The organism is Xanthomonas sp. NCPPB 2586 (assembly GCF_041475775.2).
Classification (GTDB): Bacteria; Pseudomonadota; Gammaproteobacteria; order Xanthomonadales; family Xanthomonadaceae; genus Xanthomonas; species Xanthomonas campestris.
Window position 1 is genome coordinate 4,361,146 of sequence record NZ_CM192981.1, and the last position, 226,307, is coordinate 4,587,452.

At 65.9% G+C, this 226,307-nt stretch carries 192 protein-coding genes, 3 tRNA genes, 3 rRNA genes, 2 other RNA genes and 7 pseudogenes; 101 read left to right on the top strand and 106 right to left on the bottom strand.

Translation table 11 applies throughout. From position 1 onward, the window contains the following. Positions 1 to 521 precede the first annotated feature (521 nt). On the bottom strand, positions 522 to 2,735 hold the full coding sequence (gene paoC, locus ACCQ09_RS19175; RefSeq protein ID WP_040941901.1) for an aldehyde oxidoreductase molybdenum-binding subunit PaoC: 2,214 nt from the start codon (positions 2,733 to 2,735) through the stop codon (positions 522 to 524). Between the two features lie 521 nt (positions 2,736 to 3,256). Here paoC and ACCQ09_RS19180 point away from each other — a divergent pair. From ACCQ09_RS19180 to ACCQ09_RS19200, 5 genes are all read left to right on the top strand, one after another. Further along, entirely contained in the window at positions 3,257 to 3,991 is a 735-nt protein-coding gene (locus ACCQ09_RS19180) for a DUF3348 domain-containing protein (RefSeq protein ID WP_011270032.1), read from the top strand. Between the two features lie 10 nt (positions 3,992 to 4,001). Beyond that, positions 4,002 to 6,659 (top strand): DUF802 domain-containing protein, encoded by a 2,658-nt coding sequence (locus tag ACCQ09_RS19185; protein WP_040941902.1) that lies wholly within the window; start codon positions 4,002 to 4,004, stop codon positions 6,657 to 6,659. Next, a complete protein-coding gene (locus ACCQ09_RS19190; protein WP_040941903.1) occupies positions 6,656 to 7,300 on the top strand; it encodes an OmpA family protein in 645 nt (214 codons plus the stop codon). The genes ACCQ09_RS19185 and ACCQ09_RS19190 overlap by 4 nt, the downstream gene beginning before the upstream one ends. Then, positions 7,297 to 8,010, top strand: a complete 714-nt coding sequence (locus tag ACCQ09_RS19195; RefSeq protein WP_040941904.1) for a DUF2894 domain-containing protein — start codon at positions 7,297 to 7,299, stop codon at positions 8,008 to 8,010. Before ACCQ09_RS19190 ends, ACCQ09_RS19195 begins: the two co-directional genes overlap by 4 nt. Positions 8,011 to 8,070: 60 nt before the next feature. Further along, positions 8,071 to 8,145, top strand: a non-coding RNA gene (locus tag ACCQ09_RS19200) — sX9 sRNA. 168 nt (positions 8,146 to 8,313) lie between these two features. Here the strand turns inward: ACCQ09_RS19200 and ACCQ09_RS19205 are convergent. From ACCQ09_RS19205 to ACCQ09_RS19220, 4 genes are all read right to left on the bottom strand, one after another. Then, complete coding sequence (locus ACCQ09_RS19205) at positions 8,314 to 10,452, bottom strand: TonB-dependent siderophore receptor (protein ID WP_011038797.1); 2,139 nt, start codon at positions 10,450 to 10,452, stop codon at positions 8,314 to 8,316. A 93-nt stretch (positions 10,453 to 10,545) separates the two neighbouring features. After that, on the bottom strand, positions 10,546 to 11,814 hold the full coding sequence (locus ACCQ09_RS19210) for a DUF3526 domain-containing protein (RefSeq protein WP_011038798.1): 1,269 nt from the start codon (positions 11,812 to 11,814) through the stop codon (positions 10,546 to 10,548). After that, positions 11,814 to 13,250 carry an ABC transporter permease gene (locus ACCQ09_RS19215; protein ID WP_040941905.1) on the bottom strand — a complete coding sequence of 479 codons (1,437 nt, stop codon included), beginning with the start codon at positions 13,248 to 13,250 and terminating at the stop codon, positions 11,814 to 11,816. Before ACCQ09_RS19215 ends, ACCQ09_RS19210 begins: the two co-directional genes overlap by 1 nt. Continuing rightward, positions 13,247 to 13,987, bottom strand: coding sequence for an ABC transporter ATP-binding protein (locus ACCQ09_RS19220; RefSeq protein WP_040941906.1), 741 nt, complete (start codon positions 13,985 to 13,987; stop codon positions 13,247 to 13,249). Before ACCQ09_RS19220 ends, ACCQ09_RS19215 begins: the two co-directional genes overlap by 4 nt. A 313-nt stretch (positions 13,988 to 14,300) precedes the next feature. Here ACCQ09_RS19220 and ACCQ09_RS19225 point away from each other — a divergent pair, with 313 nt between their 5' ends. Continuing rightward, positions 14,301 to 16,139 carry a M14 family metallopeptidase gene (locus tag ACCQ09_RS19225; protein WP_040941907.1) on the top strand — a complete coding sequence of 613 codons (1,839 nt, stop codon included), beginning with the start codon at positions 14,301 to 14,303 and terminating at the stop codon, positions 16,137 to 16,139. Positions 16,140 to 16,332: 193 nt separating this feature from the next. On the opposite strand, the gene ACCQ09_RS19230 is transcribed toward ACCQ09_RS19225, so the two are convergent. Beyond that, entirely contained in the window at positions 16,333 to 17,265 is a 933-nt protein-coding gene (locus ACCQ09_RS19230) for a LysR family transcriptional regulator (protein ID WP_011038802.1), read from the bottom strand. A gap of 129 nt (positions 17,266 to 17,394) precedes the next feature. Here ACCQ09_RS19230 and ACCQ09_RS19235 point away from each other — a divergent pair, with 129 nt between their 5' ends. Next, a complete protein-coding gene (locus ACCQ09_RS19235; protein ID WP_011038803.1) occupies positions 17,395 to 17,799 on the top strand; it encodes a Rid family hydrolase in 405 nt (134 codons plus the stop codon). Between the two features lie 48 nt (positions 17,800 to 17,847). On the opposite strand, the gene ACCQ09_RS19240 is transcribed toward ACCQ09_RS19235, so the two are convergent. From ACCQ09_RS19240 to ACCQ09_RS19255, 4 genes are all read right to left on the bottom strand, one after another. Further along, entirely contained in the window at positions 17,848 to 18,750 is a 903-nt protein-coding gene (locus tag ACCQ09_RS19240) for an SDR family oxidoreductase (protein ID WP_011038804.1), read from the bottom strand. 168 nt (positions 18,751 to 18,918) lie between these two features. Then, positions 18,919 to 19,308, bottom strand: a complete 390-nt coding sequence (locus ACCQ09_RS19245) for an Atu4866 domain-containing protein (protein WP_080640170.1) — start codon at positions 19,306 to 19,308, stop codon at positions 18,919 to 18,921. Next, a complete protein-coding gene (locus ACCQ09_RS19250) occupies positions 19,305 to 19,850 on the bottom strand; it encodes a nuclear transport factor 2 family protein (RefSeq protein ID WP_228428360.1) in 546 nt (181 codons plus the stop codon). Before ACCQ09_RS19250 ends, ACCQ09_RS19245 begins: the two co-directional genes overlap by 4 nt. A 17-nt stretch (positions 19,851 to 19,867) precedes the next feature. After that, a complete protein-coding gene (locus ACCQ09_RS19255) occupies positions 19,868 to 20,938 on the bottom strand; it encodes an aldo/keto reductase (protein WP_040941909.1) in 1,071 nt (356 codons plus the stop codon). Between the two features lie 424 nt (positions 20,939 to 21,362). Between ACCQ09_RS19255 and ACCQ09_RS19260 the strand changes: the two genes are divergently transcribed. Further along, the gene (locus tag ACCQ09_RS19260) at positions 21,363 to 22,289 is read left to right on the top strand and encodes a LysR family transcriptional regulator (RefSeq protein WP_040941910.1); all 927 of its coding nucleotides are present in this window, start codon (positions 21,363 to 21,365) and stop codon (positions 22,287 to 22,289) included. Positions 22,290 to 22,294: 5 nt separating this feature from the next. Here the strand turns inward: ACCQ09_RS19260 and ACCQ09_RS19265 are convergent, their stop codons facing one another. After that, positions 22,295 to 22,813: a hypothetical protein gene (locus ACCQ09_RS19265; protein ID WP_040941911.1), complete on the bottom strand. Its 519-nt coding sequence runs from the start codon at positions 22,811 to 22,813 to the stop codon at positions 22,295 to 22,297. A gap of 224 nt (positions 22,814 to 23,037) precedes the next feature. Here ACCQ09_RS19265 and ACCQ09_RS19270 point away from each other — a divergent pair, with 224 nt between their 5' ends. Continuing rightward, positions 23,038 to 23,514: a hotdog fold domain-containing protein gene (locus ACCQ09_RS19270; RefSeq protein ID WP_040941912.1), complete on the top strand. Its 477-nt coding sequence runs from the start codon at positions 23,038 to 23,040 to the stop codon at positions 23,512 to 23,514. Positions 23,515 to 23,554: 40 nt separating this feature from the next. On the opposite strand, the pseudogene ACCQ09_RS19275 reads toward ACCQ09_RS19270, so the two are convergent. Then, positions 23,555 to 23,716, bottom strand: a pseudogene (locus ACCQ09_RS19275) (LysR family transcriptional regulator); the annotation flags it as partial. A gap of 3 nt (positions 23,717 to 23,719) precedes the next feature. Next, complete coding sequence (locus tag ACCQ09_RS19280; protein WP_040941914.1) at positions 23,720 to 25,225, bottom strand: sensor domain-containing diguanylate cyclase; 1,506 nt, start codon at positions 25,223 to 25,225, stop codon at positions 23,720 to 23,722. Positions 25,226 to 25,411: 186 nt separating this feature from the next. Here ACCQ09_RS19280 and ACCQ09_RS19285 point away from each other — a divergent pair. Next, a protein-coding gene (locus ACCQ09_RS19285) for an IS3 family transposase (RefSeq protein ID WP_087942080.1) occupies positions 25,412 to 26,556 on the top strand; the annotation gives its coding sequence in 2 pieces (ribosomal slippage) (positions 25,412 to 25,649 and positions 25,649 to 26,556; 1,146 coding nt in all). A 119-nt stretch (positions 26,557 to 26,675) separates the two neighbouring features. Here ACCQ09_RS19285 and ACCQ09_RS19290 read toward each other — a convergent pair. The 4 genes from ACCQ09_RS19290 to dtd form a co-directional block, all read right to left on the bottom strand. Continuing rightward, positions 26,676 to 26,751 (bottom strand) — tRNA-Ile (locus ACCQ09_RS19290). Between the two features lie 284 nt (positions 26,752 to 27,035). After that, positions 27,036 to 27,281 (bottom strand): hypothetical protein, encoded by a 246-nt coding sequence (locus tag ACCQ09_RS19295; protein WP_012439399.1) that lies wholly within the window; start codon positions 27,279 to 27,281, stop codon positions 27,036 to 27,038. Positions 27,282 to 27,532: 251 nt separating this feature from the next. Next, on the bottom strand, positions 27,533 to 29,407 hold the full coding sequence (rpoD, locus tag ACCQ09_RS19300) for an RNA polymerase sigma factor RpoD (RefSeq protein WP_040941915.1): 1,875 nt from the start codon (positions 29,405 to 29,407) through the stop codon (positions 27,533 to 27,535). A 107-nt stretch (positions 29,408 to 29,514) separates the two neighbouring features. Further along, positions 29,515 to 29,955, bottom strand: coding sequence for a D-aminoacyl-tRNA deacylase (dtd, locus tag ACCQ09_RS19305; RefSeq protein ID WP_011038819.1), 441 nt, complete (start codon positions 29,953 to 29,955; stop codon positions 29,515 to 29,517). 99 nt (positions 29,956 to 30,054) lie between these two features. Between dtd and ACCQ09_RS19310 the strand changes: the two genes are divergently transcribed. Beyond that, complete coding sequence (locus ACCQ09_RS19310; RefSeq protein ID WP_011038820.1) at positions 30,055 to 30,969, top strand: lauroyl acyltransferase; 915 nt, start codon at positions 30,055 to 30,057, stop codon at positions 30,967 to 30,969. Between the two features lie 139 nt (positions 30,970 to 31,108). Here ACCQ09_RS19310 and ACCQ09_RS19315 read toward each other — a convergent pair whose 3' ends face one another. After that, entirely contained in the window at positions 31,109 to 31,630 is a 522-nt protein-coding gene (locus tag ACCQ09_RS19315) for a GNAT family N-acetyltransferase (protein WP_011038821.1), read from the bottom strand. A gap of 245 nt (positions 31,631 to 31,875) precedes the next feature. Here ACCQ09_RS19315 and ribA point away from each other — a divergent pair, with 245 nt between their 5' ends. The 3 genes from ribA to ACCQ09_RS19330 are packed head-to-tail and all read left to right on the top strand — an operon-like array spanning position 31,876 to position 35,124. Beyond that, entirely contained in the window at positions 31,876 to 33,009 is a 1,134-nt protein-coding gene (ribA, locus tag ACCQ09_RS19320) for a GTP cyclohydrolase II RibA (RefSeq protein ID WP_040941916.1), read from the top strand. A 37-nt stretch (positions 33,010 to 33,046) separates the two neighbouring features. Continuing rightward, positions 33,047 to 33,625, top strand: coding sequence for a PH domain-containing protein (locus ACCQ09_RS19325; protein WP_012439403.1), 579 nt, complete (start codon positions 33,047 to 33,049; stop codon positions 33,623 to 33,625). After that, positions 33,622 to 35,124, top strand: coding sequence for a PH domain-containing protein (locus ACCQ09_RS19330; protein WP_040941917.1), 1,503 nt, complete (start codon positions 33,622 to 33,624; stop codon positions 35,122 to 35,124). The genes ACCQ09_RS19325 and ACCQ09_RS19330 overlap by 4 nt, the downstream gene beginning before the upstream one ends. 28 nt (positions 35,125 to 35,152) lie before the next feature. Here ACCQ09_RS19330 and ACCQ09_RS19335 read toward each other — a convergent pair whose 3' ends face one another. Then, positions 35,153 to 36,211 (bottom strand): CDP-glycerol glycerophosphotransferase family protein, encoded by a 1,059-nt coding sequence (locus tag ACCQ09_RS19335; protein WP_075286226.1) that lies wholly within the window; start codon positions 36,209 to 36,211, stop codon positions 35,153 to 35,155. Here ACCQ09_RS19335 and ACCQ09_RS19340 point away from each other — a divergent pair, their 5' ends adjacent. Next, positions 36,212 to 37,036, top strand: a complete 825-nt coding sequence (locus ACCQ09_RS19340) for a glycosyltransferase family 2 protein (RefSeq protein WP_011038826.1) — start codon at positions 36,212 to 36,214, stop codon at positions 37,034 to 37,036. Here the strand turns inward: ACCQ09_RS19340 and ACCQ09_RS19345 are convergent. The 5 genes from ACCQ09_RS19345 to def all read right to left on the bottom strand — a co-directional run bounded on the left by ACCQ09_RS19345 (position 37,021) and on the right by def (position 43,344). Beyond that, positions 37,021 to 38,310 (bottom strand): O-antigen ligase family protein, encoded by a 1,290-nt coding sequence (locus ACCQ09_RS19345; protein WP_011038827.1) that lies wholly within the window; start codon positions 38,308 to 38,310, stop codon positions 37,021 to 37,023. The two genes, ACCQ09_RS19340 and ACCQ09_RS19345, sit on opposite strands and share 16 nt — an antisense overlap. Before the next feature lie 149 nt (positions 38,311 to 38,459). Then, positions 38,460 to 40,181: an ArnT family glycosyltransferase gene (locus ACCQ09_RS19350; protein ID WP_228428199.1), complete on the bottom strand. Its 1,722-nt coding sequence runs from the start codon at positions 40,179 to 40,181 to the stop codon at positions 38,460 to 38,462. A gap of 21 nt (positions 40,182 to 40,202) precedes the next feature. Beyond that, positions 40,203 to 41,513 carry a 16S rRNA (cytosine(967)-C(5))-methyltransferase RsmB gene (gene rsmB, locus ACCQ09_RS19355; RefSeq protein ID WP_040941918.1) on the bottom strand — a complete coding sequence of 437 codons (1,311 nt, stop codon included), beginning with the start codon at positions 41,511 to 41,513 and terminating at the stop codon, positions 40,203 to 40,205. Then, positions 41,513 to 42,436, bottom strand: a complete 924-nt coding sequence (gene fmt / locus ACCQ09_RS19360; RefSeq protein ID WP_011038830.1) for a methionyl-tRNA formyltransferase — start codon at positions 42,434 to 42,436, stop codon at positions 41,513 to 41,515. The genes rsmB and fmt overlap by 1 nt, the downstream gene beginning before the upstream one ends. 395 nt (positions 42,437 to 42,831) lie before the next feature. After that, positions 42,832 to 43,344, bottom strand: coding sequence for a peptide deformylase (gene def / locus ACCQ09_RS19365; protein ID WP_014506394.1), 513 nt, complete (start codon positions 43,342 to 43,344; stop codon positions 42,832 to 42,834). A gap of 131 nt (positions 43,345 to 43,475) precedes the next feature. Between def and ACCQ09_RS19370 the strand changes: the two genes are divergently transcribed. From ACCQ09_RS19370 to ACCQ09_RS19410, 9 genes are all read left to right on the top strand, one after another. Continuing rightward, positions 43,476 to 44,612, top strand: a complete 1,137-nt coding sequence (locus ACCQ09_RS19370; protein ID WP_040941919.1) for a LysM peptidoglycan-binding domain-containing protein — start codon at positions 43,476 to 43,478, stop codon at positions 44,610 to 44,612. Between the two features lie 72 nt (positions 44,613 to 44,684). Continuing rightward, positions 44,685 to 45,821 (top strand): DNA-processing protein DprA, encoded by a 1,137-nt coding sequence (gene dprA, locus ACCQ09_RS19375; RefSeq protein ID WP_040941920.1) that lies wholly within the window; start codon positions 44,685 to 44,687, stop codon positions 45,819 to 45,821. Between the two features lie 43 nt (positions 45,822 to 45,864). Continuing rightward, positions 45,865 to 46,338, top strand: coding sequence for a DUF494 family protein (locus tag ACCQ09_RS19380; RefSeq protein WP_040941921.1), 474 nt, complete (start codon positions 45,865 to 45,867; stop codon positions 46,336 to 46,338). 40 nt (positions 46,339 to 46,378) lie between these two features. Further along, positions 46,379 to 47,119: a pilin gene (locus ACCQ09_RS19385; RefSeq protein ID WP_040941922.1), complete on the top strand. Its 741-nt coding sequence runs from the start codon at positions 46,379 to 46,381 to the stop codon at positions 47,117 to 47,119. Between the two features lie 26 nt (positions 47,120 to 47,145). Further along, positions 47,146 to 48,291 carry an RDD family protein gene (locus tag ACCQ09_RS19390; RefSeq protein ID WP_040941923.1) on the top strand — a complete coding sequence of 382 codons (1,146 nt, stop codon included), beginning with the start codon at positions 47,146 to 47,148 and terminating at the stop codon, positions 48,289 to 48,291. 180 nt (positions 48,292 to 48,471) lie between these two features. Next, entirely contained in the window at positions 48,472 to 50,967 is a 2,496-nt protein-coding gene (locus ACCQ09_RS19395) for a DNA topoisomerase I (RefSeq protein WP_040941924.1), read from the top strand. A gap of 8 nt (positions 50,968 to 50,975) precedes the next feature. After that, positions 50,976 to 51,539, top strand: a complete 564-nt coding sequence (tsaC, locus tag ACCQ09_RS19400; protein ID WP_040941925.1) for an L-threonylcarbamoyladenylate synthase type 1 TsaC — start codon at positions 50,976 to 50,978, stop codon at positions 51,537 to 51,539. Positions 51,540 to 51,661: 122 nt separating this feature from the next. Next, complete coding sequence (locus tag ACCQ09_RS19405) at positions 51,662 to 52,414, top strand: hypothetical protein (RefSeq protein ID WP_040941926.1); 753 nt, start codon at positions 51,662 to 51,664, stop codon at positions 52,412 to 52,414. Then, positions 52,411 to 53,055, top strand: coding sequence for a DUF4124 domain-containing protein (locus tag ACCQ09_RS19410; protein WP_040941927.1), 645 nt, complete (start codon positions 52,411 to 52,413; stop codon positions 53,053 to 53,055). The genes ACCQ09_RS19405 and ACCQ09_RS19410 overlap by 4 nt, the downstream gene beginning before the upstream one ends. 29 nt (positions 53,056 to 53,084) lie before the next feature. Here the strand turns inward: ACCQ09_RS19410 and ACCQ09_RS19415 are convergent, their stop codons facing one another. Together ACCQ09_RS19415 and ACCQ09_RS19420 are read right to left on the bottom strand one after the other, a co-directional pair. Then, the gene (locus tag ACCQ09_RS19415; protein WP_225443841.1) at positions 53,085 to 54,443 is read right to left on the bottom strand and encodes a sensor domain-containing diguanylate cyclase; all 1,359 of its coding nucleotides are present in this window, start codon (positions 54,441 to 54,443) and stop codon (positions 53,085 to 53,087) included. 50 nt (positions 54,444 to 54,493) lie between these two features. Then, positions 54,494 to 55,270: an SDR family oxidoreductase gene (locus ACCQ09_RS19420; RefSeq protein ID WP_040941929.1), complete on the bottom strand. Its 777-nt coding sequence runs from the start codon at positions 55,268 to 55,270 to the stop codon at positions 54,494 to 54,496. A 104-nt stretch (positions 55,271 to 55,374) separates the two neighbouring features. Between ACCQ09_RS19420 and ACCQ09_RS19425 the strand changes: the two genes are divergently transcribed. Continuing rightward, entirely contained in the window at positions 55,375 to 55,590 is a 216-nt protein-coding gene (locus tag ACCQ09_RS19425) for a hypothetical protein (protein ID WP_040941930.1), read from the top strand. Positions 55,591 to 55,659: 69 nt separating this feature from the next. On the opposite strand, the gene sppA is transcribed toward ACCQ09_RS19425, so the two are convergent. The 4 genes from sppA to ACCQ09_RS19445 form a co-directional block, all read right to left on the bottom strand. Further along, positions 55,660 to 57,561, bottom strand: a complete 1,902-nt coding sequence (gene sppA / locus ACCQ09_RS19430; RefSeq protein WP_011038843.1) for a signal peptide peptidase SppA — start codon at positions 57,559 to 57,561, stop codon at positions 55,660 to 55,662. Between the two features lie 84 nt (positions 57,562 to 57,645). Beyond that, on the bottom strand, positions 57,646 to 59,022 hold the full coding sequence (locus tag ACCQ09_RS19435; RefSeq protein WP_011038844.1) for an MATE family efflux transporter: 1,377 nt from the start codon (positions 59,020 to 59,022) through the stop codon (positions 57,646 to 57,648). 375 nt (positions 59,023 to 59,397) lie between these two features. After that, the gene (locus ACCQ09_RS19440) at positions 59,398 to 60,000 is read right to left on the bottom strand and encodes a DUF3106 domain-containing protein (protein ID WP_016944240.1); all 603 of its coding nucleotides are present in this window, start codon (positions 59,998 to 60,000) and stop codon (positions 59,398 to 59,400) included. Beyond that, the gene (locus tag ACCQ09_RS19445) at positions 59,987 to 61,045 is read right to left on the bottom strand and encodes a hypothetical protein (RefSeq protein WP_011038846.1); all 1,059 of its coding nucleotides are present in this window, start codon (positions 61,043 to 61,045) and stop codon (positions 59,987 to 59,989) included. The genes ACCQ09_RS19440 and ACCQ09_RS19445 overlap by 14 nt, the downstream gene beginning before the upstream one ends. Positions 61,046 to 61,504: 459 nt before the next feature. Here ACCQ09_RS19445 and ACCQ09_RS19450 point away from each other — a divergent pair, with 459 nt between their 5' ends. After that, on the top strand, positions 61,505 to 63,727 hold the full coding sequence (locus ACCQ09_RS19450) for a primosomal protein N' (RefSeq protein WP_228428201.1): 2,223 nt from the start codon (positions 61,505 to 61,507) through the stop codon (positions 63,725 to 63,727). Positions 63,728 to 64,137: 410 nt separating this feature from the next. Here the strand turns inward: ACCQ09_RS19450 and ACCQ09_RS19455 are convergent, their stop codons facing one another. The 3 genes from ACCQ09_RS19455 to ACCQ09_RS19465 are packed head-to-tail and all read right to left on the bottom strand — an operon-like array spanning position 64,138 to position 66,127. Then, positions 64,138 to 64,800: a glutathione S-transferase family protein gene (locus tag ACCQ09_RS19455; RefSeq protein WP_040941932.1), complete on the bottom strand. Its 663-nt coding sequence runs from the start codon at positions 64,798 to 64,800 to the stop codon at positions 64,138 to 64,140. Further along, a complete protein-coding gene (locus ACCQ09_RS19460; protein WP_040941933.1) occupies positions 64,797 to 65,624 on the bottom strand; it encodes an NYN domain-containing protein in 828 nt (275 codons plus the stop codon). The genes ACCQ09_RS19455 and ACCQ09_RS19460 overlap by 4 nt, the downstream gene beginning before the upstream one ends. Then, positions 65,588 to 66,127: a hypothetical protein gene (locus ACCQ09_RS19465; protein WP_011038850.1), complete on the bottom strand. Its 540-nt coding sequence runs from the start codon at positions 66,125 to 66,127 to the stop codon at positions 65,588 to 65,590. The genes ACCQ09_RS19460 and ACCQ09_RS19465 overlap by 37 nt, the downstream gene beginning before the upstream one ends. Positions 66,128 to 66,246: 119 nt before the next feature. Here ACCQ09_RS19465 and ACCQ09_RS19470 point away from each other — a divergent pair, with 119 nt between their 5' ends. Both ACCQ09_RS19470 and ACCQ09_RS19475 read left to right on the top strand, forming a co-directional pair. Continuing rightward, positions 66,247 to 67,533 (top strand): NAD(P)/FAD-dependent oxidoreductase, encoded by a 1,287-nt coding sequence (locus tag ACCQ09_RS19470; protein WP_057673449.1) that lies wholly within the window; start codon positions 66,247 to 66,249, stop codon positions 67,531 to 67,533. 52 nt (positions 67,534 to 67,585) lie between these two features. Beyond that, a complete protein-coding gene (locus tag ACCQ09_RS19475) occupies positions 67,586 to 68,200 on the top strand; it encodes a trimeric intracellular cation channel family protein (RefSeq protein ID WP_040942397.1) in 615 nt (204 codons plus the stop codon). A gap of 195 nt (positions 68,201 to 68,395) precedes the next feature. Here ACCQ09_RS19475 and rpoH read toward each other — a convergent pair whose 3' ends face one another. From rpoH to rhlB, 6 genes are all read right to left on the bottom strand, one after another. Then, positions 68,396 to 69,271 carry an RNA polymerase sigma factor RpoH gene (gene rpoH / locus ACCQ09_RS19480; RefSeq protein ID WP_011038853.1) on the bottom strand — a complete coding sequence of 292 codons (876 nt, stop codon included), beginning with the start codon at positions 69,269 to 69,271 and terminating at the stop codon, positions 68,396 to 68,398. A 200-nt stretch (positions 69,272 to 69,471) separates the two neighbouring features. Beyond that, positions 69,472 to 70,197, bottom strand: coding sequence for a uracil-DNA glycosylase (ung, locus tag ACCQ09_RS19485; protein ID WP_040941936.1), 726 nt, complete (start codon positions 70,195 to 70,197; stop codon positions 69,472 to 69,474). After that, a complete protein-coding gene (locus tag ACCQ09_RS19490) occupies positions 70,194 to 71,036 on the bottom strand; it encodes a response regulator (protein WP_014506371.1) in 843 nt (280 codons plus the stop codon). The genes ung and ACCQ09_RS19490 overlap by 4 nt, the downstream gene beginning before the upstream one ends. Positions 71,037 to 71,044: 8 nt before the next feature. After that, positions 71,045 to 71,995: a permease-like cell division protein FtsX gene (gene ftsX / locus ACCQ09_RS19495; protein WP_011038856.1), complete on the bottom strand. Its 951-nt coding sequence runs from the start codon at positions 71,993 to 71,995 to the stop codon at positions 71,045 to 71,047. Next, positions 71,992 to 72,678, bottom strand: coding sequence for a cell division ATP-binding protein FtsE (gene ftsE / locus ACCQ09_RS19500; protein WP_040941937.1), 687 nt, complete (start codon positions 72,676 to 72,678; stop codon positions 71,992 to 71,994). The genes ftsX and ftsE overlap by 4 nt, the downstream gene beginning before the upstream one ends. 75 nt (positions 72,679 to 72,753) lie before the next feature. Further along, positions 72,754 to 74,475 carry an ATP-dependent RNA helicase RhlB gene (gene rhlB, locus ACCQ09_RS19505; RefSeq protein WP_011038857.1) on the bottom strand — a complete coding sequence of 574 codons (1,722 nt, stop codon included), beginning with the start codon at positions 74,473 to 74,475 and terminating at the stop codon, positions 72,754 to 72,756. Positions 74,476 to 74,673: 198 nt separating this feature from the next. Between rhlB and trxA the strand changes: the two genes are divergently transcribed. After that, positions 74,674 to 75,015 (top strand): thioredoxin TrxA, encoded by a 342-nt coding sequence (trxA, locus tag ACCQ09_RS19510; RefSeq protein ID WP_011038858.1) that lies wholly within the window; start codon positions 74,674 to 74,676, stop codon positions 75,013 to 75,015. A 216-nt stretch (positions 75,016 to 75,231) separates the two neighbouring features. Continuing rightward, positions 75,232 to 77,097, top strand: coding sequence for a transcription termination factor Rho (gene rho, locus ACCQ09_RS19515; protein ID WP_162274438.1), 1,866 nt, complete (start codon positions 75,232 to 75,234; stop codon positions 77,095 to 77,097). Positions 77,098 to 77,323: 226 nt separating this feature from the next. Here rho and ACCQ09_RS19520 read toward each other — a convergent pair whose 3' ends face one another. The 3 genes from ACCQ09_RS19520 to ACCQ09_RS19530 are packed head-to-tail and all read right to left on the bottom strand — an operon-like array spanning position 77,324 to position 80,934. Beyond that, on the bottom strand, positions 77,324 to 78,196 hold the full coding sequence (locus ACCQ09_RS19520) for an energy transducer TonB (RefSeq protein ID WP_016944236.1): 873 nt from the start codon (positions 78,194 to 78,196) through the stop codon (positions 77,324 to 77,326). Positions 78,197 to 78,256: 60 nt separating this feature from the next. Beyond that, a complete protein-coding gene (gene aceK / locus ACCQ09_RS19525; RefSeq protein WP_040941938.1) occupies positions 78,257 to 79,996 on the bottom strand; it encodes a bifunctional isocitrate dehydrogenase kinase/phosphatase in 1,740 nt (579 codons plus the stop codon). Between the two features lie 8 nt (positions 79,997 to 80,004). Then, positions 80,005 to 80,934, bottom strand: a complete 930-nt coding sequence (locus tag ACCQ09_RS19530; protein WP_040941939.1) for a LysR substrate-binding domain-containing protein — start codon at positions 80,932 to 80,934, stop codon at positions 80,005 to 80,007. Between the two features lie 102 nt (positions 80,935 to 81,036). On the opposite strand from ACCQ09_RS19530, the gene ACCQ09_RS19535 reads away from it, so the two are divergent. Further along, positions 81,037 to 81,261 carry a hypothetical protein gene (locus tag ACCQ09_RS19535; protein ID WP_016944235.1) on the top strand — a complete coding sequence of 75 codons (225 nt, stop codon included), beginning with the start codon at positions 81,037 to 81,039 and terminating at the stop codon, positions 81,259 to 81,261. Positions 81,262 to 81,338: 77 nt separating this feature from the next. On the opposite strand, the gene ACCQ09_RS19540 is transcribed toward ACCQ09_RS19535, so the two are convergent. From ACCQ09_RS19540 to ACCQ09_RS19560, 5 genes are all read right to left on the bottom strand, one after another. After that, entirely contained in the window at positions 81,339 to 83,570 is a 2,232-nt protein-coding gene (locus ACCQ09_RS19540; protein WP_040941940.1) for an NADP-dependent isocitrate dehydrogenase, read from the bottom strand. 376 nt (positions 83,571 to 83,946) lie between these two features. Next, positions 83,947 to 84,507, bottom strand: coding sequence for a hypothetical protein (locus tag ACCQ09_RS19545; RefSeq protein ID WP_040942398.1), 561 nt, complete (start codon positions 84,505 to 84,507; stop codon positions 83,947 to 83,949). Positions 84,508 to 84,578: 71 nt separating this feature from the next. Further along, positions 84,579 to 84,875, bottom strand: coding sequence for a LysM peptidoglycan-binding domain-containing protein (locus tag ACCQ09_RS19550; RefSeq protein ID WP_040941941.1), 297 nt, complete (start codon positions 84,873 to 84,875; stop codon positions 84,579 to 84,581). A gap of 104 nt (positions 84,876 to 84,979) precedes the next feature. Beyond that, positions 84,980 to 85,795 carry an NADPH-dependent 7-cyano-7-deazaguanine reductase QueF gene (queF, locus tag ACCQ09_RS19555; protein WP_040941942.1) on the bottom strand — a complete coding sequence of 272 codons (816 nt, stop codon included), beginning with the start codon at positions 85,793 to 85,795 and terminating at the stop codon, positions 84,980 to 84,982. A 174-nt stretch (positions 85,796 to 85,969) separates the two neighbouring features. Next, complete coding sequence (locus ACCQ09_RS19560; protein WP_040941943.1) at positions 85,970 to 87,274, bottom strand: M20 family metallopeptidase; 1,305 nt, start codon at positions 87,272 to 87,274, stop codon at positions 85,970 to 85,972. 258 nt (positions 87,275 to 87,532) lie between these two features. Here ACCQ09_RS19560 and ACCQ09_RS19565 point away from each other — a divergent pair, with 258 nt between their 5' ends. The 3 genes from ACCQ09_RS19565 (at position 87,533) to ACCQ09_RS19575 (ending at position 95,384) form a co-directional block, all read left to right on the top strand. Further along, positions 87,533 to 88,774 carry an efflux RND transporter periplasmic adaptor subunit gene (locus tag ACCQ09_RS19565; protein ID WP_040941944.1) on the top strand — a complete coding sequence of 414 codons (1,242 nt, stop codon included), beginning with the start codon at positions 87,533 to 87,535 and terminating at the stop codon, positions 88,772 to 88,774. Positions 88,775 to 88,867: 93 nt separating this feature from the next. Then, positions 88,868 to 92,116: an efflux RND transporter permease subunit gene (locus ACCQ09_RS19570; protein WP_040941945.1), complete on the top strand. Its 3,249-nt coding sequence runs from the start codon at positions 88,868 to 88,870 to the stop codon at positions 92,114 to 92,116. A 127-nt stretch (positions 92,117 to 92,243) separates the two neighbouring features. After that, positions 92,244 to 95,384, top strand: a complete 3,141-nt coding sequence (locus ACCQ09_RS19575; protein ID WP_011270042.1) for an efflux RND transporter permease subunit — start codon at positions 92,244 to 92,246, stop codon at positions 95,382 to 95,384. A gap of 4 nt (positions 95,385 to 95,388) precedes the next feature. Here ACCQ09_RS19575 and ACCQ09_RS19580 read toward each other — a convergent pair. Next, positions 95,389 to 95,463, bottom strand: a non-coding RNA gene (locus tag ACCQ09_RS19580) — sX9 sRNA. Positions 95,464 to 95,717: 254 nt separating this feature from the next. On the opposite strand from ACCQ09_RS19580, the gene ACCQ09_RS19585 reads away from it, so the two are divergent. From ACCQ09_RS19585 to ACCQ09_RS19595, 3 genes are all read left to right on the top strand, one after another. Beyond that, the gene (locus tag ACCQ09_RS19585) at positions 95,718 to 96,137 is read left to right on the top strand and encodes a YciI family protein (RefSeq protein ID WP_040942399.1); all 420 of its coding nucleotides are present in this window, start codon (positions 95,718 to 95,720) and stop codon (positions 96,135 to 96,137) included. 24 nt (positions 96,138 to 96,161) lie between these two features. After that, positions 96,162 to 96,596 carry a VOC family protein gene (locus ACCQ09_RS19590; RefSeq protein ID WP_040941946.1) on the top strand — a complete coding sequence of 145 codons (435 nt, stop codon included), beginning with the start codon at positions 96,162 to 96,164 and terminating at the stop codon, positions 96,594 to 96,596. Positions 96,597 to 97,050: 454 nt separating this feature from the next. Beyond that, complete coding sequence (locus ACCQ09_RS19595; RefSeq protein ID WP_228428203.1) at positions 97,051 to 98,322, top strand: RNA polymerase sigma factor; 1,272 nt, start codon at positions 97,051 to 97,053, stop codon at positions 98,320 to 98,322. A 112-nt stretch (positions 98,323 to 98,434) separates the two neighbouring features. Here ACCQ09_RS19595 and hglS read toward each other — a convergent pair whose 3' ends face one another. The 13 genes from hglS to ACCQ09_RS19660 all read right to left on the bottom strand — a co-directional run bounded on the left by hglS (position 98,435) and on the right by ACCQ09_RS19660 (position 109,451). After that, complete coding sequence (gene hglS / locus ACCQ09_RS19600; RefSeq protein ID WP_011038874.1) at positions 98,435 to 99,802, bottom strand: 2-oxoadipate dioxygenase/decarboxylase HglS; 1,368 nt, start codon at positions 99,800 to 99,802, stop codon at positions 98,435 to 98,437. Between the two features lie 256 nt (positions 99,803 to 100,058). Continuing rightward, the gene (locus ACCQ09_RS19605; RefSeq protein WP_040941949.1) at positions 100,059 to 100,718 is read right to left on the bottom strand and encodes a hypothetical protein; all 660 of its coding nucleotides are present in this window, start codon (positions 100,716 to 100,718) and stop codon (positions 100,059 to 100,061) included. Further along, positions 100,718 to 101,284, bottom strand: a complete 567-nt coding sequence (locus ACCQ09_RS19610; RefSeq protein WP_040941950.1) for a hypothetical protein — start codon at positions 101,282 to 101,284, stop codon at positions 100,718 to 100,720. The genes ACCQ09_RS19605 and ACCQ09_RS19610 overlap by 1 nt, the downstream gene beginning before the upstream one ends. A 109-nt stretch (positions 101,285 to 101,393) precedes the next feature. Then, a complete protein-coding gene (locus ACCQ09_RS19615; RefSeq protein ID WP_011038877.1) occupies positions 101,394 to 102,146 on the bottom strand; it encodes an HAD family hydrolase in 753 nt (250 codons plus the stop codon). Between the two features lie 166 nt (positions 102,147 to 102,312). Beyond that, a complete protein-coding gene (locus ACCQ09_RS19620; RefSeq protein ID WP_011270048.1) occupies positions 102,313 to 102,747 on the bottom strand; it encodes an EF-hand domain-containing protein in 435 nt (144 codons plus the stop codon). 240 nt (positions 102,748 to 102,987) lie between these two features. Continuing rightward, positions 102,988 to 103,335 (bottom strand): EF-hand domain-containing protein, encoded by a 348-nt coding sequence (locus tag ACCQ09_RS19625; protein ID WP_011038879.1) that lies wholly within the window; start codon positions 103,333 to 103,335, stop codon positions 102,988 to 102,990. 223 nt (positions 103,336 to 103,558) lie between these two features. After that, entirely contained in the window at positions 103,559 to 103,936 is a 378-nt protein-coding gene (locus tag ACCQ09_RS19630; RefSeq protein ID WP_040941951.1) for a hypothetical protein, read from the bottom strand. Between the two features lie 237 nt (positions 103,937 to 104,173). Next, the gene (locus tag ACCQ09_RS19635; RefSeq protein WP_011270049.1) at positions 104,174 to 104,371 is read right to left on the bottom strand and encodes a CPXCG motif-containing cysteine-rich protein; all 198 of its coding nucleotides are present in this window, start codon (positions 104,369 to 104,371) and stop codon (positions 104,174 to 104,176) included. A gap of 10 nt (positions 104,372 to 104,381) precedes the next feature. Continuing rightward, complete coding sequence (locus tag ACCQ09_RS19640; protein WP_011038882.1) at positions 104,382 to 105,086, bottom strand: M15 family metallopeptidase; 705 nt, start codon at positions 105,084 to 105,086, stop codon at positions 104,382 to 104,384. A 315-nt stretch (positions 105,087 to 105,401) separates the two neighbouring features. Continuing rightward, entirely contained in the window at positions 105,402 to 106,763 is a 1,362-nt protein-coding gene (locus ACCQ09_RS19645) for a peptidoglycan-binding domain-containing protein (protein ID WP_040941952.1), read from the bottom strand. A gap of 54 nt (positions 106,764 to 106,817) precedes the next feature. Then, complete coding sequence (locus ACCQ09_RS19650; RefSeq protein ID WP_080640173.1) at positions 106,818 to 107,369, bottom strand: lysozyme inhibitor LprI family protein; 552 nt, start codon at positions 107,367 to 107,369, stop codon at positions 106,818 to 106,820. A gap of 141 nt (positions 107,370 to 107,510) precedes the next feature. Beyond that, complete coding sequence (locus tag ACCQ09_RS19655) at positions 107,511 to 108,428, bottom strand: hypothetical protein (RefSeq protein ID WP_040941953.1); 918 nt, start codon at positions 108,426 to 108,428, stop codon at positions 107,511 to 107,513. A 222-nt stretch (positions 108,429 to 108,650) separates the two neighbouring features. Continuing rightward, positions 108,651 to 109,451, bottom strand: a complete 801-nt coding sequence (locus ACCQ09_RS19660) for an N-acetylmuramoyl-L-alanine amidase (protein ID WP_075286253.1) — start codon at positions 109,449 to 109,451, stop codon at positions 108,651 to 108,653. A 150-nt stretch (positions 109,452 to 109,601) separates the two neighbouring features. Here ACCQ09_RS19660 and ACCQ09_RS19665 point away from each other — a divergent pair, with 150 nt between their 5' ends. From ACCQ09_RS19665 to ACCQ09_RS19690, 6 genes are all read left to right on the top strand, one after another. After that, positions 109,602 to 111,011: a C40 family peptidase gene (locus ACCQ09_RS19665; protein WP_228428205.1), complete on the top strand. Its 1,410-nt coding sequence runs from the start codon at positions 109,602 to 109,604 to the stop codon at positions 111,009 to 111,011. Then, on the top strand, positions 111,008 to 112,102 hold the full coding sequence (locus ACCQ09_RS19670; protein WP_228428207.1) for a dipeptide epimerase: 1,095 nt from the start codon (positions 111,008 to 111,010) through the stop codon (positions 112,100 to 112,102). Before ACCQ09_RS19665 ends, ACCQ09_RS19670 begins: the two co-directional genes overlap by 4 nt. Before the next feature lie 163 nt (positions 112,103 to 112,265). Next, positions 112,266 to 113,042, top strand: coding sequence for a L,D-transpeptidase family protein (locus ACCQ09_RS19675; protein WP_012439430.1), 777 nt, complete (start codon positions 112,266 to 112,268; stop codon positions 113,040 to 113,042). Then, positions 113,039 to 114,340, top strand: a complete 1,302-nt coding sequence (locus tag ACCQ09_RS19680) for an APC family permease (RefSeq protein ID WP_011038890.1) — start codon at positions 113,039 to 113,041, stop codon at positions 114,338 to 114,340. Before ACCQ09_RS19675 ends, ACCQ09_RS19680 begins: the two co-directional genes overlap by 4 nt. A gap of 87 nt (positions 114,341 to 114,427) precedes the next feature. Next, entirely contained in the window at positions 114,428 to 114,925 is a 498-nt protein-coding gene (locus ACCQ09_RS19685) for a hypothetical protein (protein ID WP_011038891.1), read from the top strand. Between the two features lie 170 nt (positions 114,926 to 115,095). Next, positions 115,096 to 115,443: a hypothetical protein gene (locus ACCQ09_RS19690; protein WP_014506334.1), complete on the top strand. Its 348-nt coding sequence runs from the start codon at positions 115,096 to 115,098 to the stop codon at positions 115,441 to 115,443. A gap of 39 nt (positions 115,444 to 115,482) precedes the next feature. Here ACCQ09_RS19690 and yiaA read toward each other — a convergent pair whose 3' ends face one another. Further along, entirely contained in the window at positions 115,483 to 115,917 is a 435-nt protein-coding gene (gene yiaA, locus ACCQ09_RS19695; protein ID WP_011038893.1) for an inner membrane protein YiaA, read from the bottom strand. Positions 115,918 to 116,087: 170 nt separating this feature from the next. Between yiaA and ACCQ09_RS19700 the strand changes: the two genes are divergently transcribed. Next, positions 116,088 to 117,266, top strand: a complete 1,179-nt coding sequence (locus ACCQ09_RS19700) for a PQQ-dependent sugar dehydrogenase (protein ID WP_228428208.1) — start codon at positions 116,088 to 116,090, stop codon at positions 117,264 to 117,266. Between the two features lie 341 nt (positions 117,267 to 117,607). On the opposite strand, the gene ACCQ09_RS19705 is transcribed toward ACCQ09_RS19700, so the two are convergent. The 3 genes from ACCQ09_RS19705 to tsaD form a co-directional block, all read right to left on the bottom strand. After that, positions 117,608 to 119,779, bottom strand: coding sequence for a glycoside hydrolase family 3 N-terminal domain-containing protein (locus ACCQ09_RS19705; RefSeq protein ID WP_103700441.1), 2,172 nt, complete (start codon positions 119,777 to 119,779; stop codon positions 117,608 to 117,610). Between the two features lie 252 nt (positions 119,780 to 120,031). Beyond that, positions 120,032 to 120,385 (bottom strand): dihydroneopterin aldolase, encoded by a 354-nt coding sequence (gene folB, locus ACCQ09_RS19710; RefSeq protein WP_040941956.1) that lies wholly within the window; start codon positions 120,383 to 120,385, stop codon positions 120,032 to 120,034. Positions 120,386 to 120,472: 87 nt separating this feature from the next. Continuing rightward, positions 120,473 to 121,540, bottom strand: coding sequence for a tRNA (adenosine(37)-N6)-threonylcarbamoyltransferase complex transferase subunit TsaD (tsaD, locus tag ACCQ09_RS19715; RefSeq protein WP_040941957.1), 1,068 nt, complete (start codon positions 121,538 to 121,540; stop codon positions 120,473 to 120,475). A 280-nt stretch (positions 121,541 to 121,820) separates the two neighbouring features. Between tsaD and rpsU the strand changes: the two genes are divergently transcribed. The 7 genes from rpsU (at position 121,821) to ACCQ09_RS19750 (ending at position 129,709) form a co-directional block, all read left to right on the top strand. Then, a complete protein-coding gene (gene rpsU, locus ACCQ09_RS19720) occupies positions 121,821 to 122,036 on the top strand; it encodes a 30S ribosomal protein S21 (protein ID WP_002808376.1) in 216 nt (71 codons plus the stop codon). A gap of 226 nt (positions 122,037 to 122,262) precedes the next feature. Continuing rightward, the gene (locus tag ACCQ09_RS19725; protein WP_011038898.1) at positions 122,263 to 122,709 is read left to right on the top strand and encodes a GatB/YqeY domain-containing protein; all 447 of its coding nucleotides are present in this window, start codon (positions 122,263 to 122,265) and stop codon (positions 122,707 to 122,709) included. Positions 122,710 to 123,547: 838 nt separating this feature from the next. Then, positions 123,548 to 124,495 (top strand): YihY/virulence factor BrkB family protein, encoded by a 948-nt coding sequence (locus tag ACCQ09_RS19730; protein WP_040941958.1) that lies wholly within the window; start codon positions 123,548 to 123,550, stop codon positions 124,493 to 124,495. A gap of 80 nt (positions 124,496 to 124,575) precedes the next feature. Beyond that, complete coding sequence (gene dnaG, locus ACCQ09_RS19735; protein WP_014506325.1) at positions 124,576 to 126,324, top strand: DNA primase; 1,749 nt, start codon at positions 124,576 to 124,578, stop codon at positions 126,322 to 126,324. After that, positions 126,324 to 126,821, top strand: coding sequence for a fused DSP-PTPase phosphatase/NAD kinase-like protein (locus tag ACCQ09_RS19740; protein WP_040941959.1), 498 nt, complete (start codon positions 126,324 to 126,326; stop codon positions 126,819 to 126,821). Before dnaG ends, ACCQ09_RS19740 begins: the two co-directional genes overlap by 1 nt. A gap of 46 nt (positions 126,822 to 126,867) precedes the next feature. Continuing rightward, positions 126,868 to 127,902: a bile acid:sodium symporter family protein gene (locus tag ACCQ09_RS19745; RefSeq protein WP_170873801.1), complete on the top strand. Its 1,035-nt coding sequence runs from the start codon at positions 126,868 to 126,870 to the stop codon at positions 127,900 to 127,902. 229 nt (positions 127,903 to 128,131) lie between these two features. Further along, the gene (locus ACCQ09_RS19750; protein ID WP_040941961.1) at positions 128,132 to 129,709 is read left to right on the top strand and encodes a thioredoxin family protein; all 1,578 of its coding nucleotides are present in this window, start codon (positions 128,132 to 128,134) and stop codon (positions 129,707 to 129,709) included. A 19-nt stretch (positions 129,710 to 129,728) separates the two neighbouring features. On the opposite strand, the gene cyoE is transcribed toward ACCQ09_RS19750, so the two are convergent. Genes cyoE through ACCQ09_RS19770 form a run of 4 tightly spaced genes read right to left on the bottom strand, consistent with a single transcriptional unit; the run spans position 129,729 to position 133,130 of the window. Continuing rightward, positions 129,729 to 130,625 (bottom strand): heme o synthase, encoded by an 897-nt coding sequence (gene cyoE, locus ACCQ09_RS19755; RefSeq protein ID WP_014506322.1) that lies wholly within the window; start codon positions 130,623 to 130,625, stop codon positions 129,729 to 129,731. A 2-nt stretch (positions 130,626 to 130,627) separates the two neighbouring features. Continuing rightward, positions 130,628 to 131,791: a COX15/CtaA family protein gene (locus ACCQ09_RS19760; RefSeq protein WP_011038905.1), complete on the bottom strand. Its 1,164-nt coding sequence runs from the start codon at positions 131,789 to 131,791 to the stop codon at positions 130,628 to 130,630. 10 nt (positions 131,792 to 131,801) lie between these two features. After that, positions 131,802 to 132,377, bottom strand: coding sequence for a redox-active disulfide-containing membrane protein (locus ACCQ09_RS19765; RefSeq protein WP_011038906.1), 576 nt, complete (start codon positions 132,375 to 132,377; stop codon positions 131,802 to 131,804). Positions 132,378 to 132,404: 27 nt separating this feature from the next. Continuing rightward, entirely contained in the window at positions 132,405 to 133,130 is a 726-nt protein-coding gene (locus tag ACCQ09_RS19770) for an SURF1 family protein (protein ID WP_011038907.1), read from the bottom strand. 60 nt (positions 133,131 to 133,190) lie between these two features. On the opposite strand from ACCQ09_RS19770, the gene ACCQ09_RS19775 reads away from it, so the two are divergent. Then, positions 133,191 to 133,409 (top strand): twin transmembrane helix small protein, encoded by a 219-nt coding sequence (locus tag ACCQ09_RS19775; RefSeq protein ID WP_011038908.1) that lies wholly within the window; start codon positions 133,191 to 133,193, stop codon positions 133,407 to 133,409. Positions 133,410 to 133,505: 96 nt separating this feature from the next. Here ACCQ09_RS19775 and ACCQ09_RS19780 read toward each other — a convergent pair whose 3' ends face one another. From ACCQ09_RS19780 to ACCQ09_RS19805, 6 genes are read right to left on the bottom strand one after another with little or no spacing between them, the layout of a single operon-like run. After that, a complete protein-coding gene (locus ACCQ09_RS19780) occupies positions 133,506 to 134,381 on the bottom strand; it encodes a cytochrome c oxidase subunit 3 (RefSeq protein WP_011038909.1) in 876 nt (291 codons plus the stop codon). Positions 134,382 to 134,417: 36 nt separating this feature from the next. Next, a complete protein-coding gene (locus ACCQ09_RS19785; RefSeq protein WP_014506318.1) occupies positions 134,418 to 135,014 on the bottom strand; it encodes a cytochrome c oxidase assembly protein in 597 nt (198 codons plus the stop codon). After that, the gene (locus tag ACCQ09_RS19790) at positions 135,011 to 135,184 is read right to left on the bottom strand and encodes a hypothetical protein (RefSeq protein ID WP_040941962.1); all 174 of its coding nucleotides are present in this window, start codon (positions 135,182 to 135,184) and stop codon (positions 135,011 to 135,013) included. The genes ACCQ09_RS19785 and ACCQ09_RS19790 overlap by 4 nt, the downstream gene beginning before the upstream one ends. Beyond that, on the bottom strand, positions 135,165 to 136,769 hold the full coding sequence (ctaD, locus tag ACCQ09_RS19795; RefSeq protein WP_011038912.1) for a cytochrome c oxidase subunit I: 1,605 nt from the start codon (positions 136,767 to 136,769) through the stop codon (positions 135,165 to 135,167). The genes ACCQ09_RS19790 and ctaD overlap by 20 nt, the downstream gene beginning before the upstream one ends. A 39-nt stretch (positions 136,770 to 136,808) precedes the next feature. Next, on the bottom strand, positions 136,809 to 137,792 hold the full coding sequence (gene coxB, locus ACCQ09_RS19800; protein WP_040941963.1) for a cytochrome c oxidase subunit II: 984 nt from the start codon (positions 137,790 to 137,792) through the stop codon (positions 136,809 to 136,811). Between the two features lie 16 nt (positions 137,793 to 137,808). After that, a complete protein-coding gene (locus ACCQ09_RS19805; RefSeq protein ID WP_014506314.1) occupies positions 137,809 to 138,285 on the bottom strand; it encodes a DUF2244 domain-containing protein in 477 nt (158 codons plus the stop codon). Between the two features lie 278 nt (positions 138,286 to 138,563). Between ACCQ09_RS19805 and putA the strand changes: the two genes are divergently transcribed. Next, positions 138,564 to 141,764 carry a bifunctional proline dehydrogenase/L-glutamate gamma-semialdehyde dehydrogenase PutA gene (gene putA / locus ACCQ09_RS19810; RefSeq protein ID WP_228428210.1) on the top strand — a complete coding sequence of 1,067 codons (3,201 nt, stop codon included), beginning with the start codon at positions 138,564 to 138,566 and terminating at the stop codon, positions 141,762 to 141,764. Between the two features lie 1,242 nt (positions 141,765 to 143,006). Here the strand turns inward: putA and rrf are convergent. From rrf to tyrS, 6 genes are all read right to left on the bottom strand, one after another. After that, positions 143,007 to 143,121 (bottom strand): 5S ribosomal RNA (gene rrf / locus ACCQ09_RS19815). 127 nt (positions 143,122 to 143,248) lie between these two features. Next, positions 143,249 to 146,131, bottom strand: a 23S ribosomal RNA gene (locus ACCQ09_RS19820). Between the two features lie 227 nt (positions 146,132 to 146,358). Then, positions 146,359 to 146,435: transfer RNA gene (locus tag ACCQ09_RS19825), tRNA-Ile, on the bottom strand. Positions 146,436 to 146,454: 19 nt separating this feature from the next. After that, positions 146,455 to 146,530 (bottom strand) — tRNA-Ala (locus tag ACCQ09_RS19830). Between the two features lie 94 nt (positions 146,531 to 146,624). Next, positions 146,625 to 148,171, bottom strand: a 16S ribosomal RNA gene (locus ACCQ09_RS19835). Together the 16S, 23S and 5S rRNA genes with 2 tRNA genes alongside form the textbook arrangement of a ribosomal RNA operon. A gap of 778 nt (positions 148,172 to 148,949) precedes the next feature. Beyond that, positions 148,950 to 150,161, bottom strand: coding sequence for a tyrosine--tRNA ligase (tyrS, locus tag ACCQ09_RS19840; RefSeq protein ID WP_040941965.1), 1,212 nt, complete (start codon positions 150,159 to 150,161; stop codon positions 148,950 to 148,952). Positions 150,162 to 150,333: 172 nt separating this feature from the next. Here tyrS and ACCQ09_RS19845 point away from each other — a divergent pair, with 172 nt between their 5' ends. Both ACCQ09_RS19845 and ACCQ09_RS19850 read left to right on the top strand, forming a co-directional pair. Then, entirely contained in the window at positions 150,334 to 151,752 is a 1,419-nt protein-coding gene (locus ACCQ09_RS19845; protein ID WP_019238046.1) for a M23 family metallopeptidase, read from the top strand. A gap of 203 nt (positions 151,753 to 151,955) precedes the next feature. After that, on the top strand, positions 151,956 to 153,089 hold the full coding sequence (locus ACCQ09_RS19850; RefSeq protein WP_040941966.1) for an anhydro-N-acetylmuramic acid kinase: 1,134 nt from the start codon (positions 151,956 to 151,958) through the stop codon (positions 153,087 to 153,089). Positions 153,090 to 153,334: 245 nt separating this feature from the next. On the opposite strand, the gene ACCQ09_RS19855 is transcribed toward ACCQ09_RS19850, so the two are convergent. Together ACCQ09_RS19855 and ACCQ09_RS19860 are read right to left on the bottom strand one after the other, a co-directional pair. After that, positions 153,335 to 153,562 carry a hypothetical protein gene (locus ACCQ09_RS19855; RefSeq protein WP_011038919.1) on the bottom strand — a complete coding sequence of 76 codons (228 nt, stop codon included), beginning with the start codon at positions 153,560 to 153,562 and terminating at the stop codon, positions 153,335 to 153,337. 58 nt (positions 153,563 to 153,620) lie between these two features. After that, positions 153,621 to 154,916 (bottom strand): AmpG family muropeptide MFS transporter, encoded by a 1,296-nt coding sequence (locus ACCQ09_RS19860; protein ID WP_040941967.1) that lies wholly within the window; start codon positions 154,914 to 154,916, stop codon positions 153,621 to 153,623. Between the two features lie 20 nt (positions 154,917 to 154,936). Between ACCQ09_RS19860 and ACCQ09_RS19865 the strand changes: the two genes are divergently transcribed. Beyond that, complete coding sequence (locus ACCQ09_RS19865) at positions 154,937 to 155,140, top strand: hypothetical protein (protein WP_162871134.1); 204 nt, start codon at positions 154,937 to 154,939, stop codon at positions 155,138 to 155,140. Between the two features lie 40 nt (positions 155,141 to 155,180). Here the strand turns inward: ACCQ09_RS19865 and ACCQ09_RS19870 are convergent, their stop codons facing one another. Further along, complete coding sequence (locus ACCQ09_RS19870) at positions 155,181 to 155,981, bottom strand: exodeoxyribonuclease III (RefSeq protein ID WP_040941968.1); 801 nt, start codon at positions 155,979 to 155,981, stop codon at positions 155,181 to 155,183. Positions 155,982 to 156,102: 121 nt separating this feature from the next. On the opposite strand from ACCQ09_RS19870, the gene pyrE reads away from it, so the two are divergent. The 10 genes and pseudogenes from pyrE (at position 156,103) to ACCQ09_RS19920 (ending at position 163,239) form a co-directional block, all read left to right on the top strand. Then, a complete protein-coding gene (gene pyrE, locus ACCQ09_RS19875; RefSeq protein ID WP_011038922.1) occupies positions 156,103 to 156,762 on the top strand; it encodes an orotate phosphoribosyltransferase in 660 nt (219 codons plus the stop codon). Between the two features lie 25 nt (positions 156,763 to 156,787). Continuing rightward, positions 156,788 to 157,450, top strand: a complete 663-nt coding sequence (locus ACCQ09_RS19880) for a hypothetical protein (protein ID WP_040941969.1) — start codon at positions 156,788 to 156,790, stop codon at positions 157,448 to 157,450. Positions 157,451 to 157,564: 114 nt separating this feature from the next. After that, positions 157,565 to 158,362 carry a ParA family protein gene (locus tag ACCQ09_RS19885; RefSeq protein ID WP_012439448.1) on the top strand — a complete coding sequence of 266 codons (798 nt, stop codon included), beginning with the start codon at positions 157,565 to 157,567 and terminating at the stop codon, positions 158,360 to 158,362. Further along, positions 158,362 to 159,291: a ParB/RepB/Spo0J family partition protein gene (locus ACCQ09_RS19890; protein ID WP_040941970.1), complete on the top strand. Its 930-nt coding sequence runs from the start codon at positions 158,362 to 158,364 to the stop codon at positions 159,289 to 159,291. Before ACCQ09_RS19885 ends, ACCQ09_RS19890 begins: the two co-directional genes overlap by 1 nt. A 25-nt stretch (positions 159,292 to 159,316) precedes the next feature. Continuing rightward, positions 159,317 to 159,604, top strand: a pseudogene (locus tag ACCQ09_RS19895) (helix-hairpin-helix domain-containing protein); the annotation flags it as partial. Between the two features lie 89 nt (positions 159,605 to 159,693). Then, entirely contained in the window at positions 159,694 to 160,422 is a 729-nt protein-coding gene (locus ACCQ09_RS19900) for a suppressor of fused domain protein (protein WP_040941972.1), read from the top strand. A gap of 43 nt (positions 160,423 to 160,465) precedes the next feature. Further along, positions 160,466 to 161,431, top strand: a complete 966-nt coding sequence (locus ACCQ09_RS19905; RefSeq protein WP_040941973.1) for an SDR family NAD(P)-dependent oxidoreductase — start codon at positions 160,466 to 160,468, stop codon at positions 161,429 to 161,431. Between the two features lie 79 nt (positions 161,432 to 161,510). Next, positions 161,511 to 162,233, top strand: coding sequence for a glycosyltransferase family 2 protein (locus ACCQ09_RS19910; protein ID WP_040941974.1), 723 nt, complete (start codon positions 161,511 to 161,513; stop codon positions 162,231 to 162,233). After that, positions 162,233 to 162,574, top strand: coding sequence for a lipid-A-disaccharide synthase N-terminal domain-containing protein (locus tag ACCQ09_RS19915; protein ID WP_011038930.1), 342 nt, complete (start codon positions 162,233 to 162,235; stop codon positions 162,572 to 162,574). Before ACCQ09_RS19910 ends, ACCQ09_RS19915 begins: the two co-directional genes overlap by 1 nt. A 149-nt stretch (positions 162,575 to 162,723) precedes the next feature. Further along, on the top strand, positions 162,724 to 163,239 hold the full coding sequence (locus tag ACCQ09_RS19920; RefSeq protein ID WP_225443842.1) for a hypothetical protein: 516 nt from the start codon (positions 162,724 to 162,726) through the stop codon (positions 163,237 to 163,239). A gap of 313 nt (positions 163,240 to 163,552) precedes the next feature. Here ACCQ09_RS19920 and ACCQ09_RS19925 read toward each other — a convergent pair whose 3' ends face one another. The 3 genes from ACCQ09_RS19925 to coaBC are packed head-to-tail and all read right to left on the bottom strand — an operon-like array spanning position 163,553 to position 167,625. Next, positions 163,553 to 165,895, bottom strand: coding sequence for a phosphomannomutase/phosphoglucomutase (locus ACCQ09_RS19925; protein WP_040941975.1), 2,343 nt, complete (start codon positions 165,893 to 165,895; stop codon positions 163,553 to 163,555). Between the two features lie 15 nt (positions 165,896 to 165,910). After that, positions 165,911 to 166,378, bottom strand: a complete 468-nt coding sequence (dut, locus tag ACCQ09_RS19930) for a dUTP diphosphatase (protein ID WP_040942400.1) — start codon at positions 166,376 to 166,378, stop codon at positions 165,911 to 165,913. Then, positions 166,366 to 167,625: a bifunctional phosphopantothenoylcysteine decarboxylase/phosphopantothenate--cysteine ligase CoaBC gene (coaBC, locus tag ACCQ09_RS19935; RefSeq protein WP_040941976.1), complete on the bottom strand. Its 1,260-nt coding sequence runs from the start codon at positions 167,623 to 167,625 to the stop codon at positions 166,366 to 166,368. The genes dut and coaBC overlap by 13 nt, the downstream gene beginning before the upstream one ends. Positions 167,626 to 167,721: 96 nt before the next feature. Here coaBC and radC point away from each other — a divergent pair, with 96 nt between their 5' ends. The 5 genes from radC (at position 167,722) to ACCQ09_RS19960 (ending at position 172,426) form a co-directional block, all read left to right on the top strand. Next, a complete protein-coding gene (radC, locus tag ACCQ09_RS19940; protein ID WP_040941977.1) occupies positions 167,722 to 168,399 on the top strand; it encodes a RadC family protein in 678 nt (225 codons plus the stop codon). Between the two features lie 87 nt (positions 168,400 to 168,486). After that, entirely contained in the window at positions 168,487 to 170,175 is a 1,689-nt protein-coding gene (gene argS / locus ACCQ09_RS19945; protein WP_040941978.1) for an arginine--tRNA ligase, read from the top strand. 46 nt (positions 170,176 to 170,221) lie between these two features. Further along, complete coding sequence (locus ACCQ09_RS19950; RefSeq protein ID WP_047677402.1) at positions 170,222 to 171,082, top strand: SPOR domain-containing protein; 861 nt, start codon at positions 170,222 to 170,224, stop codon at positions 171,080 to 171,082. 6 nt (positions 171,083 to 171,088) lie between these two features. Continuing rightward, positions 171,089 to 171,646, top strand: coding sequence for a hypothetical protein (locus ACCQ09_RS19955; protein WP_040941980.1), 558 nt, complete (start codon positions 171,089 to 171,091; stop codon positions 171,644 to 171,646). 24 nt (positions 171,647 to 171,670) lie between these two features. Continuing rightward, complete coding sequence (locus ACCQ09_RS19960) at positions 171,671 to 172,426, top strand: SDR family NAD(P)-dependent oxidoreductase (protein ID WP_011038939.1); 756 nt, start codon at positions 171,671 to 171,673, stop codon at positions 172,424 to 172,426. 362 nt (positions 172,427 to 172,788) lie between these two features. On the opposite strand, the gene ACCQ09_RS19965 is transcribed toward ACCQ09_RS19960, so the two are convergent. The 3 genes and pseudogenes from ACCQ09_RS19965 to ACCQ09_RS19975 all read right to left on the bottom strand — a co-directional run bounded on the left by ACCQ09_RS19965 (position 172,789) and on the right by ACCQ09_RS19975 (position 179,841). Next, positions 172,789 to 173,913, bottom strand: a complete 1,125-nt coding sequence (locus ACCQ09_RS19965) for an acyltransferase family protein (RefSeq protein WP_040941981.1) — start codon at positions 173,911 to 173,913, stop codon at positions 172,789 to 172,791. A gap of 678 nt (positions 173,914 to 174,591) precedes the next feature. After that, complete coding sequence (locus ACCQ09_RS19970) at positions 174,592 to 175,926, bottom strand: glycosyltransferase (RefSeq protein WP_040941982.1); 1,335 nt, start codon at positions 175,924 to 175,926, stop codon at positions 174,592 to 174,594. Next, positions 175,919 to 179,841: pseudogene (locus ACCQ09_RS19975) on the bottom strand (amino acid adenylation domain-containing protein). The gene ACCQ09_RS19970 and the pseudogene ACCQ09_RS19975 overlap by 8 nt, the downstream one beginning before the upstream one ends. Positions 179,842 to 180,185: 344 nt before the next feature. On the opposite strand from ACCQ09_RS19975, the gene ACCQ09_RS19980 reads away from it, so the two are divergent. Then, positions 180,186 to 181,166, top strand: coding sequence for an IS5-like element IS1646 family transposase (locus tag ACCQ09_RS19980; RefSeq protein ID WP_011035385.1), 981 nt, complete (start codon positions 180,186 to 180,188; stop codon positions 181,164 to 181,166). A gap of 768 nt (positions 181,167 to 181,934) precedes the next feature. Here ACCQ09_RS19980 and speA read toward each other — a convergent pair. Continuing rightward, positions 181,935 to 183,821, bottom strand: coding sequence for an arginine decarboxylase (gene speA / locus ACCQ09_RS19985; RefSeq protein ID WP_014506285.1), 1,887 nt, complete (start codon positions 183,819 to 183,821; stop codon positions 181,935 to 181,937). Between the two features lie 241 nt (positions 183,822 to 184,062). On the opposite strand from speA, the gene speE reads away from it, so the two are divergent. Beyond that, the gene (gene speE, locus ACCQ09_RS19990) at positions 184,063 to 184,920 is read left to right on the top strand and encodes a polyamine aminopropyltransferase (RefSeq protein ID WP_011038944.1); all 858 of its coding nucleotides are present in this window, start codon (positions 184,063 to 184,065) and stop codon (positions 184,918 to 184,920) included. 114 nt (positions 184,921 to 185,034) lie between these two features. On the opposite strand, the gene ACCQ09_RS19995 is transcribed toward speE, so the two are convergent. Next, complete coding sequence (locus tag ACCQ09_RS19995; protein WP_228428212.1) at positions 185,035 to 185,817, bottom strand: hypothetical protein; 783 nt, start codon at positions 185,815 to 185,817, stop codon at positions 185,035 to 185,037. A 528-nt stretch (positions 185,818 to 186,345) separates the two neighbouring features. On the opposite strand from ACCQ09_RS19995, the gene ACCQ09_RS20000 reads away from it, so the two are divergent. Next, the gene (locus tag ACCQ09_RS20000) at positions 186,346 to 187,005 is read left to right on the top strand and encodes an RIO1 family regulatory kinase/ATPase domain-containing protein (RefSeq protein ID WP_040941984.1); all 660 of its coding nucleotides are present in this window, start codon (positions 186,346 to 186,348) and stop codon (positions 187,003 to 187,005) included. A 281-nt stretch (positions 187,006 to 187,286) separates the two neighbouring features. On the opposite strand, the gene ACCQ09_RS20005 is transcribed toward ACCQ09_RS20000, so the two are convergent. Next, positions 187,287 to 187,661 carry a P-II family nitrogen regulator gene (locus ACCQ09_RS20005; RefSeq protein WP_029217016.1) on the bottom strand — a complete coding sequence of 125 codons (375 nt, stop codon included), beginning with the start codon at positions 187,659 to 187,661 and terminating at the stop codon, positions 187,287 to 187,289. A 154-nt stretch (positions 187,662 to 187,815) separates the two neighbouring features. Here ACCQ09_RS20005 and ubiK point away from each other — a divergent pair, with 154 nt between their 5' ends. From ubiK to ACCQ09_RS20020, 3 genes are all read left to right on the top strand, one after another. After that, positions 187,816 to 188,088, top strand: coding sequence for a ubiquinone biosynthesis accessory factor UbiK (gene ubiK / locus ACCQ09_RS20010; protein WP_040941985.1), 273 nt, complete (start codon positions 187,816 to 187,818; stop codon positions 188,086 to 188,088). Between the two features lie 15 nt (positions 188,089 to 188,103). Beyond that, positions 188,104 to 189,624 (top strand): YifB family Mg chelatase-like AAA ATPase, encoded by a 1,521-nt coding sequence (locus tag ACCQ09_RS20015; protein ID WP_040941986.1) that lies wholly within the window; start codon positions 188,104 to 188,106, stop codon positions 189,622 to 189,624. A 356-nt stretch (positions 189,625 to 189,980) separates the two neighbouring features. Continuing rightward, positions 189,981 to 190,490: a lipocalin family protein gene (locus ACCQ09_RS20020; RefSeq protein WP_019238055.1), complete on the top strand. Its 510-nt coding sequence runs from the start codon at positions 189,981 to 189,983 to the stop codon at positions 190,488 to 190,490. Between the two features lie 10 nt (positions 190,491 to 190,500). Here ACCQ09_RS20020 and ACCQ09_RS20025 read toward each other — a convergent pair whose 3' ends face one another. Beyond that, positions 190,501 to 190,677 carry a hypothetical protein gene (locus ACCQ09_RS20025; RefSeq protein WP_012439469.1) on the bottom strand — a complete coding sequence of 59 codons (177 nt, stop codon included), beginning with the start codon at positions 190,675 to 190,677 and terminating at the stop codon, positions 190,501 to 190,503. Between the two features lie 381 nt (positions 190,678 to 191,058). On the opposite strand from ACCQ09_RS20025, the gene ACCQ09_RS20030 reads away from it, so the two are divergent. Beyond that, entirely contained in the window at positions 191,059 to 192,618 is a 1,560-nt protein-coding gene (locus tag ACCQ09_RS20030; protein ID WP_012439470.1) for an EAL domain-containing protein, read from the top strand. A 445-nt stretch (positions 192,619 to 193,063) separates the two neighbouring features. Here the strand turns inward: ACCQ09_RS20030 and ACCQ09_RS20035 are convergent, their stop codons facing one another. The 3 genes from ACCQ09_RS20035 to ACCQ09_RS20045 are packed head-to-tail and all read right to left on the bottom strand — an operon-like array spanning position 193,064 to position 195,455. Next, positions 193,064 to 193,234: a hypothetical protein gene (locus ACCQ09_RS20035; protein WP_154727132.1), complete on the bottom strand. Its 171-nt coding sequence runs from the start codon at positions 193,232 to 193,234 to the stop codon at positions 193,064 to 193,066. A gap of 13 nt (positions 193,235 to 193,247) precedes the next feature. Beyond that, entirely contained in the window at positions 193,248 to 194,369 is a 1,122-nt protein-coding gene (locus tag ACCQ09_RS20040) for a fatty acid desaturase family protein (protein WP_011038953.1), read from the bottom strand. 9 nt (positions 194,370 to 194,378) lie between these two features. Continuing rightward, a complete protein-coding gene (locus ACCQ09_RS20045) occupies positions 194,379 to 195,455 on the bottom strand; it encodes a ferredoxin reductase (protein ID WP_029629068.1) in 1,077 nt (358 codons plus the stop codon). A 93-nt stretch (positions 195,456 to 195,548) separates the two neighbouring features. Here ACCQ09_RS20045 and fabR point away from each other — a divergent pair, with 93 nt between their 5' ends. From fabR to ACCQ09_RS20070, 5 genes and pseudogenes are all read left to right on the top strand, one after another. Further along, the gene (fabR, locus tag ACCQ09_RS20050) at positions 195,549 to 196,196 is read left to right on the top strand and encodes an HTH-type transcriptional repressor FabR (protein ID WP_011038955.1); all 648 of its coding nucleotides are present in this window, start codon (positions 195,549 to 195,551) and stop codon (positions 196,194 to 196,196) included. 374 nt (positions 196,197 to 196,570) lie between these two features. Further along, on the top strand, positions 196,571 to 197,230 hold the full coding sequence (locus ACCQ09_RS20055) for a UdgX family uracil-DNA binding protein (protein WP_040941987.1): 660 nt from the start codon (positions 196,571 to 196,573) through the stop codon (positions 197,228 to 197,230). Positions 197,231 to 198,311: 1,081 nt separating this feature from the next. Then, complete coding sequence (locus ACCQ09_RS20060) at positions 198,312 to 199,433, top strand: slipin family protein (RefSeq protein ID WP_040941988.1); 1,122 nt, start codon at positions 198,312 to 198,314, stop codon at positions 199,431 to 199,433. A 57-nt stretch (positions 199,434 to 199,490) separates the two neighbouring features. After that, positions 199,491 to 200,709, top strand: a pseudogene (locus ACCQ09_RS20065) (RtcB family protein). Between the two features lie 200 nt (positions 200,710 to 200,909). Further along, positions 200,910 to 201,707 (top strand): hypothetical protein, encoded by a 798-nt coding sequence (locus ACCQ09_RS20070; protein ID WP_040942403.1) that lies wholly within the window; start codon positions 200,910 to 200,912, stop codon positions 201,705 to 201,707. Between the two features lie 146 nt (positions 201,708 to 201,853). Here the strand turns inward: ACCQ09_RS20070 and ACCQ09_RS20075 are convergent, their stop codons facing one another. The 3 genes from ACCQ09_RS20075 to ACCQ09_RS20085 form a co-directional block, all read right to left on the bottom strand. Then, complete coding sequence (locus ACCQ09_RS20075; RefSeq protein ID WP_019238059.1) at positions 201,854 to 202,723, bottom strand: alpha/beta hydrolase family protein; 870 nt, start codon at positions 202,721 to 202,723, stop codon at positions 201,854 to 201,856. Continuing rightward, complete coding sequence (locus tag ACCQ09_RS20080) at positions 202,723 to 203,835, bottom strand: DUF3182 family protein (RefSeq protein WP_228428214.1); 1,113 nt, start codon at positions 203,833 to 203,835, stop codon at positions 202,723 to 202,725. Before ACCQ09_RS20080 ends, ACCQ09_RS20075 begins: the two co-directional genes overlap by 1 nt. Before the next feature lie 81 nt (positions 203,836 to 203,916). Then, entirely contained in the window at positions 203,917 to 204,081 is a 165-nt protein-coding gene (locus ACCQ09_RS20085) for a hypothetical protein (protein WP_014506264.1), read from the bottom strand. 419 nt (positions 204,082 to 204,500) lie between these two features. Between ACCQ09_RS20085 and ACCQ09_RS20090 the strand changes: the two genes are divergently transcribed. The 4 genes from ACCQ09_RS20090 (at position 204,501) to ACCQ09_RS20105 (ending at position 206,881) form a co-directional block, all read left to right on the top strand. After that, positions 204,501 to 204,782, top strand: a complete 282-nt coding sequence (locus tag ACCQ09_RS20090) for a hypothetical protein (protein ID WP_014506262.1) — start codon at positions 204,501 to 204,503, stop codon at positions 204,780 to 204,782. A 42-nt stretch (positions 204,783 to 204,824) separates the two neighbouring features. Continuing rightward, positions 204,825 to 205,091, top strand: coding sequence for a hypothetical protein (locus ACCQ09_RS20095; protein ID WP_029217015.1), 267 nt, complete (start codon positions 204,825 to 204,827; stop codon positions 205,089 to 205,091). Between the two features lie 123 nt (positions 205,092 to 205,214). Next, positions 205,215 to 205,808, top strand: a complete 594-nt coding sequence (locus tag ACCQ09_RS20100; protein WP_011038964.1) for a DUF4142 domain-containing protein — start codon at positions 205,215 to 205,217, stop codon at positions 205,806 to 205,808. Positions 205,809 to 205,990: 182 nt separating this feature from the next. Then, on the top strand, positions 205,991 to 206,881 hold the full coding sequence (locus ACCQ09_RS20105; RefSeq protein WP_040941991.1) for a TIGR01777 family oxidoreductase: 891 nt from the start codon (positions 205,991 to 205,993) through the stop codon (positions 206,879 to 206,881). Between the two features lie 48 nt (positions 206,882 to 206,929). On the opposite strand, the pseudogene ACCQ09_RS20110 reads toward ACCQ09_RS20105, so the two are convergent. Next, positions 206,930 to 208,311: pseudogene (locus ACCQ09_RS20110) on the bottom strand (FAD-containing oxidoreductase). Then, positions 208,308 to 208,772, bottom strand: coding sequence for a DUF4126 family protein (locus tag ACCQ09_RS20115; protein WP_016944608.1), 465 nt, complete (start codon positions 208,770 to 208,772; stop codon positions 208,308 to 208,310). Before ACCQ09_RS20115 ends, ACCQ09_RS20110 begins: the two are co-directional and overlap by 4 nt. 263 nt (positions 208,773 to 209,035) lie before the next feature. On the opposite strand from ACCQ09_RS20115, the gene ACCQ09_RS20120 reads away from it, so the two are divergent. The 4 genes and pseudogenes from ACCQ09_RS20120 to ACCQ09_RS20135 all read left to right on the top strand — a co-directional run bounded on the left by ACCQ09_RS20120 (position 209,036) and on the right by ACCQ09_RS20135 (position 212,025). Beyond that, a complete protein-coding gene (locus ACCQ09_RS20120; protein WP_040941992.1) occupies positions 209,036 to 209,701 on the top strand; it encodes a response regulator transcription factor in 666 nt (221 codons plus the stop codon). Beyond that, positions 209,698 to 210,907 (top strand): annotated as a pseudogene (locus ACCQ09_RS20125) (sensor histidine kinase). Before ACCQ09_RS20120 ends, ACCQ09_RS20125 begins: the two are co-directional and overlap by 4 nt. A gap of 100 nt (positions 210,908 to 211,007) precedes the next feature. After that, positions 211,008 to 211,295, top strand: coding sequence for a hypothetical protein (locus ACCQ09_RS20130; RefSeq protein WP_040941993.1), 288 nt, complete (start codon positions 211,008 to 211,010; stop codon positions 211,293 to 211,295). Between the two features lie 67 nt (positions 211,296 to 211,362). Next, positions 211,363 to 212,025 (top strand): DUF3313 domain-containing protein, encoded by a 663-nt coding sequence (locus ACCQ09_RS20135; protein WP_040941994.1) that lies wholly within the window; start codon positions 211,363 to 211,365, stop codon positions 212,023 to 212,025. 216 nt (positions 212,026 to 212,241) lie between these two features. Here ACCQ09_RS20135 and ACCQ09_RS20140 read toward each other — a convergent pair whose 3' ends face one another. After that, positions 212,242 to 213,021: a histidine biosynthesis protein HisIE gene (locus ACCQ09_RS20140; protein WP_228428216.1), complete on the bottom strand. Its 780-nt coding sequence runs from the start codon at positions 213,019 to 213,021 to the stop codon at positions 212,242 to 212,244. Between the two features lie 244 nt (positions 213,022 to 213,265). On the opposite strand from ACCQ09_RS20140, the gene ACCQ09_RS20145 reads away from it, so the two are divergent. The 9 genes and pseudogenes from ACCQ09_RS20145 to ACCQ09_RS20185 all read left to right on the top strand — a co-directional run bounded on the left by ACCQ09_RS20145 (position 213,266) and on the right by ACCQ09_RS20185 (position 221,509). Continuing rightward, positions 213,266 to 214,702 (top strand): Do family serine endopeptidase, encoded by a 1,437-nt coding sequence (locus ACCQ09_RS20145; protein WP_225043344.1) that lies wholly within the window; start codon positions 213,266 to 213,268, stop codon positions 214,700 to 214,702. A gap of 115 nt (positions 214,703 to 214,817) precedes the next feature. Next, positions 214,818 to 215,180, top strand: coding sequence for a hypothetical protein (locus ACCQ09_RS20150; protein ID WP_011038974.1), 363 nt, complete (start codon positions 214,818 to 214,820; stop codon positions 215,178 to 215,180). Positions 215,181 to 215,183: 3 nt separating this feature from the next. Further along, positions 215,184 to 215,687: a phage holin family protein gene (locus ACCQ09_RS20155; protein ID WP_040941997.1), complete on the top strand. Its 504-nt coding sequence runs from the start codon at positions 215,184 to 215,186 to the stop codon at positions 215,685 to 215,687. Further along, positions 215,684 to 216,061, top strand: a pseudogene (locus ACCQ09_RS20160) (hypothetical protein); the annotation flags it as partial. The gene ACCQ09_RS20155 and the pseudogene ACCQ09_RS20160, both read left to right, overlap by 4 nt. Positions 216,062 to 216,253: 192 nt before the next feature. Beyond that, complete coding sequence (locus ACCQ09_RS20165; protein ID WP_011038977.1) at positions 216,254 to 217,360, top strand: AI-2E family transporter; 1,107 nt, start codon at positions 216,254 to 216,256, stop codon at positions 217,358 to 217,360. 114 nt (positions 217,361 to 217,474) lie between these two features. Beyond that, positions 217,475 to 218,206, top strand: coding sequence for an HAD family hydrolase (locus ACCQ09_RS20170; RefSeq protein WP_040941999.1), 732 nt, complete (start codon positions 217,475 to 217,477; stop codon positions 218,204 to 218,206). A gap of 59 nt (positions 218,207 to 218,265) precedes the next feature. After that, positions 218,266 to 219,636, top strand: a complete 1,371-nt coding sequence (locus ACCQ09_RS20175; RefSeq protein WP_012439489.1) for a leucyl aminopeptidase family protein — start codon at positions 218,266 to 218,268, stop codon at positions 219,634 to 219,636. Between the two features lie 242 nt (positions 219,637 to 219,878). After that, the gene (locus ACCQ09_RS20180; protein ID WP_040942000.1) at positions 219,879 to 220,970 is read left to right on the top strand and encodes a catalase family peroxidase; all 1,092 of its coding nucleotides are present in this window, start codon (positions 219,879 to 219,881) and stop codon (positions 220,968 to 220,970) included. Then, a complete protein-coding gene (locus ACCQ09_RS20185) occupies positions 220,967 to 221,509 on the top strand; it encodes a cytochrome b (protein WP_040942001.1) in 543 nt (180 codons plus the stop codon). Before ACCQ09_RS20180 ends, ACCQ09_RS20185 begins: the two co-directional genes overlap by 4 nt. A gap of 142 nt (positions 221,510 to 221,651) precedes the next feature. Here ACCQ09_RS20185 and ACCQ09_RS20190 read toward each other — a convergent pair whose 3' ends face one another. The 3 genes from ACCQ09_RS20190 to ACCQ09_RS20200 all read right to left on the bottom strand — a co-directional run bounded on the left by ACCQ09_RS20190 (position 221,652) and on the right by ACCQ09_RS20200 (position 224,500). Next, entirely contained in the window at positions 221,652 to 222,440 is a 789-nt protein-coding gene (locus ACCQ09_RS20190) for a ThuA domain-containing protein (RefSeq protein ID WP_040942002.1), read from the bottom strand. A gap of 181 nt (positions 222,441 to 222,621) precedes the next feature. Then, a complete protein-coding gene (locus tag ACCQ09_RS20195; protein ID WP_040942003.1) occupies positions 222,622 to 223,224 on the bottom strand; it encodes a response regulator transcription factor in 603 nt (200 codons plus the stop codon). 88 nt (positions 223,225 to 223,312) lie between these two features. Beyond that, the gene (locus ACCQ09_RS20200; protein WP_040942004.1) at positions 223,313 to 224,500 is read right to left on the bottom strand and encodes a sensor histidine kinase; all 1,188 of its coding nucleotides are present in this window, start codon (positions 224,498 to 224,500) and stop codon (positions 223,313 to 223,315) included. A gap of 393 nt (positions 224,501 to 224,893) precedes the next feature. On the opposite strand from ACCQ09_RS20200, the gene ACCQ09_RS20205 reads away from it, so the two are divergent. Then, positions 224,894 to 226,132 carry an efflux RND transporter periplasmic adaptor subunit gene (locus ACCQ09_RS20205; protein WP_040942005.1) on the top strand — a complete coding sequence of 413 codons (1,239 nt, stop codon included), beginning with the start codon at positions 224,894 to 224,896 and terminating at the stop codon, positions 226,130 to 226,132. Positions 226,133 to 226,307: the final 175 nt, after the last annotated feature.

Here is a 226,307-nt window from a genome sequence, read left to right on the forward strand (position 1 = left end):
GACAGCGGCGGCGAACCTGAATTGGTTAAATTGCTGGCGTCGCGTGGCCTGAAACAGTGTGTCTGCGGCCGCCAACACCGCGATTCTGCAGCGCTTTTTGAAACGGAGGACACATCCGCAGCAGCGCATGTCCATCCGCATTATCCAAATGCATTGTTGACGCTGCAGGCGCACTCAACTGTGGAACCAGTTGCATGCCTAGCAGGCACGCTCGCATCTGCTCGTAGTGCGAGCACTCGCCATGTGCGCTGCAGCTTCCCAAGCTACGGCTCTACTCTCGAACCGCCTGGCCACGCATCTGCGTTTGGAATGAACGAATTTGCCGCTTCAAGTGCGTTGGCGAGCACCACACTTGCCCACACAAATGCAGCACATCTAAACCCCGGTCAGGCCGCTGTACCAGGACTGCATCTTGCGCCGTCTTCGTCGCAAGACAACTCCGGCAACACCTGTGACCGACCCAGATCACGACGCAATCAGCTCACTGCGCATTGCCGCAGCACACCACGCGCAACCACCACTCATCCCGCCCGTCGCGGCAACTGCGCCAGCAGCTTGTCCAGCGTAATCGGGTAGTCGCGCACGCGGATGCCGGTGGCGTTGTAGACCGCATTCGCCAGCGCCGGCGCCACGCCGGTGAGCCCCAGTTCGCCCACGCCTTTGGCTTTCAACGGCGACATGGTCGGGTCCACCTCGTCGATGAAATGCGCCTCCAGATGCGGAATATCCGCATGCACCGGCACCTCGTAACCGGCCAGGTCGTGATTGACGAAAAAGCCCAGCCGCGTGTCCACCACCATGTCTTCCATCAACGCCGCACCCACGCCCATCACCATGCCGCCGATTACCTGGCTGCGTGCGGTCTTGGGGTTGAGGATGCGCCCGGCCGCGCACACCGCAAGCAGCCGGCGCACGCGGATTTCGCCGGTATCGGCATCCACCGCAACCTCCGCGAAATGCGCGCCAAAGGTTTGCTGCGCGTACTGCTGTTTGAGCGTACCGAACTCCATCGCGTCTTCGGCCACCAGCTCGCCGCCGGCGGCCGCCTGCGCCAGCGCAATGGAACGCGTGCCGGCGTGCACCTGGCCATCGGCAAAGCGGGCCTGGTCCACCGGCATGCCCAGGCGCTGCGCCACCGTCTTGCGCAGCTGCATGCAGGCGGCATACACGCCGGCGGTCACCGAGGCGGCACCTTGCTGCCCGCCGGAACCGGGCGTTTCCGGAAAGCTGGAATCGCCCAGCCGCACCACCACCTGGTGCAGCGGCAAGCCGAGCAGCTCGGCCGCGGTTTGCGCCACGATGGTGTAGCTGCCGGTGCCGATGTCGGTCATGTCGGTTTCGATGGTCAGCGTGCCGCTGCGGTCCAGCCGCGCACGCGCAGCGGCCTTGGAGATCGGCGCGCCGCGAATGGCCGCAGCCATGCCCATGCCGATCAACCAACGGCCGTCGCGCACGCTGGCCGGCGTGGGGTTGCGCCGCGACCAGCCGAAGCGCTGCGCGCCGCTGCGCAGGCACGCGATGAAGGGCCGCGTGGAGAACGGCCGCTGCGGCTGTTCCGGGTCCACCTGGGTGTCGTTGACGATGCGCAGCTGCACCGGGTCCATGCCCACGCGTTCGGCCAGTTCGTCCATGGCCACCTCCAGCGCCATCATCCCCGGCGCCTCGCCGGGCGCGCGCATGGCATTGCCTTCGGCCAGGTCCAACACCGCCAGCCGCACCGCGGTCATGCGGTTGGCGCCGGCGTAGAGCGAGCGCGTGGACAAGGGGGTGGGCTCGCTGCGGCCGCCGCGCAGATTGCCGGACCAGCTTTCATGGCCGATCGCGGTGAGCCGCCCGTCGGCGCCGGCGCCCAGCCGCAGGCGCTGGATGGTCGCCGGCCGGTGGATGGTGCTGTTGAACATCAGCGGGCGCTGCAGGGCCAGCTTGACCGGCCGCCGGGTGATGCGCGCGGCCAGCGCCGCCAGCACCAGATCCGCCTGTGCGGTGCCCTTGCCACCGAAGCCGCCGCCGATGAACGGCGACAGCAGCCGGATGCGCTCCTTGGGCATGCCCAGCGCCTTGCCCAGGTCGCGCGTGCCCCAGTTCATCTGCTGGATCGCGGTGTGGCAGATCAGCTGCTCGCCTTCCCAGCGCGCGATGGTGGCGTGCGGCTCCAGCATCGCGTGCGCCTGGTCGGGCGTGCGAAAGGTGGCATCCACGGTGAACGGCGCGGCGGCATAGGCGGCGGCGAAGTCGCCCTGGGCGGTCTGTGGCGGCCCGCCGAACGGCGCCTGTGGCGCCACCGGGGCACTGGCCTGCTGGGCCGCCAGGTCGTGGTGGCCGCGCTCACGCGCGTAGCGCACCCGCACCAGCGCCGCACCGGCGCGGGCCTGTTCGAACGTCTCAGCCACCACCACCGCCACCGGCTGGTGGTAGTGGTCCACCTGCGGCGCGGCCAGAAAACGCTGCACAGAGAAGTCGCCGGTGCCCAGCGCGGGCACGTTCTGGTGGGTAAGCACCGCGATCACCCCGGGCGCGGCGAGTGCGGCGGCAGTGTCCAGTGCGGTGATGCGCCCCTTGCCGATCGCCGCGCCGAGAATGTAGCCGTAGGCCATCTGCCCGGGCTGGTCGTGCCATTCATAGGCGTAGCGGGCCTGCCCGGTCACCTTGAGCGGCCCATCCACGCGGTCGACCGGCTGGCCCAGCACTTTGAGCTGGTCGGCGGGCGTGGTGCCTGCGGGGGTATCGAACTTCATGTGGGTGCTCCTGAGGGGGACGGACGGGTTGCGCGCCGCCGCGCCTGGGCGCTGGCGAGGGCCTGGCACTGCCAGATCGGCCTGAATCAGCCGGCGCACGCGGCGGCTCGGACAGCCGCCAATGCCTACCCGTTTGTAGCAAACGCAGGCGCCGCCCGGAGCCCATTTCCCGGCATGGGGTCATGAACAGGCTTCATGAATCGGCGGGATGCAAGGGCTGCGGGCAATGGCTGCCTCTCCCCACAGACATTGCCCGCGCTGCGACCGGCAAAGCTTGCATGGCCAAGCAGCCGCCTGGAGGAAAGCCCATCCCCTCCCATCTCCCCGCGATCTCCCCGCGCCCCGATGAATCCCCATTCCCCATTCCCCATTCCCCATTCCCGATTCCCGATTCCCGATTCCCCATTCCCCATTCCCGATTCCCCCTCCATGAACGCCACCGCCCGCCGCAGCGCCCGCCCGCCCAGGCAAAGGGAGCGGCTGTCATTCCCGTGTAAAATGCGCGGTCTTTGACCGGAAGAATGGCGAAAGCTCCTCCACGGGCGCCCCTCTCGGGCCCGGCGTTCATTCGCCTGCTCGCTCGCCTCACTGACGTCCACGTCGCGCAGTCCAACCACGCGCTGGCCGATCGGCTGAGCCAGTGGATCGACTGGACGCGCGCCGTTGCCGTGTCCAAGGCACTGGACGGCAAGCTGCCCGACGCCGAAACGCTGCCCGAGGTGAACGCCATCGGTGCCGACGACTGCGCGCGCCTGCGCGCCACCCTGGCCACCAGTTGCGTGACCGAGCTGGACACGCTGCTCACCCGGCTGCGCAGCGAGGCCCGCGCCGCCGCGGCCGCAGGCGCCCCCGCACCACTGGCCGACTACGCACCGTTCCGGCAGCACTACCTGGCCATGCAGCGCGGCATGCGCAGCACCACCGGCGATTTGCGCGGCCGGCTGCGCGACATGCTGGCGCAATCGGGCAACGGCGAGATGGCGCGCCTGGCCGAAGTGGACGCGGTGATGGAACTCACCCTCAGCCCGCGCGAGCAGAGCCTGCTGGCCACCGTGCCCACCCTGCTCGGCACCCATTTCGAACGCCTGCGCGCGGCCCACCACCCCGCGCAGGACACCGACACCGCGCCAGCACGCCCCGGCTCGGATGCCTGGCTGGACGTGTTCCGCAACGATTTGCAGAGCGTGTTGCTCGCCGAACTGGAAGTTCGTTTTCACCCTATCGAAGGCCTGCTTGCAGCGCTTCGCACCCGCTAATTGGGACGTCATGTTCAGAACTCTCGTGTCCGTTTTCGTGTTTCTTGTTGGCCTGCTGGCGGTGTGCTGGGTCGGCATCGGTTACCTCGGCTCCAACCCGCTCGGCGCATTGGTCGCCGCGGTCATCGGGGCGTGCTACATCGCCGGTGCGCGGGAGCTGTACCACTACCGCCAGGCCACCATCGCGCTGGAGCAGGCGCTCGAAGGTGTGAGCAGCGCACCCGCTGCGTTGGCCGACTGGCTGCAGACCGTGCCCGCCGGGCTGCGCAACGCCGTGCGCCTGCGCATCCAGGGTGAACGCGTGGCGCTGCCGGCGCCGGTGCTCACGCCGTATCTGGTTGGCATGCTGGTGCTGCTGGGCATGCTCGGCACCCTGCTTGGCATGATGGCCACGCTCAAGGGCACCGGTTTTGCGCTGCAGAGCGCCACTGACCTGCAGGCTATCCGCGGCTCGCTGGCGGCACCGGTCGAAGGCCTGGCATTCGCGTTCGGCACCTCCATCGCCGGCGTTGCCACCTCGGCCATGCTCGGGCTGCTGTCGGCGCTGTGCCGGCGTGAGCGCCTGCAGGCCGTGCAACAGCTCGACCTGAAGATCGCCACCGCGTTGCACCCGTATTCGGACGCGCACCAGCGCGGCGAGACCTTCAAGCTGCAGCAGCAACAAAGCGCGCTGATGCCGGCCCTGATCGACCGCCTGCAGGCATTGATGGCCAGCATCGAACAGCACAGCAGCGCCGCCGATGCACGGCTCACCGCGCAGCAGGCCGACTTCCACGCGCGCACCGAAGCTGCCTACCTGCGCCTGGCCGAGTCCCTGCAGCAGTCATTGCAGGCCGGTGTGGCCGACAGCGCCCGCGCAGTGGGCGATGCATTGCAGCCGGCGATGGCCGCCACCATGGCCGGCATCGCACAGGAAACCACCGCCCTGCATGCGCGCATCAGCGACGCGGTGCAGCAGCAGCTGGAAGGCATCAGCACCGGCTTTGCGCACAGTGCCAGTGCCGCCAGCGCGCACTGGAGCACGGCGATGACCGCGCAGGAACGTGCGCAGCAGGCGCGGACCGAACAGCTGCAGCATGCGCTCGCACAGATGGCGCAGCAGACCACCGCCCTGCAAGACAGCGTGGGCCAGGCCGTGCAGCAGCAGCTGGGCGTGCTGACAGACGGATTCGAACGCAGCACCAGCGCTGCCGCTGCCAACTGGCAGGCCGCGCTCACCGCGCAGGAACAGGCCCAGCAGGCGCTCACACAACAACTGCAGAGCACCCTCGCACAACTCGCCACGCAGACCACCGCACTGCAGGACAACCTTGGCCAGGCGGTGCAGCAGCAACTGGCTGCGCTCAACGATGGCGTTGCGCACAGCACCGCCGCGGCGGCCGCAGGCTGGGCCGCGGTGCTGGCCGAACACCAGCAGTCCACCCAGGCGCTCAGCGCGCAATTGCAGCGCACGCTGGAGCAGATTGCCGAGCACAGCACCACGCTGCAGGACGGCGTGGGCCAGGCGGTGCAGCAACAGCTCGATGGGCTGAGCACCGGCTTCGCTGCCAGCACCGCCACTGCCGCGCAAACCTGGACGGCGGCAGCGAGCGAGCAGCAACGCGCCAACCAGAGCCTGACCGATGCACTGCACACCACGCTGACACACTTCGCCAGCACGTTTGAAGCCCGCTCCGAAGCGTTGGTGGATGCGGTGTCCGCGCGCCTGGAACAGTCCAGCAGCCAGACCGCCGATGCCTGGAATGCCGCGCTGGCGCAGCAACAGCAGGCCAGCGCGGAGCTGGCCGCTCAGCACCAGGGCGCACTGAGCGCAGCCAACGCCAGCAGCGAGGCGCACGCCGCCGCGTTGATCGGCACCCTGCAGCAGGCGCATGTTGACTTGCAGGCCGCACTGGAAGCACGCGACGACACCCGCCTGGCGCTGTGGAGCGAGCGCTTCACCGCGATGAGCACGCGCCTGAGCGCGCAATGGGAACACACCGGCCAGCAGGTGGCGCAGCAACAACAGGCCATCTGCGACACCCTGGCCGCCACCGCCAGCGAGCTTTCCACGCAGGCACAGGCACAGGCCAGCGCCACCATTGCCGAAGTGTCGCGCCTGATGCAGATCGCCGCCGAAGCCCCCAAGGCCGCTGCCGACGTGGTGGCCGAGCTGCGCCAGAACCTCTCCGAAAGCATGGTGCGCGACACCGCGATGCTGGAAGAGCGCAGCCGCCTGCTCGCCACGCTGGACACCTTGCTCAACGCGGTCAATCACGCTTCCACCGAACAACGCGTCGCCGTCGACGCATTGGTCAGCACCTCGGCCGATCTGCTGCAGCGTGTGGGCAGCCAGCTCACCGAACAGATCGGCACCGAGACCAGCAAACTCGAAGCGGTGGCTGCACAGGTCACCGGCAGCGCGGTGGAAGTGGCCAGCCTGGGCGACGCGTTCGGGCACGCGGTGCAGTTGTTCAGCACCTCCACCGGCGAGCTCAACGACCGCCTGCAGCACATCGCCGGCGCACTGGATGCCGCGCAGGCGCGCAGCGACGATCAGCTGGCGTATTACGTGGCGCAGGCGCGCGAAGTGGTGGACCTGAGCATGCTCTCGCAGAAGCAGATCATCGAAGAACTGCGCCTGCTCGATGACCGCCGCGTTGACGCCAATGGAGCGCAGCCGGCATGAGCGATGAGATCGACCTCGATGGCGAATCCGCCGCACCGATCTGGGCCGCGTTCGGCGACCTGATGTCGGTGCTGCTGGGCGCGTTCGTGCTGATCCTGGTCGGCGTGATCGGCGTGCAGTTGCAGCTGTCCAGCCGCCTGGACGACGAGGTCAAGCAACGCCAGGCCGAAGCGCAGCGCCGCAAGACGCTGGAACAGGCACTCGCTGCACCGCTGGCCGCCGGCCGCGTCACCCTGGTCAACGGCCGCATCGGCATCCGCGGCAGCGTGCTGTTTGCGCTCAATTCCGACCAGCTGCAGCCGGAAGGCCGCGAGGTGTTGAAGAGCCTGGCCGCGCCACTTTCCGAGTACCTGGTGTCGCGCGAAGAGATCCTGATGATCAGCGGCTTCACCGACGACCGCCCGGTGCTGGACAGCAACCGTCGCTATGCCGACAACTGGGAACTGTCCGCGCAACGTGCGCTCACCGTCACCCGTGCGCTGATCGCCGAAGGCGTGCCCGCCTCTTCGGTGTTCGCAGCCGCTTTCGGCTCGCAACAGCCGGTGGATTCCAATGCCGACGAAACGCGGCGCGCCAAGAACCGCCGTGTGGAGATCGCGCCGATTCCGCGCCCGTCGGCTGCCGCTGCCGCACCACGATGAGCCGCACCGCGTCATCCACCCAGGCGCAGCTGGAACAGTGGCGCGCGCAAGGCGCCGACCAGCGCGACCCGGTGCGCTTCCATCTGATGCAGACCTTGCAGGCACGTGCCACCACGCAGCCGCCGGCCGTGCGTCAGGTGCTGGAAGACAAGCTCGCCGCGTTGGTGACGGCCTATGCACAGGCGCTGCAGCCGGCGCCGGTCTCCGTGCCCGTACCCGCGCCGGCACAACCACCGGCCGCGCCCAAATCGCGCGCGCGCAACAAGCGCAGCGCCGCACCTGCGCCTGCACCGGTCTCCGCACGCCAGGCACTGAGCGCGCTGCTCACGCAAATGGCCGGCCACACCGCACTGCTCAGCGACAGCAGCACCGGCAATGCCGCGCATGCTCCGCAATTCCCGGAGTTGCCGGCGCTGGACGACTTCCGCCGCACCTGGGCCACGGTGCGCACCGCCAGCCAGGTGCGGCAATCGCTGCAGGACGCGCCCGCCGATGCCGGCCCGCTCAATTCCAGCGTGCTGGTGCATCGGTGCATCAGCCTGATGCGCGCGCAGGCGCCCGGCTATCTGCAGCACTTCCTCGCCTACGTCGATGCCTTGTCGTGGATGGAGCAGCTGCAGCACGGCGGCGCACTGGCCACCGAAGCGCCGGCACCGGCACTGCCGGGCAAGAAACGCAGCCGTAGCGCGGCGCCGAAGCGACGCGCTTAGAGCAGCGATCAAACCGACTGCGCAGCCGCCAGGCGGGCGCGGCCGGTGCTCGGAATCGGCACGTACCCACGTACACTCCGGTGCCTCCGCGCCGTCCGCACCCACTTGACGACTGCTCGCTACGTTTTGTTAGCCGCGCTTAGCAGCAGGAATGCGATGCGCGTGATGCACGTCGGCATCGCGTCGCGCGCACTATCGCCTTCGGGGCACTCTTTCGATCCGGTCTCGCGTGCTGTGCAGCGCCCGCGGCAACGGCGCAGCGTGCTGCACGGCTAACGCGCAGCACACGAACGGGCAGGCACCTCAGAACCTCAGCCGTGCGCCCACCGTCCAGGTGCGCGGCGCGCCCGGATACACCCATTGTTCGCTGTATGAAAACGCGGCGTAGCGGCGGTCGGTGAGGTTTTCCACCTTTGCATACAGCCGCAGACGCTCGCTGAGGTCGTAATGGCCTACCAGGCGCCACACCGTGTAGGCCGGCAACACGAAGCCGGTGTTGCTGTCGACCGACCCCAGCCGCTCACCGGTGCGCGACACGCCCACCCCCACCGCGGCGCTGCGCGTGCCGCTCAACGGTTGCGCGTAGTTGACGAAGGCATTGCCGCTGAAGCGTGGCACGTTCGGAAAGCGGCGCCCTTCCGCCAGCCCGGTGCCCATTGCAGCGGCGCTGCTGCGGGTCACCTGCGAATCGGTATAGGCCAGGCCCACCGAGGCGGCCAGGTGCGGAGTGAGCCTGCCCAGCAGATCCAGTTCTGCGCCTTCGCTACGCATCTGCCCCACCGGCAACGAAAAACTGGTGTCGGCCGGATCCAGGCTCAACACGTTTTCCTTGTCGATACGAAACACCGCCAGCGTCGCTTCCAGGCCCTCACCGGGCTGCACGTATTTCAGGCCGGTTTCCAGCGAGCGGCTCTTCTCGGGCGCGAAGCTTTGCCCGTTGGCACCCACGCCGCTATTGGGCCGAAACCCGGCCGCCGCACTGGCGTATAGCGACAGCGTGTCGTCCAGATGCACGGTGAGCCCGGCACGCGGGCTGATGACACCGTCGGAGGCTTGCTGCGTGGTTGCGCGCAGACGGTTGGCAATGTCCTGCTGATAGTGGTCGTAGCGCACGCCGAGCAAGGCCTTCCAGCGCGCGCCCAGATCGATCTGGTCCTGCGCATAGACGCCCCACACCTGTTGTCGCTCGTCGGTATCGGTGATCGGCGCCAACCGCCCGGGTTGCGCCACGCCATAGCGCGGTGCCAGCACGTCGATGCTGTAGGGCGTGGCCGCCGAGCGCGCGCGCAGCTGGTAGCGACTGTCGTTGAAGCGGTTGCCATCGATGCCGAACAACACGTGATGGGCGACCTTGCCGCTGCCGAGCGTGCCCAGCAGTTCGGCGCGCGCGGCGATGTCGCGGCCCTGGTAGTCGCGGTAGCGGCGCTCGCGCCGCAGCGTGCGATCGTCGGCCTGCAGCGTCCACGGCTCGGTGGAAAAGCCGCGCATGCCACTGTCGCGATACGTGGCACCGCCCTGCAACGACCAAGTCTGATTCAAACCATGCACCGCGAACACCTGGTGGCCGGTGGAATGCAGATCGATGTCGCCATCACCCGGCTCGCCCAGAAAGCGCGACGCCGGCAAGCGATTGGCATCGCCATCGATCGCGGTCACACCGCGATCGAACGGGGTGTGGATGCGCAGCAGTTCCAGCTCGTAGGACACCGTAGTGTCGGGCGTGGGCATCCACAGCAGCGACGGCGCCAGCAGCGTGGCGTCGCTATCGACCGTGTCGCGAAAGCTGTGCTGGTCCTTGTGCATGAGATTCACGCGGTAGGCCACGGTTTCGCTGAGCGGGCCGGTGCTGTCCAGCGCCGCGCGGTAGCTGTCAAAGCGCCCCGCAGACAGGTCCACGCTGTGCTGCGCATCGAACAAGGGTTTCTTGGTGACGATATTCACCGCACCACCTGGCTCGCCGCGCCCGTACAACGCAGACGCTGGCCCCTTGATCACTTCCACGCTCTGCGTGTTGGCGCCATCGCGCAGGCCGTTGTAACCGCGGCTGGCGTTGAAGCCGTTGACCATGTAGTCGGAACTGAAGTTGGGGTCGCCGGTGAACCCGCGGATCGAATAGCTGTCCCACAGCCCGCCCAGGTTATTGGCCTTGGTGATGCCGCTGGCCATGTCCAGCGCGCCGGCCAGATCGGTGACGCCGGCATCCTCCAGCAAGCTGTGGTCGAGCACGCGTGCACTGATCGGCAGATCGCGCAGCGGTGCTTCGGTCTTGGTGGCGCCGGTCACCGTCAGTGCGCGGTACGGTGCGTAGTCGCTGCGTACTTGCACCGCGTCCAGGCTGCGCGCCTGTGGCTCGGCCGCAGTGGCCGGCGCGGCGGCGCAGGCGAGCACGCCAAGCAGCGGCAGCGCCGAGACAACGTGGCGGCGTGGAAGAAGACTGGACACGGGGCAGGACTCCTGAAAGACAGCCGCCTGTTGGCGGCTGTCGCGATGAAGGCACACGAAACATCGATGCAACGGTGATACGGGAATGCGCCGCTAGGACGCCGGGTCTGCCATTGCTTCAAAGCGCGGTGCGCGTGCGAAGTCGTTTCCGGTAAACGCGCGATCGCGGAACAGGAACCCGTAGTAGTAGGTGCGCAGTGCGCGGTGGTAGTCGCGGATGCGGTCCTGGTAGGCCAGCTGCGCCTGCAGATCGGTGCCGGCCAGACGCGTCAATGCGGCCTGCAGCGCCACCGGTGGCAACACCGCGGCTACGCGTTGCGCCAGCGCTTCGCGGCGGAGCAGGCCTTGCCGGTACGCGCTCACCTGCGGTGCCACCTGCGCATCGCCGTTGGCGTGGAAGGCGAAATACCACTTGTAGTGGAATGCATCGGTCAGCGGAGGCGAATCCGCCCACTGCGGATGGCGCGCGTAGAACGCCTGCATGGTGTGCTGGCGCGGAATGTCCCAGGCGTGGTTGACCGCTTCGCGCTGCAGCCGCGCAATCTCGGCGCCTTGATTGACCGGCACCGCCTGGTTGATCGCCACATGCGCCAGCGCCGGTGCCACCAGCGCCAGCACCACCCAGCACGTGGCCAGCGCAGTGGCATGCGCGGCCGGCCGCCATGGCAGCCGCCCCACCAGCACCGCCACCACCACCCAGAACAACAGGTAGGCGCAAGTCAACGCCTGCACCGCCAGTTGCTGGCCCAGCGGCACGCCATTGAGCGTGGCGGCCACCGCAAACGGCAACGCCAGGCACAGCAGCACCGCCAGCGCACGCACCGTCACCCGCCGCGCCAGCAGCGCCGTGCCGGATCCGGGCAACGCTGCCAACATGCGCGCGCGCCCGGCCGCGTGTTCACCCGAGCGCAGGTCGAACAACAACGCAATGACAAACAGCGGCAACAGAAACACCACCACGAATGCGTAGTCGAAGCGGCCAGCCAGCGCGAGTTCGGGGTTGTAGCTGTCACCGTCATGGATCTGCGCCTCCAGGCCCAGCGCACGCACGCGCAGGATGTACGGCGACACATCGCGCATGCCCACCGCAGCAAACGCCAGTGGCGCAGGCGGATCCCAGGTGGGATGGAAACTGTAATAGGCCGCGCTGCCGGCATCGTTGCTGCGCGCCACATACGCCTGCACCGCAGCGATGTCTTCCTGCTGCAAGGCCGCGATGCGTGCGATGTTGTGGCGCTGTGTCTGCATGAGGTGGTGCCCGGAAACCAGGCTGCACACGCCCAGCAGCACCAGCAAGGCCAGCCCTGCCACCGCCGCGCGTGCACGCAGCAGCAATAGCCATTCGTAGCGCCACACGGCCATCAGCGTGCCACTCCCATGCGCCGCGCGGCGACCGTGACCAGGCACAGCGACAGCAGCAACCAGCCGGCGAGCAAGGCAAGGCTGGCACGCCCTGCGTGCAGCAACTGCGCCGTGGCCGATGGCTCGAATGCAAACACGGGAATGCGGTGCCAATGCGCGGCATCGATGCGCTTGCGCTGGTCGGCACCGGCATCCTTGGCGGTATCGTCGGCCAGGCTCACCGCATCGGCCTGCAATTGATTGAGCTGCTGCACCAGGCCATAGCGATACCGCTCGGCCTGGCTGAGAAAACGTTCGTGCGCGCGCAGATCGGTCTCGGCCACTGTCATCGAGACCGCGCGCAAGGCCACCGTGGGGCTGAGCAGCGCAAACACGCGCACCAGCAGATTCTGTTGCTGCTGGATCGCCGAATCGCGCGCCGCGTAGCGTTCGAACAGGCTGGCGGTCAGGCGTTCGCCTTCCACTGCCAGCAGGCCCTTGTAGTTCACCGGCAGGTCTTCCACCCGCTGCACGCCGTACTGCGCCAGCACCTGTTGCTTGAACTGCGCAAAGTGCGGGTCATCGGGGTTATGGCTGTCGCCGAGCGTGCGCAGATCGCGCTGGATCGCCACGTCCGTTTCCAGCCGCATGGGCAGGCGATACGCGGCATTGGCGACATCCGGCGCCACCCGCGGTACCAGCAGGGCCAGCCAGACCCACAGCGCCAGCGCCACCAGCAAGGCGTCGCGGCCACGCCGGCATAGCACCGACACCGTCAGCACCAGCGCGCACCATGCCAGCAGATACGCCGCATACGACAGCACCAGTACCGCCACCCGCATGCCCTGCCCCGGCAGCACCGCCACCGGCACCAAGCCGACCAGCGCCGGCAACAGGCAGGCCGCCGCTACTGCGGTCAGGGCCAGATATTTTCCGCTCAGTACTTGCATCCGCGTGGCGCCCTGCAGCAACACCACGCGCAAGGTGCCGGTTTCCTGTTCGCGCGCCACTGCGCCGCAGCCCAGGAACACCAGCAGCAGCGGCGCCAGCACCTGCAGCACGAACGCAGGCGTGAGTTGCCCGAAGCGCACCAGCAACGAGCTTTGCCGCACGTCGCCGAAATTGGCGGTGTTCTGGCGGTGGCCTTCCAGAAACATGCTGTTGCCGGTGAAGGCATCCACGCCGGCATCGAAGGCCGCCAGTGCCGGCAACGGGCGATAGATGAAGTGCCCGTAATGCACTACGCGGTGCGGGTGCCGGTCTGGCTGCGCTTCGAACGCCTGCTGCGCGGCCTGTTGCTGCCGCGTGCGGAACTCGGAAACCTCGCGCTGATGCTGCGCGGCGGTCAGCGCGGCCACCAGCGTCAACGCCATCAGCAGCACCAGGCCGATGGCCGCGGACCGGTTGCGTGCCATGTAGCGCAGTTCTTCGCGTGCCACCCACAGCACAGCACTCATGCGGCGCGGTCCTGCGGCCGCGCAAAGCGCGCATGCAGGGTGCGCACGTCGAAGCCGCTGTCACCGGCGCCGACTTCATCGACGATGCGCCCGTTTTCCAGAAAGCCGATACGGTCGGCCACGTCCACCGCACCGAGCAGATCGTGCGTGACCATCAGCACCGCGCCGCCGCGCGCACGCACGCTGCTCACCAGCTGGTTGAAGTCGCCGATGGCGCGCGGGTCCAATCCGGAGGTGGGTTCGTCGAGCAACAGCACCGGCACCTCGCGCAAGGTGGCCACGGCGATCGCCACCTTCTGCCGCATGCCCTTGGAAAAACCACCCAGGCGCTGCGTCCATGCCTCGCGCTGCAGCCCGGCCGCGGCCAGCGCAGTGCCAATCGCCTCCGGGCTACGCCGCTGCCCGGCCAGCGCCAGCAGGTAATCGGCATTTTCCAGCGCGCTGAGGTGCTCGTAGAGCGCCACGTTTTCCGGCAGATACGCCAGGCGCGCCCGCGCCAGCCCGGGGTTGGCCACCGGGTCCACACCATCCACCTGCAACTGCCCGGACACCGGCCGCACAAAGCCCAACAATGCCGACAACGTGGACGACTTACCCGCGCCGTTGCCACCCAGCAGCGCATACACACTGCCCGGCGCCACCTGAAGGTTAAGCCCCTGCAATACCGCGCGGCCGCGGTAGGACACGTGCACGTCGACAAGGGAAATGGCGGAAACAGGCGGCGCGGCAGAGGACATGGCAAGCGGTCATCACAAATGAATTGATACGTTATCACATTGCGGATGGCGCTCGTGTGGCCGGGCGGTGGCCGCCTGATGCGTCGCCGGTGGCGCAGTGATGCAGCTGTTTGCGTTGCTCCAGAACACCGCTTTTTAAGAGCTCGGCGCGCGCCATCTGCATGCATTCGACCTGCAAAGCGGACGCGGCTGGCTGTGGAGCGACGTCCATTGGCCCGCCGGCACCACTGAAGCACCAGGAAGTGCAATGTTATTCTGTTACGAAATATCGCTGCATCCACACCGTATTCGTCAACGAGACCCTGATCACCGCATGTCTTCTCCCCAGCACGGCCGCCTGCCCCGCACCTCCACCCGCACCCCCATCGCCGGTGACGCCGCAGCGCCGCGCCGCACACCCGCCCGTGCCAACCTGCTCGCGCTGACCTTGCTGGCAAGCCTGCACGCGTCCGCGCAGCCAGCCCTGGATACCCGCGCGCCGCTGCCGCCGGTGCGCGCCTGGCATGGTGCGAGCGAGTCGCTGGTGATGAAGGCGAACGCCGAGTGGGCAACGCCGGCCGAACGCAGCGACTTCGTCAGCACGCCCAACTATGCGGACACCCGCGCGTGGCTGGAGCGCCTGGTCGCCGCCTCGCCGCTGTTGTCGCTGGAGGTATTCGGCACCAGCAGCGAGGGCCGCGACCTGCTGCTGGTGCGCGCCCGCAAGGGAGCAGCCGGCAAACCCGTGGTGCTGGCGCAGGCCGGCATCCACGCCGGCGAGATCGATGGCAAGGACGCCGGCCTGATGCTGTTGCGCGACATCGCGCAGGGCGGCAAGGACGCGCTGCTGGACCAGGTGGATTTCGTGTTCGTGCCGATCCTCAATGTGGATGGCCACGAGCAGCGCGGCCCGCTGGTGGGCGCGGCCCTGCGTGGCCCGCAGGGGGCGGGCTGGAACAGCACCCCGCGCGGCATCAACCTCAATCGCGACTATCTCAACCTCGAGACGCCGGAAGCCCGCGCGGTGGTGGCGCTGCTGCACCGGCTGGACCCGGCGCTGTACATTGATCTGCATGTCAGCGAGGGGCTGGATCATCAATACGACATCACCTACACCTTCGCTGGCTGGGGCACGTATGCACGCTCGCGCGCCACTGCCGGCTGGCTGCAGCAGCGCTTCACCCCGGCGGTCGATGCCGCGTTGCGCACGCAGGGCCACACCCCCACGATCTACCCCAGCCTGATCGACGAAAACGACCCGCGCTCGGGCCTGCGCTACTCGCCGGAAGGCCCGCGCTATTCCACCGGCTACGGCGACTTTGCCGGCATCCCCACCGTGCTGGTGGAGAACCACCGGCTCAAGTCCTATCGCCAGCGCGTGCTCGGCGACTACGTGCTGCTGGAAGTGGCGCTGCGCGTGGTGGCCCGCGATGCCACGCGCATTGCCGCCGCCAAACGCACCGACCGCGCCGCGCGGCCCGCCGAACTGATGGTGGCCTGGGAGCGCCTGGAGCAGCCGATCGCGCAGCTGCCCTTCAAGGGCGTGACCTACACGCGTGCGCTGTCGCCGGCATCGGGCCGGCAGGAGCTGCGCTGGGAAGGCCGCGATGCCACCTGGACCATGCCGGTGATCGGCTATCGCCAGACCCAGGCGGTGACCTATCCGCAGGCCTGGTGGATTCCGCCCGGCAACGCCGATGTGGTCGCGCGATTGGATGCCCACGGCATTCAGTACGAGCGCCTGCAGCAGCCACGCCAGTTGCGCGTGGAGCGCACCCGCATGGTCAAGCAGTCCGGCAGCAACACCCCGCACAGCGCGCAGGTGGAAGAAACCTTCGCGCTCGGCAGCATCCGCATTCCTTCTGACCAGCCGATGCGCATGCTGGCCGCCGCCTTGCTGGAGCCGCAAAGCAGCGACTCGCTGCTGGCCAGCGGCCTGTTCCGCCACGCCGGCAACCCGGACAGCGGCCTCTACGGCGCCGAGCTGGTGCGTTTCACCGAACGCATGTTGCAACACGACGCAGCCTTGCGCAGCGACTTCGAACGCAAGCTCGCCGCTGACCCCGCGTTTCGTGCCGATGGCGACGCGCGCCTGCAATGGATCTACGCACGTTCGCCGTACGCCGCTCTGAGCGGCTGGCAATATCCGGTGCGACGTGAGCTGCGCGAGTGAGCGGCCGCACTGCGGCCGCACTGCGGCCGCTGGCGTGCGGCAGCGCCTGGCGAGGCTGAGTCACTGCATACAGCGCAGCGTGCACCACGCAAGCGCGCAGGAAGGCGCACCTCACCGGCGATGACGTCGCCCGACACGTCGCTTCCCACGGATGCGCAGTGATCACCATGATCACCACATCGCCCGTAGACCGTTACGCCATCGGTCGCTGCACTACCGGCGCATGCTCGGCCATCAACGCAATCACCCAATCGATGAACACGCGGAGCTTCGCGCTCACGTGCCGGTTGGGCGGGAAGGCGATCGAGAGCGGCATCGGGTCCAGCTGCCAGTCCGCGAACACCGGCAGCAGCTCGCCGCGGCTCAGCGGTGCACGCGCCATGTACTGCGGCAACCACAACACGCCCATGCCGGCCAGCCCCGCGGCCAGGTAGGCATTGCCGTCGTCGCTGGCCACCACGTAGCGACCGTGCACCTGCACGTGTTCGCCATCGCGCTGCATCACCAGTGGCCACGGCACGCCATCGCCCCAGCGCATGAAGCCTACGGTGCGGTGGGCGGTGTCTTCTAGCTCGCGTGGATGCGCAGGCATGCCCAGGCGTGCGAGATAGCCGGGCGCTGCATACACGCCCGCCTGCAGGTCACCCACGTGCCGCGCCACCAGCGATTGATCAGTGATGGTGCCGCCGCGCACCACGCAGTCGATCTGCTCGCCGATCAGATCCACGCGGCGATCGCTGGCGCCCATGTGCAACTGGATATCCGGATACCGCGCATGAAAGTCCGGCAGCGCGGGCATCAGGATCAGGCGCGCCAGCGGGCTGGGCACATCCACGCGCAAGCGCCCACGCGGCACGCTGGATGCCACCGACAAACTGGTTTCCGCATCGTCCATGTCGGCCAGCAAGCGCACCACACGCTCGTAATAGGCCGCGCCATCGGCGGTGACCGCCACACGGCGCGTGGTGCGATTGAGCAAGGTCACCCGCAGGCGCGCCTCCAGCTGTTGCACCAGCTGGGTCACCGTTGCCCTGCTGATCTGCAGGGTGTCGGCGGCCTTGGTGAAGCTGCCGGACTCGACCACACGTGCGAATGCCTGCATTGCATCGAACCGATCCATCGCCATCCTGCGGTCTGCTCAATTGTTTGGATTCTACAAATAGTCATGTGCGCTGGCAGGGATTTATCCGCTGCCGCGCGCTGCTTACTGTGGCTGCACGTTCGATGGGCACGTTGCCCACATAGGAGATACCCCATGGCAACACGTGACGCTGTTTTCCCCGCAGGCCGTCAGGCGCTGTATGAGCGCAACCGCTACTCGCCCGCCCTCCGTGCGGAGGGCCTGCTGTTTGTCTCCGGCCAGGTCGGCAGCCGCGACGATGGCTCGCCCGAACCCGACCTGGACGCCCAGATCGCACTGGCGTTTTCCAACCTCGACGCGGTACTCGCCGCGGCGGGCTGCACGCGGGACGACGTCATCGACGTCACCTGGTTCATGGTCGACCCGGACACCATCTTCGACGTCGTGTTCAAGCAGTGGGCCACGCACTGGGGCCCGCCGCCCTACCCGACCGTCACCGCTGTGGGCGTGACCTGGCTGTACGGCTTCCAGTTCGAGATCAAGGTGATTGCCAAGCTGCCGGAGCAGGCGGCGGCGTGATCGCAAATGCAGGGGCCGCGTATGGCGGCCCCTGCATCGTCTCACCCCTCAGGATGTTGACGACTGCGTTGCCACACTCCGCAGGCGCTCCATGCCCATGATGCGGAACACGCGCTCGGTCTGCGCCTCCACCACGGCGTTGATTGCCTCCGCACCGTAATCGGCAAAATCCACGGTGATTCGCAGTGGTTTGGCACCTACCGGCAAGGCCAGTACGCGGGCAATCGCATCGGCCACCGCCTGCACCGGCGCCGGCTGCGCATCGCGGAACAACCGGCGCAGGCCAGGCGAATAGTTGTCGAATTCCGGCTGCACGGCGGCATAGCCGTCCACGGCCTGGGTGTCCTGCGGATGCACCGCGGTCTGGAAGTGCGAGGTGCCGTCCATGAAGGTGCCGGGCATGACGATGACGGTTTCGATGCCCAGCGGCTGCACTTCGTAGGCGGTCGTTTCGGCCACTGCATCGAGTGCATATTTGCCGGCAACGTACGGCATCATGAATGGCGCAACGATGCGGGTGATGGTGCTGCCCACATACAGCAAGGTGCCGTGGCCCTGCTTGCGCAGCTGCGGCAATGCCGCGCGATTGAGCCGGTGGGCGCCCACCGCGTTGGTGTTGAAACTGTCGGCCAACTGCTCGGCAGTGAACCCTTCTGCCATGCCGATATACAGATGCGCCGCGTTATGGATCACCACATCCAGATGACCGTGCTCGGCCACCACCTGTTCCACCGCGCGCTGGCAGGACGCCTCGCTGTGGATGTCCATGTCCACTACCCGCACCTGCGCGGCGTGCGCACGTGCGTAGTCTTCCAGCGCATGCCGGCGTTCCTTGCTGCGCCCGTCGGGGTCGCGCACGCCGGCATACACCACATAGCCCGCGCGCATGAGCGTTTGCGCCGTGAGCAGGCCCATGCCCGATCCGGATCCTGAAATCAGCACTGTCTTCATGTTGTCTCCGATGCAATGACGCCTCCGGATTGCGCGCAGGCTTTGCCACCGGCGCGGAGGCGAAGGCCGGAGCAGAGATTCAACGGTGCGTTGCGCTGCGGGTTGAAGCAGTGTGTCTGGTCACGCACGCTGCAGTGGCATTCCACACTGCAGCGCTGTGTGGCTTCGTTACTCGCCAGTTTCGCGATAGAACACCATGCCACCGTGATGCAGTTCATCGGCGGTGACGAACGTGCCATCGGCGGTGAAGCCGGTGTCGTCCCAATACTGGATCCGATTACCTTCCACTTCATAGCGGCCTTGATGGGCACTCTTGCGTGTGCCGCGGGCCTCGTCGTAGCGGCCGGTGGGCAGCAGTTCCTGCCGGATACGGCCGTCACCGGTGACCCACATGCCCAAGTACGGATGGTGTTGCATGAGATGCTCCGAGGGAGAAGAAGAGGCTGCGCTGCTGACGCCGGATGCATCGCCGCGCCATGCGCTGGTGGGCCCGCACAGCACGGCAGCGCCGGCGCCGATGGCCACCGCAACAGCGAGCTGCATGCGGGTATCGTTCATGGGCTGCCCACGCGTGCAGCCGTGTCCTGGATGCGTTGCAACACATCGGTGTAGTGCGGCAGATCCAGGAAGGCGTTGACCTCCACCACCTTGTTGTCGCGCATCCGCATGATCCACGCATACCGATTGCGGTACGGGGCGCCATCGCGCGCAGTGGCCGCGCCTTCCCATTGCACGATCACATGCGCGCCATCGGCCCACAGCTGCCAGTGCAGCGGCCGCAGCGGCGTGGACAGGCGGCTGGCCAACGGGCGCACCGCTTTATCGACCAGCGCATCGCGCCCATGCACGGTGCCGGCGAACGGGCCGGAGCCTTCGATGGTCCAGGTGACGTCGCTGGCCAGCAGCGTGTCGAACAACCCGCTGCCGCCGGCCGACCACTGCTTGAACGCGGTATCGACCAGCTGCTTGTTGTGCGCAGCCATGCGCGAGGTGTCGTGCTGTGCGGCTGCGGCGGGGGCGGCCACGCTGGCCGCCTGTGCGCCGGGCAGCCACAGCACGGCCGCCAGCAGGACGGCAGGCAATGCGGTGTGTGTGCTCATGTGCGGTACTCCTGTGCTCAACGGCGCAGCTGCACGCTGCCGGTGCCGTAGATGAGTTGCTGCGCCATCGGCCGGCCGATGAATCGCTCGGGAAAGATCGGCGCCGGCGCACTGGCGGCATCCAACCGCTGCAGTTGCGCATCGCTGAGCGTCAGGCCGAGTGCGCCGAAGTTGTCCAGCGCCTGCTCCAGCGTGCGCGCGCCCATCACTGGCGCTACCACCGCCGGGTTGCGCAAGGTCCACGCCAATGCGACCTGCGAGCGTGAGGCACCCAGTTCGTCGGCGATCTCGCCCACCACATCGGCGATGTCCAGCGAGCGCGCGTTGAGATGCCCGGTGGAGGCAATCACGCCCTTGCGGCTGGCAGCCACCTCCGCGCCGTTCTCGTCGGAGAGATCTGCGCGCGTGTACTTGCCGGTGAGAATGCCGCCGCCCTGCGGCGACCAGGGCATGACACCCAAGCCCAACTCACGCGCCATCGGCAGTAGCTCGTGCTCGACCGTGCGCTCGACCAGGCTGTACTCGATCTGCAGGGCCACCAACGGCGACCAGCCACGCAGATCCGCCAGCGTCTGCAGCTGCGCCACGCGCCAGGCCGGCGTGTTGCAGATGCCCAGGTACAGCACCTTGCCGGCACGCACCAGATCATCCAGCGCGCGCATCACTTCATCCGGCGCGGTGGTGAAGTCCCAGGCGTGCAGGTACAACAGGTCGATGCGGTCGGTGGCGAGCTGGCGCAGGCTGGTTTCCACCGAGCGCATCAGGTTGAGCCGGTGATTGCCGCCGGAATTGATGTTGCCCGGGTCGCGCGCCATGGTGAACTTGGTCGCCACCACCACACGCTCGCGCTTGTCGGCGATCAACCGGCCCAGCATGCGTTCGGACGCACCGTTGGTGTAGTTCACCGCGGTGTCGATGAAGTTGCCGCCACGCTCGACATACGCATCGAATATGCGCGTGGCGTCGGTTTCATCGGCACCCCAGCCCCATTCCTTGCCGAAGGTCATCGTGCCCAGCGCCAGCGGCGAGACGCGCAGACCGGAGCGGCCGAGCAAGCGATACTGATCCAGAGACATTGCGTGCTGCATAGGGAATTCCTCCTGTTGAAGTAACGCGCGGTACTGCACTGCGCTGGGGAACACTGTGCTGCAGGCGTGTGCGGGGCCGGTAACCGCATCCTCCGCAATCCTTGCCTGATCCGCCGAGCGCACAACCGGCCGCTCCACCGTGGCAGACGCGACCGCATCGCAAGCGCGCAGCCACATCAGCGCGACCAACCTTTGCATCGCCGCGTTGTGGACACCCAGCACAACCGGTGGCGCTGCGCACCGCCGCAGAGGCTGCATTCCAGCGCTGTCTTCGCCAGCACCTGATGCGCACAACGACACCAAGCGATCTCAGCGGTAGGTGCTGTTCGCCTGCATGTGGCATCACTGCAGAGCAGCGCAAGGGTGCCGTTGCAGCGGCTAGGATGGAACTGACAAAACATGCCCAGCTGCCGGAAAAATTCTTATGAGCCATGACATCGCCTGGGAAGATCAACGCACCTTCCTGGCGGTTCTCGATACCGGCAGTCTCTCGGCTGCCGCGCGCCAGCTGGGCGTTGCCCAGCCCACCGTGCGCGCACGCATCGCTTCGCTTGAAGCCGCGCTGGGCACCACCTTGTTCACCCGTGCGATCACCGGCCTGATTCCCACCAGCGAAGCGCGCGGGCTGGAAGCGGCGGCCCGCACCATGGCGCGTGCCTCGGCGATGTTCGTGTGGCTGGCGTCTGCACCGCCCGGGCTGGTCGCCGGCACCGTGCGGATCAGCGTGTCGGACTTTGTTGGCGTCGAAGTTTTGCCGGCGATGCTGGCGCGCTTGCGCCAGAAGCATCCGCATATCGTCACCGAGCTGGTGCTCAGCAACACGCCGGCGGACCTGCTGGAACAGGAAGTCGATATTGCCGTGCGCATGCAGCCGCCCACGCAAGGCGCGTTGGTGGCGCGCAAGGTCGGTGCGATCGCCCTGGGCTTGTTTGCGCACCGCGATTACATTGCGCGCCGTGGCGCGCCGGCCACGGTGGAGGCACTGCTCGAACACGAGCTCATCGGCCCCGATCGCAACCGCGCCGACCTGAGCCTGGCCCGCGCCCTGCATCCGCACCTGCTGCGTGACCGCCTGGCCACGCGCACCGACAGCCACCCTGCGCAACTTGCGCTCGCACGCGCCGGCCTGGGCATCGCCATTGCGCAATGCCCGATCGCCCGCGCAGACCCATGCCTGGTGCAGGTGCTGCCCGAGGTCGCACTGCCCGCACTCACCACCTGGATCGTGACCCACGAAGACCTGCGCGATGTGCCACGCATCCGCGCCACCTTCAATCACCTGGTCACGTCGTTCGAACGCTATCTGGCAGTACCGCCTCAGGTCATGTCCGAGCAATATGCACCGGCCTGACGGCGCTACACACGCACCTCAGGCCGCCACGGCGCGGGCTCGGCAAGCAAGCGCGCCGCCACATCGCTCACGTGGTTGAAGCGATGCCGCTGGATGGCGTAGATCACGCCCAGCAAGACCGTAAATGCCAGCACTGGCAGCGGCACCACCGGCAGCGCCTGGACGAGCATCAGCGCCACCCACAGCATGCTCCAGTTGCACAGGCCCACGATGCGGATCTCGCGATCGCGCTTGTCCACCAACACCACGCCACGCATCACCGGTGCGTAGTTCGGCTTGAGGCGCATCCATACGCTTTCACGAAACGCACTGCTTGTTTCCGACAGCGGGTGGAACACCAGCGGCGCCCACGCGGAGTCATCCAGCGTCATCTCGGTGCGGCCCAACGGGAAGTGCGCCAGCGCCGTTGCGGTGGCCGGGATGCGTCGCACGTACAGGGGCACGCCCCAGCGGCAGTACCAGCGGTTCCAGCACAGCATCAGCACCGCTTCGATCAACAGCAGCGCGATCAGCACGTACAGCATGGGTCCGTCCTGTGTGTGGTCCGGGCGGACCGTGTTCTGAGCATGCCTGAGCACTGGGCGCCCGTGCGGCTGCACCAGGCGATGGCAGCGCAACGCTCACCGCTGCACCGGCTGGCGTACACCTGCACAGCCAGATCGAGCGGTGCTGCGTGGCGCTTGCAGCGGCCACCATACTGCATGGTATGTTTCGACCATTCCGCTCCCGCACACAGCGAACGCAGCACATGGCCACGCAATCGCAGACCCTCAAAATCTGGACACGGCTAAGCCCGCTGCCAGGCGGCAAATGGCTGTTTTCCCGGCTGCTGTGCCTGAAGGCGCCCTACTTCGGCTCGATCTCCCCGCGCTTTGCGGTGCTGCGCCCCGGCCAGTGCGTGGTGGCCGTGCGCAAGCGGCGCAAGGTGCTGAACCACATCGGCACCGTGCATGCGATCGCCATGTGCAACGCGGCCGAACTGGCCGGCGGCACCATGACCGAGGTGACCGTGCCCGCCACGCATCGCTGGATCCCGCGCGGCATGGACGTGCAGTACCTCAAGAAAGCCACGACCGCGGTGGTGGCCGAAGCCCGCCCGCTCGACCCGTCACCTACTTTCGATGTGGCCAGGGAGTACCCGGTTGAAGTGCTGATCAAGGACACCGCCGGAGACACCGTCTTCCGTGCGGTGATTGCGATGTGGGTGTCGCCGAAGAAAGCGTAGCGGCACGCCGCCACGCCGCTGCACGCGCCACCCGCAATGGTCAGCCCTGCAACACCAGTGACCCGTCCGGGTAGCGCGCGCACAGAAAATCCACGAACGCGCGCACCTTGGGCGCGGCCAGCCGCCGCGAGGTGTGCAGCACCCACAGCGCCGGCGTCACGCCGGACACCGTTCCCCACTGCACCAGTTCCCCGCGCGCCAGCGGCTACGCGCTCAAGCGCGCGCGATTGCGTCCAGCCTGCTTTGCCGCGTAAAGCGCATCGTCGGCGCATTTCAATAGCCCGCTTGCATCAACCTCCTTGTTGAACGCGCTATAGCTATATGCCCCGACGCTGACGGTAACGTAGCCCTCCGGACTGTCGTCGTGCGCAATCTGCAGCCCACGAATACTCTCCACAATGCGCTCGGCTGCTGCCAGCACCGCAGCCTGGTCGCATGAGGGAAGCAACACAGTGAGCTCTTCTCCACCGTACCTGGCAGCGAGATTGCCAGCGCGCCGCGTGTGGTTCTTCAGCACATTGGCGATTGCCTTGATGCAGAGGTCGCCTGCAGGGTGGCCATAATAGTCGTTGTACCGCTTGAAATAATCGATATCGACCATGATCACGCCGAGCGGCTGCGATGTTCGCTTTGCGCGCTTGATCTCGGCGGGCAACACCACATCAAGCTGCCTGCGGTTCGCCAGACCGGTCAGGCTGTCCTGCATGGCAATGGCTTCCACTGCGGCATAGGCCAGTCGCAGCTCATCTTCGACTTTCAGCGTTGTCTTTATCTGGCGCGAAATAAGGGTCGCAAAGAGGACTGGAATCGGAAGGATCAGACAGAGCATGATCAATGAGCCATACAAACTCTCGTACCAAGACGCAAGAATTGCACGCTTTGACTTGCCGGCCAGTACGACAAGCGGATAGCGATTGAGGCGTTCGTAGCCATACATACGCTCCACCTTGTCAGTGATCGCAACCACCATGTGCACGCCCCGCGATGCATGCGGCAGGTACTTCGAAAAGATATCCCCCTTGGCGATATTTCTACCAATCATGTTCGTGTCGAATGGATGACGCACCATGATGGTTCCGTTTTGATCTGCGAGAACGATCACACCTTGCTCGTCCATTCTGAAATCGGCATAGAACCTACTGAAGTACTGCACGCGAAGAGTCACTAGAAAAACCCCGCCGAAGCTTCCATCCTTGTTATTGATTCGCCTGGACACCGGAATAACCAGCTCGCCGGTCGAACGACTGGTAATCACAGGGCCGACGTGCACACGCTCGCCCGCATGCGCCTTGTGATAGTGGAAATATTCCCTGTCGGCATTGTTGGCTGACGCAGGAACCTTGTCCTTGTCGGTGACTATCCAGTTACCCTTTTCGTCGTAAACGAAGATTCCGTGCAATTGCGGAAGGCTGCGTACCTGACGCTGGAAGAGAAGATGGAGCCGATTCCTGTCGATGTTCTCGAATCCATCACCTTCGATTCGCTCCACCACGCTCATGGAAAGTATGTCGGCGTCCTTGATTGCATCATCTGCATGTTGCCCCACAGAGTGGGCAAGATTCTCAGTTGTGCTACGGGCCGCGTCCAATGCGGAACGGTATCCCGCCCATGTCTGGTAAGCATTGGTACCGACCATCAACAGGATCATTGCCGCCGCAAAATAGGGAACAGATCTGAGAATGATGCGTTGCCAATTGAAAGGAACTACCATGCGTTTCCCGCCCTATGAGGTGTGCCGCTCATGCATCTACTTGTCGACTGCAAAGGAATCTGAATCCAATGAGGCGGCCCAACCCGGCGCACGCAACGTCTAGAGTTTCGACCACGACGCACCTGATACGCCCAGGGTTTCCTAGACATCTCAAGGCCATGGAAAATGGTCGATTCGGAGGTGTCTATGAGCAGCAAGCGGTATACGGATGAGTTCAAGATCGAGGCGGTCCGGCAAGTGACTGATCGTGGGTTCAAGGTGGCAGAAGTCGCCGAGCGGCTGGGTGTCACGACGCACAGCCTGTACGCCTGGCTGCGCACGTTCGGCAAGTCTGGCGTGGTGCATCGCGCCGAGGTGGACCAGAGCGCCGAGGTTCGGCGGCTGAAGGCAGAGTTGCGTCGAGTGACCGAGGAGCGCGACATCCTAAAAAAGGCCGCCGCGTACTTTGCCAAGGGGTAAAGGCAAAGTACGCCTTCATGCAAGCCCACTGCGGGGAATTCAGGGTGTGTGCAATGTGCCGGGTATTGCGGGTCAACCGGTCGGGTTATTACGCCTGGTTGTGCTCGCCCAACAGTGAGCGCGCCAAGGAAGATGATCGCTTGCTTGGACTAATCAAGCACCACTGGCTGGCCAGCGGCAGTGTCTATGGGCATCGCAAGATCACCACGGATCTGCGCGATCTGGGTGAGCGTTGTAGTCGTCATCGGGTGCATCGGCTGATGCGCACCGAGGGACTGCGTGCCCAGGTGGGCTATGGTCGCAAACCGCGCTTCCATGGAGGAATGCAGTGCAAGGCGGCGGCCAACCTGCTTGACCGACAGTTCGACGTGACGGAGCCGGACACGGCCTGGGCGAGCGATTTCACCTTCATCCGCACGCATGAAGGCTGGATGTATTTGGCTGTTGTGATCGATCTGTTTTCCAGGCAGGTCGTCGGCTGGGCGATGCGCGATCGGGCCGACACCGAGTTGGTCGTGCAGGCGGTGTTGTCTGCGGTGTGGCGGCGCAAACCCAACGCTGGTTGCTTGGTTCATTCGGACCAAGGGTCTGTCTACACCAGCGATGACTGGCGCAGTTTCCTGGCGTCCCATGGCTTGGTGTGCAGCATGAGTCGGCGTGGCAACTGCCACGACAACGCACCCGTGGAGAGCTTCTTCGGCCTGCTCAAACGCGAGCGGATCAGGCGGCTGACCTATCCCACCAAGGACGCCGCTCGCGCCGAGGTATTCGACTACATCGAGATGTTCTACAACCCCAACCGCCGCCACGGTTCAACTGGCGACCTGTCACCTGTAGAGTTTGAACGGCGCTACGCGCAACGAGGGTCTTGAGTGTCTACGGAACCCTGGGCGTATCAGTTGCCATAGGTCTCTACTTCCCGGACTGTGCCGAAAATGTACCTTTGGCCTCTCTCTTAAGATGAGACGCGTCAGCAAATCATTGATTTTACTGGTGGGCCCACCAGGATTCGAACCTGGAACCAAAGGATTATGAGTCCTCTGCTCTAACCGTTGAGCTATAGGCCCTGCGTCGCGCAGCTCGTCGGTGCTGCATGCATCAGCTGCCCCCAGAGTCGGCAGAGTTTACCTGCCCGGCCGCTTCGCTGTCTGCGCTTACCTGCAAAAAGCACAACCGCCTGGCTGTGCCACGCCCACAAAAAAGCCCAGGGTTGGCTGGGCTCCTCTGCTGCGCATCGGACCTTCGTCACTGGCCGCTTCAGGCCAGCACTACAACGCGCTCATTGCCGCACTCGCATATTGCTGCACTGGTTGTTCCGCTGCACTGGTGGTCCTCGACAACAACCAACCACTCACGCATCGGCCACTTCTTGCTGCGCATCCACCAGCGCGCGGCCGGTACGAAAGCCGTGCGCGATGGCGTCCTGGTAATTGTCGTACTCCACGTTCTGCTCGCTGATCCGTGGCAACCGTTTGCCGCGGGCAACGTACACATCCACCCATAGCGTCCACTTCGCACCGACAGACGCCTGTTCCACACGCACGCGGATCTCGCTGTCGCGGTAGGTGGTGGTTTCGAATCGGCTTTGCCTGCTCATGGTGGCGCTCCCGTTTCCATTCGACTAGCACGGTAGGGCGTGGCGCTAGAAAAATACGTGAGTAATCGGGAAACGCGTCCTTAATGTTGCGGGCCTGTGTAGCTTCGTGCGCGTGCCGTGAACACGCCAGGCTGCGTGATTTGCGTGCTGCGTTGATTCTTGCGAACAGCAGAGCGTGGACGCCTCCATAACGCAACAGCCCCGCATGAGCGGGGCTGTTGTGGAACCGAGTTGCGCTGACCGCTGTGCGATCAGTCGATGTCCAGGAACGACCGCAGCTGTTCCGAACGGCTCGGGTGACGCAGCTTACGTAGCGCCTTGGCCTCTATCTGGCGAATCCGCTCACGCGTGACATCGAACTGCTTGCCGACCTCTTCCAGCGTGTGATCGGTGTTCATGTCGATACCGAAGCGCATGCGCAGCACCTTGGCTTCCCGCGGGGTCAGGCCGGCCAACACGTCCCGCACCGTCTCGGAGAGATTGATGTTGGTGGTGTTGTCGATCGGGGACTCCACGTTGGTGTCCTCGATGAAATCGCCCAGATGCGAATCCTCGTCGTCGCCGATCGGGGTTTCCATCGAGATCGGTTCCTTGGCGATTTTCATCACCTTGCGGATCTTGTCCTCGGGCATGTCCATTTCCTTAGCTAGCTCCTCCGGCGTGGCCTCACGGCCGAACTGCTGGAGCATCTGGCGGGAAATGCGGTTCAACTTGTTGATCGTTTCGATCATGTGCACCGGAATACGGATGGTGCGCGCCTGATCGGCGATCGAACGGGTGATGGCCTGACGGATCCACCACGTGGCATACGTCGAGAACTTGTAACCGCGACGGTATTCGAACTTGTCCACGGCCTTCATCAGGCCGATGTTGCCTTCCTGGATGAGGTCGAGGAACTGCAGGCCACGGTTGGTGTACTTCTTGGCGATGGAGATGACCAGACGCAGGTTGGCCTCGACCATTTCCTTCTTGGCCTTGCGCGCCTTGGCTTCGCCATAGGCCATCGCACGGCTGATCTCCTTGATCTCGCCCAGGGTCAGGTAGTTGGCCTTTTCCATCTCGATCGAGCCCTGCTGCTCGGAGACGATCTGGTCCTTGACGTCGCGCAGCGCCGACGACCACTTCTGCTTGCGCTTGAGTGCGTCTTCCACCCATTCCAGGTTGGTCTGGTTGCCTTCCCAGGAGCGGATGAAGTCCTTGCGCGGCATGCGTGCCACGGTGGTGGCCAGGTGCAGTACCTTGCGCTCGTGATCCTTGATGCCGTTGACCACGCCACGCAGCTGGGTGACCAGCGCATCGGTCAGCGGCAGCGGCAGCTTGAGCGTGGTGAAGATGGCGGCCATGTCTTCGCGCGCCTTGACCACCAGCTTGTGCTCGGCGCCGTTCTTGGCGTAGATCTTCTTGAACTTGGCGTATTCGTTGGCGAGGTTCTCCATGCGCGTGGCCACTTCCACCGGGTCCGGACCGGTCGGGCCGGCCTCTTCCTCGGCAGCGTCGTCGTCGCCGTCTTCGTCGTCATCTTCATCGACCGCGTCTTCGTCCACGGCGACCGGGCCGGCAGCGGCCAGTGCAGCGGCGGCAGCGTCGGCTTCTTCAATCAGGTCGTTGAAGCCGACCACGATCTCGGCCAGACGCTTCTTGCCTTCCTTGTGCGCTTCGTAATCGGCCAGCAGCATTTCGGTCGACAGCGGGAACACGCCCAGTGCTGCCTGGACCTGGCTCAGACCTTCTTCGATGCGCTTGGCGATGGCGATTTCGCCTTCGCGGGTCAGCAGCTCAACCGTGCCCATTTCGCGCATATACATGCGCACCGGGTCGGTGGTGCGACCACCTTCGGTGTCCAGCCCGGTCAGCGCGGCGGCGGCTTCTTCGGCAGCGGTGTCGTCAACCTCGCGGTTGCCGGTGTTGCCATCGTTGAGCAGCAGGGTTTCAGCATCGGGGGCAACTTCATGGACATCGATGCCCATGCCGTTGATCATGCTGATGATGTCTTCGATCTGCTCCGGGTCGACCAGGTCGTCGGGCAGGTGGTCATTGACTTCGGCGTAGGTCAGATAGCCCTGTTCCAGGCCCTTGCTGATCAGTAGCTTGATGTCGGATTGCTGGGCAGGACGTTCGTTGGCCATGAGTGCTCGCGCCACCGGCTTTGAGATTGGAAAGAGAACCTAGCATTATACCAGCGTGAAGCCCGGTCTGCCGGAATCAAGACAGGCAGCTGGTTGAGTGAGGCGCGCTAGGGCCTGAGAAGGAAGGTCACCGGGCCGTCATTGACCAGGTCGACAACCATATGGGCACCGAAGCGGCCGGTTTCCACCCCGCCGGAATGTTTTTCGCGGCAGATCGCCACCAATTGATTGAACGCCCGTTCAGCCTCTTCTGGCGGCGCGGCGGTGCTGAAGCTCGGCCGCATACCGGCCTTGGTGTCGGCAGCCAGGGTGAACTGGCTCACCAGCAGCAGCCCACCGCCGGTGTCGGCGAGTGAGCGATTCATCTTGCCGGCCTCATCGGAAAACACCCGGTAGCCCAGCAGGCGTTCGGCCAGGCGGCGCAGCTGTGGCGCGGTGTCGCCGGGCTCGATACCGATCAGGGCCAGCAGCCCGGGGCCAATCTGCCCGACCACCTGCGCATCGACCGCGACCGAGGCCCGGGTGACGCGTTGGATCAGTGCAAGCATGGGCAACACCTCAGTCAGTCGGGCGGCACGAGCATGCCGAGTGCGGCCAGTGCTGTCACGTACGGGTCATCGCCGGCCGCGCTGTTTAGAATTGCCCGGATGAAACCTGATGTCCGCGCCCGTCTGTTGTATGTCACCGCCGCCACCGTGGGCCGGCTGCCCTGGCCGTTGCTCAAGCGCGTGGCCGACACGCTGGCCTGGAGCTGGCGCAAGCTCAATGCCCGCGAAAGCCGCGTGGCGCGGCGCAACCTGGAGCTGGCCTACCCGGAACTGGCACCGGCACAGCGCGCGCAGCTGCATGCGCAGATCCTGCGCTCCACCGCCCGGCAGACCCTGGAAGTGCTGCGTACCTGGACCCGCCCGCCGGCCGAGAACCTGGCGCGGTTGCAGCGCAATGGGCAGGAGCTGTACGACGCGGCGCTGGCATCGGGCCGCGGGGTGATCGTGGCGGCGCCGCACTTCGGCAATTGGGAATTGCTCAACCAGTGGCTGTCCGAACGCGGCCCGATCGCCATCGTGTACCGCCCGCCGGATTCCGATGCCGTGGATGGCTTCCTGCAGTTGGCCCGTGGCGGCGACAACGTGCGCCAGGTGCGCGCGGAAGGCCCGGCGGTGCGCCAGCTGTTCAAGGTGCTCAAGGACGGTGGCGCGGTCGGCATCCTGCCCGACCAGCAGCCGAAGATGGGCGATGGCGTGTTTGCGCCGTTCTTCGGTATCCCGGCGCTGACCATGACCCTGGTCAACCGGCTGGCCGAGCGCACCGGCGCCACCGTGCTGTACGGCTGGTGCGAGCGCGCGGGCGATGATCTGCAATTCGCCCTGCATGTGCAGCCGGCCGAGCCGGCGGTGGCCGACCCCGACCCGGTGCGTGCGGCCACCGCGCTCAACGCCGGCATCGAACGGATCGCCCGGCGCGACCCGGCGCAATACCAGTGGACCTACAAGCGCTACACGCTGCGCCCGCCGGGCAGCGGCGAGCCCAATCCGTATGCGACCGAGCGGCATCCGCATTGAAGTGCGGCGGGCTTGCGAGAAACGCTCTGCCTTGCGCGTGCTGAGCCAGCGCTTGGCCGCGAGCGTCGCATTTCAAAGATAGATCAGGCGCCGCAGCAGCGCCTTCCAAGTGCTCCCGGCCTAAGTCATCGCTACCAGCTCAATCGTCGTGCGGGTCACTCGGCGTGCTGAGGATGCGCTGATAGAACGCCAGGTCGAGCCAGCGGCCGAACTTGAAACCGGCCTCGCGCACGGTGCCGGCATGGGTGAAGCCAAACTGTTCGTGCAGCGCGATGCTGGCCGCATTGCTGGCGTCGATGCCGCCGACCAGCACATGCACGCCACGCGCCTGCGCCGCGTCGATCAGCAATTGCAGCAAGGTGCGCCCCAGACCTTTGCCGCGATGGTCGCGGTGCACGTAGATCGAATGCTCCACGCTGTACTTGAACGCCGGCCAGGCGCGAAACGTGCCGTAGCTGGCAAAGCCCATCAAGGTGCCATCGGCATCTTCCACGCCAATCACCGGAAAGCCGCCGGCCTGCTTGGTGGCGAACCAGCCCGCCATGCTCTCCGCCGGGCGCGGCCGGTAGTCGTACAGCGCCGTGGAATGGGCGATGGCATCGTTGAAGATGTCCAGGATCGCGCCGGCGTGGCGCGCATGGCTGCAGTCGACGATGTGCATGGCATCCAGGCAAAGACAGGGTGGACGGATTAAAAAGCATTGCCGGGCGATGAACAACGCGGCAGCGGTGCAACCAATGGTGGCCCCGCCTGCCACACAGTCCAGGTCCGCCACAGACGCAGCGTTCCATACGCCCGTGGCTCCCGGCGCTCGCCGGGCACGCGACAATGGCCCAGGCACGCAGCGTGTGGTTGCGCTGGTGCCCGCCTTGAAGCGGTCGTGGCAGTCCCCATTTGGAGTCGTGCATGAGCAGTCCCTCTCCCTTCCCCAGCGCGCAACCCTTCGGTGACCCGGCCGCGATCCGCTGCGAGCGCGCCGCCTCCGAACTGCGTGCCGGCCGCCCGGTCCTCATCACCGATGCGCAGGGGCACACCCGCGCCATGCTCGGGCTGGACAGCAGCACGGCGCAGTCGTACACGGCCTTCGCGCGCGCCGCGCAGGGCCGGCATTACCTGTTCGTGACCCCCACCCGCGCACAGGTGCTGGGCCTGGTGGCCCCGCAGGGTGCGCGTGTGGCGCTGGCCAGCCACGATTACGACCAGCTCGCCGCACTCGCCTATCTGCGCGATACCCCGGTGCCCTCGCAGTGGACCCCGGGCGATGCGCTGGACGCCGGCGCGGTGGAGATCGCACGGCTTGGGCTGCTGCTGCCGGCGATGCTGGCGGTGGAGCTGCCCGGCGAGCAAGACCGCGCCGCCTTCGCCGGCTGCCAGTCACTGGCGCTGGACGACCTGGACAGCGGCTGCGCCACCTCGGCGGCGGCTGGCTACGAATTGGTCACCCGCAGCCCGGTGCCGTTGCGCGGCTTGGGCATGAGCGAGTTCGTGGTGTTCCGCGGTGGCGTGGCGCAGCGCGATCAGGTGGCGATTGTGGTGGGTCAGCCGGATCTGGGCAGTGCGGTGCCGGTGCGCGTGCATTCGTCCTGCCTCACCGGCGACCTGTTCGGCTCGCTCAAGTGCGACTGCGGCGACCAGCTGCGGCACGGGCTGGCCAAGCTCAAGGAGCTCGGCGGCGGCGTGTTGCTGTATCTGGATCAGGAAGGCCGCGGGACCGGCATCGCCTCGAAGATGCGTGCGTACGGCTATCAGCACGCCGGGCTGGACACCATCGATGCCGATGCGCAGCTGGGCTTTGGCCCGGATGAGCGCCGCTACGGCAGTGCGGTGGCGATGTTGCGCGGCCTGGGCATCAGCCGGATCCGCCTGCTGACCAACAACCCGACCAAGGCCGAGCGGCTGCGCGCCGCCGGCATCGTGGTGGAAGACCGCATCCCGGTCACCGGCGACATCACGCCGGAGAACGAGCAGTACCTGCGCACCAAGGCGGCCCGCGCCGGCCATGCGCTGGATGTCGACGCGCTGATCCTGGCGGCCCAGTAAGCCGGCTGCCGGGTGCGCGCCCGCGCGGCGCCCGGCTATGCTGGCGGACCGCTTCCCGCAGGCCCGCCGCGTGCACGACGTCCCACCCCCGCTTCCCGACGACCTCCACGCCACGCCCGCGCCGGCCGAGCCCGACACGGTGGACCACGCCCAATGGCAGCCGCTGCCACGCCGCGGCGCCTATGTAGCCGGGGTCAAGGGTGCGCTCGGCATGAGCGTGGCCTGCCTGTTCGCGCTGGGCGTGTTCGGCGTCGCGTTGCAGGCCTGGCAGTATTGGCCGGCAATGGTGGTGGCCGTACTCCTGGCGGCCGGGTTGGGTGCGTGGCTGGCACTCAAACGCCACCGGCTGACGCGCTGGAAGCTCGACAACCACGGCCTGGCCCTGCAGCGCGGCCACCTGTGGCAGAGCGAAACGCGGATCCCGATCACCCGCGTGCAGCATCTGGACCTGCGCCGCGGCCCGATCGAGCGCGCCACCGGCCTCACTACGCTGGTGGTGCATACCGCGGGCAGCCGGCTCAACGCCGTGGGACTTTCCGGCCTGGACCAGCGCGATGCCGAACGGCTGCGCGACCGCCTCGCCCACCAGCTCGACCACGACGACGACGCCCTGTGAGCGCGATCGACGCGTCAACCGATGACGAGCAGCGGCTGCACCCGTTGTCGTGGCTGTTCGTGTTGCTGCAGCAGATCCGCCAGTTCCTGATCCCGCTGGCGGCGTTGATTTTGTTCGGCAGCCGCGATGGGAGCCGCGACTCGGCCGATCACCTGGCGACCGGCATCGTGATCGCCGTCCTGGTGGCCATCTCGGTGCTGCGCTACTTCACCTATCGTTACCGCATCGGCAGTGATGGCGTGGCGATCCGCAGCGGCCTGCTGGAGCGCAGCCGGCGCGACATCCCGTTCGCCCGCATCCACAACGTGGTGGTGCACCAATCGCTGCTGCACCGGCTGGCCGGCGTGGCCGAGGTACGTCTCGAATCGGCCGGCGGGCACAAGCCGGAAGCGGAAATGCGCGTGTTACGGCTGGATCAGGCGCTGGCGCTGGAAGACCTGATCCGCCGCCGCGCGCACACCGCCGAGCCGGCCACTGCACACCAGGCGCCCGATGTCGGCACCTTGCTGCGCCTGCCCACCAGCGAGGTGATCCGCCTTGGGCTGATCTCCAACCGCGGCATGGTGGTGGTCGCCGCCGGTTTTGGTGTGCTGTACCAGATGATTCCGCGTCGCACGGTGTCCAACTTCGTCGAACACAACGGCGAACTGGCTTATCGCTATGTGGCGCAAATCCATCCCGGCACCGCCGTGACTGCGACGCTGGTGGTGCTCGGCATGCTGGTGGTGCTGGCCGCGATGCGGGCCCTGTCGGTGGCACTGGCAGTGGCGCAGTACCACGGCTTTCACCTGAGCGAATCCGAGCGCCGCCTGACCGTGGAACGCGGTCTGCTGACCCGCATCCGCAGCAGCGTGGCGCTGCGCCGCATCCAGTCCTGGACGCTGTACGAAAGCCGCCTACATGCCCTGTTCGGCCGCCGCCAGCTGCGCGTGGATACCGCCGTGGCCACCGGAGACAACGACGGGGCTGCGCTGAAGGAACTGGCGCCGATCGCCGAGCCGCAGCGCTGCGACGCCCTGCTGCAGCAGCTGTTGCCCGACGTGGCCTGGCCGCCTGCGGCGTGGCAGCCGGTGGCCACGCATTGCTGGTGGCGGCTGAGCCTGCCCACCGTGCTGCTGGTGCTGCCACTGACCGCCGTGCTGGCCTGGCGTTTCGGTGCGCAGGCGAGCTGGCTGCTGCTGTGGCTGCCCTGGAGCGCCTTCAAGGCCTACCGCCAGGTGCAGCGCATGGGTTACGCGCTGGATGCGCGCTACGTAGCGGTGCGTGGCGGCTGGTGGAAGCGCTGGTGGCGGCTGGCCGAACTGGACAAGTTGCAAGCGCTGCAGCTGCAGCGCTCGCCGCTGGACCGGCTCTCCGGCACCGCCACCTTGTTGCTGGATACCGCCGGTGCCAGTGCCACCGGCCCGGCCTTGCGGCTGCGCTTCGTGCCTCTGGCCCACGCGCAGGCCTTGCAGACCCAGCTCGGCGCTGCGTTGGCGCGTCGCAAACTCCGCTGGTGATGGCGGCTTGCGATGGACGCGTTGGTGATCAGCGCCGCGACGGGCCCCAATAGCCAAGCGCGCGACGGATCTGCAGGGCCCGCCATTGCGCCCCCAGCGGTTTACGGCGCAAGCGGCCCATCTCGCCGGCGATGAAGTCTTCGGTGGCGGCGATCACGCGCTCGGACGACAGCCCATCGCGAAACGGATGGATCGCATCCGCGTACGCGGCCAGCGCCGCACGCACGCCCGCCTCTGGCTGCAGCGCGCACGCCAGCCACTGCGGCAATTCCTCGGGCTGCTGGAAATCCAGCATGTGCGGCTGCGGCACACGGTTGCGGAAGGTCACCACCGGTTTGTGCTGCACCACGAACTCGGACACGATCGAAGAGGTGTCCGAGACCAGCACATCGGCAGCGCGCTGCGCGGCCATGACCTCTTCAGGCTCGACAAAACGCGCATTGGGCCCGGCCAGCGCGCGATAACGCTCGAACAGCGCCGGCGCACATTTGGGATGCAAGGTGAGCAGCCAGTAATGCGTGCCGCGTGCGATGTCCGCGGCAATCTGGTCGTACAACACCGGCGCCGCGCTCAGCCGCTCGGTAAAAGTGGAGCCGAACAGGATGACCGGGCGCCCGTCAGCCGGCGCGCGCAACGCGGCGCTGCGTCCACCGTCATCGCGAAACACCGGGTCCAGTTTGGGCCAGCCGGTCTCGGCCACCGCGAAATGGCCTTCGCGCTGGGCCAATGCACGAAACGGGGCGGTGGTGGCCGGGCCCTGCGTGCAATACAGATCGAACAGCCCGCGCACCCGGAAATGCCCGCGGTTGTCTTCCCGTTTTTGCACGTTGAAGCCGTGAAACAGCTGCACCTTGGCGCCGGACACGAACGGCGGCACCCAGTTGGCGGCACTGAACACCGCACGTGGGCGCAACGCCAGCGCTTGCCGCAGGCCAATCTCGCGCACGCCAGGCACCTGCAGCCCGCGCGCGCCATCTTCGAACCAGGCCGACACCGACTGGCCGGAGGCCTGTAATGCCTGCGCCAATGGCGCCAGAATAGGCAACGCGTAACGCTCCGTTGCGAACAGCAGGTATTCGGCCATCACATGTCCTCATCGACCGCCCCAGACGAACGGCCTCGCATTTCCGCCTGCATTATCGCGTTCAACGAAGCCGATCGCCTACGCGACTGCCTGACCTCGCTGGCGTTCTGCGATGAGATCGTGGTGGTCGACTCCGGCTCCACCGATGCCACTGCCGCCATTGCCAGCGCGCACGGCGCGCGCGTGCTGCATCGTGCCTTCGACGGCTACCGTAGCCAGAAGGCATTTTGCGTGGCGCAGGCCAGTCACGACTGGGTGCTGTGCCTGGACGCGGACGAGCGCGTGAGCGATGCATTGCGCGCCTCGATCCTCGCCGCGCGCGATGCCGGATTCAACGCGGCGGCCGGCTATCGCTTCGCACGCCTTTCCGAGTATTTCGGGCGGTTCCTGCGCCACGGCAATGCGTATCCGGACCGCGTGCTGCGGTTGTTCGACCGGCGCCGCGGCGGCTGGCGCGGCAAGCGCGAGATCCACGAAGCCGCCAGCGTGGATGGCACCGTGGCCACCTTGCGCGGTGACCTGATCCATCACCCCTACCGCTCGCTGATGCAGCAGCTCGGCAAGACCCAGCGCTATGCGCAGATGATGGCCGAGTACGACTACGCCCGTGGCAAACGGGCGACCTGGAGCAAGCTGGTGCTCGCGCCAGCGTGGCGCTTCTGGCGCGGCTATCTGCTACGGGGTGGTTTTCGCGATGGCTGGCACGGGCTGATTTACGCCTACGTACGTGCCAACTATGTGCGCCAGAAGACCATCATGTTGTGGCTGTTGCAGCAGGGCCAACCGGTGCAAGACCCGCCGCGCGCACCTGATCAGCGCGCGGACTGAGCCAATGGCGATGCGGCAGTGGCATGCTGCTGCGCCTGACGCGCGGCCAGCCCCGCCAGGATGCCCACCATCGCCGCATAAAAGCTGGCCGAGACCTGATGGGCGAACATCGATTGGGTCAGCCCGCACAGCGCATAGCTGATCACGATCATCACCCCTGCCGCGGCCGGCCCACGAAATTGACGCTGCCCGCTGCGACGGTGCAGGCGCACGAACATCCACAGCGGCACGCCGTACACCGCGATCAGCAGCAGCAACCCGGGAATACCCTGGGTGGCGCCCCACTCGGCCAGATCGTTGTGCGCGTGGCCCAGATGGCAGCGCAGCAACCAGGTGTCGCCCGCGCACAGTGGCAGCTCGCGCATTGCATCATCGAAGCGCCCCACGCCCACACCCGTCAACGGATGCGCCTGCAAGGTGTCCCAGGCCACGTGCAAGCGCTCGATGCGCGCACCGGCAGACGAATCGGCGTCGCCGACTTCGTAGCGCTGAAAATCACTTTGCAGCTCGCCGATGCGCAGCTGTTCGGTGAGCCCCGGCACGCTGAGCACCAGGCCAACGCACACCACCGCGCCGCCGACGAACGCCAGCAATCGCATGCGTGCGCTCTGCCAGGGCGCGCCCCAGACCAACACACCCAGGGTCACCAGCAACGACAACCACACGCCACGGCTACCGCTCAGCACGATCACCGCCACCGCAGCCACCGCCGCGCCCAGCAACCAGCGCACCTGGCCATTCGGGCGGCAGAAGATGGCCACCACCAGCAACATCAGCGCAATGTCGGCAAAGACAATCGCGTTGGTCCAGCCCTCTGCGCGCTCGGCACCGTTCATCACCTGCAATATCGCCACCAGCATCGCCGCGAACACGCCGGCCAGCGCGCCGCGCCACAGCCAGACCTGCCGCGGCTGCAGTGCATACGCCCACAGCGCTGCCCACGGCAGCACCAGAAAGCGCGAACGGTTTTCCACATCGCGTACGGAAGGCTCGAACAACACGATCGACAGCACCGACATCGCGATCACCACCGCGGTCAGGCCAGTCAGCACCCGCAACGACCAGCCCTGCGTGGCCAGGCCCGCGCGCAGGCTGCGCCACCCCAGCAGCGTGCCGCCCAGCAGGCACACGCCGAACGGCAGCAAGCCGCTGGGCATGTTCACCACCAGCGCCGTGAGCACGAACACGCCCAGCTCGGCCAATCTCAGCGCGGCACGCGATGCGACAGGAACGGCGGGCGACAGGGGCGGGTGCGGTGAGGGCAAGGAATTCATCAGGTGTGGGTGGCGAAGGAGGGGTGCAGCCGCACGGCGGCGGCAAAAAGGCAGGCCAAGCTAACGATGCGGCGCATGAATCGAGGCTAGACGACCATGCACTGCCTCATTGACCGCATCACGACTGCGCAGTTGCGGTGTGGACACCCTCACTCGGTGTCCAGGTTGCCCTGCTCCTTCGCTTCGACCACCTTCTCGGTCGCATTGGCCACGCACGGCCCATGCACGGCACTGCCCGGAACCAGCCACCATTTGCGCCGGTTGGCCACGCCCACCACTTGGCTGGCAGTGCGATCGACGCAGCCCAGCAGCGCGGTTTCCTGCACCAGCAACCAGCGCCTGGCCGGCTGCTGCGCCTGCCAGGCCACGCCCTGCTGCAGCTGCGTCTCCCAGGGCACCTTGAAGCCGAAGGTCTGCGCCGGCCGGTCGGCCATCAGCAGGTTCTGCTCTTTCCATGCCACCAGACCGAGCTGCGCCTGCGGCCCGATCCGGCGCCCGGCCTCGCGCATCACCGCGCCGGCCGAGCTGGAGTCGTTGAAGATCGGGTAGCAGATCAGCCCGAACGCCACCCACCACGCGCCGAGCAAGGACGCCACCGCCAGCGCGGAGCGCCGCACGCGCAGCAACAGCAGGCTGGCAGCGCCCCACAGCGACACTGCCAGCAGCACCCAGCCCAGCGGGTCGGTGGCTTCGCTGCCCACGCCGCGGCTGTCCATGATTTTCTGTTCGAAGCCCGGGTGGCCGATCAGCATCGCCAATCCGCCCGCGCCAAAGGCCACGGTCAACAGCAGCGCAAATCCGAACAGCACCCGCTGCACGCCAACGCGGCGCAACAGCCCCGGCGCCAATGGCGCCAGCGCCAGACAGAACATCGGCAGTGCCGGCAGGATGTACACGTCGCGCTTGCCATTGGGAATGGTGAAGAACACCAGCACCAGCAGCCACCAGGCCAGCGGCAACAGGTAGCGCGGATCGCGTCGCCGCAGCCGACGCCGCCAGGCCGGCACCGCCCAGGGCAGTAGCAGGATCACCGGCATCCACATCGTGGCCATGCCCTTGAGGTGGTACCACACCGGTTGCGCGTGATCCCACGAGTTGGCGTAGCGCTTGGCGGTTTGCCGCAGCAGGATGTCGTTGAGGTAGACGCGGTATTCGGGCTCGCCGGCGGTCAACGCGGTGACCACCATCGGCACGAACCACAGCAGGATCGCGACGAAGAAAAACACCGGCCCAAGCCAGAACCGCTTGTCGCGCACCCGGACCTGCACGCCGGGCCAGCCACGCAACGCGGCGATACCGGCCGGAATCAGCATCAGCAGCGCAATCACGCCCACGCCCTTGGTGATGACGCCCAAGCCTGCCGCAAACCAGCCCAGCGTCCACCAGCGCCACGCGGGCCCCAGCAGTAGGTGCCGCAGTAGCCCGTAATTGGCCAGGGTGATCCAGAACACCACCAGCGGATCGATCTGCGCCTTCTTGGCCTGAAACGTGAAGTGCAGCGTGAACAACAGCATCCACGCCGCATAGGCGCCGACGCGCCGCGTCCACAGCCGCCGGCCCAGGTCGTAGACACAAGCCAGCGTGCCCAGCGCCGCCAGCAACGACGGCAGCAGGAACGCCACCCGCCAATTGCCCAGCAGCGTGTAGAACGCGGCCTGCAGCCACATCAGCATCGGCGGCTTGTCCGAATACAGCTCGTTGCCGCGATGCGGGAACAACCAGTCGCCGCTCAGCACCATCTGTTTGGCGACCAGCGCAAAGCGTGGCTCGTCCGATGGCCAGGGGTCACGCAGGCCCAGGCCGGCGCCGATCACCAGCACCGCGGTGATGGCGAGCAGCCAGACATCCTTGGAAGCGCGGGTCTTGAGCATGGCGATGTCTACGAATGCGGATCAGGAAGCTTTTAGCAAAAGCGCGTAGAAAAAACCGTCGCACTGCTGTTCGCCAGGAAAGCGCTGCCGTCCCGCACCGGCGGCATGGCCGAATTGCGCACCCAGCGGCTGCGCCTGCGCATCGGCGGTGCGCTGGAGGAAGGCCTCAATCTGCGTCTGGTTTTCGCGCTTGAGCAGCGAGCAGGTGGTGTAAAGCAACTGCCCGCCCGGCCGCAAGGTGCGCCAGCAGGCTTCCAGCAGACGGGCCTGCAGGGCGCACAGCGCATCGATGTCGTCTGCCCGCCGATGCAACAGCACATCGGGCTGGCGGCGCACCACGCCGGTGGCCGAACACGGCGCATCCAGCAGCACCGCATCGAACGGCTGCCCGTCCCACCAGGCGGCGGTGTCGGCCGCATCGGCGGCGTGCAGGCGCACCGTGCGATCGGGCGCGGTCCGCTGCACGGTCTGCCGCACACGCTCCAGACGGCGCGCATCCACATCCAGCGCAGTGAGCTGCAGCTGCGGATAACGCTCGAGCAAGTGCGCTGCCTTGCCACCGGGCGCTGCGCAGGCATCGAGCACCCGCGCTGCGGGTGCCAGGGCCAGCGCATCGGCCACCTGCTGGGCCGAGCCGTCCTGCACCGACACATCGCCTTGCGCAAAGCCGGGCAGTTGGCTCACCGGCACCGCGGTGTCCAGGCGCACGGCATCGGCCAGCACCGGGTCGGTGTGCGCGGTGATGCCCTGCTCGGCCAGCCGTGCAACATACTCGGCAGGGCTCACACGGGCGCGCGGTACACGCAGCCACATCGGTGCCATGCGGGCACTTTCCACAAAGATCGCTTCGGCCTGGTCGCCCCAGTCCGCGCGCAATTGCTTGCGCAGCCACGACGGCCAGCCGGCATCGTCGGCAACAGCGGGGAAGCCCTCGCGTTGCGCGCGCCGCAGCACCGCGTTGACCATGCCGGCCTGACGCGGGCGGCCCAGCGCGCGGCAGGCCTCCACAGTGGCCGACAAGGCGGCGTGTGCGGGCAACTGCAAGACATCCAATTGCGCGAAACCGGCCATCAGCAGCGCCTTGAGCTCGGCATCGCGCGGCGGCAGCGGGCGCTCCAGCCATTGCCGCAATGCCACGTCATAGGCCGGGCGGCGGCGCAGTACCGCAAAACAGATCGCTTCAACCAAAGCACGGTCGCGCGGATCACTGACGCCCGGCAGCGCGGCGGTCAGCTCGGCTTTCAGCGAACGCCCCTGGTCGAACACCGCCGCCAGGATGCGGGCAGCGGCCAGGCGCGAGGCGACACCGGCTGCCGCGGTTTCGGCGGCCATCAACGCAGCGCCGGCAGGTCGCGCCGCGCGTTGAGGTAATCGGCGGCGGTGATCGCCTTGCCGCCTTCGCGCTGCAGCACCCGCACCCGCAGCGCGCCCTGGCCGCAGGCGATGTCGATGCCTTGCTTGCTGGCCGCCAGCAGCGTGCCCGGGGCCTGCTGATGCGCCAGGTCCAGCGCCACCGCGCCATGCAGACGCACGCGTTCGCCAGCCAGGATCGCTTCGGCTACCGGCCATGGATTAAATGCCCGCACACGCCGAGCCAATTCCTCGGCCGGCTGCGCCCAGTCCAGGCGCGCCTGCGCCTTGTCCAGCTTGTGCGCGTAAGTCACGCCCTCGGCCGGCTGCGGCTGTGCGACCGGGCGGATGCCGGCACGCAACAGACCCAGGCCATCGGACAGCACCTGCGCGCCCAACGCGGCCAGGCGATCATGCAATTGCCCGCCGGTTTCCTGCTCGCCAATTTCGACGCGCTGCGACAACAGCACCGGGCCGGTATCCAGGCCGGCTTCCATCTGCATCAGACAGACACCGGTTTCGGTGTCGCCAGCCTCGATCGCACGCTGGATCGGTGCGGCGCCACGCCAGCGCGGCAGCAACGAGGCATGCACGTTCCAGCAGCCATGCGTGGGCGCGGCCAGCACGGCCTTGGGCAGGATCAGGCCATACGCCACCACCACCATCAAGTCCGGCTGCAGCGCGCGCAAGGTGGCCAGGGCCTCGGGCGAGCGCAGCGTCTGCGGCTGAAAGACCGGGATACCGCGTGCAATAGCGTCCAGTTTGACCGGCGATGGCGTCAGCCCGCGGCCGCGGCCTGCAGGGCGATCCGGCTGGGTATACACCGCGACCACTTCATGCCGCTGCGCGGCTGCGCGCAAGGAGGCGACAGCGAAGTCCGGCGTACCGGCGAAGACAATTCTCATAGGGCTGGGATTTGGGAGTCGGGATTGGGGATTCGCAACGGCAGATGTGCTAGCCGGGACGGTGGCGGCATGGAACTGATAGATAGGGTAGACAGTTGCGCGGGCAGGTTTGGCGACTGGCGCCGAAAGCGGCATTGCCCGGCATCGATAGGCGCGGTGAGAAGCGGGAATTGCGAACAGCAATTCGATAACCGCGACGGGCAGCGGCTTATCCAATCCCGAATCCCGAGTCTCAAGGCTCTGCACACGCGGACTGGGGCAATGGCGATTCGACGACTCACGCCAAGAAACAGATCACACCAGGATCCGCGCCCGAAGATTTGAAACAGCGGACTCAAAGACCAGCAAGAACCCGCTTTTGCCAATCCCGGATCACAAATCCCCAATCCCGGCCCTCACGCCACATGCTTGCGCAGTTTGGCCAGTTTCTTGCGGACCATCTCGCGCTTGAGCGGCGACAGATAGTCCACGAACAGCTTGCCGTCCAGATGGTCCATTTCGTGCTGGATGCACACCGCCAGCAGGCCATCGGTGCTCAGTTCCTGGGCCTGCCCCTGGCGGTCCAGATAGCGCACGGTGATCGCATCGGCGCGGCTGACATCGGCAAAGATGCCGGGCACCGACAGGCAGCCTTCCTGGTACACCTGCTCGCCCTGCCTGGTGACGATTTCGGGGTTGATGAACACCTGCGGGGCATCCTTCTCCTCGCTGACGTCGATCACCATGAAACGCTTGTGCACGTCCACCTGACTGGCGGCCAGGCCAATGCCGGGCGCCTCGTACATGGTCTGGAACATGTCATCGAGCAGGGTCTGGAACGCCGGGCTGACGACCTCGGCCGCATCGACCGGCACGGCCTTGGTGCGCAGCCGCGGATCGGGAAATTCGAGAATAGGGAGCAAAGCCATGGGATTACCCGTCAGGGAACACCGGCGCTGCGCCGGCAAGACGGCGTCATTCTAGCGCAATGCTTGCGTGGCGCCCCGGTTTCTGGACTATAGTGCGCGGACCTGTTGGGGAATCAGGCAAGAAGGCACTCATGTTGAACCGACTTCGTACGGTCGTCGCTGCGGCGATGCTGACCGTCGCGACCTACGCTGCCGCGCAAGCGGTGGGCGAACATCCAGATACCTACGTGGTCCGCAAGGGGGATACCCTTTGGGATATCGCTGGCCGCTTTCTGGAAAAACCGTGGCTGTGGCCGGAAATCTGGCAGGCCAATCCGCAAATCCAGAATCCGCATCTGATCTACCCGGGTGACGTGATCAGCCTGGCCTACCTGGACCGCGTCGCCAAGGGCACCGTACAGCCCGGCCCGCGCCAGGAAGCACCGATCAATGCCATTCCGCTGGCCGACGTCGAGCCGTTCCTGAAGAACCTGCGCGTGGTCGAAGACTTCGACCAGCTGCCGTATGTGGTGGGTCTGGAAGGCAATCGGCTGCGTGCGTCGGCCGAGCAGGTCGCCTACGTGGTCGGGCTTGAAGATGCCCAGCCAGGCCAGCGTTTTGCAGTGGTCAGGCCGACAACGCAGTTCAGCCTGCCAAAGCACAACGAAGACCTGGACGCAGCTGGCGATACGGTTCCGGGGTCGGGTTCGCTGTGGAAATTCTATGCCGCACCCAGCACCCGCCGCGAGTTCCTCGGCTATGAGTTGACCCAGGTCAACATCGGCACGATCACCCGCAGCGCCGCCGCCGGCAATTCCAAGGCCGCCACCCTGTTGTTGCAGGACAGTGGCCGCGAAGTGCGGGCGGGCGATCGCATCATCGCGGTCGAAGCGCAGCCCTACGACCTGCAGTTCATTCCACATCCGCCGTCCGAACAGGCGGTGCAGACCGAACTGCGCGTGCTGGCCATCGCCGATGCGTTCACCGCAGGCGGCACCCGCGACGTGATCGCCATTTCCGGCGGCGCCCGCGAGGGCATCGACAACGGCACGGTGTTCTCGATCTGGCGCAAGGGCCGCACAGTCAGCGACCGCGTGAAGCATTCGCGCTTCTCGCGTGCAGATGATGGTTTCAGCGGTCCGTCCAGCTCCACGGTCGGCCTGCCGGACGAATATGCCGCGCATGCGATGGTGTTCCGCACTTACGACCGGGTCAGCTATGCGCTGGTGATGGAAAGCGTCAAGCCGACCGGCCTGGGGTATTTCGTGAAGCATCCCGACGCGAAGTAACGGGAAAAATCCGACGCACCAACGCGACGGCGCCCGAGGGCGCCGTCGTCGTTTGCGGCCTACGCTGCCGGGATGGACCTGACCGAACCCGACCGCCGCGCCCTGCTCACCATACTGCTGGCCGGCGGACGCAGCCCGCCACGCCGCGCCCTGCTGGACGCTTTCGATGCCCCCTCCCAGATCCTGGCTGCCGGCCCGGCCACCTGGCGGGCTGCCGGCTGCGACGCGCTCCAGATCGCCAAGCTGCAAACGCCTGACACCCCGACATTGGACGCTGCCTTGCGCTGGTGCGCGCAACCAGGCCATCACCTGATCGGCTGGCGGGATGCGGACTACCCTGCACTGTTGCGGCATATCGCCAATCCGCCCTTGGCGCTGTTCGTGGACGGCGACCCCGCCGCGTTGTGGCACCCCTGCGTGGCGGTGGTCGGTAGCCGGGCGGCGAGTGCCGGTGGCCGCGACCATACGCGTCACTTCGCCGCCAGCCTGGCCAATGCGGGGCTCGGCATCGTCAGCGGGATGGCGGCCGGAGTGGATGCGATCGCACACGAGGCCGCGCTCGCCCGTGCCGACGGCATCACCGTGGCGGTGGTCGGCACCGGTCCGGACGTGGCGTATCCGGTGCAGCATCATTCCTTGCGCGACCGGATTGCCGCGCGCAGCGCGGTGGTCAGCGAATACCTGCCAGGCACGTGCGCGGTGGCCGCGCACTTTCCGGCACGCAATCGCATCATTGCCGGGCTGGCGCTGGGCACGCTGGTGGTGGAGGCGGCGATGCGCTCCGGCGCCCTGATCACCGCCCGGCTGGCGGCCGAGGCTGGCCGTGAGGTCTTCGCCCTGCCCGGCTCGCTGCATAACCCGCTTGCCCGCGGCTGCCACCACCTGATCCGGCAAGGCGCCACGCTGGTGCAGGAGCCGGCGCAACTCGTCGAGGGGCTACGCCTGCTATCCGGCGAGCTGGCCGATGCCTTGCGCCAGCGCCTGACCGCCCCCACTGAACAGGCCAGGACGGTCCCGCAGCCCACCCCGCGGCGCTCCGATCCCGACTACCAGCGCTTGTGGCACGCCCTGGGCCACGACCCAACCCCTATGGATTCGTTGCTCGAACGCACCGGATTGACGGCCGCCGCGCTGTCCTCCATGCTGCTGATCATGGAACTGGAGGGAGACGTGGTCACCGAGCACGGTCGCTATACCCGCAATCCCTAGTTTCTTCACCTCCACAGCGTCGCGCGACGCAGGCCGAGGGGCAATGAAAGAGAGCATTCTCGATGTACTGCTGTACCTGTTCGAACATTACTTCAGCGAAGATGCGGACCTGGTCCGCGACCGTAATTCGCTTCAGAACGGCCTGATCCAGGCCGGCTTCAGCCCTGCCGAAATCAGTAAAGCCTTCGATTGGCTGGATGCGCTCGCCGAGCAGCGGCCAAGTGTCGCGCGTCCGCATGTCGACGGCCCGGTGCGGATCTACCACGGCCCGGAGCTGGACAAGCTCGACGTCGATTGCCGGGGCTTTCTGCTGTTCCTGGAGCAGCACCGCATCCTGGACGCCGACCAGCGCGAGCTGGTGCTGGACCGCGCCATGGCGCTAGACCAGGACGAACTGGATCTGGACGACCTCAAATGGGTCGTGCTGATGGTGCTGTTCAACCAACCGGGCGCCGAAGCGGCTTATGCCTGGATGGAAACGCAGATGTTCCTCGACGAGCCTGAACCCGTACACTGAAGGCAGAAGCCGCGACGGACGCGCGAGCGAGGGGACGGGGATGAGCAGTTGGTATTACGCCGATGGCAGCCGCCAGCGGCGTGGCCCGGTGGACGTGGAGGCGCTGCGGGGCTTGTACCGCGACGGCGTGATTGCGCTGGATTCGCTGGTCTGGCGCGAAGGTATGCCTCACTGGGCGCCGTTGGCTGCATGCGCCGCAGAATTGGGCCCACCGATCGCCACCGACGTGGCGTCATCGCCGCTGCCACCGCCGTTGCCGCTCACCGCTGTGGGCACGACCTCGGCACGCCCCACCATCTCATCATCCACTCATTCGACACCCGTCGCTGCCTCGCGCAATGGTGCCGGCTGGGCGGTCGGGATTGCGGTCGGGTCAGTGATTGGCGTGGTTGGACTGGCGTTTGTGTTCGGCATCGTCGCCGCGATCGCACTGCCGGCCTATCAGGACTACACCGCGCGCGCCAAGGTCAGCCAAGCCATTGGCGCGTTGGCACCATTAAAGCCGCAGATTGCCGAATTTCTGCAACGCGAAGGCCGCTGCCCGACCAATGACGACGCCGGCTTCCATCCGCCAGAACACTATGCGACGGGGACGCTGGGCATCGTGCGCATCGGCCACTTCGACACGGCCCAGTGCGGCGTGGAGGCCTTGCTGCACACGCCGGACAACGCCAAGCTCGACGGCAAACCGCTGTGGCTGGACCTGGATCAGGACGCCGGCAGCTGGGACTGCAGTTCCGAGATCGACGACAAATTTCTGCCGCAGGATTGCCGCGGCTAGGCAACGGTTTTGACCAAGGGGACAGTATGACGCAGTGGTATTACGCCGACGCGCAGCGGCAACGCCAGGGACCGGTGGACACGGACACGCTCCGTGCGCGCCTGGAACAAGGGGTCATTGATCGTTCCAGCCTGGTCTGGCGCGAAGGCCTGGCGCAATGGGTGACGTTGGCGGAGGTGGCTGCCGAACTGGGGCTGGAGACGCCCGCCGCAACGCCCGAGACGGCATCCGCGTTCCCGCCTGCGCCGGTCACTGCAGATCCCTCGCCTGGCGCCGCGACCAGTGCCGAACCGGTGCCAGAGGCCGGGTTCACGCCGGTCACGCCCCAGACCACGCAGCCAGACAGCGTGCCGGCCGCGCACATTTCCACTCCCGTGGACGCCGGTAGCGTCGCCAGCTCCGTGCCGTCTCCTGGCGCCTGGTCGGCGCGTACTGCAGCCGAGCCCACCGAGCACCAGCCAGCCACCAACGCGTCCCCAGCCACACCGGCCCAGGCGACACCGTTGCCGGCCGCCTGGGACATGCCGGCGACCTCGCTCGGGGTTGCGCCGGTCGCGGACGCACCGATCGTCTACGCGGGCCTGTGGCGCCGGGTGGCCGCCAGCGTGCTGGACAGCTTCATCACCACGTTTGCGGTCTATCTGATCGTCATCCCGGTGGTCCTGGTGCTGTCGATCGGCCTGGGCGCGTCCAGCTCGGCGTCGAGCCTGGAGGGCGCCGGCGGCACGGTGGCGATCATGATCCTGGCCTATGGCATCGGCTTGCTGATCCCAACGATTTACTTTGCGTGGATGCAGTCCAGCCGCCATCAGGCCAGCCTGGGCAAGCTCGCCTGCGGCATCAAGCTGGTGAACGGCAACGGTGGCCGGGTCAGCTTCTGGCGCAACGTGCTGCGCTACCTGGCTTACATGCTGATCACGGTGCTGACGCTGGGCATCGGGGCGATCGTCTCGGCCTTCATGGCCGGCATGAGCGCACGCAAGCAGGCAATCCACGACAAGGTCTGCGACACCCTGGTGGTGGACCGCTGGGCCTACACCGACACGCCGGAACGCCAGCAGGTGGGCCTGGACACGGTCACCATCGTGGTGCTGGCGATCTACGCGGTGATGCTGCTGATCTCCATTGTGTTCGGCGTCCTGTTTGCGGTGATCGCCATCAACCAGAGTTGACAATCGCGGCGCTGGCCGCTTGACACGGCGGCGCTCGCCGTGATCTTTCTAATAAGAGAACTGAACGCCCGGGCACCTTCCCGGGCGTCGACGTGTGCGAAACAGCCGATCTGCTTCCCTCGACCGGCCAATTAGGCCACGCTACCTGCCCCCCGGGCTCCGCCCCAAGAATTTGCCACCATGCCCAAGCACCTGCTCATCGTCGAATCGCCCGCCAAGGCCAAGACGATCAATAAATACCTCGGCAAGGACTTCACCGTCCTGGCCTCGTATGGGCACGTGCGTGACCTGGTTCCCAAGGAGGGCGCCGTGGATCCGGACAACGGGTTTGCGATGCGCTACGACTTGATCGAAAAGAACGAGAAGCACGTCGAGGCGATTGCCAGGGCTGCCAAGAGCGCCGACGACATCTATCTGGCGACCGACCCGGACCGCGAGGGTGAGGCGATCAGCTGGCATATCGCCGAGATCCTGAAAGAGCGCGGGCTGCTGAAGGACAAGACGATGCAGCGGGTGGTCTTCACCGAGATCACGCCCCGCGCGATCAAGGAAGCCATGCTCAAGCCGCGTGCGATCGCCGCCGACCTGGTGGACGCGCAGCAGGCACGCCGTGCGCTGGATTACCTGGTCGGTTTCAACCTCTCGCCTGTGCTGTGGCGCAAGGTGCAGCGCGGGCTGTCGGCCGGCCGCGTGCAGTCGCCGGCGCTGCGCATGATCGTCGAACGCGAGGAAGAGATCGAAGCCTTCATCGCCCGCGAATACTGGTCCATCGATGCGCACTGCCGGCATCCCTCGCAGCCGTTCAATGCGCGGCTGATCAAGCTGGACGGGCAGAAGTTCGAACAATTCACCGTCACCGACGGCGATACCGCCGAGGCGGCGCGCCTGCGCATCCAGCAGGCCGCGCAAGGCGTGTTGCACGTCACCGATGTGGCCAGCAAGGAGCGCAAGCGTCGCCCTGCCCCGCCATTCACCACCTCCACGCTGCAGCAGGAAGCCTCGCGCAAGCTCGGCTTCACCACCCGCAAGACCATGCAGGTGGCGCAGAAACTCTATGAAGGCGTAGCGCTCGGCGACGAAGGCTCGGTCGGTCTGATCAGCTATATGCGTACCGACTCGGTGAACCTGTCGCAGGACGCACTGGCGGAAATCCGCGACGTGATCGCGCGCGATTTCGGCACCGCCTCGCTGCCGGATCAGCCCAACGCCTACACCACCAAATCCAAGAACGCGCAGGAAGCGCACGAAGCGGTGCGCCCGACCTCGGCACTGCGCACGCCGGCACAGGTGGCGCGCTTTTTGTCCGATGACGAGCGCCGTCTGTACGAGTTGATCTGGCGCCGCGCGGTGGCGTGCCAGATGATTCCGGCCACGCTCAATACCGTCAGCGTGGATCTGTCGGCCGGCAGCGAGCACGTGTTCCGCGCCAGCGGCACCACCGTGGTGGTGGCGGGCTTTCTGGCCGTGTACGAAGAAGGCAAGGACACCAAGAGCAGCGAAGACGAGGACGAAGGCCGCAAGCTGCCGCTGATGAAGGCCGGCGACAACATCCCGCTGGACCGCATCGTCACCGATCAGCATTTCACCCAGCCGCCGCCGCGCTTCACCGAAGCGGCGCTGGTCAAGGCGCTGGAGGAATACGGCATCGGTCGGCCGTCCACCTACGCTTCGATCATCCAGACCCTGCAGTTCCGCAAGTACGTAGAAATGGAAGGCCGCAGCTTCCGCCCCACCGATGTGGGCCGAGCGGTGTCCAAGTTCCTGTCCGGGCATTTCACCCGCTACGTGGACTATGACTTCACCGCCAATCTGGAAGACGATCTGGATGCGGTCTCGCGCGGCGAAGCCGAGTGGATCCCGTTGATGGAGAAGTTCTGGGGCCCGTTCAAGGAACTGGTCGAGGACAAGAAGGATTCGCTGGACAAGACCGACGCCGGCAGCGTGCGCGTGCTCGGCGCCGACCCGGTCAGCGGCAAGGAAGTCAGTGCGCGTATCGGCCGCTTCGGGCCGATGGTGCAGATCGGCACGGTCGAAGACGAAGACAAGCCCACCTTCGCCTCGCTGCGGCCGGGCCAGAGCATCTATTCGATCTCCATTGAAGATGCGCTGGAACTATTCAAGATGCCGCGCGCCCTGGGCCAGGACAAGGACCAGGACGTCAGCGTCGGTATCGGCCGCTTCGGGCCGTTCGCCCGCCGTGGCAGCGTGTACGCGTCGCTGAAGAAAGAGGACGACCCGTACACCATCGACCTGGCGCGGGCGGTGTTCCTGATCGAAGAGAAGGAGGAGATCGCGCGCAACCGGGTGATCAAGGAATTCGACGGCAGCGACATCCAGGTGTTGAACGGGCGCTTTGGCCCGTACATCAGCGACGGCAAGCTCAACGGCAAGATCCCCAAGGACCGCGAGCCTGCCTCGTTGACCTTCGAGGAAGTGCAGCAGTTGTTGGCCGACACCGGCAAGCCGGTGCGCAAGGGCTTTGGCGCCAAGAAGGCCACGCTCAAGAAGAATGCAGTGAAGGATTCGGCCAAGGAAGCCAAGGACGCGGCCAAGAAGACGGCGGCGGTCAAGAAAGTCGCCACCAAGACCGCAGCCAAGAAGGCACCAGCGAAGAAGGCCGCCAAGAAGGCGACCAAGCGCGTGGTCAAGAAAGTCGTCAGCAAGGCGGCTGGCTGAGTCAGCGCATGCCGCACGCACCGGATCTGGATGCTGCCGTTGCCACTCTCTCCCGCGGGGGAGTGATCGCCTACCCCACCGAAGCGGTGTGGGGGCTGGGCTGCGACCCGCGACAGGAGGCAGCTGTGCTGCGCCTGCTGGAGCTCAAGCGCCGCCCGGTGGACAAGGGCGTGATCGTGGCTGCGTCCGGGCTGGACGTGTTGCAGGACTGGATCGATGTTGCCGCACTCGGCAGCGAACAGCTGACCGCGGTGCTGGCGCAATGGCCCGGCCCGCATACCTGGGTCTTGCCAGTGACCGCGCAGGCGCCGCGCTGGATCACCGGCGATCACGACGGGCTGGCCGTGCGCATCAGCGCCCATCCAGTGGTTGCGGCCCTGTGCAAGGCCTGGGGCGCGCCGCTGGTGTCCACTAGCGCCAACCTGGCCGGGGAGCCGCCCGCGCGCAGTCGCGCAGCGCTGGACCCGGCCTTGCTGGCCCACATCGACGGCGTGCTGGACGGCGAGGTCGGCGGTCTGGCGCAGCCCACCCCGATCCGCGACGCCCGCACCGGGCAGATCCTGCGCGACTGACGCTGGCGTCGAAACACCGCGCCGGTCGCTGCACGTAGTCGCCGCCTGGGCGAGCGGTTACGCATTCAGCGCGGGGCCTGCCGCCTCTTTGCCACAGCCCATAACGCGCGCACACTGCGTGCATGCGCCTGATCCCGACCTTCCTGCTGCTGGCCGCCACGCTTACGGCGCAGGCCGCGCCTGCCACCGCCACCAAGCCCGATCCGAACGTGCGGATCTACCGTTGCGTCAGTAGCGCCGGAACGGTGGCGCTGCAGGATGCGCCGTGCAGCGGCGGCCGCCAGCAGGTGCTGGATCTGCAACGCCCGCAAGACCCGCCACCGCAGCCGCTACGTCCGGCGCCGGTTGCCGCAACGGTCGCGCCGCCGCCGCGTGAAGTGCGCATTGTCACCGTGCAGCCGCCGCAGCCGATGTACGAGTGCGTGACCGAGGAAGGCACCCGCTATACCAGCGACAGCCCGGAGGGCAATCTGCGCTGGGTGCCGACCTGGGGCCCGGCCTACGTGTCGGGTGATCCGTACCGCCGGCCGCCGGGCATCCGCCCGCCCGGGCCGCGGCCAGCCGGTGTCAGCGGTGCGATCCAGGCCGGCGGTGATGGTGGGTACCGGGGTGGGTACCGGGGTGGGCGCGGCGGCTATGGTGGTGGCGGCTACGGCAATGGCTACGGCGGCACGGTGATCGTGCCCTACGGCAACGTGCAGATCCGCGACGAATGCCACGCCCTGCCCGAGCAGGAAGTCTGTGCACGGTTGGCCGACCGCAGATGGGAGCTGATCCGTCGCTATAACAGCGCCCTGCAGAGCGAGCGCGTGGACCTGACCCGTGAGCAGCGCGGCATCGATGCGCGCCTGCAGCGCGACTGCGGCGGCGTATGAGCCGCTGGGGCTGGGTGATGCTGGTGCTGGCGCCCACCGCCAGCGCGCAGGAAGTGGCGATCTACCGCTGCACCGATGCCCAAGGCGCGCTGACGGTGCAGAACATGCCCTGCCCGAAGGGCATGCAGCAGCAGAAGAAACTGATGACCGCCCCCGCCACCATGCCATTGCCGTCGAGTGCAGCGGCGCCGGTGTCAGCCCGTTCTGCGCCTGCCCGCGCGGCCACGCAAGCGCCGCCTGCAGCGGCGCCCGCACCGCAAGCGCCGGCCGCTGTGCCGACGGCCACCACCGCCACCTCGTCACTGCCACCGCCGCCGCTGTTCGAATGCACCGCGCACGACAATGGCCGCTACTTCACCGAAGACAGCGAGCCGGCCACGCGCTGCCTGCCGATGCAGGTCACCAACCTGGCCGGCGGCCCCGCGCAGGGCGGCGGCAGTGCTTGCGAGGTGGTCACCGACCGCTGCGCGCCGGTGCCGGACCAGAGCCTGTGCGCGGCGTGGCGGCAACGCGCCGAGCAAGCCGAAGCCGCGTGGCGCTTCTCCGACGAAGCCCAATCGGCCGCGCGCAAGCAACGTTACGACCAGGCGCGGCGGGTGATGGACGAGAGCCGCTGCGCTGGCACGCCCGCGACGCCCTGAGCCACGCGGACACGGCGTATCGGCAGGCTTTAAACCGGCGCCAGTGCCACCCGATTACGGCCCTGGTTCTTGGCCTGGTACAGCGCGCGATCGGCGCGCGCCATCACCGCCTCACGCACCTGAGCATCCTGCACCTGGCACTCCTGCGGCTGCAGCGCCGTGACTCCGATGCTCAAGGTGATGCGCGCGCACGGGCTGCCCGCGTGAGTGATCGGCATGGCCGCGAGTCGCTCCTGCAGCCGCCGCGCAACCTCCGCCGCGCCGGGCAGATCGGTATCGGGCAGCAGCAGCGCGAATTCCTCACCGCCATAGCGGGCCACCACGTCCTCGCCGCGCGTGACCACGCTGCGTAGCGCGGCGGCGATGTCCCGCAGGCACTGGTCGCCCTGCGGGTGGCCGTAGCGGTCGTTGTATTGCTTGAAGTAATCGACATCCAGCATCAGCACCGACGCGCCGCGCGTGCCGTCGCGTACTGCCGGCAGCAGGCGCTCGAAGGCGCGATCGAAGCCGCGCCGGTTGGCCAGCCCGGTCAGGTGATCGTTGCGGGCGGCACCAAGCAATTGCGCATTGGCCTGCTCCAGCTGACGGTTGGCCTCGGCCAGCGCCTCGGTGGTTTTGGTCAGCCGCCACTGCACGCGCAGGTGCTCGCTGATGTCGGTCAACGCGGTGGTCAGCGCAATCAACCGGCCCTCCAGATCGCGCACGCCACGCACCCGCACGTGATAGCTGCGGTCCTGCCAGTCGAACACCTGGTCGGGCACGTCGTGCCCGGCAGCGAGCCTGGCGAACGCGTCAGCCTGCTCGGCCGCCGCTTGCGGAAACACCTCGGCCACGCGCATGCCGATCATCTCCTGCACGCTGCGCCCGGCGATGCCTGCCATCGCCTCGTTCACCGCCAGATAGCACCCGGCACGGTCGATCAGACATAACGCCACCGGCGCGGCGGCATACAGCGCCTCCAGCTGGAACAAACGCTGATTGGTGGCACTGTCGTCGGGGCCGCCGGCAATCGGCGTGACGTCGCGGTCGATGCCGCGATAACCGCGCAGCGCGCCCTGGGCATCGAACAGCGGAATTCCGCTGGTTTCCAGCATCACCGTGCGGCCATCGGCACGCACGTTGCGGTTGAGCAGGCCCTGGAACGGGCGACGCGCTGCCACGATTTCGGCAAACGCCACGCCCACGCGCGCCGCTTCTGCCGGCTCCATCAGATCGAACGGCGTGCGCCCCAAAATCTGCTCGGGCGTATAGCCCAGCAACCGCTCGCAGGCGCGCGAGCAGAAGGTGTAGCGCGCCTGCGCATCCACCTCCCAGATCCAGTCGCTGTTGTCATGCACGATGTCGTGCAAGTGCGCGAGCGGATGCTGCGGCATGGCCGCGTCAGCCACGGCCAGCTCCGGCGCGCACCGAACAGAAGCTGCGGGCCAGCAACGTTGCGCTAGAACCCATGACGCAGGAAGCCGCCATCCACCGCGATGCATTCACCGGTGATGTAGCTGGCCGCCGGCAGGCACAGGAAACCCACTGCGGCGGCGACTTCTTCCGGCTCGCCGATGCGGCGCATCGGCGTGCGTTCGATCACCTGCTCATAGTAGTCCGGATCGGACAACGGGCCGGAGGTGCGCCGGGTGCGGATGTACCACGGCGCCACCGCGTTGACGCGGATGCCGTCTTCGGCCCATTCCACCGCCAGGTTGCGCGTCATCTGCTGCAGCGCGGCCTTGGTCATGCCATACGGCGCGCCGCTGCGCACATGCGTGATCCCCGACACGCTGCCCACGTTGACGATCGCCGAGGCGGCGTGCCGGGTCAGCAATGGGTGCGCATAGCGCGAGAGTTCGAACGCGGAAAACACGTTGGTTTCGAAGATGCCGCGCCATTCGTCTTCGGTGTAGTCGATGGCCGCGCGGGTGATGTTGCCACCGGCATTGTTGATCAGCAGGTGTAAGCCATCGGCGTGATCTTCGACCCAATCCAGAATCGCGCGGCGCTCCTCGTCGTCGGAAACATCCGCGGCCAGGCCGTGCAGTTCGCGCTCGGGAAACTCTTCGGCCAGCTCGTCGCGGGCCTGCGCCAGCGCATCGGCATCGCGCGCCACCATCAGCAGGTCGGCGCCGAAGCCGAGCAATTCGCGTGCGATGGCCAGGCCAATGCCGGCACTGGCGCCGGTGATCAGGGCGGTCTGTCCATCCAGCCGCCAGCGGTGCGCTGTCACGTGGGGGTGTCCTTTGAATACGCGGGAAACGGGCTGTGCGGTGCGGTTGGCGCACGCGTACGACCGGGGCGTAGGATACCGCCACCCCGAGCGAGGTCACGACGATGAAGATCCACTGGGCCGTACTGGCCTGTGCCACGTTGACGTTGGCCGCCTGCCAGCGGCCGCAACCCGCGCCGACCGAGCAGAAACCCGAACCGCAAGCCACCGCCCTGCGTGACCACATCCAGCAGCCGCTGGACAAGGCGCGCGGCGTGCAGGCCGCCACCGATCAGGCCGCCGCACAGCAGCGTGCAACGATCGACGCGGCGACGCAGTAACCGCTGAAAACGACAACGCCGGCGCGAAGCCGGCGTTGTCATGACTGCCTCCCTCGAGGGGAGGCGGCATCAGAACCCGCAGAAGCAATACGCCAGCGCCTTGACCGGCGTGCCGCCCGCCTTGCTGTCGTGCACGGCGTCTTCGACGAAGCGCAGCTGGGTGTCCACTTCCGGCAGCGAGCGTGCCAGCAGCGCACGCGCCATGCCCGAGTCGCTCAGCATCCACGCGCCCAGGCGGCTGCCCGCAAACCCGCTCATGAACTGCGAGAACGGCGTGGCGGCCTTTTCCACGTAGCGCACGCGGAACTTGCCCTTGCTCAGCTTGGCGCGCGATGCCGCATCGGCCACCGCTTCCTGCATGCCGCCGAACGCGTCCACCAGACCATGGTCCTTGGCCTGCGCACCGCTCCAGACGCGGCCACGGGCAACCTTGTCGATGGCCTCCACCGACTGGTGCCGCGCCTGCGCCACCTTGCCGGTGAAGTCGGCATAGCCCTTGTTGATCACCGCCTGGATGACCTGGCCGGCGGCCGGGTCCAGCGGGCGGGTGATGTCGAAGGCGCCGGCAAAACGCGTGGTGCCCACGCCATCGGTATGCACGCCGATCTTGTCCAGCGCGCGGGTGAGGTTGGGCACCATGCCGAAGATGCCGATCGAGCCGCTGATGGTCGACGGATCTGCATAGATGCGATCGGCATTCATGCTGATCCAGTACCCGCCCGACGCAGCCAGGTCGCCCATCGACACCACCACCGGCTTGCCGGCCTGCTTCAGCGCGACCACTTCGCGGCGGATCTGCTCGGAGGCAAACACCTCGCCACCGGGCGAATCCACGCGCAGCACCACCGCCTTGATTTCCTCGTCGTCCCGCGCCTGGCGCAGCAACGCGGCAGTGGATTCGCCACCGATGCGCCCGGCCGGCTGCTCGCCGCCACTGATCTCGCCCGCAGCCACCACCACGGCCACCTGCGGGCGGCTGTCCATCGGCGAATGCTGGGCCTGCAACTGGGTGAGATAGCTGCCGAAATCGATGCTGCGGAAGCCGCCATCGGCATCGTTGTCGGCCACGCCGCGTTCGGTCAGCAGCGAGTCGACCTGCTCGCGCGTCTTCAGCCCGTCCACCAGCTTCTGCTGCAGGGCGAACTTGGCCAGATCGCCACCGGCGGCGGTGACGCCTTCCGGCAGCGTGTCGATGCCGGCCGCCAGCTGCGCCGGCGACAGCTTGCGTGCGGTGGCCACGTCGGCCAGGTAGCGCTGCCACACATCGTTCATCCAGAACAGGTCCGCTTCCTTGGCGTCGGCGGAGGCCGCATCCAGGATGTATGGCTCGGCGGCGGACTTGTATTCACCCACGCGGAACAGATGCACGTCCACGCCCAGCTTGTCCTGCAGGCCCTCGCGGAAATACTGCCGGTAGCGCCCCAGGCCTTCGAGCAACACGCTGCCCATCGGGTCGAGATAGACCTCGTTGGCCTGCGCGGCCAGCAGGTACTGGCCCTGGCTCATGCTTTCGCTGAAGGCGACGATCTGCTTGCCGGACGCGCGCAGCCCCTGCAACGCCTTGGCCACCTCGCGCTGGGAGGCGAAACCGGACGGCTGCAGCTTGTCCAGGTTCAACAGCACCCGCTCGATCTTGCTGTCCTTCCCGGCGGCCTCGATCACCCGCACCAGGTCACGCAGCTGCACTTCTTCGGCGCTCTTGTCACCGACCGCCTTGGCCAGCGAACGGCTCACCGGATCCGCACTGAACTGCTCCACCAGGGTGCCTTCCGGTGCGATCACCAAGGTGGTGCGCGCAGCCAGCGGTTTGGTGCCATCGCCACGGGCGATCGCCACCACGAACAGCAGCAGCAACAGGAACAGGAAGCCGAAGAACACCAGGTTGAAAATCAGGCGTCGGGTGAAATTCATCACATCCCACAGGCCGACAAAAAACGTGGCGATGGGATTGCGACGCACGGGGTGGTTCATGGAAAACTCCGTCGGAAAGACGCGATGGATCGATCGTTGCGCCCAGCATACCGGCTGCGCGCGGTGCAGGGCATGCGCAGGAAGTCAGGGTGCCGCACCGGCAGTCAGCCGCCGGCTGGTCTGGCGGAAGCGCAAGCCCATCAGGATCGCGGCGGCGGTCAGGCCCAGGATCAGCCCGATCCACATGCCTTGCGGCCCCCAGCCCAGCCCCAGGCCGAGCCCGGCACCGAGCGGCATGCCTAAGCCCCAGTACGAAAACATCGCCAGGAACATCGGCACGCGCGTGTCCTTGAGCCCGCGCAAGGCGCCGGCCGACAACACCTGGATGCCGTCGGGAAACTGGAACGTGGCCGCGAACAACAACAGCACCGATGCCAGCGCAGCTACTGCGGCATCGTTGGTATACACGCCCACGATGGCGTCGTGACCGAGCAACAGGATGCTGGCAGACACCGCCTGCGTGCCCAGCACGATGGCGTAGCCGGCCCAGGCCGCGCGGCGCATGCCCAGCGGATCGCCACGGCCCACCGCATGGCCGACGCGCACGGTGGTGGCTTCGGCCACGCCCATGGGGATCATGAAACACAGCTGCGAGACGTTGATCGCGATCTGGTGCGCGGCCGCTTCGGTGGAGCCCAGCCGCCCGATCAGCAACGCGGTGACGATGAACAGCCCACCTTCCATCAACACGGTGATGCCGATCGGCAACCCGGTGCGCAACAGCTCGCCAATCGCCCGCCAGCGCGGGCCTTCAAGATGGGTGAACAACTCCAGGTGCGCAAAGCGCCGCGAGCGCCACAGATACAGCGCGAAGGCAATCGCCTGCACCCACATGGTGATGGCCGAGGCCATGCCCAGCCCCTGTGCACCATGCTCGGCGAAGCCGAACTTGCCATAGGTCAGCACGTAGCCCAGCGGCGCCAGCACCAGCAGCCCGCCAAAGCCCAGCAGCATGGTCGGCAGCGTCCAGTGCATGCCTTCGCTGAGGTAGCGCATGCAGAAGTAGAACGTCAGCGCCGGCCCGCCCCAGCGCACCGCGTGCAGGAAGTCGGTGGCGCCGGGCACGATGTCCGGCGCGATCCCGAAGGTAGGCAGCAACGGCGGCACCGCGGTGAGAAAGCCAAACATCAGTGCGCCCAGGCCCAGCGACAGCCACAGCGCCTGGCGGAACAAGGGGCCGATCTCGCGTTCGCGCCCGGCACCGACCAACTGCGACACCGAGGCGGTGAGCGAGATCAATGTGCCGATCGGCACCAGCATCGGCAGCCACAACAACGAGGTGCCGATGGTGACCGCGGCCAGCGTGGCGGTGCCGTGGTGGCCGGCGATCACGTTGTCGACAAAGCCGATCAGGCCGGTGGAGACATGACCGAGCACCAGCGGCAGCGCGAGCAGGCCGGTGGTACGCACTTCCGCTGCAAAGCGTGGCGTTGCCGACGGGGAGGAGTGAGGGACAGACATTGCAGAACCGATCGCCACGCGGACTACGGCCGTGCCTGGCGGCGCTGGCACCGGGTCGCGTGGGGGCGGCTATCTTACCTGCAGTTGCGGTGCGGGCCATGCGTGGTCAGCGTGTCGCTGACCGAAGCGGTGACGTCTGTCGTCAGTGCTTGGCGCTGCGGGTGACGGTGCGGTGCTGCAACTTCTGCGGAGTGCGTGAGACGCGCGTTTGATCAATCGGGGAAGGCGCCTGGACCGCGCGCCTCGGAGGCCACTGGCAGCGGAGCCGTACCGGCGGCGTCGGTCGACGCCCGATGACCCCGCACGCGGGCTGCCTGACGCCCACGCGCTCACCGCGCGAGTGCGATTACGGCCGCCACGAGCGGCCCGCTCTAATCAGCGCGCCAGCTGGCGCTTCAGCCATGTCGACCGGGTTGCCGCCGACTCGGCAAGCAGGGCATCGCGCAAGGCATCGCGTTCCTGCGGCGGGGTGCGCTGCGCCAGCACCGCCAGTTGCTCCAGCTGACCGGCATCCAGGCTGCGCAGGACGCCGAGCAGCGCATCGCGCTGGGCGACCGGCACGTAACCGATCAGCGGCTGCAGTTGCGGATAGAAGTTGCCCAACTGCGAGCCCAGGCGCCAGCCATCGCGATGCAGCCGGTCCATGGCGCCGAACTGCGTGCGCAGCGCGCGCTGCTGATCGTCCGGCAGCGCCTGCAGGCGCTCACGCGCTTGCCGCAAGACCACCTTGTCGGTAGCGGTCAGTGCCTTCCAGGCCGCGTAGCGGGCGCGCAGCTCGGTGCGCTGGGCGGGCGTCAGCGCATCCCATCGCGCACGCTGCTGCGCAGCGCTGGGAATGCTCCGGGCCGGCGCGGCGGGCGCTGCCGGGGTCGCCACCGGGCTGGCCGGCGTTTCGTCCAGCGCCGCGGGCAGCACCTGCGCCCCTGCGGCACCGGCCATGACAGCCAGCCACAGGCCGCACCACTTAGTTTTGGTCATCGACCGTCTCCAGTTCGCTCGACGGACGTTCGGCCGCAGTGGCGTGGGCGCCGGATTCGTCCGGTGGCACCGGGTGCCCGGCGGCGTACCAGGCGTACAGGTCGGCCGAGCGCGCCAGCTCCAGATCCGGGTCGGCGAGCATTGCCTGGTCGCGCGCATCCAGGCCGGGCGCAGCGACGGCATCGGGAAGGTTGGCGGCCGGTAATTCCTCCACCAGCACCGGGGCTGCGTCGGTGACGTGCAGGACGCCCGCGGGCGCCTGCGACACCGGCTCCGGCGGCAAGGCGGGGCGGCGATGCGTCCACCACCACCCGAGCGCTCCCACCAACAGCACCAGCGCCACAAGCGCCAGCGCGATGCCGGCATGGCGGCGGTTGATGCGTGGCCACGTCCATTGCCGGCGTGCGGCACGGGCGCGCGGGCGGCGATCAGCGGGCCGTTCGCTGCGCGCGGGAGCCGATGCCGCCGGGCTGGAGGCGCCGTCCTGGGCCGGCTGCAACGGCATGCCGGCCAGGGCCGACTCCCGCAGCTGGGTGAGCCGGCTCAATTGGCCGGGGCTCAACTCACGCAATTCCGCCTGGGCGGCCTCGGCCAATGCCCGCCAGGCCTGCGCATCCGGGTTACCGGCCGCATCGCGGGGGCAGGCACGCGCCAGCGCAGCCTGGTACGCGGGGGTCTCCATGCCCTGCACTTCGCTGGCGTCGGCTTCCTGCAGCCCGCCGACGATGCGCAGCAGCAGCGCCAGGCGGTCAGCCGACTGCATCCGGCCCAGGGCGTTGAAGGGTGGCAACCAGGTGCCGGGCATCGGCTCGCGCCGCAGCGGCGGCGCGGCCGCCAGCAGGCTCCAGAAGCGCATTGGCCAACCTGCCATTGGCCGCCCGGCGGCTTGCCCACTGAAGGCACGCAGCGCGGCGGCCAGGGCCCGCTCGGCGGCGGCGTCATCGCCGCATTGCAACTGCGCCAGCACCAGACCCCGGCGTTCGACACCGCGCAAAAAGGCTGACAGCGCGGCGGGGGTGACGGGGGCGTCGGGGACTACGGTCATGAGAACTCCAGCATCGGCCGGCATGATACCGACGCAAATGATCCCCGCCGATGGCTTGACAGATCCACACACCGTTACTCCTGCCGTGGCCGCCGCCCACGCACGTTGTGCACAGCGGCAGACATGCCGATACGCCGCCGTCTGTCAACTGTTGGTTTTTCCGTGCTGCATTCTTGTTTCACGCCTAAGTCTTTGATAATTATCGAATTATGGCAGATGGCGAAAAAATGTCCAACGGGTTGCCAAGGCTAGTGAATCCGCCTTCACGGCGTGGAGCACGAGACTAATTCACAGGCTTATCCACAGGCAGTGTGGATAAGCCGGTTTCTCCAACCCTCACATGGGTTTACGTCGGATTTATCACTTCGGTCACAGAAAGCTGCCGCAACTGAACAGGCCGCCCCGGGCTGCGCGGTGCGCTCCGCTGCCGGCACTGGACAGGGTCGTTAGACTGGTCGGATGTCCGCTCCAGTCACCACCTTGCGCGTCGCCCTGCCGGTGCCGCTGCCGCAATTGTTCGATTACCTGCCCCCGCAAGACACCGACGTGGACGGTCCGGACCGGGTCGGCTGCCGGGTGCGCGTGCCGTTTGGGCCGCGCGAGCTGGTCGGGGTGGTTGTCGAGCGCGGCCAGCAGCCGTCGGCCGAGGGGCTGCGCGCGGCGCTGGACTGGTGCGACGACACACCGCTGCTGGTCGATGAGCTGGCCCGTTCGTTGCACTGGCTTGCCCGCTACACCCATGCCCCGCTGGGCGAGGCCCAGGCCAGCGCCCTGCCCGGCCCGCTGCGCCGGGGCGAACCATTGGCCGACACCCATGCCTGGGCCTGGCAACTCACCGAGGCCGGCCAAACCGGTGCCGGCAGCCTGCGCGCCGGTAGCCGCCCGGCCCTGCTGGCCGCGCTGCTGCTGGCCGGCCCGCTCGCCGAAGAGCCGCTGGAGCAGCAGCTGCCGCAGTGGCGCGAGGCTGCCCGCAACCTGGCCAAGCGTGGCTACGCCGAGCGCGTGGCGGTGGCCGCCGACACGCTGCCGGCGCGCCCGGGCACCGGGCCGCAGCTCAACGACGAACAGCAGGCGGCCACCGACGCCATCCGCGCCGGCAGCGGCTTTGCCACCTATCTGCTCGACGGCGTCACCGGCAGCGGCAAGACCGAGGTCTACCTGCAGGCGATCGCCGATTGCCTGGCCGCCGGCAAGCAGGCGCTGGTGTTGGTGCCGGAAATCGGCCTGACCCCGCAGACGCTGGGCCGCTTCCGCGCGCGCCTGGGCGTGCCGGTGCATGCGCTGCATTCCGGGCTCTCCGATGGCGAGCGCGCGCGGGTGTGGGCCGCGGCCTGGCGTGGCGAAGCCAAGCTGATCGTCGGCACGCGCTCGGCGGTGTTTACGCCGCTGCCTAACGCCGGCCTGATCGTGATCGACGAGGAACACGACGGCAGCTACAAGCAACAGGACGGCATCCGCTATCACGCACGCGACTTCGCCCTGGTGCGTGGCAAGGCGCTGGATGTGCCAGTGATCCTGGGCAGCGCAACGCCGTCGCTGGAAAGCCTGCACAACGCCTACAGCGGCCGCTATCGGCATCTGCGGCTGTCGCGCCGCGCCGGCGATGCACGGCCGCCGCGCGTGCGCGTGCTCGACGTGCGCAAGCGCCCGCTCAAGGACGGCCTGTCGCCGGAGGTGCTGGCCGGCATCGGCGCCACCCTGGCGCGCGGAGAGCAGGTGCTGGTGTTCAAGAACCGGCGCGGCTATGCGCCGGTGCTGCTGTGCCATGACTGTGGCTGGACCGCCGCCTGCCAACGCTGCAGCACGCCGCTGCACCAGACCCCGATGACCGTGCATGCCGGCGGCCGCCGCCTGCAATGCCACCACTGCGGTGCGCGCCAACCGGCGCCGCTGGCCTGCCCGGCCTGCGCCAGCCTGGCGTTGCAGCCGCAGGGCATCGGCACCGAGCGGCTGGAGGAGCGCCTGGTCGAGGCCTTCCCGGAAGCGCCGGTGGTGCGCATCGACCGCAGCACCACCCAGCGCCGCGACGCGCTGGAAACCCAGCTCGCCCGCCTCGGCACCGACGCCGGCATCCTGGTCGGCACCCAGATCCTGGCCAAGGGCCACGACTTGCCCCGCCTGACCATGGTGGTGGTGGTCGGCATCGACGAAGGCCTGTTCTCCGCCGACTTCCGCGCCGCCGAGAAGCTGGCCCAGCAACTGATCCAGGTCGCCGGCCGCGCCGGCCGCGCCGACCGCCCCGGCGAGGTGTGGTTGCAGACCCATCACCCCGAGCATCCGTTGCTGCAGACCCTGGTCAACGGCGGCTACCACGCGTTTGCCGATGCCGAACTGCAGCAGCGCGAAGCGGCCGGCTTCCCGCCCTTCGCGCATCTGGCCTTGTTCCGTGCCGAGGCCAAGGATGTGGCCGCGGCCAATCAGTTCCTGATCGCCGTGCGCGCGCTGGTCGGCGCGCAGACACCAGCCCCCTCGCCGGCCATCACGCCGGTGGAATGCTACGGGCCGATGCCGGCGCCGATGCCACGCCGCGCCGGTTTCCAGCGCACCCAACTCCTGCTGTCGGCAGCGCAACGCTCTGCGCTGCATCGAGTGCTGGACGCGCAGATGCCGGCCATCCATACCTTGCCGCAAGCGCGCCGGGTGCGCTGGTCGCTGGATGTGGACCCGATCGATCTGTATTGAGGCAGGTGTCGAGGCGCCTGACTGCAAACGAACGCGCGCTTGGTAGGAGCGCGCTGGCGCGCGATGAAGCGTTCCTAGTAATGCCCGATCGCGCGCCAGCACGCTCCTACCAAAGCTGCTGCTACACCGTGTACCCCATGTGTCGCAGCATCCAGTGCGTTGCAAGGGCATTGGTCGTTTATTACGTCCGTTGTCGAGCCGCCTGACCGCAAACAGAAACACGCCCGGTAGGAGCGCGCTCGCGCGCGATGAAGCTTTCTCGGTAATGCCCCATCGCGCGCCAGTGCGCTCCTACCAACGCGGGCGCTATACGTATCCCAATGTGCCGCAACATTCGGATCATATCGACGCATCTGACGGTGCTCGGCCCCTCGCACCTTCAACGGCTCAAGATCAGTACGCTTGCTAACTCAAGTCAGCGGCGTCATCACGCCACGCTGGTAAGCCGGCCGCGCACGCAATCGTTGATACCAGGCGTGCAGATGCGGCAACTCGGGCCGTTCGATTGGCATCTCGAACCACGCGTAGATAAAGCTGCCCAACGGAATGTCACCCATCGCAAAGTCGTCGCCGGACAGATACGGCTGCTGTGCCAGCGCAGCGTCGGCAACTGCGAGCAGCTCGCCGGAGCGTTGAAGCGCTGTGGCAATCCGTGTGGCATCCCGTTCGGCCTGCGGGGTACGCACCACGCCCCAGAACAGATCACGAAACACGCCGGCAAAGGTCGACGTGGTCCAGTCCATCCAGCGGTCGCCCAGCGCGCGCGTGGCCGGTGAGTGCGGGTACAACGCCGGTGCGTAACGCGCCGCCAGATAGCGCACGATCGCGTTGGATTCCCACAGCACCAGCGCGCCATCCTGCAGCGCCGGCACCAGCCCGTTCGGATTCAATGCGCGGTACGCAGGTGTGTCGTTTCCGCCGAATGCGCCGCCCACCTCGATCGAGGTATACGCCACGCCCGCCTCTTCAAGGCACCACAGCACCTTGCGGACGTTGCTGGAATTGCGCCGCCCCCACAACGTGATGCCATCGCCCGCTGGCGCGTGTGCGGTCGCCATGCGTTCGTCGGTCATTTTTCCACCACTGGCTTCGGCGCACTGCGTGCACCACGCGTCCCGCGTTTGGCCGCGGCCGGCGCGGGGGCCGCAGCAGCAGGGGGTTGTTTGGGGCGATTGCCCTTGGGCACATCGCGCACCCACAACGCCTGTTCGTCCTGCTTGATCTCGAACAGACCGATGGCGCGCACCAGATCGCTGAGCTTGCGGTAGCCGTAGTTGCGCGGATCGAAAGAGGCCTGATTGGCCACCTGCTTGCCGACGGCCCCCAGATGCGCCCAACCGTCGTCTTCGCAGGCACTGTCGATCGCGTTGCGCAGCATCTGCACCAGCCGTGTATCGCCGCGCAGCGCGGTGGCATCCTTGCGGCCTGCGGCGGTGTCGCTGGCCGCGGCAGCCTGCTCGCCGAGTGCTTCGACATAGGTGAATTTGGAACACGCATTGACGAACGGCGCCGGCGTTTTCTTCTCGCCAAAGCCATACACCTTCATGCCGTCGGTGAGCAGGCGCATCACCAGCGGGGTGAAATCCGCATCGCTGGAAACAATCGCAAACCCGTCCAGGTTGCGCGCGTACAGCAGGTCCATGGCATCGATCACCATCGCCATGTCCGAGGCATTCTTGCCGGAGCTGTAGGCAAATTGCTGGATCGGGCGGATCGCGTATTCGTGCAATGCCGCCTCCCAGCTTTTCAAGTGCGGGCTTTTCCAGTTGCCATATGCGCGGCGCACATTGGCCACGCCGTAGCGCGCCACTTCCGCCAGCACCACATCGATCTTGCCGGCCGGCGCGTTGTCGGCATCGATCAGCAGTGCGATGCGTTTATCGGGGTTGTCGACCATGTCTGCTCCTCGAAAGACTCGGCGGATTCGATTTCGGTCTCGCTGTCGCTGTCGGACGCCTGCTCCGCCGGCAGCGTGTACTCGCGACCATCGTGCATGGTCAGCACGCCCTCGGTCAGGATCTCGCGCTCGGCACCGTCACTGACCCAGGTAGCACTGACCTTGCCACGCCCGCGGTCGCCGGTGACGGAGAACACGAATTCGTCGCCACCCGGTGCCGCACCAGTAGCAAGCACATCGACCTTCATCGTGTCGATTTTCCCGATGTGCTGCTGCACCACCGCGTCGGCCTGCAGCGCGGCCTGGGCCTGCTCGGAAAAGATCGACCACCCGGCGACCGCGATCCAGGCGATCACGCCCAGCACCACCACACCGAACGTCATCACACCGCCCAGCACGATCAGCAACGCAACGGTCGCGGGGCTGCGCTGAGAAACGCGCGCAGGCGCAACGGCGGCAGGTGGTGATGCGAGCGGCGGCAACGGCGGCGGCAAGGTGGACATACGGTGACCAGGTGAGCGAGATGCGACATGATGCCGCAGGCGGGCCCTGCCCGACGCGCCACATTCATTGCCGCTGTTGCATCCTTGCGTGCCCACGTTGCGATCCATCGGACCTGACGATGACCTCATCCCCCTCCCGAGCGCCGATGCATCTGGTCGTGGTCGGTGGCGGTTTTGCCGGGTTATGGGCAACCCGCGCGCTCGCCGATCCGGACATCCGCATCACCCTGATCGACCGCCAGAATCACCACCTGTTCCAGCCGCTGCTGTACCAGGTGGCCACCGCCGGCCTCTCGGCGCCTGACATCGCCGCGCCGCTGCGCCACATCCTGCGCGAGCAGCGCAATGTCGAAGTGCTGCTTGGCGATGTGGCCGAAATTGCCACCGACCGCCGCGCCGTGGTGCTCGCCGACGGCAACACCGTCAACTACGACATGCTGCTGTTGGCCACGGGCGCCACCCACGCGTATTTCGGCAACGATCACTGGGCCGAGCACGCCCCCGGTTTGAAGACCCTGTATGACGCGCTGGTGCTACGCCGCAAATTGCTGCTCGCCTTCGAGCGCGCAGAAGCCGAATCCGACCCGGCCGCGCGCGCGGCCTGGTTGAGTTTTGCGGTGGTTGGCGGCGGCCCGACCGGGGTCGAGTTGGCCGGCACGTTGGCCGAAATCGCCCGCCACACGCTGAAGAACGAGTTCCGCCATATCGACCCGCAGCAGGCCCGCGTGCGCCTGGTCGAGGCCGGGCCGCGCGTGCTGCCTTCCTTCCCGGACGACCTCACCGACAAGGCGCGCAAGCAACTCGAACGCCTGGGCGTGGAGGTGCACACCGGCATGCCGGTGACCAACATCGATGCGTTCGGCTATCAGTTGGGCGACACTTTCGTGCCGGCGCGCACCGTGGTCTGGGCCGCTGGCGTGGCCGCCTCGCCGTTGGCGCGCACCCTGGGCGTGCCGCTGGACCGCGCCGGCCGCGTGCTGGTGGAACCGGACCTCAGCGTGCCCGGCCACCCGGAGATCTTCGTCGGTGGTGATCTGGCCTCGGTACAACAGGACGGGCGGCCCGTACCCGGCGTGGCCCCGGCGGCCAAACAGATGGGCAAGCACATCGCCAAGGCGATCCGCGCACGCCAGCGCGGCCAGGCCGCGCCGGCCTTCCATTACCAGGACTTCGGCAACCTGGCCACGATCGGGCGCATGGCTGCCATCGTGCATGTCGGCAAGCTCAAGCTCTCCGGCATCGTGGCCTGGTGGTTCTGGCTGGCCGCCCACGTCTATTTCCTGATCGGCTTCCGCAACCGCTTCGTGGTGCTGGTGAACTGGGCCATGGCGTACTGGAGCTACCAGCGCGCCGCACGCATCATCTTTGGCGGCACTGACCAGCCACCGCCCAGCAAGGACGGATGACAGCCGGCGGGCGGTGCGCGATGCTGTGCCGCCCGCTGTCGACCGTTGTGCCGTGGCTACTCCCTTGTTCCTGCTGGATCTGCTCGGCACCTTCGTGTTTGCGCTCAGTGGCGCCACCGTGGCGGTGCGCAACCGCCTGGACCTGTTTGGCGTGCTGGTGCTGTCCTGCGCAGCGGCGGTTTCCGGCGGCATCGTGCGCGATGTGCTGATCGGTGCCACGCCGCCGGCAGCGCTGGTGCACCCGCACTATCTGATCACCGCCTGCCTGGCCGGTATCGCCGGCTTCTACTGGCACACCGCCGTGGAGCGCTTGCGCAACCCGGTGCAGCTATTCGACGCCGCAGGGCTGGCGCTGTTTGCGGTCTACGGCACCAGCAAGGCGCTGGATTATCAGCTCAGCCCACTCAGTGCGACGCTGCTCGGCATGCTCAGCGGCATCGGCGGCGGCATCGCCCGCGACCTGCTGGTCGCGCGCACCCCGGTGGTATTGCAGGCCGAACTGTATGCGGTGGCGGCGCTGGCCGGCGGCGGCCTGGTCGCGATCGGCCATGTTCTCGGCCTGCCGCAATCCTGGTCGCTGACCGCCGGTGCCGGCGTGTGCTTTGGCCTGCGCTTCATGGCGATCCGCTACGGCTGGCATCTGCCGGTGGCACGGCTACCGGAGTAGCGCTGCGCGCAACCGGCGTTGTTCCAACGTGACCTGACGATTCGTAACGGCTGTCGTTGCGGCCGTGCTGCGTGCATGGCGTTGCTGGGCCGATGAGACGTCAGCACACAAACGCACCGCTTGCCCGCCACGCTCACAATGCAAAACGGCCCGGAAGACCGGGCCGTTTTGTATCACTGGCAATGTCGCACCGGATCAGGCGACGAACAGCGCCTTCATCTTCTTCAGCGCGTTCGCTTCGATCTGGCGAATACGCTCGGCGGATACGCCGTACTCGTCGGCCAGCTCCTGCAATGTCACCTTGGATTCGGAATCCAGCCAGCGACGCTTGACGATGTCGCGCGAGCGCGTATCCAGACCGGCCATGCCTTCGCGCAGCAACTGCAGCTGATTGTCTTCGCTGTCGTGCCGCTCATAGGCCTGCGACGGGTCTTCCTCGTTGGCCACAAGGTAGCTCACCGGCGACGGCGGGCCGTGGTCATCGTCTTCGTCCGACGAAGCGTCGAAGCCGATATCGCGACCGGACAAGCGCGACTCCATCTCCATCACTTCGCGCTCGGAGACGTTCAAGTCCTTGGCAACCGCAGTCACTTCGGAGGCATTGAGCCAGCCCAGGCGCGTCTTGGACTTGCGCAGGTTGAAGAACAGCTTGCGCTGCGCCTTGGTCGTGGCGACCTTGACGATGCGCCAGTTCTTCAAGATGAACTCGTGCATTTCGGCACGGATCCAATGCACGGCGAAGCTGACCAGGCGCACGCCCATTTCCGGGTCGAAGCGCTTGACCGCCTTCATCAGGCCGATATTGCCTTCCTGGATCAGGTCGCCCAGCGGCAGGCCGTAGCCGTTGTAACCGCGGGCCACGTGCACCACGAAGCGCAGGTGGGAGTGAACCAATTCGCGCGCTGCGTCCAGATCCAGCTCGTCGCGGAAGCGGCGGGCCAGATTCTGTTCCTCATCGACCGACAGCACCGGGATCTGGTGCACGGCACCGATGTAGGCGTCCAGCGAACCGAGCGCACTGGGAATCGGGAGATTGTTTGCCACAAGGGCAGTCGAGGTGATCTGGTTCATAGGGCACCATCTTAGCAGTCGAGCTATTGGACTGCTGGGTACAGAAAAAGTTCCAGCGTTCCATTTATAGGACGTTCGGGTTTCCGGCGCCGGTGCTGTTCCAATCCGTGCCGCCTCGATTCAGGTGACTACGCTACCACCGTCACCGCTCGCGGATCGTGACAAATCGCCTACTTGCCAGGCGCAACGGCCCAGCCCGTTCAGCCGCCGGCGAGGCTAAGATCCAGCGCCGCGCGCGGCGGCAACGACCAGTCGATCGGGCTCAGCCCGCGCCGCTGCAAATGGTCGTTGGTCTTGGAGAAATGCTTGCAGCCCAGAAAGCCGCGGTGGGCCGACAACGGCGACGGATGCGGGGCCTTGAACACGCGGTGGCGCGCCTGATCGATCACTTTGCCCTTGGACTGCGCGTAGCTGCCCCAGAGCAGGAACACCAGGCCCTCGCGCTCGCGGTTGAGGGTTTCCACCACATGGTCGGTGAAGCCTTCCCAGCCCTTGTTCTGGTGCGCACCGGCGCGGCCCTGCTCCACCGTCAGCACCGCATTGAGCAGCAGCACGCCCTGGCGCGCCCATGGCATCAGGTAGCCATGGTCGGGGCGCGGAATGCCCAGGTCGTCCTGGATTTCCTTGTAGATGTTCAGCAGCGACGGCGGCACCGGCACCCCGGGCAGCACCGAAAAGCACAGCCCATGCGCCTGGCCTTCGCCGTGGTACGGGTCCTGGCCAAGCACCACCACCTTGACCTGCTCGAACGGGGTGGCATCGAAGGCGGCAAAGATCTGCGGGCCGGGCGGGAACACCCGCGCATTGGCGGCCTTGCGCTGGCGCAGGAACGCGGACAGCTCCTGCATCTGCGGCTGCAACAACCACTCCCCCACCCGCGCCTTCCATGACGGTTCCAGCTGGATACGCCCCTCGCCTTCGGTCATAGCGTGACGGCCTGATCCTCCAGGCGCGCCAGCCGCAGCTGGAACAGTACCTTGGTCACCAGCAGGCGTTCTTCGATGGGCTTTTGCACCAGGTCGTTGGCGCCGGCCCGCAGCAGCTCGGACTGGTTGCGCGGGTTGGTGTCGCCGGTCATCACCAGCACCGGCAGGCGGCGCTTGCCGTAGGCGAAATCGATGCGGATGCGCTCGACCACATCGCGCCCGTTGAGCTCGCCCTTGAGGGTGACGTCGGTCAGCACCACGTCGATGCGCCGCTCGGTGCGGCCCAACGATTCGGCGGTGAGCAGCGCGAACGCGTCTTCGGCAGTGAGCACATGCACCACCTTGAGGCTCTGGCGCTCGAGCATGCGCTTGGTCGCTTCGGCCACCACGCGGCTGTCTTCGATGTACAGCACGGTGGCGCCCACCACCGGCTCGGGCTGCACGTAGCCGCGGATGAAGGTCGCCAGCGCCTCGTGGCCCAGCGCCTTGTCGAAATAATCGGTGACGTACTCGGTGAAGCGGCGCTCCACCAGATGCTGCTGCGCATCGCCGGAGACCACGATCACCGGCACATAGGCCTGGCCGGCCGCTTCGCGCACGCTGCGCGCCAGCGTCAAGCCGTCGCCATCGGGCAACGACAACGAGGTGGTGACCAGATCCACCGCACCGGCCTCCAACGCGTCGCGCGCCTCGGCGATGCTGGCGCAGCCGATCACCTGCACATTGGGCAAGTCGCGCTTGAGCACGTCGGCAATCAGCTTGCGTACCAGCTTGGACCCATCGACCACCATCACACGCGGTGCGTCGCTGATCAGGTGTTTGAGATCTGGTGGATGCATGGCAGGTCTCAGGTCTCGGTGGGGCGGGTCTGACGGAGGAAGTGGCCGGTGACCAGCCAGGCACCCAGCCAACCCAGCACCAGGGTACCCACCAACACCATCGCAGAATGCAGCAGATCCAGTCCGTGCAGGGTAAAGGAACTGCCGTAGCTGTCGGCCAGCGTGGCCAGCGGCGTACGCAATGCAAACCCGGAAGCGGCGATCAGAGCAAGCGCGACCGCGCCGGCGCCCAGCCCGTACCACGCACCCAGATACAGGAACGGGCGGCGGATGAAGCCATCACTGGCACCCAGCAGCTGCAGCACGCCGATCTCTTCGCGCCGCGATTGGATATCCAGCCGCACGGTATTGCCGACCACCAGCACCGCGCCAATGCCGAGCAGGGCCGAGAGCACCTGCACCAGCCGTTCGCCGAAGTGCAGCCAGCCATCCAGGCGCTTGCGCCACAGCGCGTCGTGTTGCACCTGGTCGGTCTGCGGCAAAGCCTGCAAGGCGGCGGCCAGCTGCGCATCGTCGGTGGCATCGGCCGGGGTGACGATCAGCAGCGTGGGCAGCGGGTTGTCGCCGAGCGCATCGATCGCTTCGTCCAGCTTGGCGTTCTCGCGCAGGTCGGCCAGGCCTTGCGCGGGCGTGCGCACCGCCACCTGGGCGATGTCCGCACGCGCGCGCAGCTCGCCGGCCAGGCGCTCGGCCGCATCGGCGGCCACGTCCACCTTGAGGAACAGATTGATTTCGCGCGACTGCTGCACGCTACCAGCCAGCAGCTTGACGTTGTCCAGCGCGATCGACAGCCCCAGCGGCAATGCCAGCGCCAGCGCCATCACCACGATGGTGAGCAAGGTGGCCCACGGCTTGCGCATGGCGCGGCCCAGGCTGAAGGCGATGCTGTGCAGATGGTGGTCGATCCACACGCCGAACCGCGAGGGGGCCACCGATTCGGTATTGGCGAGCTTGCTCATTCGGCCAGGTCCTGCGGCGAGATGTCATCGATTAGCCGGCCGTGGTCCAGGATCAGCACGCGCTTGCGCATCTGCTTGAGCAGCGCCAGGTCGTGGCTGACCACCAGCACGCTGGTGCCGCGCGCCGGCAGCTCGGCAAACAGCTGCATGATTTCCGCGGCCAGTGCCGGATCCAGGTTGCCGGTGGGTTCGTCGGCCACCAGCAGGCGCGGTTCGCCGACGATGGCACGGGCAATGCCCACGCGTTGCTGTTCGCCGGCCGACAACTGCGAAGGCAGCGCCTTCTCGCGATGGGCCAGGCCGATCCGTTCCAGCGCCGAGCGCACGCGCTTGCCGATTTCCGCACGGCGGGTGCCGCGCAGGATCAACGGCAAGGCGACGTTTTCGGCAATGCTGCGATCGTTGAGCAGGCGGTGATCCTGATACACCGCGCCCACCTGGCGGCGATGCAGTGGAATCTGCCGGCCACGCACCTTGAGCAGGTTGCGTTCGCCCAGCAGCACCGCGCCCTGGCTGGGCCGCTCGCTGAGGTGGATCAATTTGAGCAAGGTGCTTTTGCCGGCGCCAGAGTGGCCGGTCACGAACAGCATCTCGCCATCGGCCACTTCGAAGCTGACATCGGTCAGCGCCTGGTGGCCACCGGCGTAATGCTTGCTGACGTTGTCGAAACGCAGAACGGTCATCCAGCGATTATGCCGGAGCGCCAGCGCTTGCGTCGCATCGCCGGTGTGCGGCGATGCGATCCATGCGGCAATACCTCAGCTGCCGGAGACCAACGAACGCAGCCTGCGTCCGATGCGGCTCAGCAACGACGGGCTGCCCGACGGCTTGGCTGCGGCACGTACCGGCTTGGCCACGACCTGGGTGGGTTTGCGCGGCGCGGCGGGGGCCGGCACGGGCGTGGATGCCACCACCGGCTCGGCACCTTCGACCGGGCGGCCGTTGCGACGCCGACGGCGCTTGCGCGGTGCGCGCTCGCCTTCGGCCGCCGTGACGGCAGGAGTTTCTGCGGCAGCAGCGACAACCACTGGCGTCTCGCTGGGCGCTGCGGCCGGATCGGCCTCGCCTTCCACGCGCGGCTTGCGACGCGGCGGGCGCGGCTTGCCATCGGCACCGGCGCCGTCGCGACGACCGCCGCCACTGCCGCTACGCGATGCGCCGCCGGGACCGCTACGGCCACCGCCACGACGCGCTTCGTCGGCCGCACGCTGCTCGCGTGCTTCGCGGAAGATCGTGCCCACGCTGTCGCCAGCGTCGTCGTCGACCTCTTCACCTTCCACTGTTGCGCGCGGTGTGCGCGGCAACGGGGTCAGCAGCTCGGTAGTCACCGGCTCGACCGGGATCTTCTGCTCGATGTAGGCCTCGATGTCCGGCAGGCTCATCGCATAACGCTCGCAGGCGAAGCTGATCGCATCGCCCTCCTCGCCCAGGCGCGCGGTGCGCCCGATGCGATGCACGTAGTCTTCGGCGTCGAACGGCAGGTCGTAGTTGTAGACGTACTTGACGCCATCGATGTGCAGGCCGCGCGCGGCCACGTCGGTGGCCACCAGGATTTCCAGTTGGCCCTTTTGGAAGCGGTTGAGCAACGACTCGCGCTTCTTCTGCGGCACGTCGCCGGACAACACGCCCACGCGGTAGCCGTGCCGCTCCAGGGTGCGCGCCACCCGCTCCACGAACGCCTTGGTGTTGACGAACACCATGGTGCGCGCGCCTTCGCTGCGCGACAGCAGGCCCAGCAGCAGCGTCTGCTTCTCTTCGTCGGAGGGAAAATAGATGCGCTGACGCACCCGCGCGGCGGTGATGGTCTCGGTCTCCACGACGAGCTTTTCCGGCTCGTTCATGTGCTCATAGGCCAACTCCAGCACGCGGTGGCTGAGCGTGGCCGAGAACAACAGCGTCTGGCGGGTGCCGCGTTCGGGCATGCGCCGCAGCAGGAAGCGGATGTCCTTGATGAAGCCCAGGTCGAACATGCGGTCGGCTTCGTCCAGCACGCAGATCTCGCAGGCATGCAGCGAGACCACCTTGTGCTGCTTGACGTAGTCGATCAGCCGGCCCGGGGTGGCGATGATCACGTCCACGCCCTGCTGCAGCAGCTCGCGCTGCTTGTCGTAGTCCACGCCACCGTAGACCAGCGCAAAGCGCAGGCCCAGGTCGGCGCCGAACTTGACCGCGTCCTTGTGGATCTGGATGGCCAGCTCGCGGGTGGGCGCCAGGATCAGGGCGCGCGGATCTTCCGGCTTGCGGTCGGCCAGCGCCGGGCGGATCAGCAGGCGGTTCATCACCGCGACCAGGAACGCCAGCGTTTTGCCGGTGCCGGTCTGGGCCTGGCCGGCGACGTCGCCGCCCGGCAGAGCGACCGGCAGGGTCAGCGCCTGGATCGGCGTGCAGCGCGTAAACCCGGCGCTCTCCAGCCCGGCGACCAGCGCCGGATGCAGGTCGAACGAGGAAAAAGTCAAATCGGTCAGCGGTTTGTCGCTCATTATTCCGTCTTCGTGAGGCGCCCTGGGCAGCCCGGGCGCGGCTTGCATCGATGCCGACAGCGTCGCAAACTGCGGCTCTTGTGGCGGACAGCGCGGCTTCAGGACTGACACTCGATTCAGTCGCGCAATGCCCCAGTTTACCGCAATGTGGCGGCCTGCCCGGTCGGGTAGGCCGTTTTGGTTTCCAGGAGACCCAACGTGAGCGACAAGGTTCAACATGTCGGCGATGCCGACTTCGATACAGCTGTACTGCAATCCGGCGAACCGGTCCTGGTGGATTTTTGGGCCGAATGGTGCGGCCCGTGCAAGATGATCGCCCCGGTGCTGGACGATCTGGCCGATACATACCAGGGCAAGCTCAAGGTTGCCAAGGTCAACGTGGACCAGAACCGCGCTTTGGCCATCAAGTACCACGTGCGCTCGATCCCGATGCTGTTGCTGTTCAAGGACGGTGAGGTCCAGGCAAGCCAGATCGGGGCAGTTGGCAAGGGCCAGCTGACCCAGATGATCGACAAGACCCTGGGCGGCGCGGCCGCCTGAGTGACAGGGCGTCCAGCCATGGGCGCCCTGCGTTTTGCCGGCAGTTAACTCCTGCTTTGGCAGACGCTTGCGCCGCTCTGCGCGGCGGTGGTAGTGTCAGTTGATCCGGCACACGTTCGTGCGCCGCCGTACCCCTCTAGAAACCTCTTCTAGACTCCCATCACCACAGTTCGCCCCCCAGCCGGGCGCTCGCACTCTTAGCGAGGAATCAAGCACTTGTCCGAGAATCCTTCCTCCGATACCGGGAGCGTTGACGCCCCCGTCGAGAAGCGTGTGCGCAAGCCACGTGTCAGCAAGACCGCCGTCGCCCATGACGACGCCGGGTCGCAACAACCCAATCTTCCCTTGCCCAGCAGCCCCGCTCCCGAGGCTCCGCGCCCCGCGCAGACCCCGTCGCCGGCAGCCGAATCGGCGCCGGCGCAGTCGTCTGGCGATGGCGGCGCAGCCCAGGCTGGGCATGCTGGCGAGCAGCACGGCGAGTCCCGCGAGGGCGGCCAGTCGCAGCAGCAGCGCTTCAACCAGGCGCAGCAGCAGCAAAACCAGAACCAGGCGCAAAGCCAGGGTCAGGGTCAGGGTCAGCAGCGCCAGCAGCAAGGCCAGGGTCAGAACCAGGGCCAAGGCCAAGGCCAGCAGGGTCAAGGCCAGAATCAGGGCCAGGGCCAGAACCAGCAGGGCAACCGCCGTGACCGGTTCCGCAACCGTCGCGACCGTGGCCGCGACCGCTTCGGCAATGAGAGCGAAGGCGGCATGCCCTCGTCCGATGGCAGCAACGAGCCGTTCATTGCGCGTCCGCATCCGGCCGTGCCGGAAGGCTTCCCGGCGTACTCGCTGAGCGACCTCAAGCGGATGCCGGCGCAGAAGCTGCTGGATATCGCCGATCAGCTCAACATCCAGGAAGGCGTGGCCCGCGCACGCAAGCAGGATGTGATCTTTGCGCTGCTCAAGGTGCTCACCCGCCATGGCGAAGGCGTTGCCGCCGACGGCGTGCTGGAGATCCTGCCCGACGGTTTCGGCTTCCTGCGTGCCGCCGAGGCCAGCTATCTGGCCGGCCCGGACGATACGTATATCTCGCCGAGCCAGATCCGCCGCTTCAACCTGCGCACCGGCGACCATCTGTCCGGCCGCATCCGCTTCCCCAAGGACGGCGAACGCTATTTCGCGCTGTCGATCGTGGACACCATTAATGGTGAGCCGCTGGAAGCGAGCAAGAACAAGGTGCTGTTCGAGAACCTGACCCCGCTGTTCCCGCGTCGGCGTTTCCGCCTGGAACGCGGCGATGGGTCCACCGAGGACATCACCGGCCGCATCCTCGATCTGATGGCACCGCAGGGCAAGGGTCAGCGTGCGCTGATCGTTTCCCCGCCCAAGGCCGGTAAGACGATGATGATGCAGCAGGTGGCCACGGCCATCACCACCAATCATCCCGAAGTGCACATGATCGTGCTGCTCATCGACGAGCGCCCGGAAGAAGTGACCGAAATGCAGCGCACCGTGCGCGGCGAGGTCATCTCCTCCACGTTCGACGAGCCGGCCGCGCGCCACGTGCAGGTTGCCGAGATGGTGATCGAACGGGCCAAGCGCCTGGTCGAGCACAAGAAGGACGTGGTGATCCTGCTGGACTCCATCACCCGTCTGGCACGCGCCTACAACAACGTGGTGCCGAGCTCCGGCAAGGTGCTCACCGGTGGTGTGGATGCCAACGCACTGCATCGCCCGAAGCGCTTCTTCGGTGCGGCACGTAACGTGGAAGAAGGCGGTTCGCTGACCATCATTGCCACGGCGCTGGTGGAAACCGGCAGCAAGATGGACGAGGTGATCTACGAAGAGTTCAAGGGCACCGGCAACAGCGAAGTGCATTTGAACCGCCGTATCACCGAAAAGCGCGTCTATCCTGCGATCGACATCAACCGCTCGGGCACGCGCCGCGAAGATCTGTTGATCGAGCCGGAGCTGCTGCAGAAGATCTGGATCCTGCGCAAGCTGCTGCATCCGATGGACGAAATCGCCGCGATGGAGTTCCTGTTGGACAAGATGAAGACCACCAAGTCCAACGACGAATTCTTCAGCTCAATGAAGCGCTGAGTCGGCCGGTATTCTCGACAAGAAAAAGCCCCGCATTGCGGGGCTTTTTTTGTGGGCCGAATTAATTGGCTCAGGCGTGAGGCCACCGCGACTTTCAACTCGTGCTCTGCGTGGCTTGATCGGTAGCACTGCGCGGCACCATCTCTTGAGCCCTGGGCGCCTGGCGTGACCATCGATCCAGTCGACCCGCATGCCGCCACGCCGCAGCGACACGGCCTTGGATTGCTCAGCCGCCTTGCAGCGGCGTCAGCAGCCGCACGCCTTCGCCACGTACCGAGAACAGCCCGCTGTCGGGCAATGCATCCGGACTGTCAGTGGCCGACGCCAGCATGCCTTGATCGCTCCATGGCGCGCTTTGGCGTGGGCCCGGCAGATAGGACCGCCAGCTGGCCTGCCGTTTTCTCAGATCGCGTATCGAGTCGGTGATATCGAAGCTCACCGGCACGCGCATGGTCCAGTAGGGCGCCGTGCGCTCGGGCCCATCGCTAGGCGGATCGAAAGTCCACGTGCGTGCCTTGGCGATTGACGCGTCGGCAAGCGTCTTGCGCACGCGCTCGCGCTTGGCCGCGGGAATCGACACGGTGAGGTTGACCTGCTCTGCGACAAGATCCGCCACCTTGCCGTCGCGGCCGATCTTCAGCAGCAGATACACGATCCCGGTCGCGCCATCCTGAAACGCCGCCTTGGGATAGCTGGGTGGTGTCATGTCCTTGGCACGCACGCTGCTGCCGTCGCTGGCCTCTCCACCGAAGTGAGCGCTGCGGATCGAAACCAGATACTGATTCTTCTCGCCAGGCTTGGCGACCAGCAGCAGACGCATCGGCAGCGTGGTTGGCAAGGCGGTGCCACTGTCGGTGACCGGATCGAAGCGCCACCCCGCAATCGACTGCCTGATCCGGCTGCGCACGGCCGGCGGCAAGCTGTCTTCATTGGTCAACGTCACCGCAGTGACCGTGCCATCCGGCGTCAGCGTCAATTCGCCCGCAACATTCATGCTGGCCTCGACCTGTTCTGTCGCCTCGCTCGTGCGCGCCGCTACCTGGCCAATCGACAGCATCCCCAACATCGCTACCAGCCCCAACCGTTGCATCCACTGCATGACCACACTCCATTCGTCTTGGAACGTCCTTTTACCAGCAGCAGGCGGCAAACGGAATCGTCACGCCAGCTTTTGGGCGTCCGCATACGGCGGCGTGTCCGGGTAATCGTCTTCGCGCAGGCGTGCCTGCAGGTCGCGCCACCACTGCGGGTCGAACAGCTCGGGGTGCATGTGCTTGACCGCTTCCAGCTGCGAGGACGGCAGGCCCATGAACAACGCAAAGCGCTCGGGAAACACGTCGCGCGGACCGACGTGAAACCAGGGCTCGGCTGCCATCTGCTCTTCATAACTGGTGGGCGTGGGCCAATCGCGGAAGGTGCATTCGGTGATCAGGCACAGCTCGTCGTAGTCGTAGAACACCGCGCGCTGGTGCCGGGTGATGCCGAAGTTCTTCAGCAGCATGTCGCCGGGGAAGATGTTGTTGCGCGCCATATCCTTGATCGCCTGCCCGTAGTCCAGCGCGGCGGCATGCGCGGCGGCGGGCAGTTGCTCGCGCAGATACAGATTGAGCGGGCGCAGGCGGCGCTGCACGTAGCACAGTGCGATCAGCACATCGTCGCCGTCTTCGCTCAGGCTCATCGCACAGCTGCTCTGCAGATCCTGCAGCAGTGCAGGCGAGAACCGCGCCTTGGGAAACCGCAGAAACCGGTATGGCTGCGCATCCAGCAGGCGACCAATGCGGTCGAGCTGAAACACCAGCTCGTATTTGCCTTCAACCTGCGCGCGGCTCATGGTCTTGGGGTATGCAAAGCGGTCGCGGATCAACTTGAACACCAACGGATAGCTGGGCAGCGTGAACACCACCATGACCATCCCCGGTGTGCCGTCGGCATGCACCAGCTGTTCGGCTGGATTGGCCTGGAAGTGGCGGAAAAACGTGCGATACCGCTCGGTCTTGCCCTGCTTGGCACGCCCCAGCATCGTGTACAGCTCGTCGATAGGCTTATGCGTGAGCAGGCTGCGCAGAAACACGACCGCATCGCCGACGGTGGTCAGATCCGCCTGGAAATAGCTGCGGGAATTACTGAACAATTGCGCGACATCGCTGCGGCGCGTCAGCACCGCTTCGGCGCGTAGACCGGCATCGTCGTTGACCAGCGCAATCACACATGGCGAAAAGCGATGTTCGCCGAACACCCGCCCCACCAGATACGCACGACGTTCGCGATAGAACACCGTTTCCAGCAATTCGACGCTACGCACCGGGTGCTCGCCCCAATGGGCAAGGTCGTCCAGCAGCCGCACCGCGATTGCCGCCGCGCAGCGGGTCCGGTGCGCATACGGCACCTCAAATGGATAATCGCCGAGCACACGCACCAGCATCTCGGTCAACCGGCCAGGCGAGACTGCGTAGGTGTGCCGCGCCACCGGCACGGTGATGGCATCGGTGGGCTCGATATCCAGCGCAATGAATTCGATCTGCGCATCCACGCCCTGGGTGCGGAAGTAACGCCGCGTCAGCGTGTTGTAGAAGGTCTTGTACAACTCCTGGTCGATCAGGCGGGTAAGCAGCTCCGCGTAATGGGTGCGGGCGCGCATCCAGAGCGCGCGATCGTGCGCCTGCCCCAGCAACACGGCGCGCAGGCGCAACATGCATTCGCTGATGTACTGATCGTAGAGCGCAATCCGCGCCACCGCATCTTCGCGTGCGCCACTCCAGTCGCGCGTTTCGAAGCGCTGCCTGGCACGCGCGGTGATCTGCGAAAACTGCGCGTGGTAGTCCTGAAACGCCTCATAGACAGCACGACCGATCGCCAGCGCGCGGCGCTCGGATTGCGGTGGTAACGGTAGTTGGTTCATGGCTGTCCTCAGCGCTTGCGGCGGCGTGTCGTGGAAACGGCGGATGCTGCCTGCTGCGCGTGCGCCGCATGCTCGCGCGCCTGCTCCTGCAGCCACGCGCGGAAGGCGAGAAAACCGCGATGCGAGGCCGAACGCGTTGGATACACCAGGTAATGCGACCAGCTGGTCTTGAGCCGTTGCGCAGACAACGCCACCAGCTGGCCGGACGCCAGCAACAACCGCGCGCGCGTTACCCGCCCCAGTGCAACACCCACACCGTCCAGCGCGGCACGATGGTGCGCTTCGGATTCGTCCAGCACCGCCGCATAGCGGCGCGGCGCTTCGCCACCGAAGGTTGCAAACCAACGCAGCCAGTCGCCATCCGGGTCGCCCAGCAGCGGCCAATGATGCAGTGGCTGCGCATCGACCCCGCCCATGCGCGCGATCAGCGCGGGGCTCGCCATGGGCACCAGCCACTCGTCGAACAAGGGCTCGGCGATCAAGCCCGGCCAGTGCCCGGCACCGATGCGCATGCCGGCATCCACCTGCTGCTGGCGCTCGAAGTCCACCAGCCGCTCACTGGAGAACAGGTTGATCTCGACGGTGGGATGCAGCGCCAGAAAGCCACCCAGACGCGGCACCAGCCAGGCCGATGCCATCGACGGTGTGATGCTCAGGGTCAGCGTGTCTTCGCGGCGCGCAGCGAACGGCTGGAACGCTTCGGCGATGGCATCCAGATGCGGTGCAATGCGATCGAGCAACTGCTGCCCCTGCAGCGTGGCACTGACGCCGCGTGCGTGCCGTTGCAGCAATGGATACCCCAAGCGTTGTTCGAGCGAACGCACCTGGTGACTGAGCGCGCTGACGGTGAGGTGCATCGCCGCCGCCGCGCGCGACAGATTGCCCAGACGCACGGCACTGACGAATCCCTGCAATGCGTGAAGCGGCGGACGCGACATGGCTCACCCTTGAATGAAATTCAACGCCGACTTGCAAAAGTCTCGCTTTTGCCTCGGCCAGCCTGCACCTACTGTGGCTTTCACTCAAGTGGGAGCAGGATCATGCGCATCTTTACCGACTTGCTGTTCCAGCACGGGCACATTGCCGACCTGACGCTTGCACAGCAATTGGCAGAGCCGGACACGGCGCTGGATGCAGCTGCGCAGACAACGCAACCTGCTTTGGTCGCGCCGGACGCTGCGCGCCAGCAGCGTGCCGAACACCGCATGGCGCGACGTGCGCGCCGCTTGGTGCGGGCGATGACGGCGTTGTCGCCATTTCGCTGAAACGACAAGGCCCGCCTCTTGGCGAGGCGGGCCTTGGAGGTAGCACTGACCAACGTACCGACAGGCGGTGCGCGGGATCAGGCCTTGAGCGTGGCCAACACGTCGTTGAAGGTCTTGCTCGGACGCATCGCCTCGCTGACCTTGGCCAGATCCGGATGGTAGTAGCCACCGATCTCCACCGGCTTGCCCTGTGCGCCGTTGAGCTCGGCCACGATGGTGGCTTCGTTCTCGGTCAAGGCCTTGGCGAGCGGCGCGAACTTGGCCTGCAACGCGGTGTCTTCGGTCTGTGCGGCCAGGGCCTGTGCCCAGTACATCGCCAGATAGAAATGGCTGCCGCGGTTGTCGAGCTCGCCAACCTTGCGCGCCGGCGACTTGTTGTTGTCCAGGAACTGCCCGTTGGCCACGTCCAGCGCTTTCGCCAGCACGGTGGCGGACGGGTTGTCGTAACGGTTGCCCAGGTGCTCGAGCGAGGCAGCCAGGGCCAGGAACTCACCCAGCGAATCCCAGCGCAGGCAGTTCTCTTCGACGAACTGCTGTACGTGCTTGGGCGCCGAACCACCGGCGCCGGTCTCGAACAGCCCGCCACCGGCCATCAGCGGCACGATCGAGAGCATCTTGGCGCTGGTGCCCAGCTCCATGATCGGGAACAGGTCGGTGAGGTAGTCGCGCAGCACGTTGCCGGTGACCGAGATGGTGTCCTGGCCCTTGCGGATGCGCTCCAGCGAGAAGGTGGTGGCCTCCACCGGCGGCAGGATGCGGATGTCCAGGCCGTTGGTGTCGTGATCCTTCAAGTAGGTTTCGACCTTGGCGATGACCTGCGCGTCGTGCGCGCGTGCCTTGTCCAGCCAGAACACGGCCGGGGTGTCGCTCAGGCGGGCGCGCTCGACCGCCAGCTTCACCCAATCCTGGATCGGCGCGTCCTTGACCTGGCACATGCGCCACAAATCACCGGCTTCCACAGCGTGCTCGAACACGGTGCTGCCGTTGCCATCGGTGACCTTGACGGTGCCAGCGGCGGCCATCTGGAAGGTCTTGTCGTGCGAGCCGTATTCTTCGGCCTTCTGCGCCATCAGGCCGACGTTGGGCACCGAGCCCATCGTGGCCGGGTCGAAGGCGCCATGCGTGCGGCAGTCGTCGATCACCGCTTGATACACGCCGGCATAGCAACGGTCCGGGATCACTGCCTTGGTATCCTGCAGCTTGCCGTCGGCATTCCACATCTGGCCGGAGTCGCGGATCATCGCCGGCATCGAGGCGTCGACGATCACGTCGCTGGGCACATGCAGATTGGTGATGCCCTTGTCCGAGTTGACCATTGCCAACCCCGGGCGCTGGGCGTACTCGGCCTGCACGTCGGCCTTGATCTGCGCCTGCACGTCATCTGGCAGCGTGCCGATGCGTGCGTACAGATCACCGATGCCGTTGTTGGGGTCGAAGCCAACCGACTTCAGCACGTCGGCATGCTTGCTCAACGCACTCTTGTAGAACTCACCCACGACCACGCCGAACAGCACCGGGTCGGAAACTTTCATCATGGTGGCTTTCAGATGCACCGAGAACAGCACGTCTTTGGCCTTCGCGTCGGCGATCTGCGCATCAATGAAACTGGCCAGTGCGCGCTTGCTCAGCACGGCGGCATCGACGATCTCGCCGGCCTTCACTGCAACGGCGTCCTTGAGCACCTTGCTGCTGCCGTCGGCACCGACGAATTCAATCTTCAGCGTGCCGGCCTGCGCCAGCGTGGTGGACTGTTCGCTGCCGAAGAAGTCGCCGTTGTCCATGTGCGCCACATGCGACTTGGACTCGCTGCTCCACTTGCCCATGCGGTGCGGATGCTTGCGTGCATAGTTCTTCACCGACAGCGGTGCGCGGCGATCGGAATTGCCTTCGCGCAGCACCGGATTCACCGCACTGCCCTTGACCTTGTCGTAGCGCGTCTTGATGTCCTGCTCGGCGGCATCCTTGGGTTCATCCGGATACGCCGGCAACGCGTAGCCCTGGCTCTGCAGTTCCTTGATCGCGGCCTTGAGCTGCGGCACCGAGGCGCTGATGTTGGGCAACTTGATGATGTTGGCTTCGGGCGTGGTGGCCAGCGCGCCCAGTTCGGCCAGATCGTCGGCAATTTTCTGCGCGTCGGTCAGTTGCTCCGGGAACAGGGCCAGGATGCGTCCGGCCAGCGAAATGTCGCGGGTCTCGACCACGATCCCGGCGGTATCGGTGTAGGCATCGATGATCGGCAGCAGCGACTGCGTGGCCAGGAAGGGTGCTTCGTCGGTGAGCGTGTAGATGATCTTCGGTGTCTTCGACATGAGGTGCGATAGCTCTTGTGGTCGGGAGGAGCACCGGTCCGCACGGCGGTGGCCGTGGGCGTGCGCGACGGTGGTCGCTGGTGGCACGCCGAGCGGCCGACGCGCGTGGACGCGGCGATGGATCAGCACGGCATTGTCGCGTCTGGGCCTTGCCCGGGTAAAGCGACCACAGGCGGATGCTTCATCCCGCCACGCGTCCAATCGCTATCGATGCAGGTGTAACGAAATGCAAACGCTGCCGCGCAGACGCACACAGCCACAAAAAAAGGCGCGACCTTGCGATCGCGCCTCAGGTCCCACGCTGCGGGAGAGAGTCGCAGCATGGGTGAGCTTGATTGACACCTGCGCGCGTACTGGCCGCGCAGCACGCTGCGGCTTATTTCACGGTGAAGGTCTGCGGGCTGCCGGCCGGCTTGCCGTCGACCATGACCTGCGCGGTGTAGCTACCGGCCGGCCAGCCATCGGGCTTGCTGAAGCTCAGGTTGGTGGTTTCGGCGCCGGTGGTGGTCAGTGTCGCGTTCTGCTCGCCCGCCACCTGCCCGTCCTGGAAGGTCAGCTTGGCCGAGACCGGCACATTGCTGGCGCTGCCATCGGTCTTCACCGAAACGATGATGGTGTCCTTGTTGCCCAGTGTGGTGGCCGGCGTCACGCTCTTGTCGGCGCCCGCCTTGTTCCCCACTGCCACGCTGGACACCGTGACCGCCGCGCCACTGGCTGCGGCCGTATCGGTGCTGGCGGCGCCGGTGGCAGTGCCCTGCGCGGCCTGGTCACCGGCCGGCGGTGTGCTCGCGGGGCCTGGAATGTCGGAGGTTGCGGCGCCGGAGGTTGGATCCTGCGACACGCTGGAATCGTCATGGGCTTCCTTGCGACAGCCGGACAGTGCCAGAACGCCGGCAAGTGCGAGGACCAAGGTGCTGGATGCAGATTTGCTACGCATGGGATCGATCTCCAAGAGTCACGGTAAGGGTGTGTGCAACAGGCCGCGGCAATGCGCAGGTAGCGTGGTGGCTACGCTTTCGGCGGTAAGCGCAACACCTGGCCCGGAAAGATCGTGTCGGGATCTTTCAGCGTGTCGCGGTTGGCTTCGAAGATGCGTGGCCACAAGTTGCCGTCGCCGTAATGGCGCTTGGCGATCACCGACAGGCTGTCGCCTGCCTGCACGGTCACCGACTCGTCGCCGATGATTTGCGCGGTGCTTTCCACGCTGGAACGTACATTGGAAAAATCCGGCGATGGCACGACCTCCGCGGTGCTGTCGACCGTGGACGTGACATTGGAAAAATCTGCTTTCTTGTCGACATTCATTGCCGCGCTCCCTGTCCATCACGATGATGCGCAGGGTGCGCGGAGCGCCGTTAAGTGCTGATCGCGCCGCCGTGAAGCCGGCGCGAGTACCCACAATGTGCGCCTTACTGGCGCAGATCGCGGAAGATCGATAGCGGCGTGGGCACCTGCGGCGAGGTGCGCACCGGATTGATGTCGAGTCCGCCACGGCGGGTATAGCGTGCTTCCACCACCAACCATTGCGGCGCGCAACGCACCAGCAGGTCCTGAAAAATGCGCTCCACGCATTGTTCGTGGAAATCGGCGTGGTCGCGGAAGCTGACCAGATAACGTAGCAATCCTTCGCGCTCAATCGGCGCGCCGCGGTAGCGCAGCGTGACGCTGGCCCAATCCGGTTGCCCGGTGACCGGGCAGTTGGACTTGAGTAATGCAGAGGTCAGCACTTCCTCCACCACCTTGCCTGCGTGGGTGGACAGATAGTCGGCCTTGGGCGGGCCGTAATCGTCGATGGCGATATCCAGCGCATCGATCGATTCGCCCTCGCCCACCGCATCGATCGGCGGCAATCCGAATTCCACCGATACATCGGCGCCGGCGCGTGTGGACAGATCAGTGGCGATGCGTGCACGTACGGCTTCGGCGCTGTTGAAGCGCGTGGCGTTGAGCGAGTTCAGATACAACTTGAGCGACTTGGATTCGATCAACGCCGGCGACTCGCACGGCACGTGCAAGGTGGCGGTGGCCACGCATGGTTTGCCGTGCGCATCCAGCCAGCTCAGTTCGTAGGCATGCCAGCGATCGCGGCCGACAAATGGCAGCGCTCCGCGCAGGCCGATGGCCGCGCGCCCGGCTGCACGCGGGATCGGAAACAGCAGTGACGGGTCGTAGCCGCTCGGGTAGGCGACTTCGCGACCGAGGGAAGAGTCTTCTGGGGTATTCATGCCGCCATTTTAGGGCGGCCGGGCTGGCCGTGAGGTGTATGGCGACGCGGGCGCAATCACCTGGATCGCCGCGGCGATCGGGCCGCGTCACGCGGCCCGTCGCCTAGCGGCACGTCCCCTGAAAACCGGGAATCGCCCAACCGCAGCCGATTCCCGCTTCCCGCTTCTCCAGCCTCAGCCCTGCTGCAGATAATCCAGCGACACCTGCAACAGCGCACGCAGGCCGACATCCAGCGCCGATTCGTCCAGCAGGAACTGCGGCGAGTGGTTGCTGGGCGCGGTGGCCGGGTCGATGCCCTTGGCGGTGGAGCCGACGAAGAAGAACATCGACGGTACCTGCTGGGCGTAGAACGAGAAATCTTCCGCGCCCATCTGCAACGGCGGCTCGTAGACGTTGTCCGCGCCCACCACGGCCTGCAGGCTGGGCAGCATCTTGGCCGTCAGGGCCGGGTCGTTGACGGTGGCCGGGTTGCCGTCCTGGTCGGGCACCTGCGCCTCGACCTTGGCGCCATGCGCGGCGGCGGTGTGTTCGGCCACGGTCTTGAGGTCGGCAAAGATCTGCTGGCGCATGCCTTCGTCGAAGGTGCGGATGGTGCCCACCATCTCCACGTCGTCGGGGATGATGTTGTAGCGGATACCGCCCTTGATCGCGCCGAAGCTGACCACCGCCGGCTGCTTGGACAGATTGGCGCGGCGGCTGACCACGGTCTGCGCGGTGCCGATCATGTCGGCGCTGGCCACGATCGGGTCGATGCCGTTCCACGGTGCCGAGCCGTGGGTCTGGCGGCCGATCATCTTGATCGCAAACCGGTCCGAGGCCGCCATCAGCGGGCCGCCGCGCACCGCGATCTTGCCGGCCTGCACGCTGGAGAACACATGCAGGCCAAACACCGCCTGCGGCTTGAAGTCGGCAAACAGGCCTTCTTTGAGCATCAGCGAGGCGCCGCCTTCTTCATTGCCCGGCGCGCCTTCCTCGGAGGGCTGGAAGATCAGCATCACCTCGCCCGGCAATTGTTCGCGCATGCCCACCAGGGCCTCGGCCACGCCGAGCAGGATGGCGGTGTGGGCATCGTGGCCGCAGGCGTGCATCACCCCCACGGTCTCGCCGCGGTACTGGGAGGTGGCCTTGGAGGCGAACGGCAGGCCGGTCTGTTCGGTGACCGGCAGCGCGTCCATGTCCGCGCGCAGGGCGATCTTCGGGCCGGGCTTGCCGCCCTTGATGATGGCCACCACGCCGTGATGGGCGATGCCGGTGCGCGGCTTCAGGCCCAGCTTGCGCAACTGCGCGGCCACGGTGGCGGCGGTGCGCTCCTCGCGGTTGGACAACTCCGGGTGCTGGTGGAAGTCGCGGCGCCACTGCACCACCTTGGCCTGCAAGGGCGCCGCAGCCGCCTGGACTTCGGGCCGGGGCGCGGCCTGGGCGGCGGCAAGCGTGGGCAGGGCAAGCAGCAGGGCGCTGGTGAGCAGGCGATGGCGCATTGAACATTCTCCAATCGGGATGCCTCACTGTAGTGCACCGGCGCCGCGCCCGGGCCACAGTGGGCTGCGATTCAGCCCCACGGTCAACCGCCGCGGCCGTGGCGCGTTGCCGCAGCACCACGCCAGTGAATCGGCCTGTCGCGCAGGTGGGTGGCCCGTTACTTCAGTAACGTTCCAACCTGCGGGCGCGACGATATGCTTTGCTCAGCCGCCCCACGGACGCACCCACGCGCCCGGCCCGCCATCAGGAGTTGTCGAATGTCGCGTTTCTGGAAGATCTCACTGCTGGTCGTGGCGGTGCTCGTCGTTGTGTTCGTTGCAATGCGCATGATGGGCGGGGGCCAGCAGGGCAAGCGGCCAGGGGCGCCGGACGGCAATGGCACCGAAAACAGCGGCCCGGTGCCGGTGACAGTGGTGCCCGCCGCCACCCAGGACGTGCCGGTGTACGCCACCGCGTTGGGAACGGTGACCGCGCTCAACACGGTGACGGTGAACCCGCAGGTGTCCGGCCAGCTGATGAGCCTGAATTTCCAGGAAGGCCAGGAAGTGAAGAAGGGCGCGCTGCTGGCGCAGATCGACCCGCGCACGCTGCAGGCCAGCTACGACCAGGCGCTGGCCGCCAAGCGCCAGAACCAGGCGCTGCTGGCCACCGCGCGGGTGAACTACCAGCGCTCCAATGACCCGGCCTACAAGCAGTACGTGTCGCGCACCGACCTGGACACCCAGCGCAACCAGGTGGCGCAGTACGAGGCCGCCGTGGCCGCCGACGATGCACAGATGCGCTCGGCGCAGGTGCAGTTGCAGTTCACCCGGGTCACCGCGCCGATCGACGGCATTGCCGGTATCCGCGGCGTGGACGTGGGCAATATCGTCAGCACCACTTCCACCATCGTCACCCTGACCCAGATCCGCCCGATCTACGTGTCCTTCAGCCTGCCCGAGCGCGAGCTGCCGGCAGTGCGCAGCGGCCAGGCCGCCACCCCGTTGCCGGTGGCCGCGCTGGACCGTGGCGATGCGCATGTGATCAGTGCCGACGGCAAGCTCGATGTGATCGACAACCGCATCGCCGCCGACAGCGGCACCTTCGGTGCGCGCGCGATCTTCGGCAATGCCGACAACGCGCTGTGGCCGGGCCAGTTCGTCAACGTGCGGCTACAGCTGCGCACCATCTCCGGCGGCACCGTGGTGCCGACCCAGGCCGTGCAGCGCGGCCCGGATGGCGATTACGTGTACGTAGTGGGCAGCGACAGCACCGCGCAGATGCGCACCGTGGTGCAGGGCGTGGAGGTGGACGACAGCCACGTGCAGATCACCAAGGGCCTCAAGCCCGGCGAACGCGTGGTGACCGAAGGCCAGTTCCGGCTCAAGCCGGGCAGCAAGGTCAGCGCGCTCAAGCCGGGCGAGACCCCGCCCGAACCCACCGAGGCCGAGCTCAAGGCCGTGCAGGACAAGCAGGAACGCGGCGGCGCCGGCGGCCGACGCGGCGGCGGCCCGCGCTAACCCGCGACCACCGGCGACGGGACTTCCGTCGCCGGTGTGCGTCGGCGCATTGCGCGCCGGCATCGATTGACGTCTTCAGCAAGGACACCCCCCGTGGGCTTTTCAACCATCTTCATCCGCCGTCCGATCGCCACCTCGCTGCTGATGGCGGGCATCCTGCTGCTGGGCATCCTGGGCTACCGGCAATTGCCGGTGTCCGCGTTGCCGGAAATCGATGCCCCCAGCCTGGTCGTCACCACCCAGTACCCCGGTGCCAACGCGACCACCATGGCCTCGCTGGTGACCACGCCGCTGGAGCGGCAGTTCGGGCAGATTTCCGGGCTGCAGATGATGACCTCCGATTCGTCGGCGGGGCTGTCCACGATCATTCTGCAGTTCTCGATGGACCGGAACATCGATATCGCCGCGCAGGACGTGCAGGCAGCGATCCGCCAGGCCACCCTGCCCTCGTCGTTGCCCTACCAGCCGGTCTACAACCGGGTGAACCCGGCGGACGCGGCGATCCTCACGCTCAAGCTCACCTCCGACACGTTGCCGCTGCGCGAGGTCAACCGCTACGCCGATGCGATCCTGGCCCAGCGCCTGTCGCAGGTGCCGGGCGTGGGCTTGGTGTCGATCGCCGGCAACGTGCGGCCTGCGGTGCGCATCCAGGTCAATCCGGCGCAGTTGTCGAACATGGGCCTGACCATGGAGTCGCTGCGCAGCGCACTGACCCAGACCAATGTCAGCGCGCCGAAGGGCTCGCTCAACGGCAAGACCCAGTCCTACAGCATCGGCACCAACGACCAGCTCACCGACGCGGCGCAGTACCGCGAAACCATCATCAGCTACAACAGCGGCGCGCCGGTGCGGCTGGCCGATGTGGCCAAGGTGGTCGATGGCGTAGAGAACGACCAGCTGGCCGCCTGGGCCGATGGCAAGCCGGCGGTGCTGCTGGAAATCCGCCGCCAGCCCGGTGCCAACATCGTGCAGACGGTGGAGCAGATCCGCAGCATCCTGCCGCAGCTGCAGGGCGTGCTGCCGGCCGACGTGCACCTGGATGTGTTCTCCGACCGCACCGAAACCATCCGCGCCTCGGTGCACGAAGTGAAGTTCACCCTGGTGCTGACCATCTTCCTGGTGGTGGCGGTGATCTTCGTGTTCCTGCGCCGGCTGTGGGCCACCATCATTCCCTCGGTGGCGGTGCCGTTGTCGCTGGCCGGCACCTTCGGGGTGATGGCGTTCGCGGGCATGTCGCTGGACAACCTGTCGCTGATGGCGCTGGTGGTGGCGACCGGATTCGTGGTCGACGATGCGATCGTGATGATCGAAAACATCGTGCGTTACATCGAACAAGGCAAGAGCGGGCCGGAGGCGGCAGAGATCGGTGCGCGCCAGATCGGCTTCACCGTGTTGTCGCTGACCGTCTCGCTGGTGGCGGTGTTCCTGCCGCTGCTGCTGATGCCCGGCGTCACCGGCCGGCTGTTCCATGAGTTTGCGTGGGTGCTGTCGATTGCGGTGGTGATCTCGATGCTGGTGTCGCTGACGCTGACGCCGATGATGTGCGCCTACCTGCTCAAGCCCGACGCGTTGCCCGAAGGCGAAGACGCGCACGAGCGCGCGGCCGCTGAAGGCAAGACCAACCTGTGGACGCGCACTGTGGGTGTGTACGAGCGCTCGCTGGACTGGGTGCTCGACCACCAGCCGCTGACCCTGGCCGTGGCGATTGGCGCGGTGGCCTTGACCGTGGTGCTGTACGTGGCCATCCCCAAGGGCCTGCTGCCCGAACAGGACACCGGCCTGATCACCGGCGTGGTGCAGGCCGATCAGAACGTGGCCTTCCCGCAGATGGAGCAGCGCACCCAGGCGGTTGCCGCCGCGCTGCGCAAGGACCCGGCGGTGACCGGCGTGGCCGCCTTTATCGGCGCAGGTTCGATGAACCCCACGCTCAACCAGGGCCAGCTGTCGATCGTGCTGAAGACGCGCGGCGACCGCGACGATCTGGAAACCGTGGTGGCGCGCCTGCAAAAAGCGGTGTCCGGTATTCCCGGTGTGGCGCTGTTCCTCAAGCCGGTGCAGGACGTCACCCTGGACACGCGCGTGGCCGCCACCGAATACCAGTATTCGATGTCGGACGTGGACAGCACCGAGCTGGCATCCTGGGCCACGCGCATGACCGAGGCGATGCGCAAGCTGCCAGAGCTGGCCGACGTGGACAACAACCTGGCCAACCAGGGCCGCGCGCTGGAGCTCAGCATCGACCGCGACAAGGCCAGCATGCTGGGCGTGCCGATGCAGACCATCGACGACACGCTCTACGACGCCTTCGGCCAGCGCCAGATCTCCACCATCTTCACCGAGCTCAATCAGTACCGCGTGGTGCTGGAAGTGGCGCCGGAATTCCGCAGCAGCACTGCGTTGATGAACCAGCTGGCCGTGGCCAGCAACGGCAGCGGCGCGCTGACCGGCACCAATGCCACCAGCTTCGGCCAGGTGACCTCGTCCAACTCGTCCACCGCCACCGGCGTGGGCAACCAGAACACCGGCATCGTGGTCGGCGCCGGCAGCATCATTCCGCTGGCCGCGCTGGCCGAGGCCAAGGTCACCAACACGCCGTTGGTGGTCAGCCATCAGCAGCAGCTGCCGGCGGTGACCATCTCCTTCAACCTGGCGCCCGGGCATTCGCTCTCGCAGGCCGTGGCGGCGATCGAACAGGCGCGCGCAGACCTCAAGATTCCCACCCAGGTGCATGCCGAATTCGTCGGCAAGGCCGCCGAATTCACCGGCAGCCAGACCGACATCGTGTGGTTGCTGCTGGCCTCCATCGTGGTGATCTACATCGTGCTGGGCGTGCTCTACGAGAGCTACATCCACCCGCTGACGATCATCTCCACGCTGCCGCCGGCCGGTGTCGGTGCGTTGCTGGCGTTGATGGTGTGCGGGCTGAGCCTGTCGGTGGACGGCATCGTCGGCATCGTGCTGCTGATCGGCATCGTCAAGAAAAACGCGATCATGATGATCGACTTCGCGATCGAAGCCCGCCGTACCGGCGTCAACGCGCACGAAGCGATTCGGCGCGCCTGCCTGCTGCGGTTCCGCCCAATCATGATGACCACCGCCGCCGCGATGCTGGGCGCGCTGCCGCTGGCGCTGGGCACCGGCATCGGTTCGGAATTGCGCCGCCCGCTGGGCATCGCCATCGTTGGCGGCCTGCTGCTCTCGCAGCTGGTCACGCTGTACACCACCCCGGTGATCTATCTGTACATCGAACGCGCCGGCGAGCGCGTGCGCGATTGGCGTGCACGGCGTGCCGCACGCCGCGATGGCGTGCCTCCGGCATCCACGACGGAGCGCCCGGCATGACGGCCGTTGGCGTCATCGCTGTTCGGTCTTCCGGCTTGCTGCCACGCCTGCGCGCACGCAGGCATGGCAGCCGCGTGGGCGTTTGCCCACTCCCGATTCCCGATTCCCAATTCCCGGCGCCACAGCCATGAACATCTCCGCGCCCTTCATCAAGCGCCCGATCGGCACCTCGTTGCTGGCGATCGGTTTGTTCGTGATCGGATTGATGTGCTACCTGCGGCTGGGCGTGGCGGCGTTGCCGAATATCCAAATCCCGGTGATCTTCGTGCACGCCACGCAGTCCGGCGCCGACGCCAGCACCATGGCCTCCACGGTCACCGCGCCACTGGAACGCCACCTGGGCCAGCTACCCGGCATCGACCGCATGCGCTCCTCCAGTTCGGAGAGCAGCAGCATGGTGTTCATGATTTTCCAGAGTAATCGCGACATTGATTCGGCCGCGCAGGATGTGCAGACCGCGATCAACTCGGCACAGTCCGATCTGCCCTCCGGGCTCGGCACGCCGATGTACCAGAAGGCCAACCCGAACGACGACCCGGTCATCGCCATTGCGCTGACCTCCGACACCCAATCGGCCGATGAGCTCTACAACGTGGCCGATTCGCTGCTGGCGCAACGGCTGCGGCAGATCACCGGCATCAGTTCGGTGGATATCGCCGGTGCCTCCACGCCAGCCGTGCGCGTGGATGTGGACCTGCGCGCGCTCAACGCATTGGGCTTGACCCCGGACGACCTGCGCAACGCTGTGCGCGCGGCCAACGTCACCTCGCCGACCGGCTTTTTGTCCGACGGCAACACCACCATGGCGATCATCGCCAACGATTCGGTGGCCAAGGCCGCCGACTTCGCGCAGCTGGCGATCTCCACCCAATCCAACGGGCGCATCGTGCGCCTGGGCGATGTGGCCACCGTCTACGACGGTCAGCAGGATGCCTACCAGGCCGCCTGGTTCAACGGCAAACCCGCGGTAGTGATGTATGCCTTCACCCGCGCCGGCGCCAACATCGTCGAAACCGTGGACCAGGTGAAAGCGCAGATTCCCGAGCTGCGCGCCTACCTGCAGCCCGGCACCACCCTCACACCGTATTTCGACCGCACGCCCACCATCCGCGCCTCGCTGCATGAAGTGCAGGCCACGCTGATGATCAGCCTGGCAATGGTGGTGCTGACCATGGCGCTGTTCCTGCGCCGCCTGGCGCCCACGCTGATCGCCGCGGTCACCGTGCCGCTGTCGCTGGCCGGCTCGGCGTTGGTGATGTACGTGCTCGGCTTCACCTTGAACAACCTGAGCCTGCTGGCACTGGTGATCGCGATTGGGTTCGTGGTCGACGATGCAATCGTGGTGATCGAAAACATCATGCGCCACCTCGACGAGGGCATGCCGCGCCTGCAGGCCGCACTCACCGGCGCGCGCGAGATCGGCTTCACCATCGTGTCAATCACTGCCTCACTGGTGGCGGTGTTCATTCCGATGTTGTTTGCCAGCGGCATGGTCGGCGCGTTCTTCCGCGAGTTCACCGTGACCTTGGTGGCCGCCATCGTGGTTTCGATGCTGGTGTCGCTGACGCTGACGCCGGCGTTGTGCAGCCGCTTCCTCTCCGCCCATACCGCGCCGGAAACACCCAGCCGTTTCGGCGCCTGGCTGGATCGCATGCACGACCGCATGCTCGCGGTGTACACGGTGGCACTGGATTTTTCGTTGCGGCATGCCTTGCTGTTGTCGCTGACGCCGCTGGTGCTGATCGCCGCCACCATCTTCCTGGGCGGTGCGGTCAAGAAAGGCTCGTTCCCGCCACAGGACACCGGCCTGATCTGGGGCCGCGCCAATTCCAGCGCCACGGTGTCGTTTGCCGACATGGTCAGCCGCCAGCGCCGCATCACCGACATGTTGATGGCCGACCCGGCGGTGAAAACCGTGGGCGCGCGGCTGGGCTCCGGCCGCCAGGGCTCCAGCGCGTCACTCAACATCGAACTGAAAAAACGCGACGAAGGCCGCCGCGAGACCACCGCGCAGGTGGTTGCGCGCCTGAGCGCCAAAGCCGACCGCTACCCGGATCTGGACTTGCGCCTGCGCGCAATCCAGGACTTGCCCAGCGACGGCGGCGGCGGCACCAGTCAGGGGGCGCAATACCGCGTGTCGCTGCAGGGCAACGACCTGGCGCAACTGCAGGAATGGCTGCCCAAGGTGCAGGCCGCACTGAAAAAGAACCCGCGCCTTCGCGATGTCGGTACCGACGTGGATACCTCGGGCCTGCGCCAGAACATCGTGATCGACCGCGCCAAGGCAGCGCGCCTGGGGATTTCAGTGGGTGCCATCGATGGCGCGCTGTATGGCGCGTTCGGCCAGCGCTCCATCTCCACCATCTATTCGGATCTCAACCAGTACAGCGTGGTGGTCAATGCGCTGCCATCGCAGACCGCCACGCCCAAGGCACTGGACGAAGTGTTCGTGCCCAACCGCGCCGGCCAGATGGCGCCGATCACTGCGGTCGCCACGCAAGTGCCGGGCCTGGCGCCGCCGCAAATCACCCACGACAACCAGTATTCGACGATGGATCTGAGCTACAACCTCGCACCGGGCGTGAGCACCGGCGAGGCGGATCTGATCATCAAGACCACCGTGGAAGGGCTGCGCATGCCCGGCGACATCCGCATCAGCGATGGTGGCGGCTTCAACGTGCAACTCAATCCCAATTCGATGGGCGTGTTGCTGCTGGCCGCAGTGCTCACCGTGTACATTGTGCTGGGCATGCTCTACGAGAGCCTGATCCACCCGGTGACCATCCTGTCCACGCTGCCGGCCGCCGGTGTGGGCGCGCTGCTGGCGTTGTTCATCACCAATACCGAGCTGTCGGTGATTTCGATGATCGCGCTGGTGCTGCTGATCGGCATCGTCAAGAAGAACGCCATCATGATGATCGACTTCGCACTGGTGGCGCAGCGCGAGCATGGCAAGGATGCACGTGCGGCTGCACGCGAGGCATCGATCGTGCGCTTCCGCCCGATCATGATGACCACGATGGTGGCGATCCTGGCCGCGGTGCCGCTGGCGGTGGGTCTGGGCGAAGGCTCGGAACTGCGCCGGCCGCTGGGTATCGCGATGATTGGCGGGTTGGTGTTCTCGCAGGGCCTGACCCTGCTCAGCACCCCGGCGCTGTACGTGATCTTTTCCTGCCTGAGCGAGCGCTGGAAGGCGCGCCGCGCGCGCAAGCGTGCACAGCGGGCCGAGCGCGCCGCCGCACGCCGCCCGGCAGCCTCCGCACACTAAGAGCGGCTAACAAAACGTAGCGAGCAGCCGTCAGGTGGGTGCGGACGGCGCGGAGGAACCGGAATGTACGTGGGTACATGAGGATTCCGAGCACCGGCCGCGCCCGCCCGGCGGCTGCGCAGTAGTTTTGATAGCTGCTCTAAGCTGCGGCGCTGTGACCACGTTGGCCCACGCGGGCCGACGTGGCGGGACGGGCGGGCCGCTCGCGCCCGCTTGAGCGGATGCAACTGAAAAATCTCCGCGCACGCGTGTCGATCTGCCGCGTGCTGGTTCGTCGTGTCTGCAATGGCCGCAGTGAGCGGTCATCCGCCCGACACCACGAAGGAGATCCGCATGCGCTGCATGGCCATCATCAAGGCAAGCCCCGAATCCGAAGCCGGCATTCTGCCCAGCGAGCGCCAGCTCACTGCGATGGGTGCGTTCAACCAGGAACTGCTCAACGCCGGCGTCCTGCTCGGCGGTGAGGGGCTGCATCCCAGCGCGCGCGGGCTGCGCCTGCAGCTGGATGCGCACGGCAGCCGTGTCACCTCCGGCCCGTTTGCAGCCACCGGTGAATTGATCGCCGGCTTCTGGCTGCTGCAGGTCAACACACTGGACGACGCCGTGGCGTGGTTGAAACGCATGCCCAATCCCGACAACGCACCGATCGAGATCGAATTGCGCCCGGTCTTCGAGGCCGAGGACTTCGGCACTGCATTTACTGCCGAGGCACGCGCTCTGGAAGACGCGCTGCGCCAACAACTCGCCCACTGATCCCCGCACCCAGGAGACCACCCCATGCACGTCACGCCCTATCTCAATTTCAACGGCCATTGCCGTGAGGCCTTCGCCCATTACCAACGCGTCCTCGGTGGCGAGTTGATGCTGATGACCTACGCACAGATGCAGGCAGACAGCCGCGATGACGGCTGCGCAGACGTGAGCGCCGCGGCACCGGACCAGGTCATGCACGTCACGCTCGCCGCAGGCGAAGCGCCATTGCTGATGGGCTCGGACATGCCGCCCGGCCAGCACGCGCCAAGCGGCTCCAACATCGCGGTCGCCCTGAACTTCGATGACAACGCCGAGGCAGAACGCGTGTTCGCGGCGCTGGCCGAGGGCGGCCAGATCGGCATGCCAATGGAGGAAACCTTCTGGGCCGAGCGCTTTGGCATGTGCGTTGACCGGTTCGGTATCCAGTGGCTGGTCAACGGACGCTACCAGCAGAGTTGACCCCAGCCGTTGCGCTCGCTCACAGGAGCTGCCCATGCACCCACAGCGCGCGATGGACGCACATATCGTGTCACTGCCGCTCGCCATCGCGTTCTTCCACGCGATGGGGCTGCGCCTGCTGCCCTGTAACGTGTGCGAGGACTGTTTGATGTTGCGGGGCATGTGCGCAGTCGCCACGGTGCAGTGTCTTGCGCCGATGGCACGGATGACGCAGCAGACGTGCACCGCGTGCAGCGGATCGACCTGGAGCGCGCAGTGCACACCGTCACGTGTCGCCGCGCACACCACGCCGCCTGCAGAAACGCTGCTGAAGCATCGCTGGCAGACACAGCGCACGTTCGCACGCTGCGGCGATGCAGATGTCTTGCACAACCTCTGCGAACCGGGCTGAGCCATGCAGGCGCGCTGCGGCGCGTCTTGCTGGCAACACGCGGGAATGCTCTGATCGGTGCCCATGGCTGCGACCGACATTTCCGCACTGCTGGACACCCTGTGGCGCCGCGAGGCCTCACGCATCATCGGTGCGTTGGCACGCCAGCTCCGCGACGTCGGTCTGGCCGAAGAACTGGCGCAGGATGCGCTGGTCGCCGCACTGGAGCATTGGCCGCGCAACGGCATTCCCGACAACCCGGCCGCGTGGCTGATGACCACCGCCAAGCACCGCGCCATCGACCGCCTGCGCCACTATCAATTGCAGCGGCGCAAGCACGATGCGCTGAGCTTCGAGATCGAGCGCGAACAGCAAGCCGCCAGCGCCGCGCAGGTCGTCGATCCCGACGATGACCTGGGCGATGACCAACTGCGTTTGATGTTCGTGGCCTGCCACCCGGCGCTGGGAACCGATGCGCGTGTCGCACTGACCCTGCGCCTGCTCGGCGGTTTGAGCACCGACGCGATCGCACGCGCGTTTTTGGTACCGGAAGCCACCATCGCCCAGCGCATCGTGCGGGCCAAACGCACGCTCAGCGACAAGCAGGTGCCGTTCGAAGTGCCGCGCGGGAGCGAGCGGCATGCGCGGCTGGCCTCGGTGCTGGAGGTGCTGTATCTAATCTTCAACGAAGGCTACGCGGCCAGCGACGGCGACGATGCACAGCGGCCTGCGCTCTGCCACGAAGCGCTGAGCTTGATCGGCGTGCTTGCCGAGCAGATGCCAACCGCCACCGAAGTGCATGCGCTACGCGCGTTGATGGCATTGCAGGCCTCACGTAGCGCCGCGCGCAGCGATGCCAGCGGCGCACCGGTGTTATTGCTGGAGCAGGACCGCAGCCGCTGGCATCAACCGCTGATCCAGCTCGGCCTGGCCGCGCTGGCCCGCGCGCAGCAGTTGGGATGTGGCGAAAGCAGTTATGCCTTGCAGGCTGCCATCGCCGCCTTCCACGCCACCGCCGCGCAGGCGCAGGACACCGACTGGTCGCGCATCGCCGCGCTGTACACACGGCTGGCGCAGCGCGTTCCGTCACCGGTGATTGCACTCAATCGCGCCGTGGCCATCGCCATGGCCGAGGGCCCGGCCGCAGGGTTGGTGCTGGTAGAGGCCTTGCAGCAGGACAGCGCACTGCATCACTACCATCTGCTGCCCAGCGTTCGCGGCGACCTGCTCTACAAGCTAGGCCGGTTTGACGAAGCACGCGCTGACTTCCTGCATGCCGCCACGCTGGCCGGCAACGCACGCGACAAGACATTCCTGCTGGCCCGCGCGGATGCCTGCACCGGATTATCTGCGTAACGCGCGCGTTTTCGTTTTTACGTGCTGGCTTGCGCCGAACGATTAGATGGTTTTGCAGCGCGTACCGCAGCCCCAATGCGGCGCGGCACGCGACACCACCGCCGCCGTCTGGCTACACCAGCAACGCCCGCAACGAGTCGCGCTCCAGCTGCGCATACAGCGCAAACTCGTCATGCACCGGCGCGCCCAATTCGCGTTCGAAGGTGCTCTTGCTAGCGTGCGCGGCATAGGCGCGCTGCTCGGCACCGCCCAGATTGGATTGAAAGATGCCCGCCGCGCTCACCGGCAGGAAGTCTTCGTAGATGATTGGATCGGCACGCACCAATCCCAGCGCGATCGCGGTTTCGGCCGGCATCGCAGCAACCTGCGCCGGGTCGGCGCGGCCGGCCTCGGTGAGCGCGTAACGGAAATACCCCAGGCCTTCCTGGCGCAGCACCGCTTCATCATCGGGGAACGCAACGAACGCGGTCTGCAGCACGGTCGCGTAATCGCTGCCGGTACTGCCCGCACCCTCGGTCTCGCGCGCCTGCGCCAGCAACGCGTCGTACAGCGCGCGACCCTTGGGTGTGAGTGCAAGCCCGCGCTGCTCGATCTCGCCGAAGCGCGCGGTATGCGTGCCCTGCTCGGCCTGGCCCGTTTCGCCCAGGAAGCGCACCGGCTCTTCCAGCGCCTTGAAGCTGGTCTGCCGCAACAGGATCGGCACGCGCCGGCGTGGCGGGCCTTCGATGACTGCCTTGGCCTCGATGCCGGCGCGCTGCATCTGTGCCTGCGCCGCATCGATATCCAGCGTGCGCGGCGTGAGGTGATTGATATGCGGGCCGTGGAAACTCACCACATCGGCAATCAGTTTGTGCGCCTGGCTCAACGCGCGGTAGGTGGGCAACGCCACCGTTGCATCGCCATGCCAACGGAAGGTTTCCAACGCCTGCGCCACGAACTGCTGCGCCTGTGTCGCATCCAGGCCGCCGGCACGCTCGTGCTGCTCGATCAGTGATAGCGCCTCGGCAGTGAAGATCTGGCGTTGCGCCAGGATCTCCGCCGCCTGCGCGCGCAGCGCCGGATCTTCGATCAATTCCAGGCGCAGCAGCGAGGTGAACACGCGGAACGGATTGGCCGACAACGCTGCATCGTCGATCGGGCGGAAGGCGGTGGAGTGCACCGGCACGCCCGCAACAGAGAGGTCGTAATAGCCCACCGGATGCATGCCCATTACCGCAAACAGCCGCCGCAACGTGGCCAGCTCCTGTGCCGTGCCGACCCGGATCGCACCATGCCGCTCCAGATCCAGCCGCGCGCGCTCGTCGTTGCGTTGCAGCCGCGCCGCCAGTGCCGGATCGGCCTGCAGGGTCTGCGCGTTGACGTCGGCCACCAGGGTCATCAGGTCTCCATACAGCGGCACCTCGGCGCGATACATGTCCGACATCGCCTGCGCAAACAGGCTGCGGATCTGGTCAGGGGAAACAAACACGGTCTCGCGCATGGGACAGTCTTGGCAGTGCCGGCCACTGCCGACGTTGTCCCATTCTCGCCGACCCTGCCGGCTGGCGGCCAGCTGCACGGCAGCATCGGCATCGCGTGTTGGCTGGCAGACAGCAGTGCTGCCAGACACCGCTCCGCGGTACTCGCGCGCCATGCTGCGCAGTGTCGCGTCATTGCGCCGTGCCGCCGTCATCGGCAACTCCATCGCAGCGCCCGTTGCGCCTGCACCATCGCGCTGCCGCGCGACAGCTACCGCGCTACAACCCGGCCTGCACCGCTGCTTCGGCTGCCTCGCTGGCCTCGCGCGCCGCTTCCAGGCGCTGGGTATGGTCACCCAATTGGCGGCGCAGCAGCGCGTCCAGCGTGATCGGCCGCTCCCAGCGGTCGTAGCTGGCGACGATGGCGTGGCGCAACGCACGCAGGTGCGCCGTGTCTGGCGCCACCGACAGCCGCGTGATCACACCCTGCCAGCCGTCGTGATGGTCGCGGCTGAAGGCGCGCACGGTGTCGCGGCAGGACAGCTGCAGCGTCTGCGCCCAGAAACACGCGAAATAGATGTCCCCCGCATGCCAGCCGTGCACCTGCAGCAGCGCCTGCACATAGCCGCGGCGTACACCGGCGTAGCGCGCCACCTCGTCCATGAAACTGTCCGGATAGCGCTGCGCGTAGCTGCCCATATCGGCAAGATGCTGGTCCACCCAGGCGTCGCCGGTGCCCGGCATCACTGCCGGCGCGGTTTCCTGTCCCGTCGCGGCAGCGGCCGACGCAGGCGCTGCTGGCGCTGCCGCACTCTGCGCCGCGGCCCATGCAGGCAGCAGCGCCAGCAGCAGCGGCACGGTTCGAAGCGACAGGGCGCGCAACACAGGCATGCGCAGATGATGCCGCAAGCATGTGCGGCTGTCAGGCTGGTGGCGCATCAGCGCAGGTCGTACACGCCGTAGTAGTGCACTTCACGGCAGCCGCTGAGATCGCAGGACCCGATGTAACCCGGGCCGACATACCGCTGGCGCGCATCACGGTTGTGCGGGCTGCTGTACGGGTCCGGGCCGTACAGCCCGTTGCCGTAGTACATCTGCCCGTAGGGGCGGTTGCGGCTGGCACCGAGCCGGATCGCGCCGTAGCCGTAGCCATCGCCGTAGCCGCCACGTGTCCAGGTGCTCGCGCCGTCATCGCCAGCAGCGTGGCGCGCACCTGACCGTGGCTGTAAACGCGCCACACCGTCGCCTTGCGCGTCCACATAGCCGTTCTCAGGGTCGAACCGCACCTTGCGCACATACACCAGTTCGCCATCGATGCGGCGCGTCTGCAGCTGCACGAAGGTGCCGCCATCGTCGTAGTAAGGCTGGCCTTGCCGGAACACCACCTCACTGGGGTTGACGCGCTCTTCCTCGAGCTCCGCTGCCAGCAACGGCGAGGAACAGCACAGCACCGCCAACACCAAGGCACGCGCAGTGGACGCTTGCAGCAACCAAAACACCTTCATCAGATTCCCTCCTCGCTCGGTGGCGCGCCGCGCCGCTCCAAAAAACGTCCTGTCCACTGCAGTGCGGTGGAACGCGCCGTGCCGTCCTACCCGGCAGTGCAGGCTCAGCTTACTGCTGGCGCCCCGCCTGCGCATCCAGCGCGCGCACGGCGGCCGGCCAACCGGATGGGTCCGGCACTTCGCGCAGGCGCGGCTCATCCGCTGCCACGCCATGGTCCTGCTCGTGTGCCCAGGTCACCGCATACGGTGTGTAGATGCCCCAGCCACCGATCGCCAGCACCGGCTCGACATCCGAACGCAGCGAATTGCCGATCATCACAAAGCGCTCCGCAGGCAGATCGAATTCGCTAAGCACGCGCGCATAGGTCTGCGGATCCTTCTCGGACACCACCTCGATGCGCGGAAACAGATCGCTCAAGCCCGACTGTTCGATCTTCTGCTCCTGATGGAACAGGTCGCCCTTGGTGATCAACACCACCGCGTAGTCGGCGGCGATTGCAGCCACCGCCTCGCGCACGCCGGCAATGACCTCCACCGGGTGTTGCAGCGTGGCGCGGCCAATCTCGACGATGCGCTGGATGTCGCGTGCCTCGATGCGCGCCTCGGTTAGCTCGATCGCGGTTTCGATCATCGACAAGGTCATGCCCTTGGCACCGTAGCCGAAGATCTTGAGATTGCGCCGCTCTACTGCCAGCAGATGCTGCTGCATGCGGCTGTCGCCCAGGTCCAGATAGCCGGACAGGATGGCCTCGAAGTCCGCTTCGGCCGTGCGGTAGTAATCCTCGCTCTTCCAGAGGGTGTCGTCGCCGTCGAAGCCGACCAGTTGGATCGCCTGGCCGTCGCGCTGTGCAATGGGAGTCATCGGGCAAGTCTAGCAGCGCGCATTGCCGTGTTCAGCGTGGCTAGCGGCGTGTGGCGGGCCGTCGCCAACGCAGGCTGCATCAACCGTCGCGCGCGGTTGGAAGATGCTGATTGCTGGCCACGGCAGCGCGCCTGTTGGCGGCGGCACCGGCCTATCATCCGCGCCTTCAGTCCCCCGCCGCGTCGCCCGGCCCGGGTTGGTAACTGGCGAATTCGTCCCGCGACAGGCGGCCGTCGCCATTGCTGTCGAACCGGGCGAAATTCTCGCGCAGCACCGGGTCCGCGCCGGCTTCCGCAGCGGTCAGCGAGCCATCGGCATCGCTATCCAGGCTGCGGAAACTGCGCGGGCCCAGGGTCCCGGCCTGACTGGGCAGCGCCGCTTCTGCACCGCCTTTTGCACCGGATGTCGCCGCGGGCGCCGCGGGCAACAACGGCGTGCTGGCCGGTGCCGGCGGGTCAATCGGCAGCGGCGCCATGGTCTGCGTGCTCGATCCAGGCGCGGCCGGGGCCGGCGCAGGCGTGACAGGTGGCAGTTCCGGTGGGGCGGCCCACACCATGCCCGTTGCCGACAAGCCGATCAGTAGCGTGAGACGCACAGACATAGATGACCGCCAAGCACAGGAAAGCAGTGCACGTTAACCCGGTAGACGTAAACAGAACGGGAGCGACCCTGGCAGGCCGCTCCCGTGTGTTGATCCTAACAATGTTCTCAGCGCGCGCGGCGCTCATGCAGTGGTTGGCTGATTTCGCACCTCCATCGTCATGTCAGTGGGTAAACATCGCGTTGAGTTCTACATGTTTCTGCCGGTTGGAAAGAACGCTACAGCTATGAGGGTTGCAGCTTACTGCCCCTGCGAACCGGTCGCGCCGCCGCTCTGCTTGGCGACGAAGGCCTTGTACTCATCCGGGGTCAGCTTGCCGTCGGTGTTGCCGTCCGCGCTATCGAAAATCTGCGCAAGACCCGCATTGACCTGCGCTTCCTGCTTGCTGATGGCGCCATCACTATCGGTGTCTACACTGGCCCAGGTCTGACCACCGCCAGACTGCGGCTGTGCGCTGGTAGCCGAGCTACCGGTCTGCGCCGGCTGCGCAGCATCCTGGGAGGCGCTCTGCGCCATGGCCGGCAGCGCCAGAGCGGCAGCAAGGGCGGCGGTGGCAGCGATCAGCGAGGTGCGGTTACGGGTCTTCATGGGTGGTCTCCTTGTCTTGGGAATGCACGGTGTCGCCGCACATGACACCACCCTACCTATCGCAAATGAACGTTCAACCCGCCCTGATTTGCCGCAAAACGTCCTCTTAACCACCCAACAATTCTTTGCGTTTAGGCGGCTGTTAGGCACGCGTGAGCCAAACAGAAGCGCCCCATTCAATCACCGCGAATTTGAGACTTGAGGCTCGTTTTGATGGCCGCTTTTACGCAGCAGGCGCGTCATCGTCCCACGTCGCGGAACTGAACAATCGCCAACCCAGCACCACACCAGCGATCGCACCGGCCACTTCGAGCACCACGCGCGAGCCCAGTTCATTCGGGTCGTGGATCTTGGCCAATGCCACGCGCGCATACAGCGGTGATTCGAGCCGCACCACACTGGTGTAAACCAGATGCCACATGTCGTAGCCGACGCCGATGGCCACCGCCAACAGGCAGGCGATGCCCAGGGTGTGCCCATGGGTGAACTGCAGACGCCGGCCCAGGTGCTCGACCCCGGCAAACAGCAACACCCCGATCACCAGGGCGATCAGGCCGGCTTCCAGCGATCCGAGCAGGCCAAAGTGCAGAGGCAAATTCATTCAAAGGCGTTCCAGCGCGAGAGACGCCCCAGTCTAGCCGCAGTGCGCGGGGCAACCACGCGCGGCACTGTGGTTGGCGCGCCACTGGATCGTGCAGCCAGCGGCCGCTGCCGCAGCATCGGTGCGGCAAGCGAAGCGAAGTGGGCTAACGCCTCATTCCACTCATTCGTTCGGCGGCGCAACATCGTTACGCGGTGGACTGTTCGCTCGCCAGGCCTGCGCAAAGCCGCCTAGCGCTCAGGCGTCGTCCTGCCCACGTGCGCTGACCTGCGCTTCGCCTTCCTCATCCCACTGCACGCTCACCGAAATGGGCTTGCAACAGACCTGGCAGTCTTCGATGTAATGCTGGTCGCCGCCGGACAGATCCAGCGCCAGGGTGATCCATTCCCCGCAATACGGGCAGGCGATATCGACGAAGCGTTCCGGATCGGACATGGCAGGTTCCTCAGTTGACCGGCACGTCGTAGGCGGTGTCGGGCGTGGGTTCCGGACGAAAGGTGAAGTGCCACCATTCCATCGGGTAGTTGACGAAGCCCTGCGCCGCCATTGCGCGCAGCAGGCGCTGGCGGTGTGCGCGTTGGGTTGCGCTGATGTCGGGCGCGTCGGTATGTGCCCGGGCGTCGAAGAAATCGAACGGCGTGCCCATGTCCACCGGCGCGCAGGTTCCGCGCTTGCAGGTCAGTAACCCCAGATCGAGCGTGGCCCCGCGGCTGTGCCCGGAGGTCTCGGCGATGTAATCGCCCAGCAACGCGCGCTTGTCCACGCGCGGGTAGTACTGCGCCTTGGTCGACTGCGCCTGCAGATCACGCGCCCATGCGACGAACGCCTGCACCGCACGCACCGGGCGATAGCAATCGAAGACCTGCAGGCGCTCGCCATCAGCCTCCACCGCCCGTGCCACCCTTGCCAACGCCTCGGCGGCCGGCCGCAGCAGGTAGCAGGTCGGTGCCGCATAGCCCGGCACCACGCGGCCAGTGAAGTTGTCGCGCCCGGCGTACCGCATGTCGACATCGATGTTGGGCGCAAGGGTGCGCACATCGATCAACCCCGCTTCTGCAGCCGTGGTGGCTGGCGAGATCGTGGGAGTGGCCGCTACATTGAATTCTGCGCATAGAACAGCTAGTGCGAGCGACCACCGCCAAACACGCATCGAGGTGCAGACGGTCTGCGATGTGTTATCTGCGCTGAAGCATGGGTATGGCATGCGCCAAGCATAGGACATCGGCCCGTTGGGCGGGATACGCGGAGATGGTCAGAAAGACACGCTTGCCGGATCGCATGCTGCCATGCGGATCCGACCAAGTTGGATCAGTTGTTGCTGACTTTGGACTTACGAATCAGAAAACAGAGATCACGGAACGATACATATCCAAGCAACGCCGACACTTGGGCAGCACCAGCCCGGTGGATCACCGGGTGGCGACTGCTGTCTCAACAGGTCACAACATCATCCGCATAAGCTTGCTCAGCGCGCCGGGCCCGTCTGTGTCTGCGCGGTCTGCGTGCGCTGCTGCGCGTCCTGACTTTGCCGCTGCGTCTCCGCTGTGAGCTGTTGCTGGCTCTGCTCCAGCGGCACCGCTGCGGCCTGTTGCTTGTCCACGTAGGCACGATTCACATCGAGCGAGTTATTGGGGTTTCGCTCCACTGCAATCAAGCCCTTGCCATTGGTACTCGGCACCAACTCATCGATACGCGACATACCACTCACCTTGGCTTCAAATGCCACTTGGCCGGCGGCGCGTTGCATCTCATCGCGATTCTGGAAACCGCCGTTCGGCCCTTGTTTTTCCAGCTGCTTGACGGCCTGATCGAATAGCGGGTTATCGCGGCGCAGCTGCTCAACTCCCTCTTGCCGTTGCACATTCTTGTCGATAGATGCAAGTGTTTCCGGGCCAGCCTTGCCATCCACGCCTTTCAACCGATTTTCCTGCTGGAACTTCTCTACCGCAGCCTCGGTTTTGGGACCATATGTGCCGATGGCATCCTTCGCATCCAGATATCCCAGCTTGGAGAGCTTTTCCTGCAACTCCTTCACTGGAGCGCCCTGCTCATTGCGCTTCAGGACCCCATCGCCCTTATCTACACTATGGGCGCCGTGCTTTTCCAGCTGAGAACGGTCATGTGCTGCAGGCTCTTGGCTCGCCTTGGCAACCGTCTTATCCGGGTCTGCCAGTTTGATCAGGTCCGCTTTCTCGTTCTCAGCGCGATCCTTCAGGGAATCCAGCGTTTTTTGCTTCTCAACACGAGGAAAAAGCCCCTTGACGTGCTCGGCTTTGTAATCCTGCACTGCACTAACGATGTCCTTGTCGGAAAGCTTGGAGAGCTCGTAATCTTTACCAAACTTCTCTTCCAGCCCCTTCAAAAAAACGCCAGATCCGCCGGGCTTTTTATCGCTTCCCGGACCGTACTGCACAGCAGTGCTCCACAGCGCATCCTGCACAGCCGGACCACGGTCGGACAGATCCACGCCTTTGTCGCTCAGTCGGTCCACCAGTTTGTCGTAATGCGTCCGCTTGATGTAGTCGTGCTGCTCCTGCGGAAAAGAAGCATCGGTCCTAGCCAACTCCTTCCACTTGGCACTGAAATCGGCAGAGCCAGGCGTCAAACCCGCAAAATCGTCGGTGTATTTACTGTTCTTCACGAAGGCCGCAACGGTACCTCCAACGATGACATTGCCTTCCTTTGTCTTGACCTGGGACGTCATCTGATAAGAGCCGTAAGAAACACCGCCCGGATCATCGATACCGGACGACACTGTACTTGCGCCTCGCCCGCCGGTTTCGTAATGCTTAGAGGTTTGACCCAACTCCCAGTCCTTGTTGCTCATCGCACATCTCCTTATCTAAGAACCAAATTACAGTTGTCACGAGAAACGCGGAATTCAAAGCGATTCAAGCTCGGCTGCTCGACTCGCCGTCATGTCGAGACGGCATTCGGCAGCATCTACGCGCCCCGCCTGCCCGCTATCGGGATCGTAGTAACACTTTTCATCGCGATCAGCGATCCATTGCCGCTGCTGATCGCGCAGCTTGCTCTGCTCTGTGCCATCCAGCTTCGCAATCAGCGCCTTGTAGACGTTATTCAGGCGGGAATCCTGGTACTCGTGCTCAGCAGAGATGCAATCCAGCATTGCCGGGGTTGCACCTGCGGCGTTAGTAATGCATTCGTCATAGGAAGGTCGCAGCAAGGGTGAATCTCCTTTTAGTTTTGATGACCCAGGCGCAGCCTGCGCCTGGGTAGCTTGCGGACTGGAAGGCTGTGCATCAGCGGCAAATGCCACATCGTCGGTAAGTGAGGCGGAAGCTGGCGCACTGGATCCGTTCGGTGAAGCAGACGCGGTTGATTGAGCTGGCGTGGAAGATTCGCCACTACATGCAGCCAGCACGCATAGCGCAAGCAGACATGAAAGACGAAGGACTTTGACGGTGACCATTGATGGAATTCATCCTTTTGGCTTGCACGGATCGGGGTGGGAGTTCTAGACGATCAGTGAATCAGTGCCCATTATATTTCCAGCTGCGGTGGTAGTCCTTCAAGGACACGTTCAATAAGAAGGAGACCTTAAACAACATTTTTAGCGATCCAGCAGCGGCGTATATGCCTGCTTCGCCGCGTCATAGGTGTAGGTGACCGCGTCATTTGCGCCGAGGGTGCGGATCTTGCCTGGGCCGGAAACGGTGGTGCCCTGCATGACCACCCGCAGCGACGGCATCCGGCCGGATTTGGCCGGCTCGAAGCTCAGCGTGCCGGTGCTGGTGACGCATTTCATCGTGCCTTCGTCGTCACAGGCTGCGCTGTTGTCGTCGCCGGTCACCACGGTGCCCAGATAGACCCAGCCCTTGTAATCGCCCAGGTCGTTTTTATTCGGGTCGAACGTAAAGATGGCAAAGCCTGAGAGGGTGACGCCGGTGGCGAACCGGGTGGTCGGCACTGCGAGCAGCAGATGGCCGTCCTTTGTCTGCGTGCTCTGGGGTTTGCGCTTCTCATCGAGCGGGTCGGCTTTTTCGTTTGCGCCAAAATCGCCCGCCCATTGCTGCGCGTGGAAGAGCGTCCAGGTCGGCTTGCCGCCTGTCTCGTCCAGCACATAAGTGGCCTGGCTGATACTCACCCCGACGTTGGGATCAGGGATGTCTTCCTCTTCGGATTTGCCGTATTTGCCCGGCCCGGTATTGGCAAACCCCGTGTAGTATTGCTTGCCGCCGAGGTCGAAGCGGTAGCCGTACCAAAAGGTGGCGGTCGCGCCATTATCGATGGTGTAGGACTCCGAGCCATCGCCCTTCATCCCGTAAACATCGTTCAGCACCTTGCCGGGCGTGGGCAACTCCACGGCAACGTGTTGCGGCTGCGCTGCGGGTGCCAGCGCCGGTGCGGCCTGCGCGGCGGCGGCTGTCGCTGCCGGCGTGCCCGCAGGCGCCGCGTCGCTGGCCTTCTCCGAGCAACCGCCCAGCATCAGCATGGTCGCCGCCCACAGCAGTGTCTTCCTGAGCCTCATCACGCGACATCCTTCCAGGTTTTGGCGGGCCGATCCTAGCAAGAATGCGCGGTAGACCCAGTAGATTTCGGAAGCCAGCCCACCGGATGTGGGCGGATTAAGTGCTTGGCTTCAACCCGGGCCTGCAGGAAGTCCGCGGGCCATCCTTTGCCATGTGGCCCGCGCGGGCATTCTGCCTTCGATCGCCGGCCGATCCAGCGACTCGGAGCGAACCCGTGGGCGCTAGTTCGCCTCGGGCGCAGCTGCCGGAACGAGCGCCGTCGCCGGTACCGTCAACGGTCGCGTCAACGCAAACAGGATGCGCAGATCTTCCGCGTCCAGCACCTTGGCGTCATTGCTGCGGAAGTGGTGGTGGAAGGCCTGCAGGGTAGCGGCGGGGTCGTCCAGGCTGTAGCCGAGCAGGGCCAGTGCCTGCCAGGGGTCGAAGCCGGCGGGCGCGGCGGGGCTGTCGGCGGCCGGCCAGCGGCCGAAGCCGGCATCGGCCAGGCGCTTCCACGGGAACACGGGGCCGGGGTCGTTCTTGCGTGTGGGCGCGACATCTTCATGCCCAACGATCTGGGTGCGCGGGATGCGCAGGCGCGTGCACAGGTCCTCCAGCAACACCAGCAGGCTATCGATCTGCGCCGGGGCAAAGGACTCGTGGCCGTCGTTGTCCAACTCGATGCCGATCGAGGCCGAGTTGATATCGGTGATGGTGCCCCAGCGCCCGGCACCGCCATGCCAGGCGCGTGCACTGTCGGCGACCAGTTGATAGCGCTGGCCATCCTCGCCGATCAGGTAATGCGCGCTGACCCGGCCGCCGCTGTTGCGGCCGCGCAAGGTGGTCAGGCTCTGCTGCACGGAGTGCTGGTCGGTGAAATGCAGCACGATCAGGATCGGGCGCCGCGCATCCTGGTTTGGCGACGGCACCCACTGGGCTAGCGGGTTGCGCTGCGGCGCATGCGCGCACGCGCCCAGTAGTAGCATCGCCGCGCACAGTGCGGCACGTGACCACTGGTGCAACGCGCGAGGACGAGGGGACATCCGATTCTCCTTCAAAGATTGCCCGGTTAGGCAGGTACGACGCGCGCCGGCCTGGGCATACGTGGTGAGCGCCGCGCGGGCACAGCGCAACGCGACTAGACTAAACGCTTCGCAGCATGCCGGCCGCGGCCATCGTCGAGAACTCCTGCCATGCCCGTGTCGCGCCCTCCGTGCTTGTGGTTGCTCTGTCTGGTCGTGATGCTCGCCAGCGGGGTGGCGTGCGCGGACAGCTCGCCTTCCCTGCGGGCACCGTTCGCCGTGGACGACGCGCAGCTGCAGGCCGATTACTGGATCGCACGCAGCGACACGGCCAACGCGCCGCGCATGCCTGGCACGCAGATCGCCGCGTTCAATGCACGCCTGTTGCGTGACGATGCATCCATGCACGACCTGGCGCGCCTGCCCGCCACGCTGACGGCCGCGCAGGTGCGCGCATGGATCCAGACGCTGTCGGCAACGCCAAGGCGCACGCTCTACAGTACCGATGGCCAGACGCTGACTGCAGCGCAGTTGGATGCACTGCGGCAATCGCTGGCGCTGGATGCGTTACCCGCGCGGATCACGCCGGCCTATGCGCTGGTGGTGCAGCGCGCCGCCTTGCGCACCTTCCCGACCACGCAGCGGGTGTTCACCACTCCCGACGACCGCGATATCGACCGGTTTCAGGAGTCGGTGCTCTACCCCGGCACGCCGGTCGCCGTGCTGCACACCAGTGCCGATGGTGCGTGGCGCTTTGTGCTGGCCGAAAACTACGCCGCCTGGGTCGCCAATGATCAGCTGGCGGTGGGCACGCGCGCCCAGGTGCTCGACTACGCACAACGCGGCCCGCGCCTGGTGGTGACTGGCGCACGCGTGCAGAGCGCCTACACGCCGGAATTGCCGTCGGTCTCCGCACTGACCCTGGACATGGGCACCAACCTGCCGCTGCTGCCGCGCTGGCCGCCCCAGACGCCGGTCAACTGGCAATTGCCACTCGCCGCGTACGTGGTGGAGCTGCCGCAGCGCGATGCGCGCGGTGCTCTACAACTGGTGCCGGCGCTGGTGCCGCGTGGTGCGGATGTGCATGTCGGTGCGTTGCCGCTCAGCGATGCAGCACTGCTGCGCCAGGCGTTCAAGTTCCTGGGCGAGCGTTACGGCTGGGGCAATGATTACGCCGCGCGCGATTGCAGCGGCTTCGTGCTGGATGTCTATCGCAGCCTCGGCATCGCGCTGCCACGTAATACCGGCGACCAGGCGCGCAGCCCGGTGCTGCACAGCGTGTCCTTCGATCAACGCGCCCCTTTGCCACAACGGCAGCAACAGCTGGCGCGGCTGCAGGTGGGCGACCTGATCTACATCCCCGGCCACGTGATGCTGGTGATCGGGCATGTCCAAGGCGCGCCGTGGGTGATCCACGACGTGGCCGGTACGGGATACCGCGATGCCGCCGGCGCCCTGCAGCGCGCGCGCTTGAACGGCGTCTCGGTCACGCCGCTGCTGCCGCTGCTCGCCGGCGACGGTACCCCGTTCATCGACCACATCACCCGCATCCAACGCGTTGCAGCCACGGCCTTGCCATGAAAATCACCGGTTTCCGCCTGGGAATGCTGCGCGTGCCGTTGAAAACTCCATTCAAGACCGCGGTGCGCACCGTGCAGGCCATCGAGGATGTGGTGGTACTGCTCCAGACCGACGGCGGCCACATCGACTATGGCGCCGCGCCCGCCACCGCGCTGATCACCGGCGAGACGCATGCCAGCATCATCGCTGCCATCACGCACTGCATCGGCCCGCGCCTGGTCGGCCAGGACGTGGCCGATCTCAACCGCTTATGCGGGCTGGTGCAGCAGGCGCTGGAGCGCAACAGCAGTGCCAAGGCCGCGGTGGAAATCGCGCTGTACGATCTGTGGGCGCAAGCGTTCGATGCGCCGCTGTATCAGCTGCTGGGCGGCGGCACTCCGCGCATCACCACCGATATCACCATCAGCGCCAATCCCATCGAGGTGATGGTGGCCGATGTGCACGACGCGCTTGCGCGTGGCTACCGCGCGTTGAAGATCAAGGTCGGCAAGGACATCGACTCGGACCTGGCCCGCGTGCAGGCGATTCACGCTGCCGTGCAGGGCCGCGCGTCGCTGCGACTGGATGCCAACCAGGGGTGGACGCCCAAACAGGCGGTGCGCACCATGCGCACGCTGGAGCATGCAGGCATCGCTCCGGAGTTGCTGGAGCAGCCGGTCAAGGCTGCCGACCTCGATGGGCTGGCGTTCGTCACCGCCCATATCGACACCCCGGTAATGGCCGACGAAAGCGTGTTCGCGCCGGCGCAGGTGATCGACCTCATCCAGGCCCGCGCGGCCGACATCGTCAACATCAAGTTGATGAAGACCGGTGGGCTGTCGCAGGCCATCCGCATTGCCGATATCGCTGCGCTGTACGGCATGCCGTGCATGATCGGCTGCATGATCGAATCCAGCATCAGCGTGGCCGCCGCAGTGCATCTGGCGGTGGCCAAGGCCGACAGCATCACCCTGGCCGACCTGGACGCGCCGGCGCTGGGGCAGTTCGACCCCACCGAGGGCGGCGTGCATTTCAATGAGGCGCAGATTCATATCGACGACGCGCCCGGCCTGGGCATCCGGCGCATCCGCGGGCTGGAGCTGTTGCCCTGATCGGCGCACATGCCGTGCAGCGCTGCGTTGCATCCACCGATGCGCAGGCGCGCGCGTTGCTGGGTACAGTAGCGATCAGGCGTGCAGTGCCGAACGGCAATACGTTGCGCGCCGCCCCCTTTGCAGCGGTGTCTGCCGCTGGTCAGTGATCACTGGAGTCTGCATGCGCATCGCTGTGTTGTTTCGATCCTTCGTGGTGCTGGCGGTCCTGCTGAGCAGCAGTTCGCCAAGCAGCGCCGCCCCGGTGCCGGCACTGGAGACGGCACGCGCCCTGATCGTGGTGACCACTGCGGACTGGGACAGCACCCAGGCACGCCTGCAGGCCTTCAACCGCGTGGATGGCCACTGGCAACCGGCCGCACCGGCGTTTGCCGTTGCGCTAGGCCAGCATGGCAGCGCCTGGGGCGAGGGCCTGCACCCGGCCCAGACGCAAGGCCCGCAAAAACGGGAAGGCGACGGCCGCAGCCCGGCCGGCATCTTCGCCATCGGCCCCGCGTTCGGCTATGCGCCGCAGATCGACAGCGCCCTGCCGTACCAGCCGATGCAGGCCAGCCACTACTGCATGGATGTGCCCAGCTCGCCGCTGTACAACCGCATCGTCGATGCCGACCAGGTGGGCAAGGCCGCGGTGGCCGGCTCGACCGAACCGATGCGCCTGGATCTGCGCCACCCTGGTGATGCGCGCTACCAGGAAGGGTTTGTGATTGCGCACAACCCACAGGCGATTCCCGGCCGCGGCAGCTGCATCTTCGCGCATCTGTGGCGCAGCCCAGGCCATGCCACCGCCGGCTGCACCGCGATGGCCCCCGCCGACATGCAACGCTTGCTCGCCTGGTTGAAGCCCGAGGACGCTCCGCTGTTCGTGCTATTGCCGCGTGCCGAGTACGCGCGCCTGCAACGCAGCTGGCAGTTGCCGGCACTGGCGCAGGCCACGCCATGAGCAGCCAGGGCAATGAATCTCCCGCGCTGGTGCGCGCGGTCAGCCGCTGGCAGATCGTGGGCTTGTCGATCAACGATGTGATCGGCAGCGGCATTTACCTGCTGCCCGCGGCCACGGCCGCGCTGCTGGGGCCGATGAGCCTGTGGGCGGTGATGCTGGCCGGCCTGGCAGTGGCGTTGCTGGTGCTGTGCTACGCCCAGGCGGCCAGTTATTTCGATACGCCCGGCGGCAGCTATCTGTATACGCGCGAAGCCTTCGGCCCGTTCACCGGCTTCCAGATCGGCTGGATGATCTGGCTGACACGCATCAGTTCGGCTGCGGCACTGAGCAACGGGCTGGCCGATGCGGTGGCGCGCTTCTGGCCGGCCGCCGGCAGCGACGGCTGGGAACGTCTGCTGGTGGTGGTGGGCTCGCTGGGCTTGCTCACCGCCATCAACGTGATCGGGGTGAAGTCAGCCGCACGCACTGGCGTGGCGCTGGTGATCGGCAAGCTGGTGCCGTTGCTGTTGTTCGTGGCCATCGGCCTGTTTTACGTGGATTGGTCGTGGGCCTTTGCCGGCAGCACGCCGGACCTGCGCGACCTGGGTAACCTTGGCGAAGCCGCGTTGCTGTTGCTGTTTGCGTATGCCGGCTTCGAGAACATCCCTGCCGCTGCAGGCGAGTACCGCAACCCGCGCCGCGACGTGCCGTTCGCCTTGATCACCATGATCGTCACCGTGACCCTGATCTATGCCGCCGTGCAGGTGGTGGCGCAGGGCACCCTGCCCAATCTCGCGGCATCGCCCACGCCGCTGGCCGATGCCGCCAGCCGCTTCGGTGGCGAAGCCCTGGCGCTGATCCTCACCGTGGGCGCCACCATCTCCATCCTGGGCACCACCAGCAACACGGTGATGTTGGGCCCGCGGTTTTTGTTTGCACTGGCCCAGGACGGCTACGGCCCGGCCCTCCTTGCACGCGTCCACCCGCGCTTCCACACCCCGGCGGCAGCCGTGCTTACGCAAGGCGTGCTGTCGCTGGCGCTGGCTTTGTCGGGCTCGTTTACGCAGCTGGCACTGCTGTCGATGGTCACGCGGCTATTTGCCTATATCGGCACGGCGGCGGCGGTGATCGTGCTGGCACGCCGTTATCGCGCGCGCACCGATGCCTTGCGCCTGCCCGGTGGCCCGCTCATTCCCATCGCCGCCCTGCTGTTGTCGCTTGGCCTGTTGGCGAGCGCCAGCTGGCAGAACCTCGCCGCCGCCGGGCTGGCCTTGCTGGTGGGCTGCGTGTTCTACCTGTTCCCGCGTAAGCCGGCCTGAGCACTTCGCGCCGCGCTCGCGTAGCGCTCACGCACGACTAACTGCGTGCGCATGACGCTGCCACGCACAGTCCTGCGGGAGGTTGCGATGAAGCTGCGCCGTGTCTACAGCACACCGAATGTCGACAGTGCCCAACGCGTCCTGCAGGCCGCGCGCGGCGCGGGGCTCGACAACGATGCGCTTTCACTGATTGCACGTTCGGATATCGAAGTGGAAGGCGTTCCCGACGAACGCAAGGACGCCAAGACCGACTTCCTGCCCGCCGCCGCCCGCGGCGCTGCCACCGGCGGTGCCGCGGGCCTGGTCGCAGGATTGGTCGCCATCGCGGTGCCGCCGATTGGGCTGACTGTCGCCGGCGCCGGGGTCATGGCCCTCGCGGGCGCCTTGGTCGGTACGTGGTCGTCCGCGCTGGTGGGCGCCACCGTGCCGGATCCGGTGCGGCGCCAGTTCGAAGACGAGATCGAAGCCGGCCGTGTGCTGGTGGTGATCGATGCCGAAGAACAGGAACTCCGCAATGCGGAATCTGCGCTGGTGAGCGCAGGGGCAACGCCACTACCGTATGAAGCCGCGTCAGCGGCGACCTGAAGCACGGCGCGAATGCGATGTGGCCGCAATCGCATCTTTCCGAGCAAACCATTTCAGCTTAGACAACGACCCACGAGCACCACAGTTTGATCTACCCATCACCCGGCGTGCCATGCAGTTAACAACCGCCACCCTAGGGTATTTCGCACATTCGAATGACGGAGACGCGCATGAACGTGCCCTACCAGATTCCCGGCCGTGCCCCGGACGAAGGCCGCAACCAGAACGTTTCGCAATACTGGCGCGAGCGTTTCACCGAGGAGCCGTATTACGCCGAAGGTGATCGCTACGAAGATTATGAAGCCGCATATCTTGCCGGCCACGAAGCACGCGTGCGCGATATGGCGCGCGCCTACGATCAGGTGGAAGCCGAGCTGCATCGTGACTGGGATGCCAATCGTGGGTCTTCATCGTTGAGCTGGAGCAAGGCCCGCCATGCAGTGCGGCGCGCATGGGAAAGCGCTGCAGAGTTTGTCAGCGGCGATGACCACGCCAAGAACGCAGAACGCCACCGTTGAGGTGGCGTTTCGCTTTAACGCTTACCAGCTGGTGCAGTGTCAGTCCAGCGCAGGCGGGACGGCGCGGCTCGTTGACCCCGCCGGGCCATCCATCGCATCACGCGTGTTCTTCTGCACCGCGACCGCGCCAAACAGGCTCAGTGCGTACGCCATCGCATAGAAGCCCTTTTCGCTGAGCAACAGTGTTGCGTTGAACAAGCCGATGGTCAGCAACAACAGCGCGGCAATCAGCGAGAACCAGCAGATGGCGTAATACAACCCGGTGACCGGAATACCATCGACACGGTCGCGCACACTTTTTTGCAGCGACACCGATGCAAACAGGCCGAACAACAGCAGGGTGAAGTAATAGCCCTTTTCGTTGAGCAGCATTTCGGCATTCCACAGGCCGACCAGATAGGCGCCGCCACCGAGCAGCAAGGCGGCCCACGATGCGGCGACAAAGGCAAACGAGGTTTTCTGCGTGACAGCCATGGAAACTCCTTTTCATGGTGAAGCATCGAGAGGGGACCCGGCGGTCTCGCAGATGGTGATCTACGACAAGGGCGGCCTGGACGGCGTCGTGTAAGGTACTTGAAAACCCGACGCGGGACACGTTGTGGGAGGGCTGCGACGTGACCGTGCCTCATCCCCTGGAGGACCTCATGTCAGTTCGACGTCTGCTTGCCCTGGCCTGCCCGGCCAGCTTGTTTGCCACCGGCGCCGCACTTGCCGCACCTGCCACCGCGCCGGCAGCGTCCATTCCCAAGGCGCAATGGCCGTTCCAGGCCACCACCGTGGCCGATTTCGATGAACCGTGGGCCATGACGTTCCTGCCCGACGGCAGCCTGCTGGTCAGCGAAAAACGTGGCGCGTTGATGCGCCTGGACCTGAAAACCAAGCGTAAACGCGCCATCACCGGCATCCCCACCGTCGCTTACGGCGGCCAGGGCGGTTTCGGCGATGTGCTGGCGCATCCGCGGTTCGCCCGCAACGGGCTGGTGTACGTGAGCTACGCCGAACCCGGCGAAGGCGACGTGCGCGGCGCGGCGGTGGCGCGTGCCAAGCTGACGCTGGACGCAAACGGTGGCGGCAGCCTGTCGGACCTGAAGGTGATCTGGCGGCAGGACCCGAAGGTGACCGGCAACGGGCACTTCGGTCATCGCCTCGCCTTCGGGCCGGACGGCAAGCTGTGGATCAGCTCCAGCGAACGCCAGAAGTTCACGCCCGCGCAGGACATGCAGGCCAACCTGGGCAAATTGATTCGTCTCAACGACGACGGCAGTGTGCCTGCCGACAACCCCTTCGCTGCGCAAGGTGGAGTCGCCGCGCAGGTGTGGTCGCTCGGCCACCGCAACATCCTGGGCATCGCGTTCGACAGCAAGGGCAAACTGTGGGAACACGAAATGGGCCCGCTCGGCGGTGATGAGCTCAACCTGATCCAGCGTGGCGCCAACTACGGCTACCCGGTGGTGTCCAACGGCGACAACTACGACGGCACGCCCATCCCGGACCACAACACGCGCCCGGAATTCGCTGCGCCCAAGATCAGCTGGACGCCAGTGATTTCGCCGGCAGGGTTTGTGATCTACAGCGGCAAGCAGTTCCCGGCATGGCGCGGCAATGGCTTCATCGGTGGGCTGTCGTCGATGGCGTTGGTGCAGGTGTCCCTGGACGAACAACCGCGCGAACTGGCCCGTTACGACATGGGCGCGCGCATCCGCGAGGTGGAGCAAGGTCCAGATGGCGCGCTGTGGCTGCTGGAAGACGAGGCCAGCGGCAGCACCGGCCGTCTGCTCAAGCTGACGCCCAAGCGCACCGGCACTGTCGAGGAAGACGCGTGAACCAGCGAGTCTGAGTAGGGGAGTCATGCCATCGCCACGCACGCATCGCGTGCTGGCGATGGTCATGATGTGATGCGAAGCGCCGAGCGATCGGCGCTTTTTTTCTGCGACACGCACTTCTGCAGCATGCATGTCTTTCGACAAAAAGCTGCGCGCAGCGGCAAGCGCATTGACCGCTAGCGCTGATGGGCCACTGTCTGATGGGCCGCCACGCGTTCGTATGCGAACGACGCGTGTGATGGTCACCTGACCTGAGTCACAGGCCGCCCATCCCGAGACCCGCGTTTCATCTGCATAACCGAATGACCTGCACTGCGGCAGGCCACGCCCACGGCGATGCCTCAGCGATCCAGCAACTCGAACGACACCGCCTCGCCACTCTTGGCCGACGCGCACACCCACACATCGAACAGCCCCGGCTCGGCGCCGAACACGCCCTTGTGGTTGGTAAACGCCAGCGCATCGCGCTGCAGGGTGAACACCACCTCAGCACTCTCGCCCGGCTGCAGCAGCACCTTGCGGAATCCCTTGAGCTCGCGCACCGGGCGCACGCGGCTGGCAACCCGGTCGTGCACATACAGCTGCACCACTTCTTCGCCGGCTACCGTGCCGGTATTGGTCACACGCGTGGTGATGGTCAGCGTCTGCTCCCACCCCAGCTGCGTGGTGCTCAGTTGCGGCGCCGCATACGCAAAAGTGGTGTAGCTCAAGCCGTGGCCGAACGGGTACAGCGGCTCGTTGGGCATCTCGCGCCAGCGCGCCTTGTACTCGGACAGCGTGGGCAATTCCGGGCGGCCGGTGCGCAGATGGTTGTAGAAATACGGCTGCTGGCCGGTCACCTGCGGGAAGCTGATCGGCAGGCGTGCCGAGGGGTTGTAATCACCAAACAGGACGTCGGCCACGCCGGTGCCGGTCTGGGTGCCCAGGTACCAGGTCACCGCAATCGCATCGGCATCGCGCACCGCACCGCTCAGCGCCAGCGCGCGGCCGTTGCGCAGCAGGATCACCATCGGCGTGCCGGTGGCGGCCACCGCTTCGGCCAGTGCCTGCTGTGCCGGCGGCAGCGTGATCTCGGTCCGCGACTGCGCCTCGCCGCTGAAACGCTGCGGCTCGCCCAGCGCCAGCACCACCACATCGGCAGCTTGCGCGGCATCGATCGCCGCGGAAATGCCGCCCGGCAATGGCTCTTCCAGCCCGCAGCCGGCCACCACGCTCAGGTTGTCGGCCGCCACCACCGCACGTACGCCCTGCTCGAGCGTGACGTAACGCTCCTTGTCGCCGAACAGGGTCCAGCAGCCTTCGATGTTTTCGCGGTCCTGCACGAACGGGCCGATCAGCGCGATGTTCTGCCCGCTCTTCTTCAGCGGCAGCAGGTCACCTTCGTTCTTGAGCAGCACGATCGAACGCCGCGCCGCATCGCGCGACAACGCATCGTGCGCGGGCAGATGCGCGGTATCGGCTTCGCGTGCGGGATCCAGCGAGCGGTACGGATTGTCGAACAGGCCGATCGCCTCTTTCAGCTGCAGGATGCGGCGCACGCTGGCATCCAGCGTGGCCATCGGCACCTCGCCGCTTTCCACCAGCGACGGCAGATGCGCGGCATAGAAACCGCTCTGCATGCTCAGGTCCAGACCGGCCAGGAACGCCTTCTTGGTGGCGTCGCGCTCATCGGCCGCGTAGCCGTGCGCAATCAATTCCATGTCGGCGGTGTAATCGGAAATCACCACGCCCGGGAACTGCCATTCACCGCGCAGGATCTCGGTAAGCAGTTCGTGGTTGGCGCTGGCCGGAACGCCGTTGATGTCGTTGAAGGACGACATCACCGTCAGCGCGCCCGCATCGAATGCGGCCTTGAACGGCGGCAGATGCACATCGCGCAGCGTCTGCGGTGCGATATCCACCGTGTTGTATTCCATGCCGGCCGCCACCGCGCCGTAGGCGGCGAAATGCTTGGGCGTGGCCAGCAGGCAATCGTCGGCTTTGAGATCGCTGCCCTGGAACCCGCGCACGCGCGCGGCAGCAAACGCCATGCCCAGCACCACGTCTTCGCCAGCGCCTTCCGCGCCACGGCCCCAGCGCTGGTCGCGCGCAATGTCCACCGCAGGTGCGTAGGTCCAGTGCAGGCCGGCAGCAGTGGCCTCGATCGCGGTGGCCCGCGCGGTGCGCTCGGCCAGCTCCGGCTCGAAGCTTGCCGCTTCGCCCAAGGGAATCGGGAACACCGTGCGCATGCCGTGGATGACATCGGCGGCCAGGATCACCGGAATGCCCAGGCGGCTTTCTTCGACCGCCACTTTCTGGATCTGCACGCCCAGCGCAGCGCCCACACCATTGAACAGCGAGCCCACCCGGCCCTGGCGGACCTGTTGCAGCACTTCGTCGGCATTGAGGACATTGGCCTCGGGATTCACGTCCGGCGCGAACGGCCGCACCATGTCGGCGAATACCCCGAGCTGGCCGACCTTCTCTTCGACGGTCATGCGGGCAATCAGGGAGTCGATGCGATCAGCAGCCATGAGATCCTTGAGAAAACGTTTACATGGCCGGCAATTCTAGCCTGATGCGACCATGATGGTGAAAGTCCCCACCCCGGTTCAGCCTCGGATTCAGCTGTTGGGGGCGGCAATGCGACGCAGTTCGCGCAGCCGGCGGCAGACGCTGTCCCCAGCAGCGCCAGTGATCCCGGCAGTTGGATGAGCCCGGTTGCCGGCGGATCGGCACCTCTCTAACTCGACACCAACGTCTATTGCGCCAGTGGGAGCGCCAGATCAGCTGCGGCTGCGCTCGATGATGACGCCCACCGCCTGCGCGCCGCGCACCGCGCCCGGCTTGCTCAACTTCAGCCGCAGCCACTGCACCTGAAATTCCTCCAGCACGATCGCCGCACACCGCTCGGCCAGGGTCTCCACCAAGCCGAACTCCGACTGCTGCACGAACTCGATCAACCGCTTGCTCACCGCCTTGTAGTTGAGCGTGTCGGCGATATCGTCGCTGGCGGCCGGAATGCGGTTGTCGAACCCCATCTCCAGGTCGAACCGCAACGTCTGCCGGATCCGCCGCTCCCAGTCGTAGATGCCGATCAGCGCATCGATGTCGAGACCTTCGATAAAGACTTTGTCCATTGAATAGGGAATCGGGAGTTGGGAATAGGGAATGGTGAAAAGCAAGACCAGCGCCAGCGCGGCACAGAATGGACCGGAGAACGGCGTTTACGATTCCCGATTCCCGATTCCCGACTCCCGCGCCGCCGCCGCCAGCGGCGCAAGCGTCGCCATATCCCAACGCGGCGTCACATGCACCGCGGCATCGGCGTGCTCGCCGGCTTCCAGGCGCAGCGCGCCGGCGAAGGCAATCATGGCGCCGTTGTCGGTGCACAGGGCTGGGCGCGGGAAGCAGACCCGGCCGCCGCGGCGCTGCGCGGTTTCCTGCAGGCGGGCCCGCAGGCGCTTGTTGGCGCCCACGCCGCCGGCTACCACCAGGGTGTTGCAATCGGCGGCGTCCAGCGCGCGCAGGCACTTGATCGCCAGCGTGTCCACTACCGCATCTTCGAACCCGCGCGCGATGTCGGCGCGGGTGGTGTCGGACTGGTCGCTGCCGCGCCAGGCCAGCAGCACCTGGGTCTTGAGCCCGCTGAAACTGAAGTCCAGCCCCGGGCGGTCGGTCATCGGCCGCGCGAACTTGTAGCGCCCCGGCGTGCCGGTTTCGGCCAACGCCGCCAGCTGCGGGCCGCCCGGATACGGCAGCCCCATCATCTTGGCAGTCTTGTCGAAGGCTTCGCCGGCGGCGTCGTCCAGCGTTTCTCCCAACACTTCATACGCGCCCAGCGCTTTCACCGAGACCAGCTGGGTGTGGCCGCCGGACACCAGCAGCGCCACGAACGGCGGCTGCGGCGGGTCGTCTTCCATCAACGGGGCCAGCAGGTGGCCTTCCATGTGGTGCACGCCGATCGCCGGCACCTCCAGTGCCCAGGCCAGCGCGCGCGCTACCCCCGCACCTACTAGCAAGGCACCGACCAGGCCCGGACCGGCGGTATAGGCCACCCCGTCCAGCTCATCGATGCGCAACCCGGCCTCGTCCAGGGTCTGACGGATCAGCGGCAGCAGCTTGCGCACATGGTCGCGGCTGGCCAGCTCCGGCACCACGCCGCCGTATTCGGCATGCAGCGCGATCTGGCTATAGACCGCATGGGCGCGCAGCGCCGGCACGCCGGACAGCGCGGTGTCGTACACCGCCACCCCGGTCTCATCGCAGGATGATTCGATCCCAAGCACTTTCATGACAGTTCGGCAGGCAGGTTCATGGGCTGTATTTTCGCAGCTTTTGCCGCGCGCAAACCGGTCTCCGCAGGTATGCTGCGCAACCGCAGAATGGCCCGCCAACTGCGGCAGCACGCACGTTCCGGCGCCCTCGATCCATTCGATTGCGCCAGGGGCTTGCAGGCCGTTCCCAAGTCGTTATAATGCGCGGCTCGCCGGGGCAACCCGGAAATTCCGTCACGCGAGTCCGCTCGCACCCGCCCGGGGCTCCCGGACGGAAATCCCATTATCTGGAGAACCCATGCCCAGCGTTAAAGTCCGCGAGAACGAGCCCTTCGAATTTGCGCTCCGCCGCTTCAAGCGCACCTGCGAAAAGGCCGGCGTGCTGGCCGAGACCCGCAAGCGCGAGTTCTATGAAAAGCCGACCCAGGAGCGTAAGCGCAAGGCTGCCGCTGCTGTGAAGCGTCAGTTGCGTCGCTCCTCGCGCGACGTCACCAAGCGCCAGCGCTTGTACTGATCGATCGCGGTTCTTCGCCGGTGGGCGGGCGCTGTAGGCGCGGCCCCTCGGAGTCGAACCTAAGAGCCGGCACGCGCAAGCGTCGCCGGCTTTTTGTATTGGCCTGACGCGGCCGTGCGTGCCGAGGCAGTTGGCCCGGCGTACCGCGTCGCTGTATGCACGCCGGTCACCCGCCATCTTGGCGGCGCCTGTCGGCGATCCCCCTTACGTTACCCAGGAGTACAGCATGTCCCTCAAGCAACAGCTCACCGAAGACATGAAGGCTGCGATGAAGTCCGGCGACAAGCACAGCCTGGGCGTGATCCGGCTGATCAATGCCGCGATCAAGCAGAAGGAAGTGGACGAGCGCGTCGAAATGGACGATGCCGCCGTCATTGCCGTGCTCGACAAGATGGTCAAGCAGCGCAAGGACTCGGTGACCCAGTACGAAGGCGCCGCCCGCGAGGATCTGGCACAGATCGAGCGCGAGGAAATCGTAGTGATCGAGCGCTACCTGCCGGCAAAGATGGGCGAAGCCGAGATCGTGGCCGCGATCCAGGCGGCCGTCGCCGAGACGGGCGCCAGCAGCCCTGCCGATATCGGCAAGCTGATGGGCGCACTCAAGCCCAAGCTGGCCGGTCAGGCCGACATGGGCCTGGTGTCCACGCTGGTGAAGAAGCAACTGGCCGGCTGAGGCCGATCAGCCGACCTGCCCTGCGCCGATGGCCGGGGCATGCAGGCGGCGGGTGCGCTGCTGCTGCCGCGCGCGTCGAGCCCGCGTGGTGCGATGACGACGCGCGCCGGTGATGGGCCTTCGCCTTCCGAGGTGGATCGCAGCTTGGCGGTATGTGTGGCCCGATGTGTCGCACAGGTACGTCGGTCGCAGCGGCGAAACCATTGCCTCGTTGCTGCGAACGCAAGCTGCGCGCTGCCGAGTCCGCGCACATCGGTACGGCGCCGCACGTCTTCTAAGCCGCACGGCATCATCGACGCCGCAGTGCTGCTGGCACATCGTTGATCACTGATCCGTACTGCTGTTGCCACTGCCTTTTCCGTTCCGAGAACAACGGCGCGCAAGCGACGATGTGGCTCCGGCTCAAGCAAATGGCCAATGCACACTGCATCTGCGCGCCTCATACCGTTGGTTCGCCGTAAGTCCGACACTGCGCTGCAGTGTGGCAAGGCTCGCATCGATTCTTTTTCTGTCATACGCCTGCGCGCTATCGCAGACAGGAATCAACGCTGCGCGCTGAGGTCAACCAGGCATCGCGCGGCAGGCGCCGCAAGTGATGTGCAGCACTCAACGATGCGCAGATATTGGCCCAGCCGGCAGCGCGCCACCGGCACATGTCCGCACCTGATCTCGCAGCCATCGCTGCACGACATCCTCCAGCATCGATTTTTTCACCATGCCTTCGATCCCGCCCTGCTAGAACGGTGATGCCAGCGCAGGCGCAGGCCAGGCACCCCGCATACCGGCCTGGCCCTTGAATCCTGCACACGCCACGGTATGCGCCAAGGATTCTCCGCCGGTGACGACATTCTCCACCGAACACCTGCAAAAGCACCTGACCCGCGTGCAGCGCAGCCTGCCCATGGCGCTGTTCAACCGCTTTCTCGAAATCGACGTGATGACCCAGGCCGCGTCGTTGTCGTTCTATGCGCTGCTGTCGCTGGCGCCCTTGCTGGTCTTGCTGCTGTGGCTGACGGCCTCGCTGTATCCACCCGCGCAGGAAGCGCTGGTGCAGCAGATCGCGCAACTGGCCGGTGGCAGCGCGGCGGAGGTGGCCGATACGGTGATCCGCAATGCCACCGACCAGCCCGGTGTGGGCTCGCTGGCCGGGCTGTGGAGCACGCTGCTGCTGTTCATCGGTGCCACTGCGGTCTTTGCGCAGCTGCAGAACGCACTCAACCTGATCTTCCGTACCGACAAGCAGCGCCTGGACGGCATCATGGCGTGGCTGAAGAAGCGGGTGTTTTCCTTCGGCGTGATCCTGGCGCTGGGCTTCCTGCTGATCGTCTCGATGATCGCCACCACCGCCTTGCAGGTGGTCTTTGCCAGGCTGCCCTCTGTACTACCTGCTGTGGGCTATGTGACCACGCTGGCGTTGTATTCGCTGGCGTTTGCGTTCCTGTATCGCTACCTGCCCGATCGCACCGTCAATTGGCGCCAGGCCTTCGTGGGCGGCGTGATCACTTCGCTGTTGTTTGCCCTGGGCCGCTACGCGATCGGCGTGTACATCGCCAAGGCTGCGCCCGGCAGTGCGTACGGCTCGATGGGCACGCTGGTGATCCTGCTGGTGTGGATGTACTACGCCTCGGTGGTGTTCTTCATCGGCGCGCTGCTCACCGCAGTGATCGATGAGCGCGTACGCTCGCACCGCAAACTGCGCGACGCCGGCGTGGACCCGGAGCATCCGCCCGAGATCGTTGCTGTGCCGGCAACACCAGCTTGCAGCGAGACGCCGTTGCGCAGCTGAGCCCAACCGTGGGCGCTCGGCTGCGGATGAAGACGCACTGAGACAGGCCCGAGCCGGGCGCGAGGGATTATCCTAGCGGGATGGCCCGCATCCCAGACGCGTTCATCGACGAACTGCTCGCACGCACCGACATCGTCGAGGTGGTGGGCGGTCGCGTGCCGCTCAAGCGCCAGGGCAAGGAGTATTCGGCGCGTTGCCCGTTCCATGACGAGCGCTCGGCCTCGTTCACCGTGTCGCCGACCAAGCAGTTCTATCACTGCTTCGGCTGCGGCGCGCACGGCACCGCGATCAGCTTCCTGATGAATTACGACCGCCTTGAATTTCTCGACGCGGTGGATGAGCTGGCCAAGCGCGCGGGCATGGAGATTCCGCGCGAGACCCAGCAGCGCACCCCGCAACAGCAGGATGACAGCCGCGAGTTGTACTCGGCACTGGAGGCGGCGACCAAGTTCTTCCAGCGTCAGCTCGAAGGCAGCGACCGTGCCCGCGACTATCTGGATGGGCGCGGCGTGGATGCGGAAAACCGCGCGCGTTTCCAGATCGGCTATGCACCGGATGGCTACAGCGCCCTGAAGGACACGCTGGGCACCGATGCGCGCCGCATGAGCGTGCTCGAACGCGCCGGGCTGTTTTCCAAGAACGACCGCGGGCATGTCTACGACAAGTTCCGCGACCGGGTGATGTTTCCCATCTTCGACCGCCGCGGCCGTGTGATCGCCTTCGGCGGACGCATCATGGGCGCGCCGGCCGATGGCCGCGACCCGGGGCCTAAATACCTCAATTCGCCGGAAACCGCGCTGTTCCACAAGGGCCGCGAGTTGTACGGCCTGTGGCAGGTGCGCCAGGCCAACCAGAAGATCGAACGGCTGATCGTGGTGGAGGGCTACATGGACGTGGTCTCGCTGTTCCAGTTCGGCGTGACCCAGGCGGTGGCCACGCTGGGCACGGCGACCACGCCGGAACACGCCGAGCTGTTGTTCCGCAATGCGCCGGACGTGTACTTCTGCTTCGATGGCGACAACGCCGGGCGCAAGGCCGGCTGGCGCGCGCTCGAGTCGGTGCTGCCGCGGATGAAGGACGGCCGGCAGGCGTTCTTCCTATTCCTGCCCGACGGCGAGGACCCGGACACCATCGTGCGCAAGGAAGGCGCGCAGGCCTTCGATGCGCGCCTGAAACAGGCCACGCCGCTGTCGCAGTTCTTCTTCGACGAAATGTCGCGCGAGATCAATCTGCATACGCTGGATGGCAAGGCACGCCTGGCCGAGCGTGCCAAACCAATGCTGGCGCAGATTCCCGAAGGCGCGTTCGGCGATCTGATGAAGCAGGAGCTGGCGCGTATGACGGGCGTTGGGGCGAGCATGTCCGCGCAACAGTCCCCGCCAAAAGCGCGGCCGCCCGCGCGCATGGGTGCGCCCACGCAGAAACGCAGCCTGGTGCGTGCGTCGATCGCCATCCTGCTGCAACAGCCGTCATTGGCGATGAGCCTGGAAGGCGACCACGATTTTTCCGGTCTGCGCCTGCCCGGCATCGAGTTGTTGATGGAGCTGCTGGCGCTGGTACGGCAACGGCCGGAAATCAGCACCGGCGCGCTGCTGGAACACTTCGCCGAGCGCGAGGAACTGGTCGCGCTGCAGAAGCTGGCCGCGCAGGAGCTTCCCGGCGACGAGCACAGCTGGGCGATCGAGTTGCACGACGTCGTCGCCCAGCTCGACAAGCAATTGCTGCGTCAGCGCGTGGAAGAACTGCAGGCCAAACAGCGCGCGCAGGGCCTGGACAACACCGACAAGTACGAAATGCGCGAGTTGCTCAAGGCGCTCGCAGCGTTGTGATGCCACTGCGCCTTCGCTACGCGGTCTGGATGCTCCTGCTGCTCGCTGGCGGCGCGCTGGCGCAGTCGGCACCGCCCTACCGCCCGCGCGCGGTGCTGAGCGCCGGCCAGCCATCGCAGGCGCAATTGCGCGAGGCAGCCGCCAACGGCGTCACTACCGTGATCGACTTGCGTGGCCCGGACGAAGCGCGCGGCTACGACGAAAACGCAAGCACGCACGCCCTGGGCCTGCGCTATGTGCGCCTGCCGATCCGCACTGCAGCCGGCCTCACGCCCGACAACGTGCGCGCATTGCAGCGCGTGCTCGACCAACAAGCCCAGGGCAAGGTGTTGCTGCATTGTGCAAGCGGCAATCGCGCCGGCGCGTTGTTGGCGCTGCTCGCCGCACGCGAGGGCGCCAGTGCCGAACAGGCCCTGCAGATCGGGCGCGATGCCGGCCTGCAACCGTCACTGGAACCGGCGGTGCGCGAACGCCTGCAGCCGCCGCCGCCGCAGTGACGCATCTGTTGCGCCGGCATCGGCCGGTGCAGCAGCGCATCGTAGAATGGTCCGCGACAGGCGCTTGCGCGCCGCCCCTGGGACCTCGATGAAGAAGCTGCTGGCGCGGTTGCGCATTGATCCATTCACTCTGGCGCTGCTGTGCACGGTCACGCTGGCCTCGCTGCTGCCGGTCACCGGCACCGCGGCCGCGATCATGGACGACGTCACCGACGTGGCAATCGCCGCGCTGTTCTTCCTGCACGGCGCGCGGCTCTCGCGTGAAGCGGTCAAGGCCGGCGCGCTGCATTGGCGGCTGCATCTGGTGATTCTGGCCTGCACTTTCGTGCTGTTCCCGCTGCTGGGCCTGTTGTTCAAGCCGCTCGCGCATCTGGCGCTGACGCCGGAGTTGTACATCGGTGTGTTGTTTCTGTGCGCACTGCCGTCCACGGTGCAATCGTCGATCGCGTTCACCTCGATGGCGCGCGGCAACGTGCCGGCTGCAGTATGCGCAGCCTCGCTTTCCAGCCTGTTGGGCGTGTTCCTCACACCATTGCTGATGGGCCTGTTGGTCGGTAGCCAGGGCGCGATGGCGCACCCGGCCGAGGCGATCGGCAAGATCATGCTGCAGTTGCTGGTGCCGTTTCTGGCCGGGCATTTCCTGCGTCCGTGGATCGGCGGCTGGGTCGAACGCCATCGCGCGGTGCTGCGCTACACCGACCAGGGCACCATCCTGTTGGTGGTCTACACCGCCTTCAGCGCATCGGTGAACGAAGGGCTGTGGCAGAAGACGCCGCTGCCCGCACTGCTCGCCGTACTCGGTGCGGCCGCATTGCTGCTGACCATTGCGATGCTCTCGATCACCTTCATCGCGCGGCGCCTGCATTTCAGCCGCGCCGACGAGATCGCCATCGTCTTTTGCGGCTCCAAGAAAAGCCTGGCCACCGGCGTACCGATGGCCAAGGTCATGTTCGCCGGCGGCGGCCTGGGCGCGATCGTGTTGCCGATCATGCTGTATCACCAGCTGCAGCTGATCGTCTGCGCGTTCGTGGCTGCGCGTTATGCGGTGCGCGACCAACAACAGGATGCCGGCCACCACTGAGCCCGTCTCCCATGGCGACGAGGCGGCACTGACCGATCGCGTGCGCACGCATGTTTGGCCGTGTGCCGTCAGTCCGACCCATCCGGGCCACTGCGCTGCGGGTAACACAAGTTCGCATGGGCACCCTTGCCGTGTCCTCGGCAGCGCTACAACGCTCAGGACGCCTCTCCGCGCGGACGCCTGGCCGTTCGCCGGAGTGGTCGATCCTTTTGCCCACTGGTGAGTTCCCATGAAACTGTCCTGCCGACGCCCGCGCCCGCTGTCGATCGCACTGCTGGCGGTACTGGCAACCCTGACCGCCTGCGACAAGCCCACGCCGTCGGCGCACGCGCAGGCCAGTCCCACCGCCGCGCCCGCAGCGCACGCCGGCATTGCCTGGCGCGAAGGCGGGCTCGAAGCGGCGTTTGCCGAAGCCAGGGACAGCGGCAAGCCGATCCTGCTGTACTGGGGCGCGGCATGGTGCGCGCCGTGCAACCGCCTGAAGGCCACCTTGTTCCAGGATCCGGCGTTCATCGCGCAGACGCGGCACTTCGTGGCAGTGCATCTGGATGGCGATGCGGAAGGCACGCTGGACTGGGGTGAACGCTTCGGCATCAAGGGCTACCCGACCATCATCGTGCTGCGATCGGACCGCAGCGAAGTCACCCGCCTGGCTGGCAACAGCGACACCACGCGCCTGGCCGATGTCCTGCGGGTGGTCGCCACCAGTACCACCACCGTCAAACAACTGCTGGACAAGGCGCAGCATGCCCCGCAGGAACTGAGTGCGGACGACTGGGCCGTCCTCGGCAACTATGGCTGGGGCATGGACGACAGTCTGGTCAAGTCCGGCGAGCTGCCTGCCCTGTTGGCACGCTTGTCCGAAAGAGCGCCGCAACCGAGCTTGCGGCGCCGTTTTGCGCTGGCGGCGATCGTCGCACCGGAGGACCCGCCCACTCCCAGTCCTGCCAATCGCGCCGTGCTGGAAGCGATTCTGGCCGATCCGGCCGAAGTGCGAGCCAATCTGAGCACGCTGAATTACGTGCCCGCATGGCTGGTCAAGGCGGGCAGCACCGATGCCGGCCAACGTGCCCGCTTGTCGGCCAAGCTGGATCAAGCATTGGACGCGGTCTATGCAGATCCCGGCGTGCCGATCAACGACCGGCTGGAAACCGCCTTTGCGAAAATCGAGCTCGCGCGCCTCGCCCAGGGACAGCCGACCGAGACCGCGCCGAAGGAACCGCAACCACCGCTACCGGCGGCGGTCGTGGAGACGGTGCATCAGCGTGTGCAGACGATAGTGGCTGCAGCCAGGACCGCCGAGGAGCATCAATCCATCACCGACAGCGCAGCCGCGTTGCTGAGCGAGGTGGGCGACAGCAGCGGCGCCGAGCAATTGCTGCTGGCCGAAGTCGGACGCAGCAAGACCCCGTATTACTACATGCCACGCCTCTCCCAGCTCGCCGAAGAACGCGGCGATCGCAAGACCGCGTTGTCCTGGCTCAAGGAGAACTACGCCACTGCCAGCAGCCCCGTCGCGCGCGCGCAGTCGGGCGCGCGGTATGCAGATGGGCTGATCCGGCTCAGCCCCGAGGACAGTGCCGCCATCGAAGCGGTAGCCACCCAGGCGATCGACGCGCTGGCAGCACAATCGGATGCCGACCGCCAGCGCAGCCGTAAGCGCTTTACCCGGCTTGGGAGCGCGCTGAAGACCTGGAGCAAGCAGCATCAGCAGGAAGGCACTGCAGTGCTGGCGCGATTGCGGCAGAAAATGCAGGCCAGCTGCGGCGGCAAGAACACCAGCGAGTGCACCAGCTGGCTGAGTTGAGCCGTCGCAACGGTCGCGGCTAGCGCACCCACGGCAGCAGCAGATGATCCACCATCAAGAACGCGAACAACGCCATCAGATAGACCACGGAGTAGCCGAACATCTTCATCGAAAACAGTTCGTCCGGCGGGTCGAGCATGCGCCACGCGTACCAGAGAAACACCGCGTTGAGCACCACCGCACCGCCGAGGTAGAACACCCCGCTCATGCCCACGGCCACCGGCAGCAGCGTCACGATGGCCAGCAGCACGGTGTACACCAGGATCTGCTTGCGCGTATGCGGCACGCCATGGGTCACCGGCAACATCGGGATCGCCGCCTTGGCGTAATCGGCACGCCGAAAGATGGCCAGGGCCCAGAAATGCGGCGGGGTCCAGATGAAGATGATCAACACCAGCAGCGAGGCATTGATCCAGTCGGCGCTGGTGGGCAAACCGGTCACTGCCGCCCAGCCCAGCATCGGCGGCGTGGCACCGGCCAGCCCACCGATCACGATGTTCTGCGAGGTCGCGCGCTTGAGATACACGGTGTAGATCACCGCATAGCCGATCAGCGAGGCAAAGGTGAGCACGGCGGTGATGACGTTCACCCAGACCACCAGGATGGTCATCGAGATCACGATCAACACGCTGGCGAAGGCCAGCACCTGCGCGGGCCGTACCTTGCCCACCACCAACGGGCGCCAGGAGGTGCGGGCCATCTGCGCGTCGATCTTGGCGTCGAGTAACTGATTGATGGCCGCCGCCGCCGATGCCGCCAGCCAGATACCCAAAAAGCCGAGCGCGCCGGTGCGTACCTGTAGCCAGGTCGGCATGCCGGGAATGGCCAGGAACATGCCGACCAGCGCGGTGAACACGATCAGTGCCACCACCTTCGGCTTGGTCAGGTCCCAATAGTCGCGTGCGCTGACAGCCATCATCACTCCGGCGCGCGCAGCCGCGCCAACAGCGAGACCAGCACGAACAGCAACGCGACCGCGCCACCGTTGTGCAGCACCGACACTTCCAGCGGCAGCGCCAGCTTCACGTTGAGCATGCCCAGCGTCACCTGCACCACCACCAGCAACGCCAGCGCGCCGGCCCACACACGCATGCCGGGCGAACGCGACAGACGCCATGCCAGCCACCACAGATACAGCGCGGTGGCGATCGCCCACAAGCGGTGTGCCATCTGGATGGCGATGCGCGCCGCGCCGTCCAGCACGCCGCCCTCGTAGTCCACGCCGATCCCGCGCCAGAGCGTGAAGCCTGCGCGGAAGTCATGCGGTGGCCACCACTGGCTCACGCACTTGGGAAAATTGTCGGCAGACCAGCTGCCACCGCCACACGCCAGCGCCGCGTAGTTGGCACTGACCCAGCCGCCGAGCGCGATCTGCAGGCCCAGCACCGCCACGCCCAGACGCAGCAGCCATTTCAGGCGCGAAGCGTCGGCCAGCGTGATCGGTAGATGTGTCGCGCGCCAGGCCATCCACACCAGCAGCGAGAACATCAGCATGCCGCCGAGCAGATGCCCCATCACCACGATGGGTTTGAGCAGCAAGGTCACCGTCCACATGCCCAGCAGCGCCTGGAAGATCACCACCGCCAGCGTCAGCACGGCAGCGCGGGCCAGATCGATATTGCTCCAGCGCAGCGCCGCCAGCAGCAGGATGGCTTCGCCAGCGGCCGCCACGCCCATCGCCAGCCCGTGCCAGCCGGACATGTACAGCGGGATCGACAGCGCGACCAGCGCCGCGGCGGACACCACCTGCGCAATGCCGGCACGCCGGCGACGCGCCGCCAGTAGCGTCAGCACCAGCACTTCAACGCCCAGCGCGCCAGCCAGGAAGCGGTGCACCTGCTCACGCCAGGCCTTGTTCGACTCGAGCGGGCGGATCTTGCTGGCTACGTGCGTATTGGCTTCGTCGCTGGTCTGCGGCCAGGTGACGCGGCCATAACAGGTGGGCCAGTCCGGGCAGCTCATGCCGGCATCGGACAGCCGCACGAACGACCCGAACAGGATCGTGCTGGCCGTGAACAGGGCAGCCAGCCAGGCCATGCGGTGGAAGTGCCGGAACAACGCCGGTGGCGCAAACAGATTCATCGAAACGGGCTCACATCAGTTTCAGCAGCTTGACCAGATCCGCACGCAGACCGGCCGGGTCGAAACCCGGGGCGTAGCGCAGGATCACGAAGCCGTTGGGGTCGATCACATACACCGGCACGCCGGCGGCATCGTTGGCACGGGGCAACGCCTGGCGCAGGCGCGCATCGTCGCGCAGCACGCGTAACGCCGGCATCGCCGGTAGCCCGACCGGTGGCGTGCCGATCCACAGCACTTCCACCTTGTCCGCGCGGTGCCCGAGCAATTGCCACACCTTGTCCAGTTCGGCCGCCAGCGCCACGCACGGCTGCGTGCAGCCGGCAGGCGGCGCCAGGGCGATCCGCCACATGCGCTCGCCCGGTGCCCATGCGTACGCGCTGCCGTCCGCGCGCAGCGGCGTCAACGCGCGCAGGTCCGCGGGCGGAGCAAGCAGTTCGCCATGGTTACGCATCGCCGCCGGTTGCCAGCCAGAGAAGCGCAGCACGCCGGCCAGCAACATCGAGCCGAAGAACAGCACCGCCAGGGCGATCAGCATCCTGCGGCCGCGATTGACCGACTGCGGCGTGGCCGATGTGGATGGGGTCATGCCCGCGATTTTCTCATGCCGGGGGCGTCAGTGCCCGCGTCGATGACGGCGACGCGCACGCCAAGACAACAGCGCCGCGGTGATCAGCACGGCCAGCGCCAGGCCGAACCATTGCACCGCGTAACCCAAGTGCCGCGCGGGTGGAAGCGTGTTGACCAGTAACTGCAGATCGCGCACATAACCAACCGGAACGGCAGGATCCAGGCGCAATACCTGCGACGAAATGTCGCGCCTGTGCAAGGCCTGCTGCAACGCCTGCGGCTCCAGGCGAACCGCCAGCCAGGTCTGTGGCTGGGCAGTGCTGGCCAGTGCCGCGCCAACCGCAAGCCCGGCCGACGGTGGCGCAGTCAACAACCCCTGCACTGCCTGGCTGCCGTGCAAGGCGGTCACGGTCGGCAATTGCCGCGTGGCAGGCACGGGTAACCAGCCCAGATCCACCAGCACCGTTGCAGCGCTGCCTTCCGGCGCGGCCAGCTGGTAGACGCGCACACCGGCGCGCCCTTCCTGCAACTGGTTGTCCAACAACACCTGCTGCGGTAGAAAGCGCACGCGCCCGCTGACCCATGCCAGCTCCCGCGGCGCAGCCAGCGCCTGTGCCAGGGTTGTTGGCGTCTGCCGCACATGGGCGGCACGCTCCAGCAGCTGCTCCTTGGCATGCATGCGCTGCAGCTGCCACTGCCCCAATGCGGCAAATCCGGCACTCACCGCCAATGCCAGACACCAGCCGAGCACGCCCGTGTGCTTGCGCATCATGACAATCGGCGCAAAAAGGCGTGCAATGCCGGCACCACGTCGACGACCACCGGGGCTGTTGTGAACGATTCGCTCAAGACGCTGCTGATTGTCGCCTTCCTGATCGTCATCCTATGGAACCTGGGCGCCGGGCTCTACTACCTGCTCACCGACCGCGGCCAGACCAAGCGCACGGTCAACGCATTGACCTGGCGCATCGGCTTGTCGGTGGCATTGATCGCGCTGGTGATCCTGGGCATTTACACCGGCTGGATCAAACCGCATGGCGTGGGGCGCTGAAGAGCCGGGAATCGAGAATCGGGAGTTGGGAATCGTGCAAAGCAAGTGCGCGTCCGCTCTTGCGATTCCCCATTCCCCACTCTCTATTCCCCGCCCTCAAAGCACATACACAAACAGGAACAGCGCCAGCCACACCACGTCGACGAAGTGCCAGTACCAGGCGGCGGCTTCGAAGGCGAAATGATTGTCGCGGCTGAAGTGGCCCTTTGCGGCGCGCAGCCACATCACCGCCAGCATGATCGTGCCCAGCAGCACATGCATGCCGTGGAAGCCGGTGAGCATGAAGAAGGTCGAGCCGTAGATGCCCGAGCCCAATGTGAGATTGAGTTCTGTGTAGGCGTGGATGTATTCCTCCGCCTGCAGGAACAGGAACACGCAGCCCAACAGCACGGTCAGCCCCAACCACAGCAACAGCGCGCGGCGTCGGCCGCCTTTCAATGCGTGATGGGCAATGGTCAAGGTCACGCCGGAGCTGAGCAGGATCAGCGTGTTGATCAGCGGCAAGCCCCAGGCCGGAATGGTCTGGAACTGCCCGCCGATGGTGCCCGGGCCATTGGTCGGCCAGGCTGCGGAATACCCATTCCACAGCAGTTCGTTGGTCATCACGCCATCGCCCTCGCCGCCCAGCCAGGGCAGTGTCAGCACGCGCGTGTAGAACAGCGCACCGAAGAAGGCGCCGAAGAACATCACCTCGGAAAAAATAAACCACACCATGCCCATGCGGAACGAGCCGTCCACCTGGCGGTTGTAGTGGCCGGCGTTCGATTCGCGAATCACGTCGCCAAACCACATGAACAACGTCGCCAGCAACATGGCCACACCGGCGAAGAACGTCCAGCGCCCCCATCCGGCGTCGTTGAGCCAGCTGGCCACGCCGATCATCATCACGAACATCGCAATGGAGCCGACAAAGGGCCACTTGCTTTGGGTCGGGACGAAATACGCGTCGGCGTTGGGACTGTGGTCGGCCATGGCGTTGCTTCCGTGTCGGTATGAGTGGGCGATCGATTACGGCGCGGCACGCGGGGCGCTGGCTGCGCCGCCGCCTTGCAGTTCCGAGGTCAGCGTGTCATTGCGATAGAACGTGTAGGACAAGGTGATGGTGGTCACTTCCGGCGGCAGCGCCGGGTCCACGATGAAGCGCAGCGGCATGTCGCGTGTTTCGCCGGCCTGCAGCGTCTGCGCGGTAAAACAAAAACATTCGGTCTTGTTGAAGTAGCCCGACGCCCGCGACGGTGCCACCGAAGGCACTGCACTGCCTACTACTGCCCGTGCGCTGTCATTGCGCGCGAAATACTGCGCTTCGTTGAGTTCACCGGGCACCACGTCCATGGTCATCTGCTCGGGATGGAAGGTCCACGGCAGTTTCGAATTGACGCCGGCATCGAACTCCACCCGCACCGTGCGCTTGCCGGCCGCCACCGCGCTGGACGCGCCTTCACGGGCACTACCCGGTGCACGCTCCATGCGGATGCCGAATACTTTTTCGCAGGCGATGCGATACAGCGGCACCAGCGAGAACGTCAGCACAAACACACCCAGCACCACGCCCAGCAACTTGAACAAGCCGGCAGTAGGCGTGTGCGTAGGCAGACGCGTACTCACCGGCCAATGACTCCCGAGGCGATGAAGCCGGCATAGATCAGCAGCGCAACGATGCCCACCGTGATGGCGGTACGGCGCACCGCGCGCCGCTGTTGCGCTTGCCGTTCGGCAGCGGAGAGCATGCGTGCCACCGCGGGTGCCGGCGTCGACTCAGTGACCGATGTCTTCATGCGCAAGATCTCCAGGCTTGATCACCGGCGGCACGGTGAAGGTATGCGCCGGAGCGGGCGACGGGACCGTCCACTCCAGTCCCTTGGCCCCTTCCCACGCACGCGCGTCAGCCTTGGCACCACTGCGCAACGAGGCGAACAAGATGCCGGCCATCAGGAACGGGGTGGCGAACATGCCGAATGCGCCGATCGAACTGATCAGATTCCAGTCCGCAAACACCACGTTGTAGTCAGGAATACGCCGCGGCATGCCGGCCAGGCCCAGGAAGTGCTGCGGGAAGAACAACAGGTTGACGAAGATCATCGTCCACCAGAAATGGAACTTGGCCCAGGCCTCGTTGTACATGCGCCCGGTCCACTTGGGCCACCAGTAATACACCGCCGCAATCAGTGCGAACACCGCGCCAGTCACCAGCACGTAATGGAAATGCGCCACCACAAAGTAAGTGTCGTGGTACTGGAAGTCGGCCGGCACAATCGCCAGCATCAGGCCCGAGAAACCACCGATGCTGAAGAGGATCACGAACGCCACCGCCCACAGCATCGGCGATTCGAATGTCAGCGACCCCTTCCACATCGTGCTGACCCAATTGAACACCTTCACCCCGGTCGGGATGGAAATCAGCATCGTGGCGAACATGAAGTAGATTTCGCCACCGAGCGGCATGCCCACGGTGAACATGTGGTGCGCCCACACGATGAAACTCAGGAAGGCGATCGCCGCGATCGCGTAGACCATCGCCTGGTAACCGAACAACGGCTTGCGGCTGAAGGTGGGGATGATTTCGCTGACCACGCCGAATGCCGGCAGGATCATGATGTACACCTCCGGGTGCCCGAAGAACCAGAAGATGTGCTGGTACATCACCGGGTCGCCGCCGCCGGCCGCATTGAAGAAACTGGTGCCGAAAAACTTGTCGGTGAGCAGCATGGTCACCGCGCCGGCCAATACCGGCATCACCGCGATCAGCAGGAAGGCGGTGATCAGCCACGCCCAGCAGAAGATCGGCATCTTCAGCAGGTCGATGCCGGGCGCGCGCATGTTGAGCACCGTGGCGATGATGTTGATCGCGCCCATGATCGAACTGACGCCGGCCACGTGGATCGCAAACACGCTGAAAGCCACGTTGTAACCACCTTGCAGCGAAAGCGGCGGATACAGCGTCCAACCAGCGGCCGGCGCGCCGCCGGGCAGGAACAGCGTCAGCAGCAGCAAGGTGAACGCCGCCGGCAGCAACCAGAACGACCAGTTATTCATGCGCGGCAGCGCCATGTCCGGCGCGCCGATCTGCAGCGGAATCATCCAGTTGGCCAGACCGACGAACGCCGGCATCACCCCGCCGAAGATCATCACCAGCGCGTGCACGGTGGTCATCTGGTTAAAAAATTCGGGTTTGACGAACTGCAACCCGGGCTGCATCAATTCAGCGCGAATCACCACGCTCATCGCCGCACCGATGATGAACATGACGAAGGAAAACAGCAGATACAGCGTGCCGATATCCTTGTGATTGGTCGAGAAGAACCAGCGCTCGACGAAACCGGGCTGGTGGTGTCCGTGGTGATCGACTGCGGTGTGCGCCATGACGGAACGACCTCTGCGAAGCGATGCGGTTGCGTGCGATTAGAGAGCGGCGGACGGTGCGGCAGATGCTGTGCCGGCCGCCGGTGTGGCCTCTGCTGACGGTGCGGCGGCCCCCGGTGCGTCCGCTGGCATCGCCGGTGCTGCAGGTGCTGCAGGTGCTGTAGGCGTTGCAGCGGGTGCTGCGGCCGGCGCGCCTGCCGCGCTACGACGCGATGCGAGCCAACGTTGGAATTCCGCCTTGGGCAGCGCTTCGACCACGATCGGCATGAAGCCATGGTCCTTGCCGCACAACTCGGCGCATTGCCCACGATAGACGCCGGGCTTTTCGATATTGGTCCAGGCTTCGTTGACGATGCCCGGAATGGCATCCTGCTTCCAGCCCAGCGCCGGCACCCACCAGGCGTGGATCACGTCATCGGCGGTGATCACGAAGCGGATTTTAGTATCGACCGGCAGCACCAGCCGGTTGTCCACGTCCAGCAGATAGTGCGGCTGCGACGCGGCGGTAGGGCGTTCGCCACTTTGGCGGATCCGGTCGGATTCACGCGCAAGACGGCTGGTGAACTCGACGCCCTGCCCCAGGTATTCGTACTTCCACATCCACTGATACCCGGTGACCTTGACGGTCATTTCCGACTCGCGGGTGTCGTACATCGCAATCAGTTTGGCGGTCGCCGGCCATGCCATGGCGATCAGCACCAGCACCGGGATCACCGTCCACAGCACCTCGGCCTTGGTGTTGTGACTGAATTGCGCGGCCACCGCGCCCTTGGATTTGCGGAACTTGAAGATCGCATAGCCCATCGCGCCGAACACCAACGCGCCGATGACCACGCACACCCACAACGCCACCATGTGGGCCTCATAGGCCATGCGTGCGGTCTGGGTGACCCCACGGCCCATGTTGAGCTGCCATTCCTTGGGATCGGCTGATTGCGCCCAGGCAACCGGCGCACCTGCAAGCGCCAACACGGCCGAGCCACATTTCATGTACGTCGCGTTCCAGCTGCTGCGTTGCGTCATTGCCTAGACCCTTACGTCATCGGTGACGGCCATTGGCGGCCGCGAGCAAGCGTTTCAGCGTATCTGCCAGTTCCACACGTTCGGCCGGCCCGAGAAAGCTCCCGATCTCGATCTGCCTGCCGCTGCTCACCAGCAACACCCTGTCGTCGCGTTCCGTGCGCAACCGCACCCAGTGCGGATGTGCCTGAAACGCTGGTGGCGCACGCCCGGAAGGAAACACTTCAACTACCGTTTCCCCCACCCGGATCGCTTCTACACGCTCGCCGCTTCGCCACAACTGCCGCAGCGCCAGCGCCACCACACCACTGTGCAACAGGGCGAACACCGGCGCGAACGCATTGCCGGTCCACCACCCCAGGCCTGCAAACAACCACATCGTTCCCGCCAACACCGCAAACAACTGCACGAATTGCCTGGCACTCATTGCCCGCGGAGGCCGTAACCGCACCTGCGTCCCAACCCCTTCGGACATCAACGGCAGTACTTCGATCATGGCAACACGCAGCGGACTGCGGGAATGTCCCGATGGTAGTCCCGGGCGAACGCATGCGGCAAGCGTTTCGCGCGAATCACCAATGCTGCACTGCAACTAAAAACTGCGCGAAAAATCAATCACTTCCCGCCGGCTGGGGTTTTATCGCGGCGCGCGCGTGGGCGATCACCGCGTTGCGCGACGGCATGCACAAAACGGCAGAAAAGCTGCCGCTTCCACACAAGTGCACAGCCGGGCGGGCTCTCTAGAATGAGCGCGGATTCCCAGGCACCTTTCGCATGAACGCCCAGCCAGACACTTTTGCCTCTTCCCACGCCGCGCGCCCGCTGTTGGCGCCCGAACTGCCCGCCGCGCCCGGCGCCTTGCGTGCCGCCATCACCGCTGCCTGGCTCAAGGACGAAACCGAGCACGTCCGTGAATTGCTGGAGCAGGCGCGCTTGCCGGCCGCCGAGCAGGCCAAGGTGCAGGCGCTGGCCGCCGACCTGGTCACCCGGGTGCGCGCACGTGCCCAGGATCAGGGCGCGATCGAAGCCTTCATGCGCCAATACGATCTGGGCAGCGAAGAAGGCGTGCTGCTGATGTGTGTGGCCGAAGCCTTGCTGCGCATTCCCGACCAGGACACCGCCGACAAGCTGATCCGCGACAAGCTGGGCGAGGCGGACTGGAAAAAACACGTGGGTGGCAGCGATTCGGTGCTGGTCAACGCCTCCACCTGGGGCCTGATGCTCACTGGCAAGCTGGTACAGCTCAACGACCTTACCCGCGCCGATGTGCCGGGCGCCTTCAAGCGGCTGATCGGCCGTGTCGGCGAGCCGGTGATCCGTCTGGCCGTGCGCCAGGCGATGAAGATCATGGGCCACCAGTTCGTCATGGGCCGCACGATCGGTGAGGCATTGGCGCGTTCGCGCAAGGGTGACAACGCCAATTACCGCTATTCGTTCGACATGCTCGGCGAAGGCGCGCTCACCATGAAGGATGCGCAGCGCTATCTGCAGGCGTATCGCGATGCCATCCATGCGATTGGCCGCAGTGGCAGCTTCGTCGGCACCGACGTGTTCGCCGCGCCCAGCATTTCGATCAAGTTGTCCGCGCTGTATCCGCGCTACGAACACGCCAAGCGCGCACGCGTGATGGCCGAGCTGGTTCCCGGCGTGCTGGAGCTGGCGCAACTGGCCAAGTCTTACGGCATCGGCTACACCGTCGATGCCGAAGAGGCCGACCGCCTGGAACTGTCGCTGGACATCATCGAAGCCACGTTCTCCGATCCATCGCTGGATGGTTGGGAGGGCTACGGGCTCGCAGTGCAGGCGTATCAGAAGCGCACGCCCTACACGATCGATTTCCTCGCCGATCTGGCGCGTCGCGTTGGCCGCCGCATTCCGGTGCGCCTGGTCAAGGGTGCGTATTGGGACGCAGAGATCAAGCGTGCGCAGATCGACGGCCACCCCGGGTATCCGGTATTTACCCGCAAGCAGAACACCGACGTGTCCTATCTGGCCTGCGCACGCCGCATGTTCGCGCACAGCGACGCGCTGTACCCGATGTTCGCCACCCACAACGCCCAGACCATCGCTGCGGTGCGCGCGATCTCGGCAGGGAAAACCTACGAACACCAGAAACTGCACGGCATGGGCGATGACCTGTATGCCGAGGTGATTCCGGCCGATCGGCTGGGATTGCCGTGCCGGGTGTATGCACCGGTCGGCTCGCACGAAGACCTGTTGCCGTACCTGGTCCGTCGCTTACTGGAAAACGGCGCCAACTCCAGCTTCGTCAATCGCATCACCGACGAAGACGTCGCCATCGAAGACCTGATCCGCGATCCGGTCGAGGCGGTGTCCTCGTTTGCGTCCATCCCGCACCCCAAGATCCCGCTGCCGGCCGACCTGCTGCGCAGCCAGAACCAGAACAGGAAGAATTCCATGGGCGCCAACCTCGCCAACGATAACGATCTGCGGCAGCTGGCCGACCAACTCACCGCCGCAATCAAGCCTTGGAAGGCCGCGCCGCTGGTGCCGGGTGCCGTGATCACCACGCCAAGCGAGGCCGTGTTCAACCCGGCCGACCGCCGCGAGACAGTCGGTCACTGGCAGCCCGCGGACCCGGCCACCGTGCAGAAGGCATTGGCGTCTGCCGCCGCCGCTCAGCCAGCCTGGAATCGCACGCCCGCCGCCAGCCGCGCCACCATCCTCGAACACGCCGCAGACCTGCTCGAGGCCCGCATGCCGGAGTTCATGGCGATCTGCGTCAAGGAAGCAGGCAAGACCCTGCCGGACGCCGTGGCCGAGGTGCGCGAAGCCGTGGACTTCCTTCGCTATTACGCTGCCCAGGCGCGTGCGCAGTTTGGTGCGCCCGAGCGCCTGCCGGGCCCCACCGGCGAATCCAACGAGCTGCAACTGCATGGCCGCGGCGTGTTCGTCTGCATCAGCCCCTGGAACTTTCCGCTGGCGATCTTCCTGGGCCAGGTGGCTGCGGCGCTGGCGGCAGGCAATACCGTCATCGCCAAGCCGGCCGAGCAGACCAACCTGGTGGGCTTTGCGGCGGTCAAACTGTTGCATGAAGCCGGCGTGCCGGAAGCCGCTGTGCAGTTCCTGCCCGGCGATGGCGCCACGGTCGGCGCCGCGTTGACCAACGATCCCCGCGTTGCCGGCGTCGCCTTCACCGGCTCCACCGACACCGCCCGCATCATCAATCGCACGCTCGCCGCGCGTGACGCCGCGATTGGCGTACTGATCGCCGAGACCGGCGGCCAGAATGCCTTCATCGCCGATTCGTCCTCGCTCCCGGAAACCGTAGTCAAGGACGCCATCTCCAGCGCCTTCATCTCTGCTGGTCAGCGCTGCTCCGCAGCCCGCGTGCTGTTCGTGCAGGAGGACATCGCCGACAAGGTCATGAACATGCTCGCCGGCGCGATGGGCGAGCTGAAAATCGGCGACCCGGCCCTGCTCTCCACCGACGTTGGTCCCGTAATCGACGCCGATGCCCTGAAGATCCTGGAAGAACACGCGAGCCGCATGGACAGCGAAGCACGCCTGATCGGCACGACCACGCTGGACAGCGCCACGGCATATGGCAGCTTCTTTGCTCCACGTGCCTACGAACTGAAGTCCCTGGCGCAGCTGCAGCGTGAGATTTTCGGCCCCGTGCTGCACATCATTCGCTGGAAAGCCGACCAGCTGGATGCGGTCATCGATCAGATCAACGCCACCGGCTATGGCCTCACCCTGGGCGTGCATTCGCGGATCGATGAGACCATCGATCGCATCACCTCGCGCGTGGCCGTAGGCAATGTCTACGTCAATCGCAACCAGATCGGCGCTGTGGTCGGCGTGCAGCCGTTCGGTGGCCAGGGATTGTCAGGCACCGGCCCGAAGGCCGGCGGTCCTCACTACCTGCTGCGCTTTGCCACCGAAAAGGTCGTCACCGTGAACACCACCGCAGCCGGCGGCAATGCTTCGCTGCTGACCTTGGGTGACTGATGCTTGGAGTGCGGCACCTTGGTAGCTCTGCGATTAGTCCGTGGGCGTGGCAAGGCAACGCTCCCGAACGATCCTTGCAGGAAGCCTAGATGTAAAGAAGTACGAGTTCCATGACATCCATAACTACTGGGAAAGCCCCAATTGTTATCGCATCACTAGAGTGCAGAAAGTTCGACTGCACATTTTCGCTCGTCGAATTGAGCGCTTGAAGCAAGAAAACCCCGCAGAAGCGGGGTTTTCTCTTGGCGCAACGGATAGGCCCCGCCGAGCGCGAAACGGCTGTGGACCTACGCGCAGCCGATGCATCAGCACATGATTTAAAATTTAGTGCGGCTTAGCAGTGCACCAAACACCGCGATGCAATGCAATTGGCTACCTACCTGCGGGATCTAAGCAGCTTTCGGAATAGCACTGCATCTAGCGAATCTGCACCATACCAACTAGCCAAGCAGCGTCAATTTGCGCTACTCAACCATCTAGACCGCTGGCTGTTGCATAGGCCGAGCGCGCATTCGGATGACTACATCCATCCAGGCCAGCGCCTCGCTGATCGCCAGTACTGATGCTGGATAACGACTTCATTGGTGGCTAGTAATACGACACCACTTCAATAGGGCTTGTGCGCTTGCTTGCAGTGGTGCCGGACGACTGACCAGCCAATTGGACGCGCAGCCGAAACTTACACACGGTGTCGTCTCTGAGCACTTACACGAGCCCCAACCCACTAACGGTGTATCGCCCCGCGCTGGTCTGAGCCTTTGCTCCACCGCTTACGACATCGCTCTTTAAGAAAAGGCTAGCGGCTACTTCATAGCTATACGTTCCACGGCTCTTCCTTGAGGCAACGCAGCAGAAAGCGGTCATTTCAAGATATGCTCAGACATCGCAGTTGCTAGGCGCACCACTCATCTGTGCAGCAGCGTCAGTAAATGCCTATTACCCCGTGCCGAAGAGGCCAATGTTTCACGCATAGCGCTTACGCATAACGCCAGGCTGAGCAGCAAAGCGGACTAAGAAACGGTCGATCCATGCGGCCTCACCACATGCATTCTGTCGCTGGACGCTGCGCACCAATACCAAGACCAACACCTAAAGCAAACGTGTCCAAGCCGAGTCAGCATTAAAGCGCTAGGACCGAGCGCGTCGCCTACGGCCATCTTCTCGCCCATGGATATGTCTTTGGTCAAATTGCAGGCAAAAAGAAACCCTCAGTCCTGTTGGACTGAGGGTTTCGGGTAAAGCCCCTGGCGATGACCTACTCTCGCATGGCTTGAGCCACACTACCATCGGCGCAGCTGCGTTTCACTTCCGAGTTCGGGATGGGATCGGGTGGTTCCACAGCGCTAATTTCACCAGGGAGACGGTTGGAGCGTCGCCATCCAAGAAACGGATTAAGGCGCCCAGTCTCGCATAGTTAACTTGTGACGTAGCTTGCGTTTGCGGATCTACCAACGTTCGTTGGGACCAAGGCAACTTGAGGTTATATGGTCAAGCCGCACGGATCATTAGTATCAGTTAGCTCAATACATTGCTGTACTTACACACCTGACCTATCAACCACATAGTCTATATGGTTCCTTTAGGGGGCTTGTGCCCCGGGAAGTCTCATCTTGAGGCGCGCTTCCCGCTTAGATGCTTTCAGCGGTTATCGCTTCCGAACATAGCTACCCGGCAATGCCACTGGCGTGACAACCGGAACACCAGAGGTTCGTCCACTCCGGTCCTCTCGTACTAGGAGCAGCCCCTCTCAAACTTCCAACGCCCATGGCAGATAGGGACCGAACTGTCTCACGACGTTCTGAACCCAGCTCGCGTACCACTTTAAATGGCGAACAGCCATACCCTTGGGACCGACTACAGCCCCAGGATGTGATGAGCCGACATCGAGGTGCCAAACACCGCCGTCGATATGAACTCTTGGGCGGTATCAGCCTGTTATCCCCGGAGTACCTTTTATCCGTTGAGCGATGGCCCTTCCATACAGAACCACCGGATCACTAAGACCTACTTTCGTACCTGCTTGATCCGTCGATCTTGCAGTCAAGCACGCTTATGCCTTTGCACACAGTGCGCGATGTCCGACCGCGCTGAGCGTACCTTCGTGCTCCTCCGTTACTCTTTAGGAGGAGACCGCCCCAGTCAAACTACCCACCATACACGGTCCCTGATCCGGATAACGGATCTAGGTTAGAACGTCAAGCACGACAGGGTGGTATTTCAAGGTTGGCTCCACTGCAGCTAGCGCCACAGTTTCATAGCCTCCCACCTATCCTACACAGACGAACTCAACGTTCAGTGTAAAGCTATAGTAAAGGTTCACGGGGTCTTTCCGTCTTGCCACGGGAACGCTGCATCTTCACAGCGATTTCAATTTCACTGAGTCTCGGGTGGAGACAGCGCCGCTGTCGTTACGCCATTCGTGCAGGTCGGAACTTACCCGACAAGGAATTTCGCTACCTTAGGACCGTTATAGTTACGGCCGCCGTTTACTGGGGCTTCGATCAAGAGCTTCGCCTTGCGGCTGACCCCATCAATTAACCTTCCAGCACCGGGCAGGCGTCACACCCTATACGTCCACTTTCGTGTTTGCAGAGTGCTGTGTTTTTGATAAACAGTCGCAGCGGCCTGGTTTCTGCGACCCTCTTCAGCTATAGCTCGCATGAGCCACCAAAAAGGGTGCACCTTCTCCCGAAGTTACGGTGCCATGTTGCCTAGTTCCTTCACCCGAGTTCTCTCAAGCGCCTGAGAATTCTCATCCTACCCACCTGTGTCGGTTTACGGTACGGTCTTCGTGAGCTGAAGCTTAGGAGCTTTTCCTGGAAGCGTGGTATCAGTGACTTCGCCATAAAGGCTCGTCTCGGTGCTCGGTCTTAAAGGATCCCGGATTTGCCAAAGATCCAAACCTACCGCCTTTCCCCGGGACAACCAACGCCCGGTACACCTAACCTTCTCCGTCCCTCCATCGCACTCACGCGAGGTGCAGGAATATTAACCTGCTTCCCATCGACTACGGCTTTCGCCCTCGCCTTAGGGACCGACTAACCCTGCGTCGATTAACGTTGCGCAAGGAAACCTTGGGCTTTCGGCGTGCGGGCTTTTCACCCGCATTATCGTTACTCATGTCAGCATTCGCACTTCCGATACCTCCAGCAGACTTCTCAATCCACCTTCGCAGGCTTACGGAACGCTCCTCTACCGCGCATAAAACCGAAGTTTTACGCACCCCAAGCTTCGGTTCACTGCTTAGCCCCGTTAAATCTTCCGCGCAGACCGACTCGACCAGTGAGCTATTACGCTTTCTTTAAAGGGTGGCTGCTTCTAAGCCAACCTCCTGGCTGTCTATGCCTTTCCACATCGTTTTCCACTTAGCAGTGAATTTGGGACCTTAGCTGTGGGTCTGGGTTGTTTCCCTTTTCACGACGGACGTTAGCACCCGCCGTGTGTCTCCCGGATAGTACTTACTGGTATTCGGAGTTTGCAATGGTTTGGTAAGTCGCGATGACCCCCTAGCCATAACAGTGCTCTACCCCCAGTAGTATTCGTCCGAGGCGCTACCTAAATAGCTTTCGAGGAGAACCAGCTATCTCCGGGTTCGATTAGCTTTTCACTCCTAATCACAGCTCATCCCCGTCTTTTGCAACAGACGTGGGTTCGGGCCTCCAGTACCTGTTACGGCACCTTCACCCTGGCCATGACTAGATCACCCGGTTTCGGGTCTACTGCCCGCGACTATGCGCCCTTATCAGACTCGGTTTCCCTTCGCCTCCCCTATACGGTTAAGCTTGCCACGAACAGTAAGTCGCTGACCCATTATACAAAAGGTACGCAGTCACTCTTGCGAGCTCCTACTGCTTGTACGCACACGGTTTCAGGATCTATTTCACTCCCCTCTCCGGGGTTCTTTTCGCCTTTCCCTCACGGTACTGGTTCACTATCGGTCGGTCAGGAGTATTTAGCCTTGGAGGATGGTCCCCCCATATTCAGACAGGGTTTCACGTGCCCCGCCCTACTCGTCTTCACTGGAGTGGCCCTTTTAAATACAGGGCTATCACCTTCTATGGCCAATCTTTCCAGATTGTTTTTCTAAAGCCATTCCAGCTTAAGGGCTGTTCCCCGTTCGCTCGTCACTACTCAGGGAATCTCGGTTGATTTCTTTTCCTCCGGTTACTTAGATATTTCAGTTCACCGGGTTCGCTTCAAGCAGCTATGAATTCACTGCAAGATACTGCCGAAGCAGTGGGTTTCCCCATTCGGATATTGCCGGATCAAAGCTTGTTGCCAGCTCCCCGACACTTTTCGCAGGCTACCACGTCCTTCATCGCCTCTGACCGCCTAGGCATCCACCGTGTGCGCTTATTCGCTTGACCATATAACCCCAAGTTGCCTCGGAGTTACATGCCGTGTTGTGTGGGGTACAAAGCCACCAACGCGAACATACGACTCAATTATTTAGGGACTCGAAGTCCCCGCCTTAGCCTCAACGACACGTTTAGATAGATATCTCAAACGCTCGCTACGTCACAAGTTATAAAAGAACATGTCTCAGCCTCAACGCTGATCCATATAAATTCTTAAGTGTGCACTACATTCAGAGTGGTGGGTCTGGGTAGACTCGAACTACCGACCTCACCCTTATCAGGGGTGCGCTCTAACCACCTGAGCTACAGACCCGAAGTCTTTTCACTCAATATGGTGGAGCCTGTCGGGATCGAACCGACGACCCCCTGCTTGCAAAGCAGGTGCTCTCCCAGCTGAGCTAAGGCCCCAAAAGGGACTTCGCATACCGACCTGTGCCGGTATGAATCTCTGAATGCAGGTAATTTGTGAGGACGCCCGACAGGACGAATGACGTCATGCTCAAAAGGAGGTGATCCAGCCGCACCTTCCGATACGGCTACCTTGTTACGACTTCACCCCAGTCATCGGCCACACCGTGGCAAGCGCCCTCCCGAAGGTTAAGCTACCTGCTTCTGGTGCAACAAACTCCCATGGTGTGACGGGCGGTGTGTACAAGGCCCGGGAACGTATTCACCGCAGCAATGCTGATCTGCGATTACTAGCGATTCCGACTTCATGGAGTCGAGTTGCAGACTCCAATCCGGACTGAGATAGGGTTTCTGGGATTGGCTTACCCTCGCGGGTTTGCAGCCCTCTGTCCCTACCATTGTAGTACGTGTGTAGCCCTGGTCGTAAGGGCCATGATGACTTGACGTCATCCCCACCTTCCTCCGGTTTGTCACCGGCGGTCTCCTTAGAGTTCCCACCATTACGTGCTGGCAACTAAGGACAAGGGTTGCGCTCGTTGCGGGACTTAACCCAACATCTCACGACACGAACTGACGACAGCCATGCAGCACCTGTCTCACGGTTCCCGAAGGCACCAATCCATCTCTGGAAAGTTCCGTGGATGTCAAGACCAGGTAAGGTTCTTCGCGTTGCATCGAATTAAACCACATACTCCACCGCTTGTGCGGGCCCCCGTCAATTCCTTTGAGTTTCAGTCTTGCGACCGTACTCCCCAGGCGGCGAACTTAACGCGTTAGCTTCGATACTGCGTGCCAAATTGCACCCAACATCCAGTTCGCATCGTTTAGGGCGTGGACTACCAGGGTATCTAATCCTGTTTGCTCCCCACGCTTTCGTGCCTCAGTGTCAGTGTTGGTCCAGGTAGCCGCCTTCGCCACGGATGTTCCTCCCGATCTCTACGCATTTCACTGCTACACCGGGAATTCCGCTACCCTCTACCACACTCTAGTGACCCAGTATCCACTGCAATTCCCAGGTTGAGCCCAGGGCTTTCACAACAGACTTAAACCACCACCTACGCACGCTTTACGCCCAGTAATTCCGAGTAACGCTTGCACCCTTCGTATTACCGCGGCTGCTGGCACGAAGTTAGCCGGTGCTTATTCTTTGGGTACCGTCAGAACAATCGGGTATTAACCGAATGCTTTTCTTTCCCAACAAAAGGGCTTTACAACCCGAAGGCCTTCTTCACCCACGCGGCATGGCTGGATCAGGCTTGCGCCCATTGTCCAATATTCCCCACTGCTGCCTCCCGTAGGAGTCTGGACCGTGTCTCAGTTCCAGTGTGGCTGATCATCCTCTCAGACCAGCTACGGATCGTCGCCTTGGTGGGCCTTTACCCCGCCAACTAGCTAATCCGACATCGGCTCATTCAATCGCGCGAAGCCCGAAGGTCCTCCGCTTTCACCCGTAGGTCGTATGCGGTATTAGCGTAAGTTTCCCTACGTTATCCCCCACGAAAGAGTAGATTCCGATGTATTCCTCACCCGTCCGCCACTCGCCACCCATAAGAGCAAGCTCTTACTGTGCTGCCGTTCGACTTGCATGTGTTAGGCCTGCCGCCAGCGTTCACTCTGAGCCAGGATCAAACTCTTCACTTAAAATTACATGTCCGAAGACAAATACTTTAGCTGCAGAAGTTCAACCACTGACAACTTATCGCTTGCAAAGCAATTAATATGTTGCTTTTTGATTAAACGTCTGCAAGATGGACAATCATCCTTCCTGCAGGCGTCCGCACAAATTACCTGCGCACACTGTCAAAGAACATTGGGAAGTGGCCTCAGCGCCGTTCCCGTCAGCTTCGTCGTTTCCGTCGAAGCGAGCCGCCCATTATAGCGGGCTTTTTCTTGCCGTCAACACCTTGTTTCCGAGGTGGTTGACGCTGCTTCGTTTCGACCCGTAGGTTTTCTGCGAAGCGAGCCGGCCATATTAGCAGGCTTTTCATCCTCGTCAACCCCTCGTGAAGAGGAAGTTGCCGTCGCTGCACCTCAATCCGCCGTAGCGTCTTTCCGTGTAGCGAGCCGCCCATCATAGCCGGCTTTTCTGTTTCGTCAACACCCTAATTTCAGGCTGTTTTCGAGCCCTTTGCGCTGGTTCCGCGTCTGCGGGGCCGTTGCGTCGGGGGAGGAGAATTATGGGCCGGTCAAACGCATTTGGGAAGGGGTTTGTGAAAAAAATTTCACTGATCCTTGCCGCGAGCTTGGAAGCGTGCGCGGGCGCACGTTGCTAGCCGCCTGACGCACGTTTCCTATCTATAGAGACTGCCGATTTGATCAATTAGCTCATCAAACGCTGAGGCGCTGACGACGCTCTATATAGATAGCCGCGAGCGGCACAGATCAGTTGCCTGCATCATCCCTGTTCGACCCAGGCAACTCAGCTGGTTACCAAAGCAACGCGGGCAAAGTTGCGCTTGCCCACCTGGATGACGCCCTCAAAGCCGGGGCCGAACTGGCGAGCGAGGTCGTCGACCACTTCGCCGTCGATCTTGACTGCCCGCTCCTTGAGCTTGCGGGTGGCTTCGGAGTTGCTGGGTGTCAGCCCGGCCGCAGTGAGCAAACTAGCGATCCGCAGGCCTTCTGCGGGAACGCTGACCTGCTGGAGCGGCAACACGCTGGTGTCGCCCTGCCCGGTCACTACGGCATGCCAGCCGGCGATGGCCTGCTCGGCAGTGGCTGCATCGTGGAACCGGGTCGCCAGCTCGCGCGCTAGGCGCAGTTTGACGTCGCGCGGATGCAGGTTGCCGGCGGCGACATCTTCTTTAAGACGGGCAGCCTCGGCAACGCTGATGTCGAAGGAGAGCAAGTCGATCCAGCGCCAGGTCAGCGTATCGCCGATCTTCATGGTCTTGGTGACGATGTCGATGGCCGGTTCGTTGATGCCGATGTAGTTGCCCAGGGATTTGGACATCTTGGCGACGCCGTCCAGCCCTTCCAGCAGTGGCATGGTCAGCACGACCTGCGGCGCCTGACCGTAGTGCTCCTGCAGACCGCGCCCCATCAGCAGGTTGAATGTCTGGTCGGTGCCGCCGAGCTCGACGTCCGCCTTGAGGGCCACCGAGTCATAGCCCTGCACCAGCGGATACAGGAATTCGTGGATGGCGATCGGTTGCTGGCCGGCAAAGCGCTTGGCGAAGTCGTCACGCTCGAGCATGCGCGCCACGGTGTGCTGGGCGGACAGCTTGATCATGTCCGCGGCGCTCATCTGGCCGAACCATTCGGAGTTGAAGCGCACCTCGGTCCGCGTGCGATCCAGGATCTTGAAAACCTGCTCTTCGTAGGTCCGTGCATTGGCGAGCACGTCCTCACGGCTGAGCGGCTTGCGGGTGACGTTCTTGCCGCTCGGGTCGCCGATCATTCCGGTGAAGTCGCCGATCAGGAAAATCACCTGGTGCCCCAGCTCCTGGAACTGGCGCATCTTGTTGAGCAACACGGTGTGGCCGAGGTGCAGATCCGGCGCGGTGGGATCAAAGCCAGCCTTCACCCGCAACGGCACACCGGAGGTCAGGCGCGCTTCGAGCTGCTCAAGCTTGAGGATCTCCTCGGCACCGCGGCCAATGAGCGCAAGGGATTCATCGATAGTGGCCAACCACAGACTCCAGCGGCGTTCGCCGTCAACAACATGAATTAAGTTCAACGCAGGTTAATACCGCGCCAAGTAAAAATAATGAACAGGCTCAATGGTTTGACGCGCTGTTGATCGCTGTCTATGGTACCGGCGTTTGGGCTCGCACTTCGAGCCGTCCCGGAGACTTCCAACGATGCAGAACTCAGAGCAGGGCCGTGCACGCAAGCGGCGCTTCCAAGAACGCCTCCACGTCCTCCACGACACTGCACTGCATCGCAAGCTCAAGGAACACCTGCCGGCGGCGTTCAATGACCGCTGGACGCGGCGCCACTGGATCCATGCCAGCCTGTTCGCGACGATCGGCGCGATGGTGGCGACGATCGTGCCGGGCTTTTCCAATGCCATCGATGCGCCGCTTTCCAGCCATGCCACCTTGGCACTGCCGCTGCCGCCGCTGGTACCCAGCCGCAAGGCACTGGGGCCGGGCACGGACTGGGAAATCCTCAAGGTCAAGTCCGGGCAGACGCTGAGCACCCTGTTCGGGGAGTTGGGCATCCCGACGACCGTGATGTACCAGGTGCTGGCGCATCCGGGGACCAAGGAGGCGCTGACCAAGCTGCGCCCCGGCACGGAAATCGCCTTCGACATGCCCACCCCCGGTGAGTTGCGGGCGCTGCGCTTCGATCGCGACGACAGTCACCGGGTGGAGCTGCGCCTGCTGGGCGACAGCGTGCGCGAGAACGTCACCGAGCGGGCGACCAGCACCCGCACGGTGGTGGCCAGCGGCGAGATCACCAGCTCGCTGTATGCCTCGGCCAGCAAATCCGGGCTCTCCCCGGCGGCGGTCGCGGTGATGACCGACGATATCTTCAAGTACGACATCGACTTCGATAAGGATCTGCAGCCTGGCGACCGCTTCAGCGTGGTGATGGACGAGACCTGGCGCGAAGGCGAGCGGATCAGCACCGGCGACATCCTGGCGGCCACCTTCACCACCGGCGGCAAGACCTATACCGGCTTCCGCTTCGAGCGCGCGGGCAAGCCGGCGGAATATTTCGACATCACCGGGCGCCCGCTGAAGAAGAGCTTCATCCGCATGCCGGTGGCCTATAGCCGGATCAGCTCGACCTTTGGCGCACGCAAGCACCCGGTACTGGGCACGATGCGCATGCACAAGGGCGTGGACTACGCGGCCGCTTCCGGTACGCCGATCATGGCGGCGGGCGATGCACGGGTGGTGTTCGTGGGCACCCAGCGCGGCTACGGCAACGTGGTGATCCTGGACCACGGCAAGAACTACAGCACGCTGTACGGCCATATGTCGCGGTTTGGCAAGGTCAAGGCCGGCCAGCGCATCAACCAGGGTACGGTGATCGGGTATGTCGGCATGACCGGCTTGGCGACCGGGCCGCATCTGCATTATGAATTCCGCGTTGGCGGGCAGCAGCGCAACCCGATGTCGGTGACGATGCCGCCACCGGAGCCGCTGCAGGGCGCGGAGCTCGCAGCCTTCCGCGCGCAGACCGCGCCGGCGATGGCACGTATCGAAGGCATGGAAAAACTGATCTACGCCGACGCCGGCAAGTCTGCCAAGGGCAAGCCGCGCGGCTGAGGGCGGCCAGCCCTGGTGGCCGATTGATCAGCGCTTGCGGCGCGCTTTAGCTCCCGCGAGCGCGGTTGCCCAGCCGCAGACGCTGGTGCACGGCGGCCAGCACCTGACCGCCAGGCGCAAACCACCGCGCTTCGACCAACGCTTGGTTGACGGCCCTGCCTGGGCTGCACAAGCTGCGTGACCGCTCCGCATCTGGCTCCGGCATGTCTGCTCCGACACACACGCACTCCCCGCTCTATCTCGGCTTGATGTCAGGCACCAGTGCTGACGGCATCGATGCGGCGTTGGTGCGCTTCGACGACGCCAGCCACCGCCGCTGCGAACTGGTCGCTGGCATCACGGTGGGCTGGGAACCACAGTTGCGCGAAGCGTTGGTCGCGCTCGGCCAGGGCGCCGAGCAGATGGCGATCGACCGCTTGGGCCGTCTGGACGCGCAGGTCGGGCTGGCCTTTGCAGACGCGGCCAATCAGCTGATTGCCGAGGCCGGCGTGGCGCGCGAGCAGATCCGCGCGATTGGCTCGCACGGGCAGACCATCCGCCACCGGCCGCAGGCCGACCCGGCCTTTACCTGGCAGATCGGCGACGCGAGCCGGATCGCCGAACACACCGGCATTACCACGGCGGCCGATTTCCGCCGGCGCGATGTGGCGGCTGGCGGCCAGGGTGCGCCGCTGATGCCGGCCTTCCACCTGGCGATGCTGGGTGCCAGCGACGAAGACCGTGCGGTGCTCAACCTGGGCGGCATCGGCAACCTGACGCTGATCCCGCGCGACGGCGCGGTGCTGGGCTTTGACACCGGCCCGGCCAATGCCTTGCTCGATAGCTGGTGCCAGCAGCACCGAGGCACGCCGTTCGACGCCGACGGCGCGTTTGCAGCCAGCGGCAAGGTCGATGCGGCGTTGCTACAGGCGCTGTTGGCCGACCCGTGGTTCGCACTGCCGCCACCCAAGAGCACCGGCCGTGAGCAATTTCACCTGGCGTGGGCACGGCAAGCCATGAGCACTGCGACGCTGCGCCCGGCCGATGTGCAGGCCACCTTGCTGGAATTGACGGCGGCCACGGTGGCCGATGCGTTGCTGCGCCACCAGCCGACAACGCGCCGCGTGCTGGTCTGCGGCGGCGGCGTGCGCAACCCGGTGCTACTGGCGCGGCTGGGCGCGCGCCTGCCCGGCGTGGTGGTGGAGTCCAGCGCGCGCCATGGGCTGGATCCGGATTACCTGGAGGCGATGGGCTTTGCCTGGCTCGCCGCCGAGCTCCTGGCCGGACGGCCGGCCAATCTGCCATCGGTGACTGGTGCGGCGGGGCCGCGGCTGCTGGGAGCGATTTATCCGGCCTGAGGGCCGTGCAGCCGGAAGTGGCGTCGTGAGCCGGTGCAGCTGGGCGCGATACCGGTCTACTCGTCGAACACCTAGCTGGATAGCTATGGCGCGACAGCACTAGCCGCAGATTGAAGATATGCAGTCGCACCGCTTGCTGCTGATGCAGATGCGAGCAAGCAGCAATCTGGTCGGCGCGCCTGGACTGTGTCCCCGCACTCAGCGCTCGCAGAAAAAAGCGTAGTTAAAGCAGCGTCCGCCTACTGTCAGGGGGTGTTGCCCGCCGGCAGCGCCTTGAGCGCGGCAATGGCTTCGGCCAGCGCATCGACTTCCGGGTGTTGCAGGCCGCCGGTGACTTCGTACTCGCTGGCGAACAGGCCTTGTTCGAGCAGATGCATCACCGTCTGGTGCTGGGTCCAGCCCCGTGCAACGGAAATGCGGCGGATCCGATCCACCAGCACCGGATCGATATCACGCAACACCAGATCGGTCATGCCCTTCCTCGTGCGATGCCCTGCCCCGCCGGCATCATCGGCAACCTTGGCAGCGGTTTCAATCCGGCCGCCGGTCATGGGTCTGCAAGCGCGGCCATAACCAGGCGAGCAGCGCCAGGGTGGGCACGACGGTCAGCGCGCTCAGGATGAAGAAGGTGCTGTAGGAGGTGGCCTCCACCAGAAAGCCGGAGACACCGCCGGCGAACTTGCCCGGCAGGTTAGCCAGCGAGACCAGCAATGCGTATTGGGTGGCCGTGAAATTGCGATTGGTCAGCGACGACATGAAGGCCACCAGCACGGTGCCAGCAAATCCCTGGAACAGGTTGTCGGCGCTGAGCGCGGCATAGAACGCCCACAGCTTGCCTGGGTTCTGCGCCATCAGCAGAAAGGCCAGGTTGGACAGCGCCACTCCCAGCGCGGCAACCAGCAGCATGCGCCGGAAACCGAATGCCGCCACCGCCGCACCGCCGGCGAACGCGCCAACAATGCCCATCCAGACACCGAACAACTTGGACACGGTGGCGATGTCGGCCTTGGTGTAGCCCGAATCCAGATAGAACGGCCCTGCCATCACGCCGATCACCTGGTCGGGAAATTTGAACAGGCCCACAAACGCCAGCAACATCAGGCCCAGCGCCAGCCCATTGCCCGAGAAAAAGCTGGAGATGGGCTGCCAGAATGCGCCCACCACATCGATGCGGCGCACCACCGTGAGCTCTGGCCGCTCCGGTTCGCGACACACCAAAGTGGTGATGATGGGCAACAGCATCAGCCCCGCCATGGCCAGATACGCCCAGGTCCAGTTGAGGTATTCGGCCATGTACAGTGCGCCGGCGCCGCCAAGGATCAGCCCGATGCGGTAGCCCAGCGTGTAGGTTGCCGCCAGCGCCGCCTGCGCGGTATCAGGTGCGATTTCGATGCGGTAGGCATCCACCACCGAGTCCTGGGTGGCGCCCCAGAACGAGGCAAACAGGACCCACGCGACCAGGCCGGTGACGCTCATGTCCGGGCGCGAGAACGCCAGCGCGAACAAGCCGATGCTGACGCCCACTTGCGAGACCAGCAGCCACGAGCGGCGGCGGCCCAGGAACGCCGTGATCGGAAACGCATAGCGGTCGAGCAGCGGCGCCCACAGAAACTTCAACAGGTAGAAGAAGCTGGCCAGACTGATCAGGCCAATGCTGCCCAGATCCAGGCCCACATCACGCAGGCGCGTGGATAGCGTTTGCGAGGCGATCAGCAGAAACGGCAGCCCGCTGCCGAACCCGAGCAGCGCCATGGTGGCCGCCGACGGGGTTGCGAAGGCGCGCTGGATGCCGCTCAGGCCTTTGTAGGTGGATGCGGGCGGGGTCATAACGGCGTCCGGTGGAAGTGATGGGAAGCGCGACGGCCGCCATTGTCGCCGCTCACCGCATGGACCGGACTGCCGAAGACAAACCTTCGCCTCGAATGGAACGCGCGGCCGCCGCCTTCACCGCGCTGCTGCAACTGGGACGGCATGCGGCTTATCCGCCCCGCCTTCTGGGAGCCGCCGTCCGGGCGATCCACCGCAGCCCGGCGATGCCGCTGCTGCGGTAACCGCCGCGCAAGGCGGCACCACGCCATGGCTGCCACTGGCTCACGGCGCGTAGTCCACGATGTACGGCGCATGGTCGGAAAAGCGCTGCTCGCGGTAGATGGAACAGGCCTGCACCTTGTCGCGCAGCCCGGGGGTGACCAGTTGGTAATCGATGCGCCATCCCACGTTGTTGGCGCGGGCAGCGCCGCGGTTGCTCCACCAGGTGTAGTCCTCACCCTGCGGATGCAGCACGCGGTAGCTGTCCACCCAGCCGCGCCCATTGGTGGCGTCGGCCTCGTCCAGCAGGTCGGCGCACAGGCCGTTGAGCCAGTCGCGCTCGGGCGGCAGGCAGCCGGAGTTCTTCTGGTTGGACTTCCAGTTCTTGATGTCCAGCGCCGAGCGCACGATATTCCAGTCGCCGCACAGCACGTACTGCCGACCGCTGGCCAGCCATTCGCTCAGGATCGGGCGCAGCCATTCCATGACCTGGAACTTGTAGCCCTGCCGCAACTCGCCCGAGGAGCCGGACGGGATATAGAACGACACCACGCTGAGGTTGCCGAAGCGGGCCTCGATGTAGCGGCCTTCTTCGTCGAACTCCGGCCAACCGAGCGCGGTGCGCACCTCGTCGGGTTCACGCTTGGCGTAGATCGCCACGCCGCTGTAGCCCTTCTTGGTGCTGGCATCGCGAAACCAGGCCTTGTAGCCGGCAGGCAGGAATTCCGGCCCGGCCAGCTGATGTTCCTGCGCCTTGGTCTCCTGGATGCACAGCACATCCGCGTCCTGGGTGGCGAACCACTCGAAGAACCCCTTGCTGGCGGCCGACCGCAGGCCATTGGCGTTGAAACTGATGATGCGCATAAGAGCTGGGAATGGGGAGTCGGGAATGGGGAATCGTAAAGCCTACCCCAGCGCCGCCAGGAAGGCTGCCGCGCTGCGATGCGTTTACCATTCCCGACTCCCTATTGCCCATTCCCGTCCAATGACCGATCACCGCACCCGTTTCCTGCAGCTGGCCCTGGATGCCGATGCCTTGCGCTTTGGCGAGTTCACGCTCAAGTCCGGCCGGCTCAGCCCGTATTTCTTCAATGCGGGGCGCTTCGATTCGGGCGCAAAGACCGCGCAGCTGGCGCAGTGCTACGCCGATGCGATCGATGCGGCGGGGGTGGAGTTCGACCTGCTGTTCGGGCCGGCCTACAAGGGTATTCCGCTGGCGACGGCGTTGGCCTGCGCCTATGCCGGGCGGGGCCGCGACCTGCCGCTGGCGTTCAACCGCAAGGAAGCCAAGGACCATGGCGAAGGCGGCACGCTGATCGGGGCGCCGCTGCAGGGCCGCAAGGTGTTGATCGTCGATGACGTGATCACCGCCGGCACCGCGATCCGCGAGGCGTTGGGCATCATCCGCGCCGCTGGCGGCACGCCGTCGGGCATCGTGGTGGCGTTGGACCGGCAGGAAATCGCCTCCGAGCAGGACCGCCGTTCGGCTGCGCAGGCGGTGGCGGCCGAGGCCGGCATTCCGGTGATCGCGGTGGCCAACCTCGCCGACCTGCTTGCATTCGCGGCAGGAAACGCCGACCTTGTGGGCTTCCGGGAACCGCTGCTGGCCTATCGTGGCCGCTACGGAACCGACACCACAGGCTGATAGCAGGCGACAGGGGGCTGCGCTGATGCCGATACACACACGTTTGGCGTTACTTGCCGCCGTTGCGGTCGCCGTGGTGGCCGCACCCGGCGTTGCGCAGGACAAGCCGGCCGCAAAGAAACTCTATTGCTGGAACCAGAACGGCGCCCGGGTCTGTAGCGATACGCTGCCGCCGGAGGCGGTGAACCAGGCGCGCGACGAATTCAACGTCAAGAGCGGCATGCGCAGCGCCGAGGTGCAGCGCGCGATGAGCAGCGACGAGCGCGCCGCCGCTGCTGCCAGCGAGCAACAACGCCAGGCCGACCTGGCCGCCGAACAGATGCGCAAGCGCACCGACCAGGCAATGCTGATGTCGTACCAGAGCGAGGACGACCTGCGCCGGGTGTTCAATGAGCGCATCGCCATTGTCGACAACAACATCCACACCGCGCGCTTCAACGTGACCAGCCTGCGCGAAGGCCTGGCCAGCATGCTGCGTGCCGCCGGTGACCGCGAGCTGGCCGGCCAGGCGGTGGCCGACAAGCTGGCCGGCGACATCCAGCAACGCCATCGCGAGCTGATGGCGCAGTTGCGCCTGCAGGGCAGTTTCGAGCAGCAGCGCACCGCGCTGGACGGCGAAATCACCGACATCCTGCAGCGCTACCGAGCCATGAAGGGCGCGCAGGACACCGCCACGCCGGCAGGCTGAGCCAGCCGGACGCCGCCCGCAGGGGTGACGCAGCGCCGTCGGGGCGCATTTCCCGATCCGGCGCCCAGCCCGCATAATGGCCGGTCTTACTCCTTGCCCACGAGGCTCTCCCGCATGGCCCGGATCATCGCCATTGCCAACCAGAAAGGCGGCGTCGGCAAGACCACGACCGCGGTCAATCTGGCGGCCGGCCTGGCGCGCGCGCCCAAGCGTGTGTTGCTGGTGGATCTGGACTCGCAGGGCAACGCCACGATGGGCAGCGGCATCGACAAGCGCGAGGTCGCCGCCTCCACCTGCGACCTGCTGCTGGGCGAAAACACCGCCGCCGAGATCCGGGTCACCGCGCCGGAAGGCTTCGACCTGCTGCCGGGCAACATCGACCTGACCGCCGCCGAGATCCAGCTGATGGACCAGGGCGAGCGCGAACAGCGGCTCAAGCGCGCGTTGGCACCGATCCGCGACGAATACGACTTCATCCTGATCGACTGCCCGCCGGCGTTGTCGCTGCTGACGCTCAATGCGCTGACCGCGGCCGATTCGATCATCGTGCCGATGCAGTGCGAGTACTACGCGCTGGAGGGGCTGACCGCGCTGCTGGAAACCATCGAAGCGCTGCGTGCCAACCTCAATCCGGCGCTGGAGATCGAAGGCGTGCTGCGCACGATGTTCGACATCCGCAACAACCTGGCCAATGCGGTGTCGGCGGAGCTGACCGAGCATTTTGGCGACAAGGTGTTCCGCACCATCGTGCCGCGCAACGTGCGCCTGGCGGAGGCGCCCAGTCATGGGCAGAGCATCGTGGGCTATGACCGCACCTCGCGCGGCGGGGTGGCCTACCTGGGCCTGGCCGGCGAGATCGTGCGCCGCCAGAACGACCGCAACAAGGCCGTCCGGCCCATGGAGACCGTCTGATGAGCAAGCCGACCCCTGCCAAGAAGCGTGGTCTGGGCCGCGGCCTGGAAGCGCTGTTGGGACCGAAGGGTGCGGCAGCCGCAGCGGCACCGGCCGGCGCCGACGAAAGCGCCCTGCAGCCCGGCGACACCTTGCGCCAGTTGCCGGTCACCCAGCTGCAGCCGGGCAAGTACCAGCCGCGCCGGGAGATGGACGAGGTCAAGCTGGCCGAGCTGGCGGAGTCGATCAAGGCGCAGGGCGTGATCCAGCCGATCGTGGCGCGCGAACTGGCGCCGGGGCAGTTCGAGATCGTCGCCGGCGAACGCCGTTGGCGCGCCTCGCAGCTGGCCGGGCTGACCGAGGTGCCGGTGGTGGTGCGCGAGCTCGACGACCGCACCGTCATCGCGATGGCGCTGATCGAAAACATCCAGCGCGAAGACCTCAACCCGCTGGAAGAAGCCCAGGCGCTGCAACGGTTGATCGACGAGTTCTCGTTGACCCACGCCGAAGCCGCCGAAGCGGTGGGCCGTTCGCGCGCGTCGGTATCCAACCTGCTGCGCCTGCTGGAATTGCCGGTGGCCATCCGCGTGCTGCTGGAAACCCGCCGCCTGGAAATGGGTCACGCGCGTGCGTTGCTCACCCTGGCGCCGGAACTGGCCAGCAAGCTGGCACAGGAAGCGGCCGACCAGGGCTGGTCGGTGCGCGAGGTGGAACACCGCGCGCAGCAGTTCGCCGCCGGCAAGGTGCCCGGATCGCTGCGCAAGGGCAAATCGGCCGCGGTTGCGCCGCAGGCCGATATCGCCTCGCTGGAAACCGAACTGTCCGAGTCGCTGGGCACCAAGGTGGTGTTCAACCACGGCCGCGGCGGCAAGGGCAAGCTGGTGATTCATTACACCGATCTGGATACCCTGGACGGCGTGCTGGAACGCTTGCGCGCCCGCACGGGGTGATGCGGCCAGCGCAGGAGGATCAGCGATGCATCCCGCCAAAGTGGACCGCGCGCATCTGCTGCGCCTGACCGACCTGCCGAATGTGGGGCCGGCCTGCGAAAAGGACCTGCAGCAGATCGGCATCCGCATGCCGGCGCAGCTGCACGGCCGCGATGCCTACGATATGTACGCCCAGCTCTGCCTGCGCACCGGCGTCACCCATGACCCGTGCGTGATCGATGTCTTCCTGTCGCTGGTGCGCTTCATGCAGGGCGAGCCGGCACGCAATTGGTGGGATTTCAGCGCCGAGCGCAAGGCAACCCTGGCGGCCGAGCGCACGGGTACGCAGGCAACCGCGCCGCCGCCGGGGCGCCGTGTCGCCAACACCCGCACCGGCGCCAGCAGCGACGGCAAACACCGCCCATGAGCCACGCCGACGAGACGATCAGCCCGTCCGGCAGCCCGATCCTGCATCACGCGCAGGCCAACGGCTTCGAGCCGGCACGCGGCGAAGCATGCCTCGCGCAGATCAGCGCGCATATCGAGCAGCACCTGGGTCCGATTGCGAGTGTGTTCCACGAAATCCTCTCCGATACCGTGCATCTGGATGTGCACATCGTGCCGCCCAATGCGCACTCGCCGCATCTGCGCCTGGTCACCTCGGGCATGAGCGATCTGCCGATGACGCTGCCCGACGGGGTGGAGGCGCCGCGTTACATGGAGCTGATGCTGAGCCTGCCGGGCGATTGGCCGGTCGACCAGCGCGACTTCGACGACGAGCGCCACTACTGGCCCATCCGCCTGCTCAAGAACCTGGCGCGGCTGCCGCACAAGTTCGACACCTGGCTCGGTTTCGGCCATACCGTTCCCAATGGCAACCCGGCCGAGCCGTATGCGCCGGGTGTCGCTTTCGACGGCGCGATCGTGCTGCCGCCGGTGAGCACGCCGCAAGCATTTGCCCAGCTGCGCATCGATGCCGACAAGACCATCGCCTTCATGACGGTGGTGCCGTTGTATCCGGAAGAGATGGCGTTGAAGCTGAGCCACGGCAGCGATGCACTGCTGGATCGCCTCGATGCCGGCAACATTCGGGACGACATCGACCTGCGCCGCCGCAACGTGGCGAAGAAGCGCTTTTTCGGTCTGTTCTGAGCGCTGTTGTCTCCTTCCCTTTGACGTTTTCAGGACCATTGCCATGACCATTCTCGTCACCGGCGCCGCCGGTTTCATCGGTGCCTACACCTGCCGCGCACTGGCTGCGCGCGGCGAGAACGTGGTGGGCCTGGACAACTACAACAGCTACTACGACCCGCAGCTCAAGCACGACCGCGTGGCCGCGCTGTGCCCGCAAATCGACATCCGCATGCTGGATCTCACCGACCGCGAAGGCCTGGCCGCGCTGTTCGACGAGATCCAGCCCACCCGCGTGGTCCACCTGGCCGCCCAGGCCGGCGTGCGCTATTCGCTGGAAAACCCGCATGCCTATGTCGACAGCAACCTGGTCGGCTTCGTCAACGTGCTCGAGCTGTGCCGCCACCGCGGGGTGCAGCACCTGGTGTATGCCTCGAGCAGCTCGGTGTACGGCGATTCGGCCACCCCGCCGTTCTCCGAAGACCAGCGCGTGGACCAGCCACGCTCGCTGTATGCCGCGACCAAGGCGGCCAACGAGTTGATGGGCTACACCTATGCGCAGCTGTACGGCCTGCGCGCCACCGGGCTGCGCTTTTTCACCGTGTACGGGCCATGGGGCCGGCCGGACATGGCGCCGCTGATCTTCAGCCGCGCGGTGTTGGCCGGGCGCCCGATCGAGGTGTTCAACCACGGCAAGATGCAGCGCGACTTCACCTTCGTGGCCGACATCGTGGCCGGCGTGCTCGGCGCGCTGGACACCCCCAGCAGCGAGCCGGTGCCGCACCGCGTGTTCAACCTGGGCAACCACACCCCGGTGGAATTGGAATACTTCATCGACGTGATCGCCCAGGCGGCCGGCCGCCCGGCCGAAAAGATCTACCGGCCGATGCAGCCAGGCGACATGGTGCGCACCATGGCCGACACTTCGCGGGCGCAGGCGGCATTCGGCTTCGATCCGGCCACGCCGGTCGAGCTCGGTCTGCCACAGGTGGTGGAGTGGTGCCAACGTTATTTCGCCTCGCGCGCCTGAGCTTCATGCCCGGCTCAGATGGTCAGGGCACAATGCGCGATCTTTTTTGCTCCGCCTGCATCCGGGCCGCCACAATCCCATGAGCCAACCTCAGCTTTCCGTCGTCGTCCCCGTGTTCAATGAGCGCGACAACGTGGCGCCCCTGGTCGGCGAGATCGTGGCGGCGTTGCGCGGCGTGGTCGCCTTCGAGATCGTCTATGTCGACGACCACTCGCGCGATGACACGCTGGCGGTGTTGCAGGAGCTGAAAACCCGCACCCCCGAACTGCGCGTGCTGCACCACGTCACCCAGAGCGGGCAGAGCACGGCGGTGCGCAGCGGGGTCAAGGCCGCGCGGGCGAGCTGGATCGCCACGCTCGATGGCGATGGCCAGAACGACCCGGCCGACATCCCCAAACTGCTCATCGCGCGTGCCCAGGCCGAGCCGCAGGTCAAGCTGTTCGCCGGCTGGCGGGTCAACCGCCAGGATTCGGGCTCCAAGCGCTGGGCCAGCAAGTGGGCCAACGCGATCCGCTCGCGCATGCTGCAGGACAACACCCCCGATACCGGCTGCGGGATCAAACTGTTCGAGCGCGCGGCGTTCCTGGACCTGCCCTACTTCGACCACATGCACCGCTACCTGCCGGCGCTGATGCAGCGCGCCGGTTGGCGCACGGTGAGCGTGCCGGTGCATCACCGCCATCGCACCGCCGGCGTGTCCAAGTACAACAATCTCAACCGGGCGCTGGTGGGCATCCGCGACCTGCGCGGCGTGGCGTGGCTGATCACCCGTAGCAAGCGCACCGCGGTGAAGGAGCGCTGATGGAGCTGCACTGGCTGGATCAACCGCTTACCTGGCTGTACTGGACCGGGCTGCACGTCACCGGCTGGAAGCTGATCGGCTATGTGGGCGCGCTGATGTTTGGCGGCCGCTGGCTAGTGCAGTTCGTGGCCTCCAAGCGCGCCGGCAAGCCGGTGATCCCGCGCATGTTCTGGTACATGAGCGTGGTCGGCAGCCTGATGACGCTGAGCTACTTCGTGTTTTCGGCCAAGCAGGACTCGGTGGGCGTGCTGCAGAACATGTTCCCGGCCTTTACCGCGTTCTACAGCCTGTACCTGGACATCAAGCATCGCGGCTGGAAGCGCGAGCGCGCCTCGCACTGAGTACTGGATAGGCTTGCTGCGCCTGCTGGCGCACCGCCAGCGCGCACCTGAAACGGCGCCTCTTCGGACACTGCACTGCCGGGTTTGCCTAATCGCGCGTGGGTGCCGCACTGATGCGCGGCGACGTTGCTGCCACGCAGGCTGTGGACATGTCCAGCGCCCAGCCCCTGCCCGCTCTACCTCCGCCGTCCAACGCTGCGCGGCATTGGCATCTACAGGTGCACACCCATCAGCAGGTAGCGTTGTTCGCTGACTGGCGCTGCGCACGCGCCGCAGCGGCGTGCCTGTCGCGTAGTGGCCATTGGCATGGCACGCGACTGCTGTGCTGGGTGTTGCTGCCCGATCACTGGAGCGCGCTGTTGCAGGCGGATCAGCCGGCGCTGCTGCTGCACCGCGCCGGCAGCGCGTGCCAGGCCGCGGCAGAGGCGGTCAATCGCGCACGCGGGCGCGGCGGTACGGTCTGGCAACCGCACCCCACCCTGACGCCGTTGGCTGCGCCCAACGACCATCGGCACTTCGCGCGTGCGCTGGTGGCCGCGCCGGTGCGCGCCGGGCTGGCCGCGCACGTGGGCGCCTATCCGTACTGGGATGCGGTCTGGCTGCCGCACGAGGCAGGTGGCACAGCGGTGCCAGGCATCACGGCGATGACGCGGCGGGCCGGGTGACTGTGCGGTGCAGATCAGCGCGACGTGGATCAGCGAATGCAAGAGGCCTGCGCTCGCGGCCAGGGTGCCCGGCAGACCGGGCGGGTGCTCTTCCCCATGCGTCTTGAGCTGCGGAATCAGCGCGAGTGCGCTGGGAAAGCCGCGCGCAAACACGTCAGTGCTGCGTCGCGGCGGGGTGGCTACTCCTTACCGCCGAGCAACGCACGCGCAGCCTCGCGCGCGGAGACTGCGGAGCAGAACGCGGCTTGGCCAGGACGCCAGCGCGCTGGCCGCGGCCGATGCGGCCAGCGCAGTGGCTCGGCGGCTGCCGTGCTCAGAATGCGAGCGGGTGATCCGGCAGCAGCGCCTGCAGTTCGCTGCGGAACAGCGCGCGGATGCGTTCCAGCGCCACAGCGGTGTCGGCTTCGAAGCGCAGCACCAGGATCGGGGTGGTGTTGGACGCACGTACCAGGCCCCAGCCGTCGCCGAAATCCGCGCGCAGCCCATCGATGGTGGACAACCGCGCGGCCTCGAACGGCGACTCCTCGCCGGCCTGGGCACGCTCCACGAACCGGGCCACCAGCGCATGCGCATCGCCGTCCACCGGTACCTTGATCTCCGGCGTGGACACGCTTTCGGGCAGCTCGCCGAGCACGTCGGACGGGGTCTCTTCGCGCTGGGCGAGGATTTCCAGCAGGCGCGCGGCGGCATAGATGCCATCGTCGAAGCCGTACCAGCGCTCCTTGAAGAAGAAGTGCCCGCTCATTTCACCGGCCAGCTCGGCATCGGTTTCGCGCATCTTCGCCTTGATCAGCGAATGCCCGGTCTTCCACATCAACGGGCTGCCGCCATTGCGCAACACGTAGTCGGACAGCTTGCCGGTGCACTTCACGTCGTAGATCACCAGCGCGCCGGGATTGCGTTGCAGCACATCGGCGGCAAACAGCATCAGCAGGCGGTCGGGGAAGACGATGGCGCCTTCCTTGGTGACCACGCCCAGGCGGTCGGCATCGCCATCGAAGGCCACGCCGATATCCGCATCGAAGCGCTGCACCATCTGCACCAGATCGCCGAGATTGTGCGGCTCGCTCGGGTCTGGATGGTGATTGGGAAAAGTGCCGTCGATTTCGCAATACAGCGGCACCACTTCCGCACCGATGGCCTCCAACAAGCGCGGCGCGATCTCGCCGGCCGCGCCATTACCGGCGTCCACCACCACCTTGATCGGGCGGTCCAGCTGCACGTCGTCGGCAATGCGCTGGATGTAGGCATCGCTGATGTCGCGCTGCTCCAGTTCGCCGGGGCTGGCTGCGGTATGCAGGCGGCCTTCGTTGATGCGCTGGTGCAGCTCGGTGATCGCCGCACCGGAGAGCGTCTCGCCGCCGATCACGATCTTGAAGCCGTTGTAGTCGGGCGGATTGTGGCTGCCGGTCACCGCCACGCAGCTGCCGGCGCGCAATTCGTAGGCGCCGAAGTACACCACCGGCGTCGGCGCCAGGCCGATGTCGGTGACGTTGCAACCGGCGCGGCGCAGGCCTTCGATCAGGCCGTTGGTCAGTTCCGGGCCAGACAAACGTCCATCGCGGCCGACCACGATGTCGCGCAGGCCTTGCGCCTGCATCACGCTGCCGATGGCCTGGCCGATCAGCGCGGCGATGCCGGGGTTGAGATCCTTGCCCACCACGCCGCGGATGTCGTACGCGCGGAACATCTCCGCGGCGACCTGCACGGCCGGGACCAGCACCGCGGGCGCCGGCGTGGCAGCGTCCAGCGCGCGGGGCTCGCCGGCCACGCTGGCGTCCTGCTGCAGGCTCTGGCGGAAGGTCGGCTCGTCTGCGGCCGCATCACCGGCCACCCGGCGGCGCGGCAAGGCCACCTGGCCCCGGCTGGCCAGCACCAACAGCACCGCGATCACCAGCAGCAATGCCGCCACGATCGCGCAGCCGAGCGCGCCCAGCCCCAGCGGGCCGCTGTCGCTTTGCGGCACCGCCGCAGCGATGCGCAGGCCACTGTCGCCCAACGGGCGGGCCAGGGTTTCGGCGGCGTCCGCCAGCGCGGTATCGCCCTGCTCCACCACGTTGAAGCTGCCCTGGCGCAATGCCAGATAGGCCTGCCCGGGCACGGCAATGGCATCGAGCGGGCCAGTCAGGCGAAGCAACGGCAGCCGTGCGTAGGCCACCGCCGGCTGACCGCCCAGGGCGACCGCGGCGGCCACGCCCAGCCGCACCTGCTTGGCGTCGCGCACCACGCGCACCTGGGCCCGTTCGCCGACCAGCGCCGACTCGAGAAGGCTCAGCCGCGCGTAGCCGAAGTCTTTGGGGTTGTCGTACGCCGCGCTGAGGTCGCCGCGCAGCACCTGCACATCCTCGGCGCCCTTGAAGCGCTCGCGGATCGCCGAGGCGGCGGCGAGTGCATCGCCGCCGGCCAACGCGGCCACCACCTGAGGTTGCTCGAGCACGGCGTCCAGCTGGCCGGCCTGCGAGGTCATGGCCTGACGCACGTCCTGCACGGCGCGGTCGCGCGCCTGCTCAAGCGTCTGCGCGATCGCGTCCTCGCGCCATTGCGCGTAGCTGTTCCAGCCGAACCAGGCGGCCAACAGCAGCAGCATGCCGCCCAATACCGGTCCACTCGTCCGCACGCCCGACATCCCCTGCCTGCGCTCGTTCGCCTTGCTCATCGTCAAGCTCCCCTGTCAGCGCACGCCGGTGTGGCCGAATCCACCCGCTCCCCGCGCGCTGTCCACGAAAGTATCCACCACTTGCAAGCTCACGCGCACGATCGGCAGGATCACCAACTGCGCGATGCGATCGCCCGGCTCGATGGTGAAGGCCTCGCGGCCACGGTTCCAGGTGCTGATCAACAGCGGCCCCTGGTAGTCGGCATCGATCAGACCGGTGCCATTGCCCAGCACGATGCCGTGCCGGTGGCCCAGGCCGGAGCGCGGCAGGATCAACGCGCAGACCTGCGGGTCGTCCAGATGGATGGCGATGCCGCTGGGAATCAGCGCCGCATCGCCGGGCTCCAGCGTCATTGGCGCCTCCAGTGCCGCGCGCAGGTCCATGCCTGCGCTGGCTTCGGTGGCATAGGCCGGCAGCGGCCACAGGTCGCCGAAACGCGGGTCGAGCAACTTCACCTGCAAGGACTGGGTCATGCCTGCAATCTCTCCGCGATCAGGGCCAGCAATTGCTCGGCCAGGTCCGTCTTGCTGCTGCTGGGAAACGCACGCTCGCCGCCCTGCCAATAGGCGGTGGCGGCATTGTTGTCGCTTTCGAAGCCACCGCCGACGATCCCCACCTGATTGGCGATGATCAGGTCCAGCCGCTTGGCCGCCAGCTTGCCACGGGCGTAATGCTCCACGTCGTGCGTTTCGGCAGCAAAACCGACCACCAGTTTCAGCGCACCGGTCTGCGCGGCGACCTCGGACAGGATGTCCGGCGTGCGCACCAGTTCCAGCGTGAGCGTCTCGCCGGTCTTCTTGATCTTCTGCGACACCACCCGCTTGGGCGTGTAGTCGGCCACCGCGGCTGCGCCAATGTAGATATCGGCCGGGAACGCGCCCAGTACCGCATCGCGCATCTGCGCGGCCGAGCGCACATCCAGTCGCTGCACGCCGTCGGGCGTGGTCTGGTGCACCGGCCCGCTGATCAGCACCACATCGGCGCCCTGGCGTGCGGCCGCCGCTGCCAGCGCGTAGCCCATCTTGCCGCTGCTGCGGTTGCCGACGTAGCGCACCGGGTCCAGGTCCTCGAAGGTAGGGCCGGCGCTGATCACGATGCGCAGGCCTTCGAGTTGAGCACTGCTGGGAACGAACACCGGGGGCGACGCGGCGGCAGCGTCTTGACGCAGACCGTCACCGGCCAGCGCCGCGATGATCGCGGCCGGCTCGGCCAAGCGGCCGGGACCGGATTCGCCCTCGGCCAACGGGCCGTCATCCGGGCCGACCACCGCCACGCCGCGCGCGCGCAAGGTGGCGATATTGGCCTGGGTGGCCGGGTGCAGCCACATGCGGTGATTCATCGCCGGCGCCACGGTCAGTGGCGCAGTGGTGGCCAGGCACAGGGTGGTGACCAGGTCATCGGCCAAGCCGTGCGCCAGGCGCGCCAGCAGATCGGCGGTGGCCGGCGCGACGATCACGCGGTCGGCCCAACGTGCCAGTTCGATATGGCCCATGGCCTGCTCGGCAGCGCTGTCCCACAAGGTGGTGCGGGTGGGCTGGCCAGACAGCGCCTGGAAGCTGAGCGGGGTGACGAATTGCTGCGCGCCGCTGGTCATGGCGACCTGCACCTGCGCACCGGCGTCGCGCAGGCGACGGACCAGTTCGAGCGATTTGTAGGCGGCAATGCCTCCGCCGACGCACAGCAGCAAGCGCTGTCCGTCCAGGGGGCGGGCCTGAGTGGAGCCGGTCACGTCGGGGTCGTCCTACCGTTACAAGGACAACTAGATTAGCCGATGCCCCCGTTCGGCCTGATAGGCGTCGGCGATGAGCACCGGCAATCTGGCCATATGCACATCAACGACTGGCCCACCGACGAACGCCCGCGCGAGAAACTTCTGGCCCGCGGCGCCGCTGTTCTCTCCGACGCCGAGCTGCTGGCGATCTTTGTCGGCTCGGGGTTGCGCGGCCAGGACGCGGTGCGCACCGCGCGCGACCTGCTGCACCGGCACGGCCCGCTGCGCTGCCTGCTGGATCGCCCGGCCAAGGCGCTGGCCCGCCTGCCCGGACTGGGGCCGGCGTCGGCCTGCAAGCTGAGCGCTGCGCTGGAGCTGGCCAACCGGCACCTGCTCAGCGACCTGGAGCGCGGCGAGGCCTTGAGCGATCCCAGCAGCGTGGGGCGCTACTTCTCGCAGCGGCTGCGGGCGCGCAACTACGAAGTGTTCGCGGCGCTGTTCCTGGATAGCCGCCATCGCGCGATCGCCTTCGAGGAGTTGTTCACCGGCACCATCGATGCGGCCGAGATCCATCCGCGCGAAGTGGTGCGGCGAGCGCTACTGCACAACGCGGCGGCGGTGGTCGTGGGCCACAACCATCCCTCCGGCGATCCGGAGCCGTCCGAGGCCGACCGCGCGGTCACCCAGCGCCTGCTGCAGGCCTTGGGGCTGGTGGATATCCGGCTGCTCGACCACTTCGTGATCGGGGATGGTCGGCCGGTCTCGCTGGCCGAGCGCGGCTGGGTGCCGTGAGCGTGCGCGCCGGGACCTGAATCGTCACTCGGACCCGCGGCCGCGCGGTCGGGTAAAATCGCTGGTTTCGTTCCAAGCAGATCCCACGTGAAAGCCCAACTCCGCGCACTGATCGGCCAAGGCATCGAAGCCTTGCGCGCCAATGGCACCCTGCCCGCCGACACCCTGCCGCCGGATTTTGTGGTCGAGCGGCCCAAGACCCGCGAGCACGGCGATTTCGCCACCAATGCGGCGATGCTGCTGGCCAAGGCTGCGCGCAGCAACCCGCGTGCGCTGGCCCAGGCGCTGCTGGCCGCATTGCCAGCCAGCGACGATGTGGCACGCGTGGAGATTGCCGGCCCGGGCTTCATCAATTTCCATCTCACCCCGGCCGCCTACCAGCGCGAAGTGATCCATGTGATCAAGCAGGGGCACGACTACGGCCGCGGGCTGGCCGGCAACGGCCGCTCGGTGGGTGTGGAATACGTCTCGGCCAACCCGACCGGCCCGCTGCATGTCGGCCACGGCCGCGCGGCGGCGATCGGCGACAGCCTGGCGCGCGTGCTCGATGCCAACGGCTGGAACGTCAAGCGCGAGTTCTACTACAACGATGCCGGCGTGCAGATCGAGAACCTGGCGTTGTCGGTGCAGGCGCGCGCGCAGGGCCTCACCCCGGACAGCGCCGGCTGGCCGGAAAACGGCTACCGCGGCGATTACATCGCCGATGTCGCAAAGGCCTATCTGGCGGGCGACACCGTCGACCTGGAAGGCCACCTGGTCACCGGCACCAAGGATCCGGCCGATCTCGAATCGATCCGTCGCTTTGCCGTGGCCTACCTGCGCAACGAGCAGAACCACGACCTGGCCGCGTTCCGCGTCGATTTCGATATCTATTTCCTGGAAAGCTCGCTGTACAAGAACGGCAAGGTCGACGAAGCCGTGCAGAAGCTGATCGCCTCCGGCCACACCTACGAGGAAGGCGGCGCGCTGTGGTTGAAGTCCACCGACTTCGGCGACGACAAGGACCGGGTGATGCGCAAGTCCGACGGCACCTACACCTACTTCGTGCCGGACGTGGCCTATCACCTGACCAAGTGGCAGCGCGGCTATGAGCGCGCCATTACCGAGCTGGGCGCCGACCACCACGGCTCGCTGACGCGCGTGCGCGCCGGCCTGCAGGCGATGGAGCTGGGTATCCCGCAGGGCTGGCCGGAATACGTGCTGCACCAGATGGTCACGGTGATGCGCGGCGGCGAGGAAGTGAAGCTTTCCAAGCGCGCCGGCAGCTACGTCACCTTGCGCGACCTGATCGAAGAAACCAGCGCCGATGCGGTGCGCTGGTTCCTGATCGCGCGCAAGCCCGATTCGCAGCTCACCTTCGATATCGACCTGGCGCGTGCGCAGAGCAACGACAACCCGGTGTTCTATGTGCAGTACGCGCATGCCCGCGTCTGCAGCGTGCTGCGCCAGGCGCAGGAAAAGGGCCTGAAGTACGACCAGACCCACGGCATGGCCGAGCTTGCACGCCTGGACGACGAACATTCGCTGGCGCTGATGCTGGAGCTGTCGCGCTACGCCGAAGTGGTGGAATTGGCGGGCCAGACGCTGGAGCCGTACCAGATTGCGCAGTACCTGCGTGAATTGGCGCACGCCTTCCACACGTGGTATCACAACAGCAAGGTGCTGGTGGACGATGCCGCCGAGCGCGACGCCAAGCTCACCCTCGCGGTGGCCACCCAGCAAGTTCTCGCCAACGGCCTGGAACTGCTCGGCGTCAGCGCCCCAGAAAAGATGTAATCAGCGGCCGCATGGCCCGCAATGACGTGATTCGGAGAAGTGGTGAATGGCAGCACGACGCGGTAAGAGTCAGGCGCGACGCAATACCAGCAATGGGACACCGGGATGGGTCTGGTTGGTCGCCGGCGCAGCGATTGCGGCCGTGATCTTCCTGGCGGCCCCCAACCTGTTCAAGAAGGACGGCGACGGGTTCCTGCGCGTGGGCCCGCGGCCCAATCCGGATGCGCAGCCCGCTCCGGTGGCCGACACCGATGTCGACACGCCGGCCGAGTTGCCCAAGCCCAGCGCGCCGCCGGCCAAGCCGGCGGTCAAGCCCGGCGATGCGCAGACGCAGTACGACTTCTACACCCTGCTACCAGGCAAGGAAGTGCAGATGTCTGATGCCGAACTGGCCGCCAGCGCGCGTGCCGAAGAGGCCGCGCGTGCACGCGCCGCGCTGGAAGGCAAGCCGGTGGCGCCAGCGGCCAGCGTCGCGGCCGCCACACCCACGACCAGCGTGCCGGTGCCCTTGAACGAAACCGCCGCAAGCGCGCCAAAGCCGTTGCCGGAAACCGCGTCCGCGCGGCCGGCCGCAACGCCGGCACCGGCCAGCACCGCTGCGGTCACCACGCCGGCAGCCGCGCTGGCCGCCAAACCGGCGGCCAGCGCGGCCGCTGCACCGGCCGTGGCCGATACCACCCGTTACATCTTGCAGGCCGGCTCCTTCGGCGCCTCAGGCGATGCGGAGTCGACCAAGGCCAAGCTGGCGATGATGGGCCTGGCCGCACGCGTGGAGTCGGCCGACATCGCTGGCAAGACGGTCTACCGCGTGCGCATGGGGCCGTATGGCAGTGCCGGCGAATTGGCCGAGGCCAAGCAGAAGCTCACCGGCAGTGGGCTGCCGGCCATCGCCATCAAGGCGCAGTAAACACCGGTGATGCGCCGGGTCGCTGCGCTGCTGCTGTGGGGGCTGATCGGCACGGCGCAGGCCACCGAGCAGATTCCCGACCGCATCCAGATCGATGGCCGCGATGCAGCGCTGCTGGCCGAACCGTTATCTGCGGTGCTCGACGACCAGGCCACCTGGCAGCGATTCGTCGCCCATGTGCGCCAGGCGCTGGGCGGTTGCAGCGCCAACTGGCGTGGTTACCAGGCCTATTGGCGACTGGATGGCGTGCGCCTGCTGCTGGATCGCGTGGTGATCGGCGCCTGTGCCGACACGCCGCCGAACTTGCCGCTGCAGGTGCTGTTTCCGCAGCGCCAGGCGCCGCTGTTGGCAGACTGGGTCGACGGCGAACTGCTGATCGCCCTGCCTGATGAGCACGCACACGACGCAGCGGCGGCTCCTGCACAGGCCAGTTCGAAGTCGTTGCCGTATCTGCTGTTGCACGTCCAGCACGGCCAGGTCACCGCACGCGAACCGCTCAGCGCGGCGATGTTGGAGGCGCGGCGCGCCGCCGCCGATGCGCAACGTGCCGCTCCCCATCCCTGATCCACGTCCCCCAGGAGTTCCCCCATGTCCAAGACCGTCCTGATCACCGGCGCCACCTCCGGATTCGGCAGTGCCGCCGTCCGCCGTTTTGCCGCAGCCGGCTGGAACGTCATCGCCACCGGCCGGCGTGCCGACCGCCTGCAAGCGCTGGCCGCTGAACTCCCCGCCGGCCAGGTGCACACCGCCGCCTTCGACATGCGCGATGCACAGGCCCTGGGCGCTGCCATCGACGCGCTGCCGGCGGACTTCGCCGACATCGACGTGCTGGTCAACAACGCCGGCCTGGCGCTGGGCACCGCACCGGCGCAGCAGGCCGACCTGAGCCAGTGGCAGCAGATGATCGACACCAATGTCACCGCGCTGGTGACGCTCACCCATCGCCTGCTGCCGGCGCTGATCGCGCGCCGCGGCGCCATCATCAACATCGCCTCGGTCGCGGCGACCTACCCCTACACCGGCGGCAATGTGTACGGCGGCACCAAGGCGTTCGTGCAGCAATTTTCGCTGGGCCTGCGCTCGGATCTGCACGGTACCGGCGTGCGTGTGACTTCGATCGAACCGGGCATGGCCGAAACCGAATTCACCCTGGTGCGCACCGGCGGCAACCAGGCCGCCTCGGACACGCTGTACCGCGGTGCCACACCGATGACGGCCGAGGATATCGCCGAGCAGATCTTCTACGTGGCCAGCCTGCCGCCGCACTTGAACATCAACCGGCTGGAGATCATGCCGGTGACGCAGTCGTTTGCAGGCTTCCAGGTGGCACGCGACGCGCAGTGAGGCGGTGATGCGTGCGGGCAGGCGAGCGTGGTTGCATGCCAAGCGCATTGCCGGTGATCACGCTGCCGCACTGCGCTGCGTGGGCAGAACGAACGCCGCGTTTGCGGGCGTGTTGAAGCCGTGCCGGTGCATGGCCGTGGCTGCACATGCTCTCGTCCATGAACGCGACTGCTGAAGCCAGAAGGCCGCGCATCGCGCGGCTTTCTTCATTCGCGTCGATACGTCGAGAGATCGGTGGGTTGGTCGATCGGTAGCCGCTGCTTGTTGGCGCGATGTGGACAGACACAGCGCACGGCTGCGCGCCTGTTCGGCCAACTACGGTGTAGCGCATACCCAGCGCAGGAGCGCCCACGCAGAACGCGCTACGCCGGCTCGGCCACCACAACCGAACTGCGCCGGCGAAGCACCCTGCCGCGCAGGCGCAGGAACGGCCGCTCCACTGCGTAGTGCAACAACGCCCCGGCCAGCAGCGCGCAGACGCCGTAGACGGCGAACGCGAGGATGCCGCGCCCGTCCAGCGCCGCTCCCAGCCAGGTCTGGGTAACGTGGAACACCGCCTTGTGGGTCAAGTACAGGCTGTACGAAATGCCTGCCAGCCAGGTCGCGCCCGGTACATGCAGCCTGCCGAGCGCGCTGTTGGTGGCGGTACCGGCCAGCACCAGGCATGCCAGGCCCAGCGACAACACCGGCCAGCCAACTGCATTGCCGAGCAGGCCGGTTCGGTCGCGGAACAGCCACAGCGCCAGCGCCATGACCGCCACACCGGCCAGCGCGAAAGCGTTGCCGCGCTGCTGCAGGCGCTGCCAGGTGTGCGGGCGAAACACCTTCACCACCGCCAGCACCACGCCGGCCAGCAGGCCGTCCAGACGGTTCCAGGTGGGGTAATAGATGTCTTCGATAAACCAGTTGCGTTGCAGCCCGGCGCCGGCCGCGTCCAGCGCGCTGTCATGCAGCCACACCCCCGCACGCAGCGCGATGCCTGCCGCGACCACCACGACGCACAGCACACCAAAGCGCAACGCCGACGGACGCCGCAGCAGTACCGTGGCCAGCAGCGGAAACACCAGATAGAAATGCTCTTCCACGCACAACGACCACGCATGCGAAAACGCGGCGTCACGGCCGTAATCGACCAGCAGATTCAGCGTAAAGGTCACAAACATCCACCAAGGCGCCAGGCCCGGCGACTCGCGGAATCCCGGCCAGGCCAGGTATACCGCCAGCACCACCAGGAACGCCGGCAAGATGCGGAAAGCGCGGCGCAGGTAGAAGTCGGTGAAATCCAGCCGCTGCCCACTGGCCAGCGGCATCAGCACCTGCGTGCCGATCAGAAACCCGCTCAGCACGAAAAACAGATCCACGCCCATCCAACCGTAGCGCGACAGCCACGCCCACTCCGGCCCCAGGCCACCGACCACGAACGCGTGGAACAGCATCACCCACACGATGGCGATACCACGCAACAGATCGAGAGCCGGATAGCGCATGCGGGCAGGGGCAGTCGGGAGAACTCCGATTGTGCCCTAACCATCGCGGCGTTACGGATGGGTGCGCGTGCATTGGCGCAGACGCCCGGGCACGCAGAGCAATGCACTACCGATGTTAGCGACGCACGTGCATGTGGCAATGCGCCGCAAGTGCATGCATGCCTGGATCAGAGGACGTCTGTGCACGCTTGAAAGACACCCCAATGCGCACACCGCGCTGCCAGCGTGCATCCGACTCTGGCGATCGCGCGCCAACTGGCGGCCCAGCATGACGTGCGATTGATGTGAAGCAACGCAGTGCCGATGTCAGCGGCGCACGTTTGCTTGGACACTGGTCGCGAGCGCATGCATGGAGCAGACGGCGGATAAAGAAACGTACTCCACCGCCGCATCACGCGGCCAATCATGAAGACACAGCCAGTGGCCCGATGAACCCTGGTGGCTCGCACTGCTCTCACGTTAGATGGCCTTGCCTGCGCATGGATCCAGCACGCAGCGCAGGCACACCTCCCACACGCAACAAGGAACAGACCGCGTTACACGGCGGCCAGTTGATGCGTGCGCTATAGCCTTGCGCACAGCACCGGCGCTTCAGCGGCCAGACAAACGTGCCTGCTGCGGCAATGCATCGCGGCACTGCTCACCTCAGCGCCGCCACATGCCAAACGCCATCGCGCCTCAGGCCATCGCCGGCTGCGTACTCCGCGCATCCACGCTGACGGGCGCGCTGGCGTCCAGTAACGCCCACGCCTCCAGCTGGTCCACGGCCCGGCGGATGCCGTCTTCGTCGCGAATGCGTTGGCCCAGCGCAGCTGCGGCCGCACGCATGGCCGGCGTGCTGGCCTGGTCGATGGCATCGGCCAGGGTCTGCGGCAGCAACCCGTTACGTGACAACGCCGGCGGCGCCACACCGCGCTGGGCCAGGCAATGCGCCCAGAACGGTTGGTCGTAGCCGAACGGCAGCACCACCGACGGGATCCCCGCGGTCAGCGCCGCACCGGTGGTGCCGGCGCCGCCGTGATGCACGGCCACCGCCACGCGTGGGAACAACCAGTCGTGTGGCGCCTGCTCCAGATGGAAGAAGCGCGTGGCATCGTCGTCGGCGTCTTCCCCGGCCGCCAACCCGCCCCAGCCGCTGGCCAGCAGCGCACGCTGGCCGGTCAGCCGCACCGCCGCCTTGACCGTGGCGGTGAGTTGCGCGGCATCGTTGCTGGTCATGCTGCCGAAGCCGATGTACAGCGGTGGCGGCCCGGCTTGCAGAAACGCCTGCAGCGCCGCCGGCGGCTGCCACTGCGGCTGCGGCAACTGCCAGAAGCCGCAGACCTGCGCGCTCTCCGGCCAGTCGGGCGGACGCGGACACAGGTGCGCGCTGTAGCCGTATAGCACCCGCAATGCACTGCGATCGGGCCCGCTCCACGGGTACGCCGGCAACCCCAATGCCGGGCGCACCACCTCGTTGAGCACCGGGCGCATCAACTGCCAGCCGGCAAAGCGCATCACATGATGCAGCGCCACGCTCACCAGCCCGGGCAGGCGCACGGTGGGCATCACCATCAACGGCAGATGGCGCGAGGCGGTCAGCGGCTGCAACTGCGCGAACACCACCGGCAGGCCATACCGCTGGCCCAGGCTATGAGCCAGGAAACTGGCGCTGCCCACGCCAAGAATCAGGCCCGCATCGGCGCAGGCGGCGCGGCCCTGGTCGGCCCAATCGCGCGCCCATTCCATCAGCTGCGCATTCAATTTGCCCCAGATGCCACGCCAGCCGCCACGCATCTCGGCGATGTCCGGATGCCCCTGCAACAGCTTCTGGTGATCGCCGCTCAGCGGGTAGAACTCCAGTCCGTTGGCAAGAATCAACGCAGCAAAGTTGGCGCTGGTCAGCACCCGTACCCGGTAACCACGCTGCTGCAGGCCACGGCCCAGCGCGATGATCGGGCGAACATCGCCATGCGTGCCCAGCGTGGCGATCACCACCGGGCGCTGGGATGACGCTGTGGAGGACTCAGGCATATTCGGCCACCCCGTCGCTGGCGGTGGTGATGCAGCCGTCGGTGCGCGCAGTTTTCGCGGTCGCCGCATGCAGCAGCGTGCTGAGCGTGGCCGAGTGCGCAGGCGACAGCATCGAGTGGTGGTCGCTATCCAGGGTGTGCAGCTGCAGGGTGCGCACATACGGGCGCCATGCCTGCGGCCGGTAGTCCACCCAGAGCGCATCGTCGCCACCGGAGGTCATGCGCACGCTGGCTTCGACGAACAGCACATCCTGCGCCAATGCACGCGGCTGGTAGCGCCGTGCCAGGTGCAGGTGATGCTGGGTCACCGCGCCCAGATCATCCAGCAGCGTGGGGCGTTGATCGAGCAGCTGGCGCACCGCCGGCAACGACATCAGCCCGTAGTGAACGCACAACAGGCTGGCGAGTTCGGCCACCGTGGTGGGCATGGGTTGTCCGGGCGCCAGGTTCAGATTGAGCGCATGCACCGAGGCACGCACGCCTTCGGATTCCGGCAGCGCGGCAGCCTGCTGGCGATGCGGGTAACTGTCGAGCATGGCCAGCACCTCGACTTCCTCGCCAAGCGCATGCAGCTCGGCGGTAATCGCATGGGCGATCAGCCCACCCAGCGACCAGCCCATCAGGCGATAGGGGCCGTGCGGCTGCACTGCGCGTAGCCGCGCCAGGTAATCGCGCGCAATCGCCTCGATGCTGTCCGGGCGGTGCAGCGGGTCGCTCAGGCCAGGCGACTGCAGCGCATACACCGGCCACTGCGGATCGAGTTGCCCCAGCAAGGTGAGATATGACCAGCCAAGCCCCACAACCGGGTGGATGCAGAACAACGGCGTAACGCCTGCGGTGCCGGCACGCAGCGGCAGCAGCACGCCCAGTGGATCGTTCGGCGTATGGGTACTGCGGCGGACCACCTCGGCCAGCCCGGCAATGGTCGGCGCATGGAACAGCGTCCCCAGCGGCAGTTCCACCCAAACAGCTGCGGAAAGCGTGCCGCCATTTCCGCGGCGCGCAGCGAGTCGCCGCCAAGCTCGAAGAAGTTGTCGTCCACGCCCACCACGGCAATGCCCAGCACGTCCTGCAGCATCGCTGCCAGCTGCTGTTCGAGTGCATCGCGCGGGGCCAGATGCGCACGCTGCGGCACAGCGCCCGGCGCCGGCAATGCGCGGCGATCGAGCTTGCCATTGGGCGTAAGTGGCAGCGCCTGCAACGGCATCCATAGCGTGGGAATCATCGATGCCGGCAAGCGCTGCTGCAGATGCGCGCGCAGCAGCTCGGTGGACGGTGCGGTGCCGTGCTTGCCAACCACGTAGGCGAGCAGCTGCAACGCGTTGGCACCATCGTGATGCCCCACCACCACCGCCTGCGCCACCTGCGTATGCAGCAGCAGTGCGTTTTCGATTTCCGCCGGCTCCACGCGGTGGCCACGGATCTTCAATTGCCCGTCCGCACGGCCGATGAATTCCAGCAGGCCGTCGCGGCGCTGACGCACGCGATCGCCGGTGCGGTACATGGTGCTGCCGTCATCGGCAAACGGGTCGTGCGCAAACCGCTCGCTGGTGAGCTGCCGCTTGCCGCGATAGCCCTTGGCCACGCCCGCGCCCCCGATGTACAGCTCGCCGACCGCGCCGGTCGGCAATGGCTGCCGCTGTGCATCAAGCACGTACACGCGAGTATTGAGCAGCGGCCGGCCGATAGGCGGCGCCGCCGCGTCGCTCAGCTGCAGCGGCATGATGGTCGACCAGATGGTGGTTTCGGTGGGCCCGTACAACTGGGTCAAACGGCCCACGCGGCTCAGCAGTTGCGCGGCCAGTTCGGGCACCAGGGCCTCGCCGCCGACGAGCGCATGCACGCGGTCCAGCGCCAGCTCCTGGTTGGCCAGCAGGATGCGCCACAACGACGGCGTGGCCTGCACCACGCTGATCTGTTCGTTGACGATCAGGCGCGAGAGGCTGCGTGGATCATGCGTAATCCCCGCAGGTGCAATGACCACGCGCGCGCCGGTCAGCAGCGGCAAATACAGTTCCAGCCCGGCGATATCGAAGGTGATGGTGGTGACCGCCAGCACGCGATCGCGCGGGCGCAATGCCAGTTCCTGCTCCATCGCATGTAGGAAATTGGCCAGGTTGCGATGGCTGACTTCCACACCCTTGGGCACACCGGTCGAGCCGGAGGTGTACAGCACATACGCGGTGCCATCCGGCTGCGCCAGTGGGGCGATTGCGGCGGGCAAGACGGCCGGGCGCGGGTCCAGCCAGACCATGCCGCCGAGCAGATAGCGCTCGCACAGCGCAGGCTCGCAGACCAGCGCGATGGCACCGGAATCGTTGAGCATCTGGCGGTTACGCGCGGCCGGGCTTTCCGGGTCCAGTGGCAGATACGCCGCCCCGCTCCACATCACCGCCAGCAATGCCACCAGCAACTGCTCGCTGCGCGGCAACGCGATGGCGACCACATCGCCCGGGCGCACACCATCGTCCACCCATTGCGCGGCGATGCGCGCGGCCAGCTCGCACAGCGTGGCGTAATCCAGCGTGCGGTTGTCGTACTGCGCCACCACCGCTGCGGGCATCAGTTCGGCACGCTGCAGCATGCCGTGCAGCAAGGTGCTCGGCTCCGGCAATGGCGCGGCAGTGGCGTTCCAGGTGTGCAGCAGACGCTGGCGCTCGGCATCGCCCAGCACATCGACCTGACCAAGCGCGCACTCCGGATCGGCGAGCACTGCGTCGGCTAGGTGGGTCAGGCGGCGGCAATGTTCGGCCAGCTCCTCGCTGTCATACAACGCCGGGTTGGCATCCAGATCAAAGCGTAACGCTGCACCGTCGCCACGCTCGTAGCAGAAAATGGTCAGATCATCGGCCGGGCCATTGCACAGGTTATGCGGCACCGCGTAGGCCTCGCCAAAGCGCAGTGCATAGTCGAAGGCTTCGATATTCACGGCCAAGCGTGCGAACTTCTGCTCGATGCCGAACAGGCCCAAATCGCGGCGCACATCCTCGAAGCGATATTGCTGGTGCCGCAATGCACTCCTGACCACGGAGGCCACCTGCGCGAACAGTGCATGCACCGGCTGCTGCGGGTCCATCTTCAGACGCAGCGAAATGACATTGGCCACCAACCCGGCGGCCTGCCGGTAGCGTGCATTGATCCGGCCAGTCACCGGCATGGCCAGCACCAGGTCTTCTGCGCCGGTGCAGCGGTAGTAATACGTGGCAATCAGCGCAATCAACATCTGCGGCAGGCTTGCACCGTAGTGCTTGCCCAGCGCACGCAGCTGCACCACCTGCTGCGGGGAGAATTCCCCGGTACCACGCAACAACCCGGTGGACAGGTGGTTGCCCGGGCGCGCCAGGGTCGCCGGCGGTGGCAGGTCGGCCAGCTGCTCCATCCAGTAATTGCGATCACGCTGAAAGCGATCAGAGTCGCGGTACTGCTGCTCCAGCTCGATCAACGACAGCGCGCTGCCGTACTCGGCAGGTGCCGGCTCGCACCCGGTGGCGTAGGCGGTATACAGCACCGCCATGCGCTGCATCATGATCGAAGCGCAATAGCCGTCCATCACCAGATGGCTCACGCATTGCACCCACATGTGATGGTCTTCACCCAGACGGAAGACTGCACATCGCCACAACGGCCCGTTCTGCAGATCCTCCGGCTTGCGGATCTCCTCTTCCACCCAATGCTCGGCCGCATTCCGTGGCGCAGGATCGTCGCTGAAGTTGAAATAATGGATCGGCGCGGTGTACTCGGGCATCACCACCTGACTGGGCACGCCGTCGTGCTCGACGATGCATAGCCGCAGCGTGTCGAACTCGCGCGTGAGCTGCAGGCTGGCACGGAGCAACACTTCAGGATCGAGCGGGCCGAACAACTCCAACGCTTCGGACAACATCAAGGTGTTGTCGGTATGCAACTTACTGGCCACCCACAGCCCGCGCTGCGCTCTGGTCAGGGGATACACCGGGGACGAGTCAGCGTGCATTGACGTGCATTCCTTGTTGTTGGCGCGCAGTGATCCAGCGCATCCGTACCGCATTGCGGTATCAGGACGCGGGCAAGACCGAGCCGCCTTTTAAGAATCGTGGGGTAAGCAACACCACCGATCACCAGCATCTGCCAGCAATACGCGATGGAAACGCACAATAGAGACGCACACTGACGCGACGCACAGTCGCTTCCATGACAGCTGACTGATAAAGCCCCTTGAGAACCTCTGAACAACGCACCACAGATACGCGACACTATCCGCCTGATGTTGAGGGGTGATCCATGCAACTGACGTTCGGTGACGCTGAGGGCCTGGGCAAGCGCAAGCAGACGCGCCGGGAGATCTTCCTGGCCGAGATGGAGCAGGTCGTCCCGTGGCAGCAATTGCTCGGGCTGGTCGCGCCGCACTATCCCGTGTCGGGCCGGCCAGGTCGGCAGCCGTACGCACTGGCGACGATGTTGCGGATTCATCTGCTGCAGCAGTGGTATGCGTTGAGCGATCCGGCGATGGAAGAAGCACTGCACGAGATCCCGACCTTGCGGCGGTTTGCCCAGCTCGGTGGCTTGGACAACGTTCCGGACGAGACCACGATTCTCAACTTTCGCCGCCTGCTGGAGACCCATGGCCTTGCCGCGCGGATGCTGGAAGCGGTCAACGCGCATCTGGCGCGCAAGGGCCAGAGCCTGCGGTCGGGCACGATCGTCGATGCGACGCTGATCGCGGCGCCCAGTTCGACCAAGAACGCCGACCATGCGCGCGACCCTGAGATGCATCAGACCAAGAAGGGCAATCAGTGGTATTTCGGGATGAAGGCGCACATCGGCGTGGATGAATTTTCCGGGTTGGTGCACCACGTCCATTGCACAGCCGCCAACGTCGCCGATGTCACGGTGACGCACGCATTGCTGCATGGCAAAGAAGACAGCGTGTTTGGCGACAGCGGCTACACCGGTGCGGATAAGCGCGAAGAACTGCAGGACTGCGAGGCTGCATTTTTCATTGCTGCCAAGCGTTCGGTGCTTCAAGCCATCGGCAACAAGCGGGAGCGTGCTCGGGAACAGCGCTGGGAACACTTCAAGGCCAGCGTGCGTGCGAAGGTGGAGCATCCGTTCCGGGTGATCAAGCGCCAGTTCGGTTACACCAAGGTCCGCTATCGCGGCCTGGCGAAGAACACCGCGCAGGTGCTGACGCTGTTTGCGCTGTCAAACCTGTGGATGAAGCGAAAGCAGTTATTGCCTGCTATGGGGAGCGTGCGCCTGTAACGCAGGCAACACCCTGCAAACGCGCCGGAAACGGCAAAAAAATCGAGGATCTGAGCGCCGTCAGCCTGGCCGATGTAGTTGGGCTCATCCTCCGACGCCGTTGATCAGACCATCCCTTGCGTCGCTGCAAGTTAAATAGACCGTAAAAATTAAGTACAGAAATGAACCGTGCAAAAATCACGAATTTCGCATCTTGCGTAAATATTTTATAGAAACGTGATTTCAGCGAGCTTCTGGACGTATGCGTTGCACGCGCGAATTGCGCGACAGGGAATGCGCCGCGACGCAGGCAAAACAAGCTGAATTCATGCAGCTACGCCTGCGCAGGCCATCGAAATCCGCATCCATCACCATGCAGCGGACGGGCATCGGACAAGACCATTCCACATGACGCCATTGGTATAACTGCACCGCGGACCCAATCACTTTGAAGCCAGCGCTGATGTCCGAGAACGACGAAGGCTTTCACAACAATCACGTGTACTCGCACGATCATCTGAGAGTCGTCGAACTGTCATTGGCGGGTAGCACCCTCCGCGAACGCACAGCGATCACCTACGTCCACGCGCGTGCGGCCAGTGGCAGGCGTTACGCACAAGAAAGTGCGTCGCTGATCACTTTACGCGGTGGGTGCGCATCGCGCGTGGCGCGAGCGTGCTCATGCATCGCCGAACGTACCAAGGAGCTTGGCCATTACGCTCGCCCGATCGCAGGGCATGCGCACACTACCCCACTGCGCTGCGGCACCGGCCGCAGCGCAGCTGCCCATCAGCCCAACGGTTCGTCGGACAGATAGGTGTAGCCGGTCAGGCCGGCTTCCAGCGCGTCGTGCACTTCCTGCGCGCGCTCGGGCGGCAGCTGTGCCGCGGCGATACGTTCGGCATAGGTGGCACGCAGGGTGTCCAGCTGATAGCCCACGTAGTCGAGCATCACGTCGGTGGTATCGCCGCGACGCTGCTGCGCGATGCGGTAGCCGGTGCCATCCACCGCAACTTCCACCGCATCGGTGTCGCCGAACAGGTTATGGATGTCGCCCAGGATTTCCTGGTAGGCACCCACCAGGAAGAAGCCAATGCGATAGCTCTCGCCGGGGTTCAAGCCATGCAATGGCAGCGAGCTGTCCAGGCTTTCGTTCTCGACGTAGGTCTTGACCATGCCGTCGGAATCGCAGGTCATGTCGGCGATGATGCCGCGCCGCTGCGGGGCCTCGTTCAGGCGCTCGATCGGCACGATCGGGAAGACCTGATCGATCGCCCACACATCCGGAATCGATTCGAACACGCTGAAGTTGACGAAGTATTTGTCCACCAGCCGCTCGTTGAGCTCGTCCAGCACCGGGCGATGGCTCTTTTCGTCGAAGCTCAGGCGCGCACGCACGCCGTGGGCGATGGCGTAGAACAGGTCGTCGATGCGCGCACGGTGGGTCAGGTCGATCTGGCCCAGCGCGTAGGCGCTCAGCCCTTCGGCATGGAAGTGCTGCGCTTCCTGGAACAGTTCCACCGCCGGGCGCACATCGAGCTCGTCGTGGATCTCGCGCAGGTGACGGATCGCCGCCGGCTCGTCGTCGTGCGCATCCGGCACACGGCCTTCCGGCGCCTGCTCCACTTCCGAGACGTTGGCGATCAACACCGCGTGGTGCGCAGTCATCGCGCGGCCGCATTCGGTGACGATGCGCGGCGGCGGCAGGCCGTGCTCTTCGCAGGCACTGGCCAGCGGCTGCACGATGTTGCTGGCATACGAATGCAGGCCGTAATTGATCGAGCAATAGCTGCGCGAACGCGTGCCTTCGTAGTCGATGCCCAGGCCGCCGCCCACGTCCACATGGCTGATCTTCGCGCCCAGGCGCGAGAGCTCCACGAAATAGCGGGTGGCCTCGCGCATGCCGTTGGCGATGTCGCGCACGTTGGAAATCTGCGAGCCCATATGGAAATGCAGCAGGTTCAGGCTGTCGGCGTATTCGGTGTCGCGCAGCGACTTCCACAGGTCCAGCACCTGGCGCGGCGACAGCCCAAACTTGGCCTTGTCGCCACCGCTGTTCTGCCACTTGCCCGCGCCCAGCGACGCCAGCCGCATGCGCACGCCCAGGCCCGGCTTGACGTCCAGCGCGCGCGCCTCTTCCAGCACCAGGTTCAGCTCGGAGGGCTTTTCGATGACGATGAAGGTCTGCAGGCCGAGCTTGCGCCCGATCAGCGCCAGGCGGATGTACTCGCGATCCTTGTAGCCGTTGCAGACGATCAGCCCACCCGGACGCGACAGTGCCAGCACCGCCATCAGCTCGGGCTTGCTGCCCGCTTCCAGGCCGAAGCCCTCGCCGTGGTGGCTGGCCAGCGTGCCGGCCACGCCGCGGTGCTGGTTGACCTTGATCGGATACACCGCGGTGTAACCACCGGCGTAGTCCCAATCGGCCTGGGCCTGGGCGAACGCCGCCTGCAGCTTGCCCAGGCGCTGGCCCAGGATGTCCGGGAAGCGCACCAGCAGCGGCAGCTTGGCGCCGGCCGCACGCGCGGCATCCACCACTTCGGGCAGCGACACCGCAGGGCCGTCGGCGGTCGGTCTGACCACCACATGGCCGGCGTCGTTCACATCGAAATACCCATCGGCCCAATGCGGGATCGAGTAGGTCTTGCGGGCTTGGTCGAGGGACCAATCGCTCATTTCGTTGTCTCGGCTGGGGCAAAAGGGCGTGAATTGTAACGCCTGGCATGCCGAGGGTCCGTTACAATCCGCGCCGATCTGACGCCCTGTTCCCGATGGAAACGGGGCTGACGAGGGCTCGGACCTGGCCGTCAGCCGCATGGCTGCACCAGGCTGCGCCCCGACCCTCACCTGGCGCCGTGCGCCACCTTCTCCCGCCGGGAGCAGGAACAGCCCGTTTCTTTTTGATTAGGACGTCCGCATGAGCACCAACGACAACTGGTACATCGAACACTTCCAGCCCACCGGCTCGGCCATCGGCTACCGCATCAGCGGCAAGCTGGACGAGGTGCAGTCCCCGTTCCAGAAGATCGAGATCTACCAGACCACCGATTGGGGCAAGCTGATGATCATCGACGGCGCGGTGATGCTCACCAGCCGCGACAACTTCTTCTATCACGAGATGATCAGCCACCCGGCGCTGTTCACCCATGCCGCACCCAAGCGCGTGGTGATCATCGGTGGCGGCGACTGCGGCACGCTGCGCGAGGTGCTCAAGCACCCCGGCGTGGAAAGCGCCACCCAGTGCGACATCGACGAGCAGGTCACCCGCATGTCGGAGAAGTACTTCCCCGAACTGTGCGATTCCAATGACGATGCGCGCGCCGAGCTGCTGTTCGACGACGGCGTGGCCTACATGGCCAATTGCCCGGCCGGCAGCGTGGATATCGTGATCGTGGATTCCACCGACCCGGTGGGCCCGGCCGAAGGCCTGTTCAACAAGTCCTTCTACGAGAGCTGCTTCAAGGCACTCAAGGACGACGGCATCCTGGTGCAGCAATCCGAATCGCCGCTGGCGCTGCTGGACCTGATCAAGGAAATGCGCACGGAAATGGGCAAGGCCGGCTTCCAGTCGTTCAAGACCCTGCCGTTCCCGCAGCCGTGCTACCCCACCGGCTGGTGGAGCGTGACCATGGCCAGCAAGCAGGCCAACGCGGATTTCGCCTTCCGCCAGGCCGACGCGCAGGCCAAGGGCTTCGACACGCTGTACTACACCGCGCACCTGCACACCGGCGTGCTGGTGGCACCGCCGTTTGTGGCCAAGGCGCTGGGCGAGTAAGCGTGAGAAACGCCGGCAGTGGAGTACGCGCTTGCCGGCGTCGTGTGAAACGAGAACGGGGCGGATGTTGTCATCCGCCCCGTTGCCACATCTGCAGTTCCGACGCGCGTCTGATCAGAAGCGCACTTCGGCACCAACGTTCAGCACTTCTGCGCGATTGATGGTGATGTCTTCATCCGAGTAGTAGTAATCGTTGGCGTACACATAGTTCGTATAGAGCACGCTCAAGCTCGCGTGCCGGCCGAGGTCGACGCCAACGCCCGCACCGGCATAGCCGCCGGAAACGCGCTCGTTCGAGTCGCCTTGTGAATTAGCCGACCAGTATCCCAGCCGCACGACGGCAAACAGTGGGCTGTCGCCGAAGTTGAAGCGCGCCATGCCGCCCAGACTGCCGAATTCCACGCTAGGAACGTAGTAGCCGTCGTGATCACTGATACGGGCCAGCTTTCCAACTGCGGCCTCGAGGCCGATCAACGTCACCGGACCTGCCCGCCACCGATAACCGGCGTTGAGGCCAAGCATGTCCTGGTCGATGCTTTCGTACACCTTGCCCTGGCCGCCCTGCACACCGATAAACGCGCCACTCTTCAGGCGTTGTTCTTCCTGGCGTGGTGGCGGTGGTGCATACGCTGGTGCTGGTGTCGTGTCCACGACCGGGTACGGCGCAGTGGCGGTAGTCATTCCATCGCTGGCGGTCCCGCTCGCATCGGCAGACTGCGGCGACGTGACGCGTGTTTGCTGCGTACTTGAGGCAGGCGCCTCCGCCCCCTGCGTACCGGCCTGCTGCTTTTGCTGCTGGCGGTAGCTGTCCCAGCCGCGCGATAACGATTGCGCCGAGGCCTGTGCCGTGACGCCAAGCGCCGTGCAGGCCAACAGCAGTGTTGCGGTCCTTTTCATCGCATCCCCATGTGTGGAACTCCATCGTCTTCCGCATCCTTGCGCGCGCAGGCATGGCCCAACGGCGTCCGGAAGTGGCGCAGTTGCCGTCAGTAGCGGGAGGCGTTCCCCACATCACCGTATGGCACGCGGCGCGCACGCCTTGGCACGCGCGCGAGTGATGCAGCCCCCTGACCGCAGCGGCACAGTGCCTGGAGTCTCATGCGCGGTCAAGACGTTAAGTGACCGGTTTCCGATGGACGGTTGAGGCGCGATGCCTGGTCCTTCCGGGCTGTCAGCCGTGCCTCGTCTCAACATAGCCGTTGTGCTGCGCCACCTCGGCATTTACCTCCAGCAACCGCCTGCCCCGGCACGATCGCCCAAGTGACTGATCTGGCGAAGCGTTCCACCTCCGGAACATTTCATTTTTTTAACAAATCTAATTTCAGAACTTGAAAGTTCTAAAATTAGTCGGTCCCGATCCTTGCGATCACCGTGGACCTGCAGACGCGTGACCACTCCCGCGCCCCCAGGGTCCGGAGAGCCGTCATGCACTACCAAGCGCTGGATACCGCCAGCCTGACCCTCGCCACCCCCGTGCTGCTCAAGCAAGGCACCCGCCTGCTCGAGCCCACCGTCTACCGCACCCATCTGGATGGGCAGCTGGCGGTGGTCAAGGACTACAGCCGCTACCGGCGCACCCTGCTGGCGCCGATCGCGCGGCTGATGGTGCGCCACGAGGCCAACATGCTGCGGCGCCTGCAGGGCTGGAAGCATGCACCGGCCTTGCTCGGCACCTTGGGCGGCCTGGCGCTGGGCATGGAGTTCATTCCCGGCGACACGCTCAGCGCCAGCGCGGTGGTGGGGCAGGAAGTCTTCCAGCAGCTGCAGCACGCCTTGCGCCGCCTGCATGCGGTGGGCATCACCCATAACGACCTGCATGGCACTAACGTGGTGGTCAGCGCCGGAGTGCCGGTGCTGATCGATTTCACCTCGGCGTGGCGGTTCCCGCGCTGGTTACGCCGCAGCACGCTGTCGCGGCAGCTGCAGCGCAGCGATGTGGCGAACTTCCAGAAGATGCGTCGGCGCCTGGTCGGCATCGCGCCCAGCGACGCCGAAGCCGCGCTCACTGCCGAACCGGGCTGGGTGCGCAGCGTGCGTAACGGCTGGAAGCGGCTGTATCGGCGACTGAAGGGTGGCGCTGCCTGAGACCCGGCAGGGGTGGGCTTGCGGTGCGTTGTTGATCGCAGGCTGGTGGGATCCACAGGATTGGCCGTGGACTGCGGACTGCGGACTGCGGACTGCGGACTGCGATAAGTCTGTGCCCGTAGTAAGTCGGGTTACTGCGGTCTTCCGCCGACGACCACATCCAGATGCACGTGCATGCGTGCATGGCAGCGCCGTCGATCACGTCGTGGCGAGGTCCACCAGCGCCTCCAGCACCAAGCACTACCTGGGAGCGTGTCATGCATCCCACGGACGAACGTGCCTTACAGCGCGTCGCCGTCCAGTTCGCCGGTGCGGATGCGCACCACGCTGCCCAGGTCGTAGACGAACACCTTGCCGTCGCCGATCTTGCCGGTGCCGGCCGCCTTGACGATGGCTTCCACCACCTGCTCGGCCTGGTCGTCGGTCACCGCCACTTCGAGTTTCACCTTGGGCAGGAAGTCGACCACGTATTCGGCGCCGCGATACAACTCGGTGTGGCCCTTCTGGCGCCCGAATCCCTTGACCTCGGTCACCGTGATGCCCGCGACGCCGCAGCCGGCGAGTGCTTCGCGCACATCGTCCAGCTTGAACGGTTTGACGATGGCCATGATCATTTTCATCGGGGGCAAGTCCCAGGAATGACGGGCGCGCAGCATACCGTGGACCGCCGCAACACTCATCCCACCCGATGGCAGGGGCCGCCACGGCCGACAGCCGAATGGGACTATCCTTACCACCTGCCGACTGCCCTGCCGATGTCCCGTATGTCCGGCCTGCACTAGGCTTCCTACGGACCTGCGGAGAACTGCCATGATCGATTTCAATCAACTCGACGACCTTGCCCGCCGCCTCAGCGACCTGGTGCCGCCGGGCCTGCGCCAGTCGCGCGAAGAACTGCAGAGCACCTTCAAGGGCGCGCTGCAGGCTGGCCTGGGCAAGCTGGACCTGGTCACCCGCGAAGAGTTCGATGTGCAGCGCGCGGTGCTGCTGCGCACACGCGAAAAACTCGACGCGCTGGAGCAGACGGTCGCGGCGCTGGAAGCGCGCAGCGGCACCGCGCCGCCCACCTCTCCAACCCCCTGACCCAAGGCCGCCCCCATGAGTCTGGCACTGGTGCACAGCCGTGCCCGCGTGGGAGTGCACGCGCCTGAAGTCCGGGTGGAAGTGCATCTCTCCGGCGGCCTGCCTTCCACCCAGATCGTGGGCCTGCCCGAGGCCGCGGTGCGCGAGTCACGCGAACGGGTCCGTGCCGCCTTGCTGTGCGCACAGTTCGAATTCCCCGCACGCCGCATCACCATCAACCTGGCGCCGGCGGATCTGCCCAAGGACGGCGGCCGCTTCGACCTGCCGATCGCGCTCGGCATCCTTGCGGCCAGCGGGCAGATCGACCGCCAGGCCCTGGCCGACTACGAATTCCTCGGCGAGCTGGCCCTCACCGGCGAGCTGCGCGGCATCGATGGGGTGCTGCCTGCGGCCCTGGCCGCCGCGCAGGCCGGGCGGCGCCTGATCGTGCCGCTGGCCAACGGCGCCGAGGCGGCGATTGCCGGACACGTGCAAGCCTTTACCGCGCGCACCTTGCTGGAAGTGTGCGCCGCACTTAACGGCACCCAGCCGCCACCGCCCGCCGAACTGGCGATCGTGGCGCTCGGCGCCCGCGCGCTACCGGACATGGCCGACGTGCGCGGGCAACCGCATGCGCGCCGGGCGCTGGAGATCGCCGCGGCCGGCGGCCATCACCTGTTGCTGGTCGGCAGCCCTGGCTGCGGCAAGACCTTGCTGGCCTCGCGCCTGCCCAGTCTGTTGCCGGACGCCAGCGAGGCCGAGGCGCTGGAAACCGCCGCCATCACCTCCATCAGCGGACGCGGCCTGGACCTGGCGCGCTGGCGGCAACGTCCTTATCGCGCCCCGCACCATACCGCCAGCGCGGTGGCGCTGGTGGGCGGTGGCACCCATCCGCGCCCGGGTGAGATCTCATTGGCGCACAACGGGGTACTGTTCCTGGACGAGCTACCCGAATGGCAGCGGCAGACCCTGGAAGTGCTGCGCGAGCCACTGGAGTCCGGCGTGGTCACCATCTCGCGGGCCGCGCGCAGCATGGACTTCCCGGCGCGGTTCCAGTTGGTCGCCGCAATGAATCCCTGCCCGTGCGGCTGGGCCGGCGACGCCAGCGGGCGATGCCGCTGCAGTGGTGACGCCATCCGCCGGTATCGCAGCCGCATCTCCGGGCCGCTGCTGGATCGCATCGACCTGCACGTCGACGTGCCGCGCCTGCCGCCGCAGGCACTGCGCAGCGGTGCGACCGGCGAGGACAGTGCCAGCGTGCGTGCACGCGTTGCCGCCGCACGCGAACGCCAGCAGGCACGTGCACAGGTGCCCAATGCCCGCCTGGACCAGGCCGCCACTGACCGCCACTGCCGGTTGGGCAATGACGATCAGCTGCTGCTGGAACGCGCCATCGAACATCTGCAGCTGTCCGCACGGTCGATGCACCGCATCCTGCGCGTTTCGCGCACCATCGCCGATCTCGACGACAGCGCCGACATCGCCACCCGTCACCTCACCGAAGCCATCGGCTACCGCAAACTCGACCGCGCTCTCGATACCTCCAGCGCCGCATGACGTGTCTTGATGGATGGCTCTGGCAACGCGACCGGCGGCAGACGCATGCGGGTTCGTGGTGAAGGAAAGACGCGTGGCCACTGCGGTGACGCCGCTGGGTGTGTCGCCAGGCTGCTCTGCGCTGCTCGATCAACACACTGCGTGTGCCGTGCGCTGCGTGGCCGCACGCCTGCGTTGCACCTGGCTGCGTTAATCTGCTCGGCACGCGCACTGCGCGGCGCCTGCTCGAAACAGCCCGCTGTGGTCAATCGCAGGAGCCCACAACCAGCGCGTAACGCCACCCCGCACCACATGCCGACACCCGATTCATGGCGGTGCGCGTACAACTGCGGCGATCCCACTGCACAGAGGCCGCCATGAGCCGACATCCCGACCTGTCCACCGTCGCATCATTGGACCTGAGCCGTTATCTCGGCACCTGGTACGAGATCGCCCGCCTGCCGATCCGTTTCGAGGATGCCGATTGCACCGATGTATCTGCGCATTATTCGCTGGACGCCGACGGCGGCATCCGCGTGCAGAACCGCTGCTTCACCGCCAAGGGCGAGCTCGAGGAAGCGGTTGGGCAGGCACGCGCGATCGATGAAACGGGCGCACGCCTTGAAGTCACCTTTTTGCCGGAAGGCTTGCGCTGGATTCCCTTCACCAAAGGCGACTACTGGGTGATGCGCATCGATAGCGACTACACCGCTGCGCTGGTTGGCAGCCCGGATCGCAAATACCTGTGGCTGCTGGCGCGCTTGCCGCAGCTGGACGAAAACATCGCGCAGACCTATCTGGCCCATGCACGCGAGCAGGGCTTCGATCTGGCGCCGCTGATCCACACCCCGCATACGGGGCGGCTGACCGAGCAGCCGCTCCCGTAGCGCGGCACCGCTAGTTGTTGAGGGTGCCCAGGTCCTTGGCGGCGGCCTGCGCGCCCTCCAGGCTGTCGAAGGCGACGCCGGTGTCGCCCACCACGTACTTGGTCACCTCGCCGTCGCGGGTGGCCTCCTGCATCTTGAAGATCGGCACTGCATCGGTGCCGCCGACGCGTTCTTTCTGTTGGGTCATGGGTCGTTCTCCATCGAGGGCGCCAGCATGGCGCCGAGGTGTCGGATCAGTGCAGCACTGCCGACGACCTGACCCTACCCGCTGCCCCGACGCGGGTGCGTGAACCTAACAGGGCCGGACCTTTCAACACCGACACAAGCGGCCGCGAGCATAAAAACGCGACCGCTTCGCCGAAACGCTGCCCGCAATGCACGTGTGTGTCGTACATTCGTGACGTGCAGCCTCATCTGTCACCGCCGCCCGCCATCTCCGTCCCCATGCGGCGGTGCTGCGTGGCCGAACATACGCCACAGCGCAGACCACTCTCGAGCGCGCCGTGCGCGGCTGCCCACCCTGCCATCGGCCAGCCGGCAATGCTGGCCACCCATGTCAGGATCTGAAGTGAAGCGGCACCGCATCATCAGCGTCACCGTGCTGCTTGCCCTGCTGTGTGCGGCGCTTCCCACCGGCGTGTCGTATTACCTGGCGTGGCGGTTGGCGCTCACGCGCGAGCAGGCCGAGTTGAGCAGGCTGGCCGAATTGTCGATCCGCCGCACCGACACCGCCTTCGACGAGGCGCATGGCGCGCTGCTGAGCATGGCCGCATCGACGCTGCCCTCCTGTTCGCCCGCGCACCTGGCGCAGATGCGCGCGCTGGTGCTGAGCAGCCACCACATCGTTGAACTCGGCCATTTCCAGCAAGGTCAGCTGCGCTGCACCTCGTGGGGCACGCTGGACGCGGCAGTGCCACAGACGCCTGCGGACTTCACGGTCGCGCGCGGGATCGCCGTAACCACCCGCCTGCTCCCGCTGGCCAGCCCGCAGCACCCGGTGATGGCCCTGCACCTGGGCGACTACAACGTTCTGATCAACCCCTCCACGCTCACCGACATCAACGTCCCACCCGGCCTGCAGTTGGCGATCGGCACGCCGGCCGGGCAGATCCTCAGCAGCACCGGCACCGCCGCCGAACAGTTGCTGCAGGGGCAGGCGCTGGCGGCCACCTCGCATGCCGCACCGGCCTCGGAAGTGCTGTCCGGGCGGGCGCGGCGCGGCGATTGGGTGGCCGTGGTCACCGAGCCGGCCGCCTATCTGCGCGGGCCGCTGGCGGCCTTGCGCCTGCAGCTGCTGCCGGTCGGCATCCTGGTGGCGCTGTTGCTGGTGGGCGCGGTGGTGTGGGTGTCGCGGCGGCGCCTGTCCCCGCTGGCGCGGCTGGAGATCGCCGTGCAGCGTGGCGAGTTCGTGGTGCACTACCAACCGATCATCGCGCTGGACAGCGGGGACTGCGTGGGCGCCGAAGCCCTGGTGCGCTGGCAGCAGCCCGGCGGCGCGCTGGTGCCGCCGGATGACTTCATCCCGTTGGCCGAGCACAGTGGGTTGATCCTGCCGATCACCGACCTGGTGGTGGCCGAAGTCATCCGCGACCTCGGCCCGATGCTGGCGGCCGACCGCTCCCTGCACGTGGCCATCAATGTCTCGGCCGGCGATATCAAGAGCGGCCGCGTGCAGAGCGTGCTGGCCGATGCATTGGCCGGCACCGGCGTGGACAGCGGGCAACTGTGGGTAGAAGCGACCGAGCGCAGCCTCATGGATATCGATGCGGCGCGCACCACGATCATGCATCTGCGCGGCGCCGGCCACACCGTGTCCATCGACGACTTCGGCACCGGCTATTCGAGCCTGCAATACCTGCAGGGGTTGCCGCTGGACGCGTTGAAGATCGACAAATCCTTCGTGGACACCATCGGCACGCACTCGGCCACCAGCGCGGTGACCTCGCACATCATCGAAATGGCCAAGACCCTGCAGTTGCGCACCATCGCCGAAGGCGTGGAGCGGCAGGAGCAACTGGATTATCTGCGCGCCCACGGCGTGGACCTGGCGCAGGGCTGGCTGTTCTCGCGCGCCTTGCCGGCTGCGGGGTTCATCGCCTACCGCAATGCGCTGCGGCGGACTGGCTGAGCGTAGGATCGCCGACCTGCTCAGTGGGTCGTTGGTTCATTGGTTCATTGGCTCGCCAATCAGCGGCAGGCTGTGCGCTGCAAAGCTATCGCGTGCGTCTCATGCACTTGCATGCGCTCCGCAAGCATCGGTTCGTGCCTCGCCATACCCATCACGCCGTCGCTTCCAGCCAGTCACCAGATGACGGTGACGGCGCAGGGCTGGCTGTTCGCGCGCGCATTGCCGGCGGCGGATTCATCGCCTACCGCAATGCACTGCAGCGGACTGGCTGATCGCTGTAGCGCTAATCGGCTATTCGGCTATTCGGCTAGTTGGATCGTTGGATCGTTGGATCGTTAGGTCGCGATCAGCGGACATGCTGCGCGCTGAAATAGCGACGCAACAGTTGTTACGCATTACCGCATGCACTCCAACGCAACCGCCCTTCCGTCCCGGCGACATCGCATCACATCGCGGTTCCAAGCAAAGCCGACAGCGATGGCGCGAGCCCTGCCACACCTGTTTCTGTTGTACGTGCCAACGAGCGCAGCTGCTCCTCAATACGGTCAGCCAAACAGTTGCGCACCCCACAAACATGATCGGCCTGCCGCACGCGCGACAGGCCGATCATCTGCATCAGGTCGCAAGCCTCAGGCGCGTTGCAGTGCGCCGTCGCTCTGGCGTACCGGTGCCGGGCGGCTCGGGAAGGCGTGCCGCACGATCCGCCACATCACCTGGCCGAACTGACGCGGCAGCGAGCCGGTGTTGTAGTGCTGGCCGTAGCGCGCGCAGATCTGCTTCACTTCGACCGCGATCTGCGCATAGCGATTGGCCGGCAGGTCGGGATAGAAGTGGTGTTCGATTTGATGGCTCAAGTTGCCCGACAGCACATTCATCAGCTTGCCGCCGGTAAGGTTGGACGAACCACGCAGCTGACGCAGATACCAGTGACCACGCGACTCGTTGCGGATCGATTCTTTCGGGAACACTTCCGCATCGGCGGTGAAGTGGCCGCAGAAGATGATCACGAAGGTCCAGATGCTGCGCAGCATGTTCGCGGCCAGGTTGCCCAGCAGCACGGTCAGGAAGAACGGGCCGGCCAGCAACGGAAACACGATGTAGTCCTTGAGCATCTGGCGGCCCATCTTGCGGCCGACCGGCAGGAACGACGCGCGCAATTCGGCGGCCTTCATCTTGCCGGCGAACCAGCGGCCCAGGCGCAGGTCCTGGATCGCCACGCCCCATTCGAACAGCAGCGCGAACACCACCGCGATGAACGGCTGCAGCAGGTAGAACGGGCGCCAGCGCTGCTCGGGGAAGATGCGCAACAGGCCGTAGCCGATGTCGTCATCCATGCCACGCACGTTGGTATAGGTGTGGTGCTTGAAGTTGTGGGTCTTGCGCCAGTTGTCGCCGGTGGCAACGATGTCCCACTCGTAGGTGTTGCCGTTGAGCTGCGGGTCGCCCATCCAGTCGTACTGGCCGTGCATGACGTTGTGGCCCAACTCCATGTTCTCCAGGATCTTGGACAGGGTCAGCAGCACCACGCCGACGATCCACGCCGGGATCAACACGCTGTGTACGAAGGCGCCCAGGAACAGCAGCGCCCGGCCGGCCACGCCGGTCCAGCGCACGGCCGCGACGATGCGGCGGATGTAGCGCGCGTCGGCGGCGCCGACCTGGGTCAGCACGCGGGCACGGACGGCATCGAGCTCGTCGCCGAAGGACTGCAATTCGGCGGCGGACAGGGCGCGGTTATGGACTCGGCTCATGAGGGTTCCTTACAGATCCAGGATCAGGTCGGTGCTGGCGGCGCTGATGCACAGGCGTACCTGTGCGGTGGGTTCGCTGCTGCGCTCGCCGGTCAGCAGGTGCCGCGTGGTGCCGGACTGGCGCGCACACGCGCAGCTGTTGCAGATGCCCATGCGGCAGCCGTGTTTGGGACGCAGGCCCTGGGCTTCCAGCCCTTCCAGCAGCGACTGGCCGCGCGAAAGGGTCAGCGTACGGCCGCTGCGTGACAGCTGGACCTGCACTTGGCCGGCTTCGCCGTCGTCCAGTACCGGCACGCTGAAGGCTTCGGCCTGGAATCGGGCAACACGGTCCTGCAAGCGCGCGCGCGCGGCCTGCACGAAACCGCCCGGCCCGCAGGCCATCACATGCCGGTCCTGCAGGGCGGTGACCTGCTCCAGCGGGAAGCTGTCGATCCGCGGCGCAGGTGCGGCGCCTTCGCGGGTGGTGAGCAGTTGCGCGCGCAGGCGTGGATGCGCGGCCGCCAGCGCTTCGAATTCGTCCAGAAAGCAGGCCTCGTCGCGCTGGCGCACCCAATACAGCAGGTCCACGTCCATCGGCATGCCTGCCGCAGCGGCGGCCTGCAGCAGCGCGCGCATCGGCGTGATGCCGCTGCCAGCTGCCAACAGCAACAGAGGTGCGGGCGTTGTGGGCAGCAGCATGTCGCCGAAGGCCGGATCCAGCGAGACCACCGCACCCAGCGGCGCCTCACCGGCCAGATACGTGCTGACCAGCCCGCCGGTGATCGCCTTGACGGTGATCGCCAGGCGGCCGTCGGCCAGCACCGTGGGGCTGTAGCTGCGCAGCAGGCGGCGGCCGTCGATTTCCACGCCGATGCTGACGTGCTGGCCGGCCTGCAGGCCCTGCCAATGCCCATTGGGCTGGAACAGCAAGGTCACTGCATCCCGGCTGGCTGGCGTGCGTGCGACCAGCCGCGCCATCGGGCGCTCCAGGGTCCACAACGGGTTGATCCGGGTCGCCCAGAAGTCGAACAGCTGGGGCGACACCAGCCGGCGCGCCAGGCGCGTGGGCAGCGGGGACTTGGGCATGCGAGCAGGAGCCGAGTTCATGGGGTGCACTATACGCACGCATGCACAGACGTGTATACAGTTGTATATCGACCAGAGGGGCTATGATTCAGGCCCACGCCCGGCTGCTGCCTCATGACCTCCATCGCCCTGCCATCCCACGACGCGCCGCCGTCACGCAAGCCGGCGATTTCACGCGAGGACCTGATCGCCGCGGCGTTGTCATTGATTGGCCCGCACCGCAGCCTGTCCACGCTGAGCCTGCGCGAAGTGGCCCGTGAGGCCGGCATCGCGCCGAACAGCTTCTACCGCCAGTTCCGCGACATGGACGAGCTCGCCGTGGCGCTGATCGATCTGGCCGGGCGCTCGCTGCGCACCATCATCGGCCAGGCACGGCGGCGGGCGACCTCCACCGACCGCAGCGTGATCCGGGTGTCGGTGGAAACCTTCATGGAACAGCTGCGCGCCGACGACAAGCTGCTGCATGTGCTGCTGCGCGAGGGTGCGGTGGGCTCGGATGCCTTCAAGCAGGCGGTGGAACGCGAGCTCAGCTATTTCGAAGACGAGCTGCGCGTGGACCTGATCCGCCTGGCCGCTGCCGATGGCGCCACGCTGCATGCGCCGGCGCTGGTCTCCAAGGCGATCACCCGGCTGGTGTTTGCGATGGGCGCCACGGCGATGGACCTGCCGCCGGAGAAAGATCCCGAGCTGGTCGAACAGATCTCGCAGATGCTGCGCATGATCCTCACCGGCGCACGCACGCTGGGCTCGCACGGCCACTGAGTTTGCGGGACGGCGGGTGATTCCTTGTCGGCACGCTGGAGTGCGTGCGCCATTGCCGCTGTGGTGCGCCACGGGTATCCCTGCGCGACTGCGTGCTTAGTCGCCTACAAACCGTTGATGCGTACTGGTGCATGCATTCAAGCGGCACCGCGACGCGTTGCTCACAGTGCGACCAGCTGTCGCGATTGGGCTGCGTTGAGCGCGCGCTCAGCGCGTCTCTCGCACGCCTGCCGAGGTCGCCGTTGCATCAATGGCCAAACACGCATGCGCACCGTCGCCACCCAGTGAGCATGCCCGCACATACCACTGCGTGATTCACGGCGTCTCGGCGGGCCGCGCCTAGCGTCGGCTACCCGCTTGCCTTGCCGCTGCCCATGCCTGCGCACCGCATCCCTTCTGCGCCCACCACTCCATTGGCCAAACCGGTGGACACCGTGCCCAGCGGCACCTTGACCGCGCTGCGAGCGCAGGCACAGGACTGCCGTCGCTGCGATCTCTGGAAGCCGGCCACTCAGGTTGTATTTGGCGCCGGCCCTGCCCGCGCGCCGTTGATGATCATTGGCGAACAGCCCGGGGACCAGGAAGACCAGCAGGGCCGCCCGTTCGTGGGCCCGGCCGGCCAGTTGCTGGGCACGCTGATGGCCGACGCGGGCCTGGATCCGGCGATGGCCTACGTCACCAACACGGTCAAGCATTTCAAGTTCGTCCCGCGCGGCAAACGCCGGCTGCATCAGCGCGCCACTGCCGGCGAACAGGCCGCGTGCCGGCCATGGTTGGCCGCCGAACTGTTGCGGGTACGCCCACGCATTGTGCTGGCGCTGGGCGCGATGGCGGCGCAAACCCTGTTCGGTAACGCGTTTCGATTGACCACCGAACGCGGGCAATGGCGCGCGCTGGATGGCCGCACCACTGCGCTGGCAAGCTGGCACCCGTCCGCCATCCTGCGCATGCGTGAGCCCGAGCGCACCGCCACACGCGCGCTGCTGCGTGAGGATCTGGCCCAGGTCGCGGCCGCACTGGATAACCTCCGATGATGCCCGGAGATAATCGGCTCGATTATTTTTTTGCATAAAGTCCTTGCACAATAAAAACAACACGGGTAATGTTCGCGCCCTCGGCAGGTACGCCCTGCACTTTTTGGATTCCCGCGCAGATGACCATTCATCTCCCCAGCAAACAGGACCGACTGCAACGCGCCAACCGCGTTCCGCAGACGCGTGTCGCCGTGCTGGCAGCGCGGATGCACACCTTCGATTGATCTTCAGCCACAGGAGATCGGTCACCCGATCTCCGAGGCTTGCGAACGCCCTCGGATGCTGCATCCGTGGGCGTTTTTCGTTATGCGTTCGCTCAACAGGTTCGTGCGGCTGATCGCCGAAGACACCCGGGCAGGGAACGCCCGGCAACACGGAAGTTGCAGTGCTGCGAGGCGCGCAAGCGCTGTGCCCAGGTGTCGGGCACGGGCGGCAGACGATCATGCGTACACATGGATTATCGTTCCTAAAGAACGGTAATCAGAAACGAGGCAGAACGGTTTCCAGCGGTCTGGAGTTTATTCCAGCTGGTGTGCGCGGCGTGCCGTGGCATATACCGGAAACCCCGATGCAGTTTCTGACATCGGATGTCGGCTCCTGGTGGGAGCGGTGGCGTCAGCCACAGGGTCGGTTCGATTCCGGCACATCCACCACTGGATAGCTCAGTTGGGTAGAGCAGCGGAGTCACCTCCGTGAGTCGCGGGTTCGAATCCCGCTCCACCATGACCTTTCACGTCATGCACCACGGGACGCATGTCCCAACCCCAGGAAATGCCCTTGCCTGGTGTAAGCGCACACCCGTGCGCGGCCACCAGACAGCGGCGCTGTCGCCGGGCCTGTGGCCTGACGCTGCCTTCCCTGCAGTGCGCCTGGCCGTGCGGTTCGCCGTGTTGGTCATGCGCGGTGCGGCGGCAGCGCCAGCCCACCGTGCTCCGCCACCGCGCTGTCACGGGCGTTTCCTTCTTTTTCTTGCTTGCGCCGCGTTGCGTCGGCAATGGCTTCGTCCCGGTTCCGATCCGGGGAACGAGGCGTGCGTGTGTGCCCGGATCGGATCACCAGAGCCAACCCAAGGAGACATGCCATGTTCTGGACCAAGAAGGTCGTGATCGGTGACGGCGACCGCGGCCTGGTGTATCGCGACCGGCGCTTTGCGCGCCTGCTCATGCCCGGCGTTTATCGCCTGTTCGACCCGTTGCATCGCCTGACCATCACGCTGCATGCGGTGGGCAATGGCGCCCCGGTAGGGGCCGAGGCCGAGCGGCTGATCGAGGCGCTGGGCCCGCAGCTGGAGACGCACTGCGTGCTCGCCGACATCGGTGCGCACCAGGTCGGCCTGCTGCTGCGCAACGGCGTCCTCGACGGCGTACTGCCGCCGGGTTCGCGCACGCTGTACTGGCGTGGGGCCACCCCCGTGTCCGTGCACGTGCTGCCGCTCAGCGATGGGCTGCAGGTGCCAACGGATGTGCAGCGCCGGCTGCGCCAGCTCGGCACACTGTCGAAGGTGGCGAGCTGCGTTGAGGTGCCGGCCGATTCGGTCGGCCTGGTCTCGGTGGATGGCACGCTCGCACCACCGCTGCCACCCGGGGCGTATGCGTTCTGGAATTTCCAGAACACTGTGGTGACCGAAGTGGTCGACCTGCGTGTGCAATCGGTTGAAGTCTCCGGCCAGGAGCTGCTGACCCGCGACAAGGTGTCGTTGCGGGTCAACCTGGCTGCCAGCATGCGCATCACCGATGCGGTGGCGATGCGCACCCGCGTGGCCAAGGCCGGTGATTTGCTGTATCGCGAACTGCAATACGGGCTGCGCCGTGCGGTGGCCAGCAAGACGCTGGACGAGTTGCTGGGCGACAAGGCATCGCTGGACGCCGACATCGTGGCGCATGTGCGTAGCAGCGTGCACGGCTTCGGCATCGAGGTGCTGGGCGTGGGCGTCAAGGACGTGATCCTGCCCGGCGAGATGCGCGCCATCCTCAATGCCGTGGTGCAGGCAGAGAAGCAGGCGCAAGCCAATGTGATCCGCCGACGCGAAGAAGCCAATGCCACGCGTTCACTGCTCAACACTGCAAAGTTGATCGAGGAAAGCAGCGTGCTGATGCGGTTGAAGGAACTGGAGGCCTTGGAAAAGGTCACCGAAAAGATCGACACGCTCACCGTGTTCGGCGGCCTGGATGGCGTGCTGAAGCAGCTGGTGACGCTGCGCTGATGATCGCCGTGTGCGGTGGACGGATCCGCCGCGCACGGCCCCAAAGGAATGAGAACAATGAACACACACACCTATGAATTTCTGCATGCCGAAGGCACCTCCACGCCGATCAAGGGCTGGGTGCGCGGCGTGCCGCTGGAAGAACAGGCGCATGCACAGCTGCGCAACATCGCCGCCGTGCCCTTTGTTGGGCCGTGGGTGGCGGTGATGCCCGACGTGCACCTGGGCAAGGGTGCAACCGTGGGCTCGGTGATCCCGACCCGCGGCGCCATCATCCCGGCCGCGGTCGGGGTGGACATCGGCTGTGGCATGGCCGCAGTGCGCACCACGCTGCGTGCCAACGATTTGCCCGACAACCTGGCCCAGCTGCGCTCCAGCATCGAGCGCAGCGTGCCGGTGGGCAATGGCCGTGGTGGCGAACACCGTAACCTTCCGGACAGCATCGCCACGCGCATTGCACAGTCCGGGCTGGTGCCGCGCCTGGAAGCGATCAAGCAGACCCATCGGCGCATCCGTACCGACAAGCTGGAGTGCCAGATCGGCACGTTGGGCGGTGGCAATCACTTCATCGAGATCTGCCTGGACGAAACCGATGCGGTCTGGGTGATGCTGCACAGCGGCTCGCGTGGCACCGGCAACCTGATCGGCACCTATTTCATCGAGCGGGCGCGTCAGCAACTGGCCCACCGCGTGCTGGGCTTTCATTTGCCCGACAAGGACCTCGCATTCTTCATGCAAGGCGAGCCGTTGTTCGATGAGTACGTGGAAGCGGTGTCGTGGGCGCAGGATTACGCCCGCGAAAACCGCGAGGCGATGATGGCGCGGGTACTGGCGGAAATGCGCCACCGCCTGCCGAAGTTCCAGCTGGAAAAGCTGGCGGTGAACTGTCATCACAACTACGTGCAGAAGGAAACCCACGGTGGCGAGGAACTGTTGATCACCCGCAAGGGCGCAGTCAGTGCGCGCACCGGCGAGTTGGGCATCATTCCCGGCAGCATGGGCACGCGCAGCTACATCGTGCGCGGGCTCGGCAACGCGGAGAGCTTCCACAGCTGCAGCCATGGTGCGGGCCGGCTGATGAGCCGGACCGCCGCGCGTCAACAGATCACGCTGGCGCAGCACCGCGAAGCCACTGCGCATGTGGAATGCCGCAAGGATGCGGCGGTCATCGACGAATCGCCGGCGGCGTACAAGTCGATCGAGGCCGTGATGGCTGCGCAGCAGGACCTGGTGGAAGTGCTGCACACGCTGCGCCAGGTGGTGCATCAAGGGGTGAGCGAGGGCCGCGCAAGCGGCCCTTTTTCATTGCGCGCGCGAACGCGACGAACTCATCCGTCGCTGCAGGTGCACAGTTCAGTCATGTCGTGGCCGCACTCACATCCACGCACACACGTTTCACTCCTGCGACGCCATCGTGACGCCACATTCGCGGACCTGCTGTATCAGGACGCGCCCTTGAAGCAACCCGGAGGCGACATGACCAGCTACGACAAGCAGGAACGCAAGGCAGAAGCACAGGACCTCAACCGCGACCCGATCTCCGGTACGCCCGGCTCCCATCCGGTGGGCGTGGGCGTGGGCGGCATTGCCGGTGGTGCGGCCGCAGGCGCGCTGGCGGGCACGGTGTTTGGCCCGCTGGGCACGCTGATCGGCGCCGCGGCAGGTGTGGTGGCTGGCGCTGCCGCCGGCAAGGGCGTGGCCGAGCGGCTAGACCCAACGGTGGAGGCCGAATACTGGCGCCAGGAACATCGCAACCGCCCTTACTACAAGGAAGGCACCGACTACGATCGCGACTACGCCACCGTTTACGGATTCGGCCTGCAGGCGCGCGAAACCCGCCCCACCAGCACCTGGGAAGAGACCGAAGCCACGCTGGCAGGCGAATGGCCGCGCAACCGTGGTGAATCGCGTCTGGAGTGGGACGAAGCCCGCTTGGCCGCGCGTGATGCCTGGGACCGTGCGGATCGCACCCACACCGTGTATCGCGACAACGACAACCACTACCAGAGCCGCTTCGACAGCGTGGGGTACCGCGAAGCCGATTATTCCTACGATGACTATCGCCCTGCGTACCGCTATGGCATGCAGGCGCGCCAGCAACATGCCGGCCGCCAATGGGATGACCATCTGGAGCGCGACCTGGGCGACGGCTGGGACCGCTTCAAGGCCGATTCGCGCCTGAGCTGGGAAAAAGCCAAGCATGCCGTGCGCGAGGCCTTTGATTCGGATCGTCACGATGGCTCGGTGCGCCGCACCGATGACACGCGTCTCTAAAGGAGCGCGCTACGTGCAACGCAATCCGTTGCACGCGGGTGGCTAACAACAACGGGCCCAGTGGGCCCGTTGTTGTTTTCAACGTCTTGCGAGACTGTCTTGCTGCGTGGCCAAGCGCGTGTTTTGAACCGCCTCGGCAAGTGCACCTATCCCGACGTCTTTTCCACCGCACGGATGTCGCCACGAAATTCGCGCGAACCCTGCCCCGGCAACGACACCGCGTCGCCCTGCTGTTCCTTGAGCAACTGCTTGCGTGCGGCCACCACTTCCTTGGCCAATGCGATGCGACGCCCCACCACCATCTCGGTCAGCCAATCGATCAATGCACGGGTGTATTCCTGCTGATGCTCTTTCACGCTCAACGCATGATCGGCACCGGCAATGACACGCGAGGTCAGCGAGCGCGCATTGGTGAAGGCAGTTGCATAGTTGCGCATCACTGGATGCGGCACGATCACATCGTTCTCGGCCTCCACCAGCAACACGTCGCCCTTGTATTGCGCGCACGCGGCAAGCGCCAGATTGTCGCTGGGCGCCAGCGCACGCCGGCGATAATCCATCAAGTCCGGGTCGGCATTCAGGCTCACTTTCGGCTGATCCCAATGCGCATCCTTGTAGAGCGCAGGCGAGCGCAGCGCCAGCCATTCCACCGGGCGCTCGCGCGTCAGCAAGGCCGAGAGATACCCCCCATAGCTCAAGCCCACCACCGCAATCGAATGCGCATCCACATACGGCAGGCTTGCCAGCTGATCGTAGGCGGCCTTGATATCGTCCAGGTTCTGCGCACGCGTCACGCTCTGGCGCATCGAGGCATAGCCTTCATGGCCGCGTAGATCGAAGGTCATGCAGATGCAGCCCAGGCCCACGGCTTCGCGCGCGCGCACCAGGCTGTGATGCTGGCTGCCACCCCACCCGTGCACGAACAACACGCCCGGCATGCCGGTCGGCGTGAGCAAGGTGCCGCTGAGTTCATCTTGGCCAACGGGGATTTCGATGCTGGATAGTTTGGCTTCCATCAGTCCGTGGACACCCTCCGGTATTTGATGCGCGGCCCGGGCCCGGGCCGCTGCGCGCGGTAGTAGATCTGTGCGTCGTCCGGCGCATCGCCCTCATACAGTTCATGCGTGGAGGCGGTCACCCACTGCAGCGCCGGGTCCTGCTGAAAGCTGGCAATGGCAGCGAGCTCTGCCGGCGTGGCACCGCCGACGCGCCAGGATTGCTCCAGCACCCCACAGACCGGGCCGGCCTGCGCGTCCTGTCCACTCACCACATCGTAATTGCGACGCGAGATCTGTAATGCAGGATACGCGGCAGTGATGAATCGATCGTACATGCAGGCCTGCGCGACCACCTGTTTTTCAAGCGGCGGCAACGCGCTGGCGGCAAGCGCTTCGAGCGAGCCGCGGTAGACGCGCAAGCTGGAACCGCCATACACCTCTGCACCATTGCCATCGCGCACGCTGCACTGGGTGCCGTAGTAGGCAATCCGGATGCCGCCGATGCACAGCTCGCCCACGCTATGGGTGTGCGGCTGCACCACGTTGCGCTCCAGCACCGCGCCATGGGTGGCGAGATACGCAGGCGGCAAGGCGTCCAATGCGGCATCCAGCTGCGCGGCATCGTCGATCCGCCACTGGCCATTGCCACCCACACCGGTGGGAAGTTTCAATCGCACGCCACCGCCTGCACGCAACGCCGCTGCTGCCTGCGTGGCATCTGCACGCGAGAACACCGTGTACCCCGGCAACGTGGCGGGCATCAATGCCGTGGCCAGGGCCTGATTCCAACCGTCCACACGCTGCGCCGCCTCGGTAATCAACGGATGGCTGATGACCTTGGTGGCCAGAAAGGCGTAAGGCACCACGCCGCCCAATACGTCACGCGTGTCCTGGATGCCCAGCGTGCGTGCTTGTGCAATGGTCAGGGTTTCGTCGGGGATATGCAGCGTAGATGGCTGCTCGCGGCCATCCTTCTGAACGCGCTCATTGCTCTCTGCGTGCACGTTGCGCACGCCCAGTAGGCGCGCCACTTCGGCGCACACCCAGGCATGGGTGGCACGCTCGTGACCATCGCGAGATACGTCGCGCAGCGTGTGCCCCAGCACCTGCCGGTAGTGCGTGTGTTGCATGGCATTCCCCTCGTGGCAGGTTGTCACTGGCGTGATGCACGCATCGCATGCCATGCCCCGCTGTCTACCGCGCCCTGTCTGCTACTTCAGCAGCAGGTAGAACCCGAACACGATCAGCAGGACAACGACCAGGCTGACCAACATGCGGCCGCCACGTAGCTCCAACAGGGCGTGCCACCAGACGCGTGCTTCGGGGGTGCCGCTTGCGTGATGCGGCTTTGAACTGCGGTTATTGCTGTCCTGCATCCTGAGTGCTCTCTCCATCGCTCCAAGCGTCCACCTTAACGATCAGACGTTACACAGGTGTGGAGCGGTTCAGAATCTTCCGTGAAATGACGCAGTGCGCGCGCTATTTCGCGCAATCAATGCAGGCAACGCGACGCTGTTGCTTTACCGTGCGCAGTGCGCAGTTCATCGATGCCCCGTAACGTGGCTGCAATCGACACCGAAACTCCGCAGTGCCTGGTGGGTGGTGCGGCACATGTGCACGCAAGGTGTTCGCAGGTGAGTTGCGTTGGCACGCTGTGCAGGCGCGACGCAAAAAGCTGACTAATTAAGCAAACCCTGGCAAACGCCGCGCTGAATTGTCGCGTTCGATGATCATTTGTTGACATACCTGCAGTTACTCTGCGCGTCAAGTTTGTTTAACCCGGAACATGCAAGTCATGAGCAGAGATCCCTCCGTCATCGATGTACAAGCCGAAATCGCGCATTGGCAGGCGCGGCATGCCCAAGGCAATCTCGGCGCCGGCAAGTTCAGCGAATTGTCGCCGGTTGTGAAGATGGCCTGCGACATCTATCTGCAGGCACCGCGTTCCAGCGACCAGGAACGTTTGAGGCTGTTTCGCGACCGTCTGGAACATCACTTCATTTCGTCGAGCACGCAGTCGAACTACGAACAGTTGGCCACTGACTGCTGGCAGCGTCTGGGCAATCGCACAAGTTGATCGCAATCGTTGAGCAAGACCTGTAATCCAATGGAGATCGTCATGAAAACCCCGTATCAAGTGCAGCAGGAGCTGGAACGACTGGAGCGGCTGGTGCCGCACATCATCAGCGACCAGGGCGACCGCGCGGAGGAAATCCTTGGCTTCCATGTAGCCAGTTTGTTGGGCAGTGCACCGGCAAGCGAACACGCGCTGATCCGTGAGCGCACCGCGCACATGGCGCGGATGTGCCGGACCGGGCAGGCTGCAGCACGTGCACCTGTACGACCTCTGGGCATGCAACCCGTCGCCCAGCCGCAGTGGGCCTGATCCATGCGACACCGGAGCCGCTCAGCGGCTCCTTTGCATTTAGAGCAGCTATCAAAACTACTGGGCAGCCGCTCTTATAGGCCCATCGACGGCCGCCGCCATTCCCCCGCTTCCAGGACTTTCATGAAACTCACGCTTATTGCTGCTTCGTTGTTGGCCATGCTCTCCCTCAGCGCCTGTGATCGCCCCGGTGGCGACGCCTCGCGGACCGCGCCGGCCGTTTCGCCCGAACCCACGGCTGCCCCGGTGAGCGGCACTGGCGCAACCGAGTTGGCCAAGGGCGACGGCGGCGCGCTGGGCGTGCTTGCGGCGATCGACGAGAACGAAATCGCATTGGCCAAGCAGGCCATCGCACAGGATCTGGGCGGCGCCAACGACGAATTCGCCAAGCAGATGCTGCACGACCACGAGGCCAATCTGGAAAAGACCAAGGCCCTGGGCGCAACCGATTCGCCGCGCGCCGATGCAATGCGCGCCAAAGGCAAGGCCGCGGTAGACGCACTGGAAAAGACGCTCACCCTGCCGGACGGCAAGGACGCGTACCGCAACGCCTTCATGCGCACGATGGTCACCGACCACGCCGACACCATCAAGATCCTGGATGCGGAGCTGATCCCGGCCGCGGAGACCGACCCGGTCAAGGCGCACCTGGAAGAAACCCGCCGCGTGGTTTCGGCGCATTTCGAGCGGGCGCATTCGGTGTCGTCTTCGCGCTGACGCGCCAGGCGGTACCTGCATCACGACGCGCCGGCTTGTCCGGCGCGTTTGCGTTTCAGGCGTGCAGCGTTTCTCGTGCAGCGCGCAGCCGCAGTCACAAACACGCCCCCGCACGGCTTCACTCCACTCGCGCCCGCCATCGCCTATGGTGCGGCATCGATACGGCGCACTGGAGCCTGGCAATGCATCTGCTCATCACTGGCGGCACCGGTTTCATCGGCCAGGCACTGTGTCCGGCGCTGCTGGAGGCCGGCCACCAGGTCAGCGTGCTGACCCGCGACCCGACGCGCGCGGCGCGCACACTCCCCGGCGTGACCACGGTCGCCACGCTCAGCAACAGCTTGCGCGCCGATGCGGTGATCAACCTGGCCGGCGAACCGCTGGCCGCCGGGCGCTGGACCGACGCGCGCAAGCAGCGCTTTCGTGCATCGCGGATCGGCACCACCGAGCAGCTACACACCTGGATCGCCCAGCAGCCGGCCGAACAACGCCCGCACGTGCTGGTGTCCGGCTCGGCGGTGGGCTATTACGGCGAACGCGGCGACGCGGTACTGACCGAGGCCGATGGGCCGGGCGATGACTTTTCTGCAGCGCTCTGCCGCGACTGGGAAGCCGCGGCCATGGCGATTGCCGCGCTGGGCCCACGCGTGAGCTGCGTGCGCACCGGCATTGTCCTGGACCGCGATGGCGGCGCGCTGGCGCGCATGCTGCCGGCGTTCCGGCTGGGTGGCGGCGGGCCGTTCGGCAATGGGCGGCACTGGATGAGCTGGATCCATCGCGCCGATATGGTGGGCCTGCTGCAGTGGCTGCTGGAGCACGGCCAGGCCGGTGCCTACAACGCCACGGCACCGACGCCGGTGACCAACGCAGAATTCGCGCGCACGCTGGCAAGCACGCTGCACCGCCCCGCGCTGCTGGCGTTGCCGGCCGGTGTGTTGCGACTGGGCTTTGGCGAAATGGCCGATCTGCTGCTGGTCAGCCAGCGCGTGCTGCCGCAACGCGCGCTCGATGCGGGTTTTCAGTTCCAGTACGTGCGCCTGGACGCGGCCTTGCGCGCCATCCTGCAGCGCTGAGCGCGCGTACGCGGCCACACGCGGCACCCAGCAGTGCGCGTCGTCGCGTTAATGCGCAGGGGCCAGGGCGCGCGCCAGGGTCGGCCAGAGCTCGGAGACTTTTGGGTGGATCGGCACCGCCCATTCCAGGGTGTCGATCGGCTGGTCGGCGTTGATCAGGTCGACGATGCCGTGGATGGCTTCATCGCCGCGCAGACCCAGAATTGCGGCGCCCAGCACGCGCCGGGTCTGCGCATCGGCCACCAGTTTCATCATGCCGATGGTTTCCCCGTTCTCGCGCGCACGCCCCACCTGCTGCATCGGGCGCTGCGCCACCAGCAACGGCCGCCCGCTGGCACGCGCCTGGGTTTCGCTCATGCCCACCCGGCCCAATGGCGGGTCGGTGAACAGCGCATAGGCCGGCACCCGCTGGCTGAGCCGGCGCTCGGCGCCGTCGAGCAGATTGGCGGCCAGGATCTCGTAATCGTTGTAGGCGGTGTGCGTGAACGCGCCGCGGCCGTTGCAGTCGCCCATCGCCCACACGCCGGGCACATTGGTGGCCAGTTGCATGTCGACCTGCACATAGCCTTGCGCATCGGTGGCGATGCCGGCGGCCTCCAGGCCCAGATCGTCGGTGTTGGGCTGCCGCCCGAGGGCCAGCAGCACGTGGCTGGCCACGATCTGCGGCGCGCCCTGCGCGCACTCCAGTTGCACGGCCGCACCGTCGGCATGCGCCGCGAAGGCGATGCAGCGCGCGTCGGTGCGCACCGCGATGCCCTCGTCTTGCAACATCTGGGCGATGGCCTCGGAGATGTCGGCATCCTCGCGCCCGATCAGGTGCGCGTGCTGCTCCACCACCGTGACCGGCGCCCCCAGGCGGCGAAAGATCTGCGCAAATTCCAGGCCGATGTAGCTGCCGCCGATCACCACCAGATGCTGCGGCAACGTGCGCAGCTGCAGGATCGAGGTGTTGTTCAACGGACTGATCTGATCAAGCCCAGGCAGCTCCGGGGTGCGTGCGCGTCCGCCCACGTTGAGGAAGATGCGCGGTGCACTGAGTTCTTGCGCGCCCACGCGCAGCCGATCCGGCGCGACAAAGCGGGCATGGCCACGGATCAGCTGCACACCCGGCGTCTGCGCCAGCCACTGCTCCACGCCGGTGCGCGCCGCATCGCTGATCGCGTGCGCACGCGCCATCACCTGCGGCAGGTCGACCTCCACCGGGCCGGCAATGCGCACGCCATAGTCCCCCGCGCGCCGGGCCAGGTGCGCCACGCGCGCGCTTGCCACCAGGGTCTTGGTCGGCATGCAGCCGGTATTGACGCAGGTGCCGCCCACCAGGTGCCGCTCGATCACCGCCACCCGCTGGCCACGTTCGGCCAGGCGCACCGCCAGCGACGGCCGGCCTGGCCCGCGCCCACCACGATGGCGTCGTAGCGCGTGGCGGTCATGGCAGCAGCACCAGGGCCACACCGCCCAGCAGCAGCGCGACAGCGTCTTCGAGCAGCCCGGCGGGACGGTCGCGCCCCAGCCGCTGTGCCACGGCGGCACGTGCGGCAGCGCCGCCATAGGTGCCCAGCACCGCACCGACCACACCAGCCGCTGCGCCGAGCACCCACTGCCCCGCCTGCAGGCCAATCGCCCCGCCGCACAGCGCACCGCTCAGCAGCCGGGTCAGGAACTGCACCGGCACCTTGCGGCTGGGCGTGTTGGGCAGTTGGTCGGTGATCAGCTCACCCAGCGCCAGCAACGAGACGATCCAGGGGGTGTAGCGCCAGCCCAGCCAGCCCAGCGGCGTCCCGGCCAGGTGCACGTGGCCCAGGGCCGCGGCCCAACTGAGCAGGGCGGGCGCCAGCATCGCGCGCAGCCCGGCCACCACACCCAGCAACCACGCAGCAGGAAGAAGGTCCATGCAACCACTCCTCGTGAAATCAGCGGGATGCCGCGTCGGTGCGAGCCAGGCTCGGACACGGCCGCGATCGCCGCGAGTATAGGCAGCCCAGGCGCTCTCCCTCGCGGCTGAGCCCGTTACTGCGCACGTCGATACCACTGGCCGGGCCGCCCCTGGTCGGCTGCCCGGGTCGCCCGCGGTGGCGATGCACTAATATTTGCCTAACGACCACAACCGACAGTGCTGCGGAGATCGGACTGGCCCCAGTGCCCGGCGGACCCACCATGCACCTGCTCCTTGTTGAAGACGACACCATGCTTGCCGACGCCATCTGCGACGGCGTCCGCCAGCAGTCCTGGACCATCGACCATGTCGGCACCGCCGCTGCGGCCAGGACCGCGCTGGTGGAACACCACTACACCGCGGTGTTGCTGGACATCGGCCTGCCCGGCGATTCCGGGCTCACGGTGATCCGCTACATGCGTGGCCATTACGACCCTACCCCGGTGATCGCGCTGACGGCGCGCGGCCAGCTCACCGACCGCATCCGCGGCCTGGATGCCGGCGCAGACGACTACCTGGTCAAGCCGTTCCAGTTCGATGAACTGATGGCACGCGTGCGCGCTATCGCCCGGCGCAGCCAGGGCCGCGTGGTGCCGTTGCTCACCCAGGGCGAAGTGTCGGTGGACCCGAGCAGCCGCAAGGTCACCCGCAACGGCAAGTGGGTCGCATTGAGCGCGCACGAATACCGCCTGCTGCTGGCCTTGATGGAACGCGCCGGCCGCGTGGTCACCAAGGACCAGCTCGAAGAAGGCGTGTATGGCGGCCCGTCGGAAGGCGGCAGCAACATGATCGCGGTCTACGTGCACCAGCTGCGGCGCAAGCTCGGCGACGAGGCCATCAGCACCATCTATGGCCAGGGCTACATGATCGGCCAGGCGCCCGAATGAGATCCCTGCAGGCGCGCATGCTGGCGACGCTGGGGGGCGATCGTGGTGCTGAGCTGGGCAGCCTCGATCTGGATCATCGTGGCGCTGATGTTCCATGGCAAAGACAGCGCACTCGAACACGAACTCACCCATTTCGGTGCGCAGCTACTGGCGGCGCTGCCGGACCCGATCGAACGCCAGATCGCCACTGTCGATGCAGCGCATCTGCGCGCCAGGCGCAATGCCCGCGCCCACGACCAAGCTGCCGCCGATGCCGAATCGCCCCGCGCCGAACTGGAACGCACGCTCACCGCGATCGTGCTCAATACCAGCCAGCTGGCGCTCCTGGGCCTGCTGATGTGGCTGGCGGTGCGCACCTCGCTGCGCCCGCTGCGCGCCATCTCGCACGCCATCGCGCAACGCAAGGGCCTGGACATGGAGCCGCTGCCTTTGCAGCAGGTGCCCGATGAAATCCACCCACTCGTGACATCGTTCAATACGTTGCTGGCCCGCGTGGAAAAGGCCGTGCAAGCAGAACGCGATTTCGTTGCCGACGCCGCACACGAGCTGCGCACACCACTCTCCGCACTGCACGCCTACGCCGAGGTCGCCCTGCGCGCCACCACGCTGGAAAGCAAGGACGCCGCGCTGCAACGCCTGCTGGAAACCGCACGCCGCAGCAATCGCCTGGCCGAGCAACTGCTGGATCTGGCCCGGCTGGATGCCGGCATCAGCTCGGCGGCGTATCACCAAGTGGAAATGGCCGAACTCATCACGCATGTGCTGGACGAATTCAGCGTGCAGGCCGAGGCACGCCATATCAATCTGCAGGTGGAAGCCGCACCGTGCGTGCTGCGCTGCGACGTGGACGCGGTAGGCATCCTGATCCGCAACCTGGTCGACAATGCCATCCGCTACGGGCGCCTGCACGGCACGGTGGAAGTGAGTTGCGGGTATTGCCTGCGCGCAGATCAGCTGCATCCGTTCGTGCAGGTCAGCGACGATGGCCCCGGCGTGCCGGAGGACGCCCGCGCCGCGATTTTCGAGCGGTTTTACCGTGTTTCCGGCAACGCGGTGCAAGGCAGTGGCATCGGGCTGTCGCTGGTGGCCGGCATTGCGCGGCTGCACGAGGCGCGTATTGAGACCTGCGAAGGCGGCGACGGACGTGGCCTGTGCATCCGCGTGCTGTTCCCGGCTGGCACCACCAGCGGCCCCGCTGCGCGCTGAACACACAAGCACGCACGGCGCCCTCGGCGCGCGCACCAATACCGTCCCAAACAGTGCTGCCTACAGTGCCTGGAACCGCTCGCATCCAGGATGCACGCCCATGTTCCACTCCATCCGTTCTACCCCGCCCGCTCCCGCTCCGCTGGTGCTGCACGTCCCCGCAGTTGCCGCCAACGATAGTGCGCCGGCCGCCACCACCGACATGCACGCGGCACCGCCGTATCGCTGCGCCCGCACCGGCATCTGCAATCGCGACATCTGGAGTGCGCTGCCAGACATCCGCAGCGCGCGCGATGCGCGTCGCCTGCAGCACCGCCAGTGCGGGCTGTTGTGCCTGGCGGCCACTGGTGTGCTGGTGATGGCTGCGTGCCGGTTGCTGCTGCATTGAATCCGCGTGCCAGCCGCGCTGGTGCTGCTGATCCATTCGTTGTCTCCTTCCAATCAGGTACCCCTGTATGTCGAGCTCTCCTGTTGTTCGCTGGTGCGCAATGGCATCGGTCGGCCTGCTGCTATGCAGCTGCGCCAGCACACGGCCACTGCCGTATATCCAGTTGCCCTCGTCCAGCTATCTGCGTCCGCATGACGGGAGCCGCGGCGACCGCATGCCCTACGCGTATCAAGGCGATGCGAACTGGAGCCGCTACCGCGCCGCGATCGTGGAGCCGGTCAGCATCTATCGCGGACCGGATGCGCAGTTCGAAGACGTACCCGAGCAGGACAAGCGCATGCTGGCCGAGTACATGCAACAGGAATTCAGCGGCGCCATCACCCAGCGCTGGCAACGCGCCACCACACCCCTGGCCGACACCGTGCGCATCCGCATCACCCTCACCGGCGCCAAGCCCAACAAACGGGTGATCGGCACCATCATGAAATTGGATATCGGTGGCGGCTCCTACAACGCGGTGCAGGCCGCACGCGGCAAGGAAGGCGCGTTCTCAGGCTCGGTCAGCTACGCGGTGGAAATCTTCGATGCGCAGAGCAATCGCCTGCTGGCCGCCTACGTCGAGAAGCAATATCCAAGCGCCTTGAACATCAAGGCCAGCCTGGGCGCATACGACGCCGCCAAGGCCGGCATCCGCAGAGGCGCCGACCAGTTTGTGCAAGGCCTGCAGTGAGTGATGCCGTGGCTGCGCTGCGCAGCGCAAGGCGGCTTACGCCGACGGCGGCCTGCGCAGACGCAGTGGCGTGCCGCATCCAAACGTAGCGCTTACCTAGGCTCCGCGGCCGATGTGCGCGCAGCGTCTTGCACACCGTTCAATTGGTGCGCCGCTGTCACCGCCGCCACTGACAATGAAACAGGCCGGCGCTACTGCAGCGCCGGCCCGTGGTTTTCAGCGCGTGCCGCGCGGGAGGGCCTTCTTGACTGCGGCCTTGCGCGCAACGCTGTTCTTGGCCACCACGCGCTTGGCCGGCGATGCGCTGGCGGTGGCGGCTTTCTTCAGTGGCGCCTTTTTCACCGCCACCTGGCGGGTGGCGGTCTGCTTGGCCGCGGGTGCCTTCTTGGCGATCTTCTTGGCAATGGCCTTCTTCACCGCTACCGACTTCACCTGCGCCTTCTTGGCGGCCGAGCGGGTGCCGGCCGTGGCAACCGCCGCCTTGCGCGCAGCCTTGCTGGCAGCGGTCTTGGTGCTCAGTGCCGCCGCTTCGGCCTTGGCATTGGCCTTGGCGGTTTCCAGCTTCAACTTGGTAGTGGCCTTGGTGCTGGCGATCTTCTGCTTGGCCGCGGCCTTGGTAGTGGCAATTTTCTTCTTCGCCGTGGCGGTGGTGCCAGCGATCTTGCGGTTGGCCGTGGCCGCGGTGGTTTCGATCTTGTGCTTGGCTGCCGCCGTGCCGGTCTCGATCGACTGCCGGGTCTTGGCCACGCTGCGCTTCACCGCGCTGGCGGCGGCGCCGGCTTTCTTGACCACGCGTTTTTCGACCTTGACCACGGCCTTGCGCGCCTTGCTGACCCGCTGCTTGACCTGCGTCACCGCGCCATCGGCGGCGTCCTGCACGCTGGCGACCGCGTCACTGGTGGTGCTGGCGATGCTCTGCCCCAGTTCGGTGGCCGTGCTTTTCACGCTGTCGACGGCGTCGGACAGGGTTGCCGTCACACCATTGCCATTGCTCATAAGCCCTCCTTCGGGGCGTCAGTGTGGAAACCCGGGGCGGTGCGCACAGGCACGCCGTATTGCTGAATGTGGGGCTGTCCGAGCGGACGCTACGCCGGGCTCAAGCGGCTGTCAACGCAATGCCCACAAGGCCTGCGCGCAACTTTCACCAGCGGTTAAATCGCGCGCTGGCATCTTCGTTCAGCTTGATTTACGCAGTCAGACGCCCTATTCCTCTTCCACCGCGTAACCCGGAATCCGTTGCATGCGACCGCTGCCCACCCTGCTGTCCCTCTCGCTGGCCGCCGCGTTCGGCGGTTTCGCTGCCAGCGGCATCAATGCCTGGCTGGACAACCGCGCCGAAGCCGCGCCCACCGCGGGTGCTGCATTTACGCTGCCTACCGCCGCCACGTTGCCGGCGGCGGTCGCCGGGCAGCCGGTGCCCTCACTGGCGCCGATGCTGCAGCAGGCCATGCCGGCGGTGGTGAGCGTCAACACCAAACAGGTGGTGCGCGTACGCAACCCGTTCTTCAATGATCCAATCCTGCGCCGGCTGTTTCCGGAAATCCCGCAGGACCGCATCAACGAGTCGCTGGGCTCGGGGGTGATCATCGATGCGCAAAAGGGCTATGTGCTGACCAACCATCACGTCATCGAAAACGCCGACGACGTGCAGGTGACGCTCGGCGACGGGCGCACGGTCAAGGCCGATTTCATTGGCTCCGATGCCGATACCGACATCGCGCTGATCCGCATCAAGGCCGACAACCTCACCGACATCAAACTGGCCGACAGCAATGCCTTGCGCGTCGGCGATTTCGTCGTGGCGATCGGCAACCCGTTCGGCTTCACCCAGACGGTCACTTCGGGCATCGTGTCGGCGGTGGGCCGCAGCGGCATCCGTGGGCTGGGCTACCAGAACTTCATCCAGACCGATGCGTCGATCAACCCCGGCAATTCCGGCGGTGCGCTGGTCAATCTGCAGGGCCAGTTGGTCGGCATCAATACCGCCAGCTTCAATCCGCAAGGCAGCATGGCCGGCAACATCGGCCTGGGCCTGGCGATCCCGTCCAACCTGGCGCGCAACGTGGTCGAGCAATTGGTGACCAAGGGCGTAGTAGTGCGCGGCACGCTTGGCCTGGAAACCCAGAACCTGACCCAGCAGATGCTGCAGGGCCTGGGCGTGGATTCGCTGCGCGGTGCGCTGGTGACGCGCGTGTTGCCGGGTTCGGCGGCGTCAGCGGCTGGCGTGCAACCCGGTGATGTGATCGTGGCAGCCAACGATCAACGCGTGGACAGCGCGCAGGCGCTGCACAACTACGAAGGCCTGCAGGCAGTGGGCAGTGCGGTCACGCTGGATATCCGCCGCGACGGCAAGCCGCTCAAACTCAAGGCCACCTTGAAGGAACAGGACCGCGCAGTCACCGGCGACATGCTCGACCCGCGCCTGGGCGGCGCCACCTTCGTGGATCTGCCCGAATCGCTGCGCCAGTCCGGTGTCACCGGGGTCATGGTGAGCGAGGTCAAACGCGGCGGGCGCGCGGCTGCCAACGGGTTGGTGAGCGGCGATGTGATCGTGGCCAGCAGCGTCGGCGAGTTCGCCGACCTGGCCAGCTGGCGGGCCAATTTCCAGCGCAAGCCGCAACAGCTGGTGCTACGCATCCTGCGCGGAAACGCCCAGTACGACGCGCTCATGCGTTGATCCGGCGTGCACTGGCGAGCGCCTGCCCTAACACCCCCTACACCCTGCCGATGCTATTGCTACCGCACGACCGCACGCTTTCGCGGCTGCCCTCAACGACCGTAGGAGATATCGCATGAGCCCCACCAATACCGAACAGCTGAAGGACAACCTGAGCGAAGCCGGCACCCATCTGAAGTCCGCCGCCAGCGCAGCGGGTGAAGCGGTCAAGGGTGCCACCAGCGCCGCGGGCGATGAGCTCAAGCTGGGCCGTGCCAACGTCAAGGCCGAACTGTCCGACACCGCGCTTGCCGGCATGGCTGCTGCCGAGTTCGGCGGCGCCGCTGCCAAGGAACAGATGGACGTGCTGGTCAGCAAGGGCAACGATCTGCTCGACAGCGCCACCGATCTGATCCGCGAGCGTCCGCTGGCCGCCTTTGGTGTGGCATTTGCTGCTGGCTGGATCATCGCCAAGCTGGCCCGTAGCAACGACAACTAAGTCGTGAGCGATCAGGCCTCTACTGCTGGCGGCCCGGACGCGCACGACGCACGTCCGGAAACGCCAGGATTGGACGAAAGCGTACGTCAGGTCGGTGCTGCCGGCCGGGCGACGCTGGGATCGGCCAGAGACACCAGCCGCGCCTTGCGCCGGCTGGTGTCGGCCGACCTGCAGCTGGCACGCAGCGCCTTTGGCCGCGGCCTGGCCTGGGCATGTGTGGCGGTGGTGTTCGGCGCCTCGTCCTGGTTGCTGCTGGCCGGTGCCATCATCGCGCTGCTGCAGCGTGCAGGGTTGTCGTGGTTTCAGGCGATGTTCTTCACCGCGCTGGCCAGCCTGCTGGTCACCGGCCTCGCCGCATGGCGGGTGTTCTTCTACTTCGATCACACCGGCATGAATGCCACGCGCCGACAGCTGGTGCGCCTGGGCATCTTCGATGACGGCAATGACGATGAGACCAGTCCGACCTCGCCGGCAGCGCCATCGTCCACAACCGGAGGCCGCCCATGAAATTCGGCGCCATGCGTCATCGCGTTGAACGCGCCGAACTGCTGGTCGAAGGCCGCAGTGACGAAACCCGCCAGCATTGGGCGGAGCTGCGTCAGGCATGGACCAGTGGCTGGTCACCGGTGCGGATTCTGGCCGCCGGTTTCGGGCTGGGCTTTGTCGTCGGCCGCAACGAACCGCAGGCCGCACTGGGCAGCATTGCCAGCAAGTTGGGCGGCATCCCCAAGATCCTGCAGATGATCAGCACCATCTCGGCGCTGTTTACCGCGCACCGCGCGCAGGAAGCTTCCGAGCAGGCCGAACGCGCTGCCGACAACGCCGAAGAAGTTGCCGCCGACAACAGCGCAGGTGCTGCCATGGGCCCGGTGCCGGTGGACGAACGCACGCTGGCCACGGCCACCGTGGCGCCAGCCCAGGCGACCTACCCGCGCGGCGCACCACGTGCGGCCGAGGCCGCTACAGAGCTCTCCGAGCATTGAATTCCCGCGCACAGTTCTGTGCGCGGCGTTGACACGTTCTGCTGATAATGGCCCACCGCCGGCACCTCGCCGGCTGCTGCCAGGGCGCGCATGAACTTCCCCGTTGACTCACTGGATGCCGCCGAACCGGCAGACTCGCTTCCGCCACCACCGGCGCCACGCCCGCGTGCACCCGCCTCGTTGGTGGTGTTGGCCACGCTGGCAGTGGGCTACACCCTCTGGGCCGCGCAAACGATCATCCTGCCGGTGATGCTGGCGGCGTTTTTCGCGCTGATCGGTAATCCCATCCTGCGCGGCCTGCGCAAGCTATATATCCCGCGCTTTCTCGGCGCCTTGATGATCCTGTGCCTGGGCCTGGCCGGCACCGTGGCACTGGCTGCGCAATTGGCGGGCCCGGCGGCCGAATGGGTGCAGCAGGCACCGCGGCAGATGCGCCAGATCGCCCGCGATGTGCGCGACTTCACCAAGCCGGTGCAGCAGGCCAATCAGGCCGCGGAAAACTTTGCCCGCGCCGCCGGCGGCGAAGGCGCACGCGGCATCCAGATCGTGCGCACGCAGCTGGATGACCCGTACAAATCACTGACCCGCACGCCCAAGCTCGCCGCCTCCGTGCTGGCGGTGGTGCTGCTGACGTTCTTCTTCATGGTGTATGGCGAGAGCCTGCAACGGCATGCGATCGCCTTGCTGCCCAATCGCCAGCAGCAACGCTTCACCACCGAAATCATGCTGGACATCGAGCGCGAGGTCTCGCGCTATGTGCTCACCATCAGCGTGATCAATATGCTGGTGGGTCTGGTATTTGCCGGCATTTTGTACGTACTCAAGATTCCGCTGCCCGAAGCCCTGCTGTGGGGCACCGTGGTGGCGCTGCTGAACTTCGCGCCATACGTGGGCCCGCTGATCGGCGTGATGCTGATGTTGCTGATGGGCTTTGTGGAATTCCGCACCACGTTGTCTTCGCTGCTGCCGGCCATCCTGTATCTGGCGCTGCATACCATCGAAGGCCAGGTGGTCACCCCGATCGTGCTGGGCCGGCGCATGGCGATCTCGCCACTGATGCTGATCCTGGCGTTGATGCTGTTTGGCTGGCTGTGGGGCATGGTTGGCCTGCTGCTGGCGGTGCCGCTGCTGGTGTGCATCAAGATGGTGCTCAGCCGGGTGGAAGGCATGCAGCGCTGGGCGCGGTTGTTGGAGTAGCCGGGAATCGGGAATCGGGAATCGGGAGTTGGGAATCGGGAATCGCAAGAGCAGTGGCTGCGCTCTACCCATTCTCGATTCCCGACTCCCCATTCCCGGCATTACAATCTCGCGATGAGTTTCCAAATCAGCGCCATCACCATCGACCTCGACGACACGTTGTGGCCCTTCGCTCCGATCGGTGCGCGCATCGATCAGGTGTTGTACGACTGGATGTGCGAGCACAGCCCGGTCACCGCAGCGCGGTTCCCGGTGGAGGCAATGCGCGAGTTGCGTGAGCGCAGCTTTGCCGACAACCCGCACCTGCATCACGACCTGAGCGCGCTGCGCAGGCTCACGCTGGAGATGGCCTTGCGCGACAGCGGCGGCGATCTGGCGCTGCTGGAACCGGCCTATGACGTGTTCTATGCCGCGCGCAATCAGGTGGAATGCTATCCGGATGCGCTCGATGCCTTGGCGCGCATCGCCGCGCACGTGCCGGTGGCTGCGCTCAGCAACGGAAATGCCGATCTGGAACGCATCGGCCTGATGCACCATTTCGCCTTCCAGCTTGGCTCGCGCGAACACGGCAGCGCAAAACCCGACCCGAGCATCTTCCTGGCCGCGTGCGCGCGCCTGCAGGTGCCGGCCGCGCAGGTGCTGCATGTGGGCGACCATGTGCGCATGGATGTGCTGGGCGCGCTCGATGCCGGCCTGCGCGCGTGCTGGATCAACCGCGAGCAGGCGCAGTGGTCGCACCCCACCCAGCAGCCGGACCTGGAGTTCGACAGCCTGACCGGCCTGGCCGATTGGCTGGACGTGCACCACACACCAGCGGCGCACGCTGGCGTGTGCGTGCCCGGCTAAACCGGCGTCTTCTTTCCGCAGCTTTTGCGCGGCGTGCCGCGCCGCATTCGAGGATTCCCATGTCCCACTTCACCGGTTTCACCGACCCCAGCGCGGCGGCGTTGCCGCTGCATGTCCTCGACCGCGAAGGGTTTGCCAGCTGGTGTGCCGACCAGCCCACTCAGGTGCTGGCATGGGCGCAGGCGCAACGCTTCGACGCCGCACCCGGCAGCGTGCTGCTGCTGCCCGGTGAGCAGGGCCTGGCCGGTGCGGTGCTGGGCATTGGTGACCGCGCTGACGCGTATGCGTATGCGCATGCGCCGATGGCGCTGCCGCCGGCCAGCCGCTGGATGCTGGCCACGCCGTTGAACGAAGCCGAACAGGCGCTGCTGCAGCTGGGCTGGGGCTTGGGGGCCTACCGTTTTGCACGCTACCGCAAGGTGCCGCGTGCGCCGGCCGAACTGGCCGCCGCGCCGTCTGCGCATACCCGCGCGCTGATCGAGGCCTGCCTGCAGGTGCGCGACTGGGTCAATACACCCACCGAAGACATGGGCCCGCAGCATCTGGAAGACGCCGCACGCGCCTTGGCGCAGACGCACGGCGCACAGGTCGAGGCGATTGTCGGCGAGCAGTTGCTGACGCAGAACTTCCCCACCATCCATGCAGTGGGCCGTGCCTCGCACCGGGCGCCGCGGTTGATCGTGCTGCGCTGGGGCAAGCCGGAACACCCGCACCTGATGCTGGTCGGCAAGGGCGTGTGCTTCGACACCGGTGGGCTGGACCTGAAACCGGCCGACGGCATGCGCAACATGAAAAAAGACATGGGCGGCGCCGCGCATGCACTGGCGCTGGCCGGGCTGGTGATGGCGCAGCAGCTGCCGGTGCAGCTGACGTTGCTGATTCCGGCGGTGGAAAACGCCGTGGGCCCGGATGCATTCCGTCCTGGCGAAGTGATCATCACCCGCGCCGGCGTGAGCGTGGAAGTGGACAACACCGATGCCGAAGGCCGCCTGGTGCTGTGCGATGCGCTCAGCTACGCCAGCGAGCAGCGCCCGGACCTGATCCTGGATTTCGCCACGCTCACCGGCGCGGCGCGCATTGCGCTGGGCCCGGACCTGCCGGCCCTGTTCGCCAACGACGAAGCAGTGGCGCAGGCCTGGTTGGGCGCTGGCGAACGCACCCGCGACCCGGTCTGGCGCATGCCCTTGTGGCGCCCGTACCTGCGGTATCTCAACAGCCATGTTGCCGACATGGCCAACGCCGGCTCGCGCATGGCCGGCGCGGTGACCGCGGCGCTGTATCTGGAACGCTTTATCGCCCCGGGCCTGGCGTGGGCGCATCTGGACGTCTACGCCTGGAACGACAGCGACCGCCCAGGCCGCCCCGCCGGCGGCGAAGCACTGGCGTTGCGCTCGGCCTTCGCGATGCTGCAGCAGCGTTACGGCGGCTGAGGCACACGGCCGGCGCGGCGCGCGCCCGGCATCGTCGGATACCGCGCTGAGACGTGCGGGACGCAGTGCAGGCGCATGCGTTGCAAGCGCCGGTCACACCGGCACTTGTCCGCGCGTTGCCAACATCACACGCTACAAGCAGCGCCCTGCGGATGATGCGGCGCAGGCGTCCTCTGCCGCGACGACCGCGCGGCCAACCCGGGCGACCGCCACATCACCTCTCGCATCACCCGGAGCCAGCCATGTCGTTGCCACCTCCCTCGCCACACCGCGCACGCAGCCCTGTGGTGCCCTTGCTGGGTATCGCAGCGATTGCCGGCGGCATCGCCATCGCGTTCGCCTGGACCGCCGGCTGGATTGGCGGCGACCGGCTCACTGCCGCGCGCATGACCGACACCATCGAATCCAGCGGGCCGCCGCATCCGGGCTTCCGGCGCGCGCATACCAAGGGCGTGTGCGTGAGCGGGCAGTTCCAGTCCAGCGGCAAGGCCACCTGGCTGTCGTCGGCACGCATCTTCAGCCAGCCCAGCACGCCGGTGCTGGGGCGCATGTCGATTGGCGGCGGCGACCCGCACGGCGCCGACGGTGCGGCGCGCGTGCGCAGCATGGCGCTGCAACTGCGCAGCGATGACGGGCAGGAATGGCGCACCGCCATGAACAGCTTTCCGTTCTTCGTGGTGGCCACACCGGCCGGGTTTCAGGCGCTCAACGTCGCCTCCAAGCCCGATCCGGCCACCGGCAAACCCGACCCAGCCAAGCTGGCGGCGTTCGGCAAACAGTACCCGGAGGCGGCAAAATTCCAGCAGTGGGCCAAGACCGCGCCGTGGTCGGACAGCTGGGCCAATACCCAATACAACGGCGTCAACGCGTTCCGCGCGGTGGCCGCCGATGGCCGCGAGCGCTACATCCGCTGGTCGATGCGCCCGCACACGCCGTTCAAGGGCTTGAGTGCGGAACAACGCGCGCAGGCCGATGGCGATTTTCTGGCCGCCGATCTGGATGCGCGCCTGGCGCAGGGGCCGTTGCGCTGGGACATGGTGCTGACCGTCGCCGAGCCCGGCGACCCGGTGGATGACCCCTCCCAGCCATGGCCGGCGAGTCGCCGCCAGATCGTGGCCGGCACGTTGTCGCTCGACCATGCGCAGCCGCAGGCCAGCGGCCCATGCCGCGATCTCAACTACGACCCGCTGATCCTGCCCAAGGGCATTGCCGCCTCCAACGACCCGATCCTGGCGGCGCGCTCGTCGGTGTATTCGCAATCGTTCAATCGACGCGAGCGCGAGATCGCCAACGGCAAAGGCAGCGCCGCCACCGGCCAGGGAGCCCACCCATGAGCAGCCGTACCCACTTCAATCTGCCCGCACGCGTGCTGCATTGGCTGATGGCCGCGATGATCCTGACCATGCTGTTCGTCGGCGTGGGCATGGTGGCCTCGGTGACGCAGCGGCCGTGGTTGATCGACCTGCATCGCCCGCTGGGCATCGCCATTTTGATTCTCGCCGTGCTGCGGTTGATCAACCGCCTGCGCAACCGCCCGCCGCCGCTGCCCTCCGATCTGCCGGCCTGGCAGAAGGTGGCAGCCATCGCCTCGCACTGGCTGTTGTACGCGTTGATGCTGGGCATGCCGCTGATCGGTTGGGCAATGCTGTCGGCCGGCGCGTATCCGATCGTGTTGTGGCCGGGCGCGCAGTTACCGCCGATCGCGCCGCATGACCCGGCGCTCTACGCCTGGCTGCGCAGTGCGCATGGCTGGCTGGCGTATCTGTTGTTCGCCACCGTGCTGGGGCATCTGAGCGCGGCGCTGTTCCATGCCTGGGTGCGCCGCGATGGCGTGTTTTCCAGCATGGCGCGCGGGGAGCGCTCGGTGCGTTGATGGATGGGGGCTCCCTTATCCCCTCGGGAGAAGGTGCTCCGCAGGGGCGGATGCGGGTATGGGCGAAGCATCGGGTTCGCCGCCGTCTGGAGTGGCTTTGCCACGTACCCTCTCCCCAACCCCTCTCCCGACGGGAGAGGGGCTAGCGCTGGCGTTTTGTCTTGGCCTCTGGCGCAGATGCGTCGATGCCCTTGCCGGTCGCGGCCCAGTAAATCCCGCCGTACAGATGCTCCAGATAGCGTGGGTCGTTGTAGGCCTCGGCCAGATGGCCCAATGCCGTGGCGAAGACGCGGCCGCCTTCGAAGTGGTGGTACCACGCCACCGGGTGCTGCTTGCCCATGCCCTTGGCGACCTGGCCCGGCCAGATCAGCGTGGGGTCGTAGCTGGATTCGTCCACCGTCATCAGCGTCACTAACTCATCGCTGTAAGGCGGGTCGTATTCGTACCACTCATCGGTCCACACCCAGCGCGCGGGCAATCCGGCCGTGGCCGGGAAATTGGCGTCCACCACATCCACCATGGCGGTCTGCATGTAGGGATGGGTGCGGAACGACCGCCCGATCAAATGGTCGTACCACTCCCAGTCGCCGCGCTTGATCGCAAACGCCTTGTGCACGGCAACCACACCGCCGCCGTTACGCACGTACTTCTGAAAGTTGGCGCGCTGGGTGGGATCCAGATCGGTGGCCGGTGTGTTGAGCAAGACGATCGCCGCGTACTGCGACAGATCGCCATCGAAGGCCTTGGCATTCCAGGCCCACACCAGTTCGACGTAATGCTTGCGCGCCATCGCTTCGAACTGCGGCTTGGCGACGGGAATGTAGTCGTGGTGATACTGGTTGGGAATGGCCGCCACCAGAATCTTGAATTGCTCGGCAGATGCGTTGAATGCGCAGGCCAATAGCAGACCCAACAGCCACAGATGTTTCATGCAATGCGCTCGCGTTAATCACCCATCAACGAGTGTACCTGCGCACGCGTGGCATGCCTTTCCCTGCATTTTGGAATAGGTGTCCATGCGCGTTCTGCACCACAGACGTCACCGCATTACATCGCGCGTGTAACCGCGGAACATCGCGCATGCCGTGCACGCGTATCAGTGCATCACTTGCTCACAACCAGCCTTTCTGCCGCGCCAGGCGATACGCTTCGATGCGATTGGCCACGCCCAGTTTGCCGATGCATTCGGACAAATAATTGCGCACGGTGCCGTGCGACAACTGCAGCTGTTGTGCGATCTCGCTGGCCGAGCGGCCTTCGCCGGCCAGCCGCAATACGGTGCGCTCGCGCTCGCTCAAGGGGTCGGCTTCCACCCAGGCATCCATTGCCAGTTGCGGGTCGATCACCCGCCCGCCGCACTGCACCGTGCGCAAGGCGCTCACCAGTTGGTCGGCCGGTGCATCCTTGAGCAGGTAGCCGGCCACGCCGGCATCCAGGGCGCGGCGCAAGAATCCGGGGCGCGCAAAGGTGGTCACGATGATCACGCGCACCGGCAACGCCTGCCGCTGGATGCGCTGCGCCAGCTCCAGTCCGGTGAGCGCCGGCATCTCGATGTCGGTGACCAGCACGTCCGGCTGCAGGCGTTGCAGCTCGCGCCAGGCGCTTTCGCCATCGGCGGCGCTGCCGACCACCGTGATGTCGTCTTCCAGGCCGAGCAAGGCCACCAGCGCACCGCGCAGCAAGGCTTGGTCTTCGGCCAACAGGACACGGATCATCGGTCGCGCTCGCATGCATGCAACGGCTGCGCACGATAGCAGCCGCACGCCTGGCGTGTATGCGACACGCGCACCGACCGATGCGCCGTCAGTGCGACTGTGGCATCAGCGGCACCGGCGGCGGCGGAGTGGCCGGCGCCAGCGTGGGGCGCGGCAGCGGCACGCTGGCACGCAAGCGCATGCCACGCGGCAGCGCTTCCACATCCAGTGCACCGCCCAGGCCTTGCAGGCGCGTACGCATGCCGTCCAGGCCGTTGCCGGGCACGATCACGCCACCGCGCCCGTCGTCGGTGATTTCCAGCACCGCCTGCGCGTCCTGTGCCTGCAGGCGGACCCGCACGCGTTTGGCCTGCGCATGGCGCTGCACATTGGTCGCCGCCTCGCGCACCACCAGCGCGAGCGCGGTCTCGTGTTCGGGTGGCAAGGCCAGCGTTTCCAGGTGCTGCTCCAGCACGATGCCGTCCAGGTCCAGCAACACCCGCGCCGAGGCCAGTTCGGCCACCAGCCCGGCCGCACGGATGCCGGTGACCGCGTGCCGCACCTGCGCCAGCGCATCACGCGAGATCTGCGCCACCGCATCGATCTCGCTGCGCGCCGCCTGCGGATCACGCTCGATCAGGCGCGCGGCCAGATCCGACTTGAGTGCCACCAGCGACAAGGTGTGCCCGAGCAGATCGTGCAGATCGCGGCCAATGCGCTCGCGCTCGGCAGTGGCGGCCAGCCGCCGCACTTCATCCTGCGACAGCCGCAGCAGCATGTCCTTGCGCTCGTTGACGCTGTACACCGCGCCGACCGCCGCCATGCCCAGCACCGAGACCGGCAACCACACCAGCGATTGCCAGCCCAGCCCCAGCCAGCGCGCCCAGCCCAGGTAGAGCAGGTTCATCAGCACCAGCATGCCGAAGTGCCGCCACAACGCGTGCCGGGTGGAGGCGCGCAGGCTCAGGCAGGCAAACACGAAATAGCTGATGCCGGAGGAATACACCGGCAGCAAGGCCGCGCTGAGCACGCCCATGGCCAAGGCGTAGCGATACAACTGGCCGCGCGGGGCAAGCAGCATGCGCGCGTACAGCAGCAGGAACACCGGATACGACAGCAGCGTGCACAGCAGCCAGGTGGCATCGTAGCCACGCGAAGAAAACACCGGCACCACAAAGATCCAGGACGACCACAGCAGGTGCACGCAATCCATCCAGGGCGACTGCCCTTGCGCGAGGCGTGCGCTGACCTGCGAATTGGCGGCGGGGCGTAACCAGGCAGGAAGCGGAAAGCGCATCTGGATGAGTCCGGTGAGGAAGCTGGAGTCTGCCACCGCAGTGCGCGCAGTGGATTGAAACAGTTGAGCACGCATCCGGTCTGTAAGGCACGGCCCGCTTGTCGCGCGCGCCAGTGCGTGCACCTACGATGCGACGGGCGCAGCGCTGCCACAGCATGCCTGGCGAACGCGACAGCCTGGCACGCACCCAGCATCGCGTACTGCCACCGCTGCGCCCAGTTGCCGCTGTCATGTGCGGCGGGTGACAGCTGTCACTGGCGGGCACGATGCGGCGGTTGCATGCTGCGCGGCACCCACCCCGTTGGTCGCCTTCGTATTGCTGGTGACTTCCGGCAGCTTGCGGCACGGCGCCCGGCCGGTCACATTTCGCGCAGCACCCCGTCACGGTCAACGATGAACACTTCCGCCGATCTGCTCAAGCAACTCCGTATCGACCGCCAGACCCCGCCACCGGCTCCGTCCCGGCGTGGGCTGTGGATCGGCCTGGCCATCGTGCTCGTCGTCATCGTTGCCGCCGCGTTGTGGTGGTTCAACCGGCGCCAGGTCATCGAAGTGCAGACCGCACCGGTGGTGGCGATCAGCGCCGGCAGCAGCAGCGCCTCGGTGCTGGATGCTTCCGGTTACGTGGTGGCACGGCGCATGGCCACCGTGTCGGCGCAGGTCACCGGCAAGGTGCGCGAGGTGATGATCGAAGAAGGCATGCGCGTGGAAGAAGGCCAGGTGATGGCCACGCTCGACCCGCTGGACGCCGATGCGCAGCGCACCTTGTCCGCCTCGCAACTGTCGGCCGCACGCAGCCAGGTGGACAACATGCAGGCGCAGCTGGCAGTGGCCAATGCCGATGCCTCGCGTCTGCAATCGCTGGTAGGGGCGCAACTGGTCTCGCGCTCGCAGTACGAACAGGCCACCGCGCAGCGCGATGCCTTGCGTGCGCAGCTGCAGAATGCGCAGCGCAACGTGCAGGTGGCCTCCAATCAACTGGCGATCTCGGCGATCCGCTCGGACTTCAACGTGGTGCGCGCGCCGTTTGCCGGTGTGGTTACTGCCAAGGCGGCGCAGCCGGGCGAAATCGTCTCGCCGCTGTCGGCCGGCGGCGGCTTCACCCGCACCGGTATCGGCACCATCGTCGACATGGAATCGCTGGAAATCGAGGTGGAAGTGGGCGAGTCCTACATCGGCCGGGTGCAGCCGAAGATGCCGGTCGAAGCGGTGCTCAATGCCTACCCGGAATGGAAGATTCCCGGCGAGGTGATCGCCATCATCCCCACCGCCGATCGCGGCAAGGCCACGGTGAAGGTGCGCGTGGCATTGAAGGTCAAGGACCCGCGCATCGTGCCGGAAATGGGCGTGCGGGTGAGCTTTTTGGAACCGGCCAAACCGCAGGAAGCGGCCACGCCGCAAGGCGTGCGCGTGCCCGCCTCCGCGCTGGTGGAGCGCGATGGGGCCACGGTTGCCTTCGTGGTCGATGCGGAAAACCGCGTGCAGGCGCACACCGTCACCACCGGCATCACCCTGGGCGAGGACAGGCAGGTCAGCAAGGGGCTTGCCGCCGGCGACAGCGTGGTGTTGCAGCCGCCGGCGCAATTGAAAGATGGCGACACGGTGGCCGAGGCGGCCGCCGAGAGCGAGTGACGTACGCGATGGCGCCTTTGCTCTAAGCAGGCGCAACCTGGTTGCAGCGCAGCGCTGCGGGGTTTGTCGAAATCAGCAGCTGCCGAACGTCGTGTGCTGTGTGTCTTGCTGTGTCGTGCCCGCCGTTGAATTGCTGGATCGCGCTGTGCGCCGTGTTTGCCGTTGTGGCGCTGCA

What these genes read in the sequence shown, in the direction of transcription:
- paoC (WP_040941901.1), bottom strand. Translation starts at nt 2,735, where the DNA reads ATGAAGTTCGATACCCCCGCAGGCACCACGCCCGCCGACCAGCTCAAA.
- ACCQ09_RS19180 (WP_011270032.1), top strand. Translation starts at nt 3,257, where the DNA reads ATGGCGAAAGCTCCTCCACGGGCGCCCCTCTCGGGCCCGGCGTTCATT.
- ACCQ09_RS19185 (WP_040941902.1), top strand. Translation starts at nt 4,002, where the DNA reads ATGTTCAGAACTCTCGTGTCCGTTTTCGTGTTTCTTGTTGGCCTGCTG.
- ACCQ09_RS19190 (WP_040941903.1), top strand. Translation starts at nt 6,656, where the DNA reads ATGAGCGATGAGATCGACCTCGATGGCGAATCCGCCGCACCGATCTGG.
- ACCQ09_RS19195 (WP_040941904.1), top strand. Translation starts at nt 7,297, where the DNA reads ATGAGCCGCACCGCGTCATCCACCCAGGCGCAGCTGGAACAGTGGCGC.
- ACCQ09_RS19210 (WP_011038798.1), bottom strand. Translation starts at nt 11,814, where the DNA reads ATGGCCGTGTGGCGCTACGAATGGCTATTGCTGCTGCGTGCACGCGCG.
- ACCQ09_RS19215 (WP_040941905.1), bottom strand. Translation starts at nt 13,250, where the DNA reads ATGAGTGCTGTGCTGTGGGTGGCACGCGAAGAACTGCGCTACATGGCA.
- ACCQ09_RS19220 (WP_040941906.1), bottom strand. Translation starts at nt 13,987, where the DNA reads ATGTCCTCTGCCGCGCCGCCTGTTTCCGCCATTTCCCTTGTCGACGTG.
- ACCQ09_RS19225 (WP_040941907.1), top strand. Translation starts at nt 14,301, where the DNA reads ATGTCTTCTCCCCAGCACGGCCGCCTGCCCCGCACCTCCACCCGCACC.
- ACCQ09_RS19230 (WP_011038802.1), bottom strand. Translation starts at nt 17,265, where the DNA reads ATGGCGATGGATCGGTTCGATGCAATGCAGGCATTCGCACGTGTGGTC.
- ACCQ09_RS19235 (WP_011038803.1), top strand. Translation starts at nt 17,395, where the DNA reads ATGGCAACACGTGACGCTGTTTTCCCCGCAGGCCGTCAGGCGCTGTAT.
- ACCQ09_RS19240 (WP_011038804.1), bottom strand. Translation starts at nt 18,750, where the DNA reads ATGAAGACAGTGCTGATTTCAGGATCCGGATCGGGCATGGGCCTGCTC.
- ACCQ09_RS19245 (WP_080640170.1), bottom strand. Translation starts at nt 19,308, where the DNA reads ATGAACGATACCCGCATGCAGCTCGCTGTTGCGGTGGCCATCGGCGCC.
- ACCQ09_RS19250 (WP_228428360.1), bottom strand. Translation starts at nt 19,850, where the DNA reads ATGAGCACACACACCGCATTGCCTGCCGTCCTGCTGGCGGCCGTGCTG.
- ACCQ09_RS19255 (WP_040941909.1), bottom strand. Translation starts at nt 20,938, where the DNA reads ATGCAGCACGCAATGTCTCTGGATCAGTATCGCTTGCTCGGCCGCTCC.
- ACCQ09_RS19260 (WP_040941910.1), top strand. Translation starts at nt 21,363, where the DNA reads ATGAGCCATGACATCGCCTGGGAAGATCAACGCACCTTCCTGGCGGTT.
- ACCQ09_RS19265 (WP_040941911.1), bottom strand. Translation starts at nt 22,813, where the DNA reads ATGCTGTACGTGCTGATCGCGCTGCTGTTGATCGAAGCGGTGCTGATG.
- ACCQ09_RS19270 (WP_040941912.1), top strand. Translation starts at nt 23,038, where the DNA reads ATGGCCACGCAATCGCAGACCCTCAAAATCTGGACACGGCTAAGCCCG.
- ACCQ09_RS19280 (WP_040941914.1), bottom strand. Translation starts at nt 25,225, where the DNA reads ATGGTAGTTCCTTTCAATTGGCAACGCATCATTCTCAGATCTGTTCCC.
- ACCQ09_RS19295 (WP_012439399.1), bottom strand. Translation starts at nt 27,281, where the DNA reads ATGAGCAGGCAAAGCCGATTCGAAACCACCACCTACCGCGACAGCGAG.
- rpoD (WP_040941915.1), bottom strand. Translation starts at nt 29,407, where the DNA reads ATGGCCAACGAACGTCCTGCCCAGCAATCCGACATCAAGCTACTGATC.
- dtd (WP_011038819.1), bottom strand. Translation starts at nt 29,955, where the DNA reads ATGCTTGCACTGATCCAACGCGTCACCCGGGCCTCGGTCGCGGTCGAT.
- ACCQ09_RS19310 (WP_011038820.1), top strand. Translation starts at nt 30,055, where the DNA reads ATGAAACCTGATGTCCGCGCCCGTCTGTTGTATGTCACCGCCGCCACC.
- ACCQ09_RS19315 (WP_011038821.1), bottom strand. Translation starts at nt 31,630, where the DNA reads ATGCACATCGTCGACTGCAGCCATGCGCGCCACGCCGGCGCGATCCTG.
- ribA (WP_040941916.1), top strand. Translation starts at nt 31,876, where the DNA reads ATGAGCAGTCCCTCTCCCTTCCCCAGCGCGCAACCCTTCGGTGACCCG.
- ACCQ09_RS19325 (WP_012439403.1), top strand. Translation starts at nt 33,047, where the DNA reads ATGCTGGCGGACCGCTTCCCGCAGGCCCGCCGCGTGCACGACGTCCCA.
- ACCQ09_RS19340 (WP_011038826.1), top strand. Translation starts at nt 36,212, where the DNA reads ATGTCCTCATCGACCGCCCCAGACGAACGGCCTCGCATTTCCGCCTGC.
- ACCQ09_RS19345 (WP_011038827.1), bottom strand. Translation starts at nt 38,310, where the DNA reads ATGAATTCCTTGCCCTCACCGCACCCGCCCCTGTCGCCCGCCGTTCCT.
- ACCQ09_RS19350 (WP_228428199.1), bottom strand. Translation starts at nt 40,181, where the DNA reads ATGCTCAAGACCCGCGCTTCCAAGGATGTCTGGCTGCTCGCCATCACC.
- rsmB (WP_040941918.1), bottom strand. Translation starts at nt 41,513, where the DNA reads ATGGCCGCCGAAACCGCGGCAGCCGGTGTCGCCTCGCGCCTGGCCGCT.
- fmt (WP_011038830.1), bottom strand. Translation starts at nt 42,436, where the DNA reads ATGAGAATTGTCTTCGCCGGTACGCCGGACTTCGCTGTCGCCTCCTTG.
- def (WP_014506394.1), bottom strand. Translation starts at nt 43,344, where the DNA reads ATGGCTTTGCTCCCTATTCTCGAATTTCCCGATCCGCGGCTGCGCACC.
- ACCQ09_RS19370 (WP_040941919.1), top strand. Translation starts at nt 43,476, where the DNA reads ATGTTGAACCGACTTCGTACGGTCGTCGCTGCGGCGATGCTGACCGTC.
- dprA (WP_040941920.1), top strand. Translation starts at nt 44,685, where the DNA reads ATGGACCTGACCGAACCCGACCGCCGCGCCCTGCTCACCATACTGCTG.
- ACCQ09_RS19380 (WP_040941921.1), top strand. Translation starts at nt 45,865, where the DNA reads ATGAAAGAGAGCATTCTCGATGTACTGCTGTACCTGTTCGAACATTAC.
- ACCQ09_RS19385 (WP_040941922.1), top strand. Translation starts at nt 46,379, where the DNA reads ATGAGCAGTTGGTATTACGCCGATGGCAGCCGCCAGCGGCGTGGCCCG.
- ACCQ09_RS19390 (WP_040941923.1), top strand. Translation starts at nt 47,146, where the DNA reads ATGACGCAGTGGTATTACGCCGACGCGCAGCGGCAACGCCAGGGACCG.
- ACCQ09_RS19395 (WP_040941924.1), top strand. Translation starts at nt 48,472, where the DNA reads ATGCCCAAGCACCTGCTCATCGTCGAATCGCCCGCCAAGGCCAAGACG.
- tsaC (WP_040941925.1), top strand. Translation starts at nt 50,976, where the DNA reads ATGCCGCACGCACCGGATCTGGATGCTGCCGTTGCCACTCTCTCCCGC.
- ACCQ09_RS19405 (WP_040941926.1), top strand. Translation starts at nt 51,662, where the DNA reads ATGCGCCTGATCCCGACCTTCCTGCTGCTGGCCGCCACGCTTACGGCG.
- ACCQ09_RS19410 (WP_040941927.1), top strand. Translation starts at nt 52,411, where the DNA reads ATGAGCCGCTGGGGCTGGGTGATGCTGGTGCTGGCGCCCACCGCCAGC.
- ACCQ09_RS19425 (WP_040941930.1), top strand. Translation starts at nt 55,375, where the DNA reads ATGAAGATCCACTGGGCCGTACTGGCCTGTGCCACGTTGACGTTGGCC.
- sppA (WP_011038843.1), bottom strand. Translation starts at nt 57,561, where the DNA reads ATGAACCACCCCGTGCGTCGCAATCCCATCGCCACGTTTTTTGTCGGC.
- ACCQ09_RS19435 (WP_011038844.1), bottom strand. Translation starts at nt 59,022, where the DNA reads ATGTCTGTCCCTCACTCCTCCCCGTCGGCAACGCCACGCTTTGCAGCG.
- ACCQ09_RS19440 (WP_016944240.1), bottom strand. Translation starts at nt 60,000, where the DNA reads ATGACCAAAACTAAGTGGTGCGGCCTGTGGCTGGCTGTCATGGCCGGT.
- ACCQ09_RS19445 (WP_011038846.1), bottom strand. Translation starts at nt 61,045, where the DNA reads ATGACCGTAGTCCCCGACGCCCCCGTCACCCCCGCCGCGCTGTCAGCC.
- ACCQ09_RS19450 (WP_228428201.1), top strand. Translation starts at nt 61,505, where the DNA reads ATGTCCGCTCCAGTCACCACCTTGCGCGTCGCCCTGCCGGTGCCGCTG.
- ACCQ09_RS19455 (WP_040941932.1), bottom strand. Translation starts at nt 64,800, where the DNA reads ATGACCGACGAACGCATGGCGACCGCACACGCGCCAGCGGGCGATGGC.
- ACCQ09_RS19460 (WP_040941933.1), bottom strand. Translation starts at nt 65,624, where the DNA reads ATGGTCGACAACCCCGATAAACGCATCGCACTGCTGATCGATGCCGAC.
- ACCQ09_RS19465 (WP_011038850.1), bottom strand. Translation starts at nt 66,127, where the DNA reads ATGTCCACCTTGCCGCCGCCGTTGCCGCCGCTCGCATCACCACCTGCC.
- ACCQ09_RS19470 (WP_057673449.1), top strand. Translation starts at nt 66,247, where the DNA reads ATGACCTCATCCCCCTCCCGAGCGCCGATGCATCTGGTCGTGGTCGGT.
- rpoH (WP_011038853.1), bottom strand. Translation starts at nt 69,271, where the DNA reads ATGAACCAGATCACCTCGACTGCCCTTGTGGCAAACAATCTCCCGATT.
- ung (WP_040941936.1), bottom strand. Translation starts at nt 70,197, where the DNA reads ATGACCGAAGGCGAGGGGCGTATCCAGCTGGAACCGTCATGGAAGGCG.
- ACCQ09_RS19490 (WP_014506371.1), bottom strand. Translation starts at nt 71,036, where the DNA reads ATGCATCCACCAGATCTCAAACACCTGATCAGCGACGCACCGCGTGTG.
- ftsX (WP_011038856.1), bottom strand. Translation starts at nt 71,995, where the DNA reads ATGAGCAAGCTCGCCAATACCGAATCGGTGGCCCCCTCGCGGTTCGGC.
- ftsE (WP_040941937.1), bottom strand. Translation starts at nt 72,678, where the DNA reads ATGACCGTTCTGCGTTTCGACAACGTCAGCAAGCATTACGCCGGTGGC.
- rhlB (WP_011038857.1), bottom strand. Translation starts at nt 74,475, where the DNA reads ATGAGCGACAAACCGCTGACCGATTTGACTTTTTCCTCGTTCGACCTG.
- ACCQ09_RS19520 (WP_016944236.1), bottom strand. Translation starts at nt 78,196, where the DNA reads ATGCAGTGGATGCAACGGTTGGGGCTGGTAGCGATGTTGGGGATGCTG.
- aceK (WP_040941938.1), bottom strand. Translation starts at nt 79,996, where the DNA reads ATGAACCAACTACCGTTACCACCGCAATCCGAGCGCCGCGCGCTGGCG.
- ACCQ09_RS19530 (WP_040941939.1), bottom strand. Translation starts at nt 80,934, where the DNA reads ATGTCGCGTCCGCCGCTTCACGCATTGCAGGGATTCGTCAGTGCCGTG.
- ACCQ09_RS19535 (WP_016944235.1), top strand. Translation starts at nt 81,037, where the DNA reads ATGCGCATCTTTACCGACTTGCTGTTCCAGCACGGGCACATTGCCGAC.
- ACCQ09_RS19540 (WP_040941940.1), bottom strand. Translation starts at nt 83,570, where the DNA reads ATGTCGAAGACACCGAAGATCATCTACACGCTCACCGACGAAGCACCC.
- ACCQ09_RS19545 (WP_040942398.1), bottom strand. Translation starts at nt 84,507, where the DNA reads ATGCGTAGCAAATCTGCATCCAGCACCTTGGTCCTCGCACTTGCCGGC.
- ACCQ09_RS19550 (WP_040941941.1), bottom strand. Translation starts at nt 84,875, where the DNA reads ATGAATGTCGACAAGAAAGCAGATTTTTCCAATGTCACGTCCACGGTC.
- queF (WP_040941942.1), bottom strand. Translation starts at nt 85,795, where the DNA reads ATGAATACCCCAGAAGACTCTTCCCTCGGTCGCGAAGTCGCCTACCCG.
- ACCQ09_RS19560 (WP_040941943.1), bottom strand. Translation starts at nt 87,274, where the DNA reads ATGCGCCATCGCCTGCTCACCAGCGCCCTGCTGCTTGCCCTGCCCACG.
- ACCQ09_RS19565 (WP_040941944.1), top strand. Translation starts at nt 87,533, where the DNA reads ATGTCGCGTTTCTGGAAGATCTCACTGCTGGTCGTGGCGGTGCTCGTC.
- ACCQ09_RS19575 (WP_011270042.1), top strand. Translation starts at nt 92,244, where the DNA reads ATGAACATCTCCGCGCCCTTCATCAAGCGCCCGATCGGCACCTCGTTG.
- ACCQ09_RS19585 (WP_040942399.1), top strand. Translation starts at nt 95,718, where the DNA reads ATGCGCTGCATGGCCATCATCAAGGCAAGCCCCGAATCCGAAGCCGGC.
- ACCQ09_RS19590 (WP_040941946.1), top strand. Translation starts at nt 96,162, where the DNA reads ATGCACGTCACGCCCTATCTCAATTTCAACGGCCATTGCCGTGAGGCC.
- ACCQ09_RS19595 (WP_228428203.1), top strand. Translation starts at nt 97,051, where the DNA reads ATGGCTGCGACCGACATTTCCGCACTGCTGGACACCCTGTGGCGCCGC.
- hglS (WP_011038874.1), bottom strand. Translation starts at nt 99,802, where the DNA reads ATGCGCGAGACCGTGTTTGTTTCCCCTGACCAGATCCGCAGCCTGTTT.
- ACCQ09_RS19605 (WP_040941949.1), bottom strand. Translation starts at nt 100,718, where the DNA reads ATGCGCCACCAGCCTGACAGCCGCACATGCTTGCGGCATCATCTGCGC.
- ACCQ09_RS19610 (WP_040941950.1), bottom strand. Translation starts at nt 101,284, where the DNA reads ATGAAGGTGTTTTGGTTGCTGCAAGCGTCCACTGCGCGTGCCTTGGTG.
- ACCQ09_RS19615 (WP_011038877.1), bottom strand. Translation starts at nt 102,146, where the DNA reads ATGACTCCCATTGCACAGCGCGACGGCCAGGCGATCCAACTGGTCGGC.
- ACCQ09_RS19620 (WP_011270048.1), bottom strand. Translation starts at nt 102,747, where the DNA reads ATGTCTGTGCGTCTCACGCTACTGATCGGCTTGTCGGCAACGGGCATG.
- ACCQ09_RS19625 (WP_011038879.1), bottom strand. Translation starts at nt 103,335, where the DNA reads ATGAAGACCCGTAACCGCACCTCGCTGATCGCTGCCACCGCCGCCCTT.
- ACCQ09_RS19630 (WP_040941951.1), bottom strand. Translation starts at nt 103,936, where the DNA reads ATGAATTTGCCTCTGCACTTTGGCCTGCTCGGATCGCTGGAAGCCGGC.
- ACCQ09_RS19635 (WP_011270049.1), bottom strand. Translation starts at nt 104,371, where the DNA reads ATGTCCGATCCGGAACGCTTCGTCGATATCGCCTGCCCGTATTGCGGG.
- ACCQ09_RS19640 (WP_011038882.1), bottom strand. Translation starts at nt 105,086, where the DNA reads ATGCGTGTTTGGCGGTGGTCGCTCGCACTAGCTGTTCTATGCGCAGAA.
- ACCQ09_RS19645 (WP_040941952.1), bottom strand. Translation starts at nt 106,763, where the DNA reads ATGAGCAACAAGGACTGGGAGTTGGGTCAAACCTCTAAGCATTACGAA.
- ACCQ09_RS19650 (WP_080640173.1), bottom strand. Translation starts at nt 107,369, where the DNA reads ATGGTCACCGTCAAAGTCCTTCGTCTTTCATGTCTGCTTGCGCTATGC.
- ACCQ09_RS19655 (WP_040941953.1), bottom strand. Translation starts at nt 108,428, where the DNA reads ATGAGGCTCAGGAAGACACTGCTGTGGGCGGCGACCATGCTGATGCTG.
- ACCQ09_RS19660 (WP_075286253.1), bottom strand. Translation starts at nt 109,451, where the DNA reads ATGTCCCCTCGTCCTCGCGCGTTGCACCAGTGGTCACGTGCCGCACTG.
- ACCQ09_RS19665 (WP_228428205.1), top strand. Translation starts at nt 109,602, where the DNA reads ATGCCCGTGTCGCGCCCTCCGTGCTTGTGGTTGCTCTGTCTGGTCGTG.
- ACCQ09_RS19670 (WP_228428207.1), top strand. Translation starts at nt 111,008, where the DNA reads ATGAAAATCACCGGTTTCCGCCTGGGAATGCTGCGCGTGCCGTTGAAA.
- ACCQ09_RS19675 (WP_012439430.1), top strand. Translation starts at nt 112,266, where the DNA reads ATGCGCATCGCTGTGTTGTTTCGATCCTTCGTGGTGCTGGCGGTCCTG.
- ACCQ09_RS19680 (WP_011038890.1), top strand. Translation starts at nt 113,039, where the DNA reads ATGAGCAGCCAGGGCAATGAATCTCCCGCGCTGGTGCGCGCGGTCAGC.
- ACCQ09_RS19685 (WP_011038891.1), top strand. Translation starts at nt 114,428, where the DNA reads ATGAAGCTGCGCCGTGTCTACAGCACACCGAATGTCGACAGTGCCCAA.
- ACCQ09_RS19690 (WP_014506334.1), top strand. Translation starts at nt 115,096, where the DNA reads ATGAACGTGCCCTACCAGATTCCCGGCCGTGCCCCGGACGAAGGCCGC.
- yiaA (WP_011038893.1), bottom strand. Translation starts at nt 115,917, where the DNA reads ATGGCTGTCACGCAGAAAACCTCGTTTGCCTTTGTCGCCGCATCGTGG.
- ACCQ09_RS19700 (WP_228428208.1), top strand. Translation starts at nt 116,088, where the DNA reads ATGTCAGTTCGACGTCTGCTTGCCCTGGCCTGCCCGGCCAGCTTGTTT.
- ACCQ09_RS19705 (WP_103700441.1), bottom strand. Translation starts at nt 119,779, where the DNA reads ATGGCTGCTGATCGCATCGACTCCCTGATTGCCCGCATGACCGTCGAA.
- folB (WP_040941956.1), bottom strand. Translation starts at nt 120,385, where the DNA reads ATGGACAAAGTCTTTATCGAAGGTCTCGACATCGATGCGCTGATCGGC.
- tsaD (WP_040941957.1), bottom strand. Translation starts at nt 121,540, where the DNA reads ATGAAAGTGCTTGGGATCGAATCATCCTGCGATGAGACCGGGGTGGCG.
- rpsU (WP_002808376.1), top strand. Translation starts at nt 121,821, where the DNA reads ATGCCCAGCGTTAAAGTCCGCGAGAACGAGCCCTTCGAATTTGCGCTC.
- ACCQ09_RS19725 (WP_011038898.1), top strand. Translation starts at nt 122,263, where the DNA reads ATGTCCCTCAAGCAACAGCTCACCGAAGACATGAAGGCTGCGATGAAG.
- dnaG (WP_014506325.1), top strand. Translation starts at nt 124,576, where the DNA reads ATGGCCCGCATCCCAGACGCGTTCATCGACGAACTGCTCGCACGCACC.
- ACCQ09_RS19740 (WP_040941959.1), top strand. Translation starts at nt 126,324, where the DNA reads ATGCCACTGCGCCTTCGCTACGCGGTCTGGATGCTCCTGCTGCTCGCT.
- ACCQ09_RS19745 (WP_170873801.1), top strand. Translation starts at nt 126,868, where the DNA reads ATGGTCCGCGACAGGCGCTTGCGCGCCGCCCCTGGGACCTCGATGAAG.
- ACCQ09_RS19750 (WP_040941961.1), top strand. Translation starts at nt 128,132, where the DNA reads ATGAAACTGTCCTGCCGACGCCCGCGCCCGCTGTCGATCGCACTGCTG.
- cyoE (WP_014506322.1), bottom strand. Translation starts at nt 130,625, where the DNA reads ATGGCTGTCAGCGCACGCGACTATTGGGACCTGACCAAGCCGAAGGTG.
- ACCQ09_RS19760 (WP_011038905.1), bottom strand. Translation starts at nt 131,791, where the DNA reads ATGAATCTGTTTGCGCCACCGGCGTTGTTCCGGCACTTCCACCGCATG.
- ACCQ09_RS19765 (WP_011038906.1), bottom strand. Translation starts at nt 132,377, where the DNA reads ATGACCCCATCCACATCGGCCACGCCGCAGTCGGTCAATCGCGGCCGC.
- ACCQ09_RS19770 (WP_011038907.1), bottom strand. Translation starts at nt 133,130, where the DNA reads ATGATGCGCAAGCACACGGGCGTGCTCGGCTGGTGTCTGGCATTGGCG.
- ACCQ09_RS19780 (WP_011038909.1), bottom strand. Translation starts at nt 134,381, where the DNA reads ATGGCCGACCACAGTCCCAACGCCGACGCGTATTTCGTCCCGACCCAA.
- ACCQ09_RS19790 (WP_040941962.1), bottom strand. Translation starts at nt 135,184, where the DNA reads ATGAAGACATCGGTCACTGAGTCGACGCCGGCACCCGCGGTGGCACGC.
- ctaD (WP_011038912.1), bottom strand. Translation starts at nt 136,769, where the DNA reads ATGGCGCACACCGCAGTCGATCACCACGGACACCACCAGCCCGGTTTC.
- coxB (WP_040941963.1), bottom strand. Translation starts at nt 137,792, where the DNA reads ATGACGCAACGCAGCAGCTGGAACGCGACGTACATGAAATGTGGCTCG.
- ACCQ09_RS19805 (WP_014506314.1), bottom strand. Translation starts at nt 138,285, where the DNA reads ATGATCGAAGTACTGCCGTTGATGTCCGAAGGGGTTGGGACGCAGGTG.
- putA (WP_228428210.1), top strand. Translation starts at nt 138,564, where the DNA reads ATGAACGCCCAGCCAGACACTTTTGCCTCTTCCCACGCCGCGCGCCCG.
- ACCQ09_RS19845 (WP_019238046.1), top strand. Translation starts at nt 150,334, where the DNA reads ATGCAGAACTCAGAGCAGGGCCGTGCACGCAAGCGGCGCTTCCAAGAA.
- ACCQ09_RS19850 (WP_040941966.1), top strand. Translation starts at nt 151,956, where the DNA reads ATGTCTGCTCCGACACACACGCACTCCCCGCTCTATCTCGGCTTGATG.
- ACCQ09_RS19855 (WP_011038919.1), bottom strand. Translation starts at nt 153,562, where the DNA reads ATGACCGATCTGGTGTTGCGTGATATCGATCCGGTGCTGGTGGATCGG.
- ACCQ09_RS19860 (WP_040941967.1), bottom strand. Translation starts at nt 154,916, where the DNA reads ATGACCCCGCCCGCATCCACCTACAAAGGCCTGAGCGGCATCCAGCGC.
- ACCQ09_RS19865 (WP_162871134.1), top strand. Translation starts at nt 154,937, where the DNA reads ATGGGAAGCGCGACGGCCGCCATTGTCGCCGCTCACCGCATGGACCGG.
- ACCQ09_RS19870 (WP_040941968.1), bottom strand. Translation starts at nt 155,981, where the DNA reads ATGCGCATCATCAGTTTCAACGCCAATGGCCTGCGGTCGGCCGCCAGC.
- pyrE (WP_011038922.1), top strand. Translation starts at nt 156,103, where the DNA reads ATGACCGATCACCGCACCCGTTTCCTGCAGCTGGCCCTGGATGCCGAT.
- ACCQ09_RS19880 (WP_040941969.1), top strand. Translation starts at nt 156,788, where the DNA reads ATGCCGATACACACACGTTTGGCGTTACTTGCCGCCGTTGCGGTCGCC.
- ACCQ09_RS19885 (WP_012439448.1), top strand. Translation starts at nt 157,565, where the DNA reads ATGGCCCGGATCATCGCCATTGCCAACCAGAAAGGCGGCGTCGGCAAG.
- ACCQ09_RS19890 (WP_040941970.1), top strand. Translation starts at nt 158,362, where the DNA reads ATGAGCAAGCCGACCCCTGCCAAGAAGCGTGGTCTGGGCCGCGGCCTG.
- ACCQ09_RS19900 (WP_040941972.1), top strand. Translation starts at nt 159,694, where the DNA reads ATGAGCCACGCCGACGAGACGATCAGCCCGTCCGGCAGCCCGATCCTG.
- ACCQ09_RS19905 (WP_040941973.1), top strand. Translation starts at nt 160,466, where the DNA reads ATGACCATTCTCGTCACCGGCGCCGCCGGTTTCATCGGTGCCTACACC.
- ACCQ09_RS19910 (WP_040941974.1), top strand. Translation starts at nt 161,511, where the DNA reads ATGAGCCAACCTCAGCTTTCCGTCGTCGTCCCCGTGTTCAATGAGCGC.
- ACCQ09_RS19915 (WP_011038930.1), top strand. Translation starts at nt 162,233, where the DNA reads ATGGAGCTGCACTGGCTGGATCAACCGCTTACCTGGCTGTACTGGACC.
- ACCQ09_RS19920 (WP_225443842.1), top strand. Translation starts at nt 162,724, where the DNA reads ATGTCCAGCGCCCAGCCCCTGCCCGCTCTACCTCCGCCGTCCAACGCT.
- ACCQ09_RS19925 (WP_040941975.1), bottom strand. Translation starts at nt 165,895, where the DNA reads ATGAGCAAGGCGAACGAGCGCAGGCAGGGGATGTCGGGCGTGCGGACG.
- radC (WP_040941977.1), top strand. Translation starts at nt 167,722, where the DNA reads ATGCACATCAACGACTGGCCCACCGACGAACGCCCGCGCGAGAAACTT.
- ACCQ09_RS19950 (WP_047677402.1), top strand. Translation starts at nt 170,222, where the DNA reads ATGGCAGCACGACGCGGTAAGAGTCAGGCGCGACGCAATACCAGCAAT.
- ACCQ09_RS19960 (WP_011038939.1), top strand. Translation starts at nt 171,671, where the DNA reads ATGTCCAAGACCGTCCTGATCACCGGCGCCACCTCCGGATTCGGCAGT.
- ACCQ09_RS19965 (WP_040941981.1), bottom strand. Translation starts at nt 173,913, where the DNA reads ATGCGCTATCCGGCTCTCGATCTGTTGCGTGGTATCGCCATCGTGTGG.
- ACCQ09_RS19970 (WP_040941982.1), bottom strand. Translation starts at nt 175,926, where the DNA reads ATGCCTGAGTCCTCCACAGCGTCATCCCAGCGCCCGGTGGTGATCGCC.
- ACCQ09_RS19980 (WP_011035385.1), top strand. Translation starts at nt 180,186, where the DNA reads ATGCAACTGACGTTCGGTGACGCTGAGGGCCTGGGCAAGCGCAAGCAG.
- speA (WP_014506285.1), bottom strand. Translation starts at nt 183,821, where the DNA reads ATGAGCGATTGGTCCCTCGACCAAGCCCGCAAGACCTACTCGATCCCG.
- speE (WP_011038944.1), top strand. Translation starts at nt 184,063, where the DNA reads ATGAGCACCAACGACAACTGGTACATCGAACACTTCCAGCCCACCGGC.
- ACCQ09_RS19995 (WP_228428212.1), bottom strand. Translation starts at nt 185,817, where the DNA reads ATGAAAAGGACCGCAACACTGCTGTTGGCCTGCACGGCGCTTGGCGTC.
- ACCQ09_RS20000 (WP_040941984.1), top strand. Translation starts at nt 186,346, where the DNA reads ATGCACTACCAAGCGCTGGATACCGCCAGCCTGACCCTCGCCACCCCC.
- ACCQ09_RS20005 (WP_029217016.1), bottom strand. Translation starts at nt 187,661, where the DNA reads ATGCTGCGCGCCCGTCATTCCTGGGACTTGCCCCCGATGAAAATGATC.
- ubiK (WP_040941985.1), top strand. Translation starts at nt 187,816, where the DNA reads ATGATCGATTTCAATCAACTCGACGACCTTGCCCGCCGCCTCAGCGAC.
- ACCQ09_RS20015 (WP_040941986.1), top strand. Translation starts at nt 188,104, where the DNA reads ATGAGTCTGGCACTGGTGCACAGCCGTGCCCGCGTGGGAGTGCACGCG.
- ACCQ09_RS20020 (WP_019238055.1), top strand. Translation starts at nt 189,981, where the DNA reads ATGAGCCGACATCCCGACCTGTCCACCGTCGCATCATTGGACCTGAGC.
- ACCQ09_RS20025 (WP_012439469.1), bottom strand. Translation starts at nt 190,677, where the DNA reads ATGACCCAACAGAAAGAACGCGTCGGCGGCACCGATGCAGTGCCGATC.
- ACCQ09_RS20035 (WP_154727132.1), bottom strand. Translation starts at nt 193,234, where the DNA reads ATGCAGATGATCGGCCTGTCGCGCGTGCGGCAGGCCGATCATGTTTGT.
- ACCQ09_RS20040 (WP_011038953.1), bottom strand. Translation starts at nt 194,369, where the DNA reads ATGAGCCGAGTCCATAACCGCGCCCTGTCCGCCGCCGAATTGCAGTCC.
- ACCQ09_RS20045 (WP_029629068.1), bottom strand. Translation starts at nt 195,455, where the DNA reads ATGAACTCGGCTCCTGCTCGCATGCCCAAGTCCCCGCTGCCCACGCGC.
- fabR (WP_011038955.1), top strand. Translation starts at nt 195,549, where the DNA reads ATGACCTCCATCGCCCTGCCATCCCACGACGCGCCGCCGTCACGCAAG.
- ACCQ09_RS20055 (WP_040941987.1), top strand. Translation starts at nt 196,571, where the DNA reads ATGCCTGCGCACCGCATCCCTTCTGCGCCCACCACTCCATTGGCCAAA.
- ACCQ09_RS20060 (WP_040941988.1), top strand. Translation starts at nt 198,312, where the DNA reads ATGTTCTGGACCAAGAAGGTCGTGATCGGTGACGGCGACCGCGGCCTG.
- ACCQ09_RS20070 (WP_040942403.1), top strand. Translation starts at nt 200,910, where the DNA reads ATGACCAGCTACGACAAGCAGGAACGCAAGGCAGAAGCACAGGACCTC.
- ACCQ09_RS20075 (WP_019238059.1), bottom strand. Translation starts at nt 202,723, where the DNA reads ATGGAAGCCAAACTATCCAGCATCGAAATCCCCGTTGGCCAAGATGAA.
- ACCQ09_RS20080 (WP_228428214.1), bottom strand. Translation starts at nt 203,835, where the DNA reads ATGCAACACACGCACTACCGGCAGGTGCTGGGGCACACGCTGCGCGAC.
- ACCQ09_RS20085 (WP_014506264.1), bottom strand. Translation starts at nt 204,081, where the DNA reads ATGCAGGACAGCAATAACCGCAGTTCAAAGCCGCATCACGCAAGCGGC.
- ACCQ09_RS20090 (WP_014506262.1), top strand. Translation starts at nt 204,501, where the DNA reads ATGAGCAGAGATCCCTCCGTCATCGATGTACAAGCCGAAATCGCGCAT.
- ACCQ09_RS20095 (WP_029217015.1), top strand. Translation starts at nt 204,825, where the DNA reads ATGAAAACCCCGTATCAAGTGCAGCAGGAGCTGGAACGACTGGAGCGG.
- ACCQ09_RS20100 (WP_011038964.1), top strand. Translation starts at nt 205,215, where the DNA reads ATGAAACTCACGCTTATTGCTGCTTCGTTGTTGGCCATGCTCTCCCTC.
- ACCQ09_RS20105 (WP_040941991.1), top strand. Translation starts at nt 205,991, where the DNA reads ATGCATCTGCTCATCACTGGCGGCACCGGTTTCATCGGCCAGGCACTG.
- ACCQ09_RS20115 (WP_016944608.1), bottom strand. Translation starts at nt 208,772, where the DNA reads ATGGACCTTCTTCCTGCTGCGTGGTTGCTGGGTGTGGTGGCCGGGCTG.
- ACCQ09_RS20120 (WP_040941992.1), top strand. Translation starts at nt 209,036, where the DNA reads ATGCACCTGCTCCTTGTTGAAGACGACACCATGCTTGCCGACGCCATC.
- ACCQ09_RS20130 (WP_040941993.1), top strand. Translation starts at nt 211,008, where the DNA reads ATGTTCCACTCCATCCGTTCTACCCCGCCCGCTCCCGCTCCGCTGGTG.
- ACCQ09_RS20135 (WP_040941994.1), top strand. Translation starts at nt 211,363, where the DNA reads ATGTCGAGCTCTCCTGTTGTTCGCTGGTGCGCAATGGCATCGGTCGGC.
- ACCQ09_RS20140 (WP_228428216.1), bottom strand. Translation starts at nt 213,021, where the DNA reads ATGAGCAATGGCAATGGTGTGACGGCAACCCTGTCCGACGCCGTCGAC.
- ACCQ09_RS20145 (WP_225043344.1), top strand. Translation starts at nt 213,266, where the DNA reads ATGCGACCGCTGCCCACCCTGCTGTCCCTCTCGCTGGCCGCCGCGTTC.
- ACCQ09_RS20150 (WP_011038974.1), top strand. Translation starts at nt 214,818, where the DNA reads ATGAGCCCCACCAATACCGAACAGCTGAAGGACAACCTGAGCGAAGCC.
- ACCQ09_RS20165 (WP_011038977.1), top strand. Translation starts at nt 216,254, where the DNA reads ATGAACTTCCCCGTTGACTCACTGGATGCCGCCGAACCGGCAGACTCG.
- ACCQ09_RS20170 (WP_040941999.1), top strand. Translation starts at nt 217,475, where the DNA reads ATGAGTTTCCAAATCAGCGCCATCACCATCGACCTCGACGACACGTTG.
- ACCQ09_RS20175 (WP_012439489.1), top strand. Translation starts at nt 218,266, where the DNA reads ATGTCCCACTTCACCGGTTTCACCGACCCCAGCGCGGCGGCGTTGCCG.
- ACCQ09_RS20180 (WP_040942000.1), top strand. Translation starts at nt 219,879, where the DNA reads ATGTCGTTGCCACCTCCCTCGCCACACCGCGCACGCAGCCCTGTGGTG.
- ACCQ09_RS20185 (WP_040942001.1), top strand. Translation starts at nt 220,967, where the DNA reads ATGAGCAGCCGTACCCACTTCAATCTGCCCGCACGCGTGCTGCATTGG.
- ACCQ09_RS20190 (WP_040942002.1), bottom strand. Translation starts at nt 222,440, where the DNA reads ATGAAACATCTGTGGCTGTTGGGTCTGCTATTGGCCTGCGCATTCAAC.
- ACCQ09_RS20195 (WP_040942003.1), bottom strand. Translation starts at nt 223,224, where the DNA reads ATGATCCGTGTCCTGTTGGCCGAAGACCAAGCCTTGCTGCGCGGTGCG.
- ACCQ09_RS20200 (WP_040942004.1), bottom strand. Translation starts at nt 224,500, where the DNA reads ATGCGCTTTCCGCTTCCTGCCTGGTTACGCCCCGCCGCCAATTCGCAG.
- ACCQ09_RS20205 (WP_040942005.1), top strand. Translation starts at nt 224,894, where the DNA reads ATGAACACTTCCGCCGATCTGCTCAAGCAACTCCGTATCGACCGCCAG.